Genomic DNA, 228,498 nt, shown 5'->3' on the forward strand with positions numbered 1-228,498 from the left:
TGTCCGCCAGCTCGCGCACGTCGGAGGCCGGGATGCCGTACAGCCGCTCCGCCTCGGTGAGCGAGTGCCTGCGGCCGACCCACAGCTCGCCCTGGCCGGACAGCCAGAACTCGCCGTTCTCGCGGTCGGAGCGCGGCAGCAGGTAGATGGTGGCCTTGTGGCCGTCGGCGACGGGCTCCAGTACGAGGACGCCGTCCTCCGTCTGGTTGCCGGTGAGGTACGCGTACTCGACGGAGGCGCGGAAGGCGTACTCCGTGTCGTTCGAGCGGGTCTTCAGGTTGCCCGCGGGGACCACCAGGCGCTCGCCCGGGAAACGCGCGGAGAGCGCGGCACGGCGGGCGGCGGTCTCGGCGGCCTGGGCGATCGGCTCCAGGTCACGCAGTTCCGTGTCGGCCCAGCCGGACTTCATGCTCTCGGCCAGCTCGTCGGAGACGCCTGGGTACAGGCCGTTCTTCCGCTGCTTGATGGGCTCCTCGGACTCAGTCTCCGGGCCCGCTGCGGTAGCAGCATCATCCGGCACAGCCGGGGTGAGCTCGTCGGCCACGGTCATCCTCCTTGATACGGCACTGGACCCCCTCCATCGTACGGACGTACGTAAGGGGGTCCAGGGCCGAAGGTCCTGTTGCCGGGCCGGCCACCCGATGTCACCTCCGCGCTACTCGAAGCGCGCCGCCAGCAGCACCACGTCCTCGTCGCTGTCCCGCTCGGCCGCGCCGTCCGGCAGGAGGGTGCGCAGCACGTGGTCGGCGATCGCGCCCGGGTCGTGCCGCAGCGGTCTCGGAACCCCCGCGGCGGCCGCGTGCAGCCGGGCGAAGGCACGGTCGACGGGCTCGCCGGTGCGGTGCAGCAGTCCGTCCGTGTAGAGCAGAACCGTCTCGCCCGGCTCGGCCTCCATTTCGACGCTCGGCGCCTCCCAGCAGGCCAGCATGCCCAGCGGGGCGGAGACGGAGGTCTCGACGAACTCCGTGCGCCGCTCGCCGACCAGCAGCGGCGGGCAGTGCCCGGCGCCGGCCAGAGTGATCTTGCGCAGGGCGGGTTCGCAGTAGGCGAACAGGGCGGTGGCGGACCGGGCGGGCTCGGTCAGCCGCAGCAGCAGCTCCAGGTCGGACAGGACGGCGACCGGGTCCTCGCCCTCCATCACGGCGTACGCCCGCAAGGAGGCGCGCAGTCGGCCCATCGCGGCGACCGCGCTCGGCCCGGACCCGGTGACGGACCCGACGGCGAGGCCCAGCGCGGCGTCCGGCAGCGGCAGCGCGTCGTACCAGTCGCCGCCCCCGCGCGGGCCGGTGTGATGCCGGGCGGCGAGCTGGACGCCGGGTACGCGCGGCAGCCGGGAGGGCAGCAGCTCCTCGGCCATCGTCCTCATGGACGTGCGGGTGCGTTCGAGCTCCAGGAGCCGCGCCAGGTGCTCGGCGGCGTACCGGACGTACAGGCCGATCAGGTGACGCTGACGCTCGTCCGGCTCGGCGGGCTCGTCGTAGAGCCATACGGCCGCGCCCAGACGGCCGGGAGCACCGTCCGTCTCCAGGGGCAGCGCGTAGCTGGCGGCGTAGCCGAGGCGGGCGGCCACCTCGCGGTGGCGGGGGTCCATGCCGTCCTCGGCGAACAGGTCGGGCTCGGCGATCTCCCCCTCGCCGCCGGGCAGCCCCTCGAGGATGCGGCCGTAGGACAGGGCGCTGCGCGGCACGGTCTCGATATGGCCGAGATCGGCGCGGCCGAGGCCCAGTCCGATCATGGTGTCCGGCCCGAGCCGGTCGGCGGGCTCCAGGACGACGAGACCGCGCCGGGCGCCCACGAGGGCGGCTCCGGCGTGCAGCATCTCCTGGAGGGTCTCCGTCAGCGCGTCCGTGCGGGCCAGGCGTTCGGTGAGTTCGTGGAGGGTGGTGAGATCGGAGACCCAGCCGGCGAGCCGGTCGGTCAGGAGGGCGCCCGGGCCGGTGGAGCCGGGTGCGCCGGTGGGGGCGGCAGGGACCGTCGGGGCGCCCGGGGTGGCGGGCGCGGGCGCGACAGTGTGTGCGGGCGAGGGAACCGTTGAATCGATTCCAGCCACTTTCGGAGGGTGAGGGGCGTTCATGGTGTCCGGCTCTCGGACCGGAGCGTATTGCTCAAAAGCATCGCAAACCCCCATGTCATTCTGCGCCGCTAGCGGTGTCTCCACATGTACACGCACTCGTGAGGGGATGTCCAGCATTGTCCTGCTGGGCTTGCTGGTGTCCGTGGGCTCTTTGGGAGAATCGGGCACAGTTCTTCCGGCTCCCTTGCGGAATTGTAAAGTTGGCTTAAAAATGCCTCGGGTAACGGGTGATTGCGGTCGACTGGGCTTGCTCCACGGAGCGTCACAGCGGTCGTGATGGGTACGTACTCGGTAAGGGCCAGGTGTCGTCGGGAGCTCGTTGGGAGCCTCCCGGAACCTGGTGACCGGCCCGGGCGTCATAGTCATCGACGACCGTGCCCCATCCTCCCGTGGCGGAGGCGGAGAGAAATACGCGCGACGGTAAACGCCAGACTTCGCCACCCCACGCCACGCCCAGGCATTAGATGGATGCAAGTCGGACGGAGTGGCCGCGGAAGCAGCCACCGCTCGACCCTGAGGGGTTCCCCTTGTCTCGTACAGGGGTGTGATGCGCCAACAGGTACGCACAGTGAAGTGATCGACACATGATGTGATGTGGCCCACGGTGTTGCCAGCGGTGCAACGGAAAGGAACGAGCGCTCATGCGCGAGATCCTCGGAAAGCGACGCAGGCTCCTGTCCCAGTCCAGCGACAGAGGACCTGAGTTGATCGACTCGGCCCTGACCTTCGCGACGGAATGGCAGTGGCCCGTCCTCCCGGGCGTGACGGCGGACCCGCAGGGGCGTTCCCGCTGTGGCTGTCCCGACCCGGAGTGCACGGTCCCCGGTGCTCACCCCTTCGACCCCGGCCTGCTCGCGGCCACCACCGAAGCGCGCATGGTGCGCTGGTGGTGGACCAACCGGCCGACCGCACCGATCATCCTGGCCACCGGGGGCACGGCTCCCTGCGCGGTCAGTCTCCCCGCCCTCGCGGCCTCGCGCGCGCTCGTGGCGCTCGACCGGCAGGGCATCCGCCTCGGCCCGGTCGTCGCCTCGCCCACCCGCTGGTCGATCCTCGTCCGGCCGTACACGATGGAGCAGCTGGGTGAGCTGCTCTACGCCAAGGACTTCGTGCCCGGCTCCCTCCGCTTCCACGGCGAGGGCGGCTACATCGCCCTGCCGCCGTCCGAGACGGGTCGCGGCGACATCCGGTGGGAGCGCGCGCCGCTGCCCGGTTCGGCCTCGCCCTGGGTGCCCGACGTCGAGGCCGTGGTGGACGCCGTCGTCGACGCCCTCACTCGTACGGGTGTGAGCGCACCCGAGTTGTAGGGGTGTCGGGCGCGCGCCGGACAGGACACCGGCGTTCGCCCTCTATCTTCCGCTACATGAACCTTCGTCTCCTCGCCCTCGTGGGCGCCGTGGCAGGCGCGATCGCGCTGCCCCTGGCCATGGCGTCCGCGGGGCCGGTCGGCGACGAAGGGCGTACGGCCGGCGCGGTCGAAGTGGCCGATATCCGCGCCACCGGCGGTACGGATCCGAAGGCGCCGCCCGTCGAACCCTCCCGGTCCCCGCTGCTGCTCGGCCTGGGGCTGGCCACCGCCGCCCGCTGCGGCCCCGAACTCACCTCCCCCGACGGTGTGGAGGCGCAGACCTGCGTGCTGTCCCAGGGTGACGACAGCTGGGCGCGCACCTATTACCGCAATGCCACCGGGCGCGCCCTGGACGCCTTCCTGAGCCTCATGGGGCCCGAGGGCCGCACTGTGCGGACGCGCTGCGCCGTGGGTGCCGAGGACGAGCCGGAATCCTGCGAGACACCCCATGAGCGGACCCGGGGCGAACTGGCGGCGTACACGGCGGTCGCGGAGTTCGCGCGCGCGACAGGCGACGGACCGCTGCTGCTGCGCTCCGGGAGCAACACCCGTTCTGATGAACGCAGTTGACGTGCGACTGAACCCTGTAAACGGCGCCGGGCATGAAAAGACCCGGTTGCTGACGACGGGGGATGCATCAGCAACCGGGCAACTCGAACGGTAACAAGAGATCTGCTCCACGCAAATTCGATCTCTTGTTTTCATCGGTATTCCGGACACCGGCGAAACGGCGCTTCTCACGCCGACTCACCCTGTGCGGGCGGGAGTTGTGAGCGGAGTCACGCACCCGCCGACACAAGGAGTGCTGACCGGTCGGTCAGTTCGGCCGGGGTCCTCGGCTGTACGTCAGCTGAGCGTCACCTGTCGGTTGGTCAGACCGCCCCGCGCGCGGCGCTCGTCGGCCGTGAGCGGCGCGTCCGAGGCCAGGGCGGTGGCGAGCCGCTCGGCGAACTCGGCCGCCGGCTTCTCCACGTCGTCCGCCGTGACCGCGCTCGGCAGGTCCCAGACCGGCACCGTCAGGCCGTGCGCCCGGAAGGAGCCGACCAGGCGCGTGCCCTCGCCGAGGCTCGAACGGCCCGCCGCGTGCAGCCGCGCGAGGGCGTCCAAAAGCCGCTCCTCCGGATGCGGCATGACCCAGCGCAGGTGGTTCTTCTCCGGCGTCTCGCACCAGTACGCGGCGTCCACGCCGGTCAGCTTCACGGTCGGGATCGCCGCGGCGTTGGCGCGCTCCAGGGAGGCGGCCACCTCCGGCGCGGCGTTCTCCGGGTCCGGGACCCAGAACTCGAAGCCGCTGTGCACAACTGGCTCGAACACGCCTTCGGCGTCGAGCAGATCCTGCATCCGCGGACCGTCGGCCGGCGCCCGGCGCGCCTGCACCGGAGTGCCGGGGTCGGCATCCAGCGCCCGCCGCAGGGTGTCGGCCAGGTCGCGGCTGATGTCGCCCGACGGCGTGTCGTTCTGCAGGCCGAGGAGCACCGAGCCGTCGTCGCGGCGCAGCGCGGGCCAGGCCATCGGCAGCACCGTGGCGAGCGTGACGGACGGGACGCCCTCGGGCAGACCGCCCTTGAGTGGCAGCTCGACCGTGGCGGCCGGCACCAACTCACGCAGCGCCACCCAGTCGCCCTCGCCCGGCAGGCCTTCGAAGGGGCGCTGCACCAGCTCGGTCACGGCATGCGCGGCGGCCCGGCCGTGACAGGCCTTGTAGCGGCGGCCGCTGCCGCACGGGCAGGGCTCCCGCGCGCCGACGACCGGGATGTCCGCGTCGGTGGGCTGCGGCCGCTTGGCCTTCGTCTGGGGTCGCTTCTTGGCCATCTGGGTGTCTCCCGGGTACGGCTCGTCTGGTACGGCGGGAGCCTAGCCGTTCGTACGCTCCGTCACGGGAACCTGTGGACGACGCGGGGGCTGTGGACGACGATCACCGCGCTCGGCCCCGCGGTCTCTCCGGCCTCTTCGACGACTCTCCCCGACCGTTTCCGACCGCCTGCGGTTGTTCTGACGACCCGTTCCCACCGTCTCCGGTTGTTCTGACGACCGTTCCGACCGTTCCGACCGTTCCGACCCGTCTCCGGCTGCCTCCGGTGTCGTTCCGACGACTGTTCCGACCGTCTCCGGTCTAGTCCAGGTCGTCGAACGCGTCCGCGAAGTCCAGGCCGGGCATCGACGCCACCGAAGGGGCCGCGATCCGGGAAGCGAAGTCGTCGCGCCGGCAGCCCGCGTCGGGGTCGTAGACGTCCGCGTGGACGACGACCCAGACCGTGACCTCGCCGCGGGCGTCGTCCCGAACGCCCCAGTCGTCGGCCAGCGCCGTGATGATGTTGAGCCCGCGGCCGCCGTGCGCGGTGACGGAGGGCGTGGCCGGGGCCGGACGGGTCGGGCCGCCGCCGTCGGTCACCTCGACCACCAGCCGGCCACCCTGATCGACACGCCATGCGGCCCGGACGTCGCCGTCCCCGGCCAGGGCGTCGCCCAGTGGCCTGCCGTGCTTGCACGCATTGCTCAAAAGTTCGGAAAGGATCAGTACGGCGTCATCGATGACCGATTCCGACACCCCGCCCGTGCGCAACTGATCGCGCATGCGGTGTCTCGCATTACCCACGCCCGCAGGGCCATGGGGTACGGCCATGCTCGACGACGCGGGCACCTCCTGTGCCACCACCAACGCCACCCCCGAGACCTCCTTCGCCCCACGCCACGGTGTGGATGCCCCATTGGCCTGTACCGGAAACCGGCCAATGCGGCCCCGGCGACGCATTCGTCATGATCGAACACGGACCGAACGCGCCGGAGCACTCCCTGTGAGGGGCCTGTCAGTGAGTGGCTAAATTTGGACGGTATGGCTGAGAACGGAGGATGCTGTAACGGCGCTGTGGGGTCAAGAGGTATGGACGGGGCTTCTGTGACTTCTGGGACTTCTGTGACTTCCGCCGGACGCCGCTCAGCGGCCCAGCCGTCGCAGCACCTCGCCCGGGCGGTTGGTGATGATGGCGTCGACGCCCAGCTCGACGCAGAGGTCGACGTCCTCCGTCTCGTTCACGGTCCACACGTGCACCTGGTGCCCGGCCCCCTTCAGGCGCTCGATGTACGCCGGATGGTTGCGCACGATCCGGATCGAGGGGCCGGCGATCCCGACCCCCGCGGGCAGCCGCCCGTCGCGCAGCCGGGGCGAGACGAACTGCATCAGGTAGACCGTCGGCACCGTGGGCGCGGCGCCGCGCACGCGATGCAGCGAGCGGGCCGAGAAGCTCATGATCCGCACCGGGGACTCGGCCGCCGAGGCCGGCGCGTCCAGGCCGAACCGCTTCAGCAGCACCAGCAGCCGCTCCTCCACCTGTCCGGCCCAGCGCGTCGGATGCTTGGTCTCGATGGCCAGCTCCACCCGGCGCCCCGCGTCGGAGACGAGCTCCAGCAGCCGCTCCAGGGTCAGGACGGAGGTCTCCTCGCGGTCCTCGGGCCGGACCTCCCAGTCGGGGTCCTCCTCGCGCGCGTGCCAGGCCTCGCGGGCCTCCCGTGTCTTCCAGGAGCCGAAGTCCAGCGCCGCGAGGTCGGCGAGCTCCAGGGCGGAGACCGCCCCGCGGCCGTTCGACGTACGGTTGACGCGACGGTCGTGTACGCAGACGAGATGGCCGTCCGCGGTCAGCCGTACATCGCACTCGAGGGCGTCCGCACCGTCCTCGATCGCCTTCTTGTACGCGGCCAGGGTGTGCTCGGGGGCCTCCTCGGAAGCCCCGCGGTGGGCGACGACTTGAATGTGGTGCTGCCGTGCGTGGGTCACCGCGTCATGGTGCCATCGGCGCCCGGTCGTCTGAGAACCCTCTGAGATGTTTCGATGATGCGCACTTATTGTACGTAATGACCCATATAAGGAATGGCCAAGGACCCACAGCCACCGCTTATGGTGCTCTGACGGCCCGTGGGAAAAGCTGAGGACGTACAAAAGCACATGCACAGCTTCAGCGCGCGGGGTCGACGACAAAGCGCGCGAAAGCGCGACAAGCGCCGACGAGCGTGACCCAGTGCGACCGACGACAACAGCCGTGGATCGAGGAGAAGAGCTGTGAGCACCGAGAACGAGGGCAAGAGCGAGGGCACCCAGGTACCCCCGGCCCCGTCCGCACCCCCCGTGCCGGTGGAATCTCCCTCGGCCTCCCCGCAGGCGCCCGCGCCCGACGCCGGCGCGCCCACGACTCCGCTCCCGGCGGCGCCCGCGCAGGCACCGGAAGCCGGTCACGCCTCCGCGGGCGCGCCCGAGGGCCACTGGCCGCCGCCCACCGCCCCGCAGGGAGCCCCGGCCCCGGTCGACGGCGACTGGCCGCCGCCGGCCGCTCCGCAGGCCGCCCCGGCCCCGCAGGGAGCCCCGGCCGCCGCCGACGACTGGCCGAACCCGGCCCCGGCGACGCCCGTCTACGCCGACGCCGGCGCGGGCACGCACGCGTACGGCACCCCCGGCTCCACCGACGTCGCTGCCGGTGGCCCCGGTGCGGTCGGTGGCCCCGGTGGCCCCGGCGGGACCGTCTGGGGTGCCTCCTACCAGCAGCCCGCGCCCAAGTCGGGCCGTGGCCGCGGCGGGCTCGTCGCCGCGATCCTGGTCGCCGCGCTGGTCGCGGGCGGCCTGGGCGGCGGACTCGGCTACACGCTGGCCAAGAACGACGACGACACCGGCTCGACGACCGTCTCCGCCTCCACCAACGGCGGCGACGTGAAGCGCGACCCGGGCACGGTCGCCGGGGTCGCCGCCAAGGCGCTGCCCAGCACGGTCACGATCGAGGCCGAGTCCAGCAGCGGCGAGGGCGGCACCGGCACCGGCTTCGTCTTCGACACCCAGGGTCACATCGTCACCAACAACCACGTCGTCGCGGACGCGGTCGACGGCGGCAAGGTGACGGCCACCTTCCCGGACGGCAAGAAGTACGACGCCGAGGTCGTCGGGCACGCCCAGGGCTACGACGTCGCCGTCATCAAGCTCAAGAACGCCCCCTCGGACCTGAAGCCGCTCACCCTCGGCGACTCCGACAAGGTGGCGGTCGGCGACTCGACGATCGCGATCGGCGCCCCCTTCGGCCTGTCCAACACGGTCACGACGGGCATCATCAGCGCGAAGAACCGCCCGGTGGCCTCCAGCGACGGCACCAGCAGCGCCGCCTCCTACATGAGCGCCCTCCAGACGGACGCCTCGATCAACCCGGGCAACTCCGGCGGCCCGCTGCTGGACGCCTCGGGCAACGTCATCGGCATCAACTCCGCGATCCAGTCCACCGGCAGCGGCGGCCTGGGCGGCACCACCCAGTCCGGCTCGATCGGCCTCGGCTTCGCCATCCCGATCAACCAGGCCAGGTACGTCGCCCAGCAGCTGATCAAGACCGGCGAGCCGGTGTACGCCAAGATCGGCGCGTCCGTCTCCCTGGCGGACTCCACGGAGGGCGCGAAGATCACCGACACGGCCGAGGGCGGCGCGTCCGCGGTCGAGACGGGCGGCCCGGCGGACCAGGCCGGCCTCAAGCCCGGCGACGTCATCGTCAAGCTCGACGACATGGTGATCGACAGCGGCCCGACCCTCATCGGCGAGATCTGGACCCACCAGCCCGGCGACAAGGTCACGATCACCTACGAGCGCGACGGCAAGTCCCACACCGTGGACCTCACCCTCGGCTCCCGCAAGGGCGACAGCTGACGCCCACGCGCGCGTGCCCACCCGTCTCTCCGGTCCCCGCGGCGCCGATCAAGAACGGCGCGGGGCTGGCTGGCCGAGCGGCCTACGGGAACGGTCGATGAACGAACAGAGGCGGTCTGCCGGAAGCGTTGCTTCCGGCAGACCGCCTCTGTTCGTCGCGAGCTACGGGATCACGGGATCACGGGATCAGAGAAGCGCACCGTCGGTGATCTTGGTGGCGATGCCGTTCTCGATCACGACCTCGGCCTCCACGCCCTTCTTGGCGGCCTTCTCCAGGTCGGCCTCCTCGCACGGGGCGTCCACCTTCGAGCCGGCGGTGCCGCAGATCTGGCCCCCGCCCAGGATCACGGTGTCCTCGGCGAGGTAGAAGGCCTGCTGTTCACCGCCGGAGCCCTGGGCCGCGGGCCCGTCGACCTGGTACTTGCCGGGCGCCATGTACCGCACGATGCCGTACCAGGTGCCGTTGACGCCCTTGCCCTTGTTGAGACCGTCCACGACGCCCTCGCTGCCGCCGGACGTGCTCCCGGGGTCGGTCGTGGCGCCGCCGCCGGAGGTGCTCCCGGGGGCGGTCGTGCTGCCGCCGGTCGTGCTGCCGCCGGAGGACGACGCGGAGGCGCGGCGCTCGGTGATCTGTGTCGCGGCGCCGTCCTTCATCTCCACATCGGCGTTGACGGAGCGTCCGCCCTTGGTGGCGGTCTCCAGGTCGGCCTCCTCGCACGGGGCGTCCACCTTCGAGGAGGCGTCGCCGCAGATGGTGCCCGCGCCGAGGATCTTGGTGTCGTCCGCGATCCAGAACTGCTGGTCGGACTTGCCGGACACGCTGACGATGTACTTGCCGGACGCGAGGTACGTCACCGTCCCGCCCGCGAAGGTGCCGCTGACGCCCTTGGCGCCGGACTTGTTCGCCGCCGCAGCCGTTTCGGTCTTGCCGGAGGAGCTGTCGGCTGCGTCGTTGCCCTGGTTGCACGCCGACATCAGCAAGGTGCCGCCCAGGAGCGCGGCGGAGACGAGGAAGGCCTTGCGACGGTTGCGAGTCATGGGTCAATTCCCCTGATTAGTCGGCTGGTTGGTGCTGAGGTGCGTCGTTCCCCCAGCGCTGTTGATCACTATGAGGGGACCGGGAGTCAAAAGGATGCCTCGGTCCTTGATCCAGGACGACGTCGTCACCGTCCCGTGACATGAACAACTCGGTTACACAGAACCGGGGTTGCCGCTCCGCGCCACGAACCGGGGGCATCGACGGCCTCGGCTCACCTCCGCGGACGTCATCCGCTTTCCGAGCGTGATCGGGTGGGGGAATCGCGGTCGGCAACCGTGGCGTGGGCATGACCGAAGTGACATGGCATGTTCACGCTCGATTTACGTGGACACCTCCTCTGCCCTCGATCCTCGCGATCATGGAATCTCTGAAGGCTCTGAGACTGACCGTGCCCATGGGACTCGCCGCCCTCGTGCTCACCGTGGCGGGCTCGATGTCCACGGCGTCGGCGACGACGTACTGGTCGTACAGCAACGACTACGAGGGCCAGTGCCTGGTCTCGTCGACCGTGAGCGACAAGGTCTGGTCGGACACCTGCAATGACGGGCTCTCCACCCGAAACTGGTACTGGGGTTCGGATTCCTACACCCGCAACTACGACGGCACGGTGTTCCGCCGGCTGGTGAGCAAGGCCAACGGCATGTGTCTCACCACGGACAGCAAGACCGCGACCAACGCTGTCTGGATGAGCGCCTGCGGGAATGCCCCCGGGCAGTGGTGGAGCGGCGATGACCACTACCTCGAATGCGACTTCATCTCCGGAACCGGGGTGTTTCTTCGCACCTCGGGCAACGGTGCCGCCGTCTACACCACCAACTACATCGGCGAAGGCGGCATCGACCCTGCCCGCTGGGTCTGGTGGGGCGCACACAGCTGACGCTGCCACGACGTGAAGAAGGCCCTCACACCCGGGAGGAGCGAGGGCAGTGGACCATGCTCCCCGCTTCGAGCCCGCGCCCGGTAGTCTGTACCCGCTCCGCCCCAGGTGGGCAGGGGCGCGGGTGGGTTGCCCGAGCGGCCTAAGGGAACGGTCTTGAAAAACGCGAGAGCGTGACAGCGTTCCGGTGGACCCAGATCTTGCCCACTCCGCAGGTCATAGACGTACTGGTCAGAAGGGGTGCCTCTCACTGAGGGGCACCCCTTCGGCGTGGGGCTGTCTCACCTTGATCTGGCTCTGTCGCGTTGTGGACCAGTGCGTGTGGACCAGGTGTGGACCACGGTTCGGCCTTGGAGCCTCGAACTTGCTGGTGGCCGCAACGCAGGCACCGATCATGTGCCTGGCTGTCACTCACTCCGCCCCGCAGGAAGAGGGAGCGACAGCCAGATCAGTGGAACGATCGCTCAGTCTCAGTGATGGGTGAGGAGCTCCCGCAGTAGTCGGAAGACGTTCGCAGCAGCCGAGACTGCGGCCAGAACCATGCCCAGCCGGGGCTTCGAGTTGTGCTGCTCTCTCTGTCGCGAGGTACCGTCAGGGAACACGATGCATCACCTCTCTTGTGGTGATCTTCGGTGCCCGTCGGGGCGAGTCGAAGCTGTCCAGGCCGCTCGCACCGACGGGCTTCTTTGTGATGTAGGGAAGCACGAGATCGGCTGTTCGCAAATCCGATCTCGGCTATTCGGACACCGATTTACCTGCCCCAAACGGGAGTTGTGATCGGAGTCACCTCGATCACCCCCAGGACGCGTAGGAGCGGCATCCTCCCCCTGGCGTTAGGTGAGGATGCCGCCCTGCGTGGACGTCCGTGTCGGCTAATCCTCTTCGGCGGCCTCCAAGGCCCGCTCGATCTGTTCATTCGAGCGCTGCTGGTTGCGGTGGATCGCCTTCGCGTAGAAGCGGAACAGGACCGCGATGCTGTGGCCTGCCCGGCGTGCCACCTCGGCGGGGGAGACGCCGGACTCCAGCCAGAGCGAGACGCCCGCGTGGCGCATGGAGTACGGCACGTCAGCCAGTGGAGAGGCCGCCTCGGACTGCGTCAGTACCGCGAGCCGGGCAGCCTTCCACGCTTCCCCGTACTCCTTGGACAGGAGGTGGCCGCCCTGAGCCGCGCGAAAGAGCCAGCCGTCCTCGGCAGTGCCGAACTCTTTGATGTGCTCGCGGACCAGGCGCACGAGAACCGGCGGAATCGGCACCGCGCGGGTGGCCTTGCGGGCCCGCTTCTTCAGGCCGCGCGTATCGAACGACTCGCCCGTGTCGGTCCAACCGGAGCCGACTCGGGGCATGCTCACGGAGAGCAGGACTTCGCCCCAGCCCTCTTCGGGAAGTGTGAAGTCGTCTGCCCGGAGACTGGCCGCTTCACCAGGTCGGTTGGCCGCGTAGTAAAGGCAGCCGAAGAACGCCATCAGATGCCGGCCGCGTTCGCCCTGCTCGCCGACAGCGTCGATCAGCGCCTTTGCCAGCTTGGGGCCGGGGACGAACCGGAAGTCGATCTCGTCGTCCGTCTCGGGTGGGGTCCGGTCGACCTTGTCGAGGGGCAGAGTCGTCAGTAACTCCCGCTCTACCGCGTACCGCAGACAGTTGCTGAAGACCGTCCGCTTGCGGTTCACCGTGTTCTCGGCAGCGGCAGCGGCAGTGCCGTCCTGCTTCTGCTTCAGCGCGTCGAGCGAGGTGCGTACCACCGAGGGCGTGTTGAGATCGGCGATGTCTACGGACTTCCGGCCGATCCAGTCCAGCGCGGCCACGATCTCGGCCGGTGGCTCTTCGACGTCGAGACGTGGCCGCAGCGTTCCGTCGTCGCCGAGTACGAACCGGTTGGACCGACTCCCCGGGTGGGCGCCCCTGCGGGGATTCACAGCTGTCCAAGTGGTAGGGGGCTTCCGTGTCCCGTACGGTGGATCTATCGGGTCGTCAAATTGAGGTATTCATCGTGGTTCCGGTTGGGAATAGGGTTTGACATGGCTCATGAGCCTGAAGATTCAAGGGCGGGCAGACGGTTGCATCAGCCTGTTGACGTTGGGACTCACGTGATTCAAGTTCCGTCCCACGTAACGAAGTACCTGCAATCGCTGGAACCCGGCGAGCGCCTCCCAGATTTGGAGGGAACTCGGGTATGGATCGGCCGCACCAACGACCGTCTTGAACTTCACCTGGGTGACATTGACCGTTCGACGTTGAATAACTAACTGGCGGCGATGTTCTCCCGTCACCGAAGCTCTTAGGTCGTGTCGGGTTCGCTGGTCAGCAGGTCGCACAGTGACTTCGTCAAAGGGGCGCCTGTAATCAACTCCAGCCAGTACCACTGGCCGTTGGGGTTAATCTCCAAGAAGAAATACTGGCCGTCAGGTGTGAGGATCAAGTCAATCGCCCCGAAGCGTAGGCCGAGGCGCCTGACCAGTTCGACGCACAGCCAACTCAAACCCTTTGGTAGATCCAGAACGCGATGGGGGAGATCGTAAATCTCGGCACGGCGGAAGTCAATCCGGGCATCCTCGAAGCCTGTCGACTCGATCCCAATGGCAAACAGTTCTTCCCCGAAGACAGTGACACGAACGTCCATCTCCTTCTCTACGAATTCCTGCAGGAAGGTTGGACCGAATCGCACGGATTCGATTTGATCGAGGTCCTCCGTCGTGAGCAAGTGGGTGTATAGCCTGCAACCTTGCTGCGGATAGGCAATGAACGGATAGGTCAAGACCTTTACGATGACCCCTCTGCGGCATGAAGAGATAAAGCGGGCCGCGGCGTCGACGTCGTTCGTCACTGTGAAGCGGGGGACGGTGAAGCCCATCTCCGCAGCCATGTCGAGTTGCATCACCTTGGCGCTTGCGGTCCTGATCGCGCGGGGATCACTGACCCAGCGTGAGTGCATCCCACTCCATACTGATTTGAACAAGTGATCACATTCGGAGCGGGCCCACTTTTGCTCTTCCGCTGTCAACTCGTCTGACAGTTGGAACTCTCCTGGTCGGCGGTACCATACGCTCTTGATGTGAGCCAAATCTAGATCAAATTCGGCCCACCTCAGTGTCGCACGCACGCCTTTAGATGTGCTTTCCACCGTTACCGTCGACGATGCGGGATAATTCGCCGGATCGTAGATCCTGAAGTCTTCACCGCGACTTGATAACTCGGCTGCGACTGACGCAACGTGACCATCACCTTTAGGGCTGGAGATGATTAGGATCACGTTAACACCCCGATGTCCGAGAACTGTACGTCCGCCCCATCCGCCGTAACGCAGAGATTCCCCGTCAAGGGGCTTCGAGCCTGAAAGAGGAGGGCTGGATCGCCCTCCTCAAGGTTCACCCACTCTGCTGCCACCCGGATGACGAACGGGAGTGGTCGGTCGTCATGCGTCGTTGCTTCCTGGTGCGAGATGGAGGAACTCCCTACTAGACCGGCTCTTGGTCGGTGCAATGAACGTCACCAGTCGGCGTGTTCGTCGATGCACACCCGGTCCCGCATCGTGCGAGCTTCCCGGAGTCGCTACCTAGCAACGATCTCAGGCTGGCTTCGGCCAACTCCACCGGAAGAATGAGCAGCTCTTCTCCCTGCTCTGAGGGGTCTTGCGACTGCGTCTGCGTCTGTGTGTCACTCATGACTATGCCTTCAGACTGGACGGCGTCTTCTCTTCCATGCTAATCGCGCCATTGGGAGAACGCATCTTGAGCCGACCCTTAGGAGTTGTCCCGAGAGTGCGGGAGGGGCGGCCGCAAGCTGCTTGGGGTCTGGGGAAACGGAGTTCGACGTCCTTCTTGATGCAGAGGCCTCGGACGACATTCAACTGTTTGGTTTCGTAGGTGTGCTGTTGAAGGAGATGGTCGTCGGCCTGCTTCTGCCACTGGTTCGTGATCGCGCCCAGTCGGGGCAGGATCATGGCGCACTCGGCAGCCGAGAGTTCACCGCCGCCGTCGTCCGGGCGATCGAGGAGTGGTCTCAGCGGGGTGGAGAAATCGTTCCAAGAGCGCTCTCCGCTCAAGCCCCATATCTCGGAGAGGGGGGAACTCTTAGAAGCCATCTCAATTGGGTGCCTCGGTAGGCTGTCGGCTGTGGTGGGAATCGTTGAGCGGCTGGTGCCGGACGAGTTGTGGGAGCTGTTCCAGCGGGTGGCACCTGAGGCCCCCACGCGGCCTCAGGGCGGTGGTCGACGACGGCACGGTGACCGTGAAGTGCCGGCCGCGATCGTGTTCGTGGCGACGTCGGGGCTGTACATGGCAGCAACTGCCCTCGGCCTCCTTCGGGCCGTCCGGGGCAACTGCTCACCGCCGGTTCACCGAGTGGACGAAGGCACAGGTGTGGGCCAAGCTGCACCGCCTCGTACTCGACGAACTGGGCTCCCGCGGCGACCTGGACTGGTCCCGTTGCGCGATCGGTTCGGTGAACATGCGGGCCCAAAAAAGGGGGAGTTGACGGGTCCGAATCCCGTCGATCGGGGCAAGTACGGCTCAAAGATCCACCTGGTTACCGAGCGGAGCGGTCTGCCCCCTGTCTATCGGGATTTCCGGTGCCAACGTCCATGACAGCCAGGCCCTGATTCCGTTGGTGAAGGGCATACCCCCGGTCCGCTCGCGCCAGGCCCCCGTCGTCGCAGGCCCGGCAAGCTCCATGCCGACAAGGGCTACGACTACACTCACCTGCTGCGATGGTTATCCAAGAGGGGAATTGGGCACCGCATCGCCCGCAGGGGAGTTGAGACCCAGCAGCGGTTGGGGCGTCACCGTTGGACCATCGAACGGACTATGTCCTGGCTCGCCGGCTGCCACCGTCTCCACCGCCGCTACGAGCGCAAAGCCGAGCACTTCCTCGCTTTCACGAGTATCGCCTGCACCCTCATCTCCGTTGGCAATCACCAATTGAGATGGCTTCTTAATTCTGTGCCAGCCGTGCTCTGCGTGCGGCGACGCCGCTGTAGGGCCAGGCGGCGTCCGGACTGTTGGTGTCTCCATCTCCCGGGGAGGCGCTGGCAGCCGAAAACAGGGCCAGTGGACCCCGTGTGGACCATGCTCCTCGCTTCGAGCCCGCGCCCGGTAGTCTGTACCCGCTCCGCCCCAGGTGGGCCGGGGCGCGGGTGGGTTGCCCGAGCGGCCTAAGGGAACGGTCTTGAAAACCGTCGTGGCAGCGATGTCACCGTGGGTTCAAATCCCACACCCACCGCAGGTGAACGGCCTCTGACCAGGTGAATCGGTCGGGGGCCGTTCTAGACGGCGAGCAGTCCGGCGAGTGTCAGGGCCGCGACCGCGGTGAGGAGCCGCGGCTTTCGCCAGCCCGGGCCCGAGGCCTGGCGGGTCAGCTCCCAGGCGCAGACGAGGCCGCCACCGAGGCCCAGCGCGCTGCGCAGCAGGAAGACGGTGGTGTGCACAGGGAGCCTCCAGGACCTTCGAACGGACGGGAAGGCTACCCCTGGTGGTGGCGGTCGTCTCCGGCGGAGGTGCGGGTCCTGATCCGCGAGCAGGACGACGGGTGTTTGGGGCTCGCGGGCATGACCGTTTCTTGGCCGGGCTCACGGTCGATCATTGCTGTTCCTTCATCCCGCCTTGGGCTGCGGCGCTGTGTCTTTGACAGGGAACTCCAAGGGCTTGTGGCCCTGGGGGGTTTCCGGCTCCGGGGCTCGTTCGGTGGTTTGACCGGACGGCGCCCGAGGAGCCGTCCCGTCGCATCCTGATCGACCGTGAAGGACAAGCGTGTCTCGTTCACCTCGCGCCGCCCGGGCGGCCCGCGTCATGGGCACCCTCGCGGCTTCGGCCGCGCTCGCCGTCGGTGCCGCCCATACGGCGCTCGCGTGCAGCATCGGCGACTTCTCCGCAGCCGCCGTTTGTGACGCCGACGGCCACGGCGTCATCCAAGTCACCGACAAGGACGGTTCCGGCACGCCGGCCACCGTCTTCCTGTACCTCCAGCTGAACCAGCCGATCAACAACGAACGGCTCGTCGACACCCAGAAGATCGAGCACCCGACGGCGCAGGGCGTCACCGTCGATCTCGATCCCCAGGTGTGGCACGCCGGCGTGACGTTCCGCGTGCACGTCAAGGCGGGCGACCAGGTCGACGAGGACATCCAGCCCCTGGTCGTCGTCCAGGACGAGACCTGTGCTTCCGCCGGTCCCTCGCCCTCGCCCTCGGCGTCCGGCCCGCCGTCGTCCTCGTCTTCGCCCGCGTCATCCCCGTCGCCCGCGTCGTCCTCCGCCTCGGCGGGGGCGCAGCCGACGTCGGCGCAGGGCGGCGGCGCGCCGTCGCCCGCGGGTGGTGGCACGGTCCTCGCCGAGACCGGGGCGTCCGGCCCTACGCCGGTGGCCGTCGGTGTCGGCGCCGCGCTGGTTCTGGCCGGCGGCGGCATCGTCCTCGGGCTCCGCCGTCGGACCGCACAGCGCTCGCACTGACCGTGAGGCGTCGGGGGGCTGTCACGGATCGGGGCGGTGCGTGGTCATGCGGGCCGCCGACGTGATCGTCCCCCGCGCCTCCCGTGCCGTCAGGCCGGTTCGTACGGCGGCGTCGACCAGGTCCTCGGTCAACTCCGGGCCGATGCCGTCCTCGTAGGCGCGGCAGGCCGCCCAGAACAGCCGTGTGTTGCGTTGCCCCTCGTGGGCGGCCAGGACGAACTGGACCAGGCCCCGGCCGTGTGCGCCGCCCGCCGTCGAGCCGGGGCCCGGGCGGGAGGAGCGCGGCGGTGGCAGCAGCAGGCGCAGGAGGGAGCGCGGGCAGGGCGCGGGGGTGAGGTGGGCGGTGCCGGGGGCGGTGGCGTAGACGCCGTGGGCGGTGCGGGAGCCGGGGCCGACCAGGTAGCCGCCGGCGCCCCGGATGTCGATGCCGGGGGCGAGGCGGCCGGCCGAGTTGGGGACGACGACGTCCGGCGGGCCGGTGAGCCACAGGTGCCGTCCGCCGGACGGGGTGAGGACGACGATCGTGGGCGGGATGGTGAAGAGGTGGCGCAGGGCCAGTTCGCGCAGGGCGGCCGTGGAGTCCGTGTCCGACTTGGTGTCCAGGTCGACGCCGATGAGGTGGTGCGGAGACAGGCCGCAGGCGATGCCGTAGCCGGTGGCCCAGGGCGCGGCGGCGAACAGTTCGCGGATGCGGGCCGGGTCGGTCGAGGCGTCGTACACGCCGTGGCCGAGGCGGCCGCACTCGCCGTGGCAGGGCGGTCCCGTCGGCTCGGGGGCGTCGCGGTGGGGGGAGCGCAGGGCGGGGAGTTTCGTCCGGGACAGGGGGATGACGGCCAGGCCGCGTTCGGCGGCCGACAGGGCGTGGGCGAGGGCCAGCGTGGTGGCCTGCCGGGGGTACCGGTCGGTGGTGGCCATGGAACCAGTGTCGTACGTGTGTTCGATAAAGGGAAGAGGGTGGGCCGCGACGCGCCCGAGAACGGCCGTCCGGGACGGAAAAATGCCGGAACGCTTCGCCTCTTGCGGGGCACGGGAGGCGAGTGTCCGACTTGTCGGGGGTTATGGCGTCACGTGCAGGAAAAGTGGTGCTAGGGGTTTATCGACTTGTCATCACGCTTGAGTGCGAATCACGGCTTCCGGGGTGGTTCGCCGGGGATTCGGTGGGCAACTCTGGTCTCGCGACGTCGTCACAAACGCCGGGGCGGTCGGCCAACTGCCCAGGTGAAAGCCGTGCTTCACGCACTTCGGTGCTTCACACACTTCGGTACTCACGCACTTCGGTACTCACGTACTTCCGTTCTGGAGGAACCACATGGCAAGCATCCGTACCGCCCGCGTCATCGCCGCCGTCTCCGCCCTCCCGCTGGCGGCCGCCCTCTTCACCGGCGTCGCGGTGGCGGACAACGGCGGCTTCGCGGACGACGGATCGAACGCGGGTGTCGCGAGCATCTCCGGCAGCGGTGTCGGGCGAGATAACAGCGGCAACTCGGCCACCACGCAGCAGAACGCCGTCGGCTCGGGCGCCTCGAACCAGAGCAATACCGCGCAGGTCAACGGGTCCGCGTTCACCGCGGTCAACCAGGGCAACAGCAACGTCGCGCTCGCCTTCACCCCACTGTGGTGGTGATCTGAGGGGACCGGGGACCGGCGCCGGCCCCGGGGGGAGCTTCGCGCCGGGTGGGGGCTGTGGGGGCTGTGGGGGGTGACAACGCGTCTGCGCGGCGGTACTTCGGTGCCGCCGCGCAGGCGTTTTCATGCAGGGAAGTGACCTTGACAGGTATTCAGATCTGACGGACAGTCAGAAACTGTTCTCGGTAGGTCCCGGCGATCCCCGGCATCAGCGTCCCCTGCATCCCCGGCATCCCCTGCAATCCCCGGAAAGCCCTGGTAAGCCTTTTCCCGCGGAAGGAGTACGGCCGTGGACGACGAGCTCCATGCGCGGCTCAAGGCCTACGAGGGCCGCCCCGCGGCGGTCGCGGGCATCGGCCGGGACCCTGTCAACGCGCCCATGATCCGGCACTGGTGCGAGGCGACGGGCGACCGGAACCCCGCGTACACCGGCCCCGGCGCGATCGCCCCACCGACCATGCTCCAGGCGTGGATCATGGGCGGCCTGAGCGGCCACGAGGGGCGTGCGCAGGCCTACGACGAGCTGCTCTCCCTCCTCGACGAGGCGGGCTGCACCTCGGTCGTCGCCACCGACTGCGAGCAGGAGTACCTGCGCCCGCTGCGGCCGGGGGACGAGGTCGCCTTCGACACGGTGATCGAGTCGGTCTCGCAGCGGAAGACCACCAAGCTGGGCACCGGGTACTTCGTCACGACCCGGACGGACGTGCGTGTGGGCGAGGCACTGGTCGGCACCCATCGCTTCCGCATCCTCAAGTACGCGCCGAGGGCGCACGCGCCGACGGCGACCGGACGGGAGGAGAAGGCGCAGGGGCGGCAGGAAGCACCGCGGCGGCCGCGTCCCGTCGTCAACCGGGACAACGCCGGTTTCTGGGAGGGCGTCCGGCGCCACCGCCTCCTCGTCCAGCGCTGCACCGCCTGCGACACGCTCCGCTTCCCCTGGCTCCCCGGCTGCAACGCCTGCGGCTCGCCGGAGTGGGACACCGTCGAGGCCGGCGGCGAGGGCACGGTCTTCTCGTACGTCGTGATGCACCACCCGCCCTTCCCGGCCTTCTCCCCGCCCTACGCGATCGGGCTGATCGAGCTCGCCGAGGGTGTCCGCATCATCAGCAACGTGGTCGACGTGCCCTACGACAAGGTGCGGATCGGCATGCCCGTGAAGCTGGAATTCCGGTCCTACGACGATGAGGACGGCGAACTGGTGCTCCCCGTGTTCCGGCCCCGCACGGGGGAGGTGGCCGCGTGAAGGCCGGTGACCAGCTGCCGCCGCTGGAGATCGGGATCACCCGCACCCTGATCGTCGCCGGCGCCCTCGCCTCGCGTGACTACCAGGACGTCCACCACGACCCCGAACTGGCCCGGCGCAAGGGGTCCCCCGACATCTTCATGAACATCCTGACCACCAACGGCCTGGTCGGCCGCTACCTCACCGACCACTTCGGCCCGACGGCCCTGCTCCGCAAGGTCGCCATCCGGCTCGGGGCGCCCAACTACCCTGGGGACACCATGGTGTTGAGAGGCACGGTCGAGGAGTTCGACGGAGCCACCGCCGTGGTGCGGGTCACCGGGGACAACGGGATCGGCAGACATGTCACCGGCACGGTGACGCTCACCGTCCCGTCGGGAGGTGCGGGGTGAGCGTACGGACGCGGGACTCCCTCGGCGGCCGGGCGGCGATCGTCGGCATCGGGGCCACGGAGTTCTCCAAGGACTCGGGACGCAGTGAACTGCGGCTGGCGGTGGAGTCGGTGCGGGCGGCCCTGGCCGACGCGGGACTCACGCCCGCCGACGTGGACGGGCTGGTGACGTTCACGATGGACACCAGCCCGGAGATCACCGTCGCGCAGGCCTGCGGCATGGGCGAGCTGTCCTTCTTCTCCCGGGTCCACTACGGCGGCGGGGCGGCCTGCGCCACCGTGCAGCAGGCGGCGCTCGCCGTCGCGGCCGGGGTGGCCGAGGTCGTGGTCTGCTACCGCGCCTTCAACGAGCGGTCGGGGCGCCGCTTCGGCTCGGGCGTGCGACACCGCGAACCGTCGGCGGAGGGGACGGCGCTCGGCTGGACGCTGCCGTTCGGGCTGCTCACCCCCGCCTCCTGGGTGGCGATGGCGGCGCAGCGCTATCTGTACACGTACGGGCTGACCCCGGAGGACGCGTTCGGGCCGGTCGCCGTCACGGCCCGCCGGCACGCGGCGGTGAACCCGGCGGCGTACTTCCACGACCGTCCGATCACCCGCGCCGACCACGCGGCCTCGCGCTGGATCGCCGAGCCGCTCAGGCTGCTGGACTGCTGCCAGGAGACGGACGGCGGCCAGGCGCTCGTCGTCACCTCGGTGGAACGGGCCCGGGACCTGCCGCAGCCGCCCGCCGTGGTCACCGCGGCCGCCCAGGGCGCCGGCCGGGCCCAGGAGCAGATGACCAGCTTCTACCGCGACGACCTGACGGGCCTGCCGGAGATGTCCGTGGTCGCCCGCCAGCTGTGGCGCGGCTCGGGTCTGGCGCCGGCCGACATCGACGTGGGGATCCTGTACGACCACTTCACGCCGTTCGTGCTGATGCAGCTGGAGGAGTTCGGCTTCTGCGCCCCGGGCGAGGCCCCGGCCTTCGTGGCGGAGGACCGGCTGCCGCTGAACACCCACGGCGGCCAGCTCGGCGAGGCCTACCTGCACGGGATGAACGGGGTGGCCGAAGCCGTACGGCAGCTGCGCGGCACGTCCGTGAACCAGGTGCCGGGGGCCGCCCGGACCCTGGTGACGGCGGGGACCGGGGTGCCGACGTCGGGCCTGGTCCTGACCACGGACGGAGCCACGGACTGAGCCGTGGACCGAGCCGCGGACGGAGCCTTGGCCTGAGCCGCGGACGGAGCCACGGAGAGAGCCACGGAGAGAGCCACGGAGAGAGCCGCGGAGAGAGCCGCGGAGAGGGCCACGGAGGGATGAGCACCCAGGGGTCATCCCGTAGTAGTCGGCGCCGCCTCGTCCACCTTCAGGAGGTGGGGCGGGCACCACCCCTACAACCTGAGACGGACCTGGCTTCGGGACCTGCGGCCGATCCGCCCGAGCGGGCCGCGAACCTAGCGTGGAGTCATGACCACACCCGTCTGCACCAGCGCTTCGAACGGCATGACGCGGCCTTCTCCGTACCCGTCCTTCGCGTCGTACGTCAGGGCCCGTCAGCCGGTGCTGCTGCGCACCGCACGGTCGCTGACCGCGAACCCGAGCGATGCGGAGGACCTGCTGCAGACCGCGCTCACCAAGACGTACGTCGCGTGGGAGCGGATCGAGGACCACCGGGCGCTCGACGGCTATGTCCGCCGGGCCCTGCTGAACACCCGTACGTCGCAGTGGCGCAAGCGCAAGGTCGAGGAGTTCGTGTGCGACGAGCTGCCGGAGCCGGATCCGGTCGCCTCCGCGGACGACCCGGCGGAGCGGCAGGCGCTGCATGACGCCATGTGGCGGGCGATCATGAAGCTGCCCGCGCGGCAGCGGGCGATGGTCGTCCTCAGGTACTACGAGGACCTCAGTGAGGTCCAGACGGCCGAGGTGCTCGGTGTCTCGGTGGGCACGGTGAAGTCGGCGGTGTCGCGGGCGCTCGGCAAGCTGCGCGAGGACCCTGAGCTGGTGCTTGTCCGCTGACGCGAGCCGATCTTCCGGCCCGCCCCGTGATCCGGGCCGTGCCGTGACCTGATCGATCACCGCTCCCTAGTGACATACCGCGCGGTATGTGCGCAGAATCAGCACAACCGTTACCACCGCGTAGGCAATGTCGCCGCCCTGGGAGGACGCCGTGCTGAGCACCATGCAGGACGTACCGCTGACCGTCACCCGCATTCTCGTTCACGGTGTGCTGGTGCACGGCCGTTCCCAGATCACCACCTGGACAGGTGAGAGCGAGCCCCAGCGGCGCAGTTTCGCCGAGGCGGGCACCCGGGCGGTGCAGCTGGCGAACGCCCTGCGCGACGACCTCGGCGTCCGTGGCGACGACCGGGTGGCGACGCTGATGTGGAACAACGCCGAGCACGTCGAGGCGTACTTCGCGATCCCCTCCATGGGCGCGGTGCTGCACACCCTCAACCTGCGCCTCCCGGCCGAGCAGTTGGTGTGGATCGTCAACCACGCCGCCGACAAGGTCGTCATAGTCAATGGATCGCTGCTCCCGCTGCTCGCGCCCCTGCTGCCGAAGCTGCCCACGCTCGAGCACATCGTCGTCTCGGGCCCGGGCGACCGCTCGCTCCTCGAGGGCGCCCACGCGCGCGTGCACGAGTACGAGGAGCTGATCGCGGACAAGCCGAAGACCTTCGACTGGCCCGAGCTGGACGAACGCCAGGCCGCCGCCATGTGCTACACCTCCGGGACCACGGGCGACCCCAAGGGCGTGGTCTACAGCCACCGTTCGATCTACCTGCACTCCATGCAGGTGAACATGGCCGAGTCGATGGGCCTGACCGACCAGGACACCTCGCTCGTCGTCGTCCCGCAGTTCCACGTCAACGCCTGGGGGCTGCCGCACGCCACGTTCATGACCGGCATCAACATGCTGATGCCGGACCGCTTCCTCCAGCCCGCGCCCCTCGCCGAGATGATCGAGAGCGAGAAGCCGACCCACGCGGCCGCCGTCCCCACCATCTGGCAGGGTCTGCTGGCCGAGCTCACCGCCAAGCCGCGGGACGTCTCCTCCCTCACCCAGGTCACCATCGGCGGCTCGGCCTGTCCGCCCTCCCTCATGACCGCGTTCGACGAGCTGGGCATGCGGGTCTGCCACGCCTGGGGCATGACGGAGACCTCCCCGCTCGGGACCATCGCCCGTCCGCCGGCCCACGCGGTCGGCACCGACGAGGAACTCGGCTACCGCCTCACCCAGGGCCGCTTCCCGGCCGGCGTCGAGGGCCGCCTCACCGGCCCCGGCGGCGAACGCCTCCCCTGGGACGGCGAGTCCGCGGGCGAGCTGGAGGTGCGCGGCGCGTGGATCGCCGGCGCCTACTACAACGGCCCCGACGGCGAGCCCCTGCGGCCCGCCGACAAGTTCAGCGAGGACGGCTGGCTGAAGACGGGCGACGTCGGCACCATCTCCGCCGACGGCTTCCTCACCCTCACCGACCGCGCCAAGGACGTCATCAAGTCCGGCGGCGAGTGGATCTCGTCGGTGGACCTGGAGAACGCGCTGATGTCCCACCCGGACGTCACCGAGGCCGCCGTCGTGGCCGTCCCGGACGACAAGTGGGGCGAGCGCCCGCTGGCCACGGTCGTCCTCAGGGAGGGCGCCACCACGGACTTCGAGGCCCTGCGCGCCTTCCTCGCCGCCGAGGGGCAGATCGCCAAGTGGCAGCTCCCGGAGCGCTGGACGATCATCGGGTCGGTCCCGAAGACGAGCGTGGGCAAGTTCGACAAGAAGGTGCTGCGCAGGCAGTACGCGGAGGGCGAGCTGGACGTCACCCGGCTCTGAACCCGCCCGCGCCGCGGACGCGGGGACCGACGCAGCAGCCGTCGCGGCCGTTCACGCAGGTCGTGTACGCCGGGCAGGGCACCTCGCGGCCCCTGCCCGGCGTACGCCGTTCTGCGCGACCGTACGGCCAGGCCGACTTCACCGTCGTACGGCCGTCACCGTCGTACGGCTGTCACCGTCGTACGGCCGTGGTCGTCCAGCCCAGGACCAGCCAGGCGCCCGCCACCGCGACAACGCCACCCCAGCCGAAGTGGGTGAAGGCGAGGCCGGCCAGGGCCGAGGCGGTCGCGCCGCCGGCGAACCCCGCGACGACATAGGCGCTGTTCGCGGTGGCCGGGGCGGAGGTGGTCGTCAGGGCGAGGGTCTGGTTGGCGACATGGGAGGCGACGAGCGCCGCGTGGATCACGATCGCGGCCACGAAGAGCGCCACGAGCACCTGCCCGCCCAGCCAGAACAGCGGGACCGAGACAGCGGCGAGAAGATACGCGTTGCGGACGACCTTCGCGGCGCCGAAGCGGTCGACCAGACCGCCGGCCAGCGGCGCGACGACGCTGGCGGCCAGTCCGAACAGGCCGAAGAGGCCGGCGGTGGCGGTCGTCAGGCCGTAGGACTCCTCGCTCGTCAGCAGCAGGGCCAGCGAGGTCCACAAGGCGCTCCAGGCGCCGTACATCCCGGCCTGCCGCACGCAGGCCCGCCACAGGTCGGGCGAGCGCCGCACCAGGCCCGGCATCGCGGTGAGGCCGGCGAAGAGGTGACCCTCACGGGGGCGGTGGCGCTCGGTGGGGAGGGCGGCCGCGGTCAGCAGGCCCAGGATCGTGGTGAGGACGGCAGCGCCGACGAACACCGCCCGCCAGCCGAAGGCCTGCCCGGCGAGTCCGCCGAGGACCCGGGCCGCGACGATGCCCGTGAACAGCCCGGCGATGACGGCGGCCACGTGCCGGGCGCGCCGGTCGGCGGGGGCGCGGGCGGCGACCAGCGGCACGAGGAGCTGTGGGACGACGGTCGCGGCCGAGGCGACGAGCACGGCGGCCGCGAGCGCGCCGGTCCCGGCGGCCGCGGCCGCGGCGACCAGGGCCGCCGCGGTGACCAGGGAGAGGACGGCGACCAGTCGGCGCCGGTTCACGCGGTCGCCGAGCGGGGCGAAGACGAGCAGGCCGGCCGCGTAGCCGAACTGGGCGACCGAGGCGATCCAGGCCACGGCCGAGGGCGCCGAGCCGAAGTCGTGGGCGATGAGGGGGAGCAGCGGGGCCGCGAGATAGATGTTGGCCGCCGTGACGGCGGTGCAGAGGGCGATGAGGACGAGGAGAAGCCCGTTGCGGCGGGCCGCGACCGCCGAGGGGGCGACTTCCTCTCCCGCTTCTCGGACTGCTGTGACTTCGGACGGCATGGCGGAGGTGCTCCTTCGAGCGTCTCTAATAACTAACCAGTTGGTTGGAACAGCAGGGGAACAGTCTGCGGCGAGCGTGAATTCCCTGTCAACCAACTAGTTGGTTAGGTCCGTGGCTACGATGGCTCCATGGCAACCACCAGGGATCCCGAGGCCACCCGAGCCCGGATCTTCGACGCCGCCGTCGCGGAGTTCGCCCGCCACGGCATCGCGGGCGCCCGCATCGACCGCATCGCCGCCGAAGCCAAGGCGAACAAGCAGCTCATCTACGCCTACTTCGGCAACAAGGCCGAGCTGTTCTCCCAGGTCCTCGGCCGTCGCATGCTGGACCTCGCCGCCGCCGTCCCCGTCGACCCGGACGACATCGAGAGCTGGCTCGACCGGGTGATGGACTACCACGGCGCCCACCCCGAGCTGCTGCGGCTCCTGTACTGGGAGGGCATCGAGTACGGCGGCACCGAGCTGCTGCCCGACGAGACGGAACGCCAGGAGCACTACGCGCAGAAGGTCGCCGCCATCCAGGACGGCCAGGACCGGGGCGTGATCTCCGACGCGATCCCGGCCCCCGACCTCTTCTTCCTGTTGATCGCCATGGCCAACTGGGCTGCCTTCGTGCCCCAGATGAGCCGTATCCTGGCGGGCTCCGAGGATGCCGACCGCGACCGCCTGCGCGCCTCCATCAAGGAGGCGGCACGGCGGATGGTCGCCCGGTAGGAGAGCCCGGTAGGACCGGCCCGGTAGGACGTCGCCGGGCCGGACGCGCAGGGTCGGACGAGGCCGGCCGGACGGCTCCTAGTTGGTGCCGATCCGGGCCAGCAGGTCCACGATCCTGCTCTGCACCTCCGCGCTCGTCGACCGCTCGGCGAGGAAGAGGACCGTCTCCCCCGACGCCAGCCGCGGCAGGTCGGCCGGGTCGACGGCGGCCGTGTAGACGACCAGCGGAGTGCGGTTGAGCTGGCCGTTCGCCCGCAGCCAGTCCAGGATTCCGGCATGGCGCCGGGACACCTGCATCAGGTCCATCACGACCAGGTTCGGCCGCAGCTGCCCGGCGAGCGTGACGGCGTCCGCGTCGCTCGCCGCCCGCGCCACCTGCATCCCGCGCCGCTCCAGCGTCGAGGTCAGGGCGAGGGCGATCTCGGCGTGCTCCTCGATGAGCAGCACCCGCGGCGGATGCTGCTCGCTGTCGCGCGGCGCGAGCGCCTTCAGCAGGACGGCGGGATCGGCGCCGTACGCCGCCTCGCGCGTCGCCTGTCCGAGCCCGGCCGTGACCAGCACCGGAACCTCGGCGGCCACCGCGGCCGTGCGCAGCGACTGCAACGCGGTACGGGTGATCGGCCCGGTCAGCGGGTCCACGAACAGCGCGGCCGGGAAGGCGGCGATCTGCGCGTCGACCTCCTCGCGCGAGTGCACGATCACCGGCCGGTAGCCGCGGTCGCTGAGCGCCTGCTGCGTACTGACGTCCGGCGCCGGCCAGACCAGCAGCCGACGCGGGTTGTCCAGCGGCTCCGGCGGCAGCTCGTCGTCCAGCGGCTGCGGCCGCGGCGGATCCGCCACCTCGACGGCCCCACCGGGCCCGTCCAGCGGCTCGGGCCCCTCGGCGGCGTTCTCGTCCGGGGCCCCTATGGCGTACGACCGTCCGGCGCCCTCGGTCCCCGGCCCACCCGGCACGAGCCGCGACTGACCCGCGAGGGAGGGATGCGGTACGGGGGGCGGTACGGGCGCGGCTGCCGGCGTGGGTGCCGTGCCGGGCGCCGCTGCCGGAGCCACGACGGCCTGCGCCTGTGCCGGGGTCTGCGCGGCGACGGGCTGCTCGGCCGACGGGTGCGGACGCGCCGTCTGCTCAGGGCGCGTCGTCGGGTCGGGCGGAGTCCCCAGCTTGCGGCGCCGCCCGGAACCACCGGGGGCGTGCGGGGCGGGGGTGGCCGTGGACTGCGCCGACGGCACCCCCGGCTGCGATTGACGCATCGCCTGAGCCTGCTGTGCGTGCTGAGCCTGCTGTGCGTGCTGCAACTGCTGTGCCTGCTGCACCTGCGCGGCCTGCCGGGTGAACGGCACGCCCTGCCCCAGGGTCCGCACGCTGATCGCCCGACCCTGCGTCGAGTTGGGGTCCATCGGCCGGCCCGCCGCGGCCTCGGCGGGCAGCGGCTGCGCCACCCGCGGCTGCCCCACAGCGGCCTCGGGCGGAAGCGGGGTACCACCGCTGGGCGTTGTCGTCACCGGTGCGGGCTGCGCGGCCGCGGGGGCTGCTGCGGCCGGGGCCGCTTCGGCCGGGAGCGGCTGACCCTGCCCGGGCGCGTTCGGCACGGGGTTGGCGGCCGCCTGCGCGGGGAGCGGCTGACCTGCGGCCGGCTGCCCGGGGACGGGCACGGCCGCCGGAACCGCCTGCGCGGCGGCAGGCTGCGCGGCGGCGACGGGCTGTCCCACCTGCTGCGGCTGAGACGGGGGCTGGGGCTGCTGAACCTGTGCCGGGGCGGCGACCTCCGCGGCCTGAGCGACGGCCCGTCGACGGCGACCCGTGGGCGCGTTCGTGGGGTGCGGCTGGGGCGGGGTGTGGTCGTCGGCCTGGTCGTGCGGGACGGCGTCGTGCCGCCCGTGGTCGATCGCGGAATCCTCGGCGGAGCCCTGAACCGGCGGCTGAGCCTGAACCGGCGGCTGAGCCTGCGCGGGAACCGGGCCCTGTGCGGGAACCGGTCCCTGTGCGGGCACCTGAACCGCTCCCGACGCCTGCACCGCTCCCGGAGCCGGAGCCGGAGCCGGAGCCGGAATCGGACCCGGAACCGGAATCGGCCCCACTGCTCGGGCGGCCTGGGGAGCTTGGGGAGCTTGGGGAGCCTGGGCGGCTTGAGCGGTCTGGGCGGTCGGACTCGTGCCGACGGCACCGTCCGGCGCCCGGTCGGCCTGCGCGGGCGGCAGGGCGAACACCGCGCGGGGCCCCGCCTCCTGCGCGGCGGCGCGCTCGTTCGCGGCGGCCAGGGCACGCCGTCGCCTGCCCGTCGGCTGTCCGTCCTCCGTCTCCGCCTGAGTCATGGTTCCCGGACCCGTCCCCGGGGCCTCGGCCGGGGCGCCCGCGAGCGCCGGCAGCGCGGGCGGCAACGCGTTCTGCGGCTGCCGGCCGTCCGGTGCGTGCTGCGGGGGCCGCTGGCCGCCCGGCGCGGGTACGCCCTGCGGCGGAACGGTGCCGCCGAGTCCCGTACCCGAGGCCGCGGTCCCCGCCGCGTGCTCGGCGGCCGTGACGACGGCACCCTCGCTCACCCCGCCGTCGAGCGCCGCGGGCATCCCCGCGTCGGCTCCCACGACGGCGATCTCGGCCGACCGCCCACGCCGCCGCCCGGTGCCGCCTGAGCCCTCCGGGCCCTCGGCCTCGTCCACGGCGGGCGACAGCTCGCCCGGAGTCTCCTCCGGGGCCGCGGCCCCGGCCCGCCTGCGCCGCCGACCGGTCGGAACCGCCGCCTCTGCTTCGGCGCCGCCCTCCGCGGCCGGGACGTCGCCCTCCAGGAAGGCGTCCACGGAGGACCGTCGAGCCCGTCGGCGCCCACCGGCGCCGTACTCGCCCGGAACGTCCTCCTCCGAGGCCATGGCGGGGGCGGGGGCCGCCGAGGCGGCGCCGCCTCCGGCCGCGAGGGCGGGCAGGGCCATGGCCGCCGGAGCCGCCATGGCTCCCGCGCCACCGCCCAACGGCACCTCCAGCACGTACGCGCTGCCGCTCATGCCCGGTACCTCGTGCGTCTGCAGCACGCCACCGTGCGCCCGCACGATCCCCCGCACGATCGGTTCGTGCACGGGGTCGCCGCCGGCGTACGGCCCGCGCACCTCGATGCGGACGACCTCGCCGCGCTGGGCGGCCGCCACCACGACCGTGTTGTCCATGTAACCGCCCGCCGAGACGGGCGCGTTGCCGGTGGCGTCGACGCCCGCGACGTCGGCCACGAGGTGCGCGAGCGCGGTCGCGAGGAGCCGCGCGTCGACCTCGGCCTCGATGGGCGGCGCGTGCACGGCGAACTGCACCCGTCCCGGCCCGATGAGATCCACCGCGCCGTCGACACCGGCGGCGACGACGGCGTCGAGCATCACCTTCGTCCGGGCGATGACCTCCGACCCGGTGTCGAGACGCTGGTAGCCGAGCACGTTGTCGATGAGCGTGGTGATCCGCGAGTAGCCGGCCGACAGGTGGTGGAGCACCTGGTTGGCCTCGGGCCAGAGCTGGCCGGCGTCGTCCGCGGCGAGCGCCGCCAGCTCGCGGCGCAGTTCGTCCAGAGGCCCGCGCAGGGAATCCCCGAGCAGGGTGAGCAGCTGCTCGTGCCGCCCGGCGAGCGCCTCGTACCGGTCCTTCTCGCGCTCACCGAGCGAGGCGTAGCGCTCCTCGCCGGCCGCGAGCTCCTCCTCGTGCCGCTCGCGCAGCTCCTCGAGCTCGGTGACGTGCTGCTGGCGCAGCGCGGTGAGGTCGGAGGCGTGCTCCTCGGAGAGCTTCTCCAACTCGTCCGCGTGCCGCTTCTCGACGCCGTCCTTCTCCTCGGCGAGGGCGTCGTAGGGCCGGCGGTCGGTGAAGGTCATGACGGCGCCGACGAGCTGATCGCCGTCGCGCACGGGCGCGGTCGTCAGATCGACCGCCACCCTGTCCCCGCTCTTGGACCACAGCACCTGCCCGCGCACCCGGTGCTTGCGCCCGGACCGCAGGGTGTCGGCGAGCGGCGACTCGTCGTACGGGAACGGCGAGCCGTCGGCGCGCGAGTGCAGCACGAGGGTGTGCAGCTCCTTGGCGCCGAGATCGCTGGCCCGGTATCCCAGTATCTGGGCGGCGGCCGGGTTGACGAGGACGATCCGGCCGTCGGTGTCGGTGCCCACGACGCCCTCGGACGCGGCCCTCAGGATCATCTCGGTCTGCCGCTGCGAACGCGCCAGCTCGGCCTCGGTGTCGACGGTCCCGGACAGGTCGCGCACGACGAGCATCAGCAGTTCGTCGGAGGCGGAGGAGTAGCCGTAGCCGTCGTAGGCCTGCTGACCGTTCTCGAGGTTGGCGCTGGTGACCTCGACCGGGAACTCGCTGCCGTCGGTGCGGCGCGCGACCATCCGGGTCGGCTTGGTCCGCCCGCGCGGGTCCATGTGATCGGGCCGCCGCATGGACCCCGGGATGAGCTTGGAGTCGAACTGCGGCAGCAGATCGAGCAGCCCCCGCCCCACCAGCGCGGTACCCGGCGTCTCGAACGCCTCCAGCGCGATGGTGTTCGCGTTGACGACGGTCCCGTTGGCGTTGACCAGCAACAGCGCATCGGGGAGCGCGTCGAGTATGGCTGCGAGGCGAGCAGCGCCTCGGGATGGCCTGCTGCTCACGAGTCGCTTCCTCCCTGTTACCGCACCTTGCCGACCGTTCGGGCCATCTTGCCAACCGGCCCGCACCGTGTCACGCGAGGGAGTCTAAGGGCTGGGGTCCCGTCGGCGGCGCCGGATGAGAGGGAGCTCGCACGACGAAGTGACCCAGAACGTGTGTCCTCACCTGTCGTGGCCTGTCCCTGTGCACGACGGACGGCTCCCGCGCCCGCCCCGCATCCTGCTCGGACTGCGCGGGACCTTCGCGCGACCTTTACGGAACCGGTGCTTCCGCCACGCGTCGCCTGTACGCGCACGACCGCGGAGGCGAGGGAGGGCTCGTCGGACACCGGTCGCGCGTCAGCGGGCGGCCGGGCGCAGGTCGGGCAGCAGCGGCACGAGCCGGTCCCACCGCTCGATCTGGCAGCCGTTGCTGCGGTCGTAGGTCGCGTCGACCGGCCGCCCGGCCCAGCGGCCCGTGACGTGGGCGGTGGCCGGCCCGCCGTACCGCATGGTGCAGATGCCGTCGGCCGGAGCGGGCGCGAAGGCGTTCCTGCCCCACCGGGTGTTGCGGTCCACGGCGCGACAGGCGCTTCCCGCGTCCGGGTGACTGCCGCCTCCCGGGTGGCAGTACAGCTCGAACGTCCCGTTCGCCCGGCCGCCGGCGCGCCGGACGGTGACCGTGAGGTGATCACCGGAGACCCGGTCCTCCTCCCGGACGGGCGGCGGCGCGAGTGACGCGAGCGAAGTGGCGCCGGCGACGGCGGCGACCGACGTTGCGGCCCCGGCTGTCCCGGCGGCGTAGGCGGTGACGGGCCCGGTGGCGGACGAGGCGACCGCGGCGGCGCAGGCGGCGGAAGCGGCGACGGCGAGCCGCAGGAGTGGGGTGACCTGGAACATGACAGGACTAACGCGAGGCCCCCGACGATGTTGCGCCCCGGCAACCGCTTTGCCCTGCGACCCACCTGCCTAGTACCGTGGACGCCGATTGGTGACACGCCCTTCGACTGTGTCATCATCTGCACGCACCACTCGCCCACACGCGAGCGGTTGTGCTGGAGGCGTCGCCTAGTCGGGTCTATGGCGCCGCACTGCTAATGCGGTTTGGGACTTCAATCCCATCGAGGGTTCAAATCCCTCCGCCTCCGCGCGATCACCGAAGCCCCGGTCCACCCGACCGGGGCTTCGTCGTTTCCCAAGACCCCTCAGACAGGCGTTTCCGCAGCTCACAAGCGGTATGGCAAACGGATTTCACATGTCGGCGGCAGTCATGTAATGTTCTTCCTGTCGCCGCGAGCGGGCCGGAAGGGCCGAGAGCGAAGACAGAAAAACCGAATAACAAGCACTCGTAGCTTAACGGATAGAGCATCTGACTACGGATCAGAAGGTTGCAGGTTCGAATCCTGCCGAGTGCACAGCTGACCAGAGGCCCTGAGGATCACTCCTCAGGGCCTCTGGCTTTTGCCTTGACCGCAGTGTTTGACGGCAGCCGGGTGCGGGGCGGATCAGACTCCCTCGGTTCGGTCGTCCTGACATGCCGCATCCGGCTCTCGCAGCCTGGCTCAGGTTCCTCCTCGCCGACAGGGGGACGCCGGTTGCTCACCGTGGGGGGTCTTTCACCACGGCAATTGCCAAGGTAAGACTCCGTTTCGGCCGCTGACGATCACGGCGGCATTGCGCATCAGCGGCAACCCTCGTGCCATGACAACCTGCCTGCAGACACACCCATTTGGACCCGGAGGTACACCGCGCGTGGCGGCGAAGACCAATCCCACTGTCAGGAGACGCCGTCTCGGCGCCGAGCTGCGTCGGCTCCGCGTGCTCAGTGGGTTGAAGAGCACAGAAGTGGCCGAGCGGCTCATGGTCTCTCAGCCCAAGATCAGTCATCTGGAGAACGGCAACCGCGCCATCAGCCCCCGTGATGTGCGCGACCTGTGCGTGATCTACGGAGTGACGGACCAGCAAGTCATCGACTCCCTGATGGAGATGGCCAGGGAATCCGGTCAGCGGGGCTGGTGGCACTCCTATGGCGAACTCTCCGGCAGTGTCTACATCGGCCTGGAGACGGACGCCGCTTCCCTGCACACCCACGCGCCCATGATGGTGCCCGATCTGCTGCAGACCCCTGCCTACGCCCAGGCTGTCATCGGGGAAACCATCCCTCGGCTCACTGCCGAACAGGCCGCCACGCAGCTCAAGGTACGGCTGCGCCGCCAGCACCGGATCTACGACCTGGCCTGCCCGCTGCGCCTGTGGGTCATCATCGACGAATCGGCCCTGCGCCGCGTCGTCGGCAGCCCGGACGTCATGCGTGAACAACTGGAGCACCTGAAGGCACTCAGCGCGGAGCCGCACATCACGGTGCAGGTCCTTCCCTACACGGTCGGCGCTCATCCGGGTCTGTCAGGACAGTTCTCCATCCTGCGGTTCGCCGACAGTCCCGAGGCGGGGGTGGTGTACCTGGAGCGGTTCGCCAGCGATCTCTACCTGGAGAAGCCGTCCGACGTGCGGCACTACAACGTGATGTACGACCACCTCCAGGCGCAGGCCCTCACCCCGGACAGCAGCCGCGACTTCATCACCGACACCGCCACGACGTACGTCGACGCGCCGATCCCGTCCTGAGTGACCTCGGGTACGAACCACGGGTCAGCGGCAGGCTTCGGCGAGGGAGCCGGTGCGTCGTCGGCGGGCTCAATCGAGGGTGGCGAGGTGATCGGCGTCGCCGCCTCGCCACTCGATGAGGAAGATGGTCGCGTCGTCGGTCGTGGTGCCGCCGCGTTCCTGTTTCAGGGCGTGGGAGAGCGCTCGTACCACCGCCCGTACCTGGGGGCGGTCGCGGAGGATCCGATTGGTCCACTCGATCAGCTGCTCCTCACCGAACTGTTCTCCGCCGGCCTGGTGCTCTTCGATCAGGCCGTCGGTGAAGCACAGCAACCGGTCCCCGGGTTGCAGCATCCGCTCGCTGACCACCGGCTCCTCACCGCCGAAGCCGACCGGCAACGTGGTCGGGCTCTCCAGCCGGTCCACCACCGCGCGGTCACGGATCAGGAACGGAGCCGGGTGGCCGGCGTTGACCCACTGCAGCCGGCCTGTGGTGATGTCCAGGATCATCATCTGAGCGGTGACGAAGTGGTCGGGGCCGAACTGCTCATTGATGGCCCTGTCCATGAACGCGTACACCTGGGACAGATCCGTATGGGCCCGTCGCGTGTGGCGATAGGCGCCGACGGCCACCGTCGCCATGGTTGCGGCCTCCAGTCCGTGGCCCATCGCGTCGAGCATGGCCACGTGCAGGATGTCGCCGTTGAGGGCGTAGTCGAAGCTGTCGCCGGCCACGTCGTAGGCGGGCTCGAGGATCCCGGCCACCTCGACCTGCGGAATGGTCATCGACAGCGGGGGCAGCAACGACCACTGGATCTCCGCGGCCACACTCATCGGGGAACTGCGGCGGGCCTGGAAGAACTGGTCGGTGTAGGCGTCCTTGGTGACGATCATGTCCGCGACCAGACCGGCGAGTCTGCGCAGCAACCGCCGGTCGTCGTCGTCGACCCTGTTCAGGGTGACGGCCATCACCCCGATCTGGTCGCTGCCGTCCAGCAGCGGTAGGTACATCCGCACACTGCCGTCCTGCGGCACTTCCACCGTTCTGCGGCTCAGGAAAGCGTCGCCTGCGGGGGAGTTCTCGACCGGCTCGGGGCCGCCGACCTTCAGCCTCCGGCCCGGCAGCGGCACCAGGAGCACCTGTTCGTAGTCCTGCAGGAGGATGGAGACGTCCCGGCCCCCGAACCTGGCCACCTCTTCCGCGACGAGGGGGGCGATCAACTGCGGCGGCATCTCGTGGGCGCGGTCCAGCAGCACCCCCAACAGTCGTTCGCCGAATCCCTCCGACCGGTCCACCCCGACCCGGTCCGGCTTCCGCCCACCGTCCGTCATCGTTGTCTGCTTCCCTTCGTCCCGGTCACGGGGAACTCATCGGGGTGGCAGCTCCACGCGGTGTTCACCAGGCGGTTCGGTGCCCCGGCCTCGCCGAACCGCAGCCGGTGCGGGCGGTGCCGACCGGAAGGCGTCGGCGCCACAACAGGCTCGGGCGGCGCTGAGGGGGGCACGCCGCCCGATGGGCGGGCCGGGGTCGGGGTACCGGTCTTGATCGAACGGGCCCTGTTCCCGGCGGCAGTGTCCGTCGTGCTTCAACGACCCCGGCGTATACACACCGGGGTCGCCCTTCCGGGCCGGACGCACGTGAGAGTGTGCCGACCCGCTTCCATGCTATCCCTGGCGCAGATTTCGGACATGTGGCGTCTTTCGGGACAGCTGCGCTGCTCGGACGAGGCGAAGCAGCGGCGGAGAACCTCGGCGACCTGGGGGGCCGGTAGGCGTCTCTGCGGCGGCTGACCGGCGCCGTCCGGCGGCTCGGCCGACCGACACCGTTCAGTGCGGTGTCTGGCGGGGGCCATTGCGTTGCCGACGGCGCCGAGTATTCAGGGAGTGTGGCGCATAGTCGGAAATGTTAATCAGAGTATTAACGCAGCACTGTCCGCTGTTTGAATGAGAGAGAACTGCCCCCGTTTCGTTGATGCCGGGGCAAGGATATTTCTGCGTAATATGCGGCAGCAGTGAAAAGGCTTCCGGGTGATCGGTAGGGCCCGGTACGCCACGGCCCTCACAGAAAATGGCTTTGATGAAGCTGAAGATCCCTCAAGCAGCTGACCGCCGCACTCTGTCCGGCTTGCTGGCCTCCGCCCTCGCGGCGACGGTTTCCGCTGCGATGGTCTTCCTGACGCCGACGGCCGCGTCGGCGATCGCATTGCCCGTACCTCTGGGCACCACCGCCACTTACTCCGTTCTGGCGGGTCAGGGAGTCACCAACACCGGCAACTCGGTGCTCGCCCACGACCTCGGGACGCACCCGAACCCGGCCATCACCGGATTTCCACCCGGCCAGGTGGGAGGTGCCATCCACCCTGCGGACGCCGCGGCCCTCCAGGCCAAGGCCGACCTGCTCGTGGCGTACAACAACGCCGCCGGCCAGGCCGTGGACTTCGCGCTTCCGGCGGGAATCGGCGGAGGTCCGGCGCTGCTTCCCGGCGTCTACCACGCCACAGCCGGTGTCGGCATCACCGGTGACCTGGTCCTGGACGGTCAGGGCAGCTCCGACGCGGTCTGGGTGTTCCAGATCCCTGAGTCCCTGACGACGGCAACCTCCAGCCGGATTCTCCTCACCAACGGCGCTTCGGCGTGCAACGTGTTCTGGCAGATCGGCGAAGACGCGTCGCTCGGCGTCACCACCGCCTTCGTGGGCACCCTCATGGCCGAGAACTCGATCACTGTGAACCAGGGAACGAACGTCGAGGGCCGGTTGCTGGCCCAGGTAGGTTCTGTGACCCTCAACAACAACAGGATCTTCCTCGGCGGGTGCGCGGCCTCCACCGCTGGTGGAACGACGACGGGAACGACCACCGGCACCACCACCGGCACGACCACCAGTGGAGGGCTCCTCGGCGGCGGCCTCGTCAGCGGTGGCCTCGTCACGGGTGGCGTCCTGGGCGGGCCCATCGTCGGGAGCGGCGGCACCTCGGGCAACACCGCCGGTAACTCGTCCGGAAACACCGCGGGCAACACCGCCGGGAACACCACCGGTGGGAACACCGCAGGCAACAGCGCCGGAAACACCGCCGGCGGGAACGGCCCCGGCGGGAACGGCCATGCGCCGGGCGGACCGGGCGGACCGGGCGGACCGGGCGGACCGGGCGGACCGGGCGGACCGGGCCACGGTGGCAACGGTGGCAACGGAAAGCATGATCACGGCGGCAAGCTCGACCTCGGGCAGTACATCCACCCCGGTAAGCCCGACCACGGCAAGTACGACCACGGCCGGGAAGACCACGGCAAGTACGACCACGGCCAGGAAGACCACGGCAAGTACGACCACGGCCAGGAAGACCACGGCCAGGACGATCACGACAAGCAGTCCGGCGAGAACTTCGGCTACGACGACGTGCCCAAGAGCCACGGGGGCGACGACCACTCCCAGGGTTACGAGGGCTAGGCAGCGCACTGCGGTCGGTCCGCTCACCGGATGACGGCGCGCGGCGGAATTCTCATCGAATCCGCCGCGCGCCGTCGGGGGCAGCCGACGCGGAAAGCAGTGCGAGCAGCTGAAACGAGAAAGACAGGGTACGCGGTGTCGAGCGGAATTGACTCAGCGGGTGTGAAGGAAGTTCAGCACTCCGAATCCGGTCCGGTCGTGCAGGAACGGCCTGACGCGACGGCTGCGCCGCCCAAACTGCCGAGAGGTGCCCGTGCGCTGAAATCCGGACTGTGCGCCACCGTGGTCCTGTGCCTGGTGGCGAGTGTCGTCCACGTGCTTCTGGTGTTTCTTCACGTGGCACCGGCCAACACCATCTCCAAGCGATACAGCCCGCTGATCAATTCATGGGTGTACCCCTTCTTCGAACAGAATTGGCGGCTTTTCGCTCCGGACCCCGAATCCGTCAACCGGCAGATTCTGGCGAGAACCGCGCACACCGGCTCCGACGGATCGGTTCAGGTGAGTCCCTGGTTCGACCTGACCGCCATGGACCGTTCCGCGGTCGTGCATGATCCGTTCCCGAGCCATACGGCACAGAACATGCTGCGCCGCGCCTGGGCCGGCTACGTCGACTCTCACGGAGGAGACGACAAGGCGCACACCGAACGCGCCCTGATGATGCAGAAGTACCTGAGCAACATCGCCGCGGACCGCGCCGCCGCCCGCAAGGACGGCCCCTTCGACTTCATCCAGCTCCGCGTCGTCGCACTGTCCATCCCCGCGTCCGGCCCCGCCGCCGGCAATCGCCCGCCGACGCCGGCCGAGAACCGGCTCCTGCCCTGGTGGAAGGTGACCCGCCATGGAAAATGAGGCGCAGAGGTCCGCGTCCGCCGGCGTCGACCGGGGGCTCGCCGACCGGATCACCGGCGTGTGGGACCTCCTGACCGGCCGTCCGGTGTCCCTGTACGCGGCGTCGGTGCTGCGCATCGGCTACGGACTGCTCTACCTGATCTTTCTGCTGCGCGAGTTCCCGCACCGGGACGAGATCTGGGGTCCGGGTTCTGCGTGGACGCCCGCCCTGGCACACCAGCTCTTCGAGCAGACGGGCTGGTTCAGCGTTCTGGTCCTGTCGGACAGCCGTGCCTACTTCGAGCTCTGCTACGTGCTGGCTCTCGTCACGGCCGCACTGTTCATGCTGGGCTGGCGAACCCGCGTCCTGTCGGTCCTCTTCGCCGTCGTGGTGACCTCGTTCCACGGCCGGGCGATCTTCATGACGGACGGGGGCGACAACCTGGTCCTGCTGATGTCCCTCTACCTCGTCCTCACCGCATGCGGCCGACGCTGGTCCCTGGACGCACGCAGAAACAGGCTGAAGGCGGCCCGTGCGGGCAGCGCGCCGGAACCGGTCGGGAGTGCCTTCGCCCGGCAACTCCGCGATGCCAGGACCACTTTGATCACGGCGGTGCACAACTGCGGCATGTTCGTCATCGCGGCGCAGGTCTGCTTCCTCTACGGATCAGCCGGCCTGTACAAGGTCCAGGGCGCCTTCTGGGGCGGCGGCACCGCGCTCCACTACGTCCTGAACCTCGAACTGTTCCAGCCCTGGCCCGCCATCTCGGCCTTCGTCGACGAGCACACGCTCGTGGTCGCCGTCTTCGGCTACATGACCGTGCTCCTGCAGGTGGCCTTCCCGTTCGTGCTCTTCGGCAGGCTCAAGTACCCCGTCCTCGCCATGCTGCTGGGCATGCACATCGGCATCGCCGTGCTCATGGGGCTGCCTCTCTTCTCCGGCGCGATGATCGTCGCGGACGCCGTGTTCCTTCCCGATCGCTTCTACACCTTCCTGCCCCACCTCTGCCGACGCGCGGTGCGGCGGACGGACGGCAGCAGGCCGTGGTCCGGACCAGCGGCAGGCCCCGGAGCCGTACCTGTGCAAGGCGGGCCGGGCCGTGTGCCCGGCCCGACGCATCGAGTCGTGCTCCCGACAGGGCGGAAAGGCACGATGCCTGCCGCCGAGCCCGCGTCCCCCGGGCCCCCCTCAACAACGGCTGAGTGACCCTGCCACCGCGACAGGGGACGCGTCGCCACCGCCCGAGCCGCTCCAGGCCTTGTCCAGGCTGTGTCCGCGCCCTGTCCACCGGTGGCGAATCCTATTAAGCACTCAAGAGGAAGCGAGAAGAAAACCCGCTCGCCCCATAAAGTGCTGAATGAGATGCGTAGGAAATTAATGAAGAAAAGCTCTCCTTGTATTTCACAATGCCAGGGTCACTCATTTGCCGCGCATCTGGAGGAGGGTGAGCGGCGTTAGCGGTATATGACGAAAGAAAGGTCTCAGGGCCTGCCTCGGCGCACCGCGAGAGCGGATAATCTGCCTGCGGTCCGTGATCTGACAGTGGGGAAGTATATTTCTCCGACCGGTGCGGCAAGCTCGGAGCTTGCGGTACAGGGCGCCGTGATCGGGGGCGGCGCTCTGGTCGAATGTCAGATCACCGAGCCGCTGCTTCGCGAGTTCCTTGCGCTGCTGGAGGCGATCCAGGAGGAACTCGATTCACGATGGAACGGCCAGGGAAGCTTCGGCCGACACGTGGACCACGCCCGACGGGCGCATTCCTATGAATCATGACTATGTAGATCCTTCCAGTGCGCGACGTGAATGGTATTCCGGCGCATACTCCTACGGGTCGGGCCCCGGCTGGAACGTCGGAACTGTCGACAGCGTGCACGCAGGGGCTTCCCTGACTCCACCCGACGCGGGCTGGGATGCGGTCGAGGAACTCGCCTATCTCATGCAGGAGGCTGTTCCTGCAGAGCAGACGGCCAGGGTGCCACCGCCTCGCAGCGAGTCCTCATCCGGCGTCGACTTCACCGATCCGATGGAGGGCCTGGCGCAGATCACCGCTCAACTGCCGCCGACCCGAAGTTCTTCTGCCGGGCATCGGAAGATGCCAGGTCGAAAATTCCGACGCAGGTGGTTGCAGACCGGCAGTTTCGTCATCGTCGCACTCGTTGCCGTCATGGTGGCGATGGTCAGCGTCTTCGGCGGCATGGTGGCCTACACACCTCTGCAGAGCATCACGTCCGGAACGGGGGGTGGAATGGTCCCGTCGTGGCCTCTTCTCGTGTACGGCCCCTGGACGGTGGCCTCTCTCTCCATCCTCCGGACCGCCTTGCATCGGCGCCGAGCCGTGCACTCATGGTTCATCGTTCTGCTCTTTTCCTCCGTCGCGATAATGCTGTGCGTGGCACAGGCGGACAGGACCTTCACCGGTATCGCCGGGGCTTCCCTGCCGGCTCTCGCGTCTCTCGCCTGCTTCCAGCAACTCGTCCGGCAAATCACGCTGACCCTGCCACCGAGACAGGGCACGCGGCGCCACCGCCAGTAGCGGCCGAGTCCCACCGGGGAGCCGCAGCCCTGACGAAGACGACACACAGGCGCGCATAATGGCCGACCCGGACGATCGAAATCAGAGATCGTCATTCCCTTGATCGGCGTCTTGCCCGAACCGATGGATCAGAAGGTTGTCCGGCATGCCTGTCTCGTTGCATCACATCGTCATCGACGCTCATGATCTGCCCGGCCTGGCTCGGTTCTGGGCCGAGGTGTTGGGGTGGCGGGTTCTGTCCGAGCGGGAGCGGGAGGTGGTGATCGGGGTGGATGAGACGGCCCCGGTGGGGATCTGTTTCATGCCGGTGTCGGATCGCAAGGTCGTCAAGAACCGGCTGCACCTTGATCTGACGTCCGCGGCGGAGGACCGGGAGGCGGAGATCGAGCGGATCCTCGCGCTCGGTGCCCGCAGGGCGGATGTCGAGCAGAGCGGCGACGAGTCGTGGGTCGTGCTGGCCGATCCGGAGGGGAACGAGTTCTGCGTGGTCCGTCCCAAGAAGAACCTCGTTCGGTAGACGACGACTCTCCAGCGCTCGACCCACAGCAGTCACGCGCCGCCCGTGCCGCGTACCTGGACGCGGTCGGGTTCCACCTGCCAGGCGGTGCCGTAGAGGGTGGCGTCGTTCGATCCCGCTGCGGAGCGGCGAAGGTCGGCAACCTCAATCAGCTGTCGTGCAGGCGGAGTTCTGCTCGGTAGGTGTTGGCCAGGGTGGTGGCGCGGGTGAACCAGTCCGTCAGGACGGCGGTCTCCTCGGGGGAGTAGTCCGCGAAGAGCGCGTCGAGGCGGGCGTAGTACGGCGCGTAGAGGGCGTGGACGCGGGCGACGGCGGAGGGGATCGCGGCGACGCGGACCCGGCGACGGTCCGCCGGGTCGGGGCGGCGGGTGACATAGCCGGCGCGTTCCAGGCGGTTGAGGATGCCGGTCACGGCGCCTGTCGTGACGTGGACGCGGGTCGCGAGGTCGCCGGCGGTGAGAAGGTCCTCGCCGGCCTGGATGACGTAGGCGAAGCAGGTCAGGTCGGTGACGTTCAGGCCCAGGCGCTGGGCCATCTCCTGCTGGCCGACCATGCTGGCCGCGATGAGGTCGTCCATCGCCGCGAGCGCTTGCGCGGGGGTGGCGGCGGGGCGGCCGTGGTGCGGCGGTGTCGGCTCGGCTGGCATCTCGGGGCTCTCTTGTTCCTGTTCCTGGCTGAGGATTCTGCGGGCTGCGGGCTGCGGGCTGCGGGCTGCGGGCTGCGGGCTGAGGTCTTCGGGCGGCGGGTATGCGGTCTGCGGTCTGCGGGGCGTTGGTTTCTGCTGGGTCCTTGTTATCCGCTTTCGGTTTCTCTTACCCTCTAAGAGGTTCAGTACTGCAACTTCTTAGAAGGTGAGGGAAGCGTGGCGGGTCATCTGTACGACGAGGGGCATACGGTCGCCGGCTGGACCGGCGTCGGCATCGTGACCGTCGGGACCGCCGTGGCGGGGGTGGGGGTGTGTGCCGTGTCCGGGCCTCTCCTGGCCGGCGGACTCGTGGTCGTGGGGCTGGGCGCGCTGGTCACCTGGGGGCTGCACCTCGCCGGGTGGGGCAAGCCGCCGGGGGTGCGGCCGCGGGCGGAGTGGGGGATGCGGGTCCGGGATCCGTGGGCCGGGGACGGGCATCCGGAGTGCGTGGGATGCCGGCTCGCGGGGCGCGCGCCCAAGACCCTGCCCGTGGTGTCAGTGCCTGGGCCTACCGTGGTGGGTGATGGCACAGGCATGGAAGTGCGCGGGGCTGCGGTGGTCGGCGGAGGGGCCGGAGCTGACATGGGACGGGGGGCGTCGTAGCCCGTTGTCCTGGGGGAAGCGGGTCTCCTTCGCGGTGGTGGAGGGGGGTGTGCGGGAGTGTGCGGGGGCTCGGGGGCATGCGTGTCCCCGGCGGGTGGTCGTGTCGGGAAGGAGCGCGGGCGGGCGGTGCGAGGAGTGTGCGCGGCTGGACCGGGCGCACTCCGTCGCCGCGGACCGCGTCGCCGACGACCCGCGGCCGTACCACGTGTACCTCGCGTGGTTCGGGCCCGGTCTGGTCAAGGTCGGGATCACGGCGGTCGAGCGGGGCTCGGTGCGGTTGCTGGAGCAGGGCGCCGTCTGCTTCAGCTGGCTCGGCGGCGGGCCGCTGATGGCCGCGCGGCGCACCGAGGAACTGCTGCGGGCCGCTCTGCGGGTGCCGGACCGGATTCCGTACGCCGTGAAGCGTGCCGTGCGGGCCGCGCTGCCGGAAACGGAGGCGGAACGGGCCGAAGAGATACGCGAGGTGTACGCGCGAGCCGTGCAACTGGGCGGCTGGCCCGAGTCGTTGGAGCGCACACCCTTCCGGCCGGTCGATCACGTGCGGGCGTTCGGGCTGGCCGGAGCGCCGGCCGCACTCGGGGAGGTGGGCGAGCTCGTCCCCGGCGGAGCGGTGAGCGGGGAGCTCGTGGCGGCCGCCGGACCCGATCTGCACCTCGCGACCCCGGCCGGGGTGGTCGTGCTCGACACGCGGTTGATGCGGGGGTGGCGGCTCGTGCCGGTGGCGGGCGGTGAACCCGCCTTCCCCGTACGGCACTTCGAGGTCGGGGTGGACCATCGTCAGGACGGACTGTTCTGAGGAGCCGCGCGGGCCCGCGGCGACCCGGGCGAGGAGTCGGCTCGGGTAAAGAGTTGGATCCCGCTCGGATCCCTTTCGGTAAGAACGGTGGACCGGAGTGGGGCGTCCGGCCGATCGTGGGTGACATGAGCGAACAGCGCATGACACCTGTTTCCGCACTTCAACCCCCCTACTACGCCGTGGTCTTCACCTCCCTGCGCACCGAGGGGGACGCCGGCTACGGGGAGACCGCCGAGCGGCTGGGCGAGCTGGTCCAGGACGTCCCGGGGTTCCTGGGAGAGGACTCGGCCCGCACCCCGGGCGGACTCGCGATCACCGTCGCGTACTTCCGCGATCTCGACGGGATCGAGCAGTGGCGGGCGCACGCCGAGCACCGGGCGGCCAAGGAGTACGGACGGGCGCACTGGTACGAGCGGTACTGCCTGCACATCGCCAAGGTGGAACACAGCCACGGGTTCGAGCGGACGCCCCAGGCGATTCTCACGGAACGCGCGTCCTGAGGGCGGCACAGCATGCCGTAACGGGCATACCGCCCGCCGCAGTAGATGCGGAGCAAAGGGTTCCCAGGTGTTGCCTGAGAGGTGCCTGTGCGTTTCTCAGGGAAATCACAGATTAGTGAAAGAGTGCTCTCAGGGGACCCGGCCAAGGTGTTCACCATGACCACGACCTCGCCCCAGGGGCGCACCGAACTGCTGAGGCCGGACGGGAGCCCCGTCCGAGTGCTTGTGGTGGACGACGAGCTGTCGATCACCGAACTGCTGTCCATGGCTCTGCGCTATGAGGGATGGCAGATCCGGAGTGCGGGAGACGGCACCGGTGCCATCCAGACCGCGCGGGAGTTCCGCCCCGACGCCGTCGTCCTGGACATGATGCTGCCCGACATGGACGGGCTGACCGTCCTGGGACGGCTGCGTCGTGAGCTGCCCGAGGTGCCGGTGCTGTTCCTGACGGCCAAGGATGCGGTCGAGGACCGGATCGCCGGTCTCACCGCGGGCGGCGACGACTACGTCACCAAGCCGTTCAGCCTCGAAGAGGTCGTGGCGCGGCTGCGGGGGCTCATCCGGCGCTCCGGTGCCGCCGACCGGCGCTCCGACTCGGTGCTCGTCGTCGGGGACCTCACCCTCGACGAGGACAGTCACGAGGTGTCGCGGGCCGGGGACAACATCCACCTGACCGCCACCGAGTTCGAGCTGCTGCGCTTCCTGATGCGCAACCCGCGGCGCGTGCTCAGCAAGGCCCAGATACTCGACCGTGTCTGGTCGTACGACTTCGGCGGTCAGGCCAACGTCGTCGAGCTGTACATCTCCTACCTGCGGCGGAAGATCGACGCGGGACGCGAACCGATGATCCACACCCGGCGCGGCGCCGGGTACCTGATCAAGCCCGCTGTGTCATGAGCGGGCGACGACGGCCGAGTCCGCAGAAGCGACGAGCGGGAAAGCCGCGCACCCTGCGGACGCGGCTCGTCGTCGTGTCCGTGACCCTGATCGCCGTGATCTGCGCGGTGATCGGCACCGTGACCACCCTGGTGCTGCGGGATCATCTGTACGGGCAGCTGGACGGCTCCCTGAAGGAGGCCACCATGCGCCTCTCCGGCGGCCCCGCCGGAGGACCCGGTGGCAAGGGCGCAGCCAAGAACAACAACGCCGCCGCCGGCAGCAACGCCAACGCGCCCCAGAAGCAGATGACGCTCGACGAGTTCGTCAGTCAGGGGCCGGGGCCGCAGAGGGCCCTCGCGGCCATGGTCGAGAACGGCTCGATCACCAGCGGCCAGGTCGGCGAGAAGAAGAACGACGACAACAACATCCCGCGGATGGACCCCGAGGACCTCACCGAGGCCCAGATCAAGGTGCTCGGCTCGGTCGCGCAGGACGGGAAACGGCACACTGTCGAGATCCCCGGTCTCGGCACCTACCGGGTCCAGTACATCAACGGCAACAACGGTGACTACTACGTAGGCATCCCGACCTCCGACGTCGACAACACCATCAACACCCTGATCCTCGTCGAGATCAGCCTCACCGTCGCCGGCCTCATCGCCGCCACCCTCGCGGGCACCGTCATGGTGAGCGTCGCCACCCGCCCCCTCCGCAAGGTCGCCTCCACCGCCACCCGGGTCTCCGAACTCCCCCTGCACACCGGTGAGGTCAACCTCAGCGAGCGAGTGCCCGAGGCCGAGACCGATCCGCACACCGAGGTCGGGCAGGTCGGGGCCGCGCTCAACCGGATGCTGAACCATGTCCACGGCGCCCTGCACGCCCGCCAGGAGAGCGAGATGCGGGTCCGCCAGTTCGTCGCGGACGCCAGTCACGAGCTCCGTACGCCGCTCGCCTCCATCAGGGGATACGCCGAGCTGACCCGGCGCGGCCGGGAAGAGGTCGGGCCCGACACCCGGCACGCCCTCGGGCGTATCGAGTCCGAGGCCGGCCGGATGACCTTCCTCGTCGAGGACCTGCTCCTGCTCGCCCGGCTCGACGCGGGCCGCCCTCTGCAGTTCGAGCAGACCGACCTGGTCCCCCTGGTCATCGACACCATCAGCGACGCCCGTGCCGCCGGACGCGACCACGTCTGGCGCCTCGAACTTCCCGACGAGCCCGCGCTCGTCTCCGCCGACGCGGCACGCCTGCAACAGGTCCTCGTCAACCTCCTCGCCAACGCCCGGACGCACACCGCGCCCGGTACGACCGTCACCGCACGCGTGCAGCGCCGCGGGCCGTGGCTGTGCGTGGACGTCCAGGACAACGGTCAGGGCATCCCGGCGGATCTGCTCCCGCATGTGTTCGAACGATTCGCCCGAGGCGACTCGGCGCGCTCCCGTACCACCGGTTCGACCGGCCTCGGCCTCGCCATCGTGCAGGCCGTGGCGACCGCGCACGGCGGCGCCGTGACGGTGGACAGCGTGCCCGGGCAGACCGTCTTTACCGTGCATTTGCCGGCCCTTGCCCCCGCCGTTCCCCAGCCCTCCCCCGAAACGAACTGGCAACTCGACTCACAGGTCGAGCACAGTGCCACCACATGGGTGCAACAGGGCGCCTGACGAAAGTCGATGTCATGCGAACCGACTCTTCTCCCGGCACCCTGCCGGCGCGGGAGCACCTCCCGGCCGACACCGCCGGTACGCCTGTCCTGGACGTAGTGATCCCCGTCTACAACGAGGAGAAGGACCTCCAGCCGTGCGTCCGGAGACTGCACGACCATCTGACGCGAACGTTCCCGTACTCCTTCCGCATCACGATCGCGGACAACGCGTCGACGGACACCACCCCTGTGGTGGCGCAGCGGCTGGAAGCGCGCATCCCGGAGGTCAGGAACTTCCGGCTCGAGCAGAAGGGCCGCGGCCGTGCGCTGCGGACCGTCTGGTCGGCCTCGGACGCCCCGATCCTCGCGTACATGGACGTGGACCTGTCCACCGACCTCAACGCGCTGCTGCCGCTGGTGGCACCGCTGATCTCCGGCCACTCGGACCTGGCGATCGGCTCCCGGCTGGCCCGTAGCTCCCGCGTGGTGCGCGGGCCGAAGCGGGAGTTCATCAGCCGCGCCTACAACCTCATTCTGCGCGGCTCGCTCCAGGCCCGCTTCTCGGACGCGCAGTGCGGGTTCAAGGCGATCCGGCGTGATGTCGCACAGATTCTGCTCCCCCTGGTGGAAGACACCGGCTGGTTCTTCGACACTGAGATGCTGGTACTCGCCGAACGTGCCGGCCTTCGTATCCACGAGGTGCCGGTCGACTGGGTCGACGACCCGAACTCCACGGTGCACATCGTGAAGACGGCGACGGACGACCTGAAGGGGGTATGGCGCGTGGGCCGGGCGCTGGCCACCGGTTCGCTTTCCCTGGACCGGCTGACCAGGCCGTTCGGCGACGACCCCCGCGACCGCGACATCATGGACGTACCCAAGGGCCTGGCCCGCCAGCTTGTCGGCTTCTGTGTCGTGGGTGGCCTCTCCACCCTCTTCTACCTCCTGCTCTACACCGTGTTCCGCCAGTTCGGCGGATCCCAGGTCGCCAACGCGCTGGCGCTGTTGGTGTCGGCCGTCGCCAACACCGCCGCCAACCGCCGGCTCACCTTCGGGGTGCGCGGCCCCGGCGGGGCCGTCAAGCACCAGGCCCAGGGCCTGGTCGTCTTCGGCATCGGCCTCGCGCTGACCAGCGGCTCGCTCTTCGCCCTGAACACGGCGACGTCGAGCCCCGCGCACTCCACCGAACTGGCGGTGCTGATCGCCGCCAACCTCGCGGCGACCGTGCTGCGCTTCCTGCTCTTCCGCGTCTGGGTGTTCTCCGACCGGCGTGAGGGCGACGAGCCGACCAACGGCGTGACGGCCGCCCCGGGCGCCTCCGCCCCGGCCCCCCGCGCCTCCGCCCCCGGCGCCTCCTTCCCGCACGCCTCCGCACCGACGTACCCGACCGGCGCTCCGCAGGCCGGCGCCCAGCAGACCGGCGCTCCGCAGGCCGGTCCGCCGCAGGCCGGCGGTGCCTCCGTGCCGCTGCCGCAGCGGCACATCGTGCACCCGCACGACCACAACACGACCACTCAGTTCCGCGCCGGCGAAGCCGCGGACGGCACCTGGAGGGACGCGACCATGCAGATGCTGCCGGTCCGCCGCCCCCATGACACCGACCCGGGGGACGCCCGATGAGCACCGACATCGACCGGACGACGACCTGGGATCCGCCGCCGACCGCGGCGCCGGCCGGCACGGACCCCGACGCCCGGGAGACGGCCGTCCCGGCCCCCGAGTCGGGTGAGCCGAAGCAGCCCTGGCATCGCAGACTGTGGCGCGGCCGCCCCGAGGACCCCCGCTGGGCCCGCCCGGCATTCCTCGGCCTGCTGGCCGCCACCCTCCTGCTCTACCTGTACAACCTGAGCGCCTCCGGCTACGCCAACTCCTTCTACTCCGCGGCCGTCCAGGCCGGCAGCCAGAGCTGGAAGGCCCTGTTCTTCGGCTCGCTGGACGCGGGCAACGCCATCACCGTCGACAAGCCCCCGGCCTCGCTGTGGCCGATGGCGCTGTCGGTCAGGCTCTTCGGTCTGAACTCGTGGGCGATCCTCGTCCCCGAGGTGCTGATGGGCGTCGGCTCGGTCGCCGTCGTGTACGCCTCGGTGCGCCGCCGGTTCAGTGCCGCGGCCGGTCTGATCGCGGGCGCCGTGCTGGCGCTGACGCCGGTCGCCGCGCTGATGTTCCGGTTCAACAACCCGGACGCGATGCTGGCCCTGCTGATGGCCGTGGCCTGCTACATGGTGGCCCGCGCCCTGGAGGACGGCCGGACGAAGTGGCTGGTGTGGGCCGGGGTCGCGATCGGCTTCGCGTTCCTCGCCAAGACCCTCCAGGCCTTCCTGATCCTGCCGCCGCTGGCGATCGTGTACGCGGTGTGCGCCCCGGTGGGCCTCAAGAAGCGGTTCGGCCAGCTGGCCGTCGCCACCGGCGCGCTGATCGTGTCCGGCGGCTGGTGGGTGGCGATCGTCGAGCTGTGGCCGGCCTCCTCCCGCCCGTACATCGGCGGCTCGCAGAACAACTCCTTCCTGGAGCTGACCTTCGGCTACAACGGTCTCGGCCGTCTGAACGGCGAGGAGACCGGCAGCGTCGGCGGTGGCGGTGGCGGCGGAGGCACCGGCCAGTGGGGTGAGACCGGCTGGGACCGGATGTTCAACTCCGAGATCGGCGGCCAGATCTCCTGGCTGCTGCCGGCCGCGCTGATCCTGCTGGCCGGCGGTCTGGTGGCCACGCGGAAGCTGCAGCGGACGTCGACGACCCGCGGTCTGTTCCTGGTGTGGGGCGGCTCGCTGCTGATCACCACGATCGTCTTCAGCTACATGGCAGGCATCTTCCACCAGTACTACACGGTGGCCCTCGCTCCCTACCTGGCGGCCGTCATCGGCATGGGCGCGGGTCTGCTGTGGGAGAAGCGGTCCGAGCTGTGGGCCTCGATCACCCTCGCGGCCTCGGTCGTCGCGGCGGCTTCCTGGTCGTACGTCCTGCTCAACCGCACCTCCGACTACCTGCCCTGGCTGAAGTGGCTGGTGCTGATCGGCGGCCTGGCCGCCGCGCTCGGCCTGACCTTCGCGGGCCGGATCAACCGTCGGCTCGCCCTCGCGGCGGCCTCCGTGGGCCTGGTGGCCGCGCTGGCCGGACCGACGGCGTACACCATCAGCACGCTCCAGGAGGGCCACACCGGTTCCATCGTGACCGCCGGCCCGTCCGGCGCGAGCATGATGGGCGGCGGCGGCCCGGGCGGCGGCGGTGGCGGTGGCGGTGGCCGAGGCGGCTTCGGCGGTGGCCAGAACCAGAACGGCAACGGCAACACGCAGAACCAGGGTCAGGGTCAGAACCAGCAGGGTGGCGGCACCGGCGGCTTCCCCGGCGGGGGCATGCCCGGCCAGAACCAGCAGAACGGCAACGGCAGTACGCAGGGCCAGGGCCAGAACCAGCAGGGCGGTCCCGGCGGCCAGACCGGCGACGGCGGCGGCATGGGCGGCGGTGGCGGTGTCGGCGGACTGCTCAACGGCGCCTCGGTCACCGACGAGGCCAAGAAGCTGCTGGAGGCCGACTCCGGCAAGTACACCTGGGCGGCGGCCGCGATCGGCGCCCAGAACGCCGCGAGCTACCAGCTCGCCACGGGTGACGCGGTGATGGCGATCGGCGGCTTCAACGGCACCGACCCGTCCCCCACGCTGGCGCAGTTCAAGCAGTACGTGACCGACGGCAAGATCCACTACTTCATCAGCAGTGGCTCCGGCGGCGGCATGAGCGCCAGCAGCGACGGCACGTCCTCGCAGATCACCTCCTGGGTCGAGGCCAACTTCAAGAAGGTGACGGTCGGTTCGGCCACCTTCTACGACCTGACGCAGAAGGCGAGCAGCTGACGCTTCGCGGGTTTCGCGGGTGAGGTAGGGCGGTGACCACGGTCGCCGCCCTTTCTCGTGCCCGCTCCTCGTGTCCCCGCCTCACCCGCCCGCCGCATGGCCCGAATCATGTCCCGAACAACTTTGTTGTACGGCGTATAGGAACAGCTCTACGGTGTAGAACATGACTACCTCCCCGTCCCCGTCCCTCCTGGGAAGCTCCCCCGGACATCCCCAGCGCTGGCTGATCCTCGGTGTCATCTGCCTCGCGCAGCTCACCGTGCTGCTCGACAACACCGTCCTGAACGTCGCCATCCCCTCGCTCACCCGGGAGCTGGACGCGGCCACCGCCGACATCCAGTGGATGATCAACGCGTACTCGCTGGTGCAGTCCGGCCTGCTGCTCACCGCCGGTAGCGCCGCCGACCGCTACGGCCGTAAGAAGATGCTGGTCGCGGGCCTGGCGCTGTTCGGCATCGGTTCGCTGGCGGCCGGTCTCTCGCAGACCACCACCCAGCTGATCGCGGCGCGGGCCGGGATGGGTGTGGGCGGGGCCCTGCTGTTCACCACCACCCTGGCCGTCGTGATGCAGGTCTTCGTGTCCGAGGAGCAGCCGAAGGCGATCGGCATCTGGGCCGCGGTGAACTCGCTGGGTTTCGCGACCGGCCCGCTCATCGGCGGCTTCGTGCTCAACCACTTCTGGTGGGGCGCGATCTTCCTGATCAACCTGCCGGTGGCGGCGCTGGGCCTGGTGGCCGTCGTCGCCCTGGTCCCCGAGACGAAGAACCCGCAGGGCGACCGTCCCGATCTGCTCGGCGCGTTCCTGTCGACCGTCGGTATGACCTCACTGGTCTTCTCGATCATCTCCGGCCCCTCGCACGGCTGGGCGTCGTCGCGGGTCCTGGTGAGCGCGGGGCTGGCGGTCGTCGTCCTCGCCCTGTTCGCCTACTGGGAGACGAGGATCCCGTATCCCATGCTCGACCTGGCGTTCTTCCGTGACCGGCGGTTCACGGGCGCGGTCGCCGGCGCGGTGCTGGTCACCTTCGGGATGGGTGGCGCGCTGTTCCTGCTCACCCAGCAGCTTCAGTTCGTCCTCGGTTACGGCCCGTTGGAGGCGGGCCTGCGGACCGCGCCGCTGGCGCTGACCGTGGTGGCCCTCAACTTCACCGGGCTGTCGGCGAAGGTGATGGCCAGGCTCGGTGGGCCGGTGTCGGTGCTGACGGGGATGGCGCTGGTGGCGGGGGGCCTGACGGCCGTCGCCACGCTCGCCTCCGGCGGCTACTCCGGGATGCTGATCGGGCTGCTGCTCATCGGCGCCGGGACATCGGTCGCCAGCCCGGCGATGGCGTACGCGATCATGAGCTCGATCCCGCCGGCGAAGGCGGGGGTGGGCGCGGGCGTCAACGGGACGCTGGCGGAGTTCGGCACCGGGCTGGGGGTCGCCGTGCTCGGCGCCGTGCTGAACGCGCGGTTCGCGGCCGTGTCCCTGCCGGTGGCGCTGGCGGCGGCGAACTCGGTGGCGGAGAAGGCGCGGGTGATCGACTCGTTCTCCGCCGGGTTGGAGGTCAGCCTCCTGATCGGGGCGGCCGCCGTGCTGCTGGGCGGGGTGGTCGCCGCGGCCCTGCTGACCCGGGCGGAGCGCAGGGAGGAGCCGTCGGTGCAGGTCGTCGCGTGAGGACGGTGGGCTTCGGCATGCCGAGCCCCGCGTGCGGACGGTGGGCTTCGGCATGCCGAGCCCGGTCGGCTCGCCGGCGCGACGGAGCCGCATGTCAGGGCGGTCCCCCGCGCCACGACGGCAGCCCTCGGCCTAGCATCTTCCCCAGTTACCGGAAGGAAGGTGCCTTGCCATGGCCGAGACCGCCAAGGGCGCCGCGCATCGCAGTGTGTGGCTGGAGGGCAGGGCGCGTCGGCGTGGCCGTGGCGGGGGACAGCCCTCCGGACTCGACCGGGACCGGATCACCGAGGCCACCGTGCGGCTCTTGGACGCGGAGGGGCTCGCCAAGTTCTCCATGCGGCGGCTCGCGGCCGAGCTGAACGTGACGGCGATGTCCGTGTACTGGTACGTCGACACCAAGGACGACCTGCTCGAACTCGCCCTGGACAGCGCCTTCGGCGAGCTGACGGCACTGCCCGACCCGACGGACGAGGACGCGGACTGGCGTGAGCAGCTGCGCGCGCTGGCCACGGAGTACCGCGGGCTGCTGGTCCGTCATCCGTGGCTGTCCCCGCTGGCCGGCCACTACCTCAACATCGGCCCGAACTCGCTCGTCTTCTCGCGCGCGGTCCAGCAGGTCGTCCGCCGCACCGGCCTGCCCGCGTACGGGATCACCGGCGCGATCTCGGCCGTCTTCCAGTTCGTGTACGGCTACGGCACGATCGAGGGCCACTTCTTCGCGCGGGTCGCGGACACCGGGCTGACCCCGGACGAGTACTTCCACCAGGCCATGACCGCGACGGCCGGCGCCCCGCAGACCGCCGAGATCATCGAGGAGTCGAAAGCCCTCATGGCGGCCCGCGGCGGCGACACCGTCGAGGAAATGATGAGCCGCGACTTCACCTTCGCCCTGGACCTGCTGATCGCAGGCATCGAGGCAATGGTGAAACGCGGCTGATCCCCGGACTCCGTGACCCGACGGCTCCGGGGTCCCTGACCCGGCGGCTCCGGGACTCCTGGCCGGGCGGGCCCAGGCCTCCTGGCCGGGTGGGCCCAGGCCTCCTGGCCGGGTGGGCCCAGGCCTCCTGGTCGAGCGGGCCCAGGCCTCCTGACCGACGGCCTCCGGCCAGCCCGTTCGGGGGCTCAGGGGGACGCGTGCCGGCGGACCTACCGCTCGGGGCAGGCGGCTCCCGTCTACTGGTCGGTGACCAGTCGGGCCGGGAAGCCGCCGGTTGCGATCGGGCCCCAACGCTCCGGGGTGATCCGGATGATCGACTTGCCCTGCTTCAGCATGGCCTGGCGGTACTCGTCCCAGTCGGGGTGCTCGCCGGCGATGTTGCGGTAGTACTCCACGAGCGGCTCGACGGAGTCGGGCGTGTCGATCACCTCGGCGTTGCCGTCGACCTGGACCCACGGCCCGTTCCAGTCGTCGCTGAGCACGAGCACGGCGACCCGCTCGTCCCGCTTGGCGTTGCGCGTCTTGGCCCGCTCGGGGTAGGTGGAGACGACGATCCGCCCCGAGTCGTCGACCCCGCAGGTCAGCGGCGAGGCCTGGGAGCTGCCGTCGGCGCGCCGGGTCAGCAGGATCGCGCGGTGCCGGGGCCGTACGAAGTCGAGCAACTCGTCCAGGGAGACCTTGGTGTTCGTCGCGATGTTCGGTGCCATGGCGTCAGCCTAGGCGCAGCGGTGCCCGTTCCGGCTGACCCTGCCGTGCCTACGCCTGGGGCAGTGTGTCGCCCTGCACCGCCTGGACGTCCAGCTCCACCTTCAGGGTCGTGCCGATGGCCGCGATGCCCGCCTGGACGACCTGGTTGTAGTTCATCGCGAAGTCCTCGCGGTGCAGCTCCGTCGTGGCCCGGAACGCGGCCCGGGTGCCGCCCCAGGGGTCGGAGCCGGTGCCCAGACAGGCGAGTTCCAGGTCGACGGGACGGGCGACACCGTGCAGGGACAGCTCGCCGTGGACGGTCCAGCGGTCCGGGCCCGCCGGGGTCAGGCCGGCGGAGCGGTAGGTGATCTCCGGGTACGTCTCGACGTCCAGGAAGTCCGCCGAGCGCAGGTGGGTGTCGCGCATGGCGTTGCCGGTGTCGATGGACGCCGCCCGGATCACCGCCTCCACGCGGGACTTGGCGATGTCGTCCGGGGCGACCTCGATCGCCGCCGAGAACTCCGTGAACCGCCCGCGCACGCTGGAGATGCCCAGGTGCTGGGCGACCGCGCCGACGGCGGAGTGCGCCGGGTCGACGGTCCAGGGCCCGGGCGGGGGCAGTTCCGTGCCGCCCTGCCGGGCCAGGGTCACGGTCCCCACCTCCGCGCGGCCGCTTGCCGTCACGATCGCGCTGGAAGCCGCGGGCGCGTACCCGATGGCCGTGACGATGACGGTGTACGCCCCGGGGACGAGCATGGTCGCGTCCCGGACGGCTCCTTCCCCGTCGGCCTCGGCGCGCAGCACCTGGCCGCCCGCCATGTCGGTCACCGTGACGACCGCGTGCGACACGGCCCACCCGTCCCGCGTACGGATCTTCGCGGTCAGTCCCATCTGATGTACTCCTCGAACTGGAACCGGCCCGGTGCGGGGCAGAAACCCCCGCACCGGGCCGGAGCCGATAACTGTCGGAACTACTCGCCGGGGTGGGCGAGTTCGATGTCGTGGCCGTCGACGCCGGCGCCCGCCACGGTCAGCGCGGTGGCCACCGGCGGGTAGCCGGTCGCGATGACCGTGTACTCGCCACCGTCGAGGTCGGCGAAGGCGTACGCCCCGTCCGCCCCGGTGGTGGCGGTGCCGACCACGTTGCCCGCCGCGTCGACGAGCGTCACGCGCGCGTCGGCCAGCGGACCGTACGGCGCCCGGACGACGCCCTGGAGCTGGGCACCCGCTTCGAGGACGACCTCCGCGCGGGTCACGCCCGTCGTGCCGACCTCGACGGGCAGGGCGCGCGGCCGGAACCCGACGGCGTTCACCGCGACGGTCACGGCGCCCGGCACCAGCTCGGCGAAGGAGAACTCGCCCTGCTCACCGGTGGCCGCGGTGGCCAGCAGATCGCCGCGCACATCGGTGACGATCACCATGGCGTCCTTGACCAGCTCACCCGACTCGGCGGCGCGCACGACACCGCTGAGGCCGCTGGTCCCGCTGAGCAGGATGTCGTACGCGACCGGCTCACCGTTCACCACGATCGTGGAGGCCTGCGGCTGGAAGCCGTCGGCGGAGGCGATCAGCACGTACGAACCCGTGCCCGGCGCGTCCAGTCCGTAGGAACCGTCGGCCTGCGCGACCGACCGGCCGAGCTGGCGTCCGGCGAGCGAGATCAGGGTGACGGCGGCCTGCGGGACGGGCGCGCTCTCCGCGCCGCGCACGAAGCCGTGCACCGGGATACCGCCCGAGGGCGCCTGGAGGGGTTCGGCGGTGGCGACGGCGGCGAGCCGCTGTGTGCCCTGCGGACCGGCCTCCCGGCCCGGCTCGGCAGCCGTCTCGGCGACCGCCCAGCTGGGGACGTGCTCCTCGGCGGGAGCAGTGACCGCGGCCGGAGCCGCAGCGGCCGCGGTGGTCGCGGTGGCCGGGGTCTCCGCCTCCGCCGTGGCGGCCTGCGCCAGCGCGCCCTTGGTCCGCAGCGGGACCTCCTTGATGAACAGGGTGATCAGAAGGGCGAGCAGCGCCAGGACGGACGCGATCAGGAAGACGTCCGCGATGCCGTGGCCGTACGCGCTCTCCATGACCGTGCGCAGCGGCGCGGGCAGCTTGTCCATGTCCGGGATCGAGCTGGAGGAGCTCGAACCGGAGGCGAGGGAGGCGTACTTGGGGCCGAGGTCGGTGATGCCGTCCTTGGCGTAGTCGGTGATCCGGTTGGCCATGACGGCGCCCAGCGCCGAGACGCCCATCGCACCGCCCAGGGACCGGAAGAAGGTGACCGTGGAGCTGGCGGAGCCGAGGTCCTTCGGCTCGACCTGGTTCTGCGTCGAGAGCACCAGGTTCTGCATCATCATGCCGACACCGAGGCCCAGCAGGGCCATGAAGACCGCGGTCTTCCAGTACTCCGTGTCGTAGCGGATGGTGCCCAGCAGACCGAGGCCGGCCGTGATGAGCACGCCACCGCTGACCAGCCAGGCCTTCCACTTGCCGGTCTTGGTGATGAACTGCCCGGAGACGGTGGAGGAGACGAACAGGCCGCCGATCATCGGGATCGTCATGACGCCCGACATGGTCGGGGACTTGTCCCGGGCCAGCTGGAAGTACTGGGCGAAGAACACCGTGCCGGAGAACATCGCGACGCCGACGAACATCGAGGCGATGGAGGACAGGGTGATGGTGCGGTTGCGGAAGAGGCGCAGCGGGATGATCGGCTCGGTGGCCTTCGACTCGACGAGCACGAAGATCAGCCCGAGTGCGATCGAGCCCGCGACCATCGCGTACGTCTGCCACGACAGCCAGTCGTACTTGTCACCGGCGAAGGTGACCCAGACCAGCAGCAGCGACACCGCGGCGGAGATGAAGAACGCGCCGGCCCAGTCGACCTTCACGTCCCGCTTGACGGTGGGCAGGTGCAGGGTCTTCTGGAGCACGATCAGCGCGATGACGGCGAAGGGGACGCCGACGTAGAAGCACCAGCGCCAGCCGAGCCAGCTGGTGTCGGTGATGACACCGCCGAGCAGCGGACCGCCGACGGTGGCGACGGCGAAGGTCGCGCCGAGGTAGCCGGAGTAACGGCCGCGCTCACGCGGGGAGATCATCGCCGCCATGACGATCTGCGCGAGGGCGGACAGACCGCCGACGCCGACGCCCTGCACGACACGGCAGGCGATCAGCATGCCGGGGTTCTGCGACAGACCGGCGGCCGCTGACCCGAGCACATAGATGACCAGCGCTATCTGGACGAGCGCCTTCTTGGGGTACAGGTCGGCGAGCTTGCCCCAGAGCGGGGTGGTCGCCGTCATCGACAGCAGGGTGGCGGTCACGACCCAGGTGTAGGCGGACTGGCCGCCGCCGAGGTCGCCGATGATCTCCGGCAGGGCGTTCGAGACGATCGTGGACGAGAGGATCGCCACGAACATCCCGAGCAGCAGCCCGGAGAGGGCCTCCATGATCTGCCGGTGGGTCATCGGAGTGGCCTCGGCGGAGCCGTGCGACCCTCCGCCGTGCTTCGCGTGAGCCCGCACACCGGCTGGTGTGGTCGTTGCCATGGGCTTCCTTTTCCTATGTTGCTTGTGCGGGTGTACGGGTGGTCGGTGTCTGTTCGCTTACGGGAACGGGAGGCGGCGGCGCGGGCGGGGCCGGCGGCCGGTGCGTGACCGTCCGGCATTCGCCGAAGCTGGCGCGCAGCCGGGTCAGCAGGGCGATCAGCCGGCCGACCTCGGCGTCGGTCCAGTCGCCGAGCCGTTCCGCCAGCAGCTCGGTGCTCCGGCGTGACAGCTCGACGAGCATCGCGTGGCCCTCGGGCGTGAGGTGCAGGATGCGGGAGCGCTTGTCCGCCGGGTCGGGGGAGCGTTCGATCCAGCCCCGGTCGGCGAGGTGCGCGGCGTGTCGGCTGGTCACGGACATGTCGACGGCGAGCAGCTCGGAGAGAGCGCTCATGCGCATGTCGCCGTGGCGGCCGAGGAGCGCCAGTACGCCGGCCGAGCCCGCGGGGCAGTCGGGCGGCAGGATCCGCCCGAGGTCGCGCTTGACCGCCCCGACGGCACTGAGCTGACGCGCCAGCTCCTCGTACTGCGCCTGCCCTGCCATCACACCTCCCAGTTTGTTGCTTAGGGCAACCATAGGAGCGGTTGGTTGCTACAGGCAAATAAGACGGCCGTGAGGCCCGCAAAAAGTTGGCAAAGGCAAGTATTGCGACGGTAAATGTGCAGGTGGGGGCGTCGCGAATGCCTGATCCGGGCGGGACCGGGGGCGGTTGGGGCGGGGCGCGGCAGCGGGGCTTGGCAGTAGGGGCCCGGCGGCGGGCGTCCGCAGCGGCGGCTCGGGGACGGGGGTGGCTCGGCGGCGGGGGTGGCCGGCGCGGCCCGAGCCGCCTCCCGGGGTGGGGTGATTCGGTCCGGGCTGGTTCCGGGTGCCGGGCAATTCCGTTGGGCCGTCTCCCGGGTGCGGGCGACTCTGTTTGGGCCGTCTCCCGGGTGGGAGATCGCGTCCGGCCGGCGGTGCTCGGCGCGGTGCTCGGCGGTGCTCGGCGGTCCCCGGCGGATGCCGGGCAAGGTGGCCGGCGAGAGCGGCGGACGCGTTCCGGGTGCCCAAGTGGGCGGGCGGGTCCGGGGGGTTCCGGTCGGCCGGACTTCCTACCCCCACTTGGGGCGCCCCGCGCATTTTCGCTAGTGTCTCGGCCCATGGCTAACACGCAGGGCCCCCAGGGCAACCACGACCCCGCCGGCAGCACCCAGATGTTCCGCGCGTTCGTCGACGACGGCGCGCCCCGGGCCGCCCAGCCGGCTCCCACCCAGTCCGGGCCCCGTATCGGCCTGATCGTCGGCATCGTCGCCGCGGTCGTGATCGTCGCTGCGGTCGCCTGGCTGGCGCTGAAGTAACCGCCGGCCCGCACCGGACAGGTGACGGGGTGACCGAGCGCGTCGACCGCCGTGCGTCACAGCGGGGTCGGCGCGCACGCCCCCGTCTCCTTGCATGTCCGGCGCCGCCCGCTCACTCCCACCGGACCGACACGTCCCGCGTCTCGATGTGCATGCCCAGCGGTACGCGCCACGCGTCGACGCAGACCGTCCAGGTCTTCTCCTCGCGCGCCCCCGCGGCGATCGGCGTCGGGAGCGCGGCCGTCGACTCGCGTGTCGCCCAGTCGATGCCGATCGCGTCGATGACATGGGTCCCGAAGGTGACCGTGCCGGAACGCACCGCGGTGCCACCGGAGTTGCGGAAGGTGAGGGTCACGTCCTCGCACCACCGTTGATCCGTCCCCGCGCGGACGGGATCGCTCACGGCGAGCGAGGCCGGTCCCGCGGGCGCGGTGCTCGGCGGGGCCGTGGGCGCCGGTGAGGACGCGTCCGATGGCGTACCGCCCGCGGAGCCGCCCTCGGCACCTCCGGAGCCGCTCTCGGCGCCAGGGGAGCCGCCCGGGGTGCCTGAGGCGCCCGGGACGCCAGGGGTGGTGATCCGTGGGGCGCCGGACCCGGCGTCGCCTCCCGCGGTGCCCTCCGCCCCCTGTCCGGCCGTTTCGCTCGCCGGGGCCCCCGGACCGGCCGGCCCCGCAGGGGCGCCGCTCTCGTCGTCCAGCGGGACGAGCCGTACTCCGCCCGTCGGATCCGCCGAGTCGCCGGTCCGCGTGCCCGGCAGCGCGGTGTCGCCCGCTCCGCCGATGGCGACGTAGCCGCCGGTGTGCCCGTCTCCCCCGCAGGCGGCCAACAGACCGGCCGCCATCACGACGGCGGCCGCCGACGCGCCCCATACGGCGCCCCGGCGGCCACGTGCCCGTGTCGGATCCCGTGTCGGACTTCGCATCGCGTCAGTGTCGCTGACGCTCCGTCAGGAGGGAAGTCCTCGGGCCGGGTTCGGCTAGTCGGAGATCAGGCCCTCGCGCAGCTGCGCCAGGGTCCGGGTCAGCAGACGGGAGACGTGCATCTGGGAGATGCCGACCTCCTCGCCGATCTGGGACTGGGTCATGTTGGCGAAGAAGCGCAGCATGATGATGCGGCGCTCGCGGGGCGGGAGCTTGGCCAGCAGCGGCTTCAGCGACTCGCGGTACTCCACGCCCTCCAGGGCCGTGTCCTCGTAGCCGAGGCGGTCGGCCAGGGAGCCCTCGCCGCCGTCGTCCTCCGGGGCCGGGGAGTCCAGCGAGGAGGCCGTGTAGGCGTTGCCGACCGCGAGGCCGTCGACGACGTCCTCCTCGGAGACGCCCAGCACCGCGGCGAGTTCGGCGACCGTCGGCGAGCGGTCCAGCTTCTGGGAGAGCTCGTCGCTGGCCTTGGTGAGGGCCAGGCGCAGTTCCTGGAGGCGGCGCGGCACGCGCACCGACCACGAGGTGTCGCGGAAGAAGCGCTTGATCTCGCCCACGACCGTCGGCATGGCGAACGTAGGGAACTCCACGCCCCGTTCGCAGTCGAAGCGGTCGATCGCCTTGATCAGGCCGATGGTGCCGACCTGGACGATGTCCTCCATCGGTTCGTTGCGCGAGCGGAAGCGGGCCGCCGCGTAACGCACGAGGGGGAGGTTGAGCTCGATGAGGGTGTCCCGGACGTACATGCGCTCGGGGCTGTCCTCGGCGAGGGTGGCCAGTCGCAGGAACAGGGAGCGGGACAGGGTGCGGGTGTCGATGGCCCCTGTCGTGAGTACCGGGGCCGGAGCGGCCTCGGGGGCCGTGACGTCGTCGAGCACGTCGAGCACGGCGGGCTCGACGGGCGCGCTTGGCGCGGACTCGCTCTTTGTGAGCGTGAGCACCTCGGAGCTGCCCTGATCTGCGGACATGCCACCCCCTTTGGGTCGCGGGACGGTCGCGGCGAACATTCCCGCTTGAGGAACGTCAGCCTTCACCTGAATACCGGAGCCGAAGCCCCGGCAAACGCGCTTCCGGCAGAATGTCACATGTCGGCAACACGCTGTAGTGACATGTCGACATGTGAGTGACGAATCAGCCCTGGAAAGAGGGGGTCTGATGGCATTTCAGCGCAGATCTGCCGGGAAGGGGCCGGGTGAGTGATTCGCTCTCAGCGGTGACGACTCGCTCATGCTTCCGAGCCCTGATCGAGTGACGTGTCCTTCGGGCCCCGCGTCACGCCTCGATGCGGTTTGCCGAGCGAAGCCGCTGGAAGCTACGCGCGAGTAGCCGGGACACGTGCATCTGGGAGACGCCGAGTTCCGCACTGATCTGGGACTGCGTGAGGTTGCTGTAGTAGCGCAGGAGCAGGATGCGCTGCTCGCGCTCGGGGAGTTGGACCAGGAGGTGGCGCACGAGGTCGCGGTGCTCGACGCCGTCCAGCGCCGGATCCTCGTAGCCGAGGCGGTCCAGCAGGCCCGGCAGGCCGTCGCCCTCCTGGGCCGCCTCCAGCGAGGTGGCGTGGTACGAGCGGCCCGCCTCGATGCAGGAGAGCACCTCGTCCTCGCCGATGCGCAGCCGCTCGGCGATCTCGGCCGTCGTCGGAGTGCGGCCGAAGGCGGTCGTCAGGTCCTCGGTCGCGCTGTTGACCTGCACCCACAACTCGTGCAGCCGGCGCGGTACGTGGACCGTGCGGACGTTGTCGCGGAAGTACCGCTTGATCTCGCCGATCACCGTCGGCATGGCGAACGTCGGGAACTGCACGCCCCGCTCCGGGTCGAAGCGGTCGATGGCGTTGATCAGGCCGATCGTGCCGACCTGGACGACGTCCTCCATCGGTTCGTTGCGGGAGCGGAAGCGGGCGGCCGCGTAGCGCACGAGCGGGAGGTTGGCCTCGATGAGCGCCCCGCGCACCCGGTTGTGCTCCGGCGTGCCCGGCTGGAGCTCCTTGAGCTCACCGAAGAGCAGCTGGGTCAGCGCCCGGGTGTCGGCGCCCCGGCGCCGCTCGGGCGGCTGGACGGGTTCCGTGGGGACTTCCGCGAGGGTTTCCGTGACGGCTGCCGCAGGGGCCTGCGGGACGGCTTCCAGGGCAGGCGCGGGGGCGGGTGCCGGGGGTGCCTCTTCCTGAGGCGGCGCAGTACTGGCCGACACGGTCAACGCCACCTCTTCGTCAGGTCAACATCGGTCAACTCATCCGTCAAAAGCGGTCATAGCATCACAAGACATGTGCACTGTGTGCAAGCACCCCATAACGCCGTGTTGAGGGAGAGGTTGAGCCGTGCACCCTGATTCCCGGCGTGCGAAAGCCCCCCGCTGTTCCCGCGGAGGGCTCCGAACTGACGAAAGGACTGCTTGAAGAACGCCGAGAAGGGCGGCTCGGAAGCCGGGAACGGCGGCCGGAAGCCGGGAACGGCGGCCGGAAGCCGAAAAGGGCTGCTCAGAACTCGTAGTCGGCGACCACCCAGGTGGCGAACTCGCGCCACAGGGCGACGCCCTCCTGGTGGGCCGGGTGCTCGATGTACCGCTTCAGCGCGTCCGCGTCCTCGACCGCCGAGTTGATCGCGAAGTCGTAGGCGATGGGCCGGTCGCTGATGTTCCAGCCCAGCTCCCAGAAGCGCAGTTCCTCGATCCGGCCGCCGAGTGCCCGGAAGGCCGCTTCACCCCGCACGACCCGGGGGTCGTCGCGCTCGACGCCCTCGTTGAGCTTGAAAAGGACCAGGTGGCGGATCATGGGCACTCCCAGTGCGAGCTACTCGGCCCCGTCGGCCAGCCAGGTGAAGAAGTCGCCGACGGCCTTGGCGGCGTCCGATATGCCCTGGAAGCCTATCTGGACGTAGTCGGCCGCCTTCGCCGGGTCCGTGATGATCACGTAGAGCACGAAGACCACGAGTACGTAGACGGCGATCTTCTTGGCGTTCACCGCCACCTGGCCTCCCCTGTATGAGCCCACCCGGGCCTTGTTGACGGCGGCGAGTGTAACCGTAAGTGCGATTTTCACACCGCTTTTGAGTGTCCACGGCGCGTTCGTGAACCGATCGCGGGTCGTCGTCCGATGAGGGGGTGAACGCCGGTGCGTGCCGGGCGGAGTGGAAGAAGGGAAGGGGAGGAAAATGCTGGAACCGCTGACCGTCGCCCCGATGGTCCTCGTGGCGTTGCTGTGCCTGTGGGCGTTGCTCGACTGCGTCCGTACCCCCGGGGAGCGCGTCCGGTACGTGCCGAAGCTGCTCTGGCTGCTCTTCCTGCTCAGCGCCCCGGTCGTCGGCGGCCTCGCCTGGGTGTACCTGGGCAAGCACCCCGAGCCGCGCGAAAGCCCGGAGACACGACGAAGGGCCCGACTCATGGAGCCGGACCCTTCGTCCAGAAGCGGTAGCGGAGGGATTTGAACCCTCGGTGACTTGCGCCACACTCGCTTTCGAGGCGAGCTCCTTCGGCCGCTCGGACACGCTACCGAGGGAGACCTTACAGCAAGGCGGGCCCTGGTTTGAAATCGGTATTCGGGGGCGGTCAGCGGTCGCGGAAGAACTCCGTGAGGAGCCCCGCGCACTCCTCGGCGAGGACTCCTTCGACGACCTCGGGGCGGTGGTTGAGCCGTCGGTCGCGGACGACGTCCCAGAGGGAGCCGGCCGCGCCCGCCTTGTCGTCGCGGGCGCCGTAGACGACCCGGTCCACCCGGGACTGCACGAGCGCGCCCGCGCACATCGTGCACGGTTCGAGGGTCACGACGAGCGTGCAGCCGGACAGCCGCCACTCGCCCAGCGCGGCGGCCGCCCGCCGGACGGCGAGCACCTCCGCGTGGGCCGTCGGATCGCCGCCGGCCTCCCGTTCGTTGTGGCCCCTGGCGAGGACCGTCGTACCGTCCGGAGCCAGCACGACGGCGCCGACCGGGACGTCTCCGTCCCGGGCGGCCAGCCGTGCCTCGTCCAGGGCGAGCCGCATCGCGGCCCGCCAGCGGTCGCGTACGGGATCCGGCGCCGTTCGCGGTGCGGTCAGCGGACGGTCTCCAGGACCTCCGAGGCGCCCAGGGCGTCGGCGATCTCGGTGACCGCGTCCGAGGACAGCGACCTCAGTTCCTTCTCGCCGACGCCGAGGTCGTCGAGGATGCCGGCGTCGCCGACCGGGCCGTGCGGTACGGCCTCGGCCGGGCTGCCGTTCACGACGCCGACGACACCCTCGTCCTCGGTGTCGTCGTCCTCGTCCTCGTTCTCACCGTCCTCGGTGCCGTCGAGGTCGAGGGCGTCCAGGTCGTCGTCGTCACCCGGGTCCCTTCCGAGCAGTTCGTCGGTGAGCAGGATCTCGCCGTACGAACTGCGGGCGGCGGCGGCGGCGTCGGAGACGAAGATGCGAGGGTCTTCCTCGCCGTCGATGCGGACGACCCCGAACCAGGAGTCCTCCTGCTCGATCAGCACGAGCACCGTGTCGTCGTCGGGAGAGGCCTCCCGGGCCAGGTCGGCCAGATCCGACAGGGTCTCCACATCGTCGAGCTCTGTGTCGCTCGCTTCCCACCCGTCTTCGGTGCGCGCGAGCAGTGCGGCGAAGTACACCGTGACTCTCCCACTGGTCTTAGGCGTGCCGGTTGGGGGTCCCCCCGGCGGAGGTTGCGGGCGGAGAGAGCTCAGGCTCCGAGCCCCACCCACTCGGAATCGTGGCAGAAACAGAGCGTCCAGGGGACGTCTTCGGCTCCCTGTGTCCGGTGGTTTTGATCGCACGCCCACGTATACGTCCATGTGCACGTACCCGAGACGTCCGTCGAGCGACTCACCGGTGCTCTCGTTGCCGCCACCAGCGGATCGTACGCGGCTTTGCCATGCGCCCACGCACGCCCGCCCCACGCGACACCCGTGACGGTGGCGATCTTCCCCGTATGCCCCAAGTCCCGTACGGCCGCGGCTACCAGCGGAAGGTGCGCATGCGCATCGCGTGGCGCAGCCGGGCGGTCTTGGCGCGGCGCGGCTGGACCCGGTCGCGCAGTTCGCGGGCCTCGGCCAGCTCGCGCAGGAACCGGGCGCGGCGTCGTCGTCGCTCGGCGTCGGTCTCGTCCGACCGCGCCTTCCGCGGCGAGTCGTCGTCGGGCAGGTTGGGCAGCTCAGGCATCAGCACACCACTCCGGGTACCCCGGTCCGTCTCCTTACCTTTCTCCCACTTTCCCTCCGACGGGCGGTTTGATGCCGGTCAACGGCCCAACCCGAGGTCAAGCCGAGGGGGAGAGGTTCACTGTGAGTGGGGACGCCGGGCGGGTTCGGCCCGGTTACTGTTGTGGACATGCGCCTCCACGTCGTCGACCACCCTCTGGTCGCCCACAAGCTCACCACGCTGCGCGACCAGCGCACGGACTCCGCGACCTTCCGCCGGCTGGCCGACGAACTGGTCACCCTGCTCGCCTACGAGGCCACGCGTGATGTGCGCACCGAGCAGGTCGACATCAAGACGCCGGTCTCCCCGACCACCGGCGTGAAGCTCTCCCACCCGCGCCCGCTGGTCGTGCCGATCCTGCGCGCGGGTCTCGGCATGCTGGACGGCATGATGCGGCTGCTGCCGACCGCCGAGGTCGGCTTCATGGGCATGATCCGCAACGAGGAGACGCTCGAGGCGTCCACGTACGCCACGCGTATGCCGGAGAACCTCCTCGGCCGCCAGGTGTACGTCCTGGACCCGATGCTGGCCACCGGCGGCACGCTGGTCGCCGCGATCCGCGAGCTGATCCGGCGCGGCGCCGACGACGTGACGGCCGTGGTGCTGCTCGCGGCCCCGGAGGGTGTGGAGCTCATGGAGCGCGAGCTCGCGGGCACCCCGGTCACCGTCGTCACGGCGGCGATCGACGACCACCTCAACGAGCACGGTTACATCGTCCCGGGCCTGGGCGACGCGGGCGACCGGCTCTACGGCGCGGCCGAATGAGCCGACACCCGACCGCCGCCTGACCACAGGCGGGGCGGGGCGGGAAGGGCTGCTGCTAGCAGCCCTTTTTCGTGGACGCCGTCGGCTGCGGCGCGGCCAGGGCCGACAGCGCCTCGACCGAGGCCGTCGGGCTGGTCAGCGCCTTGAACTGGTTGCCGATGATCAGGTCGAGCGCCGTGCCCGCACGGGCCGCGTCGGTGCGGCGTTCGGCGGTGGTGAGCTGGGTGGCGAGCACCGGCAGCGAGGTGTTCAGCGAGGCCGCGGGGCCGAGCAGTATCCCGGTGCCGGTGACCTTCTTGTCGTACTGCTTGGTGGCGTTGCCCACCTCGCCGATCTTGAAGCCGCGTTTCTTCAGCTCGTCCGCGGTGGTCTTGGCGAGGCCGCTGCGGGTGGTGGCGTTGAAGACGTTCACGGTGATCTGCGCGGGCTTGGGCGCCGCGCCGGCCACGCCGGCCACGGCGGACGCGGAGGCCGCGGGGCTCGCCTTGGTCGCCTTCGTCGAGCAGCCGACTCCGGCAGCCGTGGCCGTACCTCCACCGCCCGTGAAGACGTCGATGAGCTGGAGGGTGCCCCAGCCGGCCACGCCGAGCACGGCGCCGCAGGCGACGACCACCACGACCAGCCTGCCGCGTCGTCGGTGGGGGCGCATGCGGGGGTATTTGTCCCCCGTGATCCGGTACTTGCCGCCCATGCCGGGGGGAGTCAGCATGCTCATGGGCGCAGCGTAGTGCGCCCGGGCGGCCGTGACGAATAAACGATCATCCGACACCGCTCGAGACGCGGGAAAGCACCCGAAAGGGTCAACCCGAAGGGTCGGCCGGGGCCGGGGCGGGGTTCTGACAGGGCTCCTGGCGGGGCTCCTGGCTGGGTCAGTCCAGCTCGAGCACGCGCGCGTGCAGCACCTGTCGCTGCTGGAGAGCCGCCCGCACCGCGCGGTGCAGTCCGTCCTCCAGGTACAGGTCGCCCTGCCACTTCACGACGTGCGCGAAGAGGTCGCCGTAGAACGTGGAGTCCTCCGCGAGCAGGGTTTCCAGGTCGAGCTGCTGCTTGGTGGTCACCAGCTGATCGAGGCGGACCGGGCGCGGCGCGACGTCCGCCCACTGCCGGGTGCTTTCCCGGCCGTGGTCGGGGTACGGCCGGCCGTTTCCGATGCGCTTGAAGATCACACGGAAAGCCTACCGGTCCAGACGTTCCGGGCGCAGCCATGGAGACGGAGTGCGACGCTGGAAAAGACGTGATGAACGGGGGTAAAACGGAACGAGGGTCTGCCGATGAGTGAGCCGACGAGCGCCACTGACATCGCCGCCGGGTACGCCTTCGCCGGGCCCGCCCTCGACCTGGGCGCGCTGCTGTGGGACGGGAAGTGTCTGCCCGAGGCCCCCGTCCGCATCCCCCTTCCCATGCTGAACAGGCACGGACTGGTCGCGGGTGCCACCGGCACCGGAAAGACCAAGACGCTCCAGCTGATCGCCGAACAGCTCTCGGCGCAGGGTGTGCCGGTCTTCCTCGCCGACGTCAAGGGCGATCTGTCCGGGGTGTCGGCGCCGGGAGCGGCGAACGACCGGGTGCGGGGGCGGGCGGCGGAAGTCGGCCAGAAATGGACGGCGACCGGCTTTCCGGCCGAGTTCTACGCGCTGGGCGGGCTCGGTCACGGCATCCCGCTGCGGGCCACGATCACCAGCTTCGGCCCGGTGCTGCTCGCCAAGGTGCTCCAGCTCAACCACACCCAGGAGCAGTCCCTCGGCCTGATCTTCCACTACGCCGACCAGAAGGGCCTGGAGCTGCTCGATCTCAAGGACCTCCGGTCGGTCGTCGCCTTCCTGACCTCGGACGAGGGCAAGGCGGAGCTGAAGGGCATCGGCGGTCTTTCGACGGCCACGGCCGGGGTGATCCTGCGCTCCCTGACGGCCTTCGAGGCCCAGGGCATGGCGAGCTTCTTCGGTGAGCCGGAGTTCGACACGGCCGAGTTCCTGCGCACGGCCTCCGACGGCCGCGGTGTCGTCTCGGTCCTGGAACTGCCCGCCGTCCAGGAGAAGCCGCAGCTCTTCTCGACGTTCCTGATGTGGCTGCTGGCCGATCTCTTCCACGATCTGCCCGAGATCGGCGACGCCGACAGGCCGAGGCTCGTCTTCTTCTTCGACGAGGCGCACCTGCTCTTCAACGACGCCTCGAAGGCGTTCCTCGACTCCATCACGCAGACCGTCCGGCTGATTCGCTCGAAAGGGGTCGGCGTGTTCTTCGTCACGCAGACCCCGAAGGACGTGCCCGGTGACGTCCTCGCCCAGCTCGGCAACCGGGTCCAGCACGCCCTGCGGGCCTTCACGCCGGACGACCAGAAGGCCCTCAAGGCCACGGTGAAGACGTTCCCGAACTCCTCCTACGACCTGGAGGAGCTGCTTACCGGGCTCGGTACCGGCGAGGCCGTCGTGACCGTCCTCAGCGAGCGGGGCGCCCCGACGCCGGTGGCCGCGACCCGGCTGCGTGCCCCCGAGTCGCTGATGGGGCCGGTCGACGGCCCCGCCCTCGACCGGGCGGTGCGGGAGTCCCCGCTGTACGAGCGGTATGCACAGGCTGTGGACAGGGAATCCGCGTTCGAGAAGTTGGCGGCCCGGCCCGCCGGGCGAGGAACGGGGGAGGCGAAGAAGGCCAAGGAATCGCGGGAAGCGGGGGAAGCGCGGGAAGCGCGGGAAGTCCGGGAAGCGAAGGGGTCCAGGTCCCGGGAGCCCGAGGAGGATCGATCCGTCGTCGAGCAGGTCGTCGGCAGCGGCATGTTCAAGTCGCTGGCCCGATCCGTCGGCACGCAGATCGGCCGCGAGATCACCCGCTCGCTCTTCGGCACGGCCCGGCGGAGGCGGTAGTCCCGCCTCCGCCGACCGGTCAGCGGTCCCGATGCTCCGGGGACTGCTGCGGTTTCGCTTCCTTCACCTGCGGTTTCTGTGTGCTGCGCGCGGCCTCCGCGCGCAGCAGGGCGCGCAGGATCGCGTACGGGTCTGTGGGCATGACTCTTTCCCTCGCATGTTCCTTGCGTGAGCGTGATCGCCGACGGGCCTGGGAACGGCGTCCGTCAGCAGCGCAGGACCACGGTGCGCAGGGCGTGCAGGGCGTACGACGGCCGGTGCGGCGCGGGGCGCGGCGGGTCCGCGGGGACACCGGGCGCCGGGGCCGGGAGGGCCGCGGGGCGCAGCGGGGCGGCGGGGCGGTGCGCGCAGGGGGCAGGTCGCAGCGCCGTGTCGAGGACGTCGTACTCGGCGAGCTCGGCGGCGGCGACGGGTGTCGCCGAGACCTCGGCGGTCGCGCCCGGCACCAGCAGGGCGAGCAGCAGCACGAGCATCCGCAGCCAGGTGCGGCTGCGGGGGAGGCGTGCTGCGGGGCTCATGAGAGGTCATCTCCCCGCGACACGCCCTGGGTTCAGCATGCCGGGGGTCGGATCCGCCCGTTCGGCGGACAACCGCCTCACACGGCGCGCGGCACCTGGCGGACCACCCGCCCGGGCCACCCACCCTGTTCCACCGCCTGGGTGGCCCACGCGGACGCCTACCCGGGCGGATGACCGCCGTGTTCCGCCGCCCCAGGTGGCCCACTCGGACGCCCACCTGGGCGGGTGATCCCGGCCTGTTCCGCCGCCCGGGGTGGGCAACCCGGCCTGCCTCGCCGTCCCGGCCTGCCTCGCCGTCCCGGGTGGCCCCGCCGTCCGGGCGGCTCCCGGCCTGGCCGCGGGCCGATCCGGGCGGCGCGGGCCAGGCCTCGCTACTTCTGCGCGGACTTGTCCGCCCTGTTCGCCTTCTCCGCCTTGGCCGCCGCCTTCATCTCCTGCTTGTGGGCCCGTACCTTCGTCAGCGACTCCGGGCCGGTGATGTCGGCGACGGACCGGAAGGACTTCGGCTCGCCGTAGGCGCCGGCCGCCTCGCGCCAGCCCGTGGGCCGGACACCGAGTTGTTTGCCCAGCAGGGCGAGGAAGATCTGCGCCTTCTGGCTGCCGAAGCCGGGCAGTTCCTGGAGCCGCCCGAGCAGCTCCTTGCCGCTGCTCACGTCCTTCCAGACGGCGCCGGCGTCCCCGTCGTAGTGCTCGACGAGGTACTGGCAGAGCTGCTGGACGCGCTTGGCCATGGATCCGGGGTAGCGGTGCACGGCCGGCTTCTCGGACAGCAGCGCGGCGAAGGCCTCCGGGTCCTGGGCGGCGATGTCGTGCGCGTCCAGGTCGTCCGCGCCGAGCCGGTCGGCGATCGTCCGGGGTCCCTTGAACGCCCACTCCATCGGAACCTGCTGGTCCAGCAGCATCCCGACCAGCGCGGCGAGCGGGGACCGCCCGAGGAGCTCGTCGGCCTCGGGGTCCTGGGAGAGGTGAAGGGTGACGTCCATGCGTCGATGATCCCGCCTGGGCCGTCAGCTCGCGCGCCAGTACCCCAGCGCGTGCAGCCGCTCCTTGGGGAGGCCCAGTTCCTTGCGCAGGTAGGCCGACAGTGTCCTGGTGGTGCGGGTGTCGCAGGCGATCCAGACGTAAGGGTCGGGGGTGGCCGTCAGCAGGGCGGGCAGCTCGGCCTTCACCCGCTCGACGAGGTGGGCGCCGGAGTCCACCCGGGGCACGTGCCGTATGTCGTGGCGTGCGGGGTCGGTCCGGAAGGGGAGGCCGTCCGTACCGTCGGGGGAGCCCTCGAACCAGACGGTCGCCGGGGCGGCGCCGAGTGCCCCCTCGCCCTCGCCGAGCAGGGAGTTGATGGCGGGCAGGGAGGCCGGGTCGCCGATCACGAGGACGTGCGAGGGGGCCGGGGCGGGCGCTTCGAAGCCGGTGCCCTGGACGGTCGCCTCGATGGTGTCACCGGGCTTCGCCGCCCGAGCCCAGTCGCTGGCCGCGCCCTCGTGCAGCGCGAACTCCAGGGCGAAGGTGCCGGCCGCCGGGTCGGGGTCGACCAGGGTGTAGGCCCGCTGGTGCGGCCGGCCCGCGTTCTCGAACCAGAGCCGGATCCAGATCGTCGGGTGGACGCCGGTGGCGGCGAGCAGCCCGCCGTCCGAGAGGCGCAGCCTGCGGTACTCGGCGGTGACCTCCTCCACGTCCGTGACCGTGAGTGTGAAGTCCTTCGCACGCATCAGTCTGAGGACCGTGCCCTCCCAGCCCCGCCCCTGCGCCATGGCTTCTCCACCCCTCGCGTACGATTTCGGCACAACTACTTAGGCAAGCCTAACCTAAAGCAAAGAAGGGCCAGAGGGTGACCACCGAGATCTACCGTGACGCCTGGGGCGTCCCGCACCTGCGTGCCGACAGCGCGCACGCCCTCGCCCGCCTCCAGGGAACGGTCACCGCCCGCGACCGCGCCTGGCAACTGGAGGTCGAACGGCACAGGGCGCGCGGTACCTCGGCGTCCTTCCTCGGCTCCGAGGCCCTCCCCTGGGACCTGTTCGTGCGCCGCGCCCGTCTCGACGACACGGCGAGACGCTGCTTCGACGAACTGGAGACGGAGGACCCGGAGACGGCGGAGTGGGTCCGGGCGTACGTCGACGGCGTCAACGAGGGACTGGCCGCCTGCGAGGCCCCCGAGTTCACCCGGGTCGGCCTCGCGCCCGGCCGCTGGGAGCCCTGGACCCCGCTGGGCGTCTGGCTGGCCACGCACATCCTGTTCGCCGGGTTCCCCGCCAAGCTGTGGCGCGAGGAGGCCGCCCGGCACCTCGGCCCCGAGGCCGTCGGCCTGTTCGCCACCGACGGGCCCGGCACCTCCGGCAGCAACGGCTGGCTGGTGGAAGGGGCGCGGACGGCCACCGGGCAGGCGGTCATCGCCGGCGACCCGCACCGCTTCATCGAGGACCCCGGCGTCTACCAGCAGATCCGCCTGGCCTGTGACGAGTTCGACGTCGTCGGGCTCGCCGTCCCCGGTGTCCCCGGCATCGCCCACTTCGGCCACACCGGCACGGTCGCCTGGGCCATCACCAACGCCATGGCCGACTACCAGGACCTCTACCGCGAACGGCTGCGCCGCACCGGCGCGGGCGTCGAGGCGCTCGGCCCGGACGGCACCTGGCGGCGGGTCGCCCGGCACACCGAACTCGTACGGGTGGCGGGCGAGGAGACCGTCGAGGTGGAGGTGCTGGAGACCGAGCGGGGCCCGGTGATCGCGGGCGGGCCGGAAGGCCTCGACGACGGCACCCCGCTCGCGCTGACCCTGCGCCACCCGCCCCGCGTCACCGCCGACCTGGGCTTCCAGGCACTCCTCCCGCTGCTCCGGGCCCGCCGGGCCGCCGACGTGGACCGCGCCTTCGACCGCTGGGTCGAGCCCGTCAACGTCGTCCAGGCCGCCGACACCGAGGGCGGCCTGCTGCACCGGGTCGCGGGCCGGGTGCCGCTGCGCGCCGAGGCGAACGGCACCCGGCTGGTGCCCGCCTGGGAACCCGGTCACGAGTGGACCGGCTGGCACGAGATGCCCCGCGCGGGACTGGCCGACGGCGTCGCGGTGATGGCCAACCAGCGGGGCCCCGCCGCGGAGCTGGGCGTCGAGTTCGCCCCGCCGCACCGCGCCGACCGCATCCGGGCGCTGCTGGCGGAGCGCAGGCAGTGGTCCGCGTCCGACATGCCGGCCATCCACACGGACACCCATCTGGCCTCCGCCGCGCCCCTGCTGGACCGGCTGACCGCCCTCGACGACCTGACGGGACCGGCCGCCGAGCTCCGCGACCGCCTGCTGCGCTGGGACCGCCGGATGAACGCCGACAGCCAGGACGCGGCACGGTTCGCGGCCCTGCGCAGCGCCCTGGTCCGCCGTCTCGCCGCCCACCCCGCCTTCGCGGCCCTCACGACGCCGCCCGCCTACCCGGAGGTCTTCCTCCCCTGGCTGGCCCTCCTTCCGCGCATCGGCTTCGCCCTCGAACACCTGCTGCGCGCCGAGGAGCTGTACGGCATCGACCGGGCGGCGCTCGTACGGGAGGCCCTCGAGGAGGTCGCCGGCCGGCCCGCTGCCCGCTGGGGCGACACCCACCGCCTGGCCCCCTGGCAGGCGCTGCCCGACCCCGGGCGGCAGGCCCCGGCCATCGCCGGCGACCACGACTGCGTGCTGTGCACCTCGGCCGTGCCCGGCTGGACCGACCTCGCCGCGCGGGGCCCGGCCGCCCGGTACGTGTGGGACCTGGCCCGCCGCGAGGACAGCCTGTGGGTCGTCCCCTACGGCGCGTCCGGCCTCCCCGACCACCCCCACCACCACGACCAGCTCCCCCTGTGGCTCAAGGGCGAACTGGCCCCGGTCGTCACCGACTGGGCACAGCTGAAGAAGGAGAGCGACGATGAGTGACCGCCAGGACAGCCGCAACGCCCCGGACGTCTACGTGCACGAGCAGATGATCGACGGGTTCGGGACCGTCGGCATCCGTCCGCTCGACGCCGAGGGCGACGCGGACGTCGTCCACGGCTGGGTGAGCGAGGAGCGGGCCGTGTTCTGGGGCATGAACGGTCTGACGCGGGACCAGGTCGCCGAGATCTACGCCCACATGGCCGGCCTCGACACCCATCACGCCTTCCTGACCGAGCTGGACGGCGAACCGGTCGCCCTCCTCCAGACCTACGAGCCGACCGAGGACCGGGTCGGCGAGTGCTACCCGGTCGAGCCCGGGGACATCGGCGTCCATCTGCTCATCGCACCGGCCCGCGGGCGCGGGGCGCGGCCGGGCTGGTCGGCGGCGCTGATGGGCGCGTTCTCCTCGTACGTGCTGGTCGGCCTGGACCGGCCGCGCGTCGTGGTGGACCCCGATGTGCGCAACGAGAAGGCGGTCGCCCGCTTCCTGAGGCAGGGCTTCGAACAGGGGCCGGTCGTCACGCTGCCGGAGATCGACCTGCCGGACGTGTATCTGCCCGAGAAGAAGGCGCAGCTGGCGTTTCTGCGCCGGGAGGTAGCGTTCCCCGGGTGACCTCACCGCTCACCCCCGAAGACCTCGTCGCGCACTACGGCCTGGAGCCGATCCCCCGCGAGGGAGGCCTGTTCCGCCGTACCTGGGCGGGCCCGGAGGGGCCGGACGGCCGCCCCGCCGGCTCCGCGATCGTCGCGCTGCTCACCGCCGACGACTTCTCGGCCCTGCACCGCCTGCCCACCGACGAGGTCTGGCACTTCTACCTCGGCGACCCGCTCACGCTGCTGCTCCTCGCCCCCGACGGCACCTCCCGTACGGCGGTGCTCGGCCCGGACCTCCTCGGTGGGCAGCAGCCGCAGCTCACCGTGCCCGCGCGCACCTGGATGGGCGCGCGGGTGGCCACCGGGGGCGCCTGGACCTTCTTCGGCTGCACGATGGCCCCCGGCTTCACCTACGGGGACTACGAACACGGCGACGCGGCCGACCTCACGGCGCGGCACCCGGACCGGGCCGCCCTCATCGGGGAACTGTGCCGCCCATGACGTTGCTGGCGGGCCGGGTGGCCCTGATCACGGGTGCGGGCGGCGGTATCGGGCGCGGCATCGCGCTGCGGTTCGCCCAGGAGGGCGCGGCGGTGGCGCTGCACTGCCGTACGGGGACCGAGGCGGCCCACGCGCTCGCCGAGGAGATCGCCGACGGGACCGGGGTGCGGGCCGTCGTCCTGGCCGGCGCCGATCTGACCGTCGAGGACGAGTGCCACAGGGTGGTGGCCCAGGCGGCCGAGTGGGGCGGCGGGCGGCTCGACGCGTTGGTGAACAACGCGGGCGTACAGCCGGTGCGGGACCTGCCCGGGATGCCGGCGGCCGACTGGCGCGCGGTCGTCGACACCAACCTGACCAGCGTGTTCGCCTGCACCCAGGCAGCGGCGGAGGTGATGCGGGAGCGCGGGGGCAGCATCACGCACATCGCCTCCGTGGAAGCGGCGAGGCCGGCTCCCGGGCATGCCCACTACGCCGCCTCCAAGGCAGCCGTCGTGATGCACGCGCGAGCGGCGGCACAGGAGTACGGGGCGTACGGCATCCGCGTGAACACGGTCTCGCCCGGGCTGATCGACCGGGAGGGGCTGGCCGAGGCGTGGCCCGAGGGCGTACGGCGGTGGCGTGCGGCGGTCGCGGTCGGCCGGCTGGGCCGCCCGGAGGACGTCGGCGACGCCTGTGTCTTCCTGGCCTCGCCGCTCGCGTCCTGGATCACCGGACACGACCTGGTGGTGGACGGCGGAGTGTCGGCACGGCCGACGTGGTGAACCGGATGTCCCGTGCATGCGTACGTATCTCCGAGCACACGAGTCTCGAGTCCCAGGCAAGGCGGAGCGGTGACGTGAGCGAAGGGCGAGATGGCGGACGACACGGTGGTGGGCGGTACGGCAGCGGGGGACACGGCGGCGGCCGAAGGGGACTTCAAGGGCTGGTGCTGCTGGGCACCGTGCTGGTCCTGCTCCTCCTCGGCGGCGGCCCGGCCTCGGCGCACGCGGCCCTCCGCGGCGCCGATCCCGCCGACGGAAGCGTCGTCAGGACGGCCCCCGACGCCATCACCCTCACCTTCACCGAGTCCGTAGGCCTGCTCGACGACTCCTTCCGGGTCTTCGACCCCGACAACCGGCGGGTCGACACGGGCGAGGCGGGCCACGCGGACGGCCGCGCCGACACCGCGCGGATCAAGCTCCCCGCGAAGCTCGGCACCGGCACGTTCACGGTGGCCTGGCGCGTGGTGTCGGCGGACAGCCACCCGATCGCCGGCGCGTTCACCTTCTCGGTGGGCACGCCGTCCGCGACCCCGCCGGCCCTGCCCGGCACCTCCGTGGAGAACCCGGCCACCGGAGGCCTCTTCAACATCGGCCGCTACCTCGCGTACCTCGCCGCGGCGCTTCTCGTCGGCACGGCCGCCTTCATCGCCGTCTGCCGCCCGCCGGACGTCCGGCCGCTGCGCAGGCTGCTGCTGGCCGGCTGGTGGGCGCTCGCCGGATCGACGGTGTTCCTGCTGCTGCTCCGCGGCCCCTACGAGACCGGCACCGGCCCCGCGCAGGCCCTGGACCCGTCGGGTCTGACCCGCACACTGGGCACCAGGCCGGGCCTGGCCCTGGTGGCGCGCCTCGCGCTGCTCGCGGCGGCCGCGGCCCTGCTGCTGTGGCAGCGCAAGGCTCTCGGGGAGGGGAAGCGGCCGTCCCGCGCGGCGCTGCTGACCGGCGCCACGCTGGCCACGGGCCTGGCCCTGACCTGGGCCGGCGCCGAACACGCGTCGGTCGGTATCCAGGTCCCGGTGGCGATGACGTCCACCGTGCTGCACCTGCTGGCGATGGCGGTGTGGCTGGGCGGCCTGGCGTCCCTGCTCACCCTGTTCTACCGCGCGTCCGTCCCGTCGCGCGTGGTCGGCCGCTTCTCGCAGCTGGCGGGCCTCTCGGTGACCGTCCTGGTGGTGACGGGCGTCTACCAGTCCTGGCGCGGCCTCGGCTCCGTGGCCGCGCTGACGGACACGACGTACGGGCGGGTCCTGCTGGCCAAGCTGGTCGCGGTGACGCTCCTGCTGCTGGCGGGGGCCCGGTCGCGGCGGACGGTGACAAGGGAAAGGACGGCGAGGAACGTGACGGTGGAGGTGACCTCGGTCGGCACGGAGCGGGAGGCGCGGGTACCGGAGCCGGTGGGCGGCCGGGCCGAAGGCGCGGCGGACGGCCTGGCGGACGGCCGGGTGGAAGGCCGGGTGGAAGGACGGGCGGCCGGCACGGTCGACACCTCGGCGGGCGGCCCGCCGCTGCCCGGGAAGCCCCGGCCACCGGCCGGTGCGGCCCTCACCCCGGCCGAGGACGCCCAACGCCGGGCGCTGCGCCGTTCCGTGCTGGCCGAGGTCGTCGTCTCCGTCGTCGTCCTCGTCCTCACGACCGTCCTGACGGGCACTCTGCCGGGCCGGGCGGCGGCCGAGGCGGCGACGGCGGAACAGTCCGCCGGGCTGCCCGTGGCCTCCGTGACCAACATCCCCTTCACCATCGGCTCCACCAACCCCGGCGTCCGCGGCGTCAGCGGCAAGGTGCAGGTCACCCTCGATCCGGGCCGGGTCGGCGACAACGGTCTCCAGGCCGTGGTCTACGGCCCCGACGGCGGCTTCGTCAGCATCCCCGAGCTGCGGATCTCCTTCAGCCTGCCCGACCAGGACATCGGCCCCCTCGACGCCAAGGTCACCGACCGGGGCGGCTACTGGGCCGCCGACACGGTCAACCTGCCACTGCCCGGCACCTGGGAGATGAAGGTGACGGTACGGGTGTCGGAGACCGACCAAGTGAGCGAGTCGAAGCCGGTGGAGATCGTGCGCTGAGACAGCGGCCGCCCCCGGCGGGGCGGCCGGTCAGCGTGCCGGGTCGGGAGTGGCGTGCCGGGCCGCGAGGGCACGTTCCTCCTCCTCGAGCCGACGGGAGCAGCGGGCGTCCGGGTCGTAGGCGACGGCCGTGCTCACACAGGTGCAGAACACCCGGGCGTCGCGGGTGACGCGGCTGGTGACGCGGAAGGTCGAGCGGCGCAGGTCACCGATGGTCGTGGTGATGGTGACCGGCTCCGGCTGGAGGACGAGGGGCTCCGTGTAGTCGAGTTCGTGGCGTGCGTAGACGAACCTCGGGCGGATCTCCTGCCCGGGCTGTCCGGGGCGCAGATAGAACATGTCGATATGGGCGTCCTGGATCATCTCCAGCAGCCGGACGTTGTTCACATGGTTCATGGAGTCCAGGTCGCTCATGCGTACCTGGCGGAGATAGAGGTGCGGTCGGCAGTCGGGCACCTCGAGGGGCGGGCGGCCGGTGCCGGTGCGGCGGATGTCGGACGCCAGGGCGTGGGTCAGGGTCAAGGTGTCACTCCTCGGAACATCGGAACAGGGGTCCCGGCCTCCTGGCCGGTACGCGGTACCGGTGCCGGGGCTACAGGGACTGCGGGCCTACAGGGCCCCCTCGATCAGGTCGGCCGCGGCTGCCGCCCCGCCGGCCGCCGCGATCTCCCGGCGCATGGCGGACACGCCCGCGCGGATGTCCCGGTCGGACGAGACCCGCAGGACGGCCTCGCGCAGCGCCTCGGGGGTGACGCTCTCGCGCGGCAGGTGGACGCCCAGCCGGAGGTGTTCGATCCGGGCGGCGTTGACCCGCTGCTCGGCCATCTGCGGGACCGCCACCAGCGGCACGCCGTAGTGCAGGGCCTCCATCGTGCCGCCCATTCCGGCGTGGGTGACGAAGGCGTCCGCGTGTGCGAGCACGGCGAGTTGGGGCACATGGGGATGGACCTCGACGTTGGCGGGCAGCGGCCCCAGCCCGTCCGGCGGGACGGCGCCGACGGACATGACCACATGCCAGGGCAGCTCGGCGAAGGCCTGGACGCAGGACCGGTAGAACTCCGGCCGCCGGGTGAACTGGGAGCCCAACGAGACCAGCAGGACGGGCACATCGGGCCGCGGCGGCTGCCAGGAGCCCTGGTAGGAGCGGTCCCCGAGCGCCGGCCCGACGTACGCGACGCGCTGAGCCTCGACGGTGTCCGCCCTGCGCTGGAAGGTCCGGGGGAAGAACGCGACGGCGTGTGCGGGCCGTACGAGGTCCTGGATCCGCGCGGCTTCGATCCCGTGGTCGGCGAAGGCGGCCGCCAGCCGCGCGAAGCCCGGCAGCTGCGGGAGGCCGGGCACGCCGAAGAACTCCGGGACGATGCCGTCGTAGGCGAGGTGGGTGGGCGACGCCACGACGGTCGGCACCTGCCACCGTGCCCCCAGCAGCAGGCCCGCGAAGGCGTAGATGTCGCACAGCACCAGGTCCGGACGGTCCTTGCCGAACGCCCGGGTCAGCGCGGGCAGGGCCGCGAGCGCCACCTCGACGACCCGCGCGAACCCCTCGCCCATGTCCTCCGGCGCGTCCGAGCCGTCCCCCGCGTCCGGGTAGAGCACGGGCTCGGCGCCGGCCGCCTTCACCTGGTGCATGAAGTCCTCGGTGACGGCGTAACTGACCCGGTGCCCCCGCCGGACGAGCTCCTCGACGACCCCCAGGGTCGGATTCACGTGCCCGTGCATCGGAACGTTGAACACGGCGATGTGCGCGGGGATGTGCGCGGGATTCGGATGAGTACCAGGCACGACACACAACTCCTGTCCGGCACGGAGCCGGGGCGGGGGATTCGGCAACGGGGCGCCCGAACGGCGGACGCGGAGTCCCGATTAAAGGCGCAAGGACACCGTTCGTGACCGCAAACCTGCGGCAGTGTCACCCCATCAGGGAGCCTCCACGGCCGCGCGTTGACACCTGCGGAACACCTGAGGGGTACCTGGCGAGGCCGCCGGTGACGCGGCGGACGTGACCGCCGGTCCGATCGGCCGTTGGGGGTACAGGACGTCGTCCGTCAGCAGCCGGCCCACGACAGGACCGGCCCACGGCACGGACGGCCCACGACAGGAGCAGTCTCATGCCCGGATCGCATCTGCCCTTGATGGAAGAGGGGATGGCCCGCTGGCCGTTCGGCCCGCCCAACGCCGGGATCGCCCTGGACCTCGCGGGCGCCCCACCGTCGTTGGACGAGCTGCGGGCGTTGGTGGAGGAACGCTGGAAGGCGCTGCCCAGGCTCACCCAGACCCTGGTCGCTCCCGGCGGCGCCCGGACGGGCCTGGCCTGGTGGACGGGCCGGCACCGCTGGGCGCGGCGGGACGGCCACGACCTGGCCCGGCAGATCGACAGCGCGGACCTCACCCTCCGGGACGCGGTCCGGCAGTGGTTCCACACCCCGTTCCCGGCCGACCGGCCGCCCTGGAGCCTCCACCTGCTGCGCGGGGCGACGGAGGGGGAGTTCTCCCTGCTGTTCCGGATGCACCACAGCCTGCTCGACGGCCGTTCCCTGACGACCCTGCTGCGCGCCCTCTTCGACGACGGCGGGCCGCTGGACGGGGCCGCGTCCCTGGCGGTGCCCGGTCCCCGGCGACGGACGGTCGGCCCCGGCCCGACGGGGGGCGGCCCGCCGGGGCTGCTGACCACGGGCCGCGCGGTGCCGCTGCCGCACCGGGGCCCGCGGGAGCCCGCGTACACCGTCGTACGGCTGCGCGCCGACGTCCTGCGGGCCGCGCGCGCGGCCGTCTCCGTGGGAGCGGCGGGCGCCTCCCGCCCGGCGACCACCAACGAGGTGTTCCTGGCGACGGTCTCCGGAGTCCTGCGCGCCTGCCTTGCGGCTTCGGCCACCGGTTCCGCCGCCGCCGCCGACCCCGGTCGCGCCTCCGGTTCCGGCGGCGGTGACCGGGATCCGGATGTGCGGCAGGTGTGGCTGTCGGTCCCGGTCGACGAACGGCCCGACGACTGCGGTGAGTTCCTCGGCAACGCGTTCGCCAACGTCCGGGTCCCCGCGCCGGTGACCCTCGCCGACCCGGCGGCCCGCCTGACCGCGTGCACCGGCCTGCTGACCACCGTGACCCGCCCCCGGCGCACCGCCGAGAAGCTGGTCGAGGGCACGCTCGCGGCGGTTCCCGGGGCGACCCTGGCGCTGGCCGGCGGAAAGATCTTCGCGCCCGCGTACGCGCCGGCGGCCTGCTCCTACGTCCATCTGCGCGAGCAGGGCCAGACCCTGGCCGGACGGCCGCTGCGCCACCTCACGATCGTCCCCATGGTGCCTCCGGCCGACACGGTCACCTTCGCGCTGGGCGGCTGCACCAAGGGCCACACGCTGAGCGTCGCCACCAACTCGGGCAGCGAGGACGCCGGCCTGCTGGCGGAGGCGTTCCTCGACGAGCTGACGCTGCTCGCCGAAGGGGCTCGCTGACCCGCCGGTTCCGCGCATGTCGAAGGGCCCCACAGCGAACGGTGGGGCCCTTCGGCATGCGCGGAACCGGGACGGCGTGCGGCCGCGGGCTGCGAGGCCACGGTCACCGGCCGGAGCTAGCTCGCCTGGCGTCGAGCCGCACCCGTGCCGGAGAGGGATGCCTGCGCATCCTCGATCAGGAAGATCTCGTCCTCCCCGAAGTCCGGGGCCTGGAAGGGGTTGGTCGTCGGAGGCGGCGATGCCGCGGTGGCATAGCGAGTCGCCCCTTCCGGAGCGGAGAACAGCGAGGTCGGGTCGATGAGAGGTCTCCCATTCGTTACAGGGCCGTGAACGGACCTGGCGTGCCGTGACCGGGCACAGCGGTCCTACAGCTTGCTCATCTTGGTGTACGGGCTCAGGATCCGCATTTGCGCCGAACCGAAATCCACGAGGGCCGCGATTCCGTCCTCGATGCCGATCACGCGGCCGAGGCCGTACATGTCGTGCGTGACCTGGTCGCCCACCTCGAAGTGCTTCGGGGACGGCGCGGCCGGGGCCTTGAAGGGACTGGTGGGCAAGTAGCGCTTCGGTGCCGATGGCTTTGTCATTGCCTCCAGTATGGGCCTGCATGGGCCACTCGTAGCGGCCGTCTTTCTCCGCTGTTCGTCACAGACCCGGACAGCGATCATCACTTCGGCCGGAACACGGGCAGTCACGCGCCTCTGACCTGGTGCTTCGCCGATGAGCCCGCCGAAGCGCCCACGGGACCCCACCACAGACCGTTACCTTCGGAAACCCGCTCCACCTCAGCTGGTCGCGAGAATCGGGCTCAGGATCATGAGCATGACGCACAGCGTCGCGGGCGGCCCCACCGGATGTTCCCGGACCGTCGAACGAGACGCCGTGCGAGGACGCCGTGCGAGGACGGCATCCGACGACGGCATCCGAGACGGACGGTCGGGACGGGCAAAGTCGAAGGGCCCCACCGCGAACGGTGGGGCCCTTCGACTTCGTGCCCGGTGAGGCACTGGCGGAGGATACGAGATTCGAACTCGTGAGGGGTTGCCCCCAACACGCTTTCCAAGCGTGCGCCCTAGGCCACTAGGCGAATCCTCCGCGGCAAACAATACAAGACGTTGAGGAGTGCTCGCGAACTCGTTCCCCCCGCTCAGATCCTGTAGCCTGTGCGCAGCCCCTCACGCGGCGCTATCTGACTGAACTCCCCCAGGGCCGGAAGGCAGCAAGGGTAGGTCGGCTCTGGCGGGTGCGTGGGGGGCGCTTGCGTGTGCGGTGGGGGCCGGGTGCCGGGTCCGCGCGTGGGACCCGATGTCAGCGGTCGCCTATAACCTCGTAAGCGTGTCGTCTCTCGCGCTGTACCGCCGCTATCGCCCGGAGTCGTTCGCCGAGGTCATCGGGCAGGAGCATGTCACCGGCCCCTTGCAGCAGGCGCTGCGGAACAACCGGGTCAATCACGCGTACCTGTTCAGCGGGCCGCGTGGGTGCGGGAAGACCACCAGCGCGCGGATCCTGGCCCGGTGCCTGAACTGCGAGCAGGGGCCCACCCCGACCCCGTGCGGGGAGTGCGAGTCGTGCAAGGACCTCGCCAGGAACGGCCCGGGGTCCATCGACGTCATCGAGATCGACGCGGCTTCGCACGGTGGTGTGGACGACGCCCGTGACCTGCGGGAGAAGGCGTTCTTCGGGCCCGCCCGCAGCCGGTACAAGATCTACATCATCGACGAGGCCCACATGGTCACGCCGGCCGGTTTCAACGCGCTCCTCAAGGTCGTCGAGGAGCCGCCGGAGCATCTGAAGTTCATCTTCGCGACCACCGAGCCGGAGAAGGTCATCGGGACCATCCGGTCGCGGACCCACCACTACCCGTTCCGGCTCGTGCCGCCGGGGACGCTGCGGGACTACCTGGGCGAGGTCTGCGGGCAGGAGGCCATCCCCGTCGAGGAGGGCGTGCTGCCGCTGGTCGTGCGCTCCGGCGCGGGTTCCGTGCGTGACTCCATGTCCGTCATGGACCAGCTGCTCGCCGGCGCGAGCGACGCGGGTGTGACGTACGCCATGGCCACCTCCCTGCTCGGGTACACGGACAGCTCGCTGCTCGACTCCGTCGTCGAGGCCTTCGCCACCGGTGACGGCGCCGCCGCCTTCGAGGTGGTCGACCGGATCATCGAGGGGGGCAACGACCCCCGCCGCTTCGTCGCCGACCTGCTGGAGCGGCTCCGGGACCTCGTCATCCTCGCCGCCGTGCCGGACGCGGCCGACAAGGGGCTCATCGACGCCCCCGCCGACGTGATCGAGCGCATGCAGGCCCAGGCCGGCGTCTTCGGCGCCGCGGAGCTGAGCCGCGCCGCCGACCTCGTCAACGAGGGGCTGACGGAGATGCGGGGCGCCACCTCACCCCGTCTCCAGCTCGAGCTGATCTGCGCGCGCGTGATGCTGCCCGCCGCCTACGGCGACGAACGCTCCGTCATGGCCAGGCTCGACCGCATCGAGCGTGGCGTGAACTTCTCGCCGGGCGGCGGTGCGCAGGGCGCGGCGCACGGTGCGCCCGCGATGCCGGCGATGGGTTACGTGCCCGGCCCTGAGGCGCACGCCGGTGCGCCCCTGTCCGGGGGCGCACCGATGCCGCCCGGTGGCGGGGCGGCCGCCGCCCGCGCCGCGGTACGGGGTCCGGGCCCGGGGCAGGGTCCCGTACCGGGTCAGGCACCGGACCGGTCGGCCGCGCCTGCCGTGCCGCCCGCGCCCGCGCCCGCCCAGCCTCCGGCCGCCCCGCCCGCCCCGGCGCACACCTCCGCTCCCGCTCCCGCCCCCGTCGCGGCCTCCGCCCCGCCGGTGGAGGAGGTGCCGGCCGCGAGCCCCCAGGCTCCTGCCCAGCCCGCCCCCGGTGCCTGGCCCACCGCCACCGCGGCGGGCAGCGGGCGCCGCCCCGGCGGCTGGCCCACGGCCGCGCCCGCGGGCGGCGGCGGCGGCCCCCGGCGACGCCGGCCCCCGCTTCCGCCCCCGCCGCCTCGGCCGGTCCCCCGGCCCCGGCCCCGGCAGTTACCCCGGCGCCCGCGCCCGGCGGGTACGCGCCGCCCTCCGGCGGCCTCGACCCCCGCATGCTCTGGCCGAACATCCTGGAGGCGGTCAAGAACCGCCGTCGCTTCACCTGGATCCTGCTCAGCCAGAACGCCCATGTGGCGGGCTTCGACGGCACGACCCTCCAGCTCGGCTTCGTCAACGCCGGCGCCCGCGACAACTTCACGAGCAGCGGCAGCGAGGACGTGCTGCGGCAGGCGCTGGCTGAGCAGTTCAGCGTCCAGTGGAAGATCGACGCGGTCATCGACCCGTCCGGCGGCTCGGGGCCCCCGCCGGCCGGCGGCCTCGGTGGCGGCGGAGGCGGTGCGCCCGGCGGCTACGGCAGCCCCGGGGGTCACAGCGGCCCCGGTGGCTACGGCGGTGGCGGCGGTTCGACGGCCCCGTCGGGCGCGGCCCCGACCCAGGCGCCGGCGGCTCCCGCAGCCCCGGCCCAGCACGCGTCGTCGTCGGCGTCGGCGCACGCCCACGCGGCGTCCGCACCGGCACCGTCCCGTCCGCCCGCCCCGGAACCGGTGGCTCCGGAGGACGACACCCCCGAGGACGACGACCCCGACCTCAACGAGTCGGCCCTCTCCGGCTACGAACTGATCGTGCGCGAGCTCGGAGCGACGGTGGTCGAGGAGTTCACCAACGAGTAGGGGGTGCGACACGGACGTCCCCGGCGGCGCCCTCCCCACGCCCTGCCGCTTGGAGGAACGCACGACATCCCCGCCTCCCGGCTTTCGGAAGCCCGCACAAAACACCCCCGCCCCCGCCCGTTAGGCTGACCCCCGTGAACGTCCTCGTCATCGGCAGCGGCGCCCGCGAACACGCCCTGTGCCGCTCACTGTCCCTCGACCCCGCCGTCACCGCGCTGTACTGCGCTCCCGGCAACGCCGGCATCGCCGAGGTCGCCGAGCTGCGCCGGGTCGACGCCCTGGACGGCGAGGCCGTGTCGGCGCTGGCCGTCGAACTGGGCGCCGAGCTGGTCATCGTCGGCCCGGAGGCGCCGCTGGTCGCCGGGGTCGCCGACGCCGTGCGCGACGCGGGCATCCCGGTGTTCGGCCCCTCCAAGGAGGCCGCGCAGCTCGAGGGCTCCAAGGCGTTCGCCAAGGACGTGATGGCCGCGGCCGGCGTGCCGACCTCCCGCTCCTACGTCTGCACCACCCCCGAGGAGGTCGCCGAGGCCCTCGACGCCTTCGGCGCGCCGTACGTCGTCAAGGACGACGGTCTGGCCGCCGGCAAGGGCGTCGTCGTCACCGACGACCTGGAGGCCGCCGCGGCGCACGCGGCCGGCTGTGAGCGCGTCGTCATCGAGGAGTTCCTCGACGGCCCGGAGGTCTCCCTCTTCGCGATCACCGACGGCGTGAGCGTCGTCCCGCTCCAGCCCGCCCAGGACTTCAAGCGCGCGCTCGACGGCGACGAGGGCCCCAACACGGGCGGCATGGGTGCCTACTCGCCGCTGCCCTGGGCCGACCCGAAGCTGGTGGACGAGGTCCTGGAGACGGTTCTCCAGCCGACCGTCGACGAGATGCGCCACCGCGGCACCCCCTTCTCCGGACTGCTCTACGCGGGCCTCGCGATCACCAGCCGCGGTGTCCGGGTCATCGAGTTCAACGCCCGTTTCGGCGACCCCGAGACCCAGGTCGTCCTGGCCCGGCTGAAGACCCCGCTGGCCGGTGTCCTCAAGGCGGCCGCCACCGGTGACCTCGCCGACCTGCCGGCCCTGCGCTGGAGCGAGGACGCGGCCGTCACCGTCGTCATCGCCTCGCACAACTACCCCGGCACCCCGCGCACCGGCGACCCGATCTCCGGCCTCGCCGAGGTGGCCGCCGAGGACGCCCCGCACGCGTACGTCCTGCACGCCGGGACGAAGTACGACGGTGACGACCGCGACACGGTCGTCAGCGCCGGCGGGCGCGTACTGTCCGTCACCGCGACCGGCACGGACCTCACGGAGGCCCGCGAGCGCGCGTACCAGGCGGTCGGCCGCATCGGGCTCGACGGTTCGCAGCACCGTACGGACATCGCCGCGAAGGCGGCGGCCGGCGCGTAGGCACCCGCCGCGGCAGGCATCAGCAGGGATCTCCCAGGCCCCGGGCCACCATGGAACTCCGCACGGAGGACCCATGGAACCCGGGGCCTGATCGTTGCCCACCGTCATCCACCTTTCCCCAAAGCCATTCCATCGTGTGAGCGCTGAGCTATCCGGCTGACGTGGGCCGGAGCGCCAACTAGGGTGCGGCGCAAGCGTTCCGGTCCTCGTTCCGGCACTTGGCCCACCGGCATTGCGATGTCGGTGGTCGGTGCCACAGTGGGGGAGTGACCACTGCGAAGACAGCCGGGGGAAACAGGACCGTAGGGAGGGGGTGAGGTCCGGTCGTGACCGGTATGGGAGTGGAGATGGGCGCGCAGGCCGCGCGGGCCCGGGCACTGGCGGTGCTACGCATCCGCAGCCGGGCGCTCGCCGTCGCGCTGCTGCCCGCGGCCGCCGCGGTGATCCTGCTGGCGGGCGTTTCCACCGGGCACTTCGTGGGCCCGGGATGGGACGCCGCCCGCTGGACGGTGTCCGTCGTCGCGTTGGTCGTACTGCTGGCCGCCGGCGTCATCGGCCTGGTCGTCGCCCGCGCGCGCCCCGCGGTCAGCCCCACGGTCGCCGTCGCCGAGGAGGCGGCCCCCGATCTGTACCGGCTGGTCCGGGACCTCGCCGACCGACTCGACGTTCCCGCGCCCTCCGCGATAGCGCTCACTCCGGACTGCGACAGCTGGCTGGAGGACCGCACGCACCCGGCCCACAGCCCGTCGCCGTCCCGCGGCGGTGACGAGATAGCCGGCCCGGGCGGCTCCCACGGCCCCCTCCACCGTCGTACGGGAGCGTCACCGGTGCTCGTCATCGGCTCCCCGTTCCTGTGGTGGATGCGCGTGGGCGAGCTGCGCGCCGTGCTGGCCCCGGTCGTCGCCGGTACGGGCCCTTCGGCGCACCCCGACATAGCCGCGGCCCGGCGCTTCGTGCGCGGGCTGGACGCCGCGGTGGCCGTCAGTGCCTACCGGGGCGACCGGTATCCCGTGTTGCGCCCGGCCTGCTCGGTCATCGGCTGGGCCGCCCGCCTGATGCTGCGCGGCTGTCAGATCCACGCCGGGGAGATGGAGCGGGGTGTCGCCGCCGCGGCCTCAGAGCGTGCACAGGCTGTGGATTACGGGCTGCGCATCGTCGCCCAGGAGCAGGTGGGCCTGGCCTACGCGGGCTGGGACCGTCTCCTGACGCGGGTTGCGCTGCCCGCCTGGCGGATGGGCCGCTGGCCCTCCCGGCTGGACGCGGGCGTCGTCGCCGCCCTCACCGAGCTGTCCCGGCGCGACCGGCTGGCCGAGGGGTTCGCCTCCCGGCTCGGCGAGCGCCCCGCCTGCGACCTGCTCGAAGAGCCCGGCACGATCGACGAGGCCGCCTCGCTGCTCGCCGCCCGCCTCTTCCACGGCGGCCCCGCGGATCCGGGCCCGGACTGGTCACCGGTGGCCTGGGAGGACTACCCGGACGAGGTGGTCGACCGTAAGTGGCGCACCGACGCGGCCCGGCTCCACCGGGTCCTCGACACCCTCGGCGTCCGCCGCACCTGCGACCCGACCGGCACCGCCCACTCCGGCGGCCCCCACGGCCACAACAGCCCCACGCTGGCCCGAGTCCTGGACCACCTGACGGACAGACCCACCGCCCCGGAGGGCCCCCAACCGACGGACCCGACGGACTCGACCGACCTGACGGTCCTGGCGGACCCGACGGACCCGACGGACTCGACGGACTCGACCGACTTGGCGGACCCGAGGGAGCCGACGGACCTGACGGACCCGACGGACCCGACGGAGCCGACGGACCTGACGGACCGGACCGACCTGACGGTCGTGGCGGACCGGGCGGACCCGACGGAGCCGACCGACTTGGCGGACCCGGCGGACCCGACCGACCTGGCACGCCCGACGGCCTCCGCCGCCCCGACGGCCTCCGCCGGCCCGACGGCCTCCGCCGGCCCGACGGCCACCCCTGCCCCCGCCGCCGTCCCCACCTCGGCCGACCGGGCCACCGTCCCGAACCCCGGCCAGGACCCGAACCCGAACCCGAACCCGAACCCCGGCCAGGACCCGAGCCCGGACCTCGCTCCGAGCCCGGACCTCGCTCCGAGCCCGGACCTCGCTCCGAGCCCGGACCTCGCTCCGGGCGCCCGACCCGCCGCTGCTCCCGGCACAGCCTCCGCCCCCGCTCCCGTCACAGCGGCCCGCCTCCCGGCCCCCGAACCCGTCTACCTCGCCGAGGACGAGGAGCTCTTGCCTCCGAACCCCCGCAGCGCGGCCCTCGCCGCCGGGATCGGTGCCGAGCTGGGGCGGGAGGAGGCCGCAGCAGCGGCGGCGGCGCCCCCCGCCCCGTCCGGTCCTGCGGCGCCCGGGCAGGGCCCCGACATGGCCCTGTGGGACCAGGACGCGCTCCCCCTGTTCCCCCTCCAGCCGCCGCGCACCGACCGGGAGCTCCTGGCCGATCACGTCACGGCGATGGTCTGTTGCGCCGCGATGGACACCGTCGGCGCCGTTCCGGGGCTCGACTGGCTCGACGGCCCGACCCTCCTGGTCGACGGCGAGCGCGTGGCCGACCTGGCGCCCCGGGTGCTCAGCCTCGTCGAGGACGGCGACGCGGTCCCCCTGCGCACCTGGCTGGTGGAGTTCGGGATACGCCCGGAGAAGCCGGTACGGCTCGGCTGAGCGCCCCGAAGCACCGACGCTGCCCGTGCCGTCCGCCTCCAGCCGACCCCAGCCGACCCCAGCCGCCCCCTCGGCAACCCCCGGCGCCCCACCGACCAAGCCCTAGCGGAGCTCTATATTCCACTTTCGGCCAATTCGCAACGAATAGTGACTGCCTGCGCGCGTTATGTGATGTGCTGGGACCGATCGGGCCCATGGCAAGGGCTTGCGACATAGGACAAACGCGCAGGGCGGTCACGTACGGCGTACGCACGAACCAGCACGGGGGCACAAGGGAGGGGAGCACCATGGGACCCGGACCAGGACCGGAACACATCCGCCGATGGGAGTCGGGAGCACTGGCCCACGCCGTGACGGACCCCTTCGGACAGGGCCCCGTCCCGTGGCTGCGCGGCAGCGAGACGTACTTCGACGACACCGGCCAGGTCGTCCCCTGGTACGTGGACGCGGCCCCCGCCCCCGCCCGGGGCGGTCTCCGCGTCCCGGCCCCCCGCACCGAGCCCTCGGCCGGCGGCCCCCGCTCGGCCGACGACGTGCGCCGCCAGATCAAGGGCTTCGTCTCCACCGGCGCGGTCGCCCCCGGCGAGGCGGTCGACTTCCACATCACGGTCGACCCGCCCCAGGAATTCAGCGTCGACGTCTACCGCATCGGCCACTACGACGGCGACGGCGCCGCCAAGATCACCACCAGCCCGCGCCTCTCCGGCATCGTCCAGCCCCCGCCGCTGACCGCCGACCGTACGGTCTCCTGCCACCACTGGTGGCTCTCCTGGCGCTTACAGGTCCCGTCGTACTGGAACGTCGGCGCGTACGTGGCCGTCCTCACCACCGTCGACGGCTACCGCTCCCACGTCCCGTTCACGGTCCGCGACCATCACCGCGCCGATCTGCTCCTGCTGTTGCCCGACGTCACCTGGCAGGCCTACAACCTCTACCCCGAGGACGGCCGCAGCGGCGCCAGCCTCTACCACGCGTGGGACGAGGACGGCCGTCTCCTCGGCGAGGCCGACGCCGCGACCACGGTCTCCTTCGACCGCCCGTACGCCGGCGCGGGCCTGCCCCTGCATGTCGGCCACGCCTACGACTTCATCCGCTGGGCCGAGCGCTACGGCTACGACCTCGCCTACGCCGACGCCCGCGACCTGCACGGCGGTCACATCGACCCCACCCGCTACCGCGGCCTGGTCTTCCCCGGCCACGACGAGTACTGGTCGACGAGCATGCGCCGCACCGTGGAGCTCGCCCGCGACAGCGGCACCTCACTGGTCTTCCTGTCCGCCAACTCCCTCTACTGGCAGGTGGAGTTGGGTCCCTCCCCGTCCGGAGTCCCCAGCCGCCTGCTGACCTGCCGCAAGCGCAAGGGGCCCGGTAAATCCGTCCTGTGGCGGGAGATCGACCGCGCCGAGCAGCAGTTGGTCGGCATCCAGTACGCGGGCCGGGTGCCCGAGCCGCATCCGCTGATCGTCCGCAACGCCGACCACTGGCTGTGGGAGGCGACCGGCGCGGGCGACGGCGACGGCATCGAGGACCTGGTAGCGGGCGAGGCCGACCGCTACTTCCCGCGCACCCCGCTCCCGCCCCACGAGGACCGCATACTCCTCGCCCACTCCCCGTACGCCGACAGCGAGGGCGTCCTCCGCCACCAGGAGACCTCCCTCTACCGGGCCCCCTCCGGCGCCCTGGTCTTCGCCTCCGGCACCTTCGCCTGGTCCCCGGCGCTGGACCGCCCCGGCCATGTGGACCCCCGCGTCCAACGCGCCACGGCCAACCTCCTGGACCGCATCTGCAAACGCGACTGACGCGCGTACGCCCGCTCGCGCCACCCGCTGTCCTTGATCGATCCCGATGTACGGGACAATCGACCCACTAGGACAGAACCACGGGGAGGAACCGTGTCCGGATTCGTAGAAAAGCCCGAGCCCCTCCAGGTGCCGGGTCTGGTGCATCTGCACACCGGCAAGGTGCGCGAGCTGTACCAGAACGAGGCGGGCGACCTCGTGATGGTCGCCAGCGACCGCACCTCCGCCTTCGACTGGGTGCTGCCGACCGAGATCCCCGACAAGGGCCGTGTCCTCACCCAGCTCTCCCTGTGGTGGTTCGACCAGCTCCGCGACCTGGTCCCGAACCACGTCCTGAGCACGGAACTGCCGGCCGGCGCCCCCGCCGACTGGGCCGGCCGCACCCTGGTCTGCAAGTCGCTCCGGATGATCCCCGTGGAGTGCGTGGCCCGCGGCTACCTCACCGGCTCGGGCCTCGCCGAGTACAAGGAGTCCCGCACGGTCTGCGGCCTCGCCCTCCCCGAGGGCCTGGTCGACGGCAGCGAACTCCCCGCGCCGATCTTCACCCCGGCGACCAAGGCCGCCGTCGGTGAGCACGACGAGAACGTCTCCTACGAGGAGGTGGCCCGTCAGGTCGGTGCCGACACCGCGGCCCAGCTCCGCCAGGCGACCCTCGCCGTCTACGGCCGCGCCCGCGACATCGCCCGCGACCGGGGCATCATCCTCGCCGACACCAAGTTCGAGTTCGGCTTCGAGGGCGAGAACCTGGTCATCGCCGACGAGGTCCTCACCCCGGACTCCTCCCGCTTCTGGCCGGCCGACCAGTGGCAGCCCGGCCGCGCGCAGCCCTCGTACGACAAGCAGTTCGTGCGGGACTGGCTGACCTCGGCCGAGTCCGGCTGGGACCGGGCGAGCGAGCAGCCCCCGCCGCCCCTGCCGCAGCACATCGTGGACGCGACCCGCGCGAAGTACATCGAGGCCTACGAGCGCCTGACGGGCATCGGCTGGGCCTGACGCGAAAGGCCCCGGTCGATGACCGGGGCCTTTGCGATGGAGCGGACGACGAGGCTCGAACTCGCGACCTCAACCTTGGCAAGGTTGCGCTCTACCAACTGAGCTACGTCCGCAGTGCGCCGTGGCGCGAGGCCAACTATACCCAACCCCGCTCCCGGGCGAGCCGCACGGCGGCGTGCCGGTTCTCCGCCCCGAGCTTGGAGACGGCCGACGACAGATAGTTCCGTACGGTCCCCTGGGACAGCGCGGCCCGCTCGGCGATCTCCGCGACGGGCGCCCCGTCGGCGGCGAGTTCGAGAACCTCCGTCTCACGCGAGGTCAGCGGGGAGTCACCGGCGGCGATCGCGTCGGCGGCCAACTCCGGGTCGACGTACCGGTTCCCGGCGTGCACGGTACGGATGATCTCCGCGAGCCGCTGCGCGCTCACCGTCTTGGGGACGAACCCCCGCACACCGGCAGCGAGCGCCCGCTTGAGATGCCCGGGCCGGCCGTGGCTGGTGACGATCAGTGCCTGGCACTCCGGCAGTTCGGTGCGCAGGGATGTGGCGACGTTCACACCGTCGGTGCCCGGCATCTGCAGATCCAGGACGGCGACGTCGGGCCGGTGGGCCAGCGCCATCGCCAGCGCCTCCGGCCCGGTGGCCGCCTCGGCGACGATCACCAGGTCGTCCTCCAGGGAGAGCAGCGCGGCCAGCGCACCCCGGATGAGATGTTCGTCGTCGGCGAGCAGCACTCGCACGGTCATGAAGCGACCTCTCTCACAGCAGCCTTTCCGCTCGACGGAACCTCGGCGACGACCCGGAAGACGCCCGCCTCGGCGAAGCCCGCCTCCAGCGTCCCGTCGACGCCCCGCAACCGCTCCCGCAGCCCGGCGAGTCCCGAACCGCCGCCGGCGCCGGTGGGCCCCGCGCCGTCGTTCTCCACCGTCAGCACCACGTGCCCCTCCGTCCTGTGCAACGCGACCGAGCATCGGCCGGCGTTTCCGTGCCGGAGCACGTTGGTGGTGGTCTCGCGCACCACCCAGGCGAGCGCGGACTGCACCTCGGCGGACAGCCCGCCGGTCTCCCCGGTCACCGCGCACGCGATCCCCGCCGCCTTCAGCACCCCCTGCGCGCCCGCGAGTTCGACGCCCAGGTCGGCCTCCCGGTATCCGCGTACGACAGCGCGCACCTCGCGCTGCGACTCCTGCGCGATGCGCTGCACCTCGATCATCTGCTCCACGGCGTCCGGTCGTCCCCGTCGGGCCAGTTGCACGGCCAGCTCGCTCTTCAGGGCGATCACCGCCAGATTCCGGCCCATCACGTCGTGCAGATCCCGCCCGAACCGGAGCCGCTCCTCGGCGACGGCGAGCCGGGCCCGGGTGTCACGGGCCTCGTCGAGCCGGTAGACGGCGTCGAGCAGCCACACGGAGAAGACGGAGGTGAAGGCGAGGAATCCGCCGCCGATGAACACCGCGGTCATCGTCGCCAGAGTGGCCGGTCCGGGCAGCCCGACCGGGAACGCCACGATCCCGGCGCCCAGCGCGAAGCCGGCGACGACCGCGAGCACCCGTCGTCGTCTGCGCACGCCGAGCGCGGTGAAGCCGGCCCCGAAGACCAGGACGACTCCGAAGACCCCGCCCGCGGCGGTGTCGACGCCCTCGCGGTCCGGACCGTGCTCCGCGATGCCGATCGCGGTGACGGCGACGACCGCGGTGGCCGCGGCCAGGGCCCACAGCAGCCGGACGGGCTGCGGCCGGCGCCCGCGCGTCCAGTCCAGCGCCCGTGACGCCGTCACCGCGCTCAGGACGCAGTGCGCGACCGTCATCGCCGGCAGCCACCACCCCGTGCCGGTCCGCAGCCCGCCGGTGAACGGCAGTCCCACCGCCATGAACTCGGCCACGGCGAAGAAGTGGAACGACCACCGCGTGTATGTCTCGACCTTCGCGGGCGTGCTCTTCCGCCCCCACCAGCCCCACGGCCTGCGCATCCGCACGCCCCCCGTCTCCCCGTACTCCCGGCGCCGCTCGTACCTCAGCGCCGGGGCTCCCATCGGAACCACCGGCGTACAGCAAACACCGCCAGCAGGGTCCAGGCCAGCGCGGTCGCCAGGGCGCCCAGGGCCTCGTACGCCGACAGACCTCCGGTCCAGCCGCCGCGTATCAGGGTGATCACCGGGGACAGGGGCAGCAGTTCGCAGACGGAGGCGAGCCGGTCGGGCAGCAGTTCCAGGGGGACGGTCACGCCGGAGCCGGTCATCGACACGAGCACCATGGGCATCGTGGTGACCTGTGCGCTCTCTACGGTCCGGGTCACCGCCGCCGTGACCGCCGCCAGCGCCGCGCACATCACCAGGCCCAACAGCACTCCCAGGACGGCGAGATGAGGGGCCTTGGGGGCCGGCACGTCGAGCAGGACCGTGCAGCCGGCCACCAGCACCAGGGACTGCACCAGCCCCGTGGCGACGACGGGCAGCGCCGCCCCGCCGAGGATCTCCGGATCCCGCAGCTCACCGGTACGCAGCCGCTTCAGCACCAGCTCCTCGCGCCGGGCGGTGTAGATGGCCGCCAGCGCCGAGTACACCCCGAACAGCAGCGAGAAGCCGATCGCGGCGGGCAGCAGCACCAGGCCGACGCTGAGCCCGACGTCCTCCACGTCCATGTCCTCGACCACCGACGCCAGGCTCACCGGCAGCACCAGCGGCAAGAAGACGGCCGCGATGATCGTGCTCCTGCTCCGCCCGAGCAGGGTCAGCTCGGCGCGGGCGAGGGCGGCCATCCGGCTCGCGGGAGTCGTGACCGCACGGCCGACCGCACGGGTGGCCGGGTCCTTCACCGATGCCCCGCTCATGCCGCGACCTCCTCGGTCTCGTCGTTCCTCGACGCCTCCCGGGCGATCCCCAGGAACGCCTCCTCCAACGAGGCCGACCGCACATCCAGCCTGCGCAGCGCGACCTGGGCCCGCTCGGCCCACACCAGGAGCCCGGTCGCCGTCCGCTGGAGCTCCCGGGTGCGCAGCCGTACGACGCGCCCGTCGACCTCGTGACCGCACACACCCAGCTCGCCCAGCGGAGGCAGATCGCCCACGAAGTACCCCTCGGGCAGTTCGAAGGTGATCCGGGACGGCTGGGCGCCGGTCACCTCGGCGGGTGTCCCGGCGGCCGCGATACGGCCCTTGTGCAGGATGGCCAGCCGGTCGGCGAGGTTCTCCGCCTCTTCCAGGTAGTGCGTGGTCAGCAGCACCGTCGTACCGGCGTCGCGCAGGGCGCGCACCAGGTCCCAGGTGTCCCGGCGGCCCTCGGCGTCCAGACCGGTGGTCGGCTCGTCCAGGAACAGCACCTCGGGTTCTCCGAGGACGGCGAGCGCCAGGTCGAGACGCCGCCGCTCACCGCCGGACAACTGCTTGACCCGGACGTCGGCCCGCCCGGCGAGCCCGACCAGTGCCAGGGCCTCCCCGATCGGGCGGGCGCGGCTCACACAGCCGGCCCACATGCGCGCGGTCTCGGCGACGGTCAGCTCGGAGGGGAAGCCGCCCTCCTGGAGCATCACGCCGGTGCGCGGCCGGACGGCGGCGCGCTCGGCGTACGGATCGTGGCCGAGAACCCTGATCCGCCCGCCGTCGGGGCGGGCGAGCCCCTCCAGCAACTCGACCGTCGATGTCTTTCCGGCGCCGTTGGTGCCGAGCAGCGCGAAGATCTCACCGCGGTCGACGTGGAAGGAGATCCCACGGACCGCTTCGAACCCGCCCCCGTACACACGCCGGAGGTCGGTGACCTCGATCACGTGTTCATTCGTGTCCATGCCTCAAGCCTCCCCGTGGGCGGAGGCCGGCAGCAGTGCGAGGTGTCACCACTCCGTATGACAAATGTCAGACGGCCGCTCGCGTCACGCACCCGCTCACGGCACACGAAAAGACCCCGGTCCATTGGACCGGGGTCTGATTCCCGAGCGGACGACGAGGCTCGAACTCGCGACCTCAACCTTGGCAAGGTTGCGCTCTACCAACTGAGCTACGTCCGCATTGCCTCCGACCGGCTTTCACCGATCGGCGCGAGCACCACCCTACCTGATCCACAGCAGTGGTCAGACAGGTCATGCAGAGCGGGTGACAGGGATCGCACACTGCGCCTTCCCCCTGGAAGGGGGATGTTCTACTACTGAACTACACCCGCGTGTACTCCGTGAGCTGGGCTTTTCGGCCTGGCCCCTCGGCGTGCTCCAGACTCTAGCTGACCAGGAGGGGTGCAGCGCAAGTCGGTACGTTCGAGGGGCCGGTGACCGGCCGTCGGCCCGCGGCTCACGGGGAGCCGATCAGCGGGTGCGGCTCACTGGGCGTCGGCGAACGCCTCGTAGACCTTCTTGGGGATGCGGCCGCGCGCCGGCACCTCCAGCTTGTTGGCCTGGGCCCAGGCCCGGACGGCCGCGGGGTCGGGAGCGACCTCCGTCTGCTTGTACGCCTTGCCGGACCTCGACCGCTTGCGGCCGGCGTCGACGTAGGGCTCGAGAGCCTTACGCAGTTTCTTGGCATTGGCTTCATTCAGGTCGATCTCGTACGACTTGCCGTCGAGCCCGAAGGCGATCGTTTCCGCCGCTTCCGAGCCGTCGATGTCGTCAAAGAGAGTGACCACGACCTTCTGCGCCACGAATATCGGTCCCTTCGTGCGACACCTCTGCGATGACGTGCCAAGACGTCACGGAGATGTCGACTGTCCGCCTGTTATGGGGCAAAGTATCGGCTATTGACAATTCATTTGTACAGTGCCCGGCATTGCAATGTGAAGCTCGACTAAATCTGCCCGCGTGTCCCAGGGCAATAGGGAACGTCGGCGCACCCCGGATCTTTCCCTGAAATTTTCGCCAAGGCACTGGTCCGATACCCGATCGTGATGGCGCTCACGTAGTTTCCTACAACTCTACCCGCGTAGAAATTTTGTACGGGTAGTCTGAAGACACCTGTTGGAGACACCCGCAGGCACCTGCTCAGCACCACACCACCGGGAGTGCCAGTGGCACGCGTCGTAGTCGACGTCATGCTCAAGCCGGAGATCCTCGACCCCCAGGGCCAGGCGGTGCAGCGCGCACTGCCGCGGCTGGGTTTCGAAGGCATCTCCGACGTACGTCAGGGAAAGCGATTCGAACTGGAAGTTGACGGGCCGGTCGACGAGGCCGCCCTCGCCCGCATCCACGATCTTGCGGAATCCTTCCTCGCGAACACCGTGATCGAGGACTTCACCGTCAAGGTCGAGTCGGAAGAAGCAGTCGCGGGAGCCGCGAAGTGACCGCTCGTATTGGCGTCGTCACTTTCCCGGGCAGCCTCGACGACCGGGACACTCAGCGTGCGATCCGGCTCGCGGGTGCCGAACCCGTCGCTCTCTGGCACAAGGACAAGAACCTCCATCAGGTGGACGCCGTGGTGCTGCCCGGCGGTTTCTCCTACGGCGACTATCTGCGTGCCGGAGCCATCTCCCGCTTCTCGCCGGTGATGGAGACCGTCATCGAGCAGGCGAAGGCCGGTCTTCCGGTCCTGGGTATCTGCAACGGCTTCCAGATCCTCACGGAGGCCCACCTGCTTCCCGGCGGGATGCTCGGCAACGACCACCTCCACTTCATCTGCCGCGACCAGAAGCTGCGGGTGGAGAACGCGGAGACCGCCTGGACCGCCGACTACGAGGCGGGCCAGGAGATCCACATCCCGCTGAAGAACATGGACGGCCGGTACGTCGCCGACGAGCGCACCCTCGACCAGCTCGAGGCCGAGGGCCGGGTCGTCTTCCGCTACCTGGACGTCAACCCCAACGGCAGCCTCCGCGACATCGCCGGCATCACCAACGAGGCCGGCAACGTCGTGGGCCTCATGCCGCACCCGGAGCACGCCGTCGAGCCCCTCGTCGGCTCCGGCCGCACCGACGGTCTCCCGTTCTTCACCTCGATCCTCAAGAAGCTGGTCAACGCATGAGCCGGACGCCTCTGGACACGGTCGAGCACGCGGCCGAGACCCCCGACGTCGAGCTGCCCTGGGCCGAACTCGGTCTGAAGAAGGACGAGTACGAGCGCGTGGTCGAGATCCTCGGCCGCCGCCCGACCGGCGCCGAGCTGGCCATGTACTCGGTCATGTGGTCCGAGCACTGCTCGTACAAGTCCTCCAAGGTCCACCTCCGCCAGTTCGGTGAGAAGGCCCCCCAGTCCGACGCGCTGCTCGTGGGCATCGGCGAGAACGCGGGCGTCGTCGACGTCGGCCAGGGCTACGCGGTCACCTTCAAGGTCGAGTCGCACAACCACCCCTCGTACGTCGAGCCCTACCAGGGCGCTGCCACGGGCGTGGGCGGCATCGTCCGCGACATCATCGCGATGGGCGCGCGTCCGGTCGCGGTCGTGGACCCGCTGCGTTTCGGCGCCGCCGACCACCCCGACACCAAGCGCGTCCTGCCGGGCGTCGTGGCCGGCATCGGCGGCTACGGCAACTGCCTGGGCCTGCCGAACATCGGCGGCGAGGTCGTCTTCGACGCCTGCTACCAGGGCAACCCGCTGGTCAACGCCGGTGCCATCGGTGTGATGCGGCACGAGGACATCCACCTCGCGAAGGCCTCCGGCGCCGGCAACAAGGTCATCCTCTACGGGGCCAGGACCGGCGGCGACGGCATCGGCGGCGCGTCGATCCTCGCCTCCGAGACCTTCGACGACGCCAAGCCGTCGAAGCGCCCGGCCGTGCAGGTCGGCGACCCCTTCCAGGAGAAGCTGCTCATCGAGTGCACCCTGGAGGCCTTCCGGGAGAAGCTCGTCGTCGGCATCCAGGACCTCGGCGCGGCCGGCCTGTCCTGTGCGACGTCCGAGCTGGCCTCCAACGGCTCCGGCGGCATGCGCGTCACCCTGGACGACGTGCCGCTGCGCGACTCCACGCTCTCGCCCGAGGAAATCCTCATGAGCGAGTCGCAGGAGCGCATGTGCGCGGTCGTCGAGCCGGCGAAGGTCGAGCGGTTCCTGGAGATCTGCGACAAGTGGGACGTCATCGCGACCGTCATCGGTGAGGTGACCGACGGCGACCGGCTGGAGATCTTCTGGCACGGCGGCAAGATCGTCGACGTCGACCCGCGGACCGTGGCCCACGACGGCCCGGTCTACGAGCGCCCCTACGCCCGCCCGGAGTGGCAGGACGCTCTCCAGGCGGACGACGCGAACCGGCTGGCCCGGCCCACGACCGGCGCCGAGCTCAAGGACCAGGTGCTCAAGCTGGTCGCCTCGCCCAACCAGGCGTCCAAGAAGTGGATCACCTCGCAGTACGACCACTTCGTGCAGGGCAACACCGTCCTGGCGCAGCCCGAGGACTCCGGCATGATCCGGATCGACGAGGAGACCGGCCTCGGCGTCGCCATCGCGACCGACGGCAACGGCCGGTACGCCAAGCTCGACCCGTACGCGGGCGCGCAGCTGGCCCTCTCCGAGGCCTACCGGAACGTGGCGACGACCGGCGCCAAGCCGCTCGCCGTCTCCGACTGCCTGAACTTCGGCTCGCCCGAGGACCCGGCGGTGATGTGGCAGTTCGCGGAGGCCGTCCGCGGCCTCGCGGACGCCTGCCAGCAGCTGGGCACCCCGGTGACCGGCGGCAACGTCTCCCTCTACAACCAGACGGGCGAGGTGGCCATCCACCCGACCCCGGTGGTGGCCGTGCTCGGTGTGATCGACGATGTCGCGCGCCGCACGCCCGTCGCCTTCCAGGAGGAGGGCCAGCTGCTCTACCTCCTCGGCGACACGCGTGAGGAGTTCGGCGGTTCGGCCTGGTCCCAGGTCATCCACGACCACCTGGGCGGTCTGCCGCCGAAGGTCGACCTGGAGCGGGAGCGGCTGCTCGGCGAGATCCTGATCTCCGCCTCCCGCGACGGCATGATCGACGCCGCGCACGACCTGTCCGACGGCGGTCTGATCCAGGCGGTCGTCGAGTCGGCGCTGCTCGGCGGCAAGGGCGCGCGGCTGGTCGTACCGGACGGGCTCGACGCCTTCACCCTCCTGTTCTCCGAGTCGGCGGGCCGTGCCGTGGTGGCCGTCCCGCGCTCCGAGGAGCTGCGTTTCAACGACATGTGCGGGGCGCGCGGCCTGCCCGTCACCCGCATCGGTGTCGTCGACGGCGACACGGTCGAGCTCCAGGGTGAGTTCGAGCTGTCCCTGGAGGAGCTGCGCAAGGCTCACGAGGACACCATCCCGGCGCTGCTCGCGTAAGCACCACCCGCGGCATCCGTACGGCGGTCAAGGCCTCGTCCGTTCCCACGGGCGGGGCCTTCGTCGTGCCGTCCCACGGTCGCGCAGAGCGGGACGGCACCGGTGTCACAGGCGGCCACTAGGCTCACCGCCATGCCCCCGGCCAGGAAACGCACCCGCGCGTACGACCCCGTCAAGATCCGTGCCGCGGTCACCGCGCAGTTCGCACACGTACGGCGGGCGGTGTCCGGCCTCGGCCCCGAGCAGCTCGCGCTGCCCACGCGGCTGCCGGGCTGGACCGTACGGGACCTGGCCGCGCACGTGACCATGGCGGTGGCGACGGTCGGCCGCAACCTCGACCGGGACGAGCCCCCGAAGGCGGAGCTCACGCTCCTCGAGTGGCCGTTCGCCACCGCTGCCCGGGCCGCGGACATCTCCGACGGCACCCGGGACCTCGCCGCGGCCCACGCCGACCTGAACGCCCTGTTCGCCCGTACCGAGGAGCGCATCGCCGAGGACCTCGCCACCGCCTCCGGGGACCGCCTCCTCGCCACCCGCACCGGCGCGATGACCCTCGCCGACTACCTCGTCACCCGGACGGTCGAACTCGTCGTCCACACCGACGACCTGAACGCCGCCGTCCCCGGCCTGGACATCCCGTACGACCGCCAGGCGCTCGCCGCCGCCACCCGGCTCCTCGCCGACGCCCTCGCCGCCAGGGCGCCCGGTGGCGCGACGGAGGTGCGGATCCCGCCGTACGCCGTCGTGCAGTGTGTCGAGGGCCCCCGGCACACCCGGGGCACCCCGCCCAATGTCGTCGAGACCGACCCGCTGACCTGGATCCGGCTGGCCACGGGCCGGGTGACCTGGCCGGACGCCGTCGAGCAGGCGAAGGTCGCGGCGAGCGGCGAGCGGGCCGACCTCACGGCGCTGCTGCCCCTCATGTCCTGAATCCGACCCCGGGTGGAACCGACCGCCCCACCCGTCCCGTCGAACCGGCATGTACAGGCAGAGGCACAGCCCTACGCACACGTACAAGCAGCGCCTGACGCTGACCGCGGCCGTCCTGCTCATCCCGCTCGCCGCGGCCTGCGGCAGCGAGAAGGCGGACGGTGAGCAGCCCGGCAGCGGGGCGGTGAGCGCCGAGCAGCCCGTCACCGGTGTCCGCTGGAACGTCGACAGCGTCACCGTGGACGGCGCCACCCACCGCGCCCCGGCCGGCGCGCACGTCGAGATCCGCGACGGCAAGGCGGCAGGCAGTTACGGCTGCAACAACTTCACCGCGAAGGCCGCCGTCGAGGGCGACAGCATCCGGTTCAGCGACGCCAGGTCGACCAGGATGGCCTGCGCGGACCAGCCGATGGACTTCGAGCGCACGCTGGCCGGCACCCTCGCCGAGGGAGCCCTGAGCACCGAGGTCGACGGCACCACGCTGACGCTCGCCACGGCCGACGGCGATCAGGTCCTGCTGACCAGGAAATGACCCGCGGGCGGCTCCCCGGCGCCGGGGAGGCGTGCCCGCCGGCCCCGATGGTGTGCGACACCTCACTCGCCCCCGCGGAACGGCTGCTCGGACGGTCGCCCCCGGGGCCCGTCCGGCCATCCAATGGATCACCATATCCGGCCATTGACCTGCGGAAATGAGTCGATCATGGAGGTAGTGGCCGACCGGTGATCGAGTTACCGGCGGGTATCCCCAATTCGGACCAGTGGTCGATCTCGCCTACACTCGGTGGCGTGCCACGTGGTGACGGTCGACTCAGTCATGATCTGCTCCCCGGCGAGAAAGGCCCCCAGGACGCTTGCGGCGTCTTCGGAGTCTGGGCTCCCGGTGAAGAGGTCGCCAAGCTCACTTACTTCGGGCTCTACGCCCTTCAGCATCGAGGTCAGGAATCCGCGGGGATCGCGGTCAGCAACGGCTCCCAGATCCTCGTCTTCAAGGACATGGGCCTCGTGTCCCAGGTCTTCGACGAGACCTCGCTCGGTTCGCTCCAGGGTCATATCGCGGTCGGACACGCCCGCTACTCGACCACCGGGGCCTCCGTGTGGGAGAACGCCCAGCCGACGTTCCGTGCCACCGCGCACGGCTCGATCGCGCTCGGTCACAACGGCAACCTCGTCAACACCGCCCAGCTCGCCGAGATGGTCGCCGACCTGCCCAAGCAGGAAGGCCGCACCCCGCGCGTCGCGGCGACCAACGACACCGACCTGCTCACCGCGCTGCTCGCGGCCCAGGTCGACGAGGACGGCAAGCCGCTGACCATCGAGGAGGCGGCCCACCAGGTCCTTCCGCAGGTCAAGGGCGCCTTCTCGCTCGTCTTCATGGACGAGCACACCCTCTACGCCGGCCGCGACCCGCAGGGCATCCGCCCGCTGGTCCTCGGCCGTCTGGAGCGCGGCTGGGTGGTCGCCTCCGAGTCCGCCGCCCTGGACATCTGCGGCGCCGCCTACGTCCGTGAGATCGAGCCCGGCGAGTTCATCGCCATCGACGAGAACGGACTGCGGACCTCCCGGTTCGCGGAAGCGAAGCCCAAGGGCTGTGTCTTCGAGTACGTGTACCTGGCCCGCCCGGACACCGACATCGCCGGCCGGAACGTGTACCTCTCCCGCGTGGAGATGGGCCGCAAGCTGGCCAAGGAAGCGCCGGTCGACGCCGACCTGGTGATAGCGACCCCGGAGTCCGGCACCCCGGCCGCCATCGGTTACGCGGAGGCCTCCGGCATCCCCTTCGGCGCGGGTCTCGTGAAGAACGCGTACGTCGGCCGGACGTTCATCCAGCCCTCGCAGACCATCCGCCAGCTCGGTATCCGCCTGAAGCTGAACCCGCTGAAGGAAGTCATCAAGGGCAAGCGTCTGGTCGTCGTCGACGACTCGATCGTGCGCGGCAACACCCAGCGGGCCCTCGTCCGCATGCTCCGCGAGGCGGGCGCGGCCGAGGTCCACATCCGGATCTCCTCGCCGCCCGTGAAGTGGCCCTGCTTCTTCGGCATCGACTTCGCCACGCGCGCGGAGCTCATCGCCAACGGCATGACCATCGACGAGATCGGCACCTCCCTGGGCGCCGACTCCCTCTCCTACATCTCCATCGACGGCATGATCGAGGCGACCACCATCGCCAAGCCGAACCTCTGCCGCGCCTGCTTCGACGGCGAGTACCCGATGGAGCTCCCGGACCCCGAGCTGCTCGGCAAGCAGCTCCTGGAGACCGAGCTGGCCGCGGGTCCCGCAGCCACGGCCGCGGCTGACGCCATCCGTCGCCCGTAGCGCCGCAGAGCCCCGTTTCACCAACCCGAAAGATCCCAGGCAATGTCTTCTGTGTCTGATCAGTCCCCTCCGGCCACGGGCAGTGCCTCCGGCGCGTCCTACGCGGCCGCCGGAGTCGACATCGAGGCGGGCGACCGCGCCGTAGAGCTGATGAAGGAGTGGGTGAAGAAGACGCAGCGCCCCGAGGTCCTCGGCGGCCTCGGCGGCTTCGCCGGCCTCTTCGACGCCTCCGCCCTCAAGCGTTTCGAGCGTCCGCTGCTCGCCTCCGCCACGGACGGCGTCGGCACGAAGGTCGACGTCGCGCGCCAGCTCGGTGTGTACGACACCATCGGTCACGACCTGGTCGCCATGGTCATGGACGACATCGTGGTGTGCGGCGCCGAACCGCTGTTCATGACCGACTACATCTGCGTCGGCAAGGTCCACCCCGAGCGGGTCGCCGCCATCGTCAAGGGCATCGCCGAGGGCTGCGTGCTCGCCGGCTGCGCCCTGGTCGGCGGCGAGACGGCCGAGCACCCGGGTCTGCTGGGCGAGGACGACTTCGACGTCGCCGGCGCCGGTACGGGCGTCGTGGAGGCCGACCGGCTGCTCGGCCCGGATCGTATCCGCACGGGTGACACGGTGATCGCCATGGCGGCCTCCGGTCTTCACTCGAACGGATACTCCCTGGTCCGGCACGTCCTGCTGAAGCAGGCCGGGCTGTCCCTGGAGGCGCGGATCGACGACCTCGGCCGCACCCTCGGCGAGGAGCTCCTGGAGCCCACCAAGATCTACTCGCTGGACTGTCTGGCGCTCACCCGCACGACGGACGTGCACGCCTTCTCGCACATCACCGGCGGCGGCCTCGCGGCCAACCTGGCCCGGGTGATCCCGGACGGGCTGCACGCCGTCGTGGAGCGCTCCACCTGGACCCCGGCCCCGATCTTCGACCTGGTCGGCAGGACCGGCTCCGTCGAGCGCCTGGAGCTGGAGAAGACCCTGAACATGGGCGTCGGCATGATGGCGATCGTGCCCGAGGAGTCGACGGACGTGGCCCTGGCGACGCTGGCCGACCGCGGCGTGGAGGCCTGGGTCGCCGGCGAGATCACCGAACGCGGCGAGCACGCGACGGGCGCGGAGCTGGTCGGGGACTACGCCGGCTGAGGACCGGGCGGGCCCGCGACCGGGCAGGCCCATGACCGCGTAGGCAGCACAAGACCCGGTCGGTGACCGAAGTCACCGACCGGGCGGGTGCTCAGTACAAGGTCAAGCGCCGCGACGGTGTTGCGAGGAATCCTCGCCGTCATCCTCGTCGTCGTCCCCGTACAGCTCGGCGTACCGGGCGTACGGGTCGTCGTCTTGCTCATCGTCATCGTCATCGTCCTCGAATGGCTCACCATTCGGCGGAATATTCGATGGCGATGCGCCCAGCTCTTCGGCCAGGCGTGAGAGATCTGTCCCGCCGCTGTTGTACTTCAGCTGGCGGGCGACCTTCGCTTGCTTGGCCTTGGCCCGGCCGCGCCCCATGGCTCGACCCCCTCAACGACGGGGCTCGACGGCCCCAGGTTGACACGCGTTCATGATCCAGGACGGTCTCTCCGTGGAGAGCCCGTCGTAGGGCTCCCACGGTACCTGAGCCCACGCCCGTACGGTACGTCGCCCGTAGCACGCGCGTGTGCGCAGCACCTTTCGGTCGCCCCGTCCTCGCTGGTCAGTGGCGATTTTAACCACTTATCGGCGGCCGACCCGCCGGGAAGAGTGAGAGTTCTCTCCAACTTTCCTCCCGGCGGTACCGCGGAGACCCCCTCAGGGGTCGCCGCAGGGCCCTACGCGAGGGTCACCAGCCGCGCGCCTGGGCGGCCTCGTGCATCCGCTGCTCGGCGATCCGGTCGGCCGCAGCGGCCGGCGGAATCCCGTCCGCCTTCGCACGAGCGAAGATGGCGAGCGTGGTGTCGAAGATCTTCGCGGCCTTCGCCTTGCACCGCTCGAAGTCGAAACCGTGCAGCTCGTCGGCGACCTGGATGACGCCGCCGGCGTTCACCACGTAGTCCGGCGCGTAGAGGATCCCGCGGTCGGCGAGGTCCTTCTCCACCCCCGGGTGGGCGAGCTGGTTGTTGGCCGCGCCACAGACGATCTTCGCCGTCAGTACCGGCACGGAGTCGTCGCTCAGCGCACCGCCGAGCGCGCAGGGCGCGTAGATGTCGAGCCCGTCGATCTCGATCAGGCGCTCGGTGTCGGCGACCACCCCCACCGAGGGGTGCTTGTCGGCGATCCGCTGGACGGCTTCCTGGCGCACATCCGTGATCACGACCCGGGCGCCCTCCGCCAGCAGGTGCTCCACCAGGTGGTGGCCGACCTTGCCGACGCCCGCGATGCCGACCGTGCGGTCCCGCAGCGACGGGTCGCCCCACAGGTGCTGCGCGGAGGCCCGCATGCCCTGGTAGACACCGAAGGCGGTCAGCACGGACGAGTCGCCGGCCCCGCCGTTCTCCGGTGAGCGCCCGGTCGTCCAGCGGCACTCGCGGGCCACGACGTCCATGTCGGCGACGTAGGTGCCGACATCGCAGGCGGTCACGTACCGACCGCCGAGCGAGGCCACGAAACGGCCGTACGCGAGCAGCAGCGCTTCGGTCTTGATCGTGTCGGGATCGCCGATGATCACGGCCTTGCCGCCGCCGTGGTCCAGACCGGCCATGGCGTTCTTGTACGACATCCCGCGCGCGAGGTTCAGCGCGTCGGCGACGGCCTCCGCCTCGGTCGCGTACGGGTAGAAGCGGGTACCGCCGAGGGCCGGGCCCAGAGCGGTGGAGTGGAGGGCGATGACGGCCTTGAGGCCGCTGGCGCGGTCCTGGCAGAGCACGACTTGCTCATGGCCACCCTGGTCCGAGTGGAACAGGGTGTGCAGTACATCAGCAGGTGCGCCGGAAACGTCGGTCACTGTGGTGACTCCCGGGTATCGAGCGGCGGTCGGGACGCAGGCACCGTAAGGGTGGCGGGCCTGATGGACTGAGAGTAGAGCCTGCCCGGCCCGCCGACCTCGCAGTGTCGGGGATCACCTTCTCCCGGAGTACCGCCGTGGGACGATTCGCAGGGTTTCCCGATCGGCCGAAGGGGGAGGGAGCAGGCGTGCCCAAGGTGTCCTCGGTGGTCGTTCCGTACGCGGTCTATCTGCGTGTGTACGAGCCGCTGGCCGCCTTCTCCGAGCCCGAGCGCACCCACTGGGCGCGCTACGCCGGCCGCCCCGAGCTCCCCTCCTACCAGGACGAGCTGCGCCGCTCGCTGGCCGACCTGCTGCCCACCCCGCCGGTCGCGGTGCCCGTGCACGAGAGCGGCGACGCGTTCCTGGCCCAGGTGGACGGGGTGCTCTGTGTCTGCCCCTGGCGCACCCGGCTGCGCGGCTGGCTGGCCCTGGCGGAGCTGGACGACGAGCTGCCCCGGCCGGTCCTGGAGGCGGCACTGCCCGAGGTCGTACGCCTGGAGGCCGCCAAGGACCACGAGCGGTGGCTGGAACGCAACCCCGATGCCCGCCCCTGGATCCGTACCGCCGTCTGGCAGGTGCCCCTGAACTGGTTCGTGCTCGTCTCCGACGAGGAGCGGGAGTACGAGAAGGGGACGGCGGAGGTGGCCCCCGTGCTGCGCTACCGCACCCCGATGGTGCAGGCGCGGCGCAGGGTGGCCCGGTCGCTGCGGACGCTGAAGGACACCATGGACGGCGGGCCGCTCGTCGAAGGCCTGGTGGACGTGGGGCGCTGGCTCGAGGAGTTCCACCCGCGTTCGCTGGTGGAACTGGATTACGGCGGTCTGGTGCACGTGCTGCCGGCCGGTGATCTGGAGGACGATCACTCGGCGAAGGACGTGGCCGAGGGCATCGAGGCACTGCGGGTCGGCGACGGCGTGGCGGCGGGCGAGGCGTACGCCCGGCTCGTGGAGCGGTGGCGTTCCGTACGGGAGCGGCGCTCGGCGAACTGACGGCCGCCGTGGGTCCGCACGGCCGCCGACCTCCCGCGCTTGCTGTGATCTGACGATGTGACAGACGCGACAGCGCTTTCATTAGTGACGTACGTCACGGCCGTGAAGCAGTGGAACAGCGTACGGTCAACCGCACTTCACGGAACTGACGGGACGTAGGTCCCGATCCGGGCTTATGTCGCAAGGGTGATGGAACGCACGTACACGGCCCTTGCGTCGGTTGCCCCTCCTCGTGCCAAAATAGGACAAGGAGTCCGGGGAGGGCTCCGTCCGCCTGCTTATGTTCCACTGTGGGGGGAAATCTCAGCATTGCAGCGCTTTGGGGGGTCTGATGCCTCCTGATCGTCCTGTGACTGATCGTCACAGTGGCGTGACTGTCCGCTATGGCATGGTCCATCGGCTTCCGTCGCCGATGAACACCTGGGGGGCAATTCCATCGGTTTGGCCGACGCGGCTGGACGGATGGTGTAGTTGTAGTGCCGAGGACAAGCCGTTCGTCCTATAACCGACTCGACTCGCGTCCGCCATTTCGGGCAACGCGGGTCAAGGTGCAGAATTTAGAGGAAAGAACCGAGAAGGTTCGGTTCTCCCGAGGAGGCCGCTCATGACCGCTCGCACCCCTGATGCTGAGCCGCTGCTGACCCCGGCTGAGGTCGCCACCATGTTCCGCGTCGACCCCAAGACGGTCACGCGGTGGGCGAAGGCCGGCAAGCTCACATCGATTCGTACGCTCGGCGGACATCGCCGTTATCGCGAGGCCGAGGTCCGCGCACTGCTTGCGGGTATCCCGCAGCAGCGCAGCGAGGCCTGAACAAGTGAATAACCGGGCAACACGTCAGGTCCCCCAACCTGTTCGGACGCCCGAAACCTAGCTACAAGCGACGTGGGTCCTGCCCCAACAGGCCCCTCGCCCACTGGGAACGTCGTCGATCGCGCTGGACTCCGCCGGGTCCAGCGCGATCTTTTTTGTGCGCTTGAGACAGCTTGAGGGCGCTCGGCGGGTCGTATCAGGTGGCTCTGTGAGCGGCCTTGTCGGAGTCTGAGGAGGCTCTGGGAGGGTTCCGGGGGGCATCCTCCGGAGTGGTGCAATTGCACATATAAAATTGACCAGTTGTAGGAGCCTGGTAAGAACCCGGGTTTTCAAAACTCATGCCGTGACACCCGTCACATGCCAGGAGCCTTGTTGCCTCTGGCTCATGTGCGCTAGAGGAGGCTCGCGGTCCAGCTCCCCACGCGGGTACGGCCGTTGACGGACGCGAGTGCGGGCGCCGGCGCGGCCGGAGGCCATGAGGGCGCCGGATCACGCCGTCGAGGGAGTCTCGCCCTCCACGGCCCCTCCAGAGGCCTCCGGGCCCCGTGGGGCGACGTCCATGGCCAGCCGCAGCAGGCGGTGGCAGATCGGGCAGTGGCGGGTCAGATGCCGGTAGGGGGTCGCGGCCGACAGGTGCGCGCGAAGCAGTGCCCGCGTCTCGTGCCTGACCGATGCCGCCATGCCCCACCTCCGTCGGGGCCACGCGAGAACGGGCCCTGGCTTCTGGGGTACCGGCGGAAGCCGACGGCGTCAAGGGAGCGGCCGAGGGAGCGGCGGACAACGCAGAGAGCCCGGATCCGAAGATCCGGGCTCTCTGTCACTCTTTCACTGCGGTCCTGACGGGATTTGAACCCGCGGCCTCCACCTTGACAGGGTGGCGAGCACTCCAAACTGCTCCACAGGACCAGGTTTTGCGGCACTTGATGTTGCGTTGCGCTGCGAGAAGGACTGTACAGGAGGGTGAGCCCGGTGGTCGAACTCACCCTCCGTGCGGGAGCCGTTACGGCGCCAGCGCGTCGATCGCCTTCACGATCCGCTTGTCGGAGACCGCGTACGCCGTGCCCAGCGCGTGGGCGAAATAGCTGACCCGGAGCTCCTCGATCATCCAGCGGACGTCCAGGACCTGCTGGGGAACCGGCCGGCCCTGCGGCAGCTGCTCCAGCAGCCACGCGTACTCGTCCTGCATCTCGTGGACCTTCTCCATGCGGCTGGTGTCCCGCTGGACGCCGGTCGGCATCTGCTGGAGCCGCCGGTCCGCGGCCACCAGGTAGCGCATGAGGTCGGGCAGGCGGCGCAGCCCCGCCCAGGTCACGAAGCCGGGCTTCACGAGGGCGTCCAGCTGTTTGCGCACGTCCGCCAGGTTCGCGAGCAGCACGGGGCTGCGTACGCCCTTCAGACGGCGCTCACAGGCCTGCCAGGCGGCCAGGACCTGCTGCACCTGCCCGACCGTCCGCACCGTCGTGTCGACGATCTCCGCGCGCACCTTGTCGTAGAGCTTCCGGTACGACTCCTCGTCCCAGGCCGGACCGCCGAAGTCGGCGATCAGCCGGTCCGCCGCCGCCATCGCGCAGTCGTCGAACAGCGCCTGGATCGAACCGTGCGGATTCGCGGACAGCGCGAGCTTCTGGGCGTTCGTCAGCTTCTCGGATGCGAACTTTGCCGGATTGACCGGGATGGTGCGCAGGATCAACCGGCGCGTGCCCTTCCACATCGCCTCCGCCTGCTCCGCCTCCGTGTCGAAGAGGCGCACGGACACGGTGTCGCCGTCGTCGACGAGCGCCGGATACGCCTTCACCGGCTGGCCCGCGCGGCGGGTCTCGAAGACGCGGGCGAGCGAGCCGATCGTCCAGTCCGTCAGACCCGAACGCTCCAGGGACTCGCCGCCCTGCCGTTCGGCGGTGGCCGCGGCCGCCTGCGAGATGGCCTGCCTCGCCTTCGGTCTCAGCCGGAGCTTCAGGGTCTCGAGATCCTTGTCCTCGGCCAGGTTGCGGCGCCGCTCGTCGACGATCCGGAAGGTGATCCTCAGATGGTCGGGGAGCCGCGACCAGTCGAAGTCGTCGGCCTCGAACGGGACGCCGACCATGCGCTTCAGCTCACGCGCCATGGTCGTCGTGAGCGGCTCCTGAAGGGGCACCGCCCGGTCCAGGAAACGCTTCGCGAAGTTCGGCGCGGGTACGTAGTGGCGGCGGATCGGCTTGGGGAGGGAACGGATCAGCTCCGTGACGACCTCCTCGCGCAGACCCGGGATCTGCCAGTCGAAGCCCTCGTCCGTGACCTGGTTGAGGACATGGAGCGGGATGTGGACGGTCACGCCGTCCGCGTCCGCGCCCGGCTCGAACTGGTACGTCACCCGGAACTTCAGCTGGCCCTGCCGCCAGGAGTCCGGATAGTCGGCCTTGGTGACGGCCTCCGCCGACTCCCGGATGAGCATCTCCCGCTCGAAGTCCAGGTGATCGGGCTGCTCGTGCCGCTTGTGCTTCCACCACGAGTCGAAGTGCGCGCCGGACACGACGTGTTCGGGCACCCGCTGGTCGTAGAAGTCGAACAGCGTCTCGTCGTCCACCACGATGTCCCGGCGCCGGGCACGGTGCTCCAGCTCCTCGACCTCGCTGAGGAGCCGGCGGTTGTCGGCGAAGAACTTGTGGTGCGTGCGCCAGTCGCCCTCGACCAGCGCGTTGCGGATGAACAGGTCGCGGGAGGTCTCCGGGTCGATCCGCCCGTAGTTGACCTTCCGCTGGGCGATGATCGGGACGCCGTACAGCGTGACCTTCTCGTCCGCCATGACGGCCGCCTGGTCCTTCTCCCAGCGCGGCTCGCTGTACGTCCGCTTGAGCAGGTGGCCGGCGAGCGGCTCGACCCACTCCGGCTCGATCTTCGCGTTGACCCGGGCCCACAGACGGCTCGTCTCCACCAGCTCGGCGGACATCACGAAGCGCGGCTGCTTCTTGAAGAGGGCCGAACCCGGGAAGATCGCGAACTTGGCGCTCCGCGCACCCAGGTACTCGTTCTTGTTGCCGTCCTTCACGTCCTTCATGCCGATGTGCGAGAGCAGCCCGGCGAGGAGCGAGACATGGACGCTCTGCTCGGGCGCGTCCTCCTCGTTCAGATGGATCCCCATCTGCTTGGCGACCGTGCGGAGCTGCGAGTAGATGTCCTGCCACTCACGGATGCGCAGGAAGTTCAGGTACTCCTGCTTGCACATACGCCGGAAGGAGGAGGAGCCGCGTTCCTTCTGCTGCTCGCGCACGTACCGCCACAGGTTGAGATAGGCGAGGAAGTCGCTGGTCTCGTCCTTGAAGCGGGCATGCTGCTGATCGGCCTGGGTCTGCTTGTCGGCCGGGCGCTCGCGCGGGTCCTGGATGGACAGCGCTGCGGCTATCACCATGACCTCGCGGACACAGCCGTTCTTGTCGGCCTCCAGGACCATCCGCGCGAGGCGCGGGTCGACGGGCAGCTGGGCCAGCTTGCGGCCGGTCTGGGTGAGCCGCCGGCGGGGGTCCTTCTCGGCCGGGTCCAGCGCGTTCAGCTCCTGGAGCAGCTGCACGCCGTCGCGGATGTTGCGGTGGTCCGGCGGGTCGATGAAGGGGAACTTCTCGATGTCGCCGAGGCCCGCCGCGGTCATCTGGAGGATGACGCTGGCCAGGTTCGTACGGAGGATCTCGGCGTCCGTGAACTCCGGGCGGGCGAGGAAGTCGTCCTCGTCGTACAGCCGGATGCAGATGCCGTCACTCGTCCGGCCGCAGCGGCCCTTGCGCTGGTTGGCGCTGGCCTGCGAGATCGGCTCGATGGGCAGGCGCTGGACCTTGGTGCGGTGGCTGTAGCGGCTGATGCGGGCGAAGCCGGGATCGATGACGTACTTGATGCCCGGCACGGTCAGGGACGTCTCGGCCACGTTCGTCGCCAGAACGATCCTGCGGCCCGTGTGCTGCTGGAAGACCCGGTGCTGCTCGGCGTGCGAGAGCCGGGCATAGAGGGGCAGCACTTCCGTGAAGCGGTACTTCTTCTTCTCCAGCGCGTCGGCCGTGTCCCGGATCTCCCGCTCACCGGAGAGGAAGACGAGGATGTCGCCCTTCCCTTCGGACTGGAGCTCCTCGACGGCATCGCAGATCGCGGTGATCTGGTCGCGGTCGGCGTCGTCGGAGTCCTCTTCGAGGAGCGGCCGGTAGCGGACCTCCACCGGGTACGTCCGCCCGCTGACCTCGACGATCGGGGCTTCGCCGAAGTGCCGGGAGAAACGCTCCGGGTCGATGGTCGCGGAGGTGATGACGACCTTGAGATCCGGGCGGCGGGGGAGCAGCTGGGCGAGATAGCCCAGCAGGAAGTCGATGTTGAGGGACCGCTCGTGGGCCTCGTCGATGATGATCGTGTCGTACGCGCGCAGCTCGCGGTCGGTCTGGATCTCAGCGAGGAGGATGCCGTCCGTCATCAGCTTCACGAAGGTGGCGTCCGGGTTCACCTGGTCGGTGAACCGCACCTTCCAGCCGACGGCCTCGCCGAGCGGTGTCCTGAGTTCCTCGGCGACCCGCTCGGCCACGGTGCGGGCGGCGATCCGACGGGGCTGCGTGTGCCCGATCATGCCGCGGACGCCGCGCCCCAGTTCGAGACAGATCTTGGGGATCTGCGTGGTCTTGCCGGACCCGGTCTCACCGGCGACGATGACGACCTGGTGATCACGGATGGCGGCCGCGATCTCGTCCTTCCTCTGGCTGACCGGAAGCTGCTCGGGGTACGAGACGGCGGGCACCCGGCCGCGCCGCAGGACCATCCGCTCCTCGACCTGTGCGACCTCCGCCTCGATCTCGGTGAGGACGGCGGCACGGGCCTCCGGCTTGCGGATCCTGCGCGCGCCTTCGAGCCTGCGCCCGAGCCGGTGCGCGTCGCGCAGGGACAGCTCGGTCAGGCGGTGGGCGAGGTCGCCGAGGGCGGGAGTGCCCGGAGCGGAGGCGCCGGGAGTGGGGTGCGTAGACATACGCGATCCAGGATCTCATCTCGGCGAAAGAAGGGGCGAGTGCTTTTGGGCCCGCCCCGTCCGACGCGCAACGACAAAGACCCCCTCCGGGCGACCGGAGGGGGTCTTCGTTCTTGTGGCTGGGGCCGGGGTCGAACCGGCGACCTATCGCTTTTCAGGCGATCGCTCGTACCAACTGAGCTACCCAGCCACGAGGTTTCAGTGAAACCTCAGCGGTCCTGACGGGATTTGAACCCGCGGCCTCCACCTTGACAGGGTGGCGAGCACTCCAAACTGCTCCACAGGACCAAGCTGTTGTGTACGACAGTGTCGCACACGGTGTTGCGTGCCCCCAACGGGATTCGAACCCGTGCTACCGCCTTGAAAGGGCGGCGTCCTAGGCCGCTAGACGATGAGGGCTATCGGCCCGCCTGGGCGCTTCTCAGCGCGTCGGGGACGTCATGAGCATATGGGATGGCGGGGGGTATCGCCAAAACGGTTTACGGGGCCGTCCTGGAGGGGGTTCCGGAGGGACTCACGGACGGGCTGAGCGGCGGGCTGGGGGAGGGAGTCGGAGAGGGGCTCGGGGACGGTGCGGCTCCGGGCAGGTTCTCCTTCGGGAGGTGGCGGCTGACCTCGGCCGTCGTCAGACCCAGGCCGCCGAGTTTGATCTCGTCCCAGGCCTGGAGGCGGCGGGTGTCGCGGTCGAAGTAGAGGATCGACGCCTCGATGGGGTCCGGGTACTTGCCCTCGACGGCACGCAGGCCGCTGCCGCCGGTGGAGCCCTCGACGCGCAGCCGTGTGCCCTTCTTCATGACCTCCATGTCCTCGTGGTGGAGATGCCCGGCCAGGACGAGGGGCACCTCGCCGTCCGTGCCCCGGGCGGCGGAGGGCTCGTGGGCGATGGCCACGTCCGCCGGGGTGCCGGCGTCCCGCTGGGCGCGCAGGGCCTGGGCCAGCCGGGCGCCCGCCTCCTCCTGGGACTCCTCGGCGCCCGGCGCGGAGGAGCGGTCGGGGGTGAACTGGGGGTCGCCGATGCCGGCGAAGCGCAGCCCGGAGAGGGTGACCGCGCGGCCGTCGTCGAGGACGTGCACGTTCTTCATGCCCTCCAGGTAGCGCTGGGTGACGAGCGAGTCGTGGTTGCCCCTGACCCAGACGTAGGGCGCGCCGAGCGTGGCGATGGGGTCCAGGAAGCCGTTCTCCGCGGCCGAGCCGTGGTCCATCGTGTCGCCGGAGTCGACGATCACATTGACCTTGTACTGCTCCACGAGCGAGGCGATGATCTTCCAGCTCGCGGGGTTCAGGTGGATGTCGGACACGTGCAGGACGCGGACGGTGGTCGGGTCCGGCTGGAAGGCGGGGAGCGTGGAGGTGACGTCGTAGAGCTTGGTCACGTTGGTGACCAGGCGGGCGAGTTCCTGCTGGTAGACGTCGAACTCGGTGACGATGCTGCGGGCGTTGCCGACGAGCGAGGGCGCGGAGGACAGCAGGCCCGAGAACCGCGGCTCCAGCACCGACTTGGGGTTCCAGGTGGCGTACGCGGTCGCGCCCGAGGCGGCCAGCAGGGTGAGGGCCAGACCGCCGGCGGCGAGGGCGCGGCGGGGGCGGCGGTAGACGGCGAGGCCGAGGGCGGTGGCGCCGGAGACCACGGCGACGCAGGAGCGGAGCGCGAGGTCGAGAGTGCCGTGCTCGATGTCACGGGCGACCTCGTCCTGGAGGCCGGAGAGGCGTTCGGGGTGGTCGACGAGGGCCTGGGAGCGCTCGGGGTCTAGCTGGTCCACGTTCACGTCGAGGCGGACCGGGGCGATGTGGCTGTCCAGGCTGAGCGCGCCCAGCGGGGAGATGTTGATCTTCGTGCCGCCGGTGACGGACGGGCGCAGGGTCATGGTCGTGTTCATGGGGCCGACGGACACGCGGACGTCCCCGACGATCAGCAGGCCGAGCCAGGCGCCGACGACGACGACGGCGGTCAGGCCGAGAGCGCGGATCCAGGGGTTGGGCCGGGCGGCGAGTTCGGGGACCGGGTTCCCGCTCCGGGCGGGCTTGCGGCGCTTCAGGACTGCGGTGGGGAGACGGGCTCGGACCATTGGTGCCCTATGCCCCGGTCCGGGCGTTGGTATGCGGACGGTTCGCGACCTCCCCCCGGCCGCGTCGTACCGGACAATGGGGCCTGTGCTGGAGATGACGCGTGAGGAGTTCGAGGAACTGGTCGCCGAGGCGCTGGACCGGATTCCGCCGGAGTTGACGCGACTGATGGACAACGTCGCGGTGTTCGTCGAGGACGAACCGGCGGCGGACGATCCCGAGCTGCTCGGGCTGTACGAGGGGACGCCGCTGACGGACCGCGGGGAGTGGTACGCCGGTGTGCTGCCGGACCGGATCACGATCTACCGGGGGCCGACACTGCGGATGTGCGGGACGCGGGAGGAGGTCGTCGCCGAGACGGAGGTCACGGTGGTGCACGAGATCGCCCACCACTTCGGTATCGACGACACACGGCTGCACGCCCTCGGCTACGGCTGAGCCGTCCGGCAGAGGGGCGCGCGTCGGCGCGTGTCTTCTTGCGGGCGCCGGGAGTTGGGCACGTCGACTCCTTACGCCTGCCCCGGAGGTGGCCCCGTGCGCCCCTTGTACGTACCCGTTCGTCTGGCCGCGACGGTCATGGCCGTCGCCGCGGCCGCCGGCTGCATGAGCGTGGGGCACGAGGGGGGCGGCCGGGCCAAGCCGTCGCACTCGGCGGGGCAGCGGGGCGGTGAGGCTCCCGGCGGGGTCTCGGCGGGCTCCGGGGGCGGCTTCGGGATGGGTGCGGCGGGCGGCGACGGCAAGCACGGGCACGGGAAGGGCGGCAAGGGCGGAGCGAGCGCCTCGGCGTCGGCCCCGGCCCCGCCGTCGGCGGGCCGGAGCGCGCCGGCCTCGGCGGGGGCGGTGCGGCCGGGGACGAGCGAGCAGCCGGGGGTGCCGACGCCCACCGGGGCACAGCCGCCCGCGCCCACGCGCTCGCCGGACCCGGAGCCGCCCGCGCCCACGCCGGAGCCGCCGTCCCCCACGCCGGAGCCGACGGTCGCCGAGCCGTCGGCCTCGGCGCACGAGGACGACGGGGGCACGGCGGCGCAGCTGGCGGACCGGGAGCCGGCGCCGGAGGCGGGCTCGCCCGCCTAGACCGGCTACTCCGCCCGGACCGGCTGCTCCGCCCGGACCGCCGGCTGCTCCGCCCGGACCGGCTGCTCCGTCTCGGCCTGTCGTTCGTCTCGGCCTGTCGTCCGTCCCGCGCGGTCGTCCTTCTCGGACAGTCGTTCGCCTCGGTCGGGCGCGCTGGGCCGGGCAGGTCGTCCGTCTCGGGAGGGTCCGTCGCGCAGGTCCTCTCCTCGGGCCCGAGGAGGCCGCTGAGCTGCGGTGATGAGGCTCGGTTTGCCTTCGGTGGTCAGGGTGCTTATAGTGGTAGATCGTTTGATCCCATTTGCCCGGCGCCACCGCAGAGCGCGCCGTGTGGCGCGTACTCTCCCTTGCCGTGGCTGACCGCATAGAGGCGGTCGTAGTGCAATGCGAACACGGAGTTGACGGGCGCGTGCCGACTTGAGACTCCGGAAGGTTTCGCATTCGCATGTCCATTTCCAGTACTGATCACTCCGTCGTGCCCGAGAACAACGACGAGCCGATCAACCTCGAGGCGATCGAGGTCGCGGAGACCGTCGGGGCCGCAGAGGCCATCGCCGAGGCCGTCGAGGCCATCGTCGAGACGCCCGAGGCCCCGAAGACCCCCGAACTCACCTTCGCCGACCTCGGGCTCCCCGAGGGCGTCGTGCGCAAGCTCGCGCAGAACGGCGTGACCAGCCCCTTCCCGATCCAGGCCGCGACCATCCCGGACGCCCTGGCCGGCAAGGACATCCTCGGCCGCGGCCGCACCGGCTCCGGCAAGACCCTCTCGTTCGGTCTGCCGCTGCTGGCGTCGCTGTCCGGCGGCCACACCGACAAGAAGAAGCCCCGCGGCATCATCCTCACGCCGACGCGTGAGCTCGCGATGCAGGTCGCGGACGCGCTTCAGCCGTACGGCGACGTCCTCGGCCTGAAGATGAAGGTCGTCTGCGGCGGTACGTCGATGAGCAACCAGATGTACGCCCTGGAGCGCGGCGTCGACGTCCTCGTCGCCACCCCGGGCCGCCTGCGTGACCTCATCAACCGTGGCGCCTGCTCGCTCGAGAACGTCCAGGTCGCAGTCCTCGACGAGGCCGACCAGATGTCCGACCTGGGCTTCCTGCCCGAGGTCACCGAGCTGCTCGACCAGATCCCCGGCGGCGGCCAGCGCATGCTGTTCTCGGCCACGATGGAGAACGAGATCTCCACGCTGGTCAAGCGCTACCTGAGCAACCCCGTCACGCACGAGGTCGACAGTGCCCAGGGCAACGTCACGACCATGTCGCACCACATCCTGATCGTGAAGCCCAAGGACAAGGCGCCGGTCACCGCCGCGATCGCCTCCCGCAAGGGCCGCACCATCATCTTCGTCCGCACCCAGCTCGGCGCCGACCGTATCGCCGAGCAGCTGCGCGACTCCGGTGTGAAGGCGGACGCGCTGCACGGCGGCATGACCCAGGGCGCGCGGACCCGCACGCTGGCCGACTTCAAGGACGGCTACGTCAACGCGCTCGTCGCGACCGACGTCGCCGCCCGCGGTATCCACGTCGACGGCATCGACCTGGTGCTCAACGTGGACCCGGCCGGCGACCACAAGGACTACCTGCACCGCGCGGGCCGCACCGCGCGGGCCGGCCGTACCGGCACGGTCGTCTCCCTCTCGCTGCCGCACCAGCGTCGTCAGATCTTCCGTCTGATGGAGGACGCGGGCGTCGACGCCGGGCGTCACATCATCCAGGGCGGCGCCGCCTTCGAGCCGGAGGTCGCCGAGATCACCGGCGCCCGTTCGATGACGGAGGTCCAGGCCGAGTCCGCGGGCAACGCGGCGCAGCAGGCCGAGCGTGAGGTCTCCCAGCTCAGCAAGGAGCTGGAGCGTGCGCAGCGGCGCGCGACCGAGCTGCGCGAGGAGGCCGACCGTCTGGTGGCCCGCGTGGCGCGCGAGCGCGGCGAGGACCCGGAGGCGGCTGTCGTCGCGGCCGCCGAGGCGGTCGTCGAGCAGAACACCGTGGCGGAGGCGCCGGCCGAGGCCGCGGTCTCCGAGCAGCCCGCGTACGAGCAGCCGCGTCAGCGCCGTGACGAGCGGGGCAACTACGAGCGCCGTGACGACCGTGGCGGCCGTTCCTTCGAGCGTCGCGACAACGACCGTGGCGGCTTCAACCGTGACGACCGCGGTGGCTTCAACCGTGACCGTCGTGACGGCGACCGTGGCGGGTTCCGCCGCGACGACCGCCGTGACGACCGCGGTGGCCGTTCCTTCGAGCGTCGTGACGACCGCGGTGGCTTCAACCGCGACCGCCGTGACGACCGTGGCGGCGCCGGCCGTGACGACCGTGGCGGCCGTTCCTTCGAGCGTCGTGACGAGCGTCCCGCGGGCGGTTTCAACCGTGACCGTCGCGACGACCGCCGTGACGACCGTCGTGACGAGCGCCCCTCCGGCGGCTTCCGCCGTGACGAGCGTCCCGCGGGCGGCTTCAACCGTGACCGTCGTGACGAGCGTCCCTCCGGTGGCTTCCGCCGCGACGACCGTCAGTCGGGCGGCTTCAACCGCGACCGTCGTGACGACCGTCCGTCCACCCACCGTGGCAGCGACCGTCCGTTCAACCGTGACCGTCGCGACGACCGCCCGGGCTTCCGCTCCGGCGGCCACGACCGCCCGTTCGGCCGCCGTGACGACCACCGCGGCACCGGCTCCGGCTCCGGCTCCGGCACGACCGGCCGTCGCGACGACAAGCCGCGCTGGAAGCGCAACGGCTGACGTCGGCTCAGTTGAGTGAACGCCGTGGCCCCCACCGAACATCGGTGGGGGCCACGGCGTTTTCCGTCTCCAGTAAGTCTCCAGTAACCCCTTTCTCCGGGGCTGTGAAGTGACTGTAGGATCAGCCGACTTGTGAGACGGATGTGAAGGCCGGGGGGCCGGGGACCGTGGAAGCCGAGAGGCGTCCGGTCCCGTCCGTCTCCGTTCCCGGGGAGGGACCTTCTTGACTCGTCATGGCTCCGCACGTCTGCGTCTCGTCGCCGCCTCCGCCGTCCTGGCGGCCGGACTGACCCCGCTCCTGCCGTCCACGGCGGTCGCGGACACCCCGCAGGAGACGGTGGTGCCGGCCGCGTTGCGCAGCACGTACACCGAGGGCGCGCTGTTCGGAGGATGGAGGCCCTACGGAGAGGCCGAGGCCGGCAGCCAGGGCGTGTTCCACACCCTGGAGGGCTCAGGGCTGGTCTGGACGCGGTACTCGGACGGCACGTCCACCAAGGTCGTCAAGCCGACCGGGTACCGCACGTGGGGGGTGGCCGGCGGTGACACGCTCGCCTACTACTACCGCGGCGACGGCACCCCCGATCGGGTCCAGCTGTGGAACGCGGCCGACGGCACCACCCGTACCGTCCAGGCGCCGTCCGAGGACACCGTGGTGATCGCCGCCTACGCCGACCTGGCGGTCGCGGAGACGCAGGTGGCCGACAGCACCACGGAGGGACGGGAGAAACACCTGCTGCTCCCGGACGCCGACGGCACCACTCGTGACATACCGGTCACCGGACTCCCCGAGGGCACGCGGCTGGGGAATCCGCTGGGCGGGAACGCGGACGCGGTGTTCTTCGGGGCGGTGAAGGACGGGAAGTCCGTGGCCGTCCAGGTCGACCGCGGGACCGGACAGGTCACCGGGTGGACCCCGCCGCTCCCCGAGGGCTACGCCAAGGCGAAGGTGAGCGACGAGCACCTGGTCCTGTACGGCCTCGGCGTCCCGGTCGTCCTGGTGTACGACACAGCCGACCTGTCCGCCGGACCGGTCGAGGTCACACCGGGCGGCCCCGGTGCCGTGAACTCGGGGCAGGACCTCGCCGTCGTGGGCGACTGGATCGTCCACCAGCCCAGCGTCAACGGGCCGGTGACCGCCACGCCTCTCGCGGGTGGTCCCACCGTCACGTTGCTGGCCTCGTCGTTCGCGGGCATGGCCAACGTCGCCGACGGTACCGCCGTCGTCGTGGGCCGCACCTCCGCCGCCACCGACGACTGGGGCGTCCAGCGCATCAAGCCCGGCCCCGACGGCGCTCCGGTCGTCACCAGTGTCAAGGCGCTGCCCAAACCGACGTTGAAGATCCAGGGCCTCTCCCTGAGCAACGGGAACCTGGTCGCCGCGGACTACCTGAACATCGACTCCCGGGAAGTCACCGCCCGGACCGTCGCCGCGACCGGCACCCCGACCTTCGGCGCGAGCGCCCGGTGGAACTTCTGGTTCGCGGGCTGCGCTGACGCCGACATCGACTGCGCCGCATTCCAGCCCACCGGCGACGGCCGGATCGCCTGGGTCGGGCACGGGTCGGACTACGACGGGATCAGAGTCGACGGGCCCGGCGACGACTCCGACTCCTGGGCGCGCTTCAATCTGCCGAAGGGCGGCCGCCTCACGGACGTCTCCGGCCGGTTCGTGATCTACACGAGTGCCACCCAGCAGTACGTCTTCCGCATCGGCGGCACCGGTATCGCGACCGTCACCCGCACCCCCGGGGCCGCCGCCCTTTCCGGCGACACCCTGTGGACCCCGGGCGCGGCCCCGGGAACCCTGGCGGCGTACGACCTCACGGCCGGAAAGACCACGGAAACAGTCACCACCGACGCCGGCTGCACCCCGACCGATCTCGAGGCACTGGGACGCTGGATCTACTGGACCTGCGACGGGCGCGCGGGCGTCTACGACCGTACGGCGCACAAGTCCGTTCCGGTCCCGGCCGACGAGGCGGCGCTCGGCGACGGTTACGTCGTCACGCACGACAAGCAGGCCGGGAAGCTGGTCCTCACCACGGTGGCCGACGGCATCCCCGCGAGCCGGGTCATCGGTGATCTGCCCGACACGGGCGTCTCACAGCGCGGCCTGCGCTGGACCGTGGACAGGTCCGGGGCGAACGCGGCCTACGTCGATGCCCAGGAGCGGGTGCACCTGGTGCCCTCGGGCGTACCGCAGCAGCCGCTGCGGCAGCTGGAGCCCGCCCAGAGCGTTACCCAGACCTCTCTCGGCACCAACACCCTCACGACGGTGCTGCTGTCGAAACCGGCCGCGGGCTGGGACCTGGACGTGCGCAGCAAGGCGACGGGCAAGCACGTCGGCGGCACCGACGGCGGGGCGGTGCGCGGTGCGTTGAAGGTCAACTGGAACGCCACCGACTCGTCCGGGGTGAAGCCTCTTCCCAACGGCTTCTACGACTGGACGGTGACCGTCAGCCCCGCCGACGGCGTCGGCGCGCCCCTCCAGGTACGGGGCACGCTTCGGACGGTGAACGGCAGCGCCGTGTTCCACGACTACGTGGGGCCGGCGACGAAGCCGGACGGTGCGGGCGACCTGCTGACCATGCCCACCTCGGGCACGCTGACCTACCAGCAGGGCACGGGCCAGGGCACGTTCTCCGGCCAGGTCAGCGGCAGCGGCTGGCCCACCGGTATCAAGGCGGTGCCGATCGGCGACCTGAGCGGCGACCGGTGCAACGACGTGCTCGTGCGGCTCAGCAGCGGGGCGCTGCGGCTGTACCGGACGGGCTGCGGCGGCGCGGTACGGCCGACATCGCCGTACACCACGCTGGGCACCAGCGGCTGGACCCAGTTCGACATCCTGACCTCGCCGGGTGACGTCACGAAGGACGGCCGCCCCGACCTGATCGCCCGCAACCCGTCGAACGGCAGGGTCTACCTCTACAAGGGGACGGCCGCCGGGAAGCTGGCGGCGCCGGTGAAGCTCTACGACAACTGGAAGACGTACAAGAAGATCATCGGCGTCGGCGACCTCAACGGTGACGGCATCGGTGATCTGATCGCCCAGGACACGTCGAACAACCTGTACCGCTACATCGGCAAGGGCAACGGCACCTTCTCGGCGCGCGTGAAGCTGTTCGCGAACTGGGGGGCTTCGTACAACGCGGTCGCCGGGGCCGGGGACATCACGGGGGACGGGAAGGCGGACCTCGTGGTGCGCGACACCGCGGGCGGCCTGTACCGGCTGCCCGGCACCGGGACGGGCACGTTCGGGGCTCGGGTCAAGATCGGCGCCGGCTGGCAGAACTACAAGGGCATTTTCTAGCCAAGTTGTGACGTGTGTCACGCCCCCGGCAGGGGAATTGCTGGGGGCATGACAGATGACGGCACAGCGGGCCGGCCGGCTCCCGGGAAACTCTCGGACGAAGAGCGGCTGGCCGAACTCGGCTACACCCAGGTCCTCGCCCGCCGCATGTCGGCGTTCTCCAACTACGCGGTCTCCTTCACGATCATCTCGGTCCTGTCGGGCTGCCTGACGCTGTATCTGTTCGGCATGAACACGGGCGGCCCGGCGGTGATCACCTGGGGCTGGGTCGCCGTGGGGTTGATGACCCTGTTCGTCGGCCTGTCCATGGCCGAGATCTGTTCGGCGTACCCGACGTCGGCGGGTCTGTACTTCTGGGCCCACCGGCTGGCGCCTCCGCGATCGGCGGCGGCCTGGGCCTGGTTCACGGGCTGGTTCAACGTGCTGGGCCAGGTGGCGGTGACGGCGGGCATCGACTTCGGCGCCGCATCCTTCCTCGGCGCCTATCTGAACCTCCAGTTCGACTTCGAGGTGACGCCCGGCCGGACGGTCCTGCTGTTCGCCGGGATCCTGGTGCTGCACGGACTGCTGAACACCTTCGGGGTGCGGATCGTCGCCCTCCTCAACAGCGTGAGCGTGTGGTGGCACGTGCTGGGCGTGGGCGTCATCGTCGGAGCGCTGGCCTTCGTCCCCGACAAGCACCAGTCGACGTCCTTCGTGTTCGGCGAGTTCGTCAACAACACCGGCTGGGGCAGCGGGGTCTACGTCGTCGCGCTCGGCCTGCTGATGGCCCAGTACACCTTCACCGGGTACGACGCCTCCGCCCACATGACCGAGGAGACGCACGACGCGTCGACGGCCGGCCCCAAGGGGATCGTGCAGTCCATCTGGACCTCGTGGATCGCGGGCTTCGTGCTGCTGCTCGGCTTCACGTACGCGATCCAGTCCTACGACGCCGCGCTCGCCTCCCCGACCGGCGCGCCGCCCGCCCAGATCCTGCTCGACGCGCTCGGCGCGACCGCCGGCAAGCTGCTGCTGCTCGTGGTGATCGGCGCCCAGCTGTTCTGCGGGATGGCGTCGGTGACCGCCAACAGCCGCATGATCTACGCCTTCTCGAGGGACGGGGCGCTGCCGTACTCGCACATCTGGCACACGGTCAGCCCGCGCACCCGCACGCCCGTCGCGGCGGTCTGGCTGGCGGCCGGCGGCGCGTTGCTGCTGGGCCTGCCCTACCTGATCAACGTGACCGCGTACGCGGCCGTCACCTCGATCGCCGTCATCGGCCTCTACATCGCGTACGTCATACCGACCCTGCTGCGCCTGCGCAAGGGCGAGGCCTTCGCGCGGGGACCGTGGCACCTGGGCCGCTGGTCGAAGGCGATCGGCGTGGTGTCGGTGGCGTGGGTGGCCGTCATCACCGTCCTGTTCATGCTGCCCCAGGTCTCCCCGGTCACCTGGGAGACCTTCAACTACGCCCCGGTCGCCGTCCTCGTCGTGCTGGGCTTCGCGGGGGTGTGGTGGCAGGTCTCCGCCCGCAACTGGTTCCTGAATCCCGAACACGAACGGACCATCGCCCGCGAGGCGTCACGGGCGGCGGCACCCGCCGAACTGCCCGAGCAGTGACCGATCTCGATCGCTTCGCGTCGTCCGGCGCGCCCGTGTCTCCGATACCCGATCGGAGACACGGCCGCGTCCGGCTATGCTCGGGGAGGCAACATCGCCTGGGCCCTTAGCTCAATTGGCAGAGCAGTGGACTTTTAATCCATTGGTTGTGGGTTCGAGTCCCACAGGGCCTACCGGCGGCGAGGCGGGGGACATCCCCTTCCGGCCTGTGGTGCGGCGCTCGGGTCGACTTCGGTCGACCCGGGCGCCGCTTCCGTTTCCGGGCCGGTGCGTGAGCGCGGGTGCCGTGCCGCGTCGCGTTGTTCTCGGCTCGGCTCGGCTCGGCGGCGGGTCGGTCGGTCAGTGGTCGGAGTAGCTGAAGTCCCCGATGGTCCAGGCGCTGACGTCCTCGATCGCCACGCGGTACATCCCGCCCGTCTCGGGGATCCCCACCGTGCCCTGGAGGATCCGGGCGACATGGAAGTGCAGATGCGTGGGCGGGCCGTCCTTCTTCGCGGGGGTGTCGAAGACGGCGGAGAACTCTCCCAGGTGGGCGGAGTCCGTCAGCACCTCCGACACCCTCTGCCGCCAGGTGGCTTCGGGAGCCAGTCGACCGGTGATGACGGCACCACCGGTGACCACGGTCAGGGGCATCTGATTGCTCTGCTCGGACTCCACAAGGGCGGCGATGTCAACGATCAGCTCGTCAGGCTTCGGCATGAGATCGGATTCTATGCACCGACCCGCCCGAGACGCGCCCGCGGGGATACCGGTGCCGCGGTCGGCGCAGCGCCGGGGCGGGCGGGCGGGCGGCGGTGCGATGCGTCGGGGTCAGTAGGCGGCAAGCGAGATGGCGACGTAGTGGGAGGCGAAGGCTGCCACGGTCAGGGTGTGGAACACCTCGTGGAAGCCGAACCAGCGGGGGGAGGGGTCGGGACGGCGGACGGCGTAGACCACCGCACCCGCGCTGTAGAGGAGACCGCCGGCCACCACCAGGGCGAGTACGGCCGCTCCGCCGGCGTGCAGGAAGTCGGGCAGGTAACTCACCGGTGCCCAGCCCAGGGCCAGGTAGCAGGGTGTGTACAGCCAGCGGGGGGCCGAGACCCACAGGACGCGGAAGGCGATGCCGGCCAGCGCGCCCGCCCAGACGATCCACAGCAGCAGGGCCCGCTGGTCCGAGGGCACGAGAAGCACGGCCAGCGGGGTGCAGGTGCCGGCGATGATCAGGAAGATGTTGGCGTGGTCGAGGCGACGCAGAACGGCCTCGCCCAGCGGCCCCCAGGTGCCCAGGTGGTAGACGGCGCTCGTCCCGAACAGCAGCCAGGCGGTGACGGCGTACACGGCGCAGGCCAGGGTCGCTTCAGGGGTCCCGGCCAGGCAGATCAGGACGATGCCGGCGCTCAGTGAGGCGGGGACCATCGCGGCGTGGAGCCAGCCACGCAGCTTCGGTTTGATCGGCTCGACCAGTTCGGCCGCCCGCTCCACCAGGTCGGTGACGGGGTGCGGGTTCTCCCCGGCGTCGTTTCCACCGGCGTCGTTTCCGCCGTCCACGTCGTTTCCGCCGTCCACGTCGTCGCGGGACACGACTTCCCGTCCTGTCCCGGACCTCTGGGCATCATCGGCAACCATTCGATCATGCTAGAAGCCCGCAGGGGCCCCAGATGCCACCTGGACCTGCGGGTCTTTCGAGCTCAAACGAGCGGCGGGCGCTCCGTGACCGGGCCGGGAGTACGGTGGCGGTACCGAGCGCACCTCGCACGCCGTCATCCGTTTCGGCGTCGCCCTCGGGGAACGGCAATGCCGGAGCACATCGTGTCCGGTCGGAAATGAGCCGCCCCACATGAGCCTCATGAGTCTCGGAGTACTCGCCTCCTCCCGCAAGGAGAACGAGTTCCGCCTACCGCTGCATCCCCGCCACCTCGACCGGATCGCCCCGGACGTACGCGAGCGGATCTTCCTCGAACAGGGCTACGGCGAACGGTTCGGCATCGCCGACGACGCGCTGCGACCACTCGTGGCCGGCCTGCGCCCGCGCGAGCAGCTCATCGCCGAGTGCGACATCGCGCTGCTGCCCAAGCCGATGCACGACGACATCGCCGAGCTGCGCGAGGGCCAGGTCCTGTGGGGATGGCCGCACTGCGTGCAGGACGAGAAGATGACCCAGATCGCCATCGACCGGCGGCTGACCCTGATCGCCTGGGAGGCCATGAACCACTGGACCTCCACGGGCGCCTTCAGCGTCCATGTGTTCCACAAGAACAACGAGCTCGCCGGCTACTGCTCGGTGCTGCACGCCCTCCAGCTCGGCGGGCTGACCGGCCACTACGGCCGCCGCCTGCGCGCGGTGGTCATCAGCTTCGGCGCCACGGCGCGCGGAGCGGTCACCGGCCTGGGCGCCATGGGGGTCACCGACGTCACGGTGCTCACCCAGCGCGCCGCCGCGGCGGTGGCCTCGCCGATGCCCTCGGTCGTGATGGCCCACTTCGAGGAGCAGGAGGACGATCCGTCGCGTCTGCGGGCCGTCACCGCGGCCGGTTCCATGCCGCTGGCGGAGTACCTGGCCGGGTTCGACATCATCGTCAACTGCGTCCTGCAGGACACCGACGCGCCGCTCATGTTCGTCACCGACGAGGAGCTCGCCCTGTTCCGGCCGGGCACCTTCTTCGTCGACGTCGCCTGCGACGAGGGCATGGGCTTCGAATGGGCCCGTCCGACCACCTTCGGCGAGCCCATGCCCGCGGTGGGGCCGGGCTGTCACTACTACGCGGTGGATCACAGCCCGTCCCACCTGTGGAACTCCGCCACCTGGGAGATCAGCGAGGCGCTCCTTCCCTACCTGCGCAAGGTCATGAGCGGTCCCGCGGCCTGGGACGCCGACCCCACGGTCAGGAAGGCCGTCGAGATCCGCGACGGGGTCGTCCAGAACCCGAAGATCCTCTCGTTCCAGCACCGGTCGGCCGCCTATCCGCACGCTCCCGAGGTTCTGACGACGCAGCCGAGTTCCTAGGCCTCGGTGAACATGTCGATGTTCATTCGAACATTGGCATGGTAGAAATGGCGTCATGGATGTCGCAGACCGTCTCGACCTGACCCTTCGCCTCGTTCAGGGGCACGGCCAGGACCAAGGGCAGGGGCGGGTCTCCGTCGCCGAGCTCGCTCAGCGGCTCGGTGTCTCGGAGATGACCGTGCGCCGGGACCTGGACGTGCTGGAGCGGCAGGGGCTGGTGCGGCGGGTGCACGGCGGGGCCGTCGCCGGGCGGCCGCGCGAGGAGGGCGGCGGCTTCGAGGCCCGGCAGGCGTGGCAGGCGGCGACGAAGGACCGGCTCGGCGCTGCCGTCGCCGGACTCGTCGAGCCGGGGTCACGGGTGCTGCTGGACGCCGGCACCACGACCGTGCACGTGGCGGAACACCTCGCCGCGCGGGGCCCGTTGACCGTGGCCGTGCTCAGTCTCCAGGCGGCGCTGCGGCTGGCCGACCGGCCCGGCATCGACCTGCTGGTCGTCGGCGGCCGGTCCCGCCCGGGTGAGCGGTCCCTCGTCGGACCGCTGGCCCTGCGCACCCTCGAGTCCCTGGCCTTCGATGTGTTCGTGATGTCGATCGGCGGGGTGCACGCCGTGCACGGCTGGTCGGAGTTCTCGATCGAGGACGCGGCCGTCAAGCAGGCGGGGCTCGGTCAGGCCGCCCGTACGGTCGCCGTCGCCGACGCGACCAAGCTCGGTGTGCGCGCGTTCAGTCAGGTCGCTCCGCTCGACGCCGTGCAGTCCTTCGTCACCGACGCCGCCGCGGCGGACCCCGCCACCCATCCCGGCGGCCCGCAGACCCTGGACGCCCTGCGTGAGGCGGGCGTCGAGACCCGGCTGGCCTGAACCCGCTCCGAACCCGTTCCAGGAGACCCCGTGAAACCGCTGATGATCCTGGTCGCCGGTCCGTACCGCTCGGGCACCGGCGACGACCCCGCGAAGCTCGCGGCCCATGTGACGGCCATGAACGAGGTCGCCCTCGTCCTGTTCCGCGCCGGGCACCTGCCCGTCACCGGTGAGGCGCTCGCGCTGCCCCTGCTGGAGGCGGCGGGTGGCGCCGCCCCCGGCGACCCGCTCTTCGACGAGGTCTTCCACCCCGTCGCCGAACGCCTGCTGGAGCGCTGCGACGCGGTGCTGCGCATCGGCGGTCCTTCGCAGGGCGCGGACCGGATGACCGACCAGGCCCGTGCCCAGGGCAAGCCGGTCTACGCCGACCTCGGCGCCGTCCCCGACGTCGCCGCCACCCTCCTCGAAGGCCGCCGATGACCGAGCACGTCGCCCCCTCACCCGCCCCCGCGTCCGGCTCCCACGACGCTCCGCCCCACGACGCTCCGCCCCGCCCCGCCCCCGGCACCCCCGGCATCGACGTCCCCGACCCCCGCGGCCGCACCGGACTCGACCGCCACGGACGCGACCTCACCGGCAACGACCGGGTCCGCGTCCTCGACGTCGAGGTGCTCGCCTGCGACTGGTCCGTCCTGCGCCGCACCACCTTCGACTACCGGCACAGCGACGGCCATTGGAGCCGCGAACTGCGCGAGACGTACGACCGGGGCGACGGCGCCACGATCCTGCTCTACGACCCCGACCGCCGTACCGTCCTGCTCACCCGGCAGTTCCGGCTGCCCGCGTACGTCAACGGACATCCGGACGGCATGCTGCTGGAGGCCGCCGCCGGACTCCTGGACGGCGACGACCCGCGCGAGGCGATCCGCCGCGAGGCGGCCGAGGAGACCGGCCGCGCGGTGCACGACGTCGAGCATGTCTTCGACGCGTTCATGAGCCCCGGTTCGGTCACCGAGCGCCTCAGCTTCTTCGCCGCCCCCTACGACGCCTCCGCCCCCGGTGCCGACACGGCGGGCGTGGCGGCCGAGGGCGAGGACATCGCCGTCGTCGAACTCCCCTTCACCGAGGCCCTCGACCTCGTCCGCACCGGCGCGATCGCGGACGCGAAGACCATCATGCTGCTCCAGTGGGCCGCGCTGGACGGCCCGTTCGGGCCGTCGGCGGTCAGCCCACGCTGAGCCCGGTGAGGTCGGCCAGCGGCAGCGTGTGCTGGGTCTGGAGGACCTTCGCGCGCAGGTAGCGGACGTTGTGCGGGGTCGTGAAGACGCCCGTCGGGACCCGGTCCTGGACCTCGATGCCCAGGTCGCGCAACTGGCCGGCCTTGTCGGGGTTGTTGGACAGCAGGTCCAGGCTCGTGATGCCCAGGGCGCGCAGCATCTGGGCGGCGGCGGTGTAGTCCCGGTCGTCCTCGGGCAGGCCGAGCGCGGCGTTCGCCTCGTAGGTGTCCAGGCCCTGGTCCTGGAGGGCGTACGCGTCGAGCTTGTTGTAGAGGCCGATGCCGCGGCCCTCCTGACGGAGGTAGAGCAGGACACCGCCGGTCCCGGCTATGCGCTCGACCGCCTCGCGCAGTTGCGGCCCGCAGTCGCAGCGGGCCGAGCCGAAGACATCACCGGTCAGGCACTCGGAGTGCAGCCGGACCAGGGGGGTGGCGCCGGGCGCCGGCTCGCCGAGGACGACGGCGACGTGCTCCTGGCCGTCGACGAGGCCGTGGAAGGTGACCAGTTCGGCGTCGACGGAGTAGCCGTCGGGGAAGCGCAGCGGTACCCGGACGCGGGCGCGCGGGGTGGCGGCGGGGGTGTCGGGCATGCGGTCTCCCGGGTCCGGAGGACGGTGGCAAGGCGGCACTGGGCCGCCCTGTGCTTCAGATTTGAAGCAGATCCAACGAGTCGTGACCCTATCCCATGCTTTAAATTTGAAGCAACTGGTTTGTGGCGCCCCTCACGCCTCTCACGAGTCCGCGGTCAGGCGGTCACGGGGTGCCGGAGCAGGGCGACGAGCGGCGGCGCCACGGGAGGTCCTCCGGTGCCGTCTCGCCGCCGTCGTTCTCCTGGAACCCGCGTGCGACCTGCGTGAAGATCTCCTCCAGCTGGCCCACCTGCTCGGGGGTGAGCCGGTCGAACAGGGCCGCGCGGACCGTCTCGACATGGCCCGGCGCCACGTTCTCCAGCACCGTGATGCCCTCGTCCGTCAGGACCGCGACGCTGCCGCGCTTGTCCCACTGGCAGTCCTCGCGCCGCACCAGCCCGTCCTTCTCCAGCCGGGAGACCGCGTAGGTCAGCCGACTGCGGGTGATCTTCAGCCGCTCCGCGAGGTCGGTCATCCGCAGCCGCCGCTCCGGGATGTCGGAGAGGTTGGCGAGGATGGAGTAGTACAGGTGGGGCATGCCGGCCTCCTGCTGGAGCTGCCGGTCGATCGCGTCCTCGAGGAGGAGGTAGCCGGCAACGTACGCGCGCCAGGCGCGTTGCTCCTCGGGGGTGAGCCAGCGAGTCGTCATGCCCCCAGTGTAAGTTTGTTTCAAACTTGAACCAAGCCCTGCCCGTCATCCCAGGGAGAGCCGCGCCGATGCCGTACCCGTACGTCCTGCTGTCCGCCGCCGTCTCCCTCGACGGCTATCTGGACGACACCACGCCCGAGCGCCTGCTCCTCTCCAGCCGCGCCGACTTCGACCGCGTCGACGAGGTGCGGGCCTCCGTCGACGCCATCCTCATCGGCGCCGGCACGATCCGCGCCGACAACCCCCGGCTCCTGGTGAACTCCCCCGAGCGCCGCGCCGCCCGCGAGGCCGCCGGGCTGCCGCCGTACCCCCTCAAGGTCACCGTCAGCGGCTCAGGGGACCTCGACCCGGCGGCGAACTTCTGGCACACGGGCGGCGAGAAGATCGTGTACACGACGGAGAAGGGCGCCGAGCGGGTCCACGCGCTGGGCATCGCCGCGGACGCCGTCCCGCTCGGCCCCGAACTGGACTGGCGCCGCCTCCTCGAACACCTCCACGACGTGCGCGGCGTGCGGCGCCTCATGGTCGAGGGCGGCGGAACGATCCACACCCAGCTGCTCCGGCAGGGCCTCGCCGACGAACTCCAGCTCGTCCTCGCCCCGCTCTTCGTGGGTGACCCGGCCGCGCCCCGCCTGTTCGGACCGGGCGGCTACCAGGGCGGACGCCTGCGTCTGGTGGAGACCCGGCGCATCGAGGACGTCGTCCTGAACCGCTACGAGCCCACCGCCCCCGGTGCCGGACCGCTGCCCGCCGCGGCCGACCGGCACTGGCTCGCCCTCGCCTGCGCCCTCGCCGCCGACTGCCCGCCGTCGGAGACCGCCTTCAGCGTGGGCGCGGTGATCGTGGCCGCCGACGGCACGGAACTGGCGCGCGGCCACTCCCGCGAGGCCGGCGACCCGGTCGTGCACGCCGAGGAGGCCGCCCTCGCGAAGCTCGACCCCGCCGACCCCCGGCTGCCCACCGCCACCGTCTACAGCAGCCTCGAACCGTGCGCCCGCCGCTCCTCCCGCCCGGCCCCGTGCGCCCGCCTCATCCTCGACGCGGGGGTGCGCAGGGTGGTCACGGCCTGGCGCGAGCCGGACACCTTCGTCACCGAGGCGGACGGAACCGGCCTGCTGACGGCCCAGGGTGTCGACGTCCTCGTGCTCCCGGAGTACGAGGAGCGGGCGAAGGAGCCGAACCGCCACCTCCTCTGAGGCCACCGGGGCCCCGCGGATCAACCGATGTGCTTTCCGCCCCGCTGATGGCGTACAGTTGTGTTCATCGCCGCGGGGTGGAGCAGCTCGGTAGCTCGCTGGGCTCATAACCCAGAGGTCGCAGGTTCAAATCCTGTCCCCGCTACTGATAAACCGAAGGCCGGAATCCGAAAGGGTTCCGGCCTTCGGTGTTTCGTCGACCACTTCGACCACTTCGACCACTTCGACCACTTCGACTGCGTCGACTGCTTCAACTGCGTCGACCACTCCGATCTGTTCCTCACTCTTGGTGACCGGTCGACCGCCCTGCGCATAACGACTGAGTCACCATCAAAACTTCCGTGACTGATGAAGCGTTTCCGGGGCATGTCGAGGCGTGGTCAACTCGCCCGTTTTTCACCGCTGGTAGCCCAAAAGTCCAGGCCAGAAATGTTGTTGATCAAGAGGAACAGCTTGGAAACCCACCCCCGGGTCTATTAACGTTCGATAACGCAGCGCGGTCGTCCCAGCCGGCACCAGAGTCGGCTCCGTGCGGCACGTGCCGAATCCCGCAAGGGAACCGGGGAACCACCACCATGGGGTGAATCACGCGGAAGCCGTCGTGAACTCGCAGAGTCCACGATCGGTATACGCGCGTAGGAGACCTTCCCGCTCCGAACCCGTCAGCTAACCCGGTAGGCGACGGAAGGAAAGGAGTGCGCCCGCGTGGCGTCCAACCCGCCTGCCCCCGAGGCCCCGTACGCGCCCAGCCAGCGGTCCACCGAGACCTTCGGCTACGGCGGCTACCGCCCCGACGAGGGACCTTGGGAGGAGTGGAACCCCACCGCGGAGTCCACTCGCCCGGTACGCGGCAAGCACCGCGTCGCCAAGCAGCGGGGCGGCGGATTCGCCCGCAGCTCCACCGTTCTCGGTGTCGGCGTCATAGCCGCCGTCAGCGCGGGTGGCATGGCCAGCGCCAACACCGGCAAGGCCCCGGTCTCCATCTCGATGCCGGACCTGCCCAACGTGGGCTCGCTCATCTCCGACGAAGAGCCCGTCCCGGAAGCCGCGCCGGCCCTCGCCAGCTTCGGCTCCGAAGCCGCCGTGGACACCGAGGAGAGCACCGCCGACGCCGGCGAGGCGCTGCGCAGCCGGATCATGGCGCAGGCCGAGTCGCAGCAGTCCCAGGTCGAGGTCAAGGCCCTCGCCGCAGCCGCCAAGGCCGAGTCCGACGCCGCCGCCAAGGCCGAGAAGGAGGCGGAGGCCAAGGCCGCCGCCGCGAAGAAGAAGGCCGCCGAGGAGGCAGCCGCCAAGGCCGAGGCCGCGCGCCTGGCCGAGCTGGCCAAGCAGTACACGCTGCCGACCTCCTCGTACACCATCACCTCGACCTTCGGTCAGGCCGGTTCGCTCTGGTCCTCCGGCTACCACACGGGTCTCGACTTCGCCGCGCCGACGGGCACGCTCATCAAGGCCGTCCACAGCGGCACCATCACCGAGGCCGGCTGGGCCGGTTCCTACGGCTACCGCACCATCCTGACCCTGGACGACGGCACCGAGCTGTGGTTCTGCCACCAGTCGTCGATCAGCGTCAGTGTCGGCCAGAAGGTCGCCACCGGTGATGTGATCGGCCGGGTGGGCGCGACCGGGAACGTCACCGGGGCCCACCTCCACCTCGAGGTCCACCCGGGCGGCAGCGCCGAAGGCATCGACCCGGCGGCCTGGCTGCGCGACAAGGGCCTCAACCCCTGAGTCGTCCCTCCGGAGCCCTGAGTCGTCCCTTCAGAGCCCCCGAGCCGGCCCGCCGGGAATCCCGAACCGTTCCTTCGGACCCCGTGAGCCGGTTCGTACGGTCATCCTGATCCACCCGGCAGCCCTGACGCCCTCCGCGTCGGGGCTGCCGGTCTGTTCCGGTCACAGGCGCCGGTCACAGGCGCCGGTCATACGTGCTGTTCACATGTTCTTCGCGTCACGCCCGGAATGGGCGGGCCGTCGGCGCCCGTTGACACGAAGCATGACTTCTCTTCGCAAGCTCGGCTCCTCCGACCTCGAGGTATTCCCGCTCTCCCTCGGCGGCAACGTCTTCGGCTGGACCGCCGACGAGACGGCCTCCTTCGCCGTACTCGACGCCTACGCGGCCGCGGGCGGCAACTTCGTCGACACCGCCGACTCCTACACGGCGTGGATCGACGGCAACAGCGGTGGTGAGTCCGAGACCATCATCGGCAGGTGGGTGCAGGCCCGGGGCAACCGCGACGACGTCGTGATCGCCACCAAGGTGAGCCAGCATCCCGAGTTCCCCGGCCTGTCCGCCGACAACATCAAGGCCGCCGCCGACGCCTCGCTCCGCCGCCTGGGCACCGACCACATCGACCTCTACTACACGCACTTCGACAAGCCCGAGGTGCCCGTCGAGGAGATCGTCGGCGCGCTCGACGAGCTGGTGCGGGCGGGCAAGGTGCGGCACATCGCCGCCTCCAACATCACGCCCGAGCGTCTCCAGGAGTCCCTGGAGTTCTCCGACCGTGAGGGCCTGGCCCGGTACGTCGCCCTCCAGCCCCACTACAACCTGGTCTCCCGCGACACCTACGAGGGCGGACTGCAGGACCTCGCCGCCCGCTTCGGCCTCGCCGCCGTCCCGTACTTCGCCCTGGCCGCCGGTTTCCTCACCGGCAAGTACCGGCCCGGTACGACCGTGCAGAGCGCCCGCGCGGCCGGCGCCGCCAAGCACCTCGACACGGAGCGGGGCCGCAACGTCCTCACCGCCCTGGACGAGATCGCCCAGGCCCACGACACCGAGATCCCCACGGTCGCCCTGGCGTGGCTCGCCGCGCAGCCCACGGTGGCCGCGCCGATCGCCTCCGCGCGGACGGTCGAGCAGCTGCCGGCGCTGCTGGGGGTGGCGCAGTTGGAACTGACGGCGGAGGAGATCACCCGGCTGACCCGCGCCTCGGCCTGATGACCCGACCCGGGCCCCGGCCCGACCTGCCCCGGCCCGACCTGCCCCGGCCCGACCTGCCTCGGACCGGCCTGCCCAGCCCGGCCTACCGGTGCGAGTGGGGAGCGGGATACGGGCCCGACGGATACCCCGGTCCGGGTCCGTGCGTGGGGCCGGGCCCGGGCCCGGGGACGTGTGCCGCGGGGTACCCGTAGCCGTATCCGTACCCATACCCGTACCCGTACCCGTACGACGGCGCCGCCGGACTGCCGTACACCGGCGCCGTCGGGTGGCCGAATCCGGAGCCCTGGCCCTGGCCGTGGGCCGGACCCTGGCCGTACCCGTACACCCCGGGGACCGGCCAGGGCGGCGCGGCCACCCGTACCGGCGGGGCCGTCATCCGGGCCGCGTGGTCCAGCGCGGGCCGGGCGACGTCCATCCGCCGCCACAGTTCGTTGAGCAACTCCCGCTCGCGTACGAGGAAGTCCGCGCCGGCCCGCCCCCGTCGGCCGCGGTGCCGCAGGAACGCGAGGGACGTCGCGTACGCCTCGTACCGAGCGACCTCCCGCGCGGCCGGCTTGCCGAGGTGCCGGCCGGCGTACTCCCGGGCCAGTCGCCGGGCCCGCATCGAGCCGAGCGCGAACGGCTCGGCCGGGGTGAGCCAGCCGGCGGCCGCGTAGGCGGGCAGTTCCTCGCGTACGGTGCGCAGCTCGCGTTGCCGCGTCCACACCACCAGCCAGGTCAGCAGCCCGAACGCGGGCACCATGATCGCCACGTACACCGCGAAGAACCCGAACTCGCCGAACGACGAGGAGCCGTTCCACAGGGCGTGCATGCCCATCGCGAGGAGCAGTCCGGCCAGCGGGACCAGCACGCGCCGCAGGTGCTGGCGGTCCCCGGAGAGCGCGGCGACGCCGAAGCCGATGCCGGTCAGGACGGTGAACAGGGGGTGCGCGAACGGCGACATGACGACGCGCACGAAGAAGGTCGCGGCGGTGACCGAGGCGATGCCGGTGTCGCCCGTGAGCTGGTCGGTGCCGAAGGCGGTGCCGAGGTAGAGGATGTTCTCGGTGAAGGCGAACCCGGTGGCGGTGACCCCGGCTATGACCACGCCGTCGACGATCCCGGTGAAGTCCCGCCTGCGGAAGAGGAACACCAGCAGGACGGCGGCGGCCTTCGCGGACTCCTCGACGATCGGCGCTATGACGGTCGCCCCGAGGGTGTCCGCGCTGGACGGGTCGGCGGTCGCGGTCGCTATCCATCTGGTCGCGAAACTGTTGGCGATGATGGCTATCAGCGCTGCCGCGCACGCGCCCCAGGCGAAGGCGAAGACCAGGTTCCGCCAGGGTCCGGGCTCGACCCGGTCCAGCCATCGGAAGGCGGCGACCAGCAGCGGCACGGGCAGCACGGCGAGCCCGAGTCCGACCAGGAACCCTTCCGTACCGGTCTGTTCGCGCACCATCGCGAGGATGACCAGGCCGGACAGCGTGAGCAGGGTGATCAGCGCCCCGTACCGCACCCTCCCCCAAGCCCTCGGCTGCGCTCGGCCCCGGGGGGACCCCCACCGCTGCCACCAGTGAGCGTGCCGGAGCACACCGTCCTCGGGTGCGCCGCCGGGATGCGGCGGACGGGGCGGAAACGGAGGACAGATGGCCACGGCATCGACCCTAACGAGGGAGAGGACTGTGGTGGAGGGGGAGGTCGGTCGGTGATCCCTTGGTCGGTCTCGTTGACCGGCCCCCTGGGCGGTCAGCGATCCCCGGGCCGGACGCGATGCTGTACGCGACGGAAGAGCAGATCGTTCACGACGTGACCCTTGTCCAGCCCCTGCCCCTCGAAACGGGTCAGCGGCCGGAACTCGGGCCGGGGCGCGAAACCGCCGTCGGTCCGGGTGTTCTCGAAGTGGGGGTGCGCGGTCAGCACTTCGAGCATCTGCTCGGCGTACGGCTCCCAGTCCGTGGCGCAGTGCACGGTCGCGCCCGGCTTCAGCCGGGTCGCGGCGAGGTCGAGGAACTCGGGCTGGATGAGGCGCCGCTTGTGGTGGCGCTTCTTCGGCCAGGGGTCGGGGAAGTAGACGCGCAGCCCGTCGAGCGAGTCCGCCGGCAGCATCTCGCGCAGCAGGATGATCGCGTCACCGTTGGCCACCCGGACGTTGGCCAGCCCGGTGCGGTCCGCGAGGTTGAGCAGATTTCCCTGCCCGGGCGTGTGCACGTCCACCGCGAGGATGCCGGTGTCCGGGTCGGCGGCCGCCATCTGCGCGGTCGCCTCACCCATGCCGAAGCCGATCTCCAGCACGACGGGACGGTCGTCGCCGAACAGTTCGGCGAGGTCGACGGCGTGTCCGTCGATGTCGAGCCCCCACTTGGCCCACAGCCGCTGCAACGCGTCCGCCTGCCCGGCCGTCACCCGGCTGCGCCGGGGCTGGAAACTCCGGATCCGCCGCTCGAAGTGCGACCCGGCGGGATCGGCCTTGGGCCCGTCGGGGAACCTGGGTTCCCCCTTGGCCCGGGTGTGCCGAACGGACTCGCCCGGGTGGTGCTCGCCACCGGGAAAGGGCTGGGGGACTTCGGGGGTGCTCACGGAATCAGACACAGTGGTGTCGATTTTACGGGTCGGCTCCCGGTGCCTGCCGCGCCCGTGGGCGCGGCACCCGGCCGCCGCCTCCGTGGGCGCGGCACCCCGCCGCTCACGCGTCGGTCAGCGCTTGCAGGGCCCGGCGGGCCACCTCCCGCCCGATCGGCAGTGCGGCGGTGGCCGCCGGCGAGGGCGCGTTCAGCACGTGGACCGTCCGCGGCCCCTCCCGTATCAGGAAGTCGTCCACCAGAGTGCCGTCCCGCAGCACCGCCTGCGCCCGCACCCCGGCCGCCGCCCGCACCAGGTCCCCCTCCTCCACCGCAGGCAGCAGCCGGCGCACCGCGTCCACGAACGCGCCCTTCGACACCGACCGCCGCAGCTCCCCGACCCCGTACCGCCAGTGCTGCCGGCCCATCCGCCACACCCCGGGCCAGGCCGCCGTCGCCATCGCCTCACGGGGCCGTACGACGCCCCAGCCGTACCCCTCCCGGGCCAGCGCCGGCACGGCATTGGGGCCGACGTGCACACCCCCGTCGATCCCCCTGGTCAGATGGACGCCGAGGAACGGGAACGCCGGATCGGGCACCGGGTACACCAGCCCGCGCACCAGCTCCGGCCGCGCCAGCTCGTAGTACTCGCCCCGGAACGGCACGATCCGCACCTCGGGCTCGTCCCCCGTCAGCCGGGCGACCTCGTCGCAGTACAGCCCGGCGCAGTTCACCAGCACCCGCCCCCGTACGACGTCCCCGCGCGCGGTGAGCACCGCCACCCCGCGCTCCGGCCGCCGGTCGATCCGCACGGCCCGCGCGCCGTACCGGATCTCCGCCCCGGAGGCCCGGCCCAGCTGCCGTGCGACGGCCGTGTAGTCACAGATCCCGGTCGTCCGCACGCGTATGGCGGCGAGTCCCCGCACCTCGGGCTCGTACTCCGCGATCTGGGCGGCGCCCAGTTCCCGGACCGGAATCCCGTTCTCCCGGCCGCGCTGCACCAGTGCGTGCAGGCGGGGCAGCTCGGCCCGGTCCGTGGCGACGATCAGTTTGCCGGTGACGGAGTGCGCGATGCCGTACTCCGCGCAGAACTTCGTCAGCTCCGCCGCGCCGCGTACCGCGTACCGCGCCTTCAGCGACCCCGGCCGGTAGTAGATCCCGCTGTGGATGACGCCGCTGTTGCGCCCCGTCTGGTGCCGGGCGACCCCGGGCTCCTTCTCCAGCACCGTCACCCGCGTACCCGGGGCGGCACGCGTGATCGCGTACGCCGTGGACAGCCCGACGATGCCCCCGCCGACCACGAGCACATCACAGTCGTAAGCGATCTTCGACACGTACACCACCTCCCGGCTTCGATAGTGCACTGCGCCACTGACAGTGCCTTCAAACCCGGGTCGGGCGTCATGCGGGTCCTGCGTCGCCCTGCGTCGCCCTGCGCCGTCCTACGCCGGAGTCATCAGCAGGGGCCGGGCCCGCTCGCGCAGTTCCACCACCCTGGGTTCGTCGCCGTAGGGCTCCAGCCGATGCAGAAGATCCTTGACGTACTCGGTGGTGCGGGCGGAGGAGATACGCCCCGCCACCTCCACGGCCCGCACTCCCTGCGCGCAGGCGGCGTCGAGGTTCCCCGACTCCAGTTCGGCGACCGCCGAGACGACGAGCCGCAGCCCATGCGACCGGACGAACTCCTCCGTCGGCTGCGACAGCGCCTGCTCGGTGAACCTCCGCACCTGACGCGGAGCCTTCAGGTCGCGGTAGCACTCGGCGGCGTCGGCGGCGAACCGGTCGTAGGAGTAGAAGCCCAGCCAGGACGGATCGTGGTCGCCGTCACGGGACCGCTCCAGCCAGCCCTCGGCGGCCTTCAGCGCCGCGCCGGCGGCATGCGCGTCCCCGGCGCGGGCGTGCGCGCGTGCCTCGACGAGCCGGAAGAAGCTCATCGTGCGGGCCGTGGCCAGCCCCCGGTTGCGCTCCAGGGCCGCCTGCGCGAGATCGACGCCCTCGTCGCCGAAACCGCGGTAGGTGGCCTGGAGGGACATGGAGGCCAGGACATACCCCCCGAGGGGTACGTCGGCCGCCGCGCGGGCGAGCCGCAGCGCCTGGATGTAGTAGCGCTGCGCGGCCTCCTGCTGACCGGTGTCGAAGGCCATCCACCCCGCCAGCCGGGTCAGTTCGGCGCTCGCCCCGAACAGGGCCCGGCCGACCTCGTCGGAGTACGAGCCGAGCAGCAGCGGAGCCGCCTCCACCCGCAGGCACTCCGGCACCATGGACGAACGCCAGTCGCCGCCTCCGTACTTGGAGTCCCAGCGTCTGGCGTCCTCGGCGGCCTCCCGGAGCTTCTGCACATCGCTGTGGCCGACTTTGAGCGGTGCGCCGGACTCCTCCACGAGGTGTGCGTCGCGCGCCACCGAACTGTCGGCCGGGGTTATCAGCCACCGTGAGGCGGGCGTCGCGTACGCGCTTACTGCGAACGATCCGGCCAGCGACTGCCAGATGCCCCCGGAACCGGCCCGGCGGCCGGCGAGGTCGAGGCGATAGAGCTCCGTGGCGGAGCGCACGGCCTGGTTGACGTCCCTGGGGAAGGCGAGGCCCACTTCTGGCGCGGGATCCGCGTCCGCCAGGCCGATCTCGTGGAGCGGCACCGGACGGCCGAGCTTCTGACCGATGGCGGCCGCGATGAGGTGGGGCGCGGCGCCCTGCGGCACCATGCCCTTCGACACCCAGCGCGCCACGGACGTCTTGTCGTAGCGAAGAGTCAACCCGCGTTGAGCGCCAAGATCGTTGACGCGTCGCGCGAGTCCTGCGTTGCTGATTCCCGCGAGGGCGAGAACGGCGCCGAGTTTTTCGTTCGGCCCGCGTTGCTCCCTGGACATTGCGCCACCCCTCGACACAGACGGCTGCCGCGCTGGCATAACCATGCGGCATTCGTAAACCCAGCGTAGTTCGCCGCATCCCAAGCGTTAAGGGGCATTCTTCCGGTTGGCGGGATTGTGGTCCGTACGAATGCCGGGGCGCCGGTACGGACCGTCGCGGCGTGCTCCCGCTGTGTGGCCGTGCGCCCGGCCGTGCGCTCTTCTCCGGCCATCACGGGAGCGGTTCCATGGGCCGTGCGTGGGTCGGCCCGCTGTACTGGATCCAGTGGGCTGGGGGACACCGCCGCCTTCATCCCCGCGGGCGGCGGAACGGTCCGGGAGGCGGCGTCCGTCTCCCGGACCGGCGCGAGCCTTACCGGGCACGCGTGTGTGTACGGAGCGTGTGCGAAGCCTGCGCGGGAGGTTCTCGACGCGCGGCGCGCCACGGGGATTTGGCCGAAAATCGACCCTCTGTTCTGTGGGGGACAACGCCTCCCACCACGGAAATCGAGGGCGCGCAGGGCGTCTTGGGGGAGCGTACCGGGGGCGCATTCACGTCGCAGACACCGGGGTGCGCAGCGACTCCCCCAAGGGTGCCGACGAGTTGACGCGGGCGCAGTCCCCGGATCGCGAGCGGCGCCGCCTCCTTCTGCAGCGCGTTCTTCGTGGCAGCATGGTGAACCGTTCGTACGGTGCACTCGGTTGTCCACAGCCTGTGGAGGCGTCCATGCGGTGGTTGGTGGGATGGAGCAGCACCGCCGCGGGCGCGCTGGGCGGATCCGTTGCGCACGACGGTCGTCACGACGACGATGCGGCGTACGGAGGGCGGGTCGGCCACGACGGCGAGACCCTGCACCCGGTCGGCTCCCAACTCCTGTGGGGCGACCCCGATCCGCTGTGGGCCGTAGGCGACTGGCGCCCCGACGAGGTGCGGGTGGTGAAGGCCGACGCCCAGACCCGGGTCGCGGTCCTCGGCACCTGCGGCGCGACCGACGAACAGCTGCGCATCGGACTGTTCGCCGCGCGCGGAGGGGCACTTCGGCATCTGACGGCCTGGCCGGGCAGCTACACGGCGATCGTCCAGGTCGGCCGGCGCATCACCGTCTGCGGCGATCTGGCGGGCGCGCGCCCGGTGTTCCACACTCCCTGGGCCGGTGGCACGGCGTACGCGACGGCCGCGCTGCCGCTGGCCGACCTCATCGAGGCCAATCTCGACTTCGGCCACCTGGCGGCGCTCCTCGCCGCCCCCGACGTACCGGCCGCCCTGCACGACTCCACCCCGTACGACGGCGTGCACCGCATTCCGCCGGGGCATGCGCTGATCCTTCGCGCCGGGGCCCGTGAGATCGCCGGGTACGAGCAGGTCGCCTCGCTCGCCGTGGCGGCGCCCCTGGCCGACCCGGACAGCGCGGTCGGCGCCGTACGCGACGCGCTCATCGAGGCGGTACGCGCGCGTCTGGCCGCGCCCCGGCACGTCCCCGACATCGACCCAGGCCCCGTGCCCGGCATGGGGCCCGCGGAACGGCGTGCCGCGCGCGGGATGCCCGTTCCCGGCATCGGCGCCGACCTCTCCGGCGGTCCGGCCTCCGGCACGCTGGCGCTCCTCGCGGCGGGTCTGCCCGGCATGCCGGGCACGCTGCTGGGGCACGGCACGGGCGCGGGGGAGCGGCTGTTGGCCGTCACCTTCAACGACCTGGCCGTCGGCGGACGCGAGGCCGAGCTGGAACGGGCCGGCACCCTGGCGGCCAACCCGCGCCTGCACCACGTCGTGGTGGCCGGCGGCGAGGAGGCCCTGCCGTACGCCGACCTGGACGGCCCGCTGACCGACGAACCCGGCCCGAGCCTGGTCACGGCCGCCCGCCACCGGGCGCGCCTCGCGGCGGGCAGCGCGGACCACTTCACGGGCTACGGCGCCCGCCAGGTGCTGGACGCCCACCCGGCCCGCCTCGCGGACCTGTTGATGGACCGCAAACGCCGTCATCTCGTGCGCCCCGTGGCGGCGCTGACGAAGGCCGACGGCTCGGTGCTCGTCCCCGCGCGCGTGTACGGGGCGGCCCGCCGGCTGGCCCGTACGCCGTACCGCGCGGGCGTGGAGGGCCTGGCCGAACGCCTCCTGCACCGCAGCTTCGGCTCCGACGACCCCTCAGGCGCCGTAGGGGCCTCCCTGGCGGCCCTCACCTGGGGTGGAGCGGGCCCTGCCGCGCGCTGGCTGACGGGGGAGGCGCTGGCTGAAGTATCGGTTCGCCTCCAGGGCGCCGCGCACCGCACCGGCGTGGGACCGGGCCAGCGTCCGGGCGACTACCGGGCCCGCGCCGCCCTCGCCCGGCACGCCATGGACCTGCGCGTCCTGGAACAGGCCGCCGAGATCCGCTCCCAGCGACTGCACGCGCCGTTCCTCGACAACCAGGTCGTCCGCGCGTGCCGCGCGCTCCCCGAGACCCTGCGCGTGCAACCGGGGGCGCGTGCCGCGATCCTGCGCACCGTCCTGAAGGGCGCCGGCGTCACCGACCTCCCGCCCGGCTGGGGCGCCCCCTCCCAGGCGTCCGCCACCGCGGCGGCCCGGGCGGGCCTGCGCATGGCCATGGACCCTCTCCTCACCCTCTTCGAGGCGCCCCTTCTCGCGGAGGCGGGCCTGATCGAGGCGAGAGTGGTCCGCAAGGCCCTCAGAGCCGCCGCGGCGGGCGAACCCCTCCCTCTGGACGGCCTGGCCGACCTGGTCTCCCTGGAACTCTGGCTCCGCCGCCTGCTGTCCCGCAGGGGCACCTGCTGGACGGGCACACCGGCACGCGCGCGTGCCGTACCGGCCGGCATCGCGCCCCAGCGACGGGCGGTCTCCTCCGGAGGGTGAGAGACCCACCGCCCACAAACCCCGTGCCCCACGCCTCACCCCCGGTGACAATGAACGGGTGCGGTACAGAATTCTGGGCGTCACCCAGACAGCGGACGACCAGGGCAACGCCGTACCCGTTCCCGGTGCCCGGCTCCGCGCCCTCCTCACGGCCCTGGCCCTGCGCCCGGGCCGGCTCACCGCCCCGGAGACCCTCATCGAGGAGGTGTGGGGCGATACCCCGCCCCAGGACGCCCCGGCCGCCCTCCAGGCCCTGATCGGCCGTCTGCGCCGCGCCGTCGGCAAGGACAGCGTCACCTCCGCCCCGGGCGGGTACCGCCTCGCCGCGACCGGGGACGACGTCGACCTCTTCGTCTTCGAACGTCTCGTACGCCAGGGCAACGAAGCGCTGGGACGAGGTGACGCCCCGACGGCCGCCCGCACCCTGGACGACGCCCTCGCCCTGTGGCGCGGACCCGCCCTCGCCGACCTCCCCGACCGCACCGCGGCCACCCGCCCCGAGGCGCTCCGGATGGAGGCCACCCGCGCGCGTGCCGAGGCGGACCTCCTCCTCGGCCGCGCCCGCGAAGCCGTACCGCGCCTGACCGAACTGGCCGCGGCGCACCCGTACGACGAGCCGCTGCACGCCCTCCTCATCCGCGCCCTGCGCGACACCGGCCGCGAAGCCGACGCCCTCGCCGCGTACGAGACCGCCCGCCGCACCCTTGCCGACGGCCTCGGCACCGACCCGGGCCCGCACCTGCGCGCCCTGCACACCGAGCTCCTCAACCGCCCGCAACCGGCCCATGGCGCCTCACCGGCCCATGGCGCCTCACCGGCCCATGGCGCCTCACCGGCCCATGGCGCCTCACCGGCCCATGGCGCCTCACCGGCCCATGGCGCCCCATCCGCCCACAGCCCCGACCCGGTTGCACCGCCGACGCCCCGTGCACCGCTGCAACTCCCCGAGCGCACCGGCAACATCCGTCCGCGACTTACCTCCTTCGTGGGCCGGGAACCCGAGCTCGACGCCATCCGTTCCGAACTGCACAGGGCCCGTCTCGTCACGCTCACCGGACCGGGCGGCTCCGGGAAGACCCGCCTCGCCGAGGAAGCCGCCGCCGGGCTCCCGCAGGCGTGGCTGGCCGAGCTGGCGCCGCTCGACCGGCCGGAGGCGGTGCCGGGCGCGGTGGTCAGTGCCCTCGGTCTGCGCGAGACCGTCCTGATGACCACCGAGCTTGCGTCCCCGCAGGACGACCCGGTCGCCCTCCTCGTCGAGTACTGCGCCCCGCGCAGCCAACTCCTGATCCTTGACAACTGCGAACATGTCATCGGCGCGGCCGCCACCCTCGCCGAGACCCTCCTCACCCGCTGCCCAGGGCTCACGATCCTCGCCACCAGCCGTGAACCCCTGGGCGTCCCCGGCGAGTCGGTCCGCCCGGTCGAGCCCCTCCTCCCCGACCAGGCGCACCGCCTCTTCACCGAGCGCGCGGCCGCCGTCCGCCCCGACGCGGCAGCCGCCCTGCGGGACGAGGAGGCGATCGCGGAGATCTGCCGGCGACTGGACGGACTGCCGCTCGCCATCGAACTGGCCGCCGCCCGGCTCCGGCTGCTCACCCCGCGCCAGATCGCCGACCGCCTCGACGGCCGATTCCGCCTCCTCACCTCGGGCAGCCGCACGGTCCTGCCCCGCCAGCAGACCCTGCGTGCCGTCGTCGACTGGTCGTGGGACCTGCTCGACGAACCGGAGCGCACACTGCTGCGCGAGCTGTCCGTGTTCGCGGGCGGCTGGGACCTGGAGGCGGCGGAAGCCGTGTGCACCGGCCCGGTCGCGGACCTGGTCGGCGCGCTCGTCGACAAGTCCCTGGTCGTCGCCGCGCCGTGCGAGCGGGGCGACGGAGACGGCATGCGCTACCGCATGCTGGAGACGATCCACGAGTACGCCACCGAACGCGCCGCCGAGCTCCCCCGGTGCCGCGCGGCGGCCCGAGGGCGCCACCTCGCGTGGGTGCGCGCGCTCGTCGAGCGGGCCGACCCGCTGCTGCGCTCCGCCGGGCAACTCCTCTGGATCTCCCGCCTGGAGACCGAACTGGACAACATCCGGGTGGCCCTCCAGCGCGCGCTCACCTCGGGCGACGAGGAGGAGGCCATCGCCCTCTGTCTCGCGACGGGCTGGTTCTGGTGGCTGCGCAACTACCGCCACGAGGGCGCCGAGTGGAGCGACCGGACCCTGCGCCTCGGCGCCGTCCTGGACACCCTCCGGGAGACCGCGCCCGAAGGGCCGTGCACCGTCCCCGCCGACCTCACCGCCCGCATGGCCGCCCTGGACCCCGTCGACGCCCTGCTCGGAACACCCGCCGCCACGGAGGAGGCCCACCCCCGGCACGCGCAGCGGATGAACCTGCGGATGCTGAACCTGTTCCTGCTGTCGGAGTCCGAGCCGAAGGACCTCGTGGCGGACCCGCGCTACCAGGAGTACCTGGTCCGCCTGCGCGCCGACTACGAGCCGGGCGGCCCCCGATCGGCGCGGATGCCCGGCCTGCTCTGGCCGCTGACGGCCTTCCAGATGCGGGACATGGTCGACGTCCGGGGGGTCCTGGACCGGGCCGTCGCCAACTGCCGCCTCCACGGCGGTGACTGGGAGCTCGGCTGCGCCCTGATGTTCCGCACCCACATGGTCGTCGACTCACCCGGCGGGCTGCACGGCGTGGACGACGACCTGGCGGAGCTGCGCGTGCTCAGCCTGCGCGTCGGCGACCGCTGGATGCGGGCCCAGGTGTGCGGCGCGGCCGGCGAGGCGGAGATGGCGCGCGGCCGTTTCGCGGCGGCGGAGCGGGAGTACCGCGAGGCGCTGCGGCTCGCCTACGAGGTCGGGGCGTACGCCGAGTCGCCGTTCCTCATGGCCCGGCTCGCGGAGATCTCCTACCGCTCGGGCGACGTCGAGGGCGCCCTGACCGCGCTGGACGAGGCGAACAGCGCCGCCGACCGCTACGGCGTGCCCGACGTCCGGGCGTTCGTCCTCCTGCTGCGCTCCCACATCGCGCTGCACGAGGGGGAAGTGGCCCGCGCGCGCGTGCTCTGCGACGAGGTCCGCGTGGCGGCCGGGATGGGCACCCCGCCGCCCCAGTTCGTGGCGGCGCTGAACATGCTCGACGCGGACCTCACCGCCGCCGAGTCCGGCCCGGAGCACGGCCTGCCGATGCTCGCCGACACACTGCGCCAGGCGGTGGCCGACCAGTGCGCCGAGGCGGTGACGTCGTCGATCCTGGACAGCGCGGCGCACCTGCTGACCCAGCTCGGGGACCACCCGCGCGCGACCCGTCTCCTGGCGGCCGCCGACGCCCTCCTCGGCCCCCACCCGCGTCCAGCCCCGCAGCACGTCCGGGCCGAGCTGGCCGACGCCGCCGCCCGCGACGCCCTGGGCGCCGAGCGTTACGCGGCCGAGCGCGCCCTGGGCACACCCCTGACGGTGACCGACGCCCTGTACGAGCTCACGGACGGCGTGCGCGACCACCCGGCCGGACCGCCGGCCGCGCCCGCGCAGGCGCCTACGAGCAGGTGAACCCGGAGTCCGCCCAGTCCGCGAGCGCCACCGAGTCGAGGCCGCTGTGCGGCTCGACGACCAGGCGCACGGTGCTGCGGCCGACGAGATTCACATGGACGGGCACGGCCGGGTCGCCGCCCTTGATCACCCCGGACGTCCAGACCCGGCGCCCGTCGGCGTAGACGGCGAAGGAGACCTTGCCGAGTTTCATCGTCAGGTCGTCGACGCCGACGAGCGCGTCGTAGGAGGAGCACGCCCGGTTGAGGTCGACGGTGACCGAGGAGTCGCCGTGCACGGTCACCCCGTGCTCGTACCACCGGTCCGCGATGGACAGCCCGTATCGCTGCCACACCCAGCTGCTGCCGCCGAGCCGGATCTCGGGTCCGGTTCCGTCACCGCTGACGTCGAAGGGCAGCCCGCTCAGCGGATGGACGACCGGGGCAGGCGGCGGCGTGGGTGCCGGAGTCGGTGTGGGCGTGGGGGTCGGGGTGGGTGTCGGGGTGGGTGTCGGGGTCGGGGTCGGGACGGGGGTGGGCGTCGGGCTGGGCGTGGGGGTCGGCGTCGGCGTGGGCGTCGACCCGGGGCCGCGGGTCGGGGTCGGGGCGGCCGCGGGGACGATCGCCGGGGGCTGCGGCTCGCGCTCCTTCGTCGGCGTCGGCGTCGGGGCGGGTGTCGGATCGTCGGGCTGCGCGACCGGTGCCGGCGCGGACGCCGGGGGTCCGGCCTTCGGCTGCGCCGCGGGACCGCCGTGGCCGATGAGCGCGAGGGTCACCGCGGCGGCCGCCACCGCGACCACACCGGCCGCGATCCCGGCCTTCACGGGGGCGCCCAGGCCCTCCGAGGCCAGCGCTCCGCCACCCGCGCCCGCTCCGCTCGAGGAACCGCTCGCCGCGGCGGCCGCGCCCGCGGCGCCCGCCGCACCCGCACCGGCACCGCCGGCGATGAGCGCCACCGCCTTGGCGTACCCGGCGGCGCCGAACCAGCCGATGACCGCGACCGGCACGACGGCGGGGATGCTGCCGGCGACCTCCTCGATCTGGAGGGCGGCCAGCCGGCACTTGGCGCACTCCTCCAGGTGCTTGCGCAGCCCTCGTTCGGCCCGGGTGCGCAGCCTGCGGCGGGCGTAGGTGCCGAGCTGGTCGGCGTAGCCGGCGCAACTCTCGTCGCTGGTGAGGGTGGCGCTGACATGGGCCTGGAGGTAGGCCTGCTTGAGTCCCTCACGGGCGCGGCTGGCGAGCACGCGCGTGCCGTTGGCGTCGAGGCCGAAGAGCATGGCGACCTCGCTCGGCGACTCGTCCTCGACCTCGGTGTGCCACAGCACCGCCTGCCAGCGCTCGGGCAGCGAGCGGAATGCCTGCATGGCCATGGACTGCTCGGCCTCGTGCATCGCGCGCACGTCGGCGCCCAGCTCCAGGCCCGCTCCGAAGGAGCCGATGGCCACCGTGTCGTCGGCGGCTTCGGAGGAGCGGGTGGCCTGCGCGGCGAACACCGCGAAGTCGTCGACGAGTTGCTCCCGCTTCGCCGACCGCGTCCAGTCGGCGGCCACTCGCCGCACGCAGGTGAGGAGATAGGCGCGGACGGCGTACTCGGGTCCTGAGCCGCCGCGCACCGCCTGGAGCATGCGGGCGAAGACCTCGGCGGTGAGGTCGTCGGCGGTGTGCGCGTCCCGGCAGCAGGTGCGGGCGTAGCGGCGCACGGCGTCGGCGTGCCGCCGGTACAGCTCCTCGTACGCCGTGTCGTCGCCCGAGCGCATCCGGTCGATCAGGTCGGTGTCGGCCGGCGGCAGGTCCCGCGGCGGCGGCAGGAAGAGCTCGGCCCGCCGCTCGCGCTGGGCCGGAACGCTGCCCTCGGCCCCGTCGTCGAGCGGACGCAGCGGTGGACGGGCCGCCGGACCGCCCGGGCGGCCAGCTGTCGGACCGCCCAGGTGCCCGCTCGCGCGTCCACCCTGGCTCGGCACCTGCGGTGAGGTCGGGCCGTCGGCCTCCGTGTCACCGTCACCGGATGGACCGAGCGAGTCGTCCCCACCGTCAACACTCATTGCGGAAAGCCCCCGCCGCCGGCCCAACCAGTCCTGACCACCGGGTCAGAGTGCCATATTGGCTTTTGTTCAGGACCCCGTGGGACGGACCGTCCACTCGTCCGTGGGGACCTGACGCAATCCAGTACTAGGTTTCACCCGTTCGGGGAAGGTTCAACTGTCGTGCCACGGGCAGCAGTTGAGCTCCCTGCCGGGAATGTCGCGAATATCCGACGCGGTGGACGAGGGCGGGGGGCACGCGCCACCCCCGCCCACCGTCACCCTTTCGAGCCACCGGCCCGCAGGCCGCCGAAGCCGCCTGGCCCGGCCCTCACGAAGAGGGACGCGACCGCAGGCCCTCCAGCAGGATGTCCAGCAGCCGCGCCGAGGCCGCCGCCTGCTGAGCCGGATCCGGCAGCGAGGGCGCCGCCGTCGCGATGACCAGCAGGACGTCCGACACCGACACGTCGGTGCGCAGTTCGCCCGCCTCCCGCGCCCGCTCCACCAACAGGCCGACGACCTCGAGCAGCGCCGCCGCTCCGGCGTCGTCGACGGCCGCCGTCGTGCCGTCGCCCGCGACGAGCCGCAGTTCACCGCCGCCCGACTGGGTCCGCTGCTGCGGCACCCGCGCCTCGTCGGCCGGCACACCCTCGGCTTCGTCCTCCGCGACGCCGACCCGCAGCACCTGCGGCGGCAGCAACCGCCCGGCGCCGGATGCCACGGACGTCCGCAGGAAACGCGACAGCGCCGACCACGGCTCGTCCTCCTGGCCGAGCGCCGCCCGCGCCTGATCGGTCAGCCGGGACGTCTCCTCCTCGGCTATCCGCCGCACCAGGACGTCCTTGCTCGGGAAGCGCCGGTACACCGTGCCGACCCCGACCCGCGCGCGCCGCGCCACGTCCTCCATCGGCGCGCCGTAACCCAGCTCGCCGAACACCTCGCGCGCCGCGCGCAGTACATGCTCCAGATTGCGCTGTGCGTCCACCCGCAGTGGTGCCGTCCGCGCGCCTTCTCCGCGTCCGTTGCCCACCGCCGTACCGACCGCGCCGCCTGGTGAAAGGGCCGACGTGGACGACCAATGCGAATTGTGAGTGTGCATGAATGTTCCCCCGGTAATGACGTCTCCCCCCGGAGACTCTCCCCGCCATCGAAAGTCGGGGGCGTGGAACACAGGGGACGGCCTCCCCGGGCCCACCCGTCGCAGACCCGCAGAGCACTTCCCCCTGACACCCCGTCGACACACGAACATAGTTGAGAGGGAGTCAATTCAGAAGGGGCAGGTTCCGCACGGAGCGCCCCCCGATCGGAGTACGGGCCGTATACGTCCCGATTGCACCCCTTCCCGCACCCCGGCGCACAGCCGCTGACCTGCGCTCCTGCCCCGCACTCCGATGTTTCGGCCAACCCTGCGCACACCCGACTCGCGGTCACACAAATTGTCGGGGCTGTGGACAAACTCCGGCGTCCGGTGCGTCATGGGATGGTGAAGGAACGTGCGCGCATTCTCGTTGTCGGCGGCGGCTACGTCGGGATGTACACGGCCCTGCGGCTCCAGCAGAAGCTGAAACAGGAACTCGGCCGGGGCGAGGCCGAGATCACGGTCGTCACACCCGACCCGTACATGACGTACCAGCCCTTCCTCCCCGAGGCCGCCGCGGGCTCCATCTCCCCCCGGCACGTCGTCGTGCCCCTGCGCCGCGTCCTGCCCCACTGCCGGGTCGTGGTCGGCGAGGTCACCGCCGTCGACCACGCCAAGCGCAGCGCCACCCTCACCACCCTCGCCACCGACGAAGAGGGCACCGGCCCCCAGCAGCTGACGTACGACGAACTCGTCCTCGCGCCCGGTTCCGTCTCCCGCACGCTGCCCATCCCCGGCCTCGCCGACCACGCCATCGGCTTCAAGACCGTCGAGGAAGCCATCGGGCTGCGCAACCACGTCATCGAACAGATGGACATCGCCTCCTCCACGCGCGACCCCGCGATCCGCGACGCCGCCCTCACCTTCGTCTTCGTCGGCGGCGGCTACGCGGGCGTGGAGGCGCTCGGCGAGCTGGAGGACATGGCCCGCTACACCACGCGCTACTACCACAACGTCAAGCCCGAGGACCTGAAGTGGATCCTGGTCGAGGCCTCCGACCGGATCCTGCCGGAGGTCGGCGCCGACATGGGCCGCTACACGGTCAGCGAACTGCGCCGCCGCAACATCGACGTACGCCTCGACACCCGCCTGGAGTCCTGCGCCGACCGCATCGCCGTCCTCAGCGACGGCGCCCGCTTCCCGACCCGTACGGTCGTGTGGACCGCCGGCGTGAAACCCCACCCGCTCCTCGCCGCCACCGACCTCCCGCTGAACGCACGAGGCCGGCTGAAATGCACCCCCGAGCTGGCCATCGACGGCGCCACGCACGCGTGGGCGGCCGGAGACGCCGCCGCCGTCCCCGACGTGACGGCCGACGAGCCAGGCAAGGAGACCGCCCCGAACGCCCAGCACGCCGTCCGCCAGGCCAAGGTCCTCGCCGACAACATCGTGCGCTCCCTGCGCGGCGAACCCCTGCTGCCGTACTCCCACAAGTACGTCGGCTCGGTCGCCTCGCTCGGCCTCCACAAGGGCGTCGCCCACGTCTACGGGCGCAAGCTCAAGGGCTACCCGGCCTGGTTCATGCACCGCGCGTACCACCTCAGCCGCGTGCCCACCTTCAACCGCAAAGCACGCGTGCTCGCCGAATGGACCCTCTCCGGGCTCTTCAAACGGGAGATCGTTTCCCTGGGATCCCTCGAACATCCCCGCGCGGAGTTCGAACTCGCTGCCGGTGGAAAGCCTTCTGACGAGTCTTCCGGCGACCCGAAGGGGTCGTCCTGACCGGATCCAGGAACTCCACCGACCGCCCCCACGTCTGACGAATGTCGGCCCGGACGGCGGCCACACTGCCAGACTGCTCCCTGCTCCAGTCCCTCCCGAGCCCTTCCCGGCGGGCCACCACCCGCCCCCCGACCCACGAGGCCGTTCCACGTGCTCCACACCCCGGGTGCTGTAACAATGTGCGGCCACCGCCGCGCGGCCACCGCAGCCCAGGCCGGGCCCGGAGCCGGGCCGCCGACGACTACACGAGGCAAGGATTCGTGAACTTCACGCGCTGGAGCGCCCGGCTCCCCGGAACGCAGCGCCGCGCCGCCGCGCGAGCCGAGCACCCGGTCACCACCACGGACCGGCGGAGCGAAGGCTCCGTACCCGCGGCCCGCGCCGAACGACTCACCGACGAGCCGCCCCCGGTGCCCGCCGTCGACGAGCTCCCGGTCCGTGAGGTCCTCGACCGCGTCCCGGCCCTCGTCGCCCTCGTCCACGGCCCCGACCACCGCCTCGCCTACGTCAACGACGCCTACGCGGCGGCCTTCGGCGTACGTCGCTGCGGCGAACCGGCCTCCGAGGCACTCCCCGAACTCCGCGACCTGGGCCTCATGCCCCTCCTCGACCAGGCCCTGCGCAGCGGCAAGCCCCGCACCCTGAAGTCCCGCAAGGCCCCCGACGGCCGCTCCTACACCTTCACCTGCACCCCGGCCGCCGAGGACAACGGCAAGGGCACCGTCCTGATCTTCGCCACCGACGTCACCGACCACGCCGAAGCCGCCGAACGACTCAGAACCAGCGAACGCCGCCAGCGCGAGACCGCCGTCACCCTCCAGCGCTCCCTCCTCCCCCAGGAGCTCGAAGAACCCGACGACCTGCGCATCGCCGCCACCTACCAGCCCGGCGGCACCGAGGCAGCGGTCGGCGGCGACTGGTACGACGTCATCACCCTCGGAGGCGGCCGCACCGCCCTCGTCATCGGCGACGTCATGGGCCGAGGCGTCCGCGCGGCAGCCGTCATGGGCCAGCTCCGCACGGCGGTCCGGGCGTACGCCCGCCTCGACCTGCCCCCGCACGAGATCCTCCAGCTCCTCGACGGCCTCGCCGCGGAGATCGACGCCAATCAGATCGCCACCTGCGTGTACGCCATCCACGACCCCAACGAGGGCCGACTGGTGTACGCCTCCGCGGGCCACCTGCCCATCCTGGTCCGCGACGACAACGGCACCGTCCTGCGCGCCGACGAACCCACCGGCCCGCCCCTGGGCACCGGCGGCTGGATGCACGCCTCCGGCTCGATCCCCCTCGGCCCCGGCTCCACGGCCGTCCTCTACACGGACGGCCTGGTCGAACGCAGGGACGAAGACCTCGACGAAGGCATCGCGTCCCTGGAGCGCGCCCTGTCCGGCGCGACCGGAACCCCCCAGGTCGTCTGCGACCGGCTGGTCCGCTCGGCCGGCGTCACCGCCGACCACGACGACGACGTCGCCGTCCTGGTCCTCCAGCACCCGGCCCGCACCGGCCCCGACGGCGAGCTGTTCCGCAACGCGGCCCTGGAGCTCCTGGGCGGCGTCGAGGCGGCCCCACGCGCGCGTGCCTTCGCCTCCGGTGTCCTGACCAGCTGGCGCTTCCCGCCCGACCTGCACGACCTCGGCGTCCTCGCCGCCAGCGAACTCGTCGCCAACTCCCTCCAGCACGGCACCCCGCCCATGCGCCTGCGCCTGCGCCGCACGGACCGCCGCCTGATCATCGAGGTCACCGACGGCGACGACCACCTCCCGCGCCGCCGCCGCGCCGAACCGGGCGACGAGTCGGGCCGAGGCATCGCCATCGTCGCCACGATCGCCTCCCACTGGGGCAGCCGCCGCACCCCGGGCGGCGGAAAGGCCGTCTGGTGCGAGTTCGTCCTGCCGAAGCCCGCGGAGTGACGGCCTCAGGGCCGGGGAAGGCGCCCCGGCCGGGTCACGGCCGCCCGCCGACAGGAAAGGCAAAGGCGGCCGCCGCCCTTTCGGACGACGACCGCCTCCACCCGCCTCACGCCTCGGCGGCCACCGGCTCCGCCACCGCGCCACCACGCGCGACCACCCGCTTCCGCGCCAGCCACGGCTGATCCTGGACGGCGGTCAGCTGCCGTCCCAGCCGCAGCGCCAGGTAGGTGATGCCCAGCGAGAACAGCAGGAACGTCACGATGTACGGCGCGTGCAGCGAGGCCCCCATCGGCCCGCCCACCGCCGGCCCGACGGCCAGCGCGAGCTGCTTCACCAGGGCGAACGCCGAGTTGTACTGTCCCGCCAGACCGGCCGGCGCCAGATCGGCCACCAGCGGCGCGACCGTCGGCGACAACATCGCCTCGCCCAGCCCGAACAGCGCGTACGTCGACACGAACGCGGCCGTCGCCATCTCCCGACTGCCGTGGCCGAGCCCCGCGTACCCGGCGACGACCCACGCGACGGCCCAGATCAGCCCCACGGCCGCGATCACCCGGGACCGCTTCTGCCGCTCGACGAACTTCAGCACGGCGAACTGCGCGACGACGATCATCGCGGTGTTGGCGGCGAGCGCGGTCCCCAGCGCGGACGTCGAGATCCCGGCGGCCTCGACCCCGTACGCGCTCAGCCCCGACTCGAACTGTCCGTAGCAGGCGAAGAACAGCACGAAGCCCAGCACACACAGCTGCACCATCGCCCGGTTGCCGAGCAACCGCTTCCAGCTGCCTCCGGCAGCCTGCGGGGCGTCCCCGACCCGCGGAGCGTGCGGCAGCCGCACGGTCGACAGCACCACGGCGAGCAGCAGGAACATCGCCGCCTCGATGGCGAACAGCAGCGTGAACGAGGACACGCGCGTGGTGTCCACGAGATGCCCACCGATCAGTCCGCCCACGCCGAGCCCGAGGTTCTGAAGGAAGAACTGCGTCGCGAACGCCCGCGACCGGGTCTCCGTGGTCGAGCAGTCCACGATCATCGTGGCCAGCGCCGGCTGCATCACGGCCTGCCCGGCGCCGAGCGCGGCCGCGGCGGCCAGTACGGCGGTGGCGTTGCCGGCGAGCCCCAGGCTCAGCGCGCCCAGCGCGGCGGTGACCAGGGCGGCGAGCAGGACCGGCAGTGGACCGCGCCGCACGATCGCCCGGCCGGCGAACGGCAGCACGATCAGCGCGGCCACGGCGAAGACGGCGAGGACCAGCCCCGCCGTCATGGCCCCCAGTCCCCGCACCTGCGCCACATAGACGTACAGGTAGGGGACGGTGAAGCCGAGCCCGAACGCGCTGAGTGCGTTGCCCACGTGGATCCGGCGCATCGCTGCGCCCCTCGCCCTGGTCACGTTCACCTCTCTCAGGTGGTCGTCGTCGGTACACCGGGCCCGAGCAGCGTCAGTACTTCCGCTGCCTCAGTACTTAGTGCCGAAGACTTCGAAGCTAAAGTTAGAAGCTAAACTGTACACCGCGAAGAACTTCAACGCGAACGAGCCCCGTGCGATACTTGCGCCCATGGGCGACACCCCCGGCACGGTCGGCACCGGCAGCGGCGGCGAGCCGACCCTCGAAGAGCAGATCGCGGCCTATCAGCGCGAATTCCAGGACCTCGACCCCCAGGTCGAGAAGATCGTCTCGGCGCTCTCCCGCCTGAACCGCCGGATGAACGTCGCCTATGGCCGCCAGACCGCGGACCTCGGCATCAGCAACGCCGAGTGGGAGGTCCTCAAGGCACTGGTCCTCTCCGGGGCCCCCTATCGCCTGGGACCCAGCGATCTGGCCAAGCGCCTCGGCCTGACGCCGGCCGCGATGACCCACCGGATCGACCGCATGCTCGCCGAAGGACTGGTGACCCGTGAGCGGGACGAGTCCAATCGCGTGCGCGTGATCGTCGAGCTGACGCCCGAGGGTCGCGAGAAGTGGCTGGAGGCGATGCGCATGGCGACGGTCTTCGAGGAGGACCTCCTCCAGGACCTCTCCGCGGACGAGCGGACGGTCCTGGGCGAGGTCCTGACCAGACTCCTGCGCCGGGTGGAGCACGCCCAGCCGGACGCCGGCGGCCGGCTCAGCGACCTCGACTGAGCAGCCCACCCCGGGCGGGCTAAAAGATCTTGACAGGGGTGGTTGACATCCCCATCCAGGGTCCGTAAAGTTCTTCGGGTTGCCAGGGAGCCGTAACGGTTCTTCGACAGCACCTCCGCCGCAGTAGCGGCACTACAAACCACCAGCACGATCTCCCCATGGGGTCGAATTCGGCGTGCCCGAATTCAATTCGATTTGGGGTCGGCAGCCCGATTAGGAACTGCCGAGCGGATCCGCTAAGGTTTGAGACGTCGGAACGGCCCAACAGCCGGGAAGACAAGCCCCCTCTGACTGGGAATCAGGCCCGAAAGGATCTGATAGAGTCGGAACCGCCGGAAAGGGAAACGCGAAAGCGAGAACCTGGAAAGCACCGAGGAAATCGGGTCGAGAAAAGATCTGATAGAGTCGGAAACGCAAGACCGAAGGGAAGCGCCCGGAGGAAAGCCTGAGAGAGTCTCTCGGGTGAGTACAAAGGAAGCGTCCGTTCCTTGAGAACTCAACAGCGTGCCAAAAATCAACGCCAGATATGTTGATACCCCGTCCCCGGCAGTGATAGCCGAGGATGAGGTTCCTTTGAAACAAAACACAGCGAGGACGCTGTGAACGGCCGGGCTTATTCCGCCTGGCTGTTCCGCTCTCGTGGTGTCGACCGGATTACCGGTAAACATTCACGGAGAGTTTGATCCTGGCTCAGGACGAACGCTGGCGGCGTGCTTAACACATGCAAGTCGAACGATGAACCACTTCGGTGGGGATTAGTGGCGAACGGGTGAGTAACACGTGGGCAATCTGCCCTTCACTCTGGGACAAGCCCTGGAAACGGGGTCTAATACCGGATAATACTTCCACTCGCATGGGTGGGGGTTAAAAGCTCCGGCGGTGAAGGATGAGCCCGCGGCCTATCAGCTTGTTGGTGAGGTAATGGCTCACCAAGGCGACGACGGGTAGCCGGCCTGAGAGGGCGACCGGCCACACTGGGACTGAGACACGGCCCAGACTCCTACGGGAGGCAGCAGTGGGGAATATTGCACAATGGGCGAAAGCCTGATGCAGCGACGCCGCGTGAGGGATGACGGCCTTCGGGTTGTAAACCTCTTTCAGCAGGGAAGAAGCGAAAGTGACGGTACCTGCAGAAGAAGCGCCGGCTAACTACGTGCCAGCAGCCGCGGTAATACGTAGGGCGCAAGCGTTGTCCGGAATTATTGGGCGTAAAGAGCTCGTAGGCGGTCTGTCACGTCGGATGTGAAAGCCCGGGGCTTAACCCCGGGTCTGCATTCGATACGGGCAGACTAGAGTGTGGTAGGGGAGATCGGAATTCCTGGTGTAGCGGTGAAATGCGCAGATATCAGGAGGAACACCGGTGGCGAAGGCGGATCTCTGGGCCATTACTGACGCTGAGGAGCGAAAGCGTGGGGAGCGAACAGGATTAGATACCCTGGTAGTCCACGCCGTAAACGGTGGGAACTAGGTGTTGGCGACATTCCACGTCGTCGGTGCCGCAGCTAACGCATTAAGTTCCCCGCCTGGGGAGTACGGCCGCAAGGCTAAAACTCAAAGGAATTGACGGGGGCCCGCACAAGCAGCGGAGCATGTGGCTTAATTCGACGCAACGCGAAGAACCTTACCAAGGCTTGACATACACCGGAAACGTCTGGAGACAGGCGCCCCCTTGTGGTCGGTGTACAGGTGGTGCATGGCTGTCGTCAGCTCGTGTCGTGAGATGTTGGGTTAAGTCCCGCAACGAGCGCAACCCTTGTTCTGTGTTGCCAGCATGCCCTTCGGGGTGATGGGGACTCACAGGAGACTGCCGGGGTCAACTCGGAGGAAGGTGGGGACGACGTCAAGTCATCATGCCCCTTATGTCTTGGGCTGCACACGTGCTACAATGGCCGGTACAAAGAGCTGCGAAACCGTGAGGTGGAGCGAATCTCAAAAAGCCGGTCTCAGTTCGGATTGGGGTCTGCAACTCGACCCCATGAAGTCGGAGTTGCTAGTAATCGCAGATCAGCATTGCTGCGGTGAATACGTTCCCGGGCCTTGTACACACCGCCCGTCACGTCACGAAAGTCGGTAACACCCGAAGCCGGTGGCCCAACCCCTTGTGGGAGGGAGCTGTCGAAGGTGGGACTGGCGATTGGGACGAAGTCGTAACAAGGTAGCCGTACCGGAAGGTGCGGCTGGATCACCTCCTTTCTAAGGAGCACTTCTAAGCCTGTCCCTTCGGGGGCCGGTTCAGAGGCCAGTACATCGGCGTACGTCCGATGCTGGTTGCTCATGGGTGGAACGTTGATTATTCGGCATTCTCAGTCATCTCGGGCTGCAAGTACTGTTCTTCGGAGCGTGGAAAGCTGATCACGAGTGGCGGGGGTGCCGGGCACGCTGTTGGGTATCTGAGGGTATGGCCGTATGGCTGCCTTCAGTGCCGGCCCCAGTGCACTCGGATCCGTTAAGGGTTCGGGGTGATGGGTGGCTGGTCGTTGTTTGAGAACTGCACAGTGGACGCGAGCATCTGTGGCCAAGTTTTTAAGGGCGCACGGTGGATGCCTTGGCACCAGGAACCGATGAAGGACGTGGGAGGCCACGATAGTCCCCGGGGAGTCGTCAACCAGGCTTTGATCCGGGGGTTTCCGAATGGGGAAACCCGGCAGTCGTCATGGGCTGTCACCCGCTGCTGAACACATAGGCAGTGTGGAGGGAACGCGGGGAAGTGAAACATCTCAGTACCCGCAGGAAGAGAAAACAACCGTGATTCCGGGAGTAGTGGCGAGCGAAACCGGATGAGGCCAAACCGTATACGTGTGAGACCCGGCAGGGGTTGCGTGTACGGGGTTGTGGGATCTCTCTTTCACAGTCTGCCGGCTGTGAGACGAGTCAGAAACCGTTGATGTAGGCGAAGGACATGCGAAAGGTCCGGCGTAGAGGGTAAGACCCCCGTAGTCGAAACGTCAACGGCTCGTTTGAGAGACACCCAAGTAGCACGGGGCCCGAGAAATCCCGTGTGAATCTGGCGGGACCACCCGCTAAGCCTAAATATTCCCTGGTGACCGATAGCGGATAGTACCGTGAGGGAATGGTGAAAAGTACCGCGGGAGCGGAGTGAAATAGTACCTGAAACCGTGTGCCTACAAGCCGTGGGAGCGTCGCGCATTGAGTTTACTCAATGCGTCGTGACTGCGTGCCTTTTGAAGAATGAGCCTGCGAGTTTGCGGTGTGTTGCGAGGTTAACCCGAGTGGGGAAGCCGTAGCGAAAGCGAGTCCGAATAGGGCGTTTCAGTAGCACGCTCAAGACCCGAAGCGGAGTGATCTAGCCATGGGCAGGTTGAAGCGGAGGTAAGACTTCGTGGAGGACCGAACCCACCAGGGTTGAAAACCTGGGGGATGACCTGTGGTTAGGGGTGAAAGGCCAATCAAACTCCGTGATAGCTGGTTCTCCCCGAAATGCATTTAGGTGCAGCGTCGTGTGTTTCTTGCCGGAGGTAGAGCACTGGATAGGCGATGGGCCCTACCGGGTTACTGACCTTAGCCAAACTCCGAATGCCGGTAAGTGAGAGCGCGGCAGTGAGACTGTGGGGGATAAGCTCCATGGTCGAGAGGGAAACAGCCCAGAGCATCGACTAAGGCCCCTAAGCGTACGCTAAGTGGGAAAGGATGTGGAGTCGCACAGACAACCAGGAGGTTGGCTTAGAAGCAGCCACCCTTGAAAGAGTGCGTAATAGCTCACTGGTCTAGTGATTCCGCGCCGACAATGTAGCGGGGCTCAAGCGTACCGCCGAAGTCGTGTCATTGCAGCTATAGGGCCAACGCCCGCTGTGATGGGTAGGGGAGCGTCGTGTGCCGGGTGAAGCAGCCGCGGAAGCGAGTTGTGGACGGTTCACGAGTGAGAATGCAGGCATGAGTAGCGATACACACGTGAGAAACGTGTGCGCCGATTGACTAAGGGTTCCTGGGTCAAGCTGATCTGCCCAGGGTAAGTCGGGACCTAAGGCGAGGCCGACAGGCGTAGTCGATGGATAACCGGTTGATATTCCGGTACCCGCTGTGAAGCGTCAAACATCGAACCAGGCGATGCTAAGTCCGTGAAGCCGTTCCGGACCCTTCGGGGAAAGGAAAGTGGTGGAGCCGACGAACCAGACTTGCAGTAGGTGAGTGATGGGGTGACGCAGGAAGGTAGTCCATCCCGGGCGGTGGTTGTCCCGGGGTAAGGGTGTAGGACGAACGGTAGGCAAATCCGCCGTTCACATAGTCTGAGACCTGATGCCGAGCCGATTGTGGCGAAGTGGATGATCCTATGCTGTCGAGAAAAGCCTCTAGCGAGTTTCATGGCGGCCCGTACCCTAAACCGACTCAGGTGGTCAGGTAGAGAATACCGAGGCGTTCGGGTGAACTATGGTTAAGGAACTCGGCAAAATGCCCCCGTAACTTCGGGAGAAGGGGGCCACGTCTGGTGAGAGCACTTGCTGCTCGAGCTGGGGGTGGCCGCAGAGACCAGCGAGAAGCGACTGTTTACTAAAAACACAGGTCCGTGCGAAGCCGTAAGGCGATGTATACGGACTGACGCCTGCCCGGTGCTGGAACGTTAAGGGGACCGGTTAGTCACTCTTCGGGGTGGCGAAGCTGAGAACTTAAGCGCCAGTAAACGGCGGTGGTAACTATAACCATCCTAAGGTAGCGAAATTCCTTGTCGGGTAAGTTCCGACCTGCACGAATGGCGTAACGACTTCTCGACTGTCTCAACCATAGGCCCGGTGAAATTGCACTACGAGTAAAGATGCTCGTTTCGCGCAGCAGGACGGAAAGACCCCGGGACCTTTACTACAGTTTGATATTGGTGTTCGGTTCGGCTTGTGTAGGATAGGTGGGAGACTTTGAAACGTGGACGCCAGTTCACGGTGAGTCGCCGTTGAAATACCACTCTGGTCGTGCTGGATGTCTAACCTGGGTCCGTGATCCGGATCAGGGACAGTGTCTGATGGGTAGTTTAACTGGGGCGGTTGCCTCCTAAAGAGTAACGGAGGCGCCCAAAGGTTCCCTCAGCCTGGTTGGCAATCAGGTGTTGAGTGTAAGTGCACAAGGGAGCTTGACTGTGAGACCGACGGGTCGAGCAGGGACGAAAGTCGGGACTAGTGATCCGGCGGTGGCTTGTGGAAGCGCCGTCGCTCAACGGATAAAAGGTACCCCGGGGATAACAGGCTGATCTTCCCCAAGAGTCCATATCGACGGGATGGTTTGGCACCTCGATGTCGGCTCGTCGCATCCTGGGGCTGGAGTCGGTCCCAAGGGTTGGGCTGTTCGCCCATTAAAGCGGTACGCGAGCTGGGTTTAGAACGTCGTGAGACAGTTCGGTCCCTATCCGCTGCGCGCGCAGGAATATTGAGAAGGGCTGTCCCTAGTACGAGAGGACCGGGACGGACGAACCTCTGGTGTGCCAGTTGTTCTGCCAAGGGCATGGCTGGTTGGCTACGTTCGGGAGGGATAACCGCTGAAAGCATCTAAGCGGGAAGCCTGCTTCGAGATGAGTATTCCCACCCCCTTGAGGGGTTAAGGCTCCCAGTAGACGACTGGGTTGATAGGCCGGATGTGGAAGCCCAGTAATGGGTGAAGCTGACTGGTACTAATAGGCCGAGGGCTTGTCCTCAGTTGCTCGCGTCCACTGTGTTGGTTCTGAAACCACGAACGGCCCCATGCCATGGTCACGGCATGGTGCGGCTGGACAGTTTCATAGTGTTTCGGTGGTCATAGCGTGAGGGAAACGCCCGGTTACATTCCGAACCCGGAAGCTAAGCCTTACAGCGCCGATGGTACTGCAGGGGGGACCCTGTGGGAGAGTAGGACACCGCCGAACAAATATTACGGGAAACCCCCGCACCTCACGGTGCGGGGGTTTTCTGCGTTACGGTGCATTCTATGTACACGTATGTGGTTCGGGTCGTGCGGGCTGAAGAGTGGGCCCTGGTGAAGGACCTGCGGTTGCTCGCACTCAGGGATCCGGTGGCACCGCTGGCCTTTCTGGAGACATATGAGGCTGCTGCGGTGCGGCCCGACTCCTTCTGGCAGGAGCGGGCGGCGGGAGCGGCCGAGGGGACTGCCGGCGTACGGCAGTTCGTCGCCGAGGCGGAGGACGGGCAGTGGGCGGGGACGGTCACCCTGCTCCTGGAGGAAGCGGGGACCGTCGACTGGGCCGGTTTCCCCGTAGAACGGCGGCAGGGGCACATCGTCGGGGTCTATGTGCGGGACGAGTGGCGTGGCGGCGGGATGACGCGGGCGCTGCTCGACGCCGCCGTCGACTGGGCCTGGGAGTTGGGGGTCGAGCGGGTGCGGCTCATCGTCCACGAGAAGAACGCGCGGGCGCAGGGGGCGTACCGCAAGGCGGGGTTCATACCGAGCGGGCGGACCGTGCCGTTGGGGCAGGGGACCGGGGAGACGGAGACCGAGTACGAGTTCGTCCTCGAGCGTCCCGAGGCGTCAGACCGGTAGGTCGTGGTGCGGCCAGCGGGCCTTGGCCTGTTCGCGGGAGCGGAGCAGGGCCAGGGTCGGCAGGCCCCGGTCGGTGCCGGTGGCCAACAGGTCCGGGAGCTGGGGGATGGGGGCCACGGCCGCCACATCGTCGAGCACCAGGGACATTGGTGGGTCGAGGCGACCGGAGGATGACCGTTCGGCCATGCGCCGGCCGCGCTCGACCACGCTGGAGACGAGGGCCGTCAGGAGCGGCATCGCGCCGGGACTGGTCCTGGGGTCCTCGATTGATTCACCGAGCACATAAAGACTTCCCCCTTCGTCCACGAAGGAATCCAAGGCAAGGGCGTCAGTTCGGTTGGGAGTGCACGCCTCGCGGATGTTGACCGTGGACAAGGCGGAGAGGGCACGGGAAGTCAGTTCCTGGGCGATGTCCCGGCGTTCGGGGTGGGCGGTGAGGGCGGCTTCGAGTTCGCCCGCCGCGCCCGGGGCGGCCTTCGGGTTGGTCCGGAGGGTGCGGACGGCTTCCTGGATGCCGGTGCCCTGGGACCAGCGGTGGACATGGCGGATGGTGCGGCCGTCGATCGCCGCGGCGTGCAGGTAGCTGCGCAGGAGGGTTTCGGCGGTGTCGCTGACCGCCTGGTCGAGCCGCGAGGTGGGACGTACGGGGGCGAGGAGTGCCGTCGCGCGCGAGATCGCGGTCTGTTTGTCCTCGCAGCCCGTGGTGGGGGACCAGTGGAGGCGGGCCGGGGTGTCGCAGAGGTGGCCGGGGTCGTAGAGGTGGACCGGGCCCAGTTTGGCTCGGGCGTCCTTGGTCTCCTGCCAGAGGGTGGGGCTGGAGGTGAGGATGACCGCGGGGCCCTCGGCGTCCCGGATGGCCTGGATCGCGGTCGCGTGGCGGGTCTCCGGCGGGGCGTAGTGCGCCGCGCCCTCGAAGCGGTTGGCTTCCCATCCGGCAGCCCGTTCACCTGGAACAGCCGGGAACAGGGCGGCGGCAGCGGATGTCGAGGGCTGTTGTTGCTGTTGCGGTTGGAGGGACGGTGAGAGCGAGGCGGCCGACGGGGCCGGCGTCGGCTGAAGGGACTGCGTCGGTGTGGGCGGCTCGGCGTCCGTCCTGGGGGCGGCCTCGACGCGTTGGGTCGGCACCTCGTGTTGCGTCGGTGGCGTCACGGTCTCCTGGACCGGCGTCGGAGCCGGTGCCAGGTCTGCGCGCTTCCTCGCTCGTACCGCCCGCCATCGGGCGAGTGTCCCCATCACGAACACCGTGAGGACGAGCAGGATCATCACCTGGCCGATGAACAGGCCCCAGAACAGCCCGTAGCCCGAGAAGTCCGCCGCCTCCGCTTCGGGCCAGGCGCCGGGGATGTCGTGGGGCCGGGCGATGAGGTGGCGCATGGCCAGCGGGGTGCGGGTGAAGGTGACGCCCGCGGGCCAGGAACCGTGCGCGAAGAGGGCCGCCAGGCCGGTCGCCGTCCAGACCAGCAGGGTCATGCCGAGCAGGAAGGCGAGTATCCCGACCAACAGGCCGTCGGGGATGCCTCCCTGGCCGTGGCCGGGGTCGCGGCGCTGCTCGTCTCCCGGTCTCATGGCGACCCCCTCTCCCGCGTTACGCCACCGTCGACTCGGACGAGCCGTCCAAGTCGGCCAGGTGCTGTTCCATGAAGGCCGCCGCTCGTCGTTCCTGTTCCAGTTCGGCGGCGAGCAGTGCGTCGTCGTCGGACATGGTGCGGTCGGTGGAGGATTCCGTCATCGCCCGGTCGGTGAAGACGAGTGGCCGTTCCGTCTCGGTGATCAGGTGTTTCACCACCTGCACATTGCCGTTGACGTCCCAGACCGCGATGCCCGGGGTGAGGGTGGGGATGATCTCCACCGCCCATCTGGGCAGGCCGATGACCCGGCCCGTCGCCCTCGCCTCGTCCGCCTTCTGGGCGTAGATGGTCCGGGTCGACGCCATCTTCAGGATGGCCGCGGCCTCCTTCGCCGCCGCTCCGTCCACCACGTCGGACAGGTGGTGGACGACCGCCACGAACGACAGGCCGAGGCGACGGCCGAACTTCAGCAGTCGCTGGAACAGCTGGGCCACGAACGGGCTGTTGATGATGTGCCAGGCCTCCTCGACCAGGAAGATGCGCTTCTTCCGGTCGGGGCGGATCCAGGTGTGCTCCAGCCAGACCCCGACGATCGCCATCAGGATCGGCATGGCGATCGAGTTGCGGTCGATGTGGGACAGATCGAACACGATCAGCGGAGCGTCCAGGTCGATGCCCACCGTCGTGGGGCCGTCGAACATGCCCCTGAGGTCGCCGTCGACCAGGCGGTCCAGGACCAGTGCCACGTCCAGGCCCCAGGCCCGTACGTCGTCTATGGCGACGTTCATCGCCTCCGCCGACTCCGGTTCGGGGTGGCGCAGCTGTTCGACGATGTCGGTCAGGACGGGCTGGCGCTCCACGATCGTCTCGTTGACGTAGGCGTGGGCGACCTTGAGCGCGAAGCCCGAGCGCTCGTCCAGGCCGTGGCCCATCGCCACCTCGATGATGGTGCGCAGCAGCGCGAGCTGGCCGGTCGTGGTGATCGACGGGTCCAGCGGGTTGAGGCGGATGCCGTGGTCCAGGGCGGCGGCCGGGTCCAGACGGATAGGAGTTATTCCCATCGCCTGCGCGATGAGGTTCCATTCGCCGACGCCGTCCTCGCCCTGGGCGTCCAGGACGACGACCTGGCGGTCGCGGAAGCGCAGCTGGCGCATGACGTAGGTCTTCTCCAGCGCCGACTTGCCGTTCCCGGACTCGCCGAGGACCAGCCAGTGCGGGGCGGGGAGCTGCTGGCCGTACAGCTGGAAGGGGTCGTAGATGTAGCCCTTCCCGGAGTAGACCTCGCGGCCGATGATGACGCCGGAGTCGCCGAGGCCGGGGGCGGCCGTCGGCAGGTACACCGCCTGGGCCTGGCCCGTGGAGGTGCGCACCGGCAGCCGGGTCGTCTCGACCTTGCCGAAGAGGAAGGAGGTGAAGGCGTCCGTGAGGACGGACAGCGGATCCCGCATCAGCTCATCAGCCCCTACCTTCGGATTCCGGTGGCGAACGGGAGGGTGTTCACGAACGCCCGGTGGTGCTCTCGGTCGCACCACTCCAGCTTCAGGTACGACTTGCCGGCCGACGCCCTTATCGTCCGTTTGTCGCGGGCGAGGGCCTCGGGATTGCGGGAGGAGACGGTGATGTAGCCGACCAGGTTCACGCCGGCCGCGCCGGACGCCAGGTCCTCGCCGCGCTGGTCCAGCCGGGAGTGGGCGGCCACGTCGCGGGGGTCGACGGTGCGGTTCATCTTGGCGGCCCGGCTCGCCTCGGCGTCGTCGTTCGTCTTCTCCGTCAGCATGCGTTCGATGGCGACCTCGGTGGGTTCGAGGTCCATGGTCACGGCGACGGTACGGATGACGTCCGGGGTGTGGACGAGGAGCGGTGCCAGGAAGTTGACGCCCACCGGGGTCATCGGCCACTCCTTCACCCAGGCCGTGGCATGGCACCACGGGGCACGGGTCGACGACTCGCGGGTCTTGGCCTGGAGGTACGTCGGCTCCATGGCGTCCAGCTCGGCCGGCCAGGCGTTGCGCTTGGTCATCGCCTGGATGTGGTCGATGGGGTGGTCCGGGTCGTACATGGAGTGGACGAGGGAGGACAGCCGGCCCTGGCCCAGGGGCTGGCGGACGCGGATGTCCGCCTCCTGGAGGCGGGAGCAGATGTCCGTCAGCTCGCGGGCCATGACCACCGCCAGGCCCGCGTCGCGGTCCAGTTTGCGGCCCGACCGGGGGCGGGCGGCGCGGGCCATGGCATGGGCCTCGGCGGCCAGTTCGCGGGTGTAGTGCATACAGGCGACGAGGTAGGCGCGGTGCTGCTCGCTGCTCGTGGACACCATGGACTGGAGCTGGTCGTAGGAGCGGGCCAGCCAGTCGGGGGATTTCTCGTCCCCGCGGACGGCGACGTCCTTGGCGTGGGCGTCGGGGTCGGCGGGGAGGGTGCGGGCGAGCATCTGGATGCGGGTGACGAAGCCGTCGCCGTTCGCCACGTGCTTGAGGAGGGTGCCGAAGCGGTCGACGAGGGCTTCCTGGTCCTCGCTGTCGCGCAGGCCGACGCCCGGGCCCTCGATCTCGATGGCGGCCGTCACCGTGCGGCGGTCGGCGTGCAGGAGTACGGCGATCTCGTCGGGGCCGAAGGGGGCGGCCAGCCAGCTGATGCGGCCGATGCCCGGGGGCGGGCCGATCTCGATCTCCTGGCCGTCGAGCCGGGTGCCCGCCTCCATGACCGTCGAGCGGTAGGCCGTGCCCTGGCGCAGGGTGCGCTTGTAGCTGCGGTTGATCTCGAACCACTTGTAGAACGTGCGGTGCTTGTACGGCACGTAGACCGCGGCCAGCGCGATCATCGGGAAGCCGCTGAGCAGCACGATCCGCAGGGCGAGGACGGGGACGAGAAGGCCGCACATCATGCCGAGGAACGCGCCGACGACGATGAGCGCGATCTCGCCGGTCTCGCGGTTGCGGCCGACGATCGCGTTCGGCCGGGCGCGGCCGATCAGATATGTACGGCGGGGCGTGATCGCGTGGGACACGTGGGAATCAGCCGTCAACGCCCTTCACCTCCCGTGCGGTTGTTGCTGCTGTTGCGGGTGTTGCTCGCGTGCGGGGTGTTGACCGGGCTGCTCGCGCGGGGAGCGGGTGCGGCGGAGGGGACAGATCCGCCGCCCCCGTTCGGGGTGCGCGAACTGTGCGCGGCGACTCCGCCGGAGGCGGGGTTGGAGGGGCGGGCGCCGGAGGACCCGGACTGGCCGCCGCCGTTGTTGTCCGCACGGGTGCTGTGCGCCTTGATGCCCTGGGCGACGAGGGTCGCCGGGGAGCTGATGACGGCCGCCGCCTTGCCCTCGGCGCCCTGCATGATGCGGTTGTTGCGGGAGCCCGCGATCTCGTCGCCGAAGCCGGGGACGAAGCGGTAGATCATCGCGCTGGCGAAGATGGCGAGCAGGATGATGGAGAGGCCGGAGACGACGGCGGAGAAGGCGTTCGGGCCGTCGGCGGTGGACAGTGCCCCGGCGAGGCCGAGCACGATCACGATGACCGGTTTGACCAGGATGACGGCGATCATGATGCCGGCCCAGCGGCGGACGTGGCTCCACAGGTTCTTGTCGACCAGGCCCGCGTAGACGACGGTGCCGAGCAGGGCACCCACGTAGAGCAGGGCGGCCCGGATGACGAGCTCCAGCCACAGCACTCCGGCCGCGAGGATCGACACCAGGGACACCACGATCAGCATGATCGGGCCGCCGCCGATGTCCTCGCCCTTGGACAGGGCTGCGGAGAAGGTGCCGAAGAACGTGTCGGTCTGGTTGCCGGTGGTCTTCGCGAGGACGTCGGTGATGCCGTCGGTGGCGGATACGACCGTGTAGAGGATGAGGGGGGTGAAGGCGGAGGCCAGGACGGTCAGCCAGAGGAAGCCGACGGCTTCGCCGATGGCGGTGGTGAGGGGGACTCCGCGCACCGCCCTCTTGGCGACGGCCAGCAGCCACAGCAGGAGGGTCAGGACGGTCGAGGCGGCGAAGACGACGGCGTACTGCTTGAGGAACCGCTCGTTGGTGAAGTCGACGTTCGCGGTGTCCTTGACGGCCTCGCTGAGCTTGTCGACGGTCCAGGACGCGGCGTCGGCACAGCCCTTGGCGAGGGAGGAGAGGGGGTCGAGGGTGTCGGAGACGCCGGGGTTGGTCGTCGACGAGGGGTTCTCGCCCTTTTCGCAGTAGTCCCTGGCGGGGCCCCGGATGAGTTCGCTGCACGCGCTGTCACTCGGGGAGGTGGAGGGGGACGGGCTGGGCGTGGGCGCGGCGAAGGCGCGGGTGGCCGTCAGTACCGCGGTCGTCTGAACGGCGGCCAGGGCGGCCGTCACCTTGAGGGAGAGGTGCTTAGCGCGCATAGGTGAACCCTCCGAACTCCTCGACGGCCTTCGTCATGTCGTCGGCGGTGGAGGCCTGCTGATCGCGCCCGACCGGGACGGGCCCGTCCTTCTGCTGGAAGTCGGTGACCTTCCAGTCGTTGCTGGTCCACTGGAGCTGGTAGGTGGTGGTGAACCAGCTCTCGGAGACGGGGTTGGTCGAGGCTTCGCCCGAAAGACCGAAGAGCGAGGTGTACCAGACCTCGACGGTTGCGTTGCTCGCGCTGGACGCCGTCACCTTGGTGCCGACGGGGATGACCCGGGACACGAAGGACTGGCCGTCCGGGGCGGTGCCGTTCTTGTCGAGCCCGATGTTGCCGAGGAAGGTCTCGCTCGAGTACGCGGTGTCCAGCGCGGCCTGTTTGGAGACGGCGATGGCGGGCGCGTACACCGTGTCGACGATCTGGTGCCGCAGGTCCGTGATGAACATGTCCGCCGAGCCCAGGGCCACGGCGTAGTTGGCCGCAGCGCTCTGAGCACCTTGAGCATCGTGCGCGTACCCCGTCGGGATGCCGCCCGTCTTCGCGTCCACCGGCTTCGTGCCGGTGGGCGCCGTGCTGGTCGCGTCCGGCTTGTCGCCGGTCGTGCCGCTGGCCGAGGTGGAAGGGGAATCGTCTCCTCCGCGGTTCGCGAAGGCGATCGCCGCGATGAGGAGGACGACGACGCCGACCACCGTGACCAGGCTCCGTGAGGACGAACGGCCGCCTCTGCGGGCGCCGCCGTAGGGGTCGTTCTCGGGCAGCCGGAGGCGGGTCCTGCCGTACCCGTGACCCTCGTCGGAGCGCGCGGATTCGCCGTAGTCGTGTTCGTCGCCGGGAGTCATGCCGCGTAGGCCCCCTCGCTGCCGTACCGGGACGCGTACAAGTACGACGGTAGCCGTGCTGGTTCCCGCGCGGGCGCGGTGTGGTGACTCGACATCAGGGACATCAGGGAAACGCAACCTCAGCCGGTGGGCACGACAGGTGGGTGGGGGTGGCGGGCCGGGCGTGCCCGGACGGTACTGGGGGTGGTGCGCAGGCCGCGGCTACACGGCCATGCCGTACACGATGGTGAACAGCGTCCCGAGGGAGCCGATGATGAAGACCCCTGTCAGCCCGGCGATGATGAGGCCCTTGCCCTGTTCCGCGCTGAAGGTGTCCCGCAGGGCGGTCGCGCCGATGCGCTGCTTGGCCGCGCCCCAGATGGCGATGCCGAGGCAGAGGAGGATGGCGACCGCCATCACGACCTCGATCATCACCTTGGCCTCGTTGCCCAGGCTGCCGAAGGGCCCCCAGTCCGGAGCGATCCCACCGATGATGGTGTTGATATCGCCTTTGTCGGCCGCGAACAGCATGTAAGTCACCGCCCCTGATGGGTAGTTCCGCAGTTCCTCTGCGGGTGTGCAGAGGTCACGCCTCATTCTCGCCGACAAAGTCGCCGTCGTATGTCGACTTGGCGCCATTGGCGGACGGGAGTCGTACGAATAGCTCGTATGGTCACTCTGTGTATCACGGCAGGTCACGCCGGGCAATGAGGCCGGAGCGGAACCTGTGGTGTGGTTCCGTCGTTAGCCCACTTCACGGCCCTGCGCCGTTTCTGACGGCTGGTCGGGTGAGCGTACGTTTCGATGTTCTCATGACGTTGCGCACACCGGGCATGGCGAACGGGCCACGGCTGGATGCCGAGGCCCGTTCGTCCTTTCACCACGTGTGGCCCCCACGGCCCACGGTGGCTGTTCTGTTGTGGCTTTCGCCTGACGGCAGGTCAGCCGGTGAAGGCGTCCGTGCCCTGCGGGGTGCCGAGGCCGGTGGGGCCGTCGTAGCCCGACTTGGCGGTGCAGAGGTAGGCGGCGCTCGAGGAGCAGGTGCCGTTGCTGCCGCTGGTGACGTCGTTCAGGGCGGAGGTGCCGGCGGCCGCGTAGGGGTAGGAGGCCGGGTAGTCGCTGCTGCCCGGGGTGCCGGCGAGGGCGTAGACCGCGGCGATGATGGGCGCGGAGGCGCTGGTGCCGCCGAAGGTGTACCAGCCGGCGGTGACGCCGTAGGAGTCGTAGACCGAGACGCCGGTCGCCGGGTCGGCCACGGCCGAGACGTCGGAGACGGTCCGCTTGGAGCAGCCGGTGTCGGTCTGCCAGGTCGGCTTGGTGTCGTAGGCGGAGCAGCCGGAGCCGGTGCCCTCGGTGGAGCTGGTGTTCCAGACCTTCTCGGTCCAGCCGCGGGTCGTGGAGGACGTGGACAGGGCGGTGCCGCCGACAGACGTCACGTACTTGGAGGCGGCCGGGTATTCGGCGCCGTAGCCCTCGTCGCCGGCGCTGACGGTGATGGCGACGCCCGCGTGCTTGAAGTACGAGGTGTCGTACGACGTGTCCGAGGAGGACTCCGAGCCGCCGTAGCTGTTGGAGACGAACTTGGCGCCCAGGGCCACGGCCTCGTTCACGGCCTTGCCGAGGTTGGCCATGGACGCGGAGGTGGCCTCGACGAGCAGGATGTTGCAGTTCGGGCAGACGGCGCTGGCCATGTCGAGGTCGAGTGACTCCTCCTCGGCCCAGCCGCTGTCGGCGCTGGGGAGGGAGGTGGTGGAGCCGCTCTGGCTCACCTTCTTGAAGCAGCCGCCCGCGACCGTGCAGGCGGGGAGGCCGTAGTACGTGCGGTACTTGGCGAGGTCGGCGGCGGCGTTGGGGTCGTCGTAGGCGTCGACGATCGCGATGGTCTCGCCGGAGCCGTCGGCCGAGGCCGCGTCGGTCAGGCCGTAGGCGTCCTGGAGGTCGGACGGGCCGTAGCCGGTGGGGGTCGCGGCGGCGGCCTTCGGGGTGACCGCGGCGGTCCTGCCGGTCTCGGCGGCGCGTTCCTTCTGGAAGGCCGTGGTGCCGCCGGTCACGCGGAAGGAGTGACAGGCCAGGTCGCCCTTGTGCTGGGGGGTGGCACAGGGGGTGGCTGCCCAAGTGACCTTGGTGGGCGTGGTCTTGGTGGGGGTCGTGGGTGCCGCGCTCGCGTGGGCCGCGGTGCCGAATCCGGCGAGCACGAGGGCGGCGGTGCCGAGGGCCGAGGCGCCGATGCGGCGCCATCTGCCGGATATGGCCGAGGAGTTGGGGGAAGTCGTCGTACGCAACGGACAGCTCCTGAAGATGGGGTGACAGGGGCGGTGCGGGTGGGGGGTGGTGCGTGCCACCGGTACGTGGTCCCCGGTGGCGGGCGGCGGCCCGCGGACGACTGTTCCCTTGTTGAGTACGCGACAACAAGATGGGTGGCGGAATCCTGACTTCCGCAATACTGAAGGGGGTTCGGGGATTGCTGATCAATGGCGGGCGGATGGTGCGGCGATGGCCGGCGCTTGACCTCGGACGGGTCGGCGCGGCCGGGCCGTGGGGACGTGCGGGGGCTGCGGCGTCGTCGCCTCGGCGCCTCAGGGCCGGGGCACGCTGATGGCGAGGACCGCCGTGTCGTCGTCGACGCCGGTGCCGAAGGTGTCGAGCAGCTCACGGATCGCGGCGACGGTGTCGGTCGCGGTGGTGGGCGCGAGAGCTCGGGCGAAGTCGAGGAGCGCCTCGTCCCCGTAGCGGTCGTCGTCGCTGTTCGCGGCCGTGTGGGCCTCGGTGAGGCCGTCGGTGTGGAGCAGCAGGGTGTCGCCCGCCACGAGGTGGACGGTGGTGGTGGCGATATGGGCGTCGGGCAGGACGCCGATGAGCTGTCCGCCGGGGGTGTCCAGGTGGGCCACGCTTCCGTCCGCCCGCAGGAGCAGGGCCGGGGGGTGGCCGCCGCCGGCCAGGGTGATGCGGAACCCGCCGTGATCGGTGTCGGGGGTGAGCAGTCCGAAGATGACGGTGCAGAAGCGGGGGTCGTCGCCGTTGTACTCGTGGTTGAGCACGGTGTTGAGGTTGGTCAGGACGGCGGCCGGGTCCGGGTCGTAGACCGCGGCGGCGCGCAGGGTGTAGCGGGCCAGGGAGGTGACCGCCGCGGCCGCGGCGCCCTTGCCGCAGACGTCGCCCAGGAACAGTCCCCAGGTCCCCGCGGCGAGCGGGAAGAGATCGTAGAAGTCGCCCCCGACCTTGTCGGGGGAGGCGATGTGGTAGTGCGCGGCCACGTCCAGTCCGGGCACACTCACCAGCGCCGGAGGCAACAGCGTTTGCTGGAGGGTGGCGTTGAGGCGCATCAGCTCCGCGCGCTCGTCCTCCGCCTGCTGCCGGGCGCGCAGCAGTTCGGTCTCGTAGGCGCGCCGGTCGCGGGCGTCGAAGACGGTGGTGCGGATCATCACCGGCTGTCCGTCGCTGTCGGACTTGACCGTGGAGGTGACCAGCACGGGCAGACGGCTGCCGTCGGCCGCCTCGAGTTCCAGGGCGATCCCGCTGATCTCGCCCTGCATGCGCAGCAGCGGGCCGAAGTGGGTCTCGTGGTAGATACGGCCCCCCACGGTCAGCAGGTCGGAGAACGTCCTGCGGCCCACCAGGTCGCCGCGGGCGTGGCCGAGCCACCGCAGCAGGGTCGCGTTGATCTTTGCGATCGTGCCGTCCGGCAGAGTGGAGAGGAAACCGCACGGCGCGTGCTCGTACAGGTCCTCGACGCTGTCCTCCAGCAGCGCGGAGAACGCCGCCCGGTCGTCGCCGGGCCGCTCCTCGGGCGACGGGTGAGCGCCGCTCGCGCCGTTGCCGGTCCCGCCCGTCATCGTGCCGCTGTGACGCAGTGGGTGATCGCGGCAGCCGTTTCCTCCGGCGCGGCGGCCAGGTGGCGGTGGCCGTTCGCGTCCGGGGCGACCGGCCGGCTTCCGCTCCGCACGGTCATTCGACGTGCAGTCATACGTCATATTCTCGCAGAGCACCCCCTTCGCGGTCGGTATCGGCGGACGTGCCGTGCCCACGTCAGGCGTACGGAACATCGCCGGGGGTACAGGGGGTGGTCGGGCGGGTGTCGCTCTCACCGGGTGGGTTGTGGTGCGGGGCGTACAGCTCGCTCGCCGCGCCCCGCGCCGGACCGGGCAGTGCGGCTTCCTTGTCCTCGGTGAGTGCCGGCAGGTGACCTCATGACCAGTACGCAGGACCGGCCCGAGCTGATGGCCCCCGCTGCCGACGCGTCGGCACCGGAGCGGGTGCAGGAGCACGTCCAGGAGCGTGCCGTGCGGATACGCCGTCGCCTGGAGCGGCTGATCGGCATCGCGGCGACCGAGGGCAACGCGCTCACCGCCCTGCGCAACGGAGACGAGATCTTTCCGGCGATGCTGGCGGCCATCCGGTCCGCCGAGCACACCGTGGACATGATGACGTTCGTGTACTGGCGGGGAGACATCGCCGGCGAATTCGCGCGGGCACTGGCCGACCGGGCCGAGGCGGGTGTGCGGGTGCGGCTGCTGCTGGACGGGTTCGGCAGCCGGCTGATCGAGAAGGAGCTGCTGGAGGAGATGGAGCGGGCCGGGGTGCAGGTGGCCTGGTTCCGCAGACCCGTGACCCTTTCGCCCTTCAAGCAGAACCACCGCTGCCATCGCAAGGTCCTCGTCGTGGACGAGCAGGCGGCCTTCACCGGCGGGGTCGGTATCGCCGAGGAGTGGTGCGGCAATGCCCGCAACGAGCGCGAATGGCGTGACACCCACGTCGAGGTCCGCGGGCCGGCCGTGGACGGCATCGCCGCCGCCTTCGCGCAGAACTGGGCCGAATGCCACGACGAGCTCTTCGACGACCGCGACCGGTTCGTCCCGCACCGCCCGCAGGGCGACGCGGTGGTGCAGGTGGTCCGCGGATCGGCCAGCTTCGGCTGGCAGGACATGCAGACCCTGATCCGGGTGATGCTGGAGTCCGCCGAGGACCGCTTCCGGCTGGCCACCGCCTACTTCTCGCCGGACGTCTTCTTCATCGAACTCCTGTGCGCCACCGCGCGGCGGGGTGTGGAGGTGGAGATCCTGCTGCCCGGTCCGCACACCGACAAGCGGGTCTGCCAGCTGGCCGGCCAGCACCACTACGAGGACCTCACCGCCTGTGGCGTGAAGATCTACCAGTACCAGCCGACGATGATGCACGCCAAGGTCATCACCGTCGACGGCGTCGCCGCACTGGTGGGCTCGACCAACTTCAACCGCCGCTCCCTCGACCACGACGAGGAGATCATGCTCGCCGTGCTGGACCAGGAGTTCACGGCCACGCTCGACGGCCACTTCGACGACGACCTGAAGGCCGCCGCGCTGATCCGGGAGGGCCGCTGGAAGCGGCGCTCAGCGCTCCAGCGGGCGCGAGAGGTCGCCGTCATGCCCATCCGCCGTTTTCTGTGACGCCGGCCGGCCGTAATTCGGGCGAACCGTATTCCCGGGAATCCCGCACATATACATGGAAGATTTGAGGGCGTGAAGGGGATTTCGTGGGGCACTTGAATCAGCGGAGGTTGATAATCATGGTTCCCCTGCTTGTTGTTCTGCTTCTCGCGCTCATCCTTTTCGGTGCCGGCTTCGCCCTCAAGGCCCTGTGGTGGATCGCCGTCATCGTGCTGGCGGTCTGGCTGGTGGGCTTCGTGGTCCGGCCCGCAGGACACGGTGGCCGGAAGGGCCGCTGGTACCGCTGGTAGACAAATTCACCGGCACGAAGGGCCCCGTCGGTCATTGCCCGCGGGGCCCTTCGGTATACCGCCGCGCTATTCGGTCCCGTCGTTTTCCAGTACACCCTCGACGAAATGGTCGAATTCCCCTGCCTGAACGCCCAGCACGAACGCGTCCCACTTTCTGCGGTTCGTCGTGACGACGTTCTCCGGGTCACTGGTCGCTCGGAGGTAGACGGGAGCCTCGCCGTCGTCTCCCTCGCCGAAGGCGATCTCGATCCAGGGGCCGGGCCCGGTCGCGTCCGGCGGGGCCGCGCGGGTCCAGATGAGGTCGGAGGGGATGTCAGCCACCAGCCCACCGTATCCCCGCCCCGGTGGAAAGGTGCCGTGGGTGGAGTGCGGGTAGCGTCGTAGGAGAACCATGCGTCTGACGTTTCTCTCACCTTCGTGGGACACAGTGAACCCGATGAAGCGAAACGCCCTGCTCGGTGCGGTCGTCCTGCTGGCCGTCACCTCTGCCTCCGAGGCGGCCGCCGACGGTGGGCCCGGGCCCCTGGGGGTGACGGCCGTCGCGGCGCCCACGGCGCAGTCGGAGCGGGTCGGCGCGCTGTTCGCCGCCGCCGACGCCGACGCGGGCAGACTGGCCGGTGAGCACTTCTGCACCGCCTCCGTGGTGCACAGTCCGCACCGCGACCTCATCGTCACCGCAGCGCACTGCCTCGGCGGGGCGGGCGAGCTCGCCTTCGCCCCCGGATACCGGGACGGCAGGGCCCCCTACGGGATCTGGCGGGTCGAGCGGGTCTTCCTGCCCGACGGATGGGCGCAGGGGCAGGACGAGGACAGCGATGTGGCCTTCGCCGTCCTCGAAGAGCGGGGCGGCGAGGACGCCGAGGACGTGGTCGGCGGCAACCGGTTCGCGACGCGTACCACCACCGGGGCGACCGCCGTGACCGTCACCGGCTACCCCGACTCCCGCGAGGTGCCGGTCCGCTGCACGAACCGGCCCACCGCCCACAACTCCACCCAGCAGCGCATCGACTGCCCCGACCTCACCGGCGGAACCAGCGGCAGCCCCTGGGTGAACGGCGACGGGGAGGTGGTCGGCGTCCTCGGCGGGCACGAACAGGGCGGGGCGACGGCCGACATCTCGTACAGCGTGGTCCTGGGGCCGGAGGCCGCGGAGCTCTACCGGGACGCGGTCTCCGGCCCCTGAGGTGTCACGCGATGCGGTGGACGAGCTGGGTGGTCAGCTCGTAGCGCGCGCCGACGACGGCCAGCTCGCCGGCGGAGATCTTCGCCGCGAGGTCGGGTTCGGCGGCGAGGCGGGAGCGGACGGCTCGTATGTTGGCGTCGATGGTCGAGTCGACGCGGGCGTCGCCCTCCTTCGTCCGGTCGATGTACGGGGTGATCTGGTCGGCCAGGTACTGGATGTGCCGGGGCAGACTCGTGCCGGTGAGGTCCGCCTGGACGGTCGCCTTCACGGCACCGCACGACTGGTGGCCGAGGACCACGACCAGGGGTATGTCCAGCTCGAGCACGCCGTACGCGACGCTGCCGAGCACGGCCTCGTCCAGGACCTCGCCCGCGCTGCGGACGGTCATCAGATCGCCCAGCCCCTGGTCGAAGACCAGCTCGGGCGGCACCCGGGAGTCGATGCAGCCGAGGACGAGGGCGAAGGGCTGCTGACCGGCCGTCAGGCTGCGCCGGACGGCCGGTGTCTCGTCCGGGTGCCGCTCGCGGAAGGTGCGCCAGCGGCGGTTGCCGGCCGCCAGCTCCCGCAAGGCCGCCTCGGCCGTACCGGGGCGCGGAGTGGTGCGGGGACCGGCGCCGGGCGCGGACGTGGCGGCGGACGCGGGGGCGGTGCCGAGGGCCGCGCCGCCCAGGGCCACGGCCCCGGCCATGCCACCGCGCAGCAGGGCGCGGCGGGCGGTGGTGGAGGAGGTGGGGGAGGTGTCGTCGGTGATCACGGGGTGGAACGTATGTCCGAGCCCGAAGTCCGGCGCCCGCGTTGCCCGATCATGGCGATGGATGGGCAATCCGAGGCCGTTCGATGGTGGGCGCTTGAGCCGTCACAGGGCCGCCCTTTACGCGAGACCTCGACGGTGACGCGCGGGGAAGCCGGGCCCGACGCCCCCTCCTGACCGGATGAGGCGCTCCGTTCGACGCGTAACCCCCTTGCGCGAAAGGTGAGTCGGGGTGGGGCGCGAGTCGCGTGGGGCGCGGGGCCGCCACGTGCGGTTTCTCCTTGTTCGTGATCACCCCGCGGCACGGGAGCCGCCTCTACACTGTCGGGGGCGGACTCCCGGGCGGCGAGGGGCGGTTGACGGTGCGTAAGACATGGATCGTGGCGACCGCTGTCGTCAGTTCCGGTGCCGCCTTCATGATGGCGCTCGTCATCGGGGTGTACCTCGTCGGCGGGAGCGCCACGAGCGGGGTGGGCGGTGCGGGCAGAGCACTGGCCAAGGGCGCCGTGCCCGCCGCCTACCAGACGCTCGTGCAGAAGTGGGGCAATCTGTGCTCCGCCATCAACCCCGCGCTGCTCGCCGCCCAGCTCTACCAGGAGAGCGGGTTCAACCCGAGGGCGCAGAGCGCCGCCGCCGCGCAGGGGATAGCGCAGTTCATCCCGGGCACCTGGGCCACGCACGGCATCGACGGCGACGGCGACGGCGACCGCGACGTCTGGGACCCGAATGACGCGATTCCGTCGGCCGCGTCCTACGACTGCCAGCTCGCCTCGTACGTGAAGGACGTCCCCGGGGACGCCACGCACAACATGCTCGCCTCGTACAACGCGGGGGCCTACGCGGTCATCAGGTACGGGGGCGTGCCGCCGTACAAGGAGACCCAGAACTATGTGAAGACGATCACGACTCTGGCGGAGTCCTTCGCCGCGCCGGTCAGCCGGGTGGATCCGTCCGAGCAGGCCGCGGGGGCCATCTACTTCGCCCAGAAGAAGCTCGGCACGCCCTACCTCTGGGGCGGCAACGGCACCGCTGACCAGGGAGGACGGTTCGACTGCTCCGGGCTGTCCAAGGCCGCCTACGAGAGCGTCGGGATCACGCTGCCGCGAGTCGCCAACGACCAGTACAACGCGGGGCCGCATCCGCAGCGGAGCGAGTTGCTGCCGGGCGACCTGGTGTTCTTCTCCACCGACCCGAACAACTCGCGGGCCATCCACCACGTGGGGATCTACGTGGGGGGCGGGTACATGATCAACGCGCCGTACACCGGGGCCGTCATCCGGTTCGACCCCATCGACACGGCCGAGTACTTCGGGGCCACCCGCGTCACCGAAGATGGCGCGAAAGCGCTCCCCACGACCGTCTGAAGGACCCCCGCACCCGGCCCCTGAGCTGCGGGGATCTATCTCTCTTCGATAACGTCTGCGTGATCATTCAGTGGAGAGTGGAACGTATCAACCGGGGCCGTGCGTTCCTGTTGGACGGGCGCATGTGAGGTGTGCCGAGCAGAAACACGACGAAGGGGCCGCAGCACCATGGCTGGACTCGCCGAATCCGGGTCGAACCCCGACGTCGACCTGCTCTATGACATCAACGGGCTCGCGAAGGACGCTCCGCACTGGCTCGACCGGACCGTCGAGTTCGTGGGCGAGTACGGGCTGCTGCTCGCCATGGTGCTGCTGATCGTGTGGTGCTGGTGGGGGATCCGGCGGCGGCGCGGCGGGGCCGAGGAAGCCGCGTCCTCCATCGCCGCCCTGATCTGGGCGCCGCTCGCCGCCGGCATCGCCGTACTGGTGAACGTGCCCATACGGGGATTCGTGGAACGGCCCCGGCCCTTCCTCGACCACGAGGGGCTGGAGGTGCTGGTCTCCGGCAAGACCGACTACTCCTTCGTGAGCGACCACGCCACCCTCACGATGGCCATGGCCGTCGGGCTGTTCGTCGCCCACCGCAGGTTCGGACTCGTCGGGATAGGGATCGCCCTGCTCGAAGGGTTCTGCCGGATCTTCATGGGTGTGCACTATCCGACGGACGTCGTCGGCGGGTTCGCGCTCGGGACCGCGGTGGCCCTGCTGCTGTCGCCCGTCGCCTCCATGCTGCTCACCCCGGTGCTGAAGGCCGTCGACCGGTCGCCCCGGGTCGGCTGGGTCGTGCGCGGCCGGGCCGCCCGGGTCGGGGAGCGGGACGGCTTCATCCCCGGCGCGCGGCCCGAGGTCGCCGCCGAGGAGCGGGATCTCGCGGCCTAGGGCTGCACGTCAGAGGGCCTGGGGGTAGCTGAAGAAGCCGTTCGGGTCGTACTGCTTCTTCAGCCGGGTCAGGCGGGGCAGCGCGTCGCCGTAGTACGCCTTGCGCCAGTTCGTGAGCGTCGGGTCCGCGTAGTTCTGATAAGCCGCGCCCGAGGCGTACGGGGCCATCGCCTTGTGTGCCGTGTTCAGCCAGGACTGGGCCGCCGTCCCCGCCGTGCCGGCCCGCCACGCCCCGATGTACTGGGCCAGCATGCGCGAACGGCGGTGGACGAACGCCGTGGCCGTCGGCGAGACCCGGTTCACCGCGCCGCCCAGCGCGGTGAGGGCGATGCTGCCCGAGCCGCCCTGCACGGACTTCATCTGCTGCAGGAGGGTCTGGATGCCCGCCGCCGAGAGCGAGACGTCGAAGAAGTCGGAGCGGGCCGCGTATGTCTCCCGGCCCAGCGCGCCCTGCGGGGAGCGGCCCGGCGTCGAGCCCGGCAGATGGCACTGGGCGTCGGAGGAGAACGACGAGCAGCCGGCGTAGATCTCCATGGCCGCCTCGTACGTACGGCGGCGGAGCGAGACGTTCGTCGCGGGGGCGCCCACCCGGTCCGCGAGGCGGTCGACCGCGTTCTGGAGCTGGCCGTACGTGCCGATGCAGAACGCGGCCACGGAGATGGTGGGGGTGCCGCCGGTCGCGTTCGCCAGGTGCAGGGAGGACCAGATCTCGTCGGGCTGGGACGGGCCCCACTCCTGCCAGGCCTTCACCACCGCGGCCGCCTTCGACCAGGGCCAGGTGAGGTAGCCCGTCACCGCCTGGGGCGCGGGGTGGGTCTTGAACTCCAGCTCCGTGACGATGCCGAAGTTGCCGTTGCCGGCTCCGCGCAGGGCCCAGAACAGGTCCTTGTTCGTCGTCGCGTCGGCGGTGAGCTGCTTGCCGTCCGCGGTGATGATCGTGGCCCGGGTGAGGCTGTCGCAGGTCAGGCCGTAGGCGCGGGAGACGACGCCGTGGCCGCCGCCCAGCACCAGACCGGAGACGCCGACCGTCGGACAGGAGCCCGCCGGGATCGTCACGCCCTTCGCGGCGAGCGCCCGGTAGACGTCGATCAGCTTCGAGCCCGCGCCGACCACGGCCGAAGTGCCGCTCGCCCGGACCCGGTTCAGCTTGGAGACGTCGACGATCAGCCGGCCGTCGCCCGAGGACCAGCCGCCGTAGGAGTGGCCGCCGTTGCGGATCGCGGCCTTGATCCTGTGGGCGCGGGCGTACGCCAGGACCGTGCGGATGTCGTCGGCGTGGGCGACGTATGCCACCGCCGCCGGCTTGAGGTTGTCGAAGCGGGTGTTGTAGAGCTGGCGGGCCGCGGCCCAGGAGGCCTCGCCGGGGCGGACCAGGGTGCCGTCCAGGTCGCGGGCGAGCGCGGTCCAGTTGGCGGGGGCGGCGACGCTGGTCGTGGTCAGGGGGGCCGTGGTGGTGCCCCCGGTGGCCGGGGCGGAGCCGTCCGTACTGCCGCCGTTCGCCTTGCACGCGGTCGCTGCCGCCGCGACGGCGGCCGTGCCGCCCGCGATGAACGTACGCCGTTCCATGTTCTTGCGCCTTCCCTCGGCCGCCCGTCGGCTGCATGCCGCCTCATGGAGCGAGACGGGGTCATGGGACCACAGGTTCCGGCGGGGTCCGGCGGTGACGGAACGGTGACGTCAGCCGGTCGGACGGTCGGTGTCGGTCGGTGTCGGTCGGTAGGTCGGCCGACAGGCGTCGGGCCGAGGTGTAGGGCCGAGGTGCAGGGCCGATAGTCGGGCCGGTAGGTGTCGCGGAGGATGTCGGCCGGTCAGCCGCCCGTGTGCAGCTCCCCGTCCGTTCTCGCCATGCTTCTCGCCCTGCGGGCCGGGCCGCGCCAGCCGCAGGTGCAGCGGGCGAGGCAGAACCTGCCCTGTTCGACGGTCGTGGTGCTGTGGTCCCCGTCGGTGCGGGGGTGGATCGATCCGTCCTGCTGCGTCACAAAGACAACGTTACCCAGGATCGGCAGTAAACCCGCATGGCGGTCGCAGGCCTACGGACCGGCGTGACGGCGGCACTTACCCGTCGTTATCCGGAACGACAGGAAGTCCGTGACGGACGAACCGGTTGGGGGTGCACAGGCCATGGCGGAGCGGCGGCGCGGGCTGATGGGCGCGATGGTCCTTTCGGGGCTCGTGGCGGGGGTCTGTGCGGGGGCCGCCGGGTGTTCCGCCGGCGGGGCCGCCGCGGAGGACGGCAGGGCGGCCGATCCCGTCGAGACCTTGCACCGGGCCGCCGACACCCTCGTCGCGGCAGGCACCTCGAAGGCCCGTACGTCGATGGAGATGGCCACCGGCGGGACCCGGGTGACCATCCGGGGCCAGGGCGTGTACGACTACCGCAAGCAGCGCGGTGAGTTGAAGGTGCTGCTGCCGCAGGATCCGGCCGGGACCAGTGAGCACCGCCCCATCACCGAACTCCTCGCGCCCGGGGCCCTGTTCATGAAGAACCGGGGAGCCGGGGTGCCGGACGACAAGTGGGTGCGGGTGGAGACGGCGGCCCTGTCCGACGGGAACCTCGTGACCGGCGGGGCCACCGATCCGTTCGCCGCCGCCGAGGTGCTGCGGGGGACGCGTACGGCGACGTACGTGGGGAGGACCGAGGTGGCCGGGACGGCGGTGCGGCACTACCGCGGGACCGCCGATCTGGCGGCGGCCGCCGACGACGCCTCGGCGGGCGGACGGGATGCGCTGCGCGCGGCGGCGAAGGGGTTCGCCACGGCGCGGGTGCCGTTCGACGTCTACCTCGACGACCAGGGGCGCATCCGCAAGGTCCGGCACCGGTTCAGCTTTGTGAACGGGCAGCAGAAGGAGGCCGTCGCGGTGGCCTCCACGACCCTGTTGTACGACTTCGGGGCGCCCGTCGAGGTGCGGCTGCCGGCCGCCGACGACATCTACGCGGGGCGGATCGCGGAGGAATGAGCCTGTGCCGGTGCGGAATGAGCCGGTGCCGGGCGGGCCCGGGCGAGCATTTTCGGCCACCGGGTGGACACAAGGACTAGCCCGTCCGTGCCATGCGCGCGGTGTATAGCGCTCCCTACTCTAGGAAGTCGGTGACGGCAGGGACGAGGTGATGCGCGTGGCTCCGGGCGGCGGTACGGCAGTTCAGGACCACGAGGCCCTCGCCGAGATCGAGCTGTGCGGGGAGCTGATCATCGCCGCCTCGGCGGCCGGGGAGGAGCGGCTCAGCCTCGAGAGCATCGACCAGGTGCTGCGGGTGGGGGAGGAACGGGCCGGGGGGTGAGTCCTGGGTGAGCCCGGGGGCGGCGGCCGGTGCCGGCTCCGGGAGAGGTTCCGGGACGGGGCGCGGCTCTGCGACCGGGCGCGGTTCCGGGGCGGGGACGGGTCCTGGCGCGGGGCGCTGATCAGGTGCGCAGCAGGCGGCCGATGGCCTTGGCCGCCTCTTCCACCTTCGCGTCGATCTCGTCGCCGCCCCGGAGCGCCGCGTCGGCGACGCAGTGGCGCAGGTGTTCCTCCAGGAGCTGGAGCGCGAACGACTGCAGGGCCTTGGTGGAGGCGGACACCTGGGTGAGTATGTCGATGCAGTAGGTGTCCTCGTCGACCATGCGCTGGAGGCCGCGGATCTGGCCCTCGATGCGGCGCAGGCGTTTGAGGTGCTCGTCCTTCTGCTTGTGGTAGCCGTGGACGGTCCCGGGCGCGTGGTCCGCTTCGACGCCGGGTCCGGCGGTGGGTTCGCCGGCCTGTGTGGTCGTCATCATGTCCTCCAGCGCTCCGGCTCCGCACCTATACCCCTACTGGGTATATCGTACCGAACTTCCGTGGGTATACGGCCCGAGCAGGGACTTCGCCGGCCGCTCACCGGTCGGTCGCCCCCCTCCCGGTCGCTCTGTCCGATGGGCGACACTGGTGGACGGCCCATTAGCCGTGGCCGGATGATGCGCCTAGCATCAGCCTGACCGAAACCGATGCATCCTGAGGACCCCACGTGCGCTTTCGTCTGACCCCCAGGGAGACGAGCTTCTACGACATGTTCGCCGCATCCGCGGACAACATCGTCACGGGCTCGAAACTCCTGATGGAACTGCTCGGGGCGGACCCCGCCGGCCGGGCCGAGATCGCAGAGCGTATGCGGGCCGCGGAACACGCAGGTGACGACGCCACCCATGCGATCTTCCACCAGCTGAACTCCTCGTTCATCACGCCCTTCGACCGCGAGGACATCTACAACCTCGCGTCCTCCCTCGACGACATCATGGACTTCATGGAGGAGGCCGTCGACCTGGTCGTCCTCTACAACGTCGAGGAACTGCCCAAGGGTGTCGAGCAGCAGATCGAGGTGCTGGCGCGGGCGGCCGAGCTGACGGCCGAGGCCATGCCGAACCTGCGGACCATGGAGAACCTCACCGAGTACTGGATCGAGGTCAACCGGCTCGAGAACCAGGCCGACCAGATCCACCGCAAGCTGCTCGCGCATCTCTTCAACGGCAAGTACGAGGCCATCGAGGTGCTCAAGCTGAAGCAGATCGTGGATGTGCTGGAGGAGGCCGCCGACGCCTTCGAGCACGTGGCCAACACGGTGGAGACCATCGCGGTCAAGGAGTCCTGAGCCCTTAATGGACACCTTTGCTCTGATCGTGACCATCGGCGTCGCGCTCGGATTCACTTACACGAACGGTTTTCACGACTCCGCGAACGCTATTGCCACGTCCGTTTCGACCCGGGCGCTGACGCCTCGGGCGGCGCTGGCCATGGCGGCGGTGATGAACCTCGCCGGCGCGTTCCTCGGGAGTGGTGTCGCGCACACCGTCAGCAAGGGGCTGATCGAGACGCCCGACGGGTCGAAGGGGATGGGGATCCTCTTCGCCGCACTGGTCGGGGCGATCGTCTGGAACCTGGTCACCTGGTACTTCGGGCTGCCTTCGTCGTCCTCGCACGCGTTGTTCGGCGGCATGGTGGGCGCGGCGCTCGCCGGTGGTACGGATGTCATCTGGTCCGGCGTCCTCGACAAGGTCGTCATCCCGATGTTCGTCTCACCGGTGGTGGGGCTTGTCGTCGGTTATCTGGTGATGACGGCCATTCTGTGGATGTTCCGCCGGTCCAACCCGCACAAGGCCAAGCGGGGCTTCCGGATCGCTCAGACGGTCTCGGCCGCGGGTATGGCGCTGGGGCATGGTCTCCAGGACGCGCAGAAGACGATGGGCATCGTGGTGATGGCGCTCGTCATCGGCGATGTGCAGGGGGCCGATGATCCGATTCCGGTGTGGGTGAAGATCGCTTGTGCGGTGATGCTTTCGCTGGGGACGTATGCGGGTGGGTGGCGCATCATGCGGACGCTCGGGCGGAAGATCATCGAGCTTGATCCGCCGCAGGGGTTCGCCGCGGAGACGACCGGGGCGTCGATCATGTTCACCACGGCGTTTCTGTTCAAGGCGCCGATCTCGACCACGCATGTGATCACTTCGGCGATCATGGGTGTCGGGGCGACGAAGCGGATCAATGCCGTGCGGTGGGGTGTCGCCAAGAACATTGTTCTCGGGTGGTTCATCACGATGCCGGCGGCGGGGTTTGTCGCTGCGTGCGCGTTCTGGATTGTGAACGTGGCGTTCCTGTAGGGGGTGCTTGCCCACCCACCCGCCCGGCTCGGTGGGGAGAGCGCCCCCGCCACGGGGCTGCGCCCCGGACCCCCTGCGGGGACTGCGTCCCCTGCACCCCTGTGGGGCGTCCCCTTGCGGGGAGGGGACTGCACCCCTGCGGTCCCCCGCACCCCTTGCGGGGACTGGGTTCAGCGCACCTCGGGTGTTCGCCCGCCCGGCTCGGGCGCAAGAGCGCTCCCGCCGCGGGGCTGTGCCCCGGACCCCCTACGGGGACTGCGTCCCCTGCACCCCTGCCGGGCTCCGCCCTCGCCCCGGGGGCTCCGCCCAGACCCCCGGGGCTCCGCCCCACTCCCTCCGGGGCTCCGCCCCGCCCCCCGGGGCTCCGCCCCACCTCCCCCGCCCCACCGCCGGAGGCACATGTGGGCCCGCCCCCCAGCCGGGGGGCGGGCCCTTTGCGTCCTCGCGGTGGCACCGCCATGCAGCACCGCGAGGGGTCGGGGGTGGGTCAGCCGAAGCGGCCCGAGATGTAGTCCTCTGTTGCCTGGACCGACGGGTTGGAGAAGATGCGCTCCGTGTCGTCGATCTCGATCAGCTTGCCGGGCTGGCCGACGGCGGACAGGTTGAAGAAGGCCGTGCGGTCGGAGACGCGCGCCGCCTGCTGCATGTTGTGCGTCACGATGACGATCGTGAAGCGTTCCTTGAGCTCGCCGATCAGGTCCTCGATCGCCAGGGTGGAGATGGGGTCCAGGGCCGAGCAGGGCTCGTCCATCAGGAGGACCTTCGGTTCCACGGCGATGGCGCGGGCGATGCACAGCCGCTGCTGCTGGCCGCCGGACAGGCCCGAGCCGGGCTTGTTGAGGCGGTCCTTGACCTCGTTCCAGAGGTTGGCGCCCTTGAGGGACTTCTCGACGACGTCCGCCAGTTCGGACTTCTTGTAGCTGCCGTTCAGGCGCAGGCCCGCGGCCACGTTGTCGAAGATCGACATGGTGGGGAACGGGTTCGGGCGCTGGAAGACCATGCCGACCTCGCGGCGGACCGAGACGGGGTCCACGCCCGAGGCGTACAGGTCCTCGTCGTCCAGCAGCACCTTGCCCTCGACCCGGCCGCCCGACGTCACCTCGTGCATCCGGTTCAGCGTGCGCAGGAACGTCGACTTGCCGCAGCCGGAGGGGCCGATGAAGGCCGTCACCGAGCGCGGTTCGACCGTCATCGAGATGTCCTCGATCGCCTTGTGGGATCCGTAGTAGGCGGTCAGACCGCTTACGTCGATTCGCTTCGCCATTTTTTCTACTTCACTTCCAGTCGGTCGCTGAGGGGGCCCGTGCGCGGCGGTAGCCGCGGATCGCTGTTCAGCGACCGGTCTTCGGGGCCTTCCAGCGGGCGATGCCGCGGGCCACCATGTTGAGGATCATCACGAAGGCGATCAGGGTGAGCGACGCCGCCCAGGCGCGGTCGTAGGCCGCTGTCGAACCCGCGCTCTGTGAGTACTGCTGGTAGATGTACAGCGGGAGCGACGCCTGCGCACCCTCGAAGGGGTTGGCGTTGATGAACGGGTTTCCGAAGACGAGGAGGAGCACCGGCGCCGTTTCGCCCGCGATACGGGCGATCGCCAGCATCACGCCCGTGATGATGCCGCCGATAGAGGTCGGGACTACCACCTTCAGGATCGTGCGCCACTTCGGGACGCCCAGGGCGAGGGACGCCTCACGCAGCTCGTTCGGGACCAGCTTCAGCATTTCCTCTGTTGAGCGTACGACGACCGGCATCATCAGGATCGCCAGGGCGAGGGAGCCCGCGAAGCCGAAGGGCTGCATGTCGAGCATCAGCATCAGGCTGAGGATGAACAGGCCCGCGACGATCGACGGGATGCCGGTCATGACGTCGACGAAGAACGTGACCGACTTCGCCAGGCCGCCCCGGCCGTACTCCACCAGGTAGATCGCCGTCAGGATGCCGATCGGGGCACCGATCGCGGTCGCCAGGCCCACCTGCTCCAGGCTGCCGAGGATCGCGTGGTAGATACCGCCGCCGGCCTCGCTGTCCGCCACCACGCCCATCGAGTGGGTGAGGAAGTAGACGTCCAGGACCTTCACGCCGCGCTGGATCGTCGTCCACAGGAGGGAGACCAGCGGGACCACGGCCAGGAGGAACGCCACCCAGACCAGGCTCGTCGCCACCCGGTCCTTCGCCTGGCGGCGGCCCTCCACCTTCGCGGCGATGCCGAAGGTGCCGAGGATGAAGAGGATGCCGGCGATCAGGCCCCACTGGATCTTGCTGTCCAGGCCGCCGGCGAGGCCGATGACGAGCGCGAGGGCGAGCGAGCCGGCTGCGATGGCCCAGGGGGACCACCGCGGGAGGCTGGCGCCTTGCAGCGTGCTCGGGGACTTGTCGGCTACTGCTGCTGCGTGGCTCATGCGTTGGCCCCCGAGTACTCACTGCGGCGGGCGATGATCATGCGTGCCGCGCCGTTGACCAGCAGGGTGATGACGAACAGGACCAGACCGGAGGCGATGAGCGCGTCCCGGCCGAACTCGGTCGCCTCGTTGAACTTGCTGGCGATGTTCTGGGCGAAGGTGCCGCCGCCGGGGTTGAGGAGGCTGGCGTGGATGTCGAAGTCGGGGGAGAGGACGGTGGCCACCGCCATCGTCTCGCCCAGCGCGCGGCCGAGGCCGAGCATCGAGGCCGAGATGACTCCGGAGCGGCCGAAGGGGATCACCGACATGCGGATGACCTCCCAGCGGGTGGCGCCCAGCGCCAGGGCCGCCTCCTCGTGCATCTGCGGGACCTGGCGGAAGACCTCGCGGCTGACGTTGGTGATGACCGGGAGGATCATCACGGCCAGCAGGATGCCCACCGTGAGCATCGAGCGCGGGGCGCCGTCGTCCCAGGAGAAGACGCCGGTCCAGCCCAGGTAGTCGTTCAGCCAGCCGAACAGGCCGTCCATGTGCGGTACGAGGACCAGGGCGCCCCAGAGGCCGTACACGATGGACGGGACGGCGGCGAGCAGGTCGATCACGTACGCGACGGGGCCGCTCATGCGGCGCGGGGCGTAGTGCGTGATGAAGAGGGCGATCGCGACGGCGATCGGGACCGCGATGACCATCGCGATGATCGACGAGACCACCGTGCCGAAGGCCAGGACCGCGATGCCGAACTTCGGCGGGACGAGGCTGGTGTTCCACTCGAAGGTGGTCAGGAAGTTGGCGTCGTCCTTGCTGATGGCGAGGTACGCCCGGTAGGCGAGGAAGACCGCGATCGCGGCCATGATCACCAACAGGAAGATGCCCGAGCCGCGGGACAGGGCGAGGAAGATCCGGTCACCGGGTCGGGTGGCACCGCGCGCCGCGCGCTTCTGCTCGGCGGTCACGGCCGGCGGGGCGGTAGGCGGCGGGGTGTCGTCCGTGTCTTTGTTCTGTGTCGATATGTCCATGGAGGTCTCCGGTCTGCGGAGCCGCCTGCGGGTGTGGGGGCGGCTCGGGTGGGGCCGGGTTACGGACGGCCCCTGGCGGCGGTGCACCGGACGGGTGCGGTCCGGACCGGGTTTCCCCGGATGCCGGACCGCACCGCTGGGATCAGCTCAGGCCCTCGATGGTGGTGCGGACCTTGGTGATGATGGCGTCGGGGATCGGCGCGTAGTCGATGCCCGACAGGATGCCCTGGCCGTCCTCGCTGGCGATGTAGCGCAGGAACGCCTTGGTGGCCGGCAGGGTGGCGGCCTTGTTGCCCTTGTCGCAGGCGATCTCGTAGGTGACCAGGGTGAGCGGGTAGGCGCCCTCGGCCTTGGTGTTGTAGTCCAGCTTCAGCGACAGGTCGCTGCCGGTGCCGACGACCTGCGCGGCGGCGACGGCCTTGGTGGCGCCGTCGGAGGAGGCCTTGACCGGGGCCGAGGCGCCCGTGTCGACGGCGACGGTGCCCAGACCGTCCTTGGCGTACGACAGCTCCATGTAGCCGATCGCGCCGTTGGTCTGCTTGACGCCCTGGGCGACACCGGAGGAGCCGGCCGCGGCCTGGCCGCCCTTGGCCTGCCAGGCCTTGCCGCCCTCGTACTTCCAGTTGTCCGGGGTGGCGGCGATCAGGTACTTGGTGAAGTTGTCCGTGGTGCCGGACTCGTCCGAACGGTGGTACGGCTGGATCTTCAGGTCGGGCAGCTTCGCGTCGGGGTTGAGCTTGGCGATCGCGGCGTCGTTCCAGTTGGTGATCTTGCCGTCGAAGATCTTGGCGATCGTCGCGGCGTCCAGCGTCAGGTTGTCCACGCCCGAGACGTTGAAGGCGACGGCGATCGGACCGGCCACCATCGGCAGGTCGATGCCCTGGCCGCCGGAGCAGACCGCCTTGGACGCGGTGACGTCCTCGGGCTTGAGCGCGGAGTCCGAGCCGGCGAAGGCGACCTGGCCCTGCGTGAACGCGGTGACACCGGCGCCGGAGCCGGAGCCCTTGTAGTTCACCTGGACGCCCGAGCAGGCCTGGGTGAAGTTCTTGACCCACGCGTCGATCGCGTTCTTCTGCGCGGAGGAGCCGTCGGCCAGCAGCTGGCCCTTGGCGTCGTCACACTTGATGGAACCGGCGGCCGCGGTGGCGGAGGAGCTGCTGCCGCTGCTGGAGCCGGTGTCGTCGGAGCCGCACGCCGTGAGGGCCAGGGCGCCGGAGACGGCGAGAGCACCGAGGGAGAGAGCCCGCCGGTTCATGCGCTGAAGCTTCACTTGAGGAAGATCCTTCCAGGAGCCGCCGTCCTGAATTCCGGCGGCGTGCGGAGTATGCAGAAGTCTGCTCGGCACGGACACGACCACCGGGGTCGCGCACCGCACCGCGTAAGGCCGAAATTAGGCAGAACAGGTGAAGGCGCCTACGGGCGCGAGTGAACGGGGGGTGAACCCCTGGGGACGGTGCGGTTAGGTCACGGAACGCTCACGTCGAGGACACGAGGCGATTCCGGCGGCCGACCGGTTCCGCCCACCCGTTATGCCAGGTGCAGGACGTGCAGCAGGGCGTCCACGAGGGTGCGGTCCCTCGGCTGGGTGAGCCGGTCCCGGGCGGCCGGCGGAGGGAGCCAGAGGAGGCGGTCCACCTCGTCGTTCGGGGCGAACACGCCCGACACGGCCTCGGCCGCCCAGTAGCGGACCTGCTTGGGGCGGCCGTTCGCCTCGTAGTCCACGGTCGGCAGCCGGGTCCCGGGCGCCGCCCGGTAGCCCGTCTCCTCGTGGACCTCCCGCAGGGCCGCCGCGAGCGGGTCCTCGTCACGTTTCAGCTTGCCCTTGGGGTGCGACCAGTCGTCGTACTTGGGGCGGTGGACCAGACAGAGTTCCAGCCCGCCGTCCGCCGGTGAGCGGCGCCACAGCACACAGCCCGCCGCCTGGACGGGGAAGTCCTCGGGATTGTCCGCGGTGCTCACCTGGTCCTCACCACCTGTCCGGTCAGGGTGCGCCGATGGTCTGCTTCTGCCACGACCGCTGGAACGCGTACCGCGCGGCCTCCACCTCATGCCGCTGGTCCGCGTGCAGCACGCCGAGCGCGTACGCCGTCGCCGGCGCGATCCGCGGGGTGCGGGCCGCCTGGGCCGCGGCGGAGGACGCCTCCGAGGCGTCGCGGTGCCGGTCGAGCGCCTCGCCCGCCGCGAGCAGGCGGACGTCCAGCGGGGTGCTCCGGCCGTGCACGACCTCGCAGGCGTAGCGGTGCAGCCGCAGCAGCAGGCGGACCTGGTGCCAGGGCGCGTCCTGCGGGTGCGGGGCCGGGTCCGGGGAGAGGCCGTGGATCAGGGCCTCCGCGTTGTACGGGCTGCCCGCGGTGACGAGCGGCAGCGCGGTGACCGCGTCGGCGAGGCGCTCCTGGGCCGCGCCGGCCAGGGGGCGCAGGTCGGTGGCCGGGGCGGTGGGGGTGAGCGGGACCTCGCTGGCGAGGACGGCGACCTTGTCCGCGACGGCGTGGAAGCGGGAGGAGCCGAGGGCCTGGAGGGCGGTGGAGTGGGCCCGGGTGCGGGCGAGGGTGAGCTGGCGGTCCAGGAGGGCGCCCGCCTTCGCCGCGCCCACGGTGAGGTTGCCGCGGTCCGGGGTCGCCGGGTGGACGGCGTCCCGGTCGGCCGGGCCCGGGAGCGCCGGGCCCGCCACGCCGACCGGTTGGCTGGGTACCGGCGCCGCGCCCGACAGCCGGTTCAGTGCCAGCAGCAGCCGCTCCAGGCGGGCCCCGTACGCATGCTCCAGGGCCAACGTGCCGGACAGCCAGGCCAGTTCGGGGCGGATCCCCTCCGACCACTCGGGTTCGAGGAGCGGGCGGAAGGTGTGCAGGCTGCCGCTGATCCGACGGGCCGAGCGGCGCAGGGCGCGCACCGCGTCGACGCGCACCTCCGCGCTCGCCGGACCGCCCGTCGAGGCGCCCGACGAGCCGTTCGACACGGCGCCGCCCGTCTCCCGGTGCAGGCGCAGCGCGCGGAGGAACTCCGTGGCCTGGCCCCGGAGATAGCCCGCGAGGGCGTCCCCGGTGGACACGGGCCCGGCCGTGGGGTCCGTCAGGTCATGGTGTCGCTGTGCCACGCCGGCGCCTCCGGGCGTCTATGAGCATCTCCTGGACGTTGCGCAGGGGCGCGCCGTCCGCGTCGTGCGAGTGCCGGATCCACTCGCCGTCGGGGCCGAGGTGCCAGGAGGCGGTGGAGTCGGACATGCCCGTTTCCAGGAACCGGTTCAGGGACGCCCGGTGGGCCGGGTCGGTCACCCTGACCAGGGCCTCGATACGGCGGTCGAGGTTGCGGTGCATCATGTCGGCGCTGCCGATCCACACCTCGGGCTCCCCGCCGTTGCCGAAGCCGAAGACCCGCGAGTGCTCCAGGAACCGGCCGAGGATGGAGCGGACCCGGATGTTGTCCGACAGGCCCGGCACCCCCGGGCGCACCGCGCAGATGCCGCGCACCCACACGTCGACCTGCACGCCCGCCTGGGACGCGCGGTAGAGGGAGTCGATGAGGGCCTCGTCGACGATCGAGTTGACCTTGATGCGGACGTGCGCGGGCCGTCCCGCGCGGTGGTGCTGGATCTCCTTGTCGATGCGGGCGATCAGACCGTCCCGCAGGGACTTGGGGGCGACGAGGAGACGACGGTAGGTCTCGCGGCGGGAGTAGCCGGAGAGCCGGTTGAAGAGGTCGGAGAGGTCCGCGCCGACCTGCGGGTCGGCGGTGAGCAGGCCGAGGTCCTCGTAGAGCCGGGCCGTCTTCGGGTGGTAGTTGCCGGTGCCGACGTGGCAGTAGCGCCGTAGCGTGTCGCCCTCCTGACGGACCACCAGCGACAGCTTGCAGTGCGTCTTCAGGCCGACGAGGCCGTAGACGACGTGGCAGCCGGACTCCTCCAGCTTGCGCGCCCACTTGATGTTGGCGTGCTCGTCGAAGCGGGCCTTGATCTCGACCAGGACGAGGACCTGCTTGCCGGACTCGGCGGCCTCGATGAGCGCGTCGACTATCGGGGAGTCGCCCGAGGTCCGGTACAGGGTCTGCTTGATGGCGAGGACGTCCGGGTCCAGCGCCGCCTGCTCCAGGAACGCCTGCACGGACGTCGAGAAGGAGTCGTACGGGTGGTGCAGCAGGACGTCCCGGCTGCGCAGGGCCGCGAAGATGTCCGGCGGGGACGCCGACTCGACCTCGGCGAGGTCGCGGTGGGTGCCGGCGATGAACTTCTTGTACTTCAGCTCGGGCCGGTCGAGACCGTGGATGCGGAAGAGACCGGTGAGGTCGAGCGGGCCCGGCAGCGGGTAGACCTCGGCCTCGCTGATCTTCAGCTCGCGCACCAGCAGGTCGAGCACCTCGCGGTCGATGGACTCCTCGACCTCCAGGCGCACCGGCGGCCCGAAGCGGCGCCGCATGAGCTCCTTCTCCAGGGCCTGGAGGAGGTTCTCGGCGTCGTCCTCCTCGACCTCGAGGTCCTCGTTGCGGGTGAGCCGGAAGGCGTGGTGCTCCAGGACCTCCATGCCCGGGAAGAGCTCTTCCAGGTGGGCGCCGATGACGTCCTCGATGGGGACGTAGCGGCCGGGGGAGCTCTCCAGGAAGCGGGACAGCAGCGGCGGCACCTTGACGCGCGCGAAGTGCTTGTGGCCGCTGACCGGGTTGCGCACGACGACCGCGAGGTTGAGCGAGAGACCCGAGATGTACGGGAAGGGGTGCGCGGGGTCGACGGCGAGCGGGGTCAGCACCGGGAAGATCTGGTGCCGGAAGAGCGTGAACAGGCGTGCCTGCTCCTTCTCCGTCAGCTCGCCCCAGCGGACCAGGTGGATGCCCTCCTCCGCGAGGGCGGGGGCGATGTCCTCGTGATAGGTCGCGGCGTGCCGGGCCATGAGCTCGCGCGAGCGGGCCCAGATCATCTCCAGCACCTCGCGCGGCTGGAGACCGGAGGCCGAACGGGTGGCGACCCCGGTGGCGATCCGGCGCTTCAGACCGGCCACCCGGACCATGAAGAACTCGTCCAGGTTGCTGGCGAAGATGGCGAGGAAGTTGGCCCGCTCGAGGAGGGGCGTGTTCGGGTCCTCGGCGAGTTCGAGAACGCGTTCGTTGAACGCGAGCCAGCTGCGCTCCCGGTCGAGGAAGCGGCCCTGCGGCAGCTGTGGGCCGTCGTACGGTGCCTCCTCGTAGGTGTCGAGGTCGGCGTCGATGTCGGGCTCGAGATCGGAGACCACGGCGGAGACGGTGTGCGGGCGGTGCGCGGCTATGGAGCCCACGGAGGGCTGCGCGTGCTGGACCTCGGCCTGGGCGTCTGACTGGCTCATGGACCCATTCTTCCGCGCCAGGAGCGTGACAGGCGCGTCGGAACGTGCGGGCGGGATCGCGTGGGGACCTCCGTGGGGCTGATTTCCCCCGGGAGGCGGCGAAGGCTCGGGCACGGCGGGCTTCATTCGCCGAGCGTCGCAAGGTCGTCTGAACCGATGGTTACGGCGACATGGCGTGCGGGATATCGGGGGGCGGCTCGCGGGGGTCGATGTCGTGGAGCGCCCGGCGTGGGGCGGACGACCTGACGGCGGCGGCCGGGCGGCGGGCCGTGCACGGCGGGCCGGGCCGCTCGCCGTGCACGGGCGCGTGCCGCGGGGTGGGCTGCTGAATGGCCGCGGGGGTGTGCCGCGGGGGTGTGCCGCAGGGGTGCGGGGGTCCCTCCCCCCGTGGAGGGACCCCCGCGCCCCGGGACCGGCGGCCGGAAGGGGCCGGATCAGGCCGCCAAGGCGGTGGCCGTGCGGCGGCGCAGGAGGAGGAACGCGGCGGCGGTGGCGAGGGCGGCGACGGCCAGGACGACGCCGGTCTCCACGAGCTGGAGCGGCCAGTAGTGCGACTCGGGGTGGTAGGTCGTGTAGGAGCCGGTGACGCCCAGGTCGTCGAGGCAGCGCCGCGCTTCGGTGGCTGTGCCGTCGCAGATCCAGTAGCCGACGTCCGGAGTGCGCCGTCCGTCGATCAGCAGACCGTTCTCCAGCTCCCAGCCGTTGTCCGGGAAGTCGACGGCGGCCGCCGTCGAGGTGCGGGTGACGGTGGGCCAGAAGGAGCCGCGGTACCGCGCCACGACGAAGGCGAGCAGCCCGCTCGCGGCGACGGAGACGGCCAGAGCGGGCAGCGCGCGGCGCAGCAGGAGCGCGGTGAGCACGCCGAGGGCGAGCGCGCAGAGGATGTACGCGAGGCCGGCCGGTCCTCGTGAGAGGTAGGCGTCGTCGCTCATCCACCCGTTGTCCGTCAGGGTGCGGTGGGCGCCCCAGGCCCAGCGGTACACCAGGACCAGCACGGTGGCGCCGGCGGTCAGGGCGAGCGCGGGGACGGCGAGCTTGGCGGTGAGCCAGCGGACGGGGGTGATGCCCTGGGCCCAGGCGAGGCCTGCGGTGCCGTTCTCCAGCTCGCGGCCGATCAGCGCGCCGCCCGCGAAGGCGGCCACGGCGAGGAAGCAGTAGGAGATCAGCAGGCCGACCCAGTTGAGCGACTCGCTGTAACCGACCCAGCCGACCGACATGTCGCACAGGTCCTGGCCCGCCCGCTGACAGGACTCCCAGGCCGCGAGTTCCTCCTTGACGGCATCCTCGGTGAGCCACACCAGCCAGCCGCTCAGGGCCAGGACGACAGCCGCCCAGCCGAGGAGGGCGGTGCGGTGCAGGCGCAGCACGGTGCGGACGGTGCCCCAGGCGGTACGGCCGTCCACGCCGCCGCGGCGGGCCGGTCCGGGGGACGCGGGCGCCTCCGCGGGGGCGACGGCGGTCATACGGAGGCCTCAGCGCCGGCGCGCGTGGGGGTGGCGGTGGCGCGCTTGAGCAGGACGAACGCGGCCACGGCGAGGGCGGCGGCCACGGTCACCACGAGGGCGGTCGTGGTCAGCTGGAGCGGCCAGTAGTGCGACTCGGGGTGGTAGGTCGTGTAGAAGCCGGTGGCGTCGAGCTCGTCGTAGACCGCCTGGCAGGTGGAGGAGGCGGAGGTCGGCCCGCAGCCGGGGTCGGCTATGTGCGCGCCGGTGGCGGTGACCAGGCCCGAGTCGACGCCGAGGCCCGAGCCCCGGTAGCCGTCGGAGAGGCCGGTGACGCGGGTGACGGCCGGCCACAGGTGCGGCATGAGCTGGTCGGCGAGGAACCGCGTGGCGGCGACGCCGGCGAGGGCGAACGTCAGCGCGGGCAGCGTACGGCGCAGCAGCACGCCCCCGAGGGCGCCGCCGGCCAGGCCGGTCAGGGCGAAGGCGACGGTGGTGGGGCCGTTGGTGTGCAGGGTGAGGTTGTCGTACCAGCTCTTGGCGGTGTCGATACGGCCGTCGCCCGCCGACCACATCAGGCGGTGCAGCGTGACCAGCAGGCCGGTGCCCGCGGTGACCAGGGCCGTGGGCACGATCAGCTTGGTGGCCAGCCAGCGGGCCGGGGACAGGCCCTGCGTCCAGGCGAGCTGCGCGGTGCCGTGCTCCAGCTCGCGGCCGAACAGGGCGGCCCCCGCCCAGGCGGCGACGACGAAGGGGAGCGCGGTCAGCGCGCCCGTCGTGTACATGTACACGCTCTTGTAGCGGACGATCGAGTCCTGGTCGTAGTGGCAGTCGCGGTAGTCGACGCAGGCCACCCGGTACTGCCGCCAGGCCGCGATCGACGAGTCGGTCAGCGGACCCCACAGCCACACCAGGCCGGCGGCGAGGACGGCGACGATGGCGATCCAGACGTACAGGGCGGGCCGGTGCAGGCGGAACAGCCAGCCGGCTCCGGGGGCGTGCCCGGTGGTCCTCGAGGAGTCGGGCGACAGGGCGAGTGCGGTCATACGGCGGCCTCCTCGGGCTCGGCCGGGGTGAGCGGGGCGGCCTGCGGGTTGCGCAGATAGGCGAGCACGAGCTCCTCCAGGGAGGGCGTCGAGGTGCGCCAGCCGTCGGGGAGCGGGCCCGCGGGGCGCACCAGGGCGGTGAGCTGGCGGCCGGTGACCCGGGACTCGACGACCGTGTGCGGGGCCAGTTCCGGCAGGCCGCCCGGGGCGCCGTCCGGGGAGCCGTCCACGGGGGTGGGCCCGGTGGAGCCCGTGGCGGTGCTCACGCGCGTGTGGGCGGCGAGGAGGTCGTCGATCTCACCGGCGAGGCGCACCCGGCCGCCGCCGACCAGGAGCAGGTGGTCGCAGGAGTCCTCCAGCTCGGCGACCACGTGCGACGACATCACGATCGTCGTGCCGTACTGCGCCGCCCGCGCCATCAGGGTGCCCATCAGCTCGTGCCGGGCCAGCGGGTCGAGGTCGGCCATCGGTTCGTCGAGGAGGAGCAGCTCGGGCCGCTTGCCGAGGGCCAGGGCGAGCGCGACCCGGGTGCGCTGGCCGCCGGAGAGTGCGCGGATCTTCTTCCTGGGGTCGAGATCGCCCGCGGAGACGATCCGCTCGGCGGTCTCGGCGTCCCAGCGCCCCGGGTTGAGATCGGCGCCCACGCGCAGGGTCTCGGCGACGGAGAGCTGGGGGTACAGCGGCTTGTCCTGGGCGACGTAGCCGACACGCGCGCGTGCGGACGCGGGATCCGTGCCGAGGACGGTGACCCGGCCCTCGGTGGGGGCCAGCAGGCCGGCGGCGAGGGCGAGAAGCGTGGACTTGCCCGCGCCGTTGGGGCCGACGACGGCACAGACGCGCCCGGCGGGGAGGCGGAACGTGCAGTCGCGCAGCGCCCAGCCCCCGCGCCGGCCGAAGCGCTTGCCGAGCGCGGTTGCCGCCATGGCGGTGTCGGTCATGAAGGGTCTCCAGGATTCAGGTCGTGCCGGTCGTGCCGGTCGTGCCGGTCGTGCATGTCGGTTCGGCTGTGCCGGACGGGCCCGTCGGGCCGGTCGGTTCGGCTGTGCCGGTCGGTTCGGCCGTTCGGGTCCGGCACGGCGAAGTGCTCGTCGAGTACGGCGGTGAAGAGCGCGGCCACGTCGTCGCGGTCCAGTGCGGCCTCCCGGGCCCGGACGGCCCAGGCGTCCAGCTCCGCGCGCAGGGGCGAGTCGGCCGGGGTGGTGTTCAGCCCGCGCCGCACGAAGGTGCCGACGCCGCGCCGGGCCTCCACCAGCCCGTCCCGCTCCAGCTCGCGGTACGCCTTCAGCACGGTGTTCGGGTTGATGGCTGTCGCCTCGACGACCTCGCGGGCCGTGGGCAGCTTGTCGCCGGCCCGCAGCACGCCCAGGCGCAGGGCCTGCTTCGTCTGCTGGACGATCTGGACGTAGGTGGCCACGCCGCTGTGCCGGTCGATGCGGTATTCGACCACTGGACAACCACCCTTTCACTAATTGAGTAGTGAAAGGGTGGTGGAAGGTGGTGCCCGAAGTCAAGAAAAAATCGTGCGGCGAACCGTGAACCGATGGGCGGGGCCCGTCCGATGAGGGGATGTGAGCGAAACGAGAAGCGACGGGGAGCTGCTGCGGGCCATCGCGGCAGACCGGGACCGTCACGCCTTCGAGGAGCTGTACCGGCGGTACGCACCCTGGCTGACCGCGCGCCTGCGCGGCCGCTGCGCGGACGCCGGGATAGTCGACGACGTCGTGCAGGAGACCTTCCTCGCGGTGTGGCGCGGCACCGCCCGCCACCGCCAGGAGGGCTACTCCGACGACGCCGCCGGCTGGCTGTGGCGCATCGGCTCGCGGCGGCTCGTCGACGCCGTGCGCGGGGACGGGGCGCGCGGCCGACTGCGTCAGGCGCTGTACCGGCTGCGCCACCGCGACGAGGCCTCGGCGGAGGAACGCGTGCTCGCGGGGGTGGAGCACGGGGACCTCGCCGGGGCCCTCACCCGCCTCTCGCCGGAGCTGCGGGCCGTCCTCCAGGCGACCGTCATCGACGGGCTCACCACCCGGGAGGCGGCCGTTCTGCTCGGCATCCCGCCCGGCACCGTCAAGACGCGGGCCCAGCGTGCCCGCAAGCAACTGCGGGAGGCGCTGGCATGAGGCGGCACGTGTGCGGAACCGACTCGCGCGGACGCGCGGGCGACGGACAGTCGAGGGAGGTCGTGGCATGACGTGGCATGTGGCTGAAGAAGACCTGCGGGCGTACGCGCACGGCGAGTTGGCGCCGCCGCTGCTGTGGTCCGCCGACACCCACCTCACCGGGTGCGCGCAGTGCCGGGCCCGGCTCGCGGAGACCACCGACCCCGTCGCGCTGGACGCCGGCTGGGAGCGGCTGGACGCCGAGCTGGACGCGCCGCGGCAGGGCCTGCTCGAACGGCTGCTGGTGCGGCTCGGCGTGGCCGACCACACCGCGCGGCTGCTGACGGCGACCCCGGTACTGCGCCGCTCCTGGCTCCTGTCGGTGCTGTTCCTGCTGGTCGTGACGGTGCTGGCGGTGCGTGTGGCGGACCAGCCCGCGCTGTTCCTCGCGCTCGCCCCGCTGCTCCCGCTCGCCGGGGTCGCCCTGTCGTACGGCCCGTCCCTGGACCCGACGTACGAGATGGCCGTCGTCGCCCCGTTGCACGGCTTCCGGCTGCTGATGATCCGCACGGTCGCGGTGCTCACCGCGGGCCTGGCGTTCAACGGCCTGGCGACGCTGGCGCTGCCGGGGTACGGGCTGCTGGCCCTGGCCTGGCTGCTGCCCGCGCTCGCCCTCACCGCGACGGGACTCGCGCTGACCGCCCGGCTGGGTCCGGTCGTCGCGCCCGCCCTGGTCGGCGGCGCGTGGGTGTCGCTGCTGGTGGTGGCGAAGAGCCAGGTGCACGCCCACGACACGCTCGCCCCGTTCACGGTGGCCGGCCAGTCGGCCGCGGCGGCCGTGGCGGCACTCGCCGCTCTCCTGCTCTACCAGGCCCGTGACCGCTTCGACGCCCGCCCGCTGGGCGGCTTCCCGGACGGGGGCACCGGGTGACGCGGGCTGCCGCGACCACGGCCCCCGCCCCGGCCCCGCCCGCCCACCGGACTTCCAGGAGCTTCGCATGACCACCGCTTCCACCGGCCCCGCCACCCTGACGGCCACCGACCTCTCGCTGCGCTTCGGCGGTACCCGTGCCCTCGACGGGGTCTCGCTGCGGCTGACTCGCGGGGTCACCGGGCTGCTCGGTCCCAACGGCGCCGGCAAGACCACCCTGTTGCGGGTGCTGGCCACGGCCGTGCCACCCGACGGGGGCGCGTTCACGGCCCTCGGGCACGACCCCGGCACCGCGGCCGGCCGGCTCGCCCTGCGCCGCACGCTCGGCTATCTGCCCCAGACCCCCGGCTTCCACCCGGAGTTCACGGCCTTCGAGTTCGTCGACTACGTGGCCATCCTGAAGGAGCTGACCGACCGCGGCGCCCGGCTGCGCGAGGTACGGCGCGTGCTGGAGGCCGTCGACCTCTCGGAGGTGCGCGGTACGCGCATCAAGCGGCTGTCCGGCGGCATGCGGCAGCGCGTCGCCCTGGCCGCCGCGCTCGTCGGCGAGCCCGGCTTCCTGGTGCTGGACGAGCCGACGGTCGGCCTCGACCCCGAACAGCGCATGCGCTTCCGTGAGTTGATCGCCCAGGCCGGCGAGGGCCGCACCGTACTGCTGTCCACCCACCAGACGGAGGACGTGGCGATGCTCTGCCACCGGGTCGTGGTGCTGGCCCAGGGCCGCGTCCACTTCGAGGGCACCCCGGCCGCCCTGACGGCCCGCGCGGCCGGCCGGGTCTGGAGCAGCACGGAACGCGATCCGAACGCCCTGGCGGGCTGGCGCACCGGCACCGGAAGCTTCCGCAACATCGGCGATCCGCCGACCGGCGCCGAACTCCTCGAACCCACCCTGGAGGACGGCTACCTGCTCACCCTCGACGGCGAGAGCGCGGAGGTGACCGCGTGAGCACCACGACCCCGACGATCACGGAACCCGCCGCCCCGCTCACCGAGCCGCCGCGCGAGGGCCACCGCGCCAAGGCCGTCCTCGCCCTCGCCCGCTTCGAGACCCGCGAACTGCTCCAGCAGATCCCGGTGCTGTTCTTCTTCGCCCTGTACGTCGTCCTCATCGCCCTGCGGCTGATGAGCAAGGACGGCATGGACGACTTCCCCGTCCTCAACACGGTCGACCGCCGCACCCAGGCGACTCCGCTGCTGTTCGCCCTCGCCCTGTTCATCTGCGCCAACGCGGCCGCGCTGCGCTCGCGCAAGCACGGCACGGTGCAGCAGTTCGGGGTTCTGACCATGGAGCCCTGGCGGCGCACCCTCGCCCATGTGCTCTCCGTGATCCCCTACGCGGGGCTCACCGCGCTCGCCGTCGCGGCCGAGTACACCCGGGAGGCGCTCAAGCCCGGCGCGATCGGCCACGGCTCCTTCGGGGAGCTGGCCGTCGGCCCCCTGAGCGTCCTGCTGGCAGGCGTCACGGGCGTGCTGCTGGCCCGTCTGCTGCCCTCCTCCTTCGTGCCCATACTGTTCGTCATCGCCGTGTACGTGCTCGGCGTCCTGGTCTCCGGACTCATCGACGTCCGCCAGGAGTGGGTGGGCTGGCTCGACCCGATCCAGTTCTTCTCGTCCAGCGGCGGCGATCCGGTCCCCTCCGACCTGCTGGGCCGTCCGGCCGGCTGGCACGCCCTGTACGTGACGGGCCTGTGCGCCGTGCTGGCCTGCGTGGCCCTGCTGGTCGCCGGTGGCCGTACCCGGGCCGTCAAGGCGGCGACCGCGCTCGCCCTCGCGGCCACCGCGGCCGGTGTGATCGGCCAGTTCCCGGGGGACACGTCGGCTCTGGACGCGGCGCGCAGGACGGCGTCCGACTCCCCGGCGAAGGTCCAGTCCTGCACGACGCGCGGCGGCTCGGCGTACTGCTCGTTCCCCGAGTGGGCCGGTGTGCGGGACGACTGGGCCGAGGTCGTGGACCGCGTCAGGTCCGGGGCCGGCGGCACGGCGGCGGAGGGCGGGCTGACGGTCCGCCAGCGCATCTACACGGACGGCGGAGTGGAGACGGACGGCGCCCTGGAACCCTCCACCACTCCCGGCGAGGTGACGGTCGGTACCCGCTGGGGCGGCAACCGCGTCCCCGAGTTCGCGGTCGGTGTCGCCACGGTCCTGGTGGGAGGCTCGGAGGACGTGACGACCGAGCCCATGTGCGACGCCCGCGCGGTGACCATCATGTGGCTGGTCCTGGGCCAGGACCCCAACCCGACGGCCACCTTCCGGAACGTGCGGCTGGACGACAGGACCATCGGCTCGGGCGTGGTCCTGGCCCCGACGAACGGGCTGAGCCTGTCGGGCCCGCAGACGACGGTGATCCGGGAACTGCTGGACCGGCCGCGTGCCGAGATGACGGCCCGGGTCAAGGCCCACTGGACGGAACTGACGTCCGCGCGGACGACGACCGCCCAGGCCGCGAAGCTGCTGGGCGTCGAGGTGCCGAAGGAGGCGGACCAGTGCGGGGAGTAGCGCAGACAGCGTCGAGAGGGCTCCCGGCGGACCTGCTGCGGCCCCTGGTGCCGCCGGTGTGGCGCGGCCTTCCCCGGCGGGCGCTGACCACGGCCGGCGGGCTGGGCCTGCTGCTCGCGGGCACCACCCGGCTGCCGGACCACGCTCCGGACGCCGAACTGGGGCGGCTGGTCCTGCGGCTCACCGCCCTCACCGGCGCACTGGGCCTGGCCTTCCTGCTGGACGACCCGGCCCGCAACACCACGGCGACGACACCGGTGGGCCGCCCGCGGCGAACCGTGCTGCGGCTGGCCTTCGTCGCGCCCCTGGCGGCCCTGTGGTGGGCGGCGGTTCTGCTCCTGACCCCGGCCCCGACCCGCCCCGCGCTCGGCCCGGCCACGCTCGAGGCCGCGGGGACGGCCTGTGCCGCCCTCGCCCTCGCGACGATCGCCGTCCGCTTCACCCAGACGGCGGAGGTGGGCAGGAGCACGGCGGTCTGGCTGGGGACGGCGGCCGCGGTGGCGGTACTGGTCCCGAACCGGTGGGGCCTGCTGGGCACGTCCCAGGACCCCTACTGGGCGGCGACGCAGGTGAGATGGGCGGTGGTGCTGGGGGCGACGGTCACGCTGAGCGTGCTGTGGACGCCGGAGCCGCTGCGGGGACGACCCCGCGGACACGGGTCCGGGCGGCTCAGGTCTCCGTCCGGTACATCAGGTCCGTCTCGTGGGTGATGAACCCCAGCCGCTCGTACACCGACACCGCGGCCTTGTTGTCGGCGTCGACGTACAGCATCGCCGTCGGCAGGCCCTGCGCCGCGAGATGCCGCAGGCCGATCGTGGTGAGGGACTTGCCGAGGCCACCGCCCTGCGCGCCGGGGGCGACCCCGAGGACGTACACCTCTCCGAGCTGCTCCTCGGCGTGCACCTTCGTCCAGTGGAAGCCGACCAGCCGCTCGCCGTCGAAGGCGAGGAAGAAGCCGGCGGGGTCGAACCAGGGCTCGGACCTGCGGGCGTCGAGGTCGCGCTGGGTGAGGGAGCCCTGCTCGGGATGGTGGGCGAAGGAGGCGGCGTTGACGGCGAGCCAGGCGGAGTCGTCCTTCCCGGGGACGAAGGCGCGGACGGTCACGCCCTCGGGCAGCACCGGATCGGGCAGCTCGAGGTCGGTCAACGGCCGCCGCATCTGGCGCAGTTCGCGGAACAGGGAGAGGCCGAGGACCTGGGCGAGGTGCCGGGCCGCGGAGTGACCGCCGTGGGCCCACACCCGAAGCCGCTTGCCGGAGGCGGCGAGCAGGGCGGAGCCGAGCGCGCGGCCGTGTCCGTGGCCGCGGTGCGAGGGGTGGACGACCAGTTCGGCGGCGGGTGCCTCGACCGGATCGGTGTCCTCCAGCTGGGCGTAGCCCACGAGTTCGTCGCCGAGGTTGAGGACCAGGTGGGAGACGCCTTCGCGGGCGCCTCCGCGCAGCTGGAGGCGGCCCTGTTCGGACACCGCCTGCTGGCCGTCCGTCCGGGCGGCCTCCGCGAGCAGTTCGAGGACGGCCTCGGTCTGTTCGGGGGAGAGCTCGGAGTGGGTCTCGATGGATCGGGAGCCGGGGATCCGTGCGATGTCGTCGCTGGTCATGCGTACGAGGGTAAGGGGCGGGACGCACAAAGTGGCGGCAAGGGGAGAGGCGGAAGGCTGCGGTCCGGAAAGGCAAAGCAGAGGGTAAGCGCAGGACAAAGGGAAACCAGGATGTAACCAAGAACCCCCTGTCGCGCTACGCGCGTTGACCCTAGGCTGCGCCGGACGGGGCCACTTCCTCATACGTCTCTCAGGGCCGGTCGGGCCCGGGGGACGCAGACACCACAGGCAGACACCTCAGGGGGGCGCATGCCAGCCACTTCCCAGCCGCATCCGAACGGCAGACGTCGTACGTACCGTCTTCTCGCGGCCGCCGCGGGTCTCGCCACCGCCGGTGCCATGGCCGCCGCGCTTCCGGCGGACGCCCATGACACCAAGCACTCCAAGCCGCTGCCGAGCCGCTACCAGGACGTGCAGCTGCTGTCCTTCAACGACCTGCACGGCAACCTCGAGCCCCCGTCCGGCTCCTCCGGCCGGGTCACGGAACTCCAGGCGGACGGCACGACGAAGACGATCGACGCGGGCGGTGTGGAGTACCTCGCCACGCATCTGCGCGAGGCCCGCAAGGGCAACACGTACTCGGTCACCGCGGCCGGCGGCGACATGGTCGGCGCCTCCCCGCTGATCTCGGGTCTGTTCCACGACGAGCCCACCATCGAGGCGCTGAACAAGCTCGACCTGGATGTCACGTCGGTCGGCAACCACGAGTTCGACGAGGGTGCCAAGGAGCTGGCCCGGCTGCAGAACGGCGGCTGCCACCCGACGGCCGGCTGCTACACGGACAAGCGGTTCAAGGGGGCCGACTTCCCGTACCTGGCGGCCAACGTGCTGTCCGAGAAGAGCGGCAAGCCGATCCTCGAGCCGTACTTCGTCTGGAAGAAGAAGGACGTCAAGATCGGCTTCATCGGCGTGACGCTGGAGGACACCCCCGGTGTGGTGTCCGCCGAGGGCGTCAAGGGCCTGAAGTTCAAGGACGAGGTCGAGACGATCAACAAGTACGCCAAGGTGCTGCAGAAGCAGGGCGTGAAGTCGATCGTGGCGCTGATCCACGAGGGCGGGCTGCCGGCCTCGGGCTCCTACAACTACAACTGTGACTCCCCGGGCGCGGGCGCCGGCATCTCCGGCCCGATCGTCGACATCGCGAAGAACATCACGCCGGCGGTGGACGCGCTGGTGACGGGTCACACGCACGCCGCGTACGCGTGCACGATCCCGGACCCGTCGGGCAAGCCGCGCACGGTCACCTCGGCCGCGTCCTTCGGCCGGCTGTACACGGACACCACGCTGACGTACGACCGCTTCACCGGTGACATCGCGCGTACGGCGGTCAAGTCGGCGAACCACGTGGTCACCCGGACCGTCGCCAAGGCGCCCGACATGACCGAGCTGATCACCAAGTGGAACACCCTGGCGGCCCCCGTCGGCAACCGGGCGATCGGCTACATCTCCGCGGACGTCCCCAGCACGGGCACCGAGTCCCCGATGGGCGACCTGATCGCGGACGCCCAGCTCTGGTACGGCAAGGGGCTCGACCCGGAGACGGACCTCGCGCTGATGAACCCGGGCGGTGTCCGGGCGGGCCTCACCTACGCGGCCAAGGGCAGTGAGGGCGACGGCGTGGTGACCTACGCCGAGGGCTTCACCGTCCAGCCGTTCTCCAACACCGTGAACCTCCAGGACTTCACCGGCGCCCAGCTGATCCAGGTCCTCAAGGAGCAGGTGAGCGGGACGAACGCGAGCGCGCCGAAGATCCTTCAGCCGTCCGCCAACCTGACGTACACGCTGGACCTGACGAAGAGCGGCGCCGACCGTGTCGTCACGGACTCCATCAAGCTGAACGGCGCGGCGATCGACCCGGCCGCCACCTACCGCGTCTCCACGAACAGCTTCCTCGCGGGCGGCGGCGACGGCTTCACCACGCTGGGCCAGGGCGCGAACGACCTCGTCGGCGCCGACGACCTGACCGCCCTGGAGCAGTACCTGCTCGCCAACTCCTCGGCCACGGGCCCGATCGCCCCGCCGACGGCGAACCGGATCGCGATCGTGCAGTAACCCACGAGCGACCCGCAAGCACAGCGGTTCACGAGGCGGCCCCGTCACCGACGGGGCCGCCTCTTCGTATTAAAACCTGTGTGAGTTCTCGGTTGGTTCCCGTTGTCGCCTGAAAACTCGTCTCAGCCGCAATTCATCGAGGTCTCAGCGGAATTGGCTTTTTCTTCTTCCGTCGTCCCGTAGTGTTTTCCATGTCGAAAGCGAACGACGCGAAAGCGAAGTAAGCGAACAGAGCGAACGGAGAACGCCATGAGCTTCCACAAGATCACCCCCGTCAAGAAGGCCCGCAAGACCGCTGCCGCCCCGGCCCCGAAGCCCGTCGCCAAGAAGAAGGCCGCGAAGAAGGTCGCCCCGAAGCGCCGCCCGGTCTCCCATAAGGGCTGATGTCGCAGTCACCTCGGTCGACACTGTTGCAAATCCGCGACAAATAAGCCACGCATAAAACCAGCATATTCAGCACCTGATAAATGGAGAGGTAATTCCCATGAGCTTCCACAAGATCACCCCCGTCAAGAAGGCCCGCAAGACCGCTGCCGCCCCGGCCCCGAAGCCCGTCGCCAAGAAGAAGGCCGCGAAGAAGGTCACGCCGAAGCGCCGCCCGGTCGCGCACAAGGGCTGACGGCACGCCACGAGGCGGGGTCACCGGTGCGAGCCGGTGACCCCGCCTCGGCCGTGCCTGCCGTACACGTAGTCGAGGGAGTTGCTGACATGAGGGAAGCCCGTGAGGCCTTCCGCCGCTTCTGGCCGCTGACCCGCGGTGACCGCAGATGGATGCTGGTGATCGTGGGGTGCGTGGTGGTGTCCGCGCTCGCCGAGACGGCCTCCATCCTGCTGTTCGCCGAACTCACCGACAACGCCCTCGAGGCCGGCTCGCTCTCCGCCTTCTGGGGGCCGGCCGGAGCCTGGCTGGGCGTCGCCGCGGTGGGCGCACTCGTCGGCTACCTGGGCAACTCGCTCGCGACCTGGACGGCGGAACGGTTCGTCCTCCGGCTGCGCGCGAACGTCTTCGGGCATGTCCAGGACCTCCCGCCCCACTTCTTCCAGCGACACCGCCGCGGTGACCTGGTGGAACGCCTGACGGGAGACGTGGAGGCCATCGAACAACTGGTCGTGTCGGGCGTGGTCGGCACGATCTCCGCGGCCTTCTCCGCGGTCTTCTACGCGGCGGCGGCCCTGTGGCTGCGCTGGGACCTGGCCCTCGCCACCTTCGTCCTCGCCCCGCTCTTCCTGCTCGCCGCCCGCCGCTTCTCCGGCCGGATCAAGCAGGCCTCACAGGACGAACGCGTCGCCGACGGCGCGATCACCTCGGTGGTGGAGGAGTCGCTGGGCAACATCGTGCTGACCCAGGCGTACAACCGCCGCCGCGACGAGGAGCGGCGCCTCGACAAGGAGGCCCGCGCATGGATGCGGGCCAGTGTGCGCGGGGCGCGGCTGAGCGAGATGTACGAGCAGTTCGTCGAGGTGGTCGAGACCCTCTGCGTCCTGTCGGTGATCGGCCTGGGCGTCTGGGAGATCTCGGCCGGCCGGATGACCCTCGGCGCCCTGCTCGCCTTCGCCGCGTTCATCGGCTACCTCTATCCGCCGGTCCGCAACCTCGGCCAGCTCGGCCTGACGGTCACCGCGGCCACGGCGGGCGCGGAACGCATCGCGGAACTCCTGGACGCACAGCCGTCGGTGAAGGACCCGGACGTCCCCGTCCCCGCCTGGCCGGTCCAGGGCCGGGTCAGCCTGCACGGCGTCTCGTTCCGCTACCCCGACGCGGCCCGCGCGTCACTGCGGGACGTGACCTTCACCGTGAGCCCCGGCGAACTCGTCCTGGTCACGGGCGCGAGCGGGGCCGGCAAGTCCACCCTCTCCAAACTCCTCACCCGCTTCTACGATCCCGACGAGGGCGTCGTCCGCCTGGACGGGGTCCCGCTCACGGACGTCCCGCTGGAGTTCGTCCGCGAGAACACGGCGCTGCTTCCCCAGCAGACCCTCGTCCTCAACGGCACGATCCGGGAGAACATCGCGTGCGGCCGTCCGGGCGCCACGGACCCGGAGATCGAGCGAGCGGCCAGGTCGGCCGCCGCCCACGAGTTCATCGCCGCCCTCCCCGACGGCTACGACACCCACATCGCCCCCGGCACCGCGGCCCTCTCCGGCGGCCAGCTCCAGCGCGTCGCCATCGCCCGCGCGATGCTCCGCGCGGCCCCGGTCCTCGTCCTCGACGAACCCACCGCCGGCCTCGACTCGGTGGCCGCCCGGCAGATCGTCCAGCCGCTGCGCCGCCTCATGTCGGGCCGCACCACGATCATGATCACTCACGATCTGAGCCTCGCCCGCGACGCCGACCGCATCCTGGTCGTGGACGAGGGGCGGCTGCTGGACGCGGGCACGCACGACGAGCTGATGACCCGCTGCGCGGCCTACACCAGGCTGGTCGAACCCTGGTCGGAGCCGGCCGGGGAGAGCACGGCACGCAAGCGGCTCACCGACGACACGCTGGTGCTGCGCCTCTGAAGCAGCGCCGGGTGTCCGAGTCACCCCACCCGCAGTCACCCCACCCGCAGCATGTACCCCAGCCCCCGTGCCGTCTGGATCAGCCGGGGTTCGCCGTACTGCTCCAGCTTGCGCCGCAGGTACATGACGTACACGTCGAGCGTGTTGGACGTCGGCTCGAAGTCGAAGCCCCAGACGTCCTTGTGGATCCGGGCGCGGCTGAGGACCTTCGTCGGATGGCGGAGGAAGTACTCCAGGAGGGAGTACTCGGTGGGGGTGAGGTCGAGCGGACGGGCGGCGCGGGTGACCGTGTGGGAGGACAGGTCCATGACGATGTCGTGGAAGGTCAGCCGGGTGGAGGCGGCTCCGGCGGGCGCGGGCGGGGAGGCCCGTCGGGTGCCCCGGCGCAGCAGGGCGCGTACCCGGGCCAGCAACTCCTCCGCGGCGAACGGCTTCATCAGATAGTCGTCCGCGCCGTTGTCGAGGGCGACGATACGGTCGCCCACCGCGTCCCGGCCGGTGATCATCAGGATCGGGACGGTGGAGCCGGAGGCCCGGATCCGCCGGGTCGCGGCCAGACCGTCCAGGCCGGGCATGGTGACGTCCATCAGGACCAGGTCGGGGGCGTTGCCGGGTGCTCCGACGAGGTCGAGGGCGAGATCGAGGGCGAGCCGTCCGTCTCCGGCGAGGACGGTCTCGTAGCCCTCGAAGCGGAGCAGCCGGCCGAGTCCCTCGCGGATGTCCGCGTCGTCGTCGGCCAGCAGTATCCTCCCCGCCGTACCCGCTCGCCCTGCCGTTCCCCCGCCCGCCGCCGCCCCCGCCGTCCCCTTCACCGTTCGTATCACCATTCCCTCACGGTGGAGCGAGGGGCTGTGGTGGAGCTGGCAGAGGGATGTCAGGAGGCCGTGGGGGTCCAGTCGCCCAGCCAGTCCGCGACCTCCTGGGCGGCGGCCTGGGCGTCGGTCAGCAGGGGACGGTCGGAACTCGCTGCGCCCGAGCCCGCGCCGGTGTTCTTGTACTCCGCGAACCGGTCGTCCTTCCAGGAGAAGCCGCTCATGTCGGTCCACGGCGTGGTCCTGATGGCGGCGCTCAGGGCGGTGTTGCGGACGGTGGTCTGCGGGTCCAGGGTCGCGTCCCCGCCCGCGTGCCAGGGGCGGCCGAGGTAGAAACTGCGGTCGGCGACGTCACCGTTGACCGTGGAGTTGGCGATCAGGATGCCCTTGCGGCCGGCGGCCGTGCTGGGGGCCGTGACATAGCCGGCCGAGGTGCCGTTCCAGCGCTTCTTCAGGGTGATGACGGACTTGTCGATCACCGCGGTGGCTCGGCCGAAGATGAAGTCGGTGTTGCCGATGACGTAGGAGTTGGTGAGGTAGACGCGGCCCAGCTTCTCCTTGGCCGCGGTGTCCACCAGCAGGGTGTCCTGGTCGCCGCTGACGATGACGCTGTCGAGGAACACCTTGTCGGCGGAGGTGCGCAGAGCGACCGCCTGGTTGGCGATGTCCTGGTGGGCGGCCTCGTCGAAGTCGTTGGAGATGGTCAGGTTACGGGCCTGGAAGTCGTCGCCGTCGACGGCGACGGTCGCGCTGCCGCCGGTGCCGTACGTGCCGGAACCGTCGGGCTTCGGCGTACCGGACGCGTTGTCGTAGACGATCGTGGTGTCCTTGCGGCTGCCGCCGGTGCCCTGGATGGTGACGTGCGGCTTGTTGGACGGGACCTTGACCAGCTCGCGGTACGTGCCCGGCTTGACGGCGATCACGACCCGCGCGGGGTTGTTCGCCGGCACGGCGTTCACGGCGGCCTGCACGGTCGTGTACTGCCCGCTGCCGTCCTTGGCGACGGTGAGCGTGGTGGCGGCCGCCGCCTTCGTGGTGGCCGTCGTCGTCGTACTCGCGGAGGTGCCGATGGAACTGCGCGGGCCCGCGCCCGACTTGAGCAGCGCCGGCACGTCGGCCGCCTTGTCGAGGGTGTACGCGTAGTACGTCTTCGGGTCCCAGGCCGCGCCCGTGCCGCCGCTCTCGTTCTTGCCGGTCGTGCCGGAGAAGACGTTGCCGCGCTGGACGAGGGTGGCGCCGGCGTCCCGGACGACGGGGTTGGTCAGGCCCTGGAAGTAGGAGTTCTCCAGGACCATGTTCGTCCCGCCGCGCGAGTAGTTGCCGTACGAGGACTTGATGTCCGTCCCCGCCACGTCCTCCAGGAAGTTGTTGTACAGGTGCGCGTGGGCGACGTTGTCCGTGGACGGGTTGCGCTGCTCGGTCTCGCGGATCCAGTTGTGGTGGATCGTGATGTCGGCGGTGACGTTGTCGGTCCAGCCGATGCCGAACGCCTTGTTCTCCTGGCTCAGCTTGTTCCAGGACACCGTCAGGTAGGTCGTGTCCTTGCGGCTGTCGATGAGCCCGTCGGCCATGTGCCGGATGTCGTTGTGGTCGATCCAGACGTGATGCGCGCCGTCCATCTGGATGCCGTCGTAGTCGTGCTCCTTGTCGTTCCAGACGCCCTGGTAGGCGTCCCGGATCGTCAGGTTACGGATGATCACGTTGTGGACGCCCTGGCCGAGGAAGAAGCCGCCGCCGACGATGTGCCCGGCGGTCCCGGACCCCACGATCGTCTTGTCCGACTGGACCTTGATCTCTTTCCCGACCGGGTCCATGGTGATCGTCGCGGCGACGACGATGACGTACGGCTCGGCGGCGGTCGCGTACTTCTCGAGGTCGGCGAGCGTCTTCACGGTGACGGTCCTGCCGTCCCGGCCGCCGTACGTACCGTTCTGGCCCAGGGCGTCGACGGAGGCGAAGCCGTCGGCGGTGGCGGTCGCCCAGGCGGGCGTGGCGGCGGTCGCCGCAGCGGCCTTCGCCTGCGCGTCCGCGCCGAGGAGCCCGAGGTCGGCGCCGTAGGCCAGGGTGCCGGCGGCGGTGAGGACGAGGGGGATGCCGAACGCGAGGGCGGTGCTGCGCCTGCGGTGTCGGGGCCTGCTGGTGCCGCTGCTTCGGTGCGCGCTCATGCGACCATCCGTTCCGTGCGGGGCGGGGGGAGTTGATGCGCTGCTGGGTCGCCGCCCGGATCGGAAAGGTTGCCGAACTCACGGAAATTCGTGGGAGAGAGAGCCGTCCGCCCGCTACGAGGTGACGGCGGGATCCTCCGGCGGAGGCGTCGGCGCCCCCGGCAGCCGGACCGTCGCCACCGTGCCGCCGCCGTCCGCGCGGGCCAGGGAGACCTGGCCGCCGGCCTGTTCCACGGTGCGGGCGACGATCGACAGACCGAGGCCCGAGCCCGGGAGGGCCCGCGCGCTGGGGGAGCGCCAGAAGCGGTCGAAGACGTGCGGGAGTTCCTCGCTGGGGATACCGGGGCCGTGGTCGCGGACCGTCAGCGTCCCGTGGCTCAGCCGGACGTCGATCGTGCCGCCCTCGGGGCTGAACTTCACCGCGTTGTCCAGGATGTTGACCACCGCACGCTCCAGCGCGGCCGGCTCCGCCCGGGTGTACCAGGGCTCCAGCGAGGCCGTGATGGTCAGTTCCGGGCCGCGCAGCCGGGCCCGGCGCAGCGCCGACTCCACCGCGTCCTCCAGCGAGACCACCTGCACGCGTTCGCCGCGCTGGCCCTCGGAACGGGACAGTTCCTGGAGGTCGCCGATGAGCGACGCCAGCTCGGTCATCTGCGCCGTCACGGAGGTGAGGAGTGCCTTGCGGTCCGCCGGGGGGATCGGGCGGCCCGTCTCCTCGCTGCGGGAGAGGAGCTCGATGTTGGTGCGCAGGGAGGTGAGGGGGGTGCGCAGCTCGTGACCGGCGTCCGCGATCAGCTGCTGCTGGAGCTCACGGGAGTTGGCGAGGGACGCGGTCATCGAGTTGAAGGAACGGGAGAGGCGGGCGACCTCGTCGTCGCTGTCGTCCTCGACGGGGATCCGGATGCTCAGGTCCTCCGTCCGGGCCACGTGCTCGACGGCCTCGGTGAGCTTGTCGACCGGCCGCAGCCCCGCACGGGCGACCGCGAGGCCGGCGGCGCCGGCACCGACGACTCCGATACCGGAGACGAGGAGGAGGATGAGGGCGAGTTCGTTGAGGGTGGACTGGGTGCCCTTGAGGGAGACCGCGAGTTGCAGGGCAACCCCCTGCGAGTCGTTCTGGTCAGCGCCCAGATACATGGTCAGCACGCGCACGGCGTTGCCGTCGTCGTCGGTGCCGTTACGGAAGAGGGCCCGTCCGCTCTTCGCGTCCTTGATCACATCCTTGTCGGAGCTGGTGACCTTGACCTTGCCCGGGGAGGTCGGGTCGACACAGGGAGCGCCCTGCTCCTTGATCGCCTGCACGTAGTTGTTCCGGCCGGGGAAGAGCTGGGTGTTCTCCTCAGGGTTCTGCGTGCACCTCTGCAGGAGCGCGTTGACCGTGCCGGGCCTCCGTGCCATCTCCTCTAGGTCATCGTTGACCTGCGCGTACAGCTTCCCCTGCACGAGGAACCAACAGGTGACCGAGACCGCCGCCACCGCGAACGCCACCGCCGCCGCGACCAGCATGGCCAGCCGTGACCGGATCGGCAGCGAGCGGAACCGCCGTACGAGCTTGTTCACTCCGCCCCGCCCTGTCGCAGCACGTACCCGACGCCCCGCACGGTGTGCACGAGGCGCGGCTCCCCGCCCGCTTCCGTCTTGCGGCGCAGGTACATCACGTACACGTCCAGCGAGTTGGACGACGGCTCGAAGTCGAAGCCCCAGACCGCCTTCAGGATCTGCTCACGGGTGAGGACCTGGCGCGGGTGTGCCATGAACATCTCCAGGAGGGTGAACTCCGTGCGGGTCAGTTCCACGGGGCGTCCGCCGCGGGTGACCTCGCGGGTCGCGAGGTCCATGCGCAGGTCGGCGAAGGTGAGGGCCTCGTCCTCCTCGACGGCGCCCGCTCCGGCCGCCGCCGCGTAGGAGCTGCGCCGCAGCAGGGCCCGTACGCGGGCGAACAGTTCGTCCAGTTCGAAGGGCTTGACCAGGTAGTCGTCCGCCCCGGCGTCCAGTCCCGTGACCCGGTCGCCGACCGTGTCGCGGGCCGTCAGCATCAGGATGGGCGTGGTGTCGCCGGCCCCGCGGATGCGGCGCGCGGCGGTGAGGCCGTCCATGCGCGGCATCTGGATGTCCAGCACCACCAGGTCGGGCTGGTAGGCCGTGGCCTTCTCCAGCGCGTCCGCGCCGTCCACGGCGACCTGCGTGTCGTAGCCCTCGAAGGCGAGGCTGCGCTGGAGTGCTTCACGCACCGCCGGCTCGTCGTCGACGATCAGGATGCGCTGGGTGTCACGGTCGCCTTCGGCGGGGCTCATGGGCGTGGTTTCCTCGGGTGCGGTGGGACGACGGGAGAGGCCGGACCTGCTGAATGTGCTGAGTGTCCTCAGCCTCGCACGGTTCCCGGTGTGCGCGTAAAGAGCGGGTTGCGGTGAGATCAGCCGCGCATCGCCGCGAGCCGGTTCAGCGGCACCTTGCGCTGGTGCGGGCGGGCGGCGGTGGTGCGCAGACCCATCAGCTGCGGGGCCGCCACCTCCGGCGCGCGGGTGGGCGCGACCGGCGGGTGCAGCTCGTACGCCACGTCGAGGGCCAGGCCGAGGTCGGCCGCACCGAAACCGGTCACCGTGTGCGAAACCTGCTTGATCATGACGTACTCCCTGACTCGGTGGTGGGTTGTCAGCTGTCGGAGCCGCCGGCCCGCAGCGTGGCGAGGTCGGCCTTGACGGTGTTGATCGGGATGGCGAAGCCGAGGCCGACGCTGCCGGCGTCGGCGGAGGAGGACGAGTCCGTCGCGGCGGAGTACATCGCGGAGTTGATGCCGATGATGTTGCCGCTGGCGTCGATGAGCGCGCCGCCGGAGTTGCCGGGGTTCAGGGAGGCGTCCGTCTGGAGCGCCTTGTACGTCGTCGTGGACGTACCCGTGTCGCCGTTGAACTGCTGGCCGCCGAACTGGAAGGGCCAGCTGCCGTCGCCGCCCTGACTTCCCTGGCCCTGGCTCTGACTCTGGCTCTCGTCGGTCGAGACGGTCACGTCCCGGCTCAGCGCGGAGACGATGCCGCTGGTGACGGTGCCGGTCAGGCCCTCGGGGGAGCCGATCGCCACGACCGTGTCGCCGACCTTGACGCCGTCGGAGTTGCCGAGGGTCGCCGCCTTCAGGCCGGACGCGTTCTCCAGCTTGATGAGCGCGAGGTCCTTCTTGCTGTCCGTGCCGACGACCTTGGCGGTGTACGACTTCCCGTCGCTCGTCGACACCTTGATCGAGGTGGCGCCGGAGATGACGTGGTTGTTCGTGACGATCTCGCCGCCGCTGGTGATGATCACACCGGAGCCGGTGGACGTCCCGTTGCTGAGCGTGGCGCTGACCTCGACGACGCTCGGGCTGACCGCCGCCGCGATGGTGGCCACGTCCCCCGTCTTGCTGGAGGGCACCACGCTGGTGGTGGTGGACGAGGAGACCACCTCGTCCTTGCCGGTCAGCTCCTGGATGCCGTAGGCCGTGCCGCCGCCTATGGCAGCCGCGACGATCGCCACGGCGGCGAGCAGCGCGAACGGGCCGCGGGCGCGCTTCTTCCTGCCGGGCGCGGGCTCGGAGGCCACGGGGGTGAGGAGAGCGGTTCCGCCGCCGTTGCCGCCGTAGCCGCCGTTGTCGGCGCCGCCGGCCGCTGCCTGGGTCTGCCACACCGCGGTGGGCTCGACGGCCGGCTGCGGCTGGTGCGCGGACTGCTGCACCGGCTGAACGGGCTGCTGCTGCACCGACTGCTGCTGCACGGGCTGCGCGACCGGCTCGTAGGCCGGCGGGGGCGGCCACTCCGGGTTCACCGGGGAGGAGCCCATGGGGGCGGAGGCGTGCTGCTGGGCGCCCTCGTACGGGGCCTGGTACGGGTTCTCGAAGTTCTCGTACTCGCCGCTGCGGCGGATGCTCTCGGTCATGGAAAGTAGCTTCCCGCCCGACCATGAGAGCTCCCTGAGTGCTCCCTGAGAAGCCCGCCAGAACCTCGTATGCCCGATATAAAGAGCGATCCCGAAGTAGGGCGGAGCCTCTCAGATACGTCTCATGGACGGCTCATGCGGGCCCGTGAACGGTTCACGCACAGGCCCGTGGACGGCTACTCGCAGCCGCAGGACCGGCGCACCACCAGCTGCGACGGGAACACCTTCAGCCGCTCGCGCCGCGAGCCCGCGACCCGCAGGCCGTCGTCCAGGACGAGGTCGACCGCCGCCCGGGCCATCGCCGAGCGGTCCGATGCGATCGTTGTCATGGGCGGGTCGGCGAGGGCCGCTTCCTTGATGTCGTCGAAGCCGATGACCGCCAGCTCGCCGGGCACGTCGATGCGCAGCTCGCGCGCCGCGCGCAGCAGACCGATCGCCTGGTCGTCGGTGGAGCAGAACACGGCCGGCGGCCGGTCCGGGCCCGCCAGCAGTTCCAGGGAGACGCGGTAGGCGTCGTAGCGGTTGTACGGCGCCTCGAAGAGCCGGCCCTCGGTGCTGACACCGGCCTCGTCCATCGCGCGCCGCCAGCCCTCGACGTGGTCGGAGACCGGGTCACCGACGGAGGGGGTCTCCGCGGTGCCGCCGACACAGGCCACGTACTCGTAGCCGTGCTCCAGGAGGTGGGTCACGGCGAGCTGGGCGCCGCCCAGGTCGTCGGTGACGACGGCGACGTCGTCGATGGCCTCGGGGCGTTCGTGCAGCAGCACCACCCGGGCGTCCCAGGCGTCGATCTCCGCGGCCGCCAGGTCGTTCAGCGCGTGGCTGACGAGGATGAGGCCCGAGACGCGCATCCCGAGGAACGCCCGCAGATAGTGGACCTCGCGCTCGGCGACGTAGTCGGTGTTGCCGACCAGCACCATCTTTCCGCGTTCGGAGGCGGCCTGCTCGACCGCGTGCGCCATCTCGCCGAAGAAGGGCTGACGGGCGTCCGGGATGATCAGGCCTATGAGGTCGGTGCGCCGTGACGCCATGGCCTGGGCGACCCGGTCGGGCCGGTACCCCAGCTCCTTGATGGCGGCGAGGACACGCTCGCGCGTGGCCGGGGCGACCGGCCGGGGTCCGTTGTTGATGACATAGCTGACGACAGCGGTCGAAGTACCCGCCAGTCGCGCCACATCATCCCGAGTCACCTTGGCCACCCGCGGAGTCTACGCGGATGGACCCGCTCTGGGCAGGGCGTACAGGAGCTTCCCTGTGCGCGGGCGACGCCCTGCCCGAGCGGGTTCCGGGCTTACCGGCGGGTACTACGCCTCCGCCGTGACCTCTGAGGCGTCCAGGGCGGCCACGTTGTCCGTATCGTCCGCGTTTGACTGCTCCGACCGGTCCGTCTTGGCCTTGGCGTCGTCACTCGCGCGCTCCCCCTTCTCAGGGGTAACGAATCGATAACCGACGTTCCGGACGGTTCCGATCAGCGACTCGTGCTCGGGGCCGAGCTTGGCGCGCAGACGTCGTACGTGGACGTCGACGGTACGGGTGCCGCCGAAGTAGTCGTAGCCCCAGACCTCCTGGAGCAGCTGTGCGCGGGTGAACACCCGGCCCGGGTGCTGGGCCAGGTACTTCAGGAGCTCGAACTCCTTGAAGGTGAGGTCCAGGACCCGCCCCTTCAGCTTCGCGCTGTAGGTCGCCTCGTCGACCGACAGGTCGCCGTTGCGGATCTCCATCGGGGAGTCGTCGTTGACGATCTGCTGGCGGCCCATGGCCAGCCGCAGCCGGGCCTCGACCTCGGCCGGTCCGGCGGTGTCCAGCAGTACGTCGTCGATGCCCCAGTCGGCGGTGACGGCGGCGAGGCCGCCCTCGGTCACGACCAGGATGAGCGGACAGCCGGGTCCGGTGGAGCGCAGCAGCTGGCAGAGGCTGCGGACCTGGGGCAGGTCGCGGCGCCCGTCGATCAGGATGACGTCGGCACCGGGGGTGTCGACGAGGGCGGGGCCTTCGGCCGGGGCCACCCGCACGTTGTGCAGCAGCAGTCCGAGAGCCGGAAGCACCTCCGTCGACGGCTGGAGAGCGTTGGTCAGGAGCAGCAGAGAACTCATATGTCTGGTTCCTCCTCGGTCCCTGCGAGGACATTGCGGCACTGCGGCTTTTGCGGCACTGCTCTGCGATCCCGGGGGGCCGTACACCCGCGGTCACCTGGCGTTTCCCGCCCGGTTCCCATTTCGTATACAACGCTTCCGAAAGCACAAAAGGACCCGGGGGCTACGCTGCCCGAGTCCTCTGTCCAGCAGAATAGCCCACATGAGCAGCGGTCCGGCAGGTCATGTGGCACGTTCCACCGTTCGTCCGTATTCCGAGACGGGCACGCCCGCACCATTGCGGACGTTTCTGCCCACCGCCGACGGGATTGCCGTCGATTCCGTATACGAACCGGGTGCGGCCGTATACGACGCCTCCGCGCCATCCACCCGTCACCCGGTGTTCGTCGTCGCCCACGGGTTCACCGGGGACGTGGACCGCCCGCACGTGCGGCGCGTGGCGTCCGCCCTCGCCGAACACGGCGCCGTCGTCACCTTCTCCTTCCGGGGCCACGGCCGCTCCGGCGGACACTCGACGGTCGGCGACCGCGAGGTCCTCGACCTGGCCGCCGTCGTGGAGTGGGCCCGCTCGCTCGGGCACGCGCGCGTGGTGACCGTCGGCTTCTCGATGGGCGGCTCGGTGGTGCTGCGGCACGCGGCGCTGTACGAGGGGACGGTGGACGCCGTCGTCTCGGTGAGCGCCCCCGCCCGCTGGTACTACCGCGGCACGGCCCCGATGCGCCGGCTGCACTGGATGGTCACCCGCCCCGAGGGCCGCCTGGTCGGCCGCTACGGCTTCCGCACCCGTATCCACCGCCGGGACTGGGACCCCGTCCCGCTGTCCCCGGTCGAGGCGGTCCCGAAGATCGCGCCGACCCCCTTGCTGATCGTGCACGGCGACCAGGACGGCTACTTCCCCCTCGACCACCCCCGGATGCTGGCCGAGGCCGCCGCCGGCCACGGCGAACTCTGGGTGGAGCACGGCATGGGCCACGCCGAGCACGCGGCCGACGACGGCCTGCTGGCCCGTATCGGGGACTGGGCGGTCGCGCGGGCGGGCTAGCCTGACCGTGTACACAGCCGATTGATTGAGGAACCTGATGCCCAAGGTCACGGTGCGCTACTGGGCGGCGGCCAAGGCCGCGGCCGGGGTCGCCGAGGAGCCGCACGACGCGGCCACGCTCGCCGAGGCACTCGACGCCGCACGTGCGCGACACCCCGGTGAACTCGTGCGTGTCCTGCAGCGATGCTCGTTCCTCGTCGACGGTGACCCCGTGGGCACCCGCGAACATGAGACGGTACGGCTGGCCGACGGCGGCACGGTCGAGGTGCTCCCGCCGTTCGCAGGAGGGTGAGATGACCGACCAGCCGTACGACCAGCAGGGCTATGAGGGGTACGAGGGCTACGAGGGTTACGACCCGTACGCCCAGCAACAACCCCAGCAGGCTCATCAGCCCCAGCACGCTCAGCAGCAGGCTTGGCCGGGGCAGCAGCAGGGGTACGAGGACCCGCAGGCCCACCTCCAGCACACGCAGCAGTGGCAGGGCCAGACCTGGGAGACGAGTGTCCAGGCGCCGGTCACCCCGGCCGACCCGGCCCCGACCGCCTATCTGCCCCCGCAGACCGGCGAGGCGCCCGTCTACGGCAGCCCGCAGCCCGCGTACGGCAACGCTCCCGCGTACGACGAGGCCTCCGGGTACGGAAACGCCCCCGGGTACGCGGACACCTCCGCGTACGGCAACGGCCCGGCGTACGGCGGCGGCCCGGCGGCGGGCGCGCCCCTGCCGCCGGAGAACCACGCCCAGCCGCAGAACCATGCCCAGGCACAGAATCAGGCACAGAGCCACGCCCAGGCACGGAACCAGGCGCAGCCGCAGAGCCACGCCCAGCCGCACAGTCACTCCCAGGTGCACGACCACGCCCGGGCGGGAAGCTGGCAGACCGCGGCACCGCAGCAGGCGTCCCCTCTCCCTTCGGCGCCCGCCGCCGCCCCCCTTGCTTCCGCCCCCGTGCCGGAGCCCGCGACCGGAGACACCGGCATGACCTACGGCCCTGCCACCCTGGCCGGCAACGCCCGTGTCACCGATGCCCAGCGGGCCCGCCTGGAGGGACGTTCGCCGATCATCGAGCCGGGGATGCAGCCCGCCGCGCTCACCGCGGTCCTCGGTCTGCTCCTCTCCGGTGCGGCGGCCATCGGCTCCTACGCCCTCCTCGTCCCGCTCGTCGCGCTCCAGGCCGTCACCGCGGCGGGCTGGTTCCGGCTGAACGGAATGTGGCCGGCCCGCCAGGGCATCGCGCTCGCCTTCCTGGGCGCGCTGGTGTCGGACGCGGCACTTCTCGCGGCGGGCCGGGAGAACGCGCCCGCCGCGATCTTCGGCACCCTCGGCGTCTGGGTCCTGCTCTGTCTGGTGCTCCAGCTGCGCTCGCACGCCGACCCCGACGAACGTATGTACGGACTGATGGCGACCGTCGCCTCCTCCGCGCTGGCCGTCCTCGCCACCGGGCATCTCGGCGCCGAGCCGGACGCGGTGACGGTCGGCACGGCCGCGGTGGCGGTGGCCGTCCTGGCCCGGGCGCTGCCGCTGCCCACCCCGGCCTCCGTCGTGGTGGCCCTGCTCGCCGCTGCGGGCGCGGGCATCGCGGTCGGCGGGATGACCGGCCTCGGCGCCAAGGGCGCGCTGCTCGGCGCGGGCGCGGCGGTCTGCGCGCTCATCGGCCACCGGGTCGCGAGCTACGACTACCCCTCCCGCTTCGTCCACTTCACGGCGGGTGTGGCCCTGCCGCTGGCAGCGGCCGCGCCCGCGGTCTACGTGCTCGGGCGGGCGCTGGCCTAGGAGTAAGGGGCAAAGAGCGGAGCAAGGGGTAAAGAGCGGTGATGGTCTGTCACAGGTGATCGACAAATCGTCGGTGCCCCTTCCTCGCGGGGTTACCTTGAACCGTTGTCAATGAACCGTTCAGGCCATCCGGGTGGGGGAACTACCGCATGCGTGCGCTTCGAATACTGCTGGTCGTCGTCGTGGTCCTGGGCGGCCTGTTCGTGCTCGCGGACCGCCTCGCCGTGAACTTCGCGGAGGGTGAGGTGGCCGACAAGCTGAAGGCCAACGAGGGCCTCGCCACCACCCCGGACGTGTCCATCAAGGGCTTCCCGTTCCTCACCCAGGTCGTCGGCGGCTCGCTGGACGACGTCGAGGTCGGCATGAAGGACTACGAGGCGGCCACCGGCACGAGCGGTCAGTCGATCCGTATCGACGACCTCCAGGCGGACATGAAGGGCGTCGAGTTCTCCGGCGACTACAGCTCCGCCACCGCCTCCAGCGCCACCGGCACCGCGTCCATCACCTACGCCGAGCTGCTGAAGACCGCGAAGTCCGAGCCGACGCAGGTGATGCAGGGCGTCACCGCGAACGTGGTCGGCCTCTCCGACGGCGGCAACGGCAAGATCAAGGTCGCCGTCGAGGCCACCGTGCTCGGCACCAAGCTGCCGCAGCCCGTGTACGTCCTCAGCACGGTCACCGTCGAGGGCGACACCGTCCGCGTGCACGCCGACTCGCTGCCCAGCTTCGGCGGGGTCCAGGCCGCCGAGAGCGAGGTGCGCTCGATCACCGACTTCCAGCAGAAGATCGACGACCTGCCCGGCGGGATCCAGCTCGACAAGGTCCAGGCGGGGACGAACGGTGTGGACATCTCGGTGAAGGGTTCGAACGTCAGGCTGGCCGGGTAGGGCTGACCCCCGGGCTGACCCCCGGACCGGCCATGGACGACGAACCATGGACCGACCCTTGATGGACGGCGAGTGTCCGACAGGCGAGACGCCGCCGTCCGTACCGCAGGGGTGACGACGGACACAAGCGCCCGGAAGCCGTGTCGCAACGGCCCGGGCGCTTTTTCTGTCCCACTATCCGGACGATCGCATCTCACCATTCGGCATGCTGGTGACATGCCCACCTGTCCGTCCCTACGATCGTCGACATGATGCAGCGACAGGCGGATCTCACGAAGCGGCGGGCAGTAGACCTGTGCCGCGTCGCCGCCATGCTCTGTCGCACTTTCTGAGCGGAAGCGCCGCCGGCCTTCCGCGCCTCCCGGCGCCCTCACTCGAGGGCATCCGTGCGCCGGCCGCCGGCGAGACCCGGCCGCGCACCCCTCTTTCTTGCACACCCCCGCCGCAACTGCCCCGGAGGAGAACGAGCATGAGCCGCAGTGACGTCCTGGTCGACGCCGACTGGGTCGAGGCCAACCTCGACAACGCCGACATCGCCATCGTCGAGGTCGACGAGGACACGTCCGCGTACGAGAAGAACCACATCCGGAACGCCATCCGGATCGACTGGACCAAGGACCTCCAGGACCCGGTCCGCCGTGACTTCGTCGACCAGGAGGGCTTCGAGAAGCTCCTGTCGGCCAAGGGCATCGCCAACGACACGCTGGTGATCCTCTACGGCGGCAACAACAACTGGTTCGCGTCCTACGCCTACTGGTACTTCAAGCTCTACGGCCACGACAACGTCAAGCTTCTCGACGGTGGCCGCAAGAAGTGGGAGCTGGACGCCCGCGAGCTGGTCGAAGAGGTGCCCGAGCGCCCCGAGACCTCCTACCAGGCCAAGCCGCAGAACAAGTCCATCCGCGCCTTCCGCGACGACGTCGTGGCGGCCATCGGCTCGCAGAACCTGGTCGACGTCCGGTCGCCCGACGAGTTCAGCGGCAAGCTGCTCGCTCCCGCGCACCTGCCGCAGGAGCAGTCGCAGCGCCCGGGCCACGTCCCGTCCGCCCGCAACATCCCGTGGTCGAAGAACGCCAACGACGACGGCACCTTCAAGTCGGACGACGAGCTCAAGGAGCTCTACGCCGACGAGCAGGTCGACCTGGCCAAGGACACCATCGCGTACTGCCGCATCGGCGAGCGCTCGGCCCTGACCTGGTTCGTGCTGCACGAGCTGCTGGGCGTGGAGAACGTCAAGAACTACGACGGCTCCTGGACCGAGTACGGCTCCCTCGTCGGCGTCCCGATCGAGCTCGGCGCCAACAAGTAATCATCCGAAGACCGACCTGAACGACCTCAGGAGAAGCACATGTGTGGAGCGAAGGCCGGCGGCCCGGACGCCTCGACGATCAAGCCCGGTGAGACCACGATCCAGGGTCAGGTGACCAGGGACGGCGAGCCGGTGACGGGCTACGTCCGTCTGCTGGACTCGACCGGCGAGTTCACCGCGGAGGTCCCGACCTCCGCCACCGGACAGTTCCGCTTCTACGCGGCCGAGGGCACCTGGACCGTTCGCGCCCTCGTTCCCGGCGCCACCGCCGACCGCACGGTCGTCGCCCAGCAGGGCGGCCTCGCGGAGGTCGCGATCGCGGTCTGAACGACACCGTGAACCACTGAAGGGCCGCACCCCGGGTCGAACACCGCGGGTGCGGCCCTTCGGCGTGCGCGGACCTACGCTGGAGGTATGTACGCACGGCGACGGCACGTCTACTTCGCCATGATGGGGACCTGCATCGGTCTCTTCGTCCTGGCGTGGGCGGTCGTGCGCCTCTGGTCGATCCCGGTGGCCGTGGGCATGTGCGTGGTGGCCATGCTCATCCCGCCGCTCGCCGCGATGGTCGCCAACCGGCGCGGCCCCGAGGACCGCTGGTGGGACGACCCCTCCGGTGACCCGAAGTCCGACGAGTGGTGGGACGAGCTGGACGGCAAGAAACGCCGCCCGTAGCCGCCCGTTCCGCCTTTTCTAGTAGACGAGCGCCTGGACGCCGTCGGTCAGCGCCTCCTGCACGAACACCTGCGCTCCCGCGATCCGCACGCCCTCGATGACGTCCTTCTCCGTGATGTCCCGGCGGGCCGCGCACTGGGTGCACAGGGTGAGGCGGCCGCCGGCCAGGATCGAGTCGAGCAGGCCGGGCAGCGGGGCCGCGTGCGGCAGCTCGAACTCGGCGGCCCGGCCCGGCAGCGCGAACCAGGCGGACTCCCCGGTCAGCCACAGCGAGACCTCGACCCCACTGGCCACGGCGACGGCCGCGACCGTGAACGCCTGGGAGCACCGCTCGGGCGCGTCCGCGCCCGCCGTCACCTTGATCACGAGCTTCTTCGCCATGCCTGAATCGTAATCAACTCAACTACAACTGCTTGTGTTGACCATGGGTCTCCTGTGCAGCGCGAGACGGAATACGCGCTTCACGCTTCTGAGGGGGATGTTGTGGAAGGTCCAGAAAGGGCCGAAGAGGTAGTAGGTGCGGGTGGGCCTGTCGAGGCAGACGGAGCCGCTCAGGCAGCGGCACAGCCAGAGGCAGACGTACAGGCAGAGGCCGACGCCAAGGCAGCGGCAGAAGGTGCGCCGGAGGCGGAGGCGGACCGAGACGCAGAGGTGCACGAAGACGCAGAGGCGCACGAAGACGCGGACGCATCCGTTGCGGCCGAGGCGCCCCTGCCGCGCCTTCGCCGTCGCCGCGGCCGTACGACCCTGATGATCGCCGGAGCCGCCGTGCTCGGTGTCGTCGCCGGCGCCTGCGCCGGTTTCCTCGTCCAGGCCGACCGCGAGCCGACCGCGCTGCCGCCGCTCTCGCAGCCCGTGCTCGCGCAGGGCAAGGGCGAGGTCGAGCCGCTGTCGGCGGCGCAGGACCGGCGGGTCAAGACGGACGGCGATCTGCGCAAGCTGCTGATCACCCGTCCCAAGGGAGCCAAGGACGCCGACTTCGCGGTGGACAGCGACGGCTGGGCGGATCTGCCCACGTACGCGCAGGAGTACACGCGACCGGGCGCCACGTTCAACAACCTCGTCGACGACGAGTTCCGCCGCGCGGCCATGGTCTCGTGGCGCGTGGGCGAGTCGTACAACGTCGAGATCGCACTCGTCCAGTTCCACCAGGAGAGCAAGGCCGCCGCGTCCGAGTGGGCCGAGAGCGGCGGCTACTGGGCCGAGGACGAGGACGACACGCGCAGTTGGCCCATCCCCGGCACGGGGGACGGCAACGGGACGGCGTACGTGCACGACACACCCGAAGAGGAGCCCGGCTACCTCCCGATGTACACGGCCGAGGCCTACGCCTGGCGCGGTGACATCTGCGTGGAGATCCAGGTCTACGACAGCAAGCCGATCTCCAAGGCGAAGATCATGGACCTGGCCCAGCGGCAGGTGGGAAAGCTGTGAGCGAGAACCCCGAGATCAACCCCGTGAACCCCGAGACCAACCCCGCGAGCCCCGTGCACCCCGAGGTCATCGAGGGCGGTGGCGCAGAGCCCGTCACCGCCGTGAAGCCCGCGCGCAGGGTCCTGCGCCCCGGCCGTATCGCCACCGTGGCGGGATCCGCGCTGCTGGCGTGCGCGCTCGTCGGGGGTGTCGGCTACACCGCCGTGACCGTCCAGGACGCCGACCGCGCCCCCGGCAAGCCGACGTGGAAGTTCCCGCCGCCGGCCCAGGGCGAGGAGAAGACCGAGCAGGACGGCGCGGACGGTGCGGGCAAGGGACTGAGCGCCCTGCTCGTGCCCTACGGCACCGACGGTTTCGAGCGCGGCCCCGACCTCGGTGAGTTCGGCGCGGACGCCGAGTTCAGCGGAGCGCAGGCCACCGCCATGCGCAAGGAGTCCATCAAGGACCTGCCCAGCAAGTCACGCCGGCAGCTGGAGAAGCTGATCGACAAGGAGCGCATCAAGGGCGTGGCGATGCGCAGCTACGTCGTCGGTCGGTCGGACTACAACACCACGGACGCGATCACGTTCGACGTCAACCTGTCGCGGATGGAGAACCGCACCGCCGTGCGGGAGGCGGCGACGTCCGTCAACGGCTTCCTCGCCGCCACGGACGTCTTCCGCAAGGGCCCGAAGATCGCGGGCAACAAGGACGCCCAGTGCTTCCTGACGCCCAAGGACAAGGACGAGGAGCTGGGCTTCGCGCTCTGCACCGCCTACGTGGGAGACGTGCTGGTCAGCGTCACCGCGAACGCCCCCGGTGTGCTCGACGCGAAGTTCGTCGCCAAGTTCTTCACCGCACAACTCGACCGCATCGACGACCCGGGACAGGCCGTATGACCGAGCAACAGCAGACGCCGGCCACCGCCGCACCGACCGACGGGACGGCCGCTGAACCCTCCGCCGGGACGCAGGTCACCGAGCAGATCGCCGTCGAGCCGGACACCGCGCCCGTGGAAGGACTCCCGGCCACGGAGACACCCACCACCCCGCAGGGCGGCCCGGTCGCTCCGAAGGACCGGCGAGTCCTGCGGGCCGTGCTGCGCTGGACCGCCGTCGTCACCGTGTTCGCCGCGCTCGGGGCCGGGACGGCGTACGGGATCACGGGCATGGAGCGCACGGACGTACCCGGTCTCGCCACCGAGTCGGACGGCCGCTGGGCGTACCCGGAGATCACCAGGCCGCCGCTGCCCTCGGGCAGCCCCAGCCCGTTCGACACCAAGAACTGGGCGCAGGCCCACTACGCGGACCTGCGCGCGCTGCTGCTGCCCGCTCCCGAGGGGGCGACGGACGACAAGACGCTGCGCGGCGCCGACGGCTGGCTGCCGACGAAGGACTTCCTGAACGTGTTCGAGTCGAAGGAGGACCGGGACGACGTCGGCCAGTTGCTCACCGACCACGGACTGCGGCACATCGCGGCCCGTGGCTGGACCACCCCGGACGGCACCGGCACCCGCGTCTACCTGCTCCAGTTCGACACCGGGACGGTGGCCGACGACATCTACGGCGAGCTCACCACCTACGGCGCTCCCCTGCACGCCGTGCGCGGCGCCGCCGAGGCGGAGTTCGACGACAAGTACCCCACCGCCGCCGACTTCGACAGCATGAGCGTCATGCGGTACTCCTACGACGAGGTGAAGCCGTACGGGGCGGAGCAGCTGCGGCAGGCCTACCTCCGCGCGGGTGACGTCGTCGCCGTGGTCCTCCAGTCCCGCAAGGGCACCGCCGCGGCCGTCCCCTTCCAGCAGACCGTCACCCTGCAGAGTCAGCTGCTGGGCTGACCCCCGTGAGGGAGTACCTCACACGGAGGGCCGGTCCCCGGCCGCGTAAGCTGGGGGCCGGCCCTGTAGTACGTACCCTGAAGCACGCTCATCCGAGGAGCACCCCGTGGAGATCTTCTTCGAAGCCCTGCTGGTCCTGGTCTGCGTCGGCACCCTCGCCTTCGCCGGTCTGACCGTGAAGAAGCTGTACCAGGGCCAGCGCTGACCGACCACGTCCAGGAACTGTCACTCATGATCGAGATTCCGTCCGACCTCCACAAGGACCTCGTCCCCCTCGCTTTCCTGCTGGGCAGCTGGGCGGGCGCGGGCGTGCATGACTTCCCCGGCTCGGAGAAGTGCAACTTCGGACAGGAGGTCACCTTCGGCCACGACGGCCGGGACTTCCTGGAGTACCACTCCCACACCTGGGTCCTGGACGGCGAGGGCAACAAGGTCCGGCCGCTGGAGTCGGAGTCCGGCTTCTGGCGCGTCGACGCCGACCGCAAGGTCGAGGTGACCATGGTCCGCGACGACGGCGTCGTCGAGATCTGGTACGGCGAGCTCGCCGACAAGAAGCCGCAGATCGACCTCGTCACGGACGCGGTGGCCCGCACGGCCGCCTCCGGCCCCTACACCGGCGGCAAGCGTCTGTACGGGTACGTCAAGAGCGACCTCATGTGGGTCGGCGAGAAGCAGACCCCCGAGACCGAGCTGCGCCCCTACATGTCGGCGCACCTGAAGAAGGTCGTCACGCCGGAGGACGTCGAGCGCTGGGCGAAGGCCCTCCCCGACGACATGCCGGACGACGGGATCGCCTTCTTCAAGTAGTTCTAGACTCTTCGGTGTGGTGAGCACTGAAAGCACTGACTGGAAGAGCGACCTGCGGCAGCGCGGTTACCGGCTGACGCCGCAGCGCCAGCTTGTCCTCGAAGCCGTGGACACCCTGGAGCACGCGACCCCCGACGACATCCTCGTGGAAGTGAGGAAGACGGCGTCGGGGGTCAACATTTCCACCGTGTACCGGACCCTGGAGCTCCTGGAGGAGCTCGAGCTGGTCAGCCACGCGCATCTGGGGCACGGGGCGCCGACGTACCACCTGGCGGACCGGCACCATCACATCCACCTCGTCTGCCGGGACTGCGGCAACGTCATCGAGGCGGATGTACAGGTGGCCGCGGAGTTCCGGGACAAGCTGCGCGAGACCTTCGGCTTCGACACGGACATGAAGCACTTCGCGATCTTCGGGCGCTGCAAGGACTGCACGCTCAAGGGTTCAATTACCAAGTCGTAGGCTGGGGGCCATGAAGAGCCCTCTGCTGTCCCTGCCCGGCGCCGTCCCCGCCGAGGGTGTGGACGAAGGCGTCGCCGGTCACTACGGCGATCTGTTCCGCGAGCAGCGCGCCCTCGCCGACGGCGCCGGTTTCGTCGATCTCTCGCACCGCGGAGTCGTCACCGTCTCCGGCGAGGACCGGCTGAGCTGGCTGCACCTTCTCCTCACCCAGCACCTCACCGACCTCCGCGTCGGCGAGGCCACCGAAGCGCTGATCCTCTCCGCGAACGGCCACATCGAACACGCGCTCTACCTGGTGGACGACGGCCTGACGGTCTGGATGCACGTCGAACCCGGCACCCAGGAGGCGTTGATCGCGTACCTGGAGTCGATGAAGTTCTTCTACCGGGTCGAGGTCGCCGACCGCACCGCCGACCTCGCGGTCGTGCATCTCCCCGCAGGGTCCATCGCCCCCGTCCCGCAGGGTGTCGCCGTCCGGGAGACCGCGTACGGCCGCGATCTGTTCCTCCCCCGCGCCGACCTGGAGGCGTACGCCGGGCAGGCGGGTCCGCCGGTCGGGATCCTCGCCCACGAGGCCCTCCGCGTCGAGCACCACCGCCCGCGTCTCGGCTTCGAGACCGACCACCGCACCATCCCGCACGAGCTCGGCTGGATCGGCACCGCCGTGCACCTCCAGAAGGGCTGCTACCGCGGCCAGGAGACGGTGGCCCGGGTGCAGAACCTCGGCAAGCCGCCCCGCCGCCTGGTCTTCCTGCACCTCGACGGCAGCGAGGTCCACCTGCCGGCCGCCGGTACCGAACTCCGTGTCGCCGCCGATGGCCCCGACGGGCGCAAGATCGGCTTCATCACCACGTCCGTACGCCACCACGAGCTCGGCCCGGTGGCCCTGGCCCTGGTGAAGCGGAACGTCCCGGTGGACGCGCCGCTGCTGGCCGGGACGACCGCGGCCGCCCAGGAAACGGTCGTGGAACCCTAGGAAACTCCGAGGACCCTGGGACCCCCGGGACCCCTGGGGGACCTGGGACCCCTGGGGGACCTGGGGGACCTCAGATCTCGATCAGCACGGTGAACGGGCCGTCGTTCGTCAGCGACACCCGCATCTGCGCGCCGAACCGGCCCGTCGCCACCGTCGCGCCCAGCTCCCGCAACCGGGCGACGACCTCGTCGACGAGCGGCTCGGCGAGCTCGCCGGGGGCGGCCGCGTTCCAGGTGGGGCGGCGCCCCTTGCGCGCGTCCCCGTACAGCGTGAACTGGCTGATGACCAGCAGCGGGGCGTCGATGTCGCTGCACGACCTCTCGTCGTGCAGCATGCGGACCGACCAGAGCTTGCGGGCGAGCTGAGCCGCCTTCTCCTTCGTGTCCTCGTGGGTGATCCCGACCAGGACGCACAGTCCCTCGCCGCTGATCTCCCCGACCGTCTCGCCGTCCACGACGACGCTCGCGCCGTCCACCCTCTGCACCACCGCTCGCATGCGGACCATGATGCCGGGTTACCCGCACGGACTCGTGGGGGGCCCATTTTTGCTCCTTAAGCCCCTATCTGGGGCCGTTCGGGGGGACTCGGTAACCCGGCGGTCGATCGGGGTGGCACGATGCTTCCCACACGCCGGTCGAGGGGACGGTAGAAGGACATGAGCACACCGAGTACCGGGCGGCCTGCGACACATCGGCCGCCGACACAGCGCAGCGACAGCCCCGTGCTGCCCGCGGAACAACCCGAGCACGACCTGACCGGGCTGAGCCTGCCCGAACTGCGCACCCTGCGCCGGGACGCCCAGCGCGACGAGGCCGACCTCAGCTATGTACGACGGCTGGTCCAGGGCCGTATCGACATCCTGCGCGCGGAGCTGGCCCGCCGCTCTCCGTCGGGTGCGGCCTCCGTGGTGGAGCGGCTGTCGGAGATCCTCACCGACGCCCCGGCCCGGCACCGCTCCTCGGCCCGGCACGTCACCCTGGGCACCCCGCACAGCGAGGAATACCGGCGGCTGGCCGCCGACATGCTCGCCGACGTCGAACTCTCCGACCTCGACGCGCGCACCGATCCCGAGCTCCACGACGCGATGGGCTGCCTGGTCCGCTACGAGCAGCAGGTCTCGAGCCGCCGCCAGCGCCTCCAGCGGACGGCCGACGAGTCGGGCGCGGAGATCACGAGGCGTTACCGGGAGGGAGAGGCACAGGTGGAGGACCTGTTGGTGTGACTCCGGCGAGGTGCCACCGGGGCAAGGGGCCCGGGCTGGGGCCCGGGCCGGGGCCTGGGCGGCGAAGGCGGGAAAAATCTTCGCGCCACCCGCCCGCCCCTGCCTACGGTGATCCCATGACCCGCCGAGCCGCCCCGCAGCCGATCGACGTCCGCGCAGTCACCGACGCGGAGCTTCCCGACTGGACCCGTGCCGTGAACACGGGCTTTCTGCGCCCGCCCACCGTCCCCGACCAGCTGCTCGCCGACCGTCGGGTCGCGTTCGCGGATTCCCGGGTCTCCGGCGCCTTCGACGCGGGCCGGTGCGTGGCGACCTTCCGCTCGTTCGACCAGCAGCTCACGGCGGTCGGCGGCGCACCCGTCGCCGCCGACGCCATCTCCAACGTCACCGTCGCGCCCACGCACCGCCGCCGCGGAATCCTCACCCGTCTGATGGCCGACGACCTGACGGCGGCGAAGGACCGCGGGGACGTCGTGGCCACCCTGATAGCCGCCGAGTACCGGATCTACGGCCGGTACGGCTTCGGTCCGGCGACCACCATGACCGAGTGGTCGATCGACGTGCCGCGCGCCGGCCTCGACCCGAACCGGTCGGGCCCGCAGGACGGCGGCCGGATCGACTTCGCCGACCCCGAGGAGATCCGCCGGATCGGCCCCGAGCTGCACGAGCGGCTGCGGAGCGCCCAGCCGGGCGCGATCGACCGGGACGAGCACTGGTGGGCGGCGCGCACCGGGCAGCTGTGGCTGTACGGCAGTGCGTGGGTCGAGCCGTTCTTCGTGGTCTACCGCTCGGCGGACGGTGTGGTGGAGGGCATGGCCTCCTACCGGGCGGACGACGAGTGGAGCGACGCCAAGCAGCCGCTGAACACGGCGACGGTGAACTGGCTGAGCGCGGTGACCCCGGCCGCGGAGCGCGCCCTGTGGCACTACCTCTGTTCCATCGACTGGATCACCCGGGTGAAGACGGGCTGGCGCTCACCGGACGACCTGCTCCCGCTCCATCTGCCGGACCCGCGCGCGGCGCGCATCACCACGCAGGCGGACTGGCTGTGGGTGCGGATCCTGGATGTCGTGCGGGCCCTGGAGGCGCGGACGTACGACGCGTCGGGCGCGTTGGTTCTCGAGGTCGTCGACCGGTCGGGCCTGGCCGGAGGCCGCTTCCTGCTGGACGCGACCCCCGACGGTGCCTCCTGTACGCCGACCACCCGCAGCGCCGACCTCACCCTGGACGTGGCCGAGCTGGCGACGCTGTGGCTGGGCGACGAGTCCGCGGGGCGCCTGGCGGTGCTGGGCCGGCTCCGGGAAGAACGAGCGGGCGCCGCCCGAGGGGCCGACGCCCTGCTGCGTACGTCCGGGCGCCCTTGGTGCCCGGACATGTTCTGACGACTCCTTCCGTGGTTCCGTGGTTCCGTGGTTCCGTGTCTCTTTGAATGCGGGTATCCGTAGCTGTTCAGTTGTGGCTGTGCGATCGATCTGAAGTTGTGGCTGTGCGGGCGATGTTCAGTTGTGGCTGTACGTCGGTGTCGACTGCTCGGGCTCCCGGCTCCCCTCCGGAAGGGAGCCCGACCGCCAACCGTCTGAAAGTTTGACCATGTCGTTGAAGTTGGCTGCCAACTTCACTGTAACTATGTCCGCTTGGAAGCGTCCTATAACCATCTCTCTTTGAACTGCCCAAAGATGGCGGGAAGTTGTAGTGTGCGGACGTGGAGCCGGAACATGCCTCCGTCAATGGGCGGAGGGGGGCGGTGCGGCCGCAGCGGTCACATCGCGAGGTGGCCGACGAGCTGCGCACCCGGATCAGAACCGGAGTGCTGCGGCCCGGTCAGCGCATGCCGACGCAGGCCAAGCTGGCGGACGAGTTCGGCGTCGAGCGGGGTGCCGTACGGCAGGCGCTGCGCATTCTTCAGTCCGAGCAGCTCCTCACCAACGTCTCCAAGGGAAGCCCGGCGACGGTCGCCGCGCGGCCGGGGCCGGCCGGCCTCCCGCCGGGCCCCGCGGCGACGCCGCAGCCCTCGATGGTGGCGCTGCCGCCGCGGATCACCGAGGCCTTCGCCGCCGACCACGTCGAGGTCGACGCCCTGTGCCTGACGGCGGTCTCGCTGACCGCCGCGATCGGTGAACCCCTGCGGCAGATCCACGCGGGGCGACTGAAACCGGCCAAGATCG

197 protein-coding genes, 14 tRNA genes, 3 rRNA genes, 1 other RNA gene, 3 pseudogenes and 1 riboswitch (2 of these 219 only partly in view) are annotated in these 228,498 nt (G+C 70.8%); of the genes and pseudogenes, 115 read left to right on the forward strand and 103 right to left on the reverse strand.

The genetic code is table 11. The features are described 5' to 3' along the window. Both OG933_RS22790 and OG933_RS22795 read right to left on the reverse strand, forming a co-directional pair. A protein-coding gene (locus OG933_RS22790) for an aminopeptidase P family protein (RefSeq protein ID WP_362524248.1) crosses the window boundary here: on the reverse strand, nt 1-550 show its 5' end (the start). The gene continues 944 nt to the left of window position 1, outside the view; 550 of the gene's 1,494 nt are visible here — the first part of the coding sequence; the start codon lies at nt 548-550; its stop codon lies off the left edge, out of view. 105 nt (nt 551-655) lie between these two features. Beyond that, nucleotides 656-2,191 carry a PP2C family protein-serine/threonine phosphatase gene (locus OG933_RS22795; RefSeq protein WP_405633481.1) on the reverse strand — a complete coding sequence of 512 codons (1,536 nt, stop codon included), beginning with the start codon at nt 2,189-2,191 and terminating at the stop codon, nt 656-658. A gap of 524 nt (nt 2,192-2,715) precedes the next feature. On the opposite strand from OG933_RS22795, the gene OG933_RS22800 reads away from it, so the two are divergent. Together OG933_RS22800 and OG933_RS22805 are read left to right on the forward strand one after the other, a co-directional pair. Then, nucleotides 2,716-3,381: a bifunctional DNA primase/polymerase gene (locus OG933_RS22800; RefSeq protein WP_020132756.1), complete on the forward strand. Its 666-nt coding sequence runs from the start codon at nt 2,716-2,718 to the stop codon at nt 3,379-3,381. A 56-nt stretch (nt 3,382-3,437) separates the two neighbouring features. Next, complete coding sequence (locus tag OG933_RS22805; protein WP_405628700.1) at nt 3,438-3,992, forward strand: hypothetical protein; 555 nt, start codon at nt 3,438-3,440, stop codon at nt 3,990-3,992. 276 nt (nt 3,993-4,268) lie between these two features. Here the strand turns inward: OG933_RS22805 and OG933_RS22810 are convergent, their stop codons facing one another. The 3 genes from OG933_RS22810 to OG933_RS22820 form a co-directional block, all read right to left on the reverse strand. Continuing rightward, a complete protein-coding gene (locus tag OG933_RS22810; protein WP_054242183.1) occupies nt 4,269-5,234 on the reverse strand; it encodes a DUF5926 family protein in 966 nt (321 codons plus the stop codon). Between the two features lie 301 nt (nt 5,235-5,535). Beyond that, a complete protein-coding gene (locus OG933_RS22815; protein ID WP_037736715.1) occupies nt 5,536-6,174 on the reverse strand; it encodes an ATP-binding protein in 639 nt (212 codons plus the stop codon). 183 nt (nt 6,175-6,357) lie between these two features. Further along, the gene (locus OG933_RS22820; protein WP_362524242.1) at nt 6,358-7,194 is read right to left on the reverse strand and encodes a glycerophosphodiester phosphodiesterase; all 837 of its coding nucleotides are present in this window, start codon (nt 7,192-7,194) and stop codon (nt 6,358-6,360) included. A gap of 282 nt (nt 7,195-7,476) precedes the next feature. Between OG933_RS22820 and OG933_RS22825 the strand changes: the two genes are divergently transcribed. Continuing rightward, complete coding sequence (locus OG933_RS22825) at nt 7,477-9,090, forward strand: trypsin-like peptidase domain-containing protein (protein WP_362524240.1); 1,614 nt, start codon at nt 7,477-7,479, stop codon at nt 9,088-9,090. A 186-nt stretch (nt 9,091-9,276) separates the two neighbouring features. Here OG933_RS22825 and OG933_RS22830 read toward each other — a convergent pair whose 3' ends face one another. Beyond that, complete coding sequence (locus OG933_RS22830; protein WP_362267937.1) at nt 9,277-10,128, reverse strand: hypothetical protein; 852 nt, start codon at nt 10,126-10,128, stop codon at nt 9,277-9,279. 359 nt (nt 10,129-10,487) lie between these two features. Between OG933_RS22830 and OG933_RS22835 the strand changes: the two genes are divergently transcribed. Then, nucleotides 10,488-11,006, forward strand: coding sequence for a hypothetical protein (locus OG933_RS22835; RefSeq protein ID WP_362530017.1), 519 nt, complete (start codon nt 10,488-10,490; stop codon nt 11,004-11,006). 872 nt (nt 11,007-11,878) lie between these two features. On the opposite strand, the gene OG933_RS22840 is transcribed toward OG933_RS22835, so the two are convergent. Together OG933_RS22840 and OG933_RS22845 are read right to left on the reverse strand one after the other, a co-directional pair. Beyond that, nucleotides 11,879-12,808 (reverse strand): tyrosine-type recombinase/integrase, encoded by a 930-nt coding sequence (locus tag OG933_RS22840; protein WP_405628704.1) that lies wholly within the window; start codon nt 12,806-12,808, stop codon nt 11,879-11,881. Nucleotides 12,809-13,281: 473 nt separating this feature from the next. Continuing rightward, nucleotides 13,282-14,253 carry an MvdC/MvdD family ATP grasp protein gene (locus OG933_RS22845; RefSeq protein WP_405628706.1) on the reverse strand — a complete coding sequence of 324 codons (972 nt, stop codon included), beginning with the start codon at nt 14,251-14,253 and terminating at the stop codon, nt 13,282-13,284. An 862-nt stretch (nt 14,254-15,115) separates the two neighbouring features. On the opposite strand from OG933_RS22845, the pseudogene OG933_RS22850 reads away from it, so the two are divergent. Beyond that, nucleotides 15,116-15,901 (forward strand): annotated as a pseudogene (locus OG933_RS22850) (IS5 family transposase); the annotation flags it as partial. 232 nt (nt 15,902-16,133) lie between these two features. Next, a tRNA-Ser gene (locus tag OG933_RS22855) sits at nt 16,134-16,220 on the forward strand. A gap of 43 nt (nt 16,221-16,263) precedes the next feature. Here OG933_RS22855 and OG933_RS22860 read toward each other — a convergent pair. Continuing rightward, nucleotides 16,264-16,425, reverse strand: a complete 162-nt coding sequence (locus OG933_RS22860) for a hypothetical protein (RefSeq protein WP_362530032.1) — start codon at nt 16,423-16,425, stop codon at nt 16,264-16,266. Between the two features lie 322 nt (nt 16,426-16,747). Between OG933_RS22860 and OG933_RS22865 the strand changes: the two genes are divergently transcribed. Beyond that, entirely contained in the window at nt 16,748-17,443 is a 696-nt protein-coding gene (locus tag OG933_RS22865; RefSeq protein ID WP_405628708.1) for an LAETG motif-containing sortase-dependent surface protein, read from the forward strand. A gap of 21 nt (nt 17,444-17,464) precedes the next feature. On the opposite strand, the gene OG933_RS22870 is transcribed toward OG933_RS22865, so the two are convergent. Continuing rightward, nucleotides 17,465-18,358: a bifunctional DNA primase/polymerase gene (locus OG933_RS22870; protein WP_362530038.1), complete on the reverse strand. Its 894-nt coding sequence runs from the start codon at nt 18,356-18,358 to the stop codon at nt 17,465-17,467. A gap of 394 nt (nt 18,359-18,752) precedes the next feature. Here OG933_RS22870 and OG933_RS22875 point away from each other — a divergent pair, with 394 nt between their 5' ends. From OG933_RS22875 to OG933_RS22900, 6 genes are all read left to right on the forward strand, one after another. Beyond that, nucleotides 18,753-19,067, forward strand: a complete 315-nt coding sequence (locus OG933_RS22875; RefSeq protein WP_362530041.1) for a hypothetical protein — start codon at nt 18,753-18,755, stop codon at nt 19,065-19,067. A 291-nt stretch (nt 19,068-19,358) separates the two neighbouring features. Further along, nucleotides 19,359-20,312: a bifunctional MaoC family dehydratase N-terminal/OB-fold nucleic acid binding domain-containing protein gene (locus OG933_RS22880; protein WP_405628711.1), complete on the forward strand. Its 954-nt coding sequence runs from the start codon at nt 19,359-19,361 to the stop codon at nt 20,310-20,312. After that, nucleotides 20,309-20,704 (forward strand): MaoC/PaaZ C-terminal domain-containing protein, encoded by a 396-nt coding sequence (locus OG933_RS22885; protein ID WP_327183945.1) that lies wholly within the window; start codon nt 20,309-20,311, stop codon nt 20,702-20,704. The genes OG933_RS22880 and OG933_RS22885 overlap by 4 nt, the downstream gene beginning before the upstream one ends. Continuing rightward, entirely contained in the window at nt 20,701-21,879 is a 1,179-nt protein-coding gene (locus OG933_RS22890; protein ID WP_405628713.1) for a lipid-transfer protein, read from the forward strand. The genes OG933_RS22885 and OG933_RS22890 overlap by 4 nt, the downstream gene beginning before the upstream one ends. A 270-nt stretch (nt 21,880-22,149) precedes the next feature. After that, nucleotides 22,150-22,698 carry a SigE family RNA polymerase sigma factor gene (locus tag OG933_RS22895; protein WP_020131340.1) on the forward strand — a complete coding sequence of 183 codons (549 nt, stop codon included), beginning with the start codon at nt 22,150-22,152 and terminating at the stop codon, nt 22,696-22,698. A 127-nt stretch (nt 22,699-22,825) separates the two neighbouring features. Beyond that, a complete protein-coding gene (locus OG933_RS22900; protein WP_362530051.1) occupies nt 22,826-24,505 on the forward strand; it encodes a long-chain fatty acid--CoA ligase in 1,680 nt (559 codons plus the stop codon). A 172-nt stretch (nt 24,506-24,677) separates the two neighbouring features. Here the strand turns inward: OG933_RS22900 and OG933_RS22905 are convergent, their stop codons facing one another. Further along, a complete protein-coding gene (locus OG933_RS22905; RefSeq protein ID WP_362530054.1) occupies nt 24,678-25,892 on the reverse strand; it encodes an MFS transporter in 1,215 nt (404 codons plus the stop codon). 129 nt (nt 25,893-26,021) lie between these two features. Here OG933_RS22905 and OG933_RS22910 point away from each other — a divergent pair, with 129 nt between their 5' ends. Then, nucleotides 26,022-26,606 (forward strand): TetR family transcriptional regulator, encoded by a 585-nt coding sequence (locus tag OG933_RS22910; RefSeq protein ID WP_362530056.1) that lies wholly within the window; start codon nt 26,022-26,024, stop codon nt 26,604-26,606. Between the two features lie 78 nt (nt 26,607-26,684). Here the strand turns inward: OG933_RS22910 and OG933_RS22915 are convergent, their stop codons facing one another. Next, on the reverse strand, nt 26,685-31,220 hold the full coding sequence (locus OG933_RS22915) for a PAS domain-containing protein (RefSeq protein WP_405628717.1): 4,536 nt from the start codon (nt 31,218-31,220) through the stop codon (nt 26,685-26,687). 336 nt (nt 31,221-31,556) lie between these two features. Next, nucleotides 31,557-32,096, reverse strand: a complete 540-nt coding sequence (locus OG933_RS22920) for an SSI family serine proteinase inhibitor (protein WP_405628719.1) — start codon at nt 32,094-32,096, stop codon at nt 31,557-31,559. 157 nt (nt 32,097-32,253) lie between these two features. Here OG933_RS22920 and OG933_RS22925 point away from each other — a divergent pair. From OG933_RS22925 to OG933_RS22935, 3 genes are all read left to right on the forward strand, one after another. Next, a tRNA-Ser gene (locus OG933_RS22925) sits at nt 32,254-32,344 on the forward strand. A gap of 194 nt (nt 32,345-32,538) precedes the next feature. Further along, nucleotides 32,539-32,611 (forward strand) — tRNA-Arg (locus tag OG933_RS22930). A 337-nt stretch (nt 32,612-32,948) separates the two neighbouring features. Beyond that, a complete protein-coding gene (locus tag OG933_RS22935) occupies nt 32,949-33,821 on the forward strand; it encodes a helix-turn-helix transcriptional regulator (protein WP_362530064.1) in 873 nt (290 codons plus the stop codon). Nucleotides 33,822-33,890: 69 nt separating this feature from the next. On the opposite strand, the gene OG933_RS22940 is transcribed toward OG933_RS22935, so the two are convergent. Next, nucleotides 33,891-35,132: a PP2C family protein-serine/threonine phosphatase gene (locus OG933_RS22940; protein WP_405628722.1), complete on the reverse strand. Its 1,242-nt coding sequence runs from the start codon at nt 35,130-35,132 to the stop codon at nt 33,891-33,893. A gap of 745 nt (nt 35,133-35,877) precedes the next feature. On the opposite strand from OG933_RS22940, the gene OG933_RS22945 reads away from it, so the two are divergent. The 5 genes from OG933_RS22945 (at nt 35,878) to OG933_RS22965 (ending at nt 41,127) form a co-directional block, all read left to right on the forward strand. After that, entirely contained in the window at nt 35,878-37,245 is a 1,368-nt protein-coding gene (locus OG933_RS22945; RefSeq protein ID WP_405628723.1) for an ice-binding family protein, read from the forward strand. A gap of 162 nt (nt 37,246-37,407) precedes the next feature. Continuing rightward, nucleotides 37,408-38,097, forward strand: coding sequence for a DUF5819 family protein (locus OG933_RS22950; protein WP_362530072.1), 690 nt, complete (start codon nt 37,408-37,410; stop codon nt 38,095-38,097). Then, on the forward strand, nt 38,087-39,283 hold the full coding sequence (locus OG933_RS22955) for an HTTM domain-containing protein (protein WP_405628725.1): 1,197 nt from the start codon (nt 38,087-38,089) through the stop codon (nt 39,281-39,283). The genes OG933_RS22950 and OG933_RS22955 overlap by 11 nt, the downstream gene beginning before the upstream one ends. Before the next feature lie 556 nt (nt 39,284-39,839). Continuing rightward, nucleotides 39,840-40,610, forward strand: coding sequence for a DUF2637 domain-containing protein (locus tag OG933_RS22960; RefSeq protein ID WP_362530078.1), 771 nt, complete (start codon nt 39,840-39,842; stop codon nt 40,608-40,610). A gap of 145 nt (nt 40,611-40,755) precedes the next feature. Continuing rightward, nucleotides 40,756-41,127 (forward strand): VOC family protein, encoded by a 372-nt coding sequence (locus tag OG933_RS22965; RefSeq protein ID WP_405628727.1) that lies wholly within the window; start codon nt 40,756-40,758, stop codon nt 41,125-41,127. Nucleotides 41,128-41,275: 148 nt separating this feature from the next. On the opposite strand, the gene OG933_RS22970 is transcribed toward OG933_RS22965, so the two are convergent. Continuing rightward, nucleotides 41,276-41,773: a MarR family transcriptional regulator gene (locus OG933_RS22970; RefSeq protein ID WP_362530084.1), complete on the reverse strand. Its 498-nt coding sequence runs from the start codon at nt 41,771-41,773 to the stop codon at nt 41,276-41,278. Between the two features lie 216 nt (nt 41,774-41,989). Here OG933_RS22970 and OG933_RS22975 point away from each other — a divergent pair, with 216 nt between their 5' ends. From OG933_RS22975 to OG933_RS23015, 9 genes are all read left to right on the forward strand, one after another. Next, nucleotides 41,990-42,415: an HGxxPAAW family protein gene (locus tag OG933_RS22975; RefSeq protein ID WP_405628729.1), complete on the forward strand. Its 426-nt coding sequence runs from the start codon at nt 41,990-41,992 to the stop codon at nt 42,413-42,415. Continuing rightward, nucleotides 42,336-43,211: a DUF2797 domain-containing protein gene (locus OG933_RS22980; protein WP_405628731.1), complete on the forward strand. Its 876-nt coding sequence runs from the start codon at nt 42,336-42,338 to the stop codon at nt 43,209-43,211. Before OG933_RS22975 ends, OG933_RS22980 begins: the two co-directional genes overlap by 80 nt. Nucleotides 43,212-43,336: 125 nt before the next feature. Continuing rightward, nucleotides 43,337-43,711, forward strand: a complete 375-nt coding sequence (locus tag OG933_RS22985) for an antibiotic biosynthesis monooxygenase family protein (RefSeq protein WP_405628733.1) — start codon at nt 43,337-43,339, stop codon at nt 43,709-43,711. Nucleotides 43,712-43,867: 156 nt separating this feature from the next. After that, nucleotides 43,868-44,608, forward strand: a complete 741-nt coding sequence (locus OG933_RS22990; protein WP_020131327.1) for a response regulator transcription factor — start codon at nt 43,868-43,870, stop codon at nt 44,606-44,608. Beyond that, the gene (locus OG933_RS22995) at nt 44,605-46,248 is read left to right on the forward strand and encodes a HAMP domain-containing sensor histidine kinase (protein WP_362530096.1); all 1,644 of its coding nucleotides are present in this window, start codon (nt 44,605-44,607) and stop codon (nt 46,246-46,248) included. Before OG933_RS22990 ends, OG933_RS22995 begins: the two co-directional genes overlap by 4 nt. A gap of 14 nt (nt 46,249-46,262) precedes the next feature. After that, nucleotides 46,263-47,849, forward strand: coding sequence for a bifunctional glycosyltransferase family 2/GtrA family protein (locus tag OG933_RS23000; RefSeq protein WP_362530098.1), 1,587 nt, complete (start codon nt 46,263-46,265; stop codon nt 47,847-47,849). Continuing rightward, on the forward strand, nt 47,846-50,074 hold the full coding sequence (locus OG933_RS23005) for an ArnT family glycosyltransferase (RefSeq protein WP_405628736.1): 2,229 nt from the start codon (nt 47,846-47,848) through the stop codon (nt 50,072-50,074). The genes OG933_RS23000 and OG933_RS23005 overlap by 4 nt, the downstream gene beginning before the upstream one ends. A gap of 163 nt (nt 50,075-50,237) precedes the next feature. Next, on the forward strand, nt 50,238-51,728 hold the full coding sequence (locus OG933_RS23010) for an MFS transporter (protein WP_405628738.1): 1,491 nt from the start codon (nt 50,238-50,240) through the stop codon (nt 51,726-51,728). A 172-nt stretch (nt 51,729-51,900) separates the two neighbouring features. Further along, nucleotides 51,901-52,665, forward strand: a complete 765-nt coding sequence (locus tag OG933_RS23015; RefSeq protein ID WP_362530106.1) for a TetR/AcrR family transcriptional regulator — start codon at nt 51,901-51,903, stop codon at nt 52,663-52,665. A gap of 236 nt (nt 52,666-52,901) precedes the next feature. Here OG933_RS23015 and OG933_RS23020 read toward each other — a convergent pair whose 3' ends face one another. The 4 genes from OG933_RS23020 to OG933_RS23035 form a co-directional block, all read right to left on the reverse strand. Further along, nucleotides 52,902-53,372 (reverse strand): PPOX class F420-dependent oxidoreductase, encoded by a 471-nt coding sequence (locus OG933_RS23020; RefSeq protein ID WP_020131321.1) that lies wholly within the window; start codon nt 53,370-53,372, stop codon nt 52,902-52,904. Nucleotides 53,373-53,421: 49 nt separating this feature from the next. Then, nucleotides 53,422-54,243: a YceI family protein gene (locus OG933_RS23025; RefSeq protein ID WP_405628741.1), complete on the reverse strand. Its 822-nt coding sequence runs from the start codon at nt 54,241-54,243 to the stop codon at nt 53,422-53,424. Between the two features lie 80 nt (nt 54,244-54,323). Beyond that, on the reverse strand, nt 54,324-56,882 hold the full coding sequence (locus OG933_RS23030; protein ID WP_405628743.1) for an MFS transporter: 2,559 nt from the start codon (nt 56,880-56,882) through the stop codon (nt 54,324-54,326). Between the two features lie 13 nt (nt 56,883-56,895). Continuing rightward, nucleotides 56,896-57,423: a MarR family winged helix-turn-helix transcriptional regulator gene (locus tag OG933_RS23035; RefSeq protein WP_405628745.1), complete on the reverse strand. Its 528-nt coding sequence runs from the start codon at nt 57,421-57,423 to the stop codon at nt 56,896-56,898. A gap of 593 nt (nt 57,424-58,016) precedes the next feature. On the opposite strand from OG933_RS23035, the gene OG933_RS23040 reads away from it, so the two are divergent. Beyond that, nucleotides 58,017-58,214 (forward strand): hypothetical protein, encoded by a 198-nt coding sequence (locus tag OG933_RS23040; protein WP_054242212.1) that lies wholly within the window; start codon nt 58,017-58,019, stop codon nt 58,212-58,214. Between the two features lie 112 nt (nt 58,215-58,326). On the opposite strand, the gene OG933_RS23045 is transcribed toward OG933_RS23040, so the two are convergent. The 5 genes from OG933_RS23045 to OG933_RS23065 all read right to left on the reverse strand — a co-directional run bounded on the left by OG933_RS23045 (nt 58,327) and on the right by OG933_RS23065 (nt 62,093). Further along, nucleotides 58,327-59,136, reverse strand: a complete 810-nt coding sequence (locus OG933_RS23045) for a hypothetical protein (protein WP_405628747.1) — start codon at nt 59,134-59,136, stop codon at nt 58,327-58,329. Nucleotides 59,137-59,190: 54 nt separating this feature from the next. Further along, a complete protein-coding gene (locus OG933_RS23050) occupies nt 59,191-60,099 on the reverse strand; it encodes an RNA polymerase sigma factor SigF (RefSeq protein WP_020131315.1) in 909 nt (302 codons plus the stop codon). Nucleotides 60,100-60,403: 304 nt separating this feature from the next. Then, nucleotides 60,404-61,324 (reverse strand): RNA polymerase sigma factor SigF, encoded by a 921-nt coding sequence (locus OG933_RS23055; RefSeq protein WP_362530119.1) that lies wholly within the window; start codon nt 61,322-61,324, stop codon nt 60,404-60,406. 280 nt (nt 61,325-61,604) lie between these two features. Continuing rightward, the gene (locus OG933_RS23060) at nt 61,605-61,898 is read right to left on the reverse strand and encodes a Dabb family protein (RefSeq protein WP_020131313.1); all 294 of its coding nucleotides are present in this window, start codon (nt 61,896-61,898) and stop codon (nt 61,605-61,607) included. An 18-nt stretch (nt 61,899-61,916) separates the two neighbouring features. Continuing rightward, nucleotides 61,917-62,093, reverse strand: coding sequence for a hypothetical protein (locus tag OG933_RS23065; protein ID WP_020131312.1), 177 nt, complete (start codon nt 62,091-62,093; stop codon nt 61,917-61,919). Between the two features lie 184 nt (nt 62,094-62,277). On the opposite strand from OG933_RS23065, the gene OG933_RS23070 reads away from it, so the two are divergent. Further along, nucleotides 62,278-62,550: a PLDc N-terminal domain-containing protein gene (locus tag OG933_RS23070; protein WP_405628750.1), complete on the forward strand. Its 273-nt coding sequence runs from the start codon at nt 62,278-62,280 to the stop codon at nt 62,548-62,550. Here OG933_RS23070 and OG933_RS23075 read toward each other — a convergent pair. From OG933_RS23075 to OG933_RS23090, 4 genes are all read right to left on the reverse strand, one after another. Then, nucleotides 62,532-62,616, reverse strand: a tRNA-Ser gene (locus tag OG933_RS23075). The two genes, OG933_RS23070 and OG933_RS23075, sit on opposite strands and share 19 nt — an antisense overlap. Before the next feature lie 55 nt (nt 62,617-62,671). Further along, entirely contained in the window at nt 62,672-63,103 is a 432-nt protein-coding gene (tadA, locus tag OG933_RS23080) for a tRNA adenosine(34) deaminase TadA (protein WP_020131307.1), read from the reverse strand. Nucleotides 63,104-63,153: 50 nt separating this feature from the next. Beyond that, on the reverse strand, nt 63,154-63,708 hold the full coding sequence (locus OG933_RS23085; protein ID WP_020131306.1) for a hypothetical protein: 555 nt from the start codon (nt 63,706-63,708) through the stop codon (nt 63,154-63,156). 346 nt (nt 63,709-64,054) lie between these two features. Further along, the gene (locus tag OG933_RS23090; protein WP_362530126.1) at nt 64,055-64,258 is read right to left on the reverse strand and encodes a hypothetical protein; all 204 of its coding nucleotides are present in this window, start codon (nt 64,256-64,258) and stop codon (nt 64,055-64,057) included. Between the two features lie 168 nt (nt 64,259-64,426). On the opposite strand from OG933_RS23090, the gene upp reads away from it, so the two are divergent. After that, the gene (gene upp / locus OG933_RS23095; protein WP_028807086.1) at nt 64,427-65,062 is read left to right on the forward strand and encodes a uracil phosphoribosyltransferase; all 636 of its coding nucleotides are present in this window, start codon (nt 64,427-64,429) and stop codon (nt 65,060-65,062) included. Nucleotides 65,063-65,117: 55 nt separating this feature from the next. On the opposite strand, the gene OG933_RS23100 is transcribed toward upp, so the two are convergent. Beyond that, nucleotides 65,118-65,753 carry a LytR C-terminal domain-containing protein gene (locus OG933_RS23100; RefSeq protein WP_362530215.1) on the reverse strand — a complete coding sequence of 212 codons (636 nt, stop codon included), beginning with the start codon at nt 65,751-65,753 and terminating at the stop codon, nt 65,118-65,120. Between the two features lie 178 nt (nt 65,754-65,931). Continuing rightward, the gene (locus tag OG933_RS23105; protein ID WP_004943146.1) at nt 65,932-66,228 is read right to left on the reverse strand and encodes a type II toxin-antitoxin system VapB family antitoxin; all 297 of its coding nucleotides are present in this window, start codon (nt 66,226-66,228) and stop codon (nt 65,932-65,934) included. A gap of 105 nt (nt 66,229-66,333) precedes the next feature. Here OG933_RS23105 and OG933_RS23110 point away from each other — a divergent pair, with 105 nt between their 5' ends. Next, nucleotides 66,334-67,920, forward strand: coding sequence for a helicase HerA-like domain-containing protein (locus OG933_RS23110; protein ID WP_405628751.1), 1,587 nt, complete (start codon nt 66,334-66,336; stop codon nt 67,918-67,920). A 19-nt stretch (nt 67,921-67,939) separates the two neighbouring features. Here the strand turns inward: OG933_RS23110 and OG933_RS23115 are convergent, their stop codons facing one another. The 4 genes from OG933_RS23115 to OG933_RS23130 all read right to left on the reverse strand — a co-directional run bounded on the left by OG933_RS23115 (nt 67,940) and on the right by OG933_RS23130 (nt 70,189). Then, nucleotides 67,940-68,062: a hypothetical protein gene (locus OG933_RS23115; RefSeq protein WP_327183883.1), complete on the reverse strand. Its 123-nt coding sequence runs from the start codon at nt 68,060-68,062 to the stop codon at nt 67,940-67,942. A gap of 64 nt (nt 68,063-68,126) precedes the next feature. Next, complete coding sequence (locus tag OG933_RS23120; protein WP_405628752.1) at nt 68,127-68,438, reverse strand: hypothetical protein; 312 nt, start codon at nt 68,436-68,438, stop codon at nt 68,127-68,129. 371 nt (nt 68,439-68,809) lie between these two features. Continuing rightward, on the reverse strand, nt 68,810-69,421 hold the full coding sequence (locus OG933_RS23125) for an HhH-GPD-type base excision DNA repair protein (protein ID WP_405628753.1): 612 nt from the start codon (nt 69,419-69,421) through the stop codon (nt 68,810-68,812). Between the two features lie 24 nt (nt 69,422-69,445). After that, complete coding sequence (locus tag OG933_RS23130) at nt 69,446-70,189, reverse strand: siderophore-interacting protein (protein ID WP_405628755.1); 744 nt, start codon at nt 70,187-70,189, stop codon at nt 69,446-69,448. A gap of 77 nt (nt 70,190-70,266) precedes the next feature. Between OG933_RS23130 and OG933_RS23135 the strand changes: the two genes are divergently transcribed. From OG933_RS23135 to OG933_RS23155, 5 genes are all read left to right on the forward strand, one after another. After that, complete coding sequence (locus OG933_RS23135; RefSeq protein ID WP_405628756.1) at nt 70,267-72,333, forward strand: penicillin acylase family protein; 2,067 nt, start codon at nt 70,267-70,269, stop codon at nt 72,331-72,333. Further along, entirely contained in the window at nt 72,326-72,946 is a 621-nt protein-coding gene (locus tag OG933_RS23140) for a GNAT family N-acetyltransferase (protein ID WP_405628757.1), read from the forward strand. The genes OG933_RS23135 and OG933_RS23140 overlap by 8 nt, the downstream gene beginning before the upstream one ends. Next, the gene (locus OG933_RS23145; RefSeq protein ID WP_362530144.1) at nt 72,943-73,428 is read left to right on the forward strand and encodes a cupin domain-containing protein; all 486 of its coding nucleotides are present in this window, start codon (nt 72,943-72,945) and stop codon (nt 73,426-73,428) included. Before OG933_RS23140 ends, OG933_RS23145 begins: the two co-directional genes overlap by 4 nt. Next, nucleotides 73,425-74,189: an SDR family oxidoreductase gene (locus tag OG933_RS23150; RefSeq protein ID WP_362530147.1), complete on the forward strand. Its 765-nt coding sequence runs from the start codon at nt 73,425-73,427 to the stop codon at nt 74,187-74,189. Before OG933_RS23145 ends, OG933_RS23150 begins: the two co-directional genes overlap by 4 nt. 164 nt (nt 74,190-74,353) lie before the next feature. After that, nucleotides 74,354-76,249, forward strand: a complete 1,896-nt coding sequence (locus OG933_RS23155; RefSeq protein WP_405628759.1) for a copper resistance CopC/CopD family protein — start codon at nt 74,354-74,356, stop codon at nt 76,247-76,249. Between the two features lie 30 nt (nt 76,250-76,279). Here the strand turns inward: OG933_RS23155 and OG933_RS23160 are convergent, their stop codons facing one another. After that, nucleotides 76,280-76,771, reverse strand: coding sequence for an acyl-CoA thioesterase (locus tag OG933_RS23160; protein ID WP_405628761.1), 492 nt, complete (start codon nt 76,769-76,771; stop codon nt 76,280-76,282). Nucleotides 76,772-76,858: 87 nt separating this feature from the next. Further along, nucleotides 76,859-78,031 carry a macrolide family glycosyltransferase gene (locus tag OG933_RS23165; protein WP_405628763.1) on the reverse strand — a complete coding sequence of 391 codons (1,173 nt, stop codon included), beginning with the start codon at nt 78,029-78,031 and terminating at the stop codon, nt 76,859-76,861. A gap of 326 nt (nt 78,032-78,357) precedes the next feature. Here OG933_RS23165 and OG933_RS23170 point away from each other — a divergent pair, with 326 nt between their 5' ends. Further along, complete coding sequence (locus OG933_RS23170; protein ID WP_405628764.1) at nt 78,358-79,695, forward strand: wax ester/triacylglycerol synthase domain-containing protein; 1,338 nt, start codon at nt 78,358-78,360, stop codon at nt 79,693-79,695. Between the two features lie 365 nt (nt 79,696-80,060). Here the strand turns inward: OG933_RS23170 and OG933_RS23175 are convergent, their stop codons facing one another. Together OG933_RS23175 and OG933_RS23180 are read right to left on the reverse strand one after the other, a co-directional pair. Beyond that, nucleotides 80,061-80,282: a hypothetical protein gene (locus OG933_RS23175; protein WP_028807083.1), complete on the reverse strand. Its 222-nt coding sequence runs from the start codon at nt 80,280-80,282 to the stop codon at nt 80,061-80,063. Nucleotides 80,283-80,702: 420 nt separating this feature from the next. Further along, a tRNA-Ser gene (locus tag OG933_RS23180) sits at nt 80,703-80,790 on the reverse strand. A 71-nt stretch (nt 80,791-80,861) separates the two neighbouring features. Here OG933_RS23180 and ffs point away from each other — a divergent pair. The 7 genes and pseudogenes from ffs (at nt 80,862) to OG933_RS23215 (ending at nt 90,278) form a co-directional block, all read left to right on the forward strand. Beyond that, an RNA gene (gene ffs, locus OG933_RS23185) (signal recognition particle sRNA small type) lies at nt 80,862-80,960 on the forward strand. Nucleotides 80,961-81,000: 40 nt separating this feature from the next. Next, nucleotides 81,001-82,770 (forward strand): annotated as a pseudogene (locus OG933_RS23190) (DNA polymerase III subunit gamma and tau); the annotation flags it as partial. Between the two features lie 14 nt (nt 82,771-82,784). After that, entirely contained in the window at nt 82,785-83,402 is a 618-nt protein-coding gene (locus OG933_RS23195) for a DNA polymerase III subunit gamma/tau (RefSeq protein ID WP_405633722.1), read from the forward strand. Between the two features lie 134 nt (nt 83,403-83,536). Then, complete coding sequence (purD, locus tag OG933_RS23200; RefSeq protein ID WP_054242232.1) at nt 83,537-84,799, forward strand: phosphoribosylamine--glycine ligase; 1,263 nt, start codon at nt 83,537-83,539, stop codon at nt 84,797-84,799. A 335-nt stretch (nt 84,800-85,134) separates the two neighbouring features. Further along, nucleotides 85,135-87,486, forward strand: a complete 2,352-nt coding sequence (locus OG933_RS23205; protein ID WP_405633482.1) for a hypothetical protein — start codon at nt 85,135-85,137, stop codon at nt 87,484-87,486. A 287-nt stretch (nt 87,487-87,773) separates the two neighbouring features. After that, on the forward strand, nt 87,774-89,285 hold the full coding sequence (locus OG933_RS23210) for a N,N-dimethylformamidase beta subunit family domain-containing protein (protein ID WP_362530161.1): 1,512 nt from the start codon (nt 87,774-87,776) through the stop codon (nt 89,283-89,285). Nucleotides 89,286-89,378: 93 nt separating this feature from the next. Beyond that, on the forward strand, nt 89,379-90,278 hold the full coding sequence (locus OG933_RS23215) for a phosphoribosylaminoimidazolesuccinocarboxamide synthase (protein WP_054242235.1): 900 nt from the start codon (nt 89,379-89,381) through the stop codon (nt 90,276-90,278). A gap of 37 nt (nt 90,279-90,315) precedes the next feature. Here the strand turns inward: OG933_RS23215 and OG933_RS23220 are convergent. From OG933_RS23220 to OG933_RS23255, 8 genes are all read right to left on the reverse strand, one after another. Continuing rightward, a tRNA-Gly gene (locus OG933_RS23220) sits at nt 90,316-90,391 on the reverse strand. A gap of 23 nt (nt 90,392-90,414) precedes the next feature. Continuing rightward, complete coding sequence (locus OG933_RS23225; RefSeq protein ID WP_020131283.1) at nt 90,415-91,023, reverse strand: response regulator transcription factor; 609 nt, start codon at nt 91,021-91,023, stop codon at nt 90,415-90,417. Continuing rightward, on the reverse strand, nt 91,020-92,309 hold the full coding sequence (locus OG933_RS23230) for a sensor histidine kinase (RefSeq protein ID WP_405628766.1): 1,290 nt from the start codon (nt 92,307-92,309) through the stop codon (nt 91,020-91,022). The genes OG933_RS23225 and OG933_RS23230 overlap by 4 nt, the downstream gene beginning before the upstream one ends. Further along, nucleotides 92,291-93,106 carry an ABC transporter permease gene (locus OG933_RS23235; protein ID WP_362530168.1) on the reverse strand — a complete coding sequence of 272 codons (816 nt, stop codon included), beginning with the start codon at nt 93,104-93,106 and terminating at the stop codon, nt 92,291-92,293. The genes OG933_RS23230 and OG933_RS23235 overlap by 19 nt, the downstream gene beginning before the upstream one ends. Continuing rightward, nucleotides 93,103-94,056 (reverse strand): ABC transporter ATP-binding protein, encoded by a 954-nt coding sequence (locus tag OG933_RS23240; RefSeq protein WP_405628767.1) that lies wholly within the window; start codon nt 94,054-94,056, stop codon nt 93,103-93,105. Before OG933_RS23240 ends, OG933_RS23235 begins: the two co-directional genes overlap by 4 nt. A 146-nt stretch (nt 94,057-94,202) precedes the next feature. Further along, a tRNA-Gly gene (locus OG933_RS23245) sits at nt 94,203-94,275 on the reverse strand. An 80-nt stretch (nt 94,276-94,355) separates the two neighbouring features. Continuing rightward, a tRNA-Gly gene (locus OG933_RS23250) sits at nt 94,356-94,427 on the reverse strand. A 153-nt stretch (nt 94,428-94,580) separates the two neighbouring features. Then, complete coding sequence (locus OG933_RS23255; RefSeq protein ID WP_020131279.1) at nt 94,581-94,898, reverse strand: Lsr2 family protein; 318 nt, start codon at nt 94,896-94,898, stop codon at nt 94,581-94,583. Nucleotides 94,899-95,261: 363 nt separating this feature from the next. Between OG933_RS23255 and purS the strand changes: the two genes are divergently transcribed. The 7 genes from purS to purM all read left to right on the forward strand — a co-directional run bounded on the left by purS (nt 95,262) and on the right by purM (nt 102,852). Continuing rightward, nucleotides 95,262-95,534 (forward strand): phosphoribosylformylglycinamidine synthase subunit PurS, encoded by a 273-nt coding sequence (gene purS / locus OG933_RS23260; protein WP_020131278.1) that lies wholly within the window; start codon nt 95,262-95,264, stop codon nt 95,532-95,534. Then, complete coding sequence (purQ, locus tag OG933_RS23265) at nt 95,531-96,211, forward strand: phosphoribosylformylglycinamidine synthase subunit PurQ (protein WP_020131277.1); 681 nt, start codon at nt 95,531-95,533, stop codon at nt 96,209-96,211. Before purS ends, purQ begins: the two co-directional genes overlap by 4 nt. After that, nucleotides 96,208-98,466 carry a phosphoribosylformylglycinamidine synthase subunit PurL gene (purL, locus tag OG933_RS23270; RefSeq protein ID WP_405628770.1) on the forward strand — a complete coding sequence of 753 codons (2,259 nt, stop codon included), beginning with the start codon at nt 96,208-96,210 and terminating at the stop codon, nt 98,464-98,466. Before purQ ends, purL begins: the two co-directional genes overlap by 4 nt. Before the next feature lie 132 nt (nt 98,467-98,598). Beyond that, nucleotides 98,599-99,396, forward strand: coding sequence for a sterol carrier family protein (locus OG933_RS23275; protein WP_405628772.1), 798 nt, complete (start codon nt 98,599-98,601; stop codon nt 99,394-99,396). Nucleotides 99,397-99,445: 49 nt separating this feature from the next. Beyond that, nucleotides 99,446-99,928, forward strand: coding sequence for an META domain-containing protein (locus OG933_RS23280; RefSeq protein WP_405628774.1), 483 nt, complete (start codon nt 99,446-99,448; stop codon nt 99,926-99,928). Nucleotides 99,929-100,182: 254 nt separating this feature from the next. Beyond that, entirely contained in the window at nt 100,183-101,709 is a 1,527-nt protein-coding gene (gene purF / locus OG933_RS23285) for an amidophosphoribosyltransferase (RefSeq protein ID WP_028807077.1), read from the forward strand. A gap of 51 nt (nt 101,710-101,760) precedes the next feature. Continuing rightward, nucleotides 101,761-102,852, forward strand: coding sequence for a phosphoribosylformylglycinamidine cyclo-ligase (gene purM / locus OG933_RS23290; RefSeq protein ID WP_405628776.1), 1,092 nt, complete (start codon nt 101,761-101,763; stop codon nt 102,850-102,852). 102 nt (nt 102,853-102,954) lie between these two features. Here purM and OG933_RS23295 read toward each other — a convergent pair whose 3' ends face one another. Both OG933_RS23295 and OG933_RS23300 read right to left on the reverse strand, forming a co-directional pair. Then, nucleotides 102,955-103,215, reverse strand: a complete 261-nt coding sequence (locus OG933_RS23295) for a DUF3073 domain-containing protein (protein WP_020131270.1) — start codon at nt 103,213-103,215, stop codon at nt 102,955-102,957. Between the two features lie 310 nt (nt 103,216-103,525). Continuing rightward, entirely contained in the window at nt 103,526-104,626 is a 1,101-nt protein-coding gene (locus OG933_RS23300) for a Glu/Leu/Phe/Val dehydrogenase dimerization domain-containing protein (protein ID WP_362268078.1), read from the reverse strand. Between the two features lie 188 nt (nt 104,627-104,814). On the opposite strand from OG933_RS23300, the gene OG933_RS23305 reads away from it, so the two are divergent. Together OG933_RS23305 and bldC are read left to right on the forward strand one after the other, a co-directional pair. Further along, nucleotides 104,815-105,657 carry a hypothetical protein gene (locus OG933_RS23305; protein WP_405628777.1) on the forward strand — a complete coding sequence of 281 codons (843 nt, stop codon included), beginning with the start codon at nt 104,815-104,817 and terminating at the stop codon, nt 105,655-105,657. A gap of 604 nt (nt 105,658-106,261) precedes the next feature. Further along, complete coding sequence (gene bldC / locus OG933_RS23310) at nt 106,262-106,468, forward strand: developmental transcriptional regulator BldC (RefSeq protein WP_003949541.1); 207 nt, start codon at nt 106,262-106,264, stop codon at nt 106,466-106,468. A gap of 489 nt (nt 106,469-106,957) precedes the next feature. On the opposite strand, the gene OG933_RS23315 is transcribed toward bldC, so the two are convergent. The 7 genes from OG933_RS23315 to OG933_RS23345 all read right to left on the reverse strand — a co-directional run bounded on the left by OG933_RS23315 (nt 106,958) and on the right by OG933_RS23345 (nt 113,503). Beyond that, complete coding sequence (locus OG933_RS23315; RefSeq protein WP_405628778.1) at nt 106,958-107,149, reverse strand: DUF6274 family protein; 192 nt, start codon at nt 107,147-107,149, stop codon at nt 106,958-106,960. Between the two features lie 150 nt (nt 107,150-107,299). Continuing rightward, nucleotides 107,300-107,374 (reverse strand) — tRNA-Asp (locus OG933_RS23320). 94 nt (nt 107,375-107,468) lie between these two features. Further along, entirely contained in the window at nt 107,469-111,437 is a 3,969-nt protein-coding gene (hrpA, locus tag OG933_RS23325) for an ATP-dependent RNA helicase HrpA (protein WP_362530191.1), read from the reverse strand. A 116-nt stretch (nt 111,438-111,553) separates the two neighbouring features. Further along, a tRNA-Phe gene (locus OG933_RS23330) sits at nt 111,554-111,627 on the reverse strand. Nucleotides 111,628-111,650: 23 nt separating this feature from the next. Next, nucleotides 111,651-111,725 (reverse strand) — tRNA-Asp (locus OG933_RS23335). A 38-nt stretch (nt 111,726-111,763) separates the two neighbouring features. Continuing rightward, nucleotides 111,764-111,836: transfer RNA gene (locus tag OG933_RS23340), tRNA-Glu, on the reverse strand. Nucleotides 111,837-111,916: 80 nt separating this feature from the next. Continuing rightward, nucleotides 111,917-113,503: a metallophosphoesterase gene (locus tag OG933_RS23345; RefSeq protein WP_362530194.1), complete on the reverse strand. Its 1,587-nt coding sequence runs from the start codon at nt 113,501-113,503 to the stop codon at nt 111,917-111,919. Between the two features lie 85 nt (nt 113,504-113,588). Between OG933_RS23345 and OG933_RS23350 the strand changes: the two genes are divergently transcribed. From OG933_RS23350 to OG933_RS23375, 6 genes are all read left to right on the forward strand, one after another. After that, nucleotides 113,589-113,939, forward strand: a complete 351-nt coding sequence (locus OG933_RS23350; RefSeq protein WP_020131264.1) for a metallopeptidase family protein — start codon at nt 113,589-113,591, stop codon at nt 113,937-113,939. Nucleotides 113,940-114,035: 96 nt separating this feature from the next. Next, nucleotides 114,036-114,575: a hypothetical protein gene (locus OG933_RS23355; protein WP_405628780.1), complete on the forward strand. Its 540-nt coding sequence runs from the start codon at nt 114,036-114,038 to the stop codon at nt 114,573-114,575. Nucleotides 114,576-115,017: 442 nt separating this feature from the next. Continuing rightward, nucleotides 115,018-117,303, forward strand: coding sequence for a DEAD/DEAH box helicase (locus OG933_RS23360; protein WP_362530203.1), 2,286 nt, complete (start codon nt 115,018-115,020; stop codon nt 117,301-117,303). Between the two features lie 223 nt (nt 117,304-117,526). After that, nucleotides 117,527-120,613 (forward strand): FG-GAP repeat domain-containing protein, encoded by a 3,087-nt coding sequence (locus tag OG933_RS23365; RefSeq protein ID WP_405628782.1) that lies wholly within the window; start codon nt 117,527-117,529, stop codon nt 120,611-120,613. A gap of 48 nt (nt 120,614-120,661) precedes the next feature. Then, a complete protein-coding gene (locus OG933_RS23370; RefSeq protein ID WP_405628784.1) occupies nt 120,662-122,215 on the forward strand; it encodes an amino acid permease in 1,554 nt (517 codons plus the stop codon). A gap of 100 nt (nt 122,216-122,315) precedes the next feature. Then, nucleotides 122,316-122,388, forward strand: a tRNA-Lys gene (locus OG933_RS23375). Nucleotides 122,389-122,554: 166 nt separating this feature from the next. Here the strand turns inward: OG933_RS23375 and OG933_RS23380 are convergent. Beyond that, on the reverse strand, nt 122,555-122,914 hold the full coding sequence (locus OG933_RS23380) for a hypothetical protein (protein ID WP_020131259.1): 360 nt from the start codon (nt 122,912-122,914) through the stop codon (nt 122,555-122,557). A gap of 111 nt (nt 122,915-123,025) precedes the next feature. Then, nucleotides 123,026-123,778, reverse strand: a complete 753-nt coding sequence (locus tag OG933_RS23385; RefSeq protein ID WP_405628785.1) for a hemolysin III family protein — start codon at nt 123,776-123,778, stop codon at nt 123,026-123,028. A 256-nt stretch (nt 123,779-124,034) separates the two neighbouring features. Here OG933_RS23385 and OG933_RS23390 point away from each other — a divergent pair, with 256 nt between their 5' ends. Genes OG933_RS23390 through OG933_RS23405 form a run of 4 tightly spaced genes read left to right on the forward strand, consistent with a single transcriptional unit; the run spans nt 124,035 to nt 127,238 of the window. Next, complete coding sequence (locus tag OG933_RS23390; protein ID WP_405628786.1) at nt 124,035-125,201, forward strand: N(5)-(carboxyethyl)ornithine synthase; 1,167 nt, start codon at nt 124,035-124,037, stop codon at nt 125,199-125,201. 55 nt (nt 125,202-125,256) lie between these two features. Next, nucleotides 125,257-126,060, forward strand: coding sequence for a DeoR/GlpR family DNA-binding transcription regulator (locus OG933_RS23395; protein WP_405628787.1), 804 nt, complete (start codon nt 125,257-125,259; stop codon nt 126,058-126,060). Nucleotides 126,061-126,102: 42 nt separating this feature from the next. Further along, a complete protein-coding gene (locus OG933_RS23400) occupies nt 126,103-126,480 on the forward strand; it encodes a DUF4406 domain-containing protein (RefSeq protein ID WP_405633484.1) in 378 nt (125 codons plus the stop codon). Further along, on the forward strand, nt 126,477-127,238 hold the full coding sequence (locus tag OG933_RS23405; RefSeq protein WP_405628789.1) for an NUDIX domain-containing protein: 762 nt from the start codon (nt 126,477-126,479) through the stop codon (nt 127,236-127,238). The genes OG933_RS23400 and OG933_RS23405 overlap by 4 nt, the downstream gene beginning before the upstream one ends. On the opposite strand, the gene ribA is transcribed toward OG933_RS23405, so the two are convergent. Then, nucleotides 127,225-127,866, reverse strand: a complete 642-nt coding sequence (gene ribA / locus OG933_RS23410; protein ID WP_020131253.1) for a GTP cyclohydrolase II — start codon at nt 127,864-127,866, stop codon at nt 127,225-127,227. The two genes, OG933_RS23405 and ribA, sit on opposite strands and share 14 nt — an antisense overlap. Before the next feature lie 163 nt (nt 127,867-128,029). After that, on the reverse strand, nt 128,030-128,554 hold the full coding sequence (locus OG933_RS23415; RefSeq protein ID WP_362536147.1) for a MarR family transcriptional regulator: 525 nt from the start codon (nt 128,552-128,554) through the stop codon (nt 128,030-128,032). Nucleotides 128,555-128,622: 68 nt separating this feature from the next. On the opposite strand from OG933_RS23415, the gene OG933_RS23420 reads away from it, so the two are divergent. Next, entirely contained in the window at nt 128,623-129,750 is a 1,128-nt protein-coding gene (locus tag OG933_RS23420) for a dihydrofolate reductase family protein (RefSeq protein WP_405628791.1), read from the forward strand. A gap of 71 nt (nt 129,751-129,821) precedes the next feature. Beyond that, nucleotides 129,822-129,895, forward strand: a tRNA-Met gene (locus tag OG933_RS23425). Here OG933_RS23425 and OG933_RS23430 read toward each other — a convergent pair. Next, nucleotides 129,877-130,017: a hypothetical protein gene (locus OG933_RS23430; RefSeq protein WP_405628793.1), complete on the reverse strand. Its 141-nt coding sequence runs from the start codon at nt 130,015-130,017 to the stop codon at nt 129,877-129,879. The two genes, OG933_RS23425 and OG933_RS23430, sit on opposite strands and share 19 nt — an antisense overlap. 262 nt (nt 130,018-130,279) lie before the next feature. Beyond that, nucleotides 130,280-130,448: riboswitch (cyclic di-AMP (ydaO/yuaA leader) on the forward strand. A gap of 7 nt (nt 130,449-130,455) precedes the next feature. Between OG933_RS23430 and OG933_RS23435 the strand changes: the two genes are divergently transcribed. Both OG933_RS23435 and OG933_RS23440 read left to right on the forward strand, forming a co-directional pair. Then, entirely contained in the window at nt 130,456-131,478 is a 1,023-nt protein-coding gene (locus tag OG933_RS23435; protein ID WP_362536151.1) for a M23 family metallopeptidase, read from the forward strand. A 262-nt stretch (nt 131,479-131,740) separates the two neighbouring features. Then, complete coding sequence (locus OG933_RS23440; protein ID WP_267019548.1) at nt 131,741-132,685, forward strand: aldo/keto reductase; 945 nt, start codon at nt 131,741-131,743, stop codon at nt 132,683-132,685. Nucleotides 132,686-132,770: 85 nt separating this feature from the next. On the opposite strand, the gene OG933_RS23445 is transcribed toward OG933_RS23440, so the two are convergent. From OG933_RS23445 to OG933_RS23460, 4 genes are all read right to left on the reverse strand, one after another. Continuing rightward, nucleotides 132,771-134,321, reverse strand: a complete 1,551-nt coding sequence (locus OG933_RS23445) for a PrsW family intramembrane metalloprotease (protein WP_405628795.1) — start codon at nt 134,319-134,321, stop codon at nt 132,771-132,773. Nucleotides 134,322-134,413: 92 nt separating this feature from the next. Then, the gene (gene trmB / locus OG933_RS23450) at nt 134,414-135,256 is read right to left on the reverse strand and encodes a tRNA (guanosine(46)-N7)-methyltransferase TrmB (protein WP_362536155.1); all 843 of its coding nucleotides are present in this window, start codon (nt 135,254-135,256) and stop codon (nt 134,414-134,416) included. 94 nt (nt 135,257-135,350) lie between these two features. Continuing rightward, nucleotides 135,351-136,568, reverse strand: a complete 1,218-nt coding sequence (gene lhgO / locus OG933_RS23455) for an L-2-hydroxyglutarate oxidase (RefSeq protein WP_405633486.1) — start codon at nt 136,566-136,568, stop codon at nt 135,351-135,353. 99 nt (nt 136,569-136,667) lie between these two features. Next, a complete protein-coding gene (locus tag OG933_RS23460; RefSeq protein ID WP_028807071.1) occupies nt 136,668-138,092 on the reverse strand; it encodes a hypothetical protein in 1,425 nt (474 codons plus the stop codon). Between the two features lie 706 nt (nt 138,093-138,798). Here OG933_RS23460 and OG933_RS23465 point away from each other — a divergent pair. Continuing rightward, complete coding sequence (locus OG933_RS23465; RefSeq protein ID WP_362536157.1) at nt 138,799-140,919, forward strand: asparagine synthase-related protein; 2,121 nt, start codon at nt 138,799-138,801, stop codon at nt 140,917-140,919. A gap of 58 nt (nt 140,920-140,977) precedes the next feature. Continuing rightward, nucleotides 140,978-144,460, forward strand: a complete 3,483-nt coding sequence (locus tag OG933_RS23470; RefSeq protein WP_405628797.1) for an AfsR/SARP family transcriptional regulator — start codon at nt 140,978-140,980, stop codon at nt 144,458-144,460. Here OG933_RS23470 and OG933_RS23475 read toward each other — a convergent pair. Both OG933_RS23475 and OG933_RS23480 read right to left on the reverse strand, forming a co-directional pair. Further along, nucleotides 144,447-146,480, reverse strand: coding sequence for a sigma-70 family RNA polymerase sigma factor (locus OG933_RS23475; RefSeq protein ID WP_405628798.1), 2,034 nt, complete (start codon nt 146,478-146,480; stop codon nt 144,447-144,449). The two genes, OG933_RS23470 and OG933_RS23475, sit on opposite strands and share 14 nt — an antisense overlap. Nucleotides 146,481-146,790: 310 nt before the next feature. Further along, nucleotides 146,791-147,558, reverse strand: coding sequence for a helix-turn-helix domain-containing protein (locus OG933_RS23480; protein ID WP_362536164.1), 768 nt, complete (start codon nt 147,556-147,558; stop codon nt 146,791-146,793). A gap of 381 nt (nt 147,559-147,939) precedes the next feature. Between OG933_RS23480 and OG933_RS23485 the strand changes: the two genes are divergently transcribed. Together OG933_RS23485 and OG933_RS23490 are read left to right on the forward strand one after the other, a co-directional pair. Next, a complete protein-coding gene (locus OG933_RS23485; RefSeq protein ID WP_405628801.1) occupies nt 147,940-149,319 on the forward strand; it encodes an NAD(P)/FAD-dependent oxidoreductase in 1,380 nt (459 codons plus the stop codon). Between the two features lie 260 nt (nt 149,320-149,579). Next, a complete protein-coding gene (locus OG933_RS23490; protein WP_362536168.1) occupies nt 149,580-151,232 on the forward strand; it encodes a SpoIIE family protein phosphatase in 1,653 nt (550 codons plus the stop codon). A gap of 106 nt (nt 151,233-151,338) precedes the next feature. Here the strand turns inward: OG933_RS23490 and OG933_RS23495 are convergent, their stop codons facing one another. After that, the gene (locus OG933_RS23495) at nt 151,339-152,598 is read right to left on the reverse strand and encodes an MFS transporter (RefSeq protein ID WP_020131238.1); all 1,260 of its coding nucleotides are present in this window, start codon (nt 152,596-152,598) and stop codon (nt 151,339-151,341) included. Nucleotides 152,599-152,788: 190 nt separating this feature from the next. Between OG933_RS23495 and OG933_RS23500 the strand changes: the two genes are divergently transcribed. The 5 genes from OG933_RS23500 (at nt 152,789) to OG933_RS23520 (ending at nt 159,829) form a co-directional block, all read left to right on the forward strand. Beyond that, the gene (locus OG933_RS23500) at nt 152,789-153,355 is read left to right on the forward strand and encodes a MarR family winged helix-turn-helix transcriptional regulator (RefSeq protein WP_020665696.1); all 567 of its coding nucleotides are present in this window, start codon (nt 152,789-152,791) and stop codon (nt 153,353-153,355) included. Between the two features lie 667 nt (nt 153,356-154,022). Continuing rightward, nucleotides 154,023-155,548, forward strand: a 16S ribosomal RNA gene (locus OG933_RS23505). 320 nt (nt 155,549-155,868) lie between these two features. Then, nucleotides 155,869-158,990: ribosomal RNA gene (locus tag OG933_RS23510) — 23S ribosomal RNA — on the forward strand. A gap of 90 nt (nt 158,991-159,080) precedes the next feature. Further along, nucleotides 159,081-159,197, forward strand: a 5S ribosomal RNA gene (gene rrf / locus OG933_RS23515). The 16S, 23S and 5S rRNA genes sit together here, the layout of an rRNA operon. 62 nt (nt 159,198-159,259) lie before the next feature. After that, nucleotides 159,260-159,829 carry a GNAT family N-acetyltransferase gene (locus OG933_RS23520; protein ID WP_405628803.1) on the forward strand — a complete coding sequence of 190 codons (570 nt, stop codon included), beginning with the start codon at nt 159,260-159,262 and terminating at the stop codon, nt 159,827-159,829. Here the strand turns inward: OG933_RS23520 and OG933_RS23525 are convergent. The 9 genes from OG933_RS23525 to OG933_RS23565 all read right to left on the reverse strand — a co-directional run bounded on the left by OG933_RS23525 (nt 159,818) and on the right by OG933_RS23565 (nt 170,534). Further along, entirely contained in the window at nt 159,818-161,395 is a 1,578-nt protein-coding gene (locus tag OG933_RS23525) for a type VI secretion protein (protein WP_405628805.1), read from the reverse strand. The genes OG933_RS23520 and OG933_RS23525 overlap by 12 nt on opposite strands. Nucleotides 161,396-161,414: 19 nt before the next feature. Next, nucleotides 161,415-162,845, reverse strand: a complete 1,431-nt coding sequence (locus tag OG933_RS23530) for an ATP-binding protein (protein WP_020133082.1) — start codon at nt 162,843-162,845, stop codon at nt 161,415-161,417. Between the two features lie 14 nt (nt 162,846-162,859). After that, nucleotides 162,860-164,419, reverse strand: coding sequence for an SCO6880 family protein (locus tag OG933_RS23535; protein ID WP_267022374.1), 1,560 nt, complete (start codon nt 164,417-164,419; stop codon nt 162,860-162,862). Further along, nucleotides 164,416-165,750, reverse strand: coding sequence for a hypothetical protein (locus OG933_RS23540; RefSeq protein WP_405628806.1), 1,335 nt, complete (start codon nt 165,748-165,750; stop codon nt 164,416-164,418). Before OG933_RS23540 ends, OG933_RS23535 begins: the two co-directional genes overlap by 4 nt. Continuing rightward, a complete protein-coding gene (locus OG933_RS23545) occupies nt 165,740-166,591 on the reverse strand; it encodes a hypothetical protein (protein ID WP_405628808.1) in 852 nt (283 codons plus the stop codon). The genes OG933_RS23540 and OG933_RS23545 overlap by 11 nt, the downstream gene beginning before the upstream one ends. Before the next feature lie 201 nt (nt 166,592-166,792). After that, nucleotides 166,793-167,101, reverse strand: coding sequence for a hypothetical protein (locus OG933_RS23550; RefSeq protein ID WP_003991275.1), 309 nt, complete (start codon nt 167,099-167,101; stop codon nt 166,793-166,795). A gap of 410 nt (nt 167,102-167,511) precedes the next feature. Next, on the reverse strand, nt 167,512-168,852 hold the full coding sequence (locus OG933_RS23555) for a peptidase S8 (protein ID WP_405628810.1): 1,341 nt from the start codon (nt 168,850-168,852) through the stop codon (nt 167,512-167,514). Between the two features lie 294 nt (nt 168,853-169,146). Further along, nucleotides 169,147-170,403: a SpoIIE family protein phosphatase gene (locus OG933_RS23560; RefSeq protein ID WP_362528744.1), complete on the reverse strand. Its 1,257-nt coding sequence runs from the start codon at nt 170,401-170,403 to the stop codon at nt 169,147-169,149. After that, on the reverse strand, nt 170,400-170,534 hold the full coding sequence (locus OG933_RS23565) for a hypothetical protein (RefSeq protein ID WP_405628812.1): 135 nt from the start codon (nt 170,532-170,534) through the stop codon (nt 170,400-170,402). The genes OG933_RS23560 and OG933_RS23565 overlap by 4 nt, the downstream gene beginning before the upstream one ends. A 223-nt stretch (nt 170,535-170,757) precedes the next feature. On the opposite strand from OG933_RS23565, the gene OG933_RS23570 reads away from it, so the two are divergent. Next, the gene (locus OG933_RS23570; protein ID WP_405628814.1) at nt 170,758-171,993 is read left to right on the forward strand and encodes a phospholipase D-like domain-containing protein; all 1,236 of its coding nucleotides are present in this window, start codon (nt 170,758-170,760) and stop codon (nt 171,991-171,993) included. Between the two features lie 119 nt (nt 171,994-172,112). Then, nucleotides 172,113-172,283: a hypothetical protein gene (locus OG933_RS23575; RefSeq protein WP_028807375.1), complete on the forward strand. Its 171-nt coding sequence runs from the start codon at nt 172,113-172,115 to the stop codon at nt 172,281-172,283. Between the two features lie 66 nt (nt 172,284-172,349). Here OG933_RS23575 and OG933_RS23580 read toward each other — a convergent pair whose 3' ends face one another. Then, the gene (locus OG933_RS23580; protein WP_362528736.1) at nt 172,350-172,604 is read right to left on the reverse strand and encodes a DUF397 domain-containing protein; all 255 of its coding nucleotides are present in this window, start codon (nt 172,602-172,604) and stop codon (nt 172,350-172,352) included. Nucleotides 172,605-172,719: 115 nt separating this feature from the next. On the opposite strand from OG933_RS23580, the gene OG933_RS23585 reads away from it, so the two are divergent. Next, nucleotides 172,720-173,466 carry a trypsin-like serine peptidase gene (locus tag OG933_RS23585; RefSeq protein ID WP_405628816.1) on the forward strand — a complete coding sequence of 249 codons (747 nt, stop codon included), beginning with the start codon at nt 172,720-172,722 and terminating at the stop codon, nt 173,464-173,466. A 4-nt stretch (nt 173,467-173,470) separates the two neighbouring features. Here OG933_RS23585 and OG933_RS23590 read toward each other — a convergent pair whose 3' ends face one another. Next, nucleotides 173,471-174,220 (reverse strand): carbonic anhydrase, encoded by a 750-nt coding sequence (locus OG933_RS23590; RefSeq protein WP_405628817.1) that lies wholly within the window; start codon nt 174,218-174,220, stop codon nt 173,471-173,473. 353 nt (nt 174,221-174,573) lie between these two features. On the opposite strand from OG933_RS23590, the gene OG933_RS23595 reads away from it, so the two are divergent. Together OG933_RS23595 and OG933_RS23600 are read left to right on the forward strand one after the other, a co-directional pair. Then, nucleotides 174,574-175,581 carry a bifunctional lytic transglycosylase/C40 family peptidase gene (locus tag OG933_RS23595; RefSeq protein WP_362528731.1) on the forward strand — a complete coding sequence of 336 codons (1,008 nt, stop codon included), beginning with the start codon at nt 174,574-174,576 and terminating at the stop codon, nt 175,579-175,581. A 168-nt stretch (nt 175,582-175,749) separates the two neighbouring features. After that, nucleotides 175,750-176,460 carry a phosphatase PAP2 family protein gene (locus tag OG933_RS23600; protein ID WP_362528728.1) on the forward strand — a complete coding sequence of 237 codons (711 nt, stop codon included), beginning with the start codon at nt 175,750-175,752 and terminating at the stop codon, nt 176,458-176,460. 9 nt (nt 176,461-176,469) lie between these two features. On the opposite strand, the gene OG933_RS23605 is transcribed toward OG933_RS23600, so the two are convergent. Together OG933_RS23605 and OG933_RS23610 are read right to left on the reverse strand one after the other, a co-directional pair. Beyond that, nucleotides 176,470-178,026: an FAD-binding oxidoreductase gene (locus OG933_RS23605; protein ID WP_362528725.1), complete on the reverse strand. Its 1,557-nt coding sequence runs from the start codon at nt 178,024-178,026 to the stop codon at nt 176,470-176,472. A gap of 242 nt (nt 178,027-178,268) precedes the next feature. Continuing rightward, nucleotides 178,269-178,439, reverse strand: coding sequence for a hypothetical protein (locus OG933_RS23610; RefSeq protein ID WP_362528722.1), 171 nt, complete (start codon nt 178,437-178,439; stop codon nt 178,269-178,271). Nucleotides 178,440-178,581: 142 nt separating this feature from the next. Here OG933_RS23610 and OG933_RS23615 point away from each other — a divergent pair, with 142 nt between their 5' ends. Both OG933_RS23615 and OG933_RS23620 read left to right on the forward strand, forming a co-directional pair. Further along, a complete protein-coding gene (locus OG933_RS23615; protein WP_362528767.1) occupies nt 178,582-179,418 on the forward strand; it encodes a hypothetical protein in 837 nt (278 codons plus the stop codon). 151 nt (nt 179,419-179,569) lie between these two features. Then, entirely contained in the window at nt 179,570-179,740 is a 171-nt protein-coding gene (locus tag OG933_RS23620; protein WP_200839725.1) for a hypothetical protein, read from the forward strand. Between the two features lie 121 nt (nt 179,741-179,861). Here the strand turns inward: OG933_RS23620 and OG933_RS23625 are convergent, their stop codons facing one another. Next, on the reverse strand, nt 179,862-180,212 hold the full coding sequence (locus OG933_RS23625) for a metal-sensitive transcriptional regulator (RefSeq protein ID WP_405633488.1): 351 nt from the start codon (nt 180,210-180,212) through the stop codon (nt 179,862-179,864). Nucleotides 180,213-180,442: 230 nt separating this feature from the next. Between OG933_RS23625 and OG933_RS23630 the strand changes: the two genes are divergently transcribed. Then, nucleotides 180,443-181,063: a DUF47 domain-containing protein gene (locus OG933_RS23630; protein WP_057579445.1), complete on the forward strand. Its 621-nt coding sequence runs from the start codon at nt 180,443-180,445 to the stop codon at nt 181,061-181,063. A gap of 7 nt (nt 181,064-181,070) precedes the next feature. Continuing rightward, nucleotides 181,071-182,069 carry an inorganic phosphate transporter gene (locus OG933_RS23635; protein ID WP_362528718.1) on the forward strand — a complete coding sequence of 333 codons (999 nt, stop codon included), beginning with the start codon at nt 181,071-181,073 and terminating at the stop codon, nt 182,067-182,069. Nucleotides 182,070-182,556: 487 nt separating this feature from the next. Here the strand turns inward: OG933_RS23635 and pstB are convergent, their stop codons facing one another. The 11 genes and pseudogenes from pstB to OG933_RS23690 form a co-directional block, all read right to left on the reverse strand. Further along, nucleotides 182,557-183,333, reverse strand: coding sequence for a phosphate ABC transporter ATP-binding protein PstB (pstB, locus tag OG933_RS23640; protein WP_020133102.1), 777 nt, complete (start codon nt 183,331-183,333; stop codon nt 182,557-182,559). Nucleotides 183,334-183,400: 67 nt separating this feature from the next. Then, nucleotides 183,401-184,465 (reverse strand): phosphate ABC transporter permease PstA, encoded by a 1,065-nt coding sequence (gene pstA, locus OG933_RS23645; protein WP_362528716.1) that lies wholly within the window; start codon nt 184,463-184,465, stop codon nt 183,401-183,403. Then, nucleotides 184,462-185,481, reverse strand: coding sequence for a phosphate ABC transporter permease subunit PstC (gene pstC, locus OG933_RS23650; RefSeq protein ID WP_362528713.1), 1,020 nt, complete (start codon nt 185,479-185,481; stop codon nt 184,462-184,464). Before pstC ends, pstA begins: the two co-directional genes overlap by 4 nt. Before the next feature lie 142 nt (nt 185,482-185,623). After that, on the reverse strand, nt 185,624-186,751 hold the full coding sequence (gene pstS / locus OG933_RS23655; RefSeq protein WP_362528710.1) for a phosphate ABC transporter substrate-binding protein PstS: 1,128 nt from the start codon (nt 186,749-186,751) through the stop codon (nt 185,624-185,626). Nucleotides 186,752-187,008: 257 nt separating this feature from the next. After that, complete coding sequence (locus OG933_RS23660; RefSeq protein WP_362266012.1) at nt 187,009-187,440, reverse strand: NUDIX hydrolase; 432 nt, start codon at nt 187,438-187,440, stop codon at nt 187,009-187,011. Between the two features lie 22 nt (nt 187,441-187,462). Continuing rightward, the gene (locus tag OG933_RS23665) at nt 187,463-188,575 is read right to left on the reverse strand and encodes a CHAD domain-containing protein (RefSeq protein ID WP_405628820.1); all 1,113 of its coding nucleotides are present in this window, start codon (nt 188,573-188,575) and stop codon (nt 187,463-187,465) included. Beyond that, a complete protein-coding gene (locus OG933_RS23670; RefSeq protein WP_200839724.1) occupies nt 188,556-190,787 on the reverse strand; it encodes an RNA degradosome polyphosphate kinase in 2,232 nt (743 codons plus the stop codon). Before OG933_RS23670 ends, OG933_RS23665 begins: the two co-directional genes overlap by 20 nt. 434 nt (nt 190,788-191,221) lie before the next feature. Next, nucleotides 191,222-192,250: a hypothetical protein gene (locus OG933_RS23675; protein ID WP_405628822.1), complete on the reverse strand. Its 1,029-nt coding sequence runs from the start codon at nt 192,248-192,250 to the stop codon at nt 191,222-191,224. Further along, complete coding sequence (locus OG933_RS23680; RefSeq protein WP_405628823.1) at nt 192,247-193,275, reverse strand: ABC transporter permease; 1,029 nt, start codon at nt 193,273-193,275, stop codon at nt 192,247-192,249. The genes OG933_RS23675 and OG933_RS23680 overlap by 4 nt, the downstream gene beginning before the upstream one ends. Continuing rightward, the gene (locus OG933_RS23685; protein WP_405628825.1) at nt 193,272-194,213 is read right to left on the reverse strand and encodes an ABC transporter ATP-binding protein; all 942 of its coding nucleotides are present in this window, start codon (nt 194,211-194,213) and stop codon (nt 193,272-193,274) included. The genes OG933_RS23680 and OG933_RS23685 overlap by 4 nt, the downstream gene beginning before the upstream one ends. A 140-nt stretch (nt 194,214-194,353) precedes the next feature. Next, a pseudogene (locus OG933_RS23690) lies at nt 194,354-194,722 on the reverse strand (GntR family transcriptional regulator); the annotation flags it as partial. A 121-nt stretch (nt 194,723-194,843) separates the two neighbouring features. On the opposite strand from OG933_RS23690, the gene OG933_RS23695 reads away from it, so the two are divergent. The 5 genes from OG933_RS23695 to OG933_RS23715 all read left to right on the forward strand — a co-directional run bounded on the left by OG933_RS23695 (nt 194,844) and on the right by OG933_RS23715 (nt 199,511). Next, nucleotides 194,844-195,395: an RNA polymerase sigma factor gene (locus OG933_RS23695; RefSeq protein ID WP_362266001.1), complete on the forward strand. Its 552-nt coding sequence runs from the start codon at nt 194,844-194,846 to the stop codon at nt 195,393-195,395. A 67-nt stretch (nt 195,396-195,462) separates the two neighbouring features. Then, the gene (locus tag OG933_RS23700) at nt 195,463-196,305 is read left to right on the forward strand and encodes a zf-HC2 domain-containing protein (protein ID WP_362265999.1); all 843 of its coding nucleotides are present in this window, start codon (nt 195,463-195,465) and stop codon (nt 196,303-196,305) included. 67 nt (nt 196,306-196,372) lie between these two features. After that, nucleotides 196,373-197,251 (forward strand): ABC transporter ATP-binding protein, encoded by an 879-nt coding sequence (locus OG933_RS23705; RefSeq protein WP_362528691.1) that lies wholly within the window; start codon nt 196,373-196,375, stop codon nt 197,249-197,251. Then, complete coding sequence (locus tag OG933_RS23710; protein WP_405628828.1) at nt 197,248-198,801, forward strand: ABC transporter permease; 1,554 nt, start codon at nt 197,248-197,250, stop codon at nt 198,799-198,801. The genes OG933_RS23705 and OG933_RS23710 overlap by 4 nt, the downstream gene beginning before the upstream one ends. After that, entirely contained in the window at nt 198,789-199,511 is a 723-nt protein-coding gene (locus OG933_RS23715; protein WP_362528685.1) for an ABC transporter, read from the forward strand. The genes OG933_RS23710 and OG933_RS23715 overlap by 13 nt, the downstream gene beginning before the upstream one ends. Here the strand turns inward: OG933_RS23715 and mshD are convergent. Beyond that, a complete protein-coding gene (gene mshD, locus OG933_RS23720; protein WP_142264981.1) occupies nt 199,471-200,397 on the reverse strand; it encodes a mycothiol synthase in 927 nt (308 codons plus the stop codon). The two genes, OG933_RS23715 and mshD, sit on opposite strands and share 41 nt — an antisense overlap. Before the next feature lie 249 nt (nt 200,398-200,646). Here mshD and OG933_RS23725 point away from each other — a divergent pair, with 249 nt between their 5' ends. The 4 genes from OG933_RS23725 to OG933_RS23740 all read left to right on the forward strand — a co-directional run bounded on the left by OG933_RS23725 (nt 200,647) and on the right by OG933_RS23740 (nt 204,951). Further along, on the forward strand, nt 200,647-202,449 hold the full coding sequence (locus tag OG933_RS23725; RefSeq protein ID WP_362528679.1) for a bifunctional metallophosphatase/5'-nucleotidase: 1,803 nt from the start codon (nt 200,647-200,649) through the stop codon (nt 202,447-202,449). A 249-nt stretch (nt 202,450-202,698) separates the two neighbouring features. After that, nucleotides 202,699-202,833: a hypothetical protein gene (locus OG933_RS23730; protein WP_362265987.1), complete on the forward strand. Its 135-nt coding sequence runs from the start codon at nt 202,699-202,701 to the stop codon at nt 202,831-202,833. Nucleotides 202,834-202,933: 100 nt separating this feature from the next. Beyond that, a complete protein-coding gene (locus tag OG933_RS23735; RefSeq protein WP_199920330.1) occupies nt 202,934-203,068 on the forward strand; it encodes a hypothetical protein in 135 nt (44 codons plus the stop codon). Between the two features lie 89 nt (nt 203,069-203,157). After that, entirely contained in the window at nt 203,158-204,951 is a 1,794-nt protein-coding gene (locus OG933_RS23740; protein ID WP_362528675.1) for an ABC transporter ATP-binding protein, read from the forward strand. A 35-nt stretch (nt 204,952-204,986) separates the two neighbouring features. Here OG933_RS23740 and OG933_RS23745 read toward each other — a convergent pair whose 3' ends face one another. The 8 genes from OG933_RS23745 to OG933_RS23780 form a co-directional block, all read right to left on the reverse strand. Further along, nucleotides 204,987-205,778 carry a response regulator transcription factor gene (locus tag OG933_RS23745; protein WP_405628830.1) on the reverse strand — a complete coding sequence of 264 codons (792 nt, stop codon included), beginning with the start codon at nt 205,776-205,778 and terminating at the stop codon, nt 204,987-204,989. A gap of 47 nt (nt 205,779-205,825) precedes the next feature. Further along, entirely contained in the window at nt 205,826-207,928 is a 2,103-nt protein-coding gene (locus tag OG933_RS23750; RefSeq protein ID WP_362528669.1) for a pectinesterase family protein, read from the reverse strand. 114 nt (nt 207,929-208,042) lie between these two features. Continuing rightward, on the reverse strand, nt 208,043-209,488 hold the full coding sequence (locus tag OG933_RS23755) for an ATP-binding protein (protein WP_405628831.1): 1,446 nt from the start codon (nt 209,486-209,488) through the stop codon (nt 208,043-208,045). Further along, nucleotides 209,485-210,222 (reverse strand): response regulator transcription factor, encoded by a 738-nt coding sequence (locus tag OG933_RS23760; protein WP_054243830.1) that lies wholly within the window; start codon nt 210,220-210,222, stop codon nt 209,485-209,487. Before OG933_RS23760 ends, OG933_RS23755 begins: the two co-directional genes overlap by 4 nt. Nucleotides 210,223-210,341: 119 nt before the next feature. Beyond that, nucleotides 210,342-210,551 (reverse strand): hypothetical protein, encoded by a 210-nt coding sequence (locus tag OG933_RS23765; RefSeq protein ID WP_054243831.1) that lies wholly within the window; start codon nt 210,549-210,551, stop codon nt 210,342-210,344. Between the two features lie 29 nt (nt 210,552-210,580). Next, nucleotides 210,581-211,834 carry a trypsin-like peptidase domain-containing protein gene (locus OG933_RS23770; RefSeq protein ID WP_362528663.1) on the reverse strand — a complete coding sequence of 418 codons (1,254 nt, stop codon included), beginning with the start codon at nt 211,832-211,834 and terminating at the stop codon, nt 210,581-210,583. Between the two features lie 176 nt (nt 211,835-212,010). After that, nucleotides 212,011-213,033: a LacI family DNA-binding transcriptional regulator gene (locus OG933_RS23775; RefSeq protein WP_362265970.1), complete on the reverse strand. Its 1,023-nt coding sequence runs from the start codon at nt 213,031-213,033 to the stop codon at nt 212,011-212,013. Nucleotides 213,034-213,138: 105 nt separating this feature from the next. Next, complete coding sequence (locus OG933_RS23780; RefSeq protein ID WP_362528660.1) at nt 213,139-213,927, reverse strand: response regulator transcription factor; 789 nt, start codon at nt 213,925-213,927, stop codon at nt 213,139-213,141. A 202-nt stretch (nt 213,928-214,129) separates the two neighbouring features. Between OG933_RS23780 and OG933_RS23785 the strand changes: the two genes are divergently transcribed. The 8 genes from OG933_RS23785 (at nt 214,130) to OG933_RS23820 (ending at nt 219,612) form a co-directional block, all read left to right on the forward strand. Beyond that, entirely contained in the window at nt 214,130-214,969 is an 840-nt protein-coding gene (locus tag OG933_RS23785; RefSeq protein WP_362528657.1) for an alpha/beta fold hydrolase, read from the forward strand. Nucleotides 214,970-215,006: 37 nt separating this feature from the next. Beyond that, nucleotides 215,007-215,261 (forward strand): MoaD/ThiS family protein, encoded by a 255-nt coding sequence (locus OG933_RS23790; protein WP_020130366.1) that lies wholly within the window; start codon nt 215,007-215,009, stop codon nt 215,259-215,261. Between the two features lies 1 nt (nt 215,262). Next, a complete protein-coding gene (locus OG933_RS23795; protein WP_405628835.1) occupies nt 215,263-216,741 on the forward strand; it encodes a hypothetical protein in 1,479 nt (492 codons plus the stop codon). A 149-nt stretch (nt 216,742-216,890) separates the two neighbouring features. Next, on the forward strand, nt 216,891-217,628 hold the full coding sequence (locus OG933_RS23800; protein WP_054243837.1) for a DUF2993 domain-containing protein: 738 nt from the start codon (nt 216,891-216,893) through the stop codon (nt 217,626-217,628). A gap of 251 nt (nt 217,629-217,879) precedes the next feature. Next, on the forward strand, nt 217,880-217,960 hold the full coding sequence (locus OG933_RS23805; RefSeq protein ID WP_351007875.1) for a putative leader peptide: 81 nt from the start codon (nt 217,880-217,882) through the stop codon (nt 217,958-217,960). Nucleotides 217,961-218,097: 137 nt separating this feature from the next. Further along, on the forward strand, nt 218,098-218,937 hold the full coding sequence (locus OG933_RS23810; protein WP_020130363.1) for a sulfurtransferase: 840 nt from the start codon (nt 218,098-218,100) through the stop codon (nt 218,935-218,937). Between the two features lie 39 nt (nt 218,938-218,976). Further along, a complete protein-coding gene (locus OG933_RS23815) occupies nt 218,977-219,264 on the forward strand; it encodes a DUF1416 domain-containing protein (protein WP_010351646.1) in 288 nt (95 codons plus the stop codon). An 87-nt stretch (nt 219,265-219,351) separates the two neighbouring features. Then, nucleotides 219,352-219,612: a DUF3099 domain-containing protein gene (locus tag OG933_RS23820; RefSeq protein ID WP_054243839.1), complete on the forward strand. Its 261-nt coding sequence runs from the start codon at nt 219,352-219,354 to the stop codon at nt 219,610-219,612. 18 nt (nt 219,613-219,630) lie between these two features. Here the strand turns inward: OG933_RS23820 and OG933_RS23825 are convergent, their stop codons facing one another. Next, the gene (locus OG933_RS23825; RefSeq protein WP_020130361.1) at nt 219,631-219,993 is read right to left on the reverse strand and encodes a DsrE family protein; all 363 of its coding nucleotides are present in this window, start codon (nt 219,991-219,993) and stop codon (nt 219,631-219,633) included. Between the two features lie 270 nt (nt 219,994-220,263). On the opposite strand from OG933_RS23825, the gene OG933_RS23830 reads away from it, so the two are divergent. The 6 genes from OG933_RS23830 to OG933_RS23855 all read left to right on the forward strand — a co-directional run bounded on the left by OG933_RS23830 (nt 220,264) and on the right by OG933_RS23855 (nt 225,111). Beyond that, nucleotides 220,264-221,046 (forward strand): hypothetical protein, encoded by a 783-nt coding sequence (locus OG933_RS23830; RefSeq protein WP_405628837.1) that lies wholly within the window; start codon nt 220,264-220,266, stop codon nt 221,044-221,046. Then, on the forward strand, nt 221,043-221,924 hold the full coding sequence (locus OG933_RS23835; RefSeq protein WP_405628838.1) for a hypothetical protein: 882 nt from the start codon (nt 221,043-221,045) through the stop codon (nt 221,922-221,924). Before OG933_RS23830 ends, OG933_RS23835 begins: the two co-directional genes overlap by 4 nt. After that, nucleotides 221,921-222,865, forward strand: a complete 945-nt coding sequence (locus OG933_RS23840) for a hypothetical protein (protein ID WP_362528643.1) — start codon at nt 221,921-221,923, stop codon at nt 222,863-222,865. Before OG933_RS23835 ends, OG933_RS23840 begins: the two co-directional genes overlap by 4 nt. Nucleotides 222,866-223,096: 231 nt before the next feature. Further along, complete coding sequence (locus OG933_RS23845) at nt 223,097-223,672, forward strand: FABP family protein (protein WP_020130355.1); 576 nt, start codon at nt 223,097-223,099, stop codon at nt 223,670-223,672. A gap of 16 nt (nt 223,673-223,688) precedes the next feature. Then, on the forward strand, nt 223,689-224,135 hold the full coding sequence (locus OG933_RS23850) for a Fur family transcriptional regulator (protein ID WP_020130354.1): 447 nt from the start codon (nt 223,689-223,691) through the stop codon (nt 224,133-224,135). Between the two features lie 10 nt (nt 224,136-224,145). Then, nucleotides 224,146-225,111 carry a folate-binding protein gene (locus OG933_RS23855; protein WP_362528640.1) on the forward strand — a complete coding sequence of 322 codons (966 nt, stop codon included), beginning with the start codon at nt 224,146-224,148 and terminating at the stop codon, nt 225,109-225,111. Between the two features lie 70 nt (nt 225,112-225,181). On the opposite strand, the gene dtd is transcribed toward OG933_RS23855, so the two are convergent. Further along, nucleotides 225,182-225,607: a D-aminoacyl-tRNA deacylase gene (gene dtd / locus OG933_RS23860; protein ID WP_362528763.1), complete on the reverse strand. Its 426-nt coding sequence runs from the start codon at nt 225,605-225,607 to the stop codon at nt 225,182-225,184. 159 nt (nt 225,608-225,766) lie between these two features. On the opposite strand from dtd, the gene OG933_RS23865 reads away from it, so the two are divergent. The 3 genes from OG933_RS23865 to OG933_RS23875 form a co-directional block, all read left to right on the forward strand. Beyond that, the gene (locus tag OG933_RS23865) at nt 225,767-226,333 is read left to right on the forward strand and encodes an aerial mycelium formation protein (RefSeq protein ID WP_362528637.1); all 567 of its coding nucleotides are present in this window, start codon (nt 225,767-225,769) and stop codon (nt 226,331-226,333) included. A gap of 116 nt (nt 226,334-226,449) precedes the next feature. After that, nucleotides 226,450-227,715, forward strand: a complete 1,266-nt coding sequence (locus OG933_RS23870) for a GNAT family N-acetyltransferase (RefSeq protein WP_362528634.1) — start codon at nt 226,450-226,452, stop codon at nt 227,713-227,715. A gap of 362 nt (nt 227,716-228,077) precedes the next feature. Next, nucleotides 228,078-228,498, forward strand: the start of a protein-coding gene (locus tag OG933_RS23875; RefSeq protein ID WP_405628841.1) for a winged helix-turn-helix domain-containing protein. It continues 446 nt past the right edge of the window; 421 of the gene's 867 nt are visible here — the first part of the coding sequence; the start codon lies at nt 228,078-228,080; its stop codon lies beyond the right edge, outside the window.

Source organism: Streptomyces sp. NBC_00016 (assembly GCF_045040885.1).
GTDB classification, from domain to species: Bacteria; Actinomycetota; Actinomycetes; order Streptomycetales; family Streptomycetaceae; genus Streptomyces; species Streptomyces coriariae.

What these genes read in the sequence shown, in the direction of transcription:
- OG933_RS22795 (WP_405633481.1), bottom strand. Translation starts at nt 2,191, where the DNA reads ATGCTGGACATCCCCTCACGAGTGCGTGTACATGTGGAGACACCGCTA.
- OG933_RS22800 (WP_020132756.1), top strand. Translation starts at nt 2,716, where the DNA reads ATGCGCGAGATCCTCGGAAAGCGACGCAGGCTCCTGTCCCAGTCCAGC.
- OG933_RS22805 (WP_405628700.1), top strand. Translation starts at nt 3,438, where the DNA reads ATGAACCTTCGTCTCCTCGCCCTCGTGGGCGCCGTGGCAGGCGCGATC.
- OG933_RS22810 (WP_054242183.1), bottom strand. Translation starts at nt 5,234, where the DNA reads ATGGCCAAGAAGCGACCCCAGACGAAGGCCAAGCGGCCGCAGCCCACC.
- OG933_RS22815 (WP_037736715.1), bottom strand. Translation starts at nt 6,174, where the DNA reads ATGCGTCGCCGGGGCCGCATTGGCCGGTTTCCGGTACAGGCCAATGGG.
- OG933_RS22830 (WP_362267937.1), bottom strand. Translation starts at nt 10,128, where the DNA reads ATGACTCGCAACCGTCGCAAGGCCTTCCTCGTCTCCGCCGCGCTCCTG.
- OG933_RS22835 (WP_362530017.1), top strand. Translation starts at nt 10,488, where the DNA reads ATGGAATCTCTGAAGGCTCTGAGACTGACCGTGCCCATGGGACTCGCC.
- OG933_RS22870 (WP_362530038.1), bottom strand. Translation starts at nt 18,358, where the DNA reads ATGGCCACCACCGACCGGTACCCCCGGCAGGCCACCACGCTGGCCCTC.
- OG933_RS22875 (WP_362530041.1), top strand. Translation starts at nt 18,753, where the DNA reads ATGGCAAGCATCCGTACCGCCCGCGTCATCGCCGCCGTCTCCGCCCTC.
- OG933_RS22895 (WP_020131340.1), top strand. Translation starts at nt 22,150, where the DNA reads ATGACCACACCCGTCTGCACCAGCGCTTCGAACGGCATGACGCGGCCT.
- OG933_RS22900 (WP_362530051.1), top strand. Translation starts at nt 22,826, where the DNA reads ATGTCGCCGCCCTGGGAGGACGCCGTGCTGAGCACCATGCAGGACGTA.
- OG933_RS22905 (WP_362530054.1), bottom strand. Translation starts at nt 25,892, where the DNA reads ATGCCGTCCGAAGTCACAGCAGTCCGAGAAGCGGGAGAGGAAGTCGCC.
- OG933_RS22910 (WP_362530056.1), top strand. Translation starts at nt 26,022, where the DNA reads ATGGCAACCACCAGGGATCCCGAGGCCACCCGAGCCCGGATCTTCGAC.
- OG933_RS22920 (WP_405628719.1), bottom strand. Translation starts at nt 32,096, where the DNA reads ATGTTCCAGGTCACCCCACTCCTGCGGCTCGCCGTCGCCGCTTCCGCC.
- OG933_RS22940 (WP_405628722.1), bottom strand. Translation starts at nt 35,132, where the DNA reads ATGACGGACGGTGGGCGGAAGCCGGACCGGGTCGGGGTGGACCGGTCG.
- OG933_RS22945 (WP_405628723.1), top strand. Translation starts at nt 35,878, where the DNA reads ATGAAGCTGAAGATCCCTCAAGCAGCTGACCGCCGCACTCTGTCCGGC.
- OG933_RS22955 (WP_405628725.1), top strand. Translation starts at nt 38,087, where the DNA reads ATGGAAAATGAGGCGCAGAGGTCCGCGTCCGCCGGCGTCGACCGGGGG.
- OG933_RS22960 (WP_362530078.1), top strand. Translation starts at nt 39,840, where the DNA reads ATGAATCATGACTATGTAGATCCTTCCAGTGCGCGACGTGAATGGTAT.
- OG933_RS22965 (WP_405628727.1), top strand. Translation starts at nt 40,756, where the DNA reads ATGCCTGTCTCGTTGCATCACATCGTCATCGACGCTCATGATCTGCCC.
- OG933_RS22970 (WP_362530084.1), bottom strand. Translation starts at nt 41,773, where the DNA reads ATGCCAGCCGAGCCGACACCGCCGCACCACGGCCGCCCCGCCGCCACC.
- OG933_RS22980 (WP_405628731.1), top strand. Translation starts at nt 42,336, where the DNA reads ATGGCACAGGCATGGAAGTGCGCGGGGCTGCGGTGGTCGGCGGAGGGG.
- OG933_RS22985 (WP_405628733.1), top strand. Translation starts at nt 43,337, where the DNA reads ATGAGCGAACAGCGCATGACACCTGTTTCCGCACTTCAACCCCCCTAC.
- OG933_RS22990 (WP_020131327.1), top strand. Translation starts at nt 43,868, where the DNA reads ATGACCACGACCTCGCCCCAGGGGCGCACCGAACTGCTGAGGCCGGAC.
- OG933_RS22995 (WP_362530096.1), top strand. Translation starts at nt 44,605, where the DNA reads ATGAGCGGGCGACGACGGCCGAGTCCGCAGAAGCGACGAGCGGGAAAG.
- OG933_RS23000 (WP_362530098.1), top strand. Translation starts at nt 46,263, where the DNA reads ATGCGAACCGACTCTTCTCCCGGCACCCTGCCGGCGCGGGAGCACCTC.
- OG933_RS23005 (WP_405628736.1), top strand. Translation starts at nt 47,846, where the DNA reads ATGAGCACCGACATCGACCGGACGACGACCTGGGATCCGCCGCCGACC.
- OG933_RS23010 (WP_405628738.1), top strand. Translation starts at nt 50,238, where the DNA reads ATGACTACCTCCCCGTCCCCGTCCCTCCTGGGAAGCTCCCCCGGACAT.
- OG933_RS23015 (WP_362530106.1), top strand. Translation starts at nt 51,901, where the DNA reads ATGGCCGAGACCGCCAAGGGCGCCGCGCATCGCAGTGTGTGGCTGGAG.
- OG933_RS23020 (WP_020131321.1), bottom strand. Translation starts at nt 53,372, where the DNA reads ATGGCACCGAACATCGCGACGAACACCAAGGTCTCCCTGGACGAGTTG.
- OG933_RS23025 (WP_405628741.1), bottom strand. Translation starts at nt 54,243, where the DNA reads ATGGGACTGACCGCGAAGATCCGTACGCGGGACGGGTGGGCCGTGTCG.
- OG933_RS23030 (WP_405628743.1), bottom strand. Translation starts at nt 56,882, where the DNA reads ATGGCAACGACCACACCAGCCGGTGTGCGGGCTCACGCGAAGCACGGC.
- OG933_RS23035 (WP_405628745.1), bottom strand. Translation starts at nt 57,423, where the DNA reads ATGGCAGGGCAGGCGCAGTACGAGGAGCTGGCGCGTCAGCTCAGTGCC.
- OG933_RS23040 (WP_054242212.1), top strand. Translation starts at nt 58,017, where the DNA reads ATGGCTAACACGCAGGGCCCCCAGGGCAACCACGACCCCGCCGGCAGC.
- OG933_RS23045 (WP_405628747.1), bottom strand. Translation starts at nt 59,136, where the DNA reads ATGCGAAGTCCGACACGGGATCCGACACGGGCACGTGGCCGCCGGGGC.
- OG933_RS23050 (WP_020131315.1), bottom strand. Translation starts at nt 60,099, where the DNA reads ATGTCCGCAGATCAGGGCAGCTCCGAGGTGCTCACGCTCACAAAGAGC.
- OG933_RS23060 (WP_020131313.1), bottom strand. Translation starts at nt 61,898, where the DNA reads ATGATCCGCCACCTGGTCCTTTTCAAGCTCAACGAGGGCGTCGAGCGC.
- OG933_RS23070 (WP_405628750.1), top strand. Translation starts at nt 62,278, where the DNA reads ATGCTGGAACCGCTGACCGTCGCCCCGATGGTCCTCGTGGCGTTGCTG.
- tadA (WP_020131307.1), bottom strand. Translation starts at nt 63,103, where the DNA reads ATGCGGCTCGCCCTGGACGAGGCACGGCTGGCCGCCCGGGACGGAGAC.
- OG933_RS23090 (WP_362530126.1), bottom strand. Translation starts at nt 64,258, where the DNA reads ATGCCTGAGCTGCCCAACCTGCCCGACGACGACTCGCCGCGGAAGGCG.
- upp (WP_028807086.1), top strand. Translation starts at nt 64,427, where the DNA reads ATGCGCCTCCACGTCGTCGACCACCCTCTGGTCGCCCACAAGCTCACC.
- OG933_RS23100 (WP_362530215.1), bottom strand. Translation starts at nt 65,753, where the DNA reads ATGGGCGGCAAGTACCGGATCACGGGGGACAAATACCCCCGCATGCGC.
- OG933_RS23110 (WP_405628751.1), top strand. Translation starts at nt 66,334, where the DNA reads ATGAGTGAGCCGACGAGCGCCACTGACATCGCCGCCGGGTACGCCTTC.
- OG933_RS23115 (WP_327183883.1), bottom strand. Translation starts at nt 68,062, where the DNA reads ATGCCCACAGACCCGTACGCGATCCTGCGCGCCCTGCTGCGCGCGGAG.
- OG933_RS23120 (WP_405628752.1), bottom strand. Translation starts at nt 68,438, where the DNA reads ATGAGCCCCGCAGCACGCCTCCCCCGCAGCCGCACCTGGCTGCGGATG.
- OG933_RS23125 (WP_405628753.1), bottom strand. Translation starts at nt 69,421, where the DNA reads ATGGACGTCACCCTTCACCTCTCCCAGGACCCCGAGGCCGACGAGCTC.
- OG933_RS23130 (WP_405628755.1), bottom strand. Translation starts at nt 70,189, where the DNA reads ATGGCGCAGGGGCGGGGCTGGGAGGGCACGGTCCTCAGACTGATGCGT.
- OG933_RS23140 (WP_405628757.1), top strand. Translation starts at nt 72,326, where the DNA reads ATGAGTGACCGCCAGGACAGCCGCAACGCCCCGGACGTCTACGTGCAC.
- OG933_RS23150 (WP_362530147.1), top strand. Translation starts at nt 73,425, where the DNA reads ATGACGTTGCTGGCGGGCCGGGTGGCCCTGATCACGGGTGCGGGCGGC.
- OG933_RS23170 (WP_405628764.1), top strand. Translation starts at nt 78,358, where the DNA reads ATGCCCGGATCGCATCTGCCCTTGATGGAAGAGGGGATGGCCCGCTGG.
- OG933_RS23175 (WP_028807083.1), bottom strand. Translation starts at nt 80,282, where the DNA reads ATGACAAAGCCATCGGCACCGAAGCGCTACTTGCCCACCAGTCCCTTC.
- OG933_RS23195 (WP_405633722.1), top strand. Translation starts at nt 82,785, where the DNA reads ATGCTCTGGCCGAACATCCTGGAGGCGGTCAAGAACCGCCGTCGCTTC.
- OG933_RS23205 (WP_405633482.1), top strand. Translation starts at nt 85,135, where the DNA reads ATGGGAGTGGAGATGGGCGCGCAGGCCGCGCGGGCCCGGGCACTGGCG.
- OG933_RS23210 (WP_362530161.1), top strand. Translation starts at nt 87,774, where the DNA reads ATGGGACCCGGACCAGGACCGGAACACATCCGCCGATGGGAGTCGGGA.
- OG933_RS23225 (WP_020131283.1), bottom strand. Translation starts at nt 91,023, where the DNA reads ATGACCGTGCGAGTGCTGCTCGCCGACGACGAACATCTCATCCGGGGT.
- OG933_RS23230 (WP_405628766.1), bottom strand. Translation starts at nt 92,309, where the DNA reads ATGGGAGCCCCGGCGCTGAGGTACGAGCGGCGCCGGGAGTACGGGGAG.
- OG933_RS23235 (WP_362530168.1), bottom strand. Translation starts at nt 93,106, where the DNA reads ATGAGCGGGGCATCGGTGAAGGACCCGGCCACCCGTGCGGTCGGCCGT.
- OG933_RS23240 (WP_405628767.1), bottom strand. Translation starts at nt 94,056, where the DNA reads ATGGACACGAATGAACACGTGATCGAGGTCACCGACCTCCGGCGTGTG.
- purL (WP_405628770.1), top strand. Translation starts at nt 96,208, where the DNA reads ATGAGCCGGACGCCTCTGGACACGGTCGAGCACGCGGCCGAGACCCCC.
- OG933_RS23275 (WP_405628772.1), top strand. Translation starts at nt 98,599, where the DNA reads ATGCCCCCGGCCAGGAAACGCACCCGCGCGTACGACCCCGTCAAGATC.
- OG933_RS23280 (WP_405628774.1), top strand. Translation starts at nt 99,446, where the DNA reads ATGTACAGGCAGAGGCACAGCCCTACGCACACGTACAAGCAGCGCCTG.
- OG933_RS23295 (WP_020131270.1), bottom strand. Translation starts at nt 103,215, where the DNA reads ATGGGGCGCGGCCGGGCCAAGGCCAAGCAAGCGAAGGTCGCCCGCCAG.
- bldC (WP_003949541.1), top strand. Translation starts at nt 106,262, where the DNA reads ATGACCGCTCGCACCCCTGATGCTGAGCCGCTGCTGACCCCGGCTGAG.
- OG933_RS23315 (WP_405628778.1), bottom strand. Translation starts at nt 107,149, where the DNA reads ATGGCGGCATCGGTCAGGCACGAGACGCGGGCACTGCTTCGCGCGCAC.
- hrpA (WP_362530191.1), bottom strand. Translation starts at nt 111,437, where the DNA reads ATGTCTACGCACCCCACTCCCGGCGCCTCCGCTCCGGGCACTCCCGCC.
- OG933_RS23345 (WP_362530194.1), bottom strand. Translation starts at nt 113,503, where the DNA reads ATGGTCCGAGCCCGTCTCCCCACCGCAGTCCTGAAGCGCCGCAAGCCC.
- OG933_RS23360 (WP_362530203.1), top strand. Translation starts at nt 115,018, where the DNA reads ATGTCCATTTCCAGTACTGATCACTCCGTCGTGCCCGAGAACAACGAC.
- OG933_RS23370 (WP_405628784.1), top strand. Translation starts at nt 120,662, where the DNA reads ATGACAGATGACGGCACAGCGGGCCGGCCGGCTCCCGGGAAACTCTCG.
- OG933_RS23380 (WP_020131259.1), bottom strand. Translation starts at nt 122,914, where the DNA reads ATGCCGAAGCCTGACGAGCTGATCGTTGACATCGCCGCCCTTGTGGAG.
- OG933_RS23390 (WP_405628786.1), top strand. Translation starts at nt 124,035, where the DNA reads ATGAGCCTCATGAGTCTCGGAGTACTCGCCTCCTCCCGCAAGGAGAAC.
- OG933_RS23395 (WP_405628787.1), top strand. Translation starts at nt 125,257, where the DNA reads ATGGATGTCGCAGACCGTCTCGACCTGACCCTTCGCCTCGTTCAGGGG.
- OG933_RS23400 (WP_405633484.1), top strand. Translation starts at nt 126,103, where the DNA reads ATGATCCTGGTCGCCGGTCCGTACCGCTCGGGCACCGGCGACGACCCC.
- OG933_RS23405 (WP_405628789.1), top strand. Translation starts at nt 126,477, where the DNA reads ATGACCGAGCACGTCGCCCCCTCACCCGCCCCCGCGTCCGGCTCCCAC.
- ribA (WP_020131253.1), bottom strand. Translation starts at nt 127,866, where the DNA reads ATGCCCGACACCCCCGCCGCCACCCCGCGCGCCCGCGTCCGGGTACCG.
- OG933_RS23415 (WP_362536147.1), bottom strand. Translation starts at nt 128,554, where the DNA reads ATGACGACTCGCTGGCTCACCCCCGAGGAGCAACGCGCCTGGCGCGCG.
- OG933_RS23420 (WP_405628791.1), top strand. Translation starts at nt 128,623, where the DNA reads ATGCCGTACCCGTACGTCCTGCTGTCCGCCGCCGTCTCCCTCGACGGC.
- OG933_RS23440 (WP_267019548.1), top strand. Translation starts at nt 131,741, where the DNA reads ATGACTTCTCTTCGCAAGCTCGGCTCCTCCGACCTCGAGGTATTCCCG.
- OG933_RS23460 (WP_028807071.1), bottom strand. Translation starts at nt 138,092, where the DNA reads ATGTCCAGGGAGCAACGCGGGCCGAACGAAAAACTCGGCGCCGTTCTC.
- OG933_RS23465 (WP_362536157.1), top strand. Translation starts at nt 138,799, where the DNA reads ATGCGGTGGTTGGTGGGATGGAGCAGCACCGCCGCGGGCGCGCTGGGC.
- OG933_RS23475 (WP_405628798.1), bottom strand. Translation starts at nt 146,480, where the DNA reads ATGAGTGTTGACGGTGGGGACGACTCGCTCGGTCCATCCGGTGACGGT.
- OG933_RS23480 (WP_362536164.1), bottom strand. Translation starts at nt 147,558, where the DNA reads ATGCACACTCACAATTCGCATTGGTCGTCCACGTCGGCCCTTTCACCA.
- OG933_RS23485 (WP_405628801.1), top strand. Translation starts at nt 147,940, where the DNA reads ATGGTGAAGGAACGTGCGCGCATTCTCGTTGTCGGCGGCGGCTACGTC.
- OG933_RS23495 (WP_020131238.1), bottom strand. Translation starts at nt 152,598, where the DNA reads ATGCGCCGGATCCACGTGGGCAACGCACTCAGCGCGTTCGGGCTCGGC.
- OG933_RS23500 (WP_020665696.1), top strand. Translation starts at nt 152,789, where the DNA reads ATGGGCGACACCCCCGGCACGGTCGGCACCGGCAGCGGCGGCGAGCCG.
- OG933_RS23520 (WP_405628803.1), top strand. Translation starts at nt 159,260, where the DNA reads ATGTACACGTATGTGGTTCGGGTCGTGCGGGCTGAAGAGTGGGCCCTG.
- OG933_RS23525 (WP_405628805.1), bottom strand. Translation starts at nt 161,395, where the DNA reads ATGAGACCGGGAGACGAGCAGCGCCGCGACCCCGGCCACGGCCAGGGA.
- OG933_RS23530 (WP_020133082.1), bottom strand. Translation starts at nt 162,845, where the DNA reads ATGCGGGATCCGCTGTCCGTCCTCACGGACGCCTTCACCTCCTTCCTC.
- OG933_RS23540 (WP_405628806.1), bottom strand. Translation starts at nt 165,750, where the DNA reads ATGCGCGCTAAGCACCTCTCCCTCAAGGTGACGGCCGCCCTGGCCGCC.
- OG933_RS23545 (WP_405628808.1), bottom strand. Translation starts at nt 166,591, where the DNA reads ATGACTCCCGGCGACGAACACGACTACGGCGAATCCGCGCGCTCCGAC.
- OG933_RS23550 (WP_003991275.1), bottom strand. Translation starts at nt 167,101, where the DNA reads ATGCTGTTCGCGGCCGACAAAGGCGATATCAACACCATCATCGGTGGG.
- OG933_RS23560 (WP_362528744.1), bottom strand. Translation starts at nt 170,403, where the DNA reads ATGACGGGCGGGACCGGCAACGGCGCGAGCGGCGCTCACCCGTCGCCC.
- OG933_RS23565 (WP_405628812.1), bottom strand. Translation starts at nt 170,534, where the DNA reads ATGACTGCACGTCGAATGACCGTGCGGAGCGGAAGCCGGCCGGTCGCC.
- OG933_RS23570 (WP_405628814.1), top strand. Translation starts at nt 170,758, where the DNA reads ATGACCAGTACGCAGGACCGGCCCGAGCTGATGGCCCCCGCTGCCGAC.
- OG933_RS23575 (WP_028807375.1), top strand. Translation starts at nt 172,113, where the DNA reads ATGGTTCCCCTGCTTGTTGTTCTGCTTCTCGCGCTCATCCTTTTCGGT.
- OG933_RS23585 (WP_405628816.1), top strand. Translation starts at nt 172,720, where the DNA reads ATGAAGCGAAACGCCCTGCTCGGTGCGGTCGTCCTGCTGGCCGTCACC.
- OG933_RS23600 (WP_362528728.1), top strand. Translation starts at nt 175,750, where the DNA reads ATGGCTGGACTCGCCGAATCCGGGTCGAACCCCGACGTCGACCTGCTC.
- OG933_RS23605 (WP_362528725.1), bottom strand. Translation starts at nt 178,026, where the DNA reads ATGGAACGGCGTACGTTCATCGCGGGCGGCACGGCCGCCGTCGCGGCG.
- OG933_RS23615 (WP_362528767.1), top strand. Translation starts at nt 178,582, where the DNA reads ATGGCGGAGCGGCGGCGCGGGCTGATGGGCGCGATGGTCCTTTCGGGG.
- OG933_RS23620 (WP_200839725.1), top strand. Translation starts at nt 179,570, where the DNA reads ATGCGCGTGGCTCCGGGCGGCGGTACGGCAGTTCAGGACCACGAGGCC.
- OG933_RS23625 (WP_405633488.1), bottom strand. Translation starts at nt 180,212, where the DNA reads ATGACGACCACACAGGCCGGCGAACCCACCGCCGGACCCGGCGTCGAA.
- OG933_RS23635 (WP_362528718.1), top strand. Translation starts at nt 181,071, where the DNA reads ATGGACACCTTTGCTCTGATCGTGACCATCGGCGTCGCGCTCGGATTC.
- pstB (WP_020133102.1), bottom strand. Translation starts at nt 183,333, where the DNA reads ATGGCGAAGCGAATCGACGTAAGCGGTCTGACCGCCTACTACGGATCC.
- pstA (WP_362528716.1), bottom strand. Translation starts at nt 184,465, where the DNA reads ATGAGCCACGCAGCAGCAGTAGCCGACAAGTCCCCGAGCACGCTGCAA.
- pstC (WP_362528713.1), bottom strand. Translation starts at nt 185,481, where the DNA reads ATGGACATATCGACACAGAACAAAGACACGGACGACACCCCGCCGCCT.
- OG933_RS23670 (WP_200839724.1), bottom strand. Translation starts at nt 190,787, where the DNA reads ATGAGCCAGTCAGACGCCCAGGCCGAGGTCCAGCACGCGCAGCCCTCC.
- OG933_RS23675 (WP_405628822.1), bottom strand. Translation starts at nt 192,250, where the DNA reads ATGACCGCCGTCGCCCCCGCGGAGGCGCCCGCGTCCCCCGGACCGGCC.
- OG933_RS23680 (WP_405628823.1), bottom strand. Translation starts at nt 193,275, where the DNA reads ATGACCGCACTCGCCCTGTCGCCCGACTCCTCGAGGACCACCGGGCAC.
- OG933_RS23685 (WP_405628825.1), bottom strand. Translation starts at nt 194,213, where the DNA reads ATGACCGACACCGCCATGGCGGCAACCGCGCTCGGCAAGCGCTTCGGC.
- OG933_RS23700 (WP_362265999.1), top strand. Translation starts at nt 195,463, where the DNA reads ATGACGTGGCATGTGGCTGAAGAAGACCTGCGGGCGTACGCGCACGGC.
- OG933_RS23705 (WP_362528691.1), top strand. Translation starts at nt 196,373, where the DNA reads ATGACCACCGCTTCCACCGGCCCCGCCACCCTGACGGCCACCGACCTC.
- mshD (WP_142264981.1), bottom strand. Translation starts at nt 200,397, where the DNA reads ATGACCAGCGACGACATCGCACGGATCCCCGGCTCCCGATCCATCGAG.
- OG933_RS23725 (WP_362528679.1), top strand. Translation starts at nt 200,647, where the DNA reads ATGCCAGCCACTTCCCAGCCGCATCCGAACGGCAGACGTCGTACGTAC.
- OG933_RS23730 (WP_362265987.1), top strand. Translation starts at nt 202,699, where the DNA reads ATGAGCTTCCACAAGATCACCCCCGTCAAGAAGGCCCGCAAGACCGCT.
- OG933_RS23735 (WP_199920330.1), top strand. Translation starts at nt 202,934, where the DNA reads ATGAGCTTCCACAAGATCACCCCCGTCAAGAAGGCCCGCAAGACCGCT.
- OG933_RS23740 (WP_362528675.1), top strand. Translation starts at nt 203,158, where the DNA reads ATGAGGGAAGCCCGTGAGGCCTTCCGCCGCTTCTGGCCGCTGACCCGC.
- OG933_RS23745 (WP_405628830.1), bottom strand. Translation starts at nt 205,778, where the DNA reads ATGGTGATACGAACGGTGAAGGGGACGGCGGGGGCGGCGGCGGGCGGG.
- OG933_RS23750 (WP_362528669.1), bottom strand. Translation starts at nt 207,928, where the DNA reads ATGAGCGCGCACCGAAGCAGCGGCACCAGCAGGCCCCGACACCGCAGG.
- OG933_RS23760 (WP_054243830.1), bottom strand. Translation starts at nt 210,222, where the DNA reads ATGAGCCCCGCCGAAGGCGACCGTGACACCCAGCGCATCCTGATCGTC.
- OG933_RS23765 (WP_054243831.1), bottom strand. Translation starts at nt 210,551, where the DNA reads ATGATCAAGCAGGTTTCGCACACGGTGACCGGTTTCGGTGCGGCCGAC.
- OG933_RS23770 (WP_362528663.1), bottom strand. Translation starts at nt 211,834, where the DNA reads ATGACCGAGAGCATCCGCCGCAGCGGCGAGTACGAGAACTTCGAGAAC.
- OG933_RS23780 (WP_362528660.1), bottom strand. Translation starts at nt 213,927, where the DNA reads ATGAGTTCTCTGCTGCTCCTGACCAACGCTCTCCAGCCGTCGACGGAG.
- OG933_RS23785 (WP_362528657.1), top strand. Translation starts at nt 214,130, where the DNA reads ATGAGCAGCGGTCCGGCAGGTCATGTGGCACGTTCCACCGTTCGTCCG.
- OG933_RS23790 (WP_020130366.1), top strand. Translation starts at nt 215,007, where the DNA reads ATGCCCAAGGTCACGGTGCGCTACTGGGCGGCGGCCAAGGCCGCGGCC.
- OG933_RS23795 (WP_405628835.1), top strand. Translation starts at nt 215,263, where the DNA reads ATGACCGACCAGCCGTACGACCAGCAGGGCTATGAGGGGTACGAGGGC.
- OG933_RS23800 (WP_054243837.1), top strand. Translation starts at nt 216,891, where the DNA reads ATGCGTGCGCTTCGAATACTGCTGGTCGTCGTCGTGGTCCTGGGCGGC.
- OG933_RS23805 (WP_351007875.1), top strand. Translation starts at nt 217,880, where the DNA reads ATGCAGCGACAGGCGGATCTCACGAAGCGGCGGGCAGTAGACCTGTGC.
- OG933_RS23810 (WP_020130363.1), top strand. Translation starts at nt 218,098, where the DNA reads ATGAGCCGCAGTGACGTCCTGGTCGACGCCGACTGGGTCGAGGCCAAC.
- OG933_RS23815 (WP_010351646.1), top strand. Translation starts at nt 218,977, where the DNA reads ATGTGTGGAGCGAAGGCCGGCGGCCCGGACGCCTCGACGATCAAGCCC.
- OG933_RS23820 (WP_054243839.1), top strand. Translation starts at nt 219,352, where the DNA reads ATGTACGCACGGCGACGGCACGTCTACTTCGCCATGATGGGGACCTGC.
- OG933_RS23825 (WP_020130361.1), bottom strand. Translation starts at nt 219,993, where the DNA reads ATGGCGAAGAAGCTCGTGATCAAGGTGACGGCGGGCGCGGACGCGCCC.
- OG933_RS23840 (WP_362528643.1), top strand. Translation starts at nt 221,921, where the DNA reads ATGACCGAGCAACAGCAGACGCCGGCCACCGCCGCACCGACCGACGGG.
- OG933_RS23845 (WP_020130355.1), top strand. Translation starts at nt 223,097, where the DNA reads ATGATCGAGATTCCGTCCGACCTCCACAAGGACCTCGTCCCCCTCGCT.
- OG933_RS23855 (WP_362528640.1), top strand. Translation starts at nt 224,146, where the DNA reads ATGAAGAGCCCTCTGCTGTCCCTGCCCGGCGCCGTCCCCGCCGAGGGT.
- dtd (WP_362528763.1), bottom strand. Translation starts at nt 225,607, where the DNA reads ATGCGAGCGGTGGTGCAGAGGGTGGACGGCGCGAGCGTCGTCGTGGAC.
- OG933_RS23865 (WP_362528637.1), top strand. Translation starts at nt 225,767, where the DNA reads ATGAGCACACCGAGTACCGGGCGGCCTGCGACACATCGGCCGCCGACA.
- OG933_RS23870 (WP_362528634.1), top strand. Translation starts at nt 226,450, where the DNA reads ATGACCCGCCGAGCCGCCCCGCAGCCGATCGACGTCCGCGCAGTCACC.